We start from the raw sequence: 230,686 nt of genomic DNA on the forward strand, positions 1-230,686 counted from the left end.
CCAATGTGAGTTCGGCTGTAAAAACCGAAGTATATAGTTTTAGTTCTACTCCAGATTTAAGTATTTCGCCAGCAGGAGGAATCTTTGCCATAGGTAACACTGTAAATGTTATTTTGACTGCCAATGTCAATACATCTACTATTTATTATACGACAGATGGAACCGAGCCTACGACAGCTTCAAGTTCAGCAATTGGAACCAAATCTTTAGCAATAACTGCGAATACTACTTTGAAAGCTTTTGTTAAGAATGTTGCCAATATGAGTTCGGTTGTAAAAACCGAAGTATATAGTTTTAGTTCTACTCCAGATTTAAGTATTTCGCCAGCAGGAGGAACCTTTGCCATAGGGAATACTGTAAATGTTATTTTGACTGCCAATGTCAATACATCTACTATTTATTATACAACAGATGGAACCGAGCCTACGACAGCTTCAAGTTCAGCAATTGGAACAAAATCTTTGTCAATGACTGCGAATACTACTTTGAAAGCTTTTGTTAAGAATGTTGCCAATGTGAGTTCTGCTGTAAAAACCGAAGTGTATAGTTTTAGTTCTACCCCTGTGGTTAACATTTCGCCAGTTGGAGGGTCGTTTACAACAGGAGATACTGTAAATGTGGTGTTGACAGCGAGTGCAAATACTTCAACAATTTATTATACCATAGATGGAACCGAGCCAACAACAGCTTCGAATTCTTCGGTTGGAAGTAAATTGTTAGTTATTACAGCCAATACCACTTTGAAAGCCTTTGTTGTAAATACAGCCAATACAAGTTCAGTGATGAAAACCGAAGTGTATAGTTTTAGTGCTGCTCCAGATTTGACTATTGCTCCAGCAGGAGGATCGTTCACAACTGGAAATACTGTAAATGTTGTTTTGACTGCCAATGTAAATACATCAACGATTTATTATACAACAGATGGAACCGAGCCTACGACAGCTTCAAGTTCGGTAATTGGAACAAAATCGTTGTCAATAACAGCGAATACTACTTTGAAAGCTTTTGTTAAGAATCTGGGCAATGTGAGTTCGGCTGTAAAAACTGAAGTGTATAGTTTCACATCAGTGAATGTTCTTACTGTTTATTTTAAACCACCTACTTCTTGGACAGTAGTACCAAAAGTTCAATACTGGAATGCTATTCCTGAAGGAAGTATTGTTAATAGTGTATGGCCTGGATCAGCAATGGTTGCTGATTTAAATGGTTTTTATAAGTATACTATTGTTGGGCCAACTAGTGTTAATTTAATTTTTAGTAACGGCTCGACAGGAGCAAATAATCAAACTGCAGAATTACTAAATAAAACAGATGGTTATTCTTTTTCATGGGAAGAAACACTTGGAAATATTGAAAACGAACGAGTTGAAAATTTGGTTACTATTTATCCTAACCCGGCGAGTGATATTTTACATATCAGCTCTGATTCTCATTCGGTATTTTATCAAATTATAGAGATGCATGGCAGAGTGTTACGAGAAGGTATTCCTGTTAATAACACTATTGATGTGAGTAGTTTAAATGAAGGTATTTATGTAGTTAAAATTAAATTTGAAAATGAGAGACAGTATTATAAGAAGTTTATAAAAAAATAGAAAAGTAAATTTTTTACCCAAAAAGGCTCTTGATGTATCATCATTTAGAGCCTTTTTTTTTGTCAAATAAATTTTCAAATTAAGTGATTTTAACTTGCTGATATTCATTTGGTTATTTATCGGTTTAACTATTTATTAACAAGAACTGCTACTACAACGTTTGATTGTTGATTAGTGTAATAATTTTAGCGAATTAAAATTAAATATGTAAAAAATTATGCTTTTTATTGTTAATTTCATATAATATTAACCCAAATAAACTACAATAAACTTTATGAAATTAAAACATTATTTTTCGATGATTTTGTTTCTTCTCTTCCATTATTTTGTTTTTTCACAAGCAAAAGCAACCGGAAAAGAAGTTATGATCCAGGGTTTTCACTGGACAACAGATGTATCAGCAACTAAATGGTATGAAGTTATAAAAAGCAACTCAGCCACTTTGCAAACTGCTGGTTTTGATGCTATTTGGCTTCCGCCACCTAGTAAATCTACAGGAGGTATGGGGTACATTCCTACTGTATGGTATGATTTGAATAATGCTCAGGGAACACAGGCACAATTAGTGTCTTTGATTACGGATCTGCATTCAAAAAACATCAAAGTGATTGCAGATATTGTGATTAATCATAGAGGGGGAACTCTTGGATGGTATGATTTTTCTACACCATCTTGGAATACACCTACGGAAACTTGGTCTATCTGTAATACTTCCAATATTAGTGCTTCTGGACAAAAGGGAACGGGTGCGCCAGATTATGATCCTGTGGCGGCCGGTTTGAAATCTGCTGGAGAATCAGGTTCATTTTCAGCAGCAAGAGACTTAGACCATTCCAATCCATTAGTTAGAGATGGAATTAAAACTTGGATGAATTGGTTGAAAAACGACATTGGTTTTGATGGATGGCGTTATGATTTTGTACATGGATATGATGGCAAATACATCAAAGAATACAATGATGCCACGAATCCTTATTTTTCAGTAGGAGAATTATTGGAAGGAGATCGAAGCAGAATTGTAAAATGGTTGGATTATACCAAAGGTGGTACTGCTACAGCATCGTCAACTGCTTTTGATTTTGCAACCAAAAGTGCTTTGCAAAATGCATTTAAGGATAATAATTTGAGTTACCTAAAAGATAGTTCTGGAAAAGCTTCAGGATTAATAGGGGTGTGGCCATCTAATGCGGTAACAATGTTGGATAACCATGATACGGGACCAAAACCTTATGGGCAGGACTTATGGATTTTTCCTGGTGATCAAGTATTAAAAGGATATGCTTATTTACTGACACATCCTGGTACACCAATGGTTTGGTGGCCTCATTATTTCAATTGGGGTATCAAAAATGAAATTGATGCCATGATTAAAATAAGAAAAGATAACGGATTGAGCAGCACTTCAAACTTAAACATTGTTGCTGCGACAAACAATTTATATGCTGCTATTATTGATGATAAAGTGGCTATGAAATTGGGATCTGATAATTGGTCACCGTCTGGAACGGGTTGGATTTTGAAAATATCAGGTACAGGTTTTGCAATCTGGGACAAAGGAACTGTCGTTGATGTGCCGAGTTTGACGATTTCTCAGGCTGGAGGTACATTTTCAACTGGAACAACCGTAAGTACGGTATTAACGGCTAATAATACAGCTTCTACAATATATTATACTTTGGATGGTACAACACCTACAACTGCATCAGCTTCTGCTATTGGAACCAAAACGCTTTCTATTACTGCCAATACTACTTTGAAAGCATTTGTAAAAAATACTGCCAATGTAAGTTCTACTGTTTATACAGAGGCTTATATTTTTGCTGCGATTCCAACATTTACAGTTTATTTCAAAAAACCAACGACATGGGCTTCATCCGTAAAAGTGTATTATTGGGGAACAACGGGAACTGCTCCGGTGGTTGCTTGGCCAGGAGTTGCCATGACACAAGATTGTGGGGATTGGTATAAATATACTTTTCCTTCTACAGTAAGCGCTACTAATTTGTTGTTTGACGATGGAACATTAAAAACTGTCGACTTAACAGCAACTGCTGGAATTAAATATTATGATGGTGCATGGTTGAGCGGAGAACCCGTTAATAGATGTCCTGTTGTTGCGCCAGACTTAACTATTTCACCGATAGGAGGGACTTTTACTACTGGAACAACGGTAAGTGCTGTATTGACTGCCAATGTAAATACTTCAACTATTTATTACACATTGGATGGAACGATACCTACAACATCTTCAGCATCGGCTGTTGGGACAAAAACACTGTCAATTACGGCCAATACAACCGTAAAAGCATTGGTGATAAACACAGCAGGTACTTCATCTGCAGTAAAAACCGAAACTTATACTTTTAGTACACCAACAACATTTACGGTTTATTTCAAAAAACCAACAAATTGGAATTCTGCCGTTAAAATTTATTATTGGGGAACAACAGGGACAGCGCCGGTGGTTGCATGGCCTGGAGTTGCCATGACTCAGGATTGTGGTGATTGGTATACATTTACTTTCCCGTCCACAGTTAGTGCCTCTAACTTAATTTTTAACGATGGGACTTTAAAAACTGCAGACTTAACTGCAACTGCAGGAATTAAATATTATGATGCCGCTTGGTTAAGCGCTGAGCCTGCAAACAGATGCCCAGTTGTCACGCCAGATTTGACAATTTTGCCAGCTGGAGGGACATTTACTACAGGAACAACGGTAAGTCCAGTATTGACTGCCAATGTAGCTACATCGACAATTTACTATACATTGGACGGAACTGCTCCTACGACATCTTCGGCTTCTGCTGTTGGAACAAAAACACTTTCAATTACTGCAAATACTACAGTAAAAGCATTTGTAAAAAACACAGGTGGAACATTATCTGCTATAAAAACAGAGGTTTATACTTTTGTTTCCATTCCTACTTTAACGGTTTATTTTAAACCGCCTACTACATGGACAGTAGTGCCAAAAGTACACTATTGGAATGCAGTTCCAACCGGAAGTGTTGCCAATACAACTTGGCCAGGAGTAACTATGGTTGCAGATGTTAATGGTTTCTATAAATATACTATTACAGGACCAACATCCATTAATTTGATTTTCAATAATGGTTCTAGCGGGACAGCTAATCAAACGGCTGATTTATTGAATAAAACAAATGGATATTCCTATACTTGGGGAGCCAGTACTGCTAAATTGGGACTTAAAGAAGAGGTTACAGCTAAAATGACAACAGTTTCTTTATATCCAAACCCAGTGAGTAGTTTATTGCAAATCAGTTCTAGTTCTGCTGCTTTGGATTATCAAATTTTTGCTATGAATGGAAGTGTTGTTCAAGCAGGGAAAGCAATAAATAACAGTATTGATTTAGGTAATTTAAGCGATGGTCTTTATCTTGTTAAGATTCATTTTGAAAATGGATTAGAACATCAGCAAAAAATTATTAAGAGATAAACAGTATAGTTTAAAAATGAAAAAGGCTCAAACCGTATGAACGATTTGAGCCTTTTTTTTATAATTACTTAAGTAGGTATTTTTAAATTTTGACTTAATAGCAGTTGTTTTATAATTGTCCAATCGTGTTTATTAAACAAAAAAACCTCCCGAGGAACTTAAAACCAACATTTGTCAGTTTCTAAACTAGATATTCAACAAATAACTAAATTATATGATAACTAGTATTTAATTTACTTAATCGAAAAGTTAAAAGTTGTTTTTGCTTTATAATTTTCCTGCTCCGCATGTCTCTGACTTTGCGTTTTTTTTAAAGTTCTTGAAAATGCTAAATATGTAAAAAGTCTCCTGACTTTTTACGTAATTTCTTTAGAATTGTTTGCATATCAAGGGTTATAAAAAACTACAAAGTTAGAACCTTTTATTTTGTAGTTTTTTTATTTTTGTTTAAAGAGGGAGCACTTCGATTTATAAACAAACGTTTTGAATTTATAAGATGTTAACGAAAAAAGTCGGGAGACTTTTAGTAGATTTACGTATTACAATAACATCTTTAAAAAAGTTCGAAGTCTGGAGACTTCGCCGAGCGGGAGGGTTGTTGTGAAGATGTAGTTTTTTTTACAACCATATAAGCCATATAAGTTCATGTTAGTAAACTTATATGGCTTATTTATTTTACTTCACAACTTGCATTATGCAAAATAGGAAACTTGCAAGAATTAGCAATAAAACATAATTGATTTGCTTTTTGATGTAAATCCAAAGCTAGTTGAATTTGACTTGAATTGGAAATCTTTACTTCAGGATTTAATGTGACCGTAACAAAACGCCCGCTTCCGTCTGGAGAAACTTCAAGTGTTGCTTCAGCATTGTCTGAATACTCCAAAACTTCTATTCCGTTTTCAGAGCAGACATACAAATAGGACATCATGTGGCAGGAAACTAAACTACTTAAAAGTAAATCTTCCGGATTGTATAATTCTGGATCACCTTTGAAAGCTTTTGCAGCCGAAACATTTAAAACTGGTTTTCCTTCGATTATAATTTTATGGCTTTTGCTGTAAAATCTCTTCGTTGAATCTATTAGATTTTGATCTGAATTCCATTTTGCTTCTGCTTTAAAAAGATGTTTCATTTTGCTAAATTAAGATTTTATAGGTTGTAACAAATTAATCTCACAAAAATGCGAAGCTGTCATAAAAATAAAGCTTTAAGTCTACTTTTATTTACCCCATTTAGTCCAATCCGAATCTGGTCTTTTAAAAGGTTCTGATAAAAACTTATTCGCTAATGCATTAAATACTTCCGGACTTGAAGCCGGTGCAAAATGGGTTTCTCTAGGCATAATACATATTTGTGCTTTAGGTATATTTTCGAAAATTTCAACGGTATGCTCATTTCTGATTACGTCTCTATCACCAGCTATTACAAGCACTTTTGCTTTAATTTTTGATAAATCTTTAGTTGCAATATTAGGTTGATCTGCCAAAAGTCCAGAAATTTGTTTCATTAGATTCCAATTCTCGCTAGTATCTTTTTCTTTAATTTTTGAGATAATCATTTTTCTCATGTTCTGTAGATCTTTTACTGCCCACGAATAAATAGCTGTAGAATCAGGTCTTAAATTTGCCCCCATCGCGACAATTTTCTTTATTTTTGACTTACCCGAAATACCCATTTGTAAAGCAACAATTCCACCATCACTCCATCCAATAATACTTATCGAATCTAGTTTTAACCTATTAACTAATTCCTCTGTATCTTTTGTAATCTGAACGAAGGTCAAAGAATCTGTTTTCAACTCCGATTTGCCTTGCCCTCTATTATCGGCAACAATAACTCTATATTTGCTTTTAAAATAATCAATCTGATTTCCCATTGATTCAATACTTCCTCCATTTCCGTGAATCAATAACAAAGGTTCTCCTTTGCCATATTCTTCATAGTAGATTTTAGCTCCATTGATTTCAGCAAATTTTCCAACAGAGGTGTTTTTACCATAAGGCGTGTCAAATTTAAAATTCATCTCAACCTGAGCATTTGCGATTCCAAATATTGAAGATATTAATAACAGAAGTAATAGTTTGATTGAATTTTTCATTTGTAAATAGTTTTTATAATAGTTATCTCTCAAATATAAGAAATAATTGAATAAATTAACAAAAGCGTTGCAAATTGTAATGTGTTTTAATATTTACAAACAAAAAAACCTCGGAAGTATAACCTCCCGAGGAACTTAAAACCAACAATAGTCAGTTTCTAAACTAGATATTCAACAAATAACCAAATTATATGATAGCTAGTATTTTAAATTACTTAACTGAAAATTTGAAAGTTGTTTTTGTTTTATAATTTTCCCTTGGGTTTAAAACTGTCGTTGGGAAATCTTTTTGATTTGGTGAATCTGGATAATGTTGGGTTTCTAAACAAAAACCTGTTCTGTGGGCATATGTTCCGCCGTTTCTCATTGGTAAAGTTCCGTCAAGGAAGTTACCGGAGTAGAATTGAATTCCCGGTTGATCGGTATATACTTTCAATACTCTTCCGCTTGTTGCGTCATAAGCTGAGGCCGCAAAACGTTCTCCTTTTCCTTGGTTGTTTAGCACCCAACAGTGGTCGTAACCCAATCCTTTTTTCAACTGATCGTCATTGGCACCAATTTCTTTCCCAACCAATTTAGGTTTTCTGAAATCGAAAGGAGTATTGGTTACATCCGTCAATTGTCCTGTTGGAATAAGCGTTGCATCGACTGGCACCAATTTATCTGCATCGATTGTGATTTCGTGATTCAAAATTGGTTTAGAGAAATCAGATGACAGGTTGAAATACGAGTGCTGTGTTAAGTTCACAACCGTTTTCTTATCGGTTGTAGCTTCATACAATACGTCCAATGCATTGTCTTTGTTCAACGTGTAGGTTACAAAAACTGTTAAGTTTCCAGGATAGCCTTCTTCCATGTCTTTGGCTACATACTTCAATTTTAGAGAAGCTGAGTCACCGCCTTTGGCTTCCTCTGCTGTCCAAACCACTCTGTGGAAACCTTCCGGTCCTCCGTGCAAAGCATTTGGTTCGTTGTTGATGGCCAATGAATATTGTTTTCCATCCAAAGTAAATTTTCCTTTCGCAATACGGTTTCCATATCTTCCGATAAGGGCTCCAAAATACGGATTGGCTTTCATGTATTGTTCCAATGAGTTAAAACCAATAACCACCTCTTCGGATTTCCCCGCTTTGTTAGGCACTTTTAACGAAGTGATAATACCACCGTAAGTGATGATGTTTACTTCCATGCCTTTGTGGTTTTTCAGCGTGTATTGGTCTATTTGCACCCCTTTGTCTGTTTTACCATAAACCGTTTTGGCTATAGATACTAAATCAGTAGCCTTAGCTTCGAGAGCAGTTTCTGCTGCATCTTCTTTTTTTTCTCCTTTGCACTGCACATTCATACTCGCTAAACTTAAAATGGAAATTCCATAAATACAACGTTTTACTAGATTCATAAATTATTTAGTTTTTTAGTTAATTAAAAGCGTAAAGTTTAAAGCCCTAAAGGCGAAAGTTAAAAAATTAACTGGAGGTTTCGACTTTAGGGCTTTATAGTTTTATGTTAAATTATAAACGGTGCTGGAAGATATGGAAATAAGCTTCATTAGCATTGATAGTATCTTTGAAATTACGGATAGTGGTATTTGCATCAATTACCAATAATTCGATACCGGCAATATCGGCAAAATCTTCCATAAATTCAGTAGTTACCGCTTGGCTGTAAACCGTATGGTGCGCACCACCAGCAAGAATCCAAGCAGTTGCAGCGATATCAAGGTTTGGTTTGCAATCCCACAATACGCGTGCCACTGGAAGTTTTGGTAAATCGGCCATTGGTTTTACAGCTGTTACTTCGTTTACGATTAATCTGAAACGGGTTCCCATATCCACAAGTGACACATTGATAGCATCTCCAGCAGGTGAATTAAACACCAAACGAGCTGGATCTTCTTTTCCTCCAATTCCTAATGGATGTACTTCGCAATTTGGTTTTCCATCAGCGATAGATGGACAAATTTCCAACATGTGTGATCCTAAAACATAAGATTTTTGAGGTGTAAAGTGATAGGTGTAATCTTCCATAAATGAAGTTCCTCCTTCAAGTCCCACATTCATTACTTTCAAAGCTCTAACCATTGCAGCCGTTTTCCAGTCTCCTTCACCACCAAAACCGTAACCATCGGCCATTAAACGTTGCGTTGCAATTCCAGGGAGTTGTTTCCAAACACCCAAGTTTTCAAAAGTATCGGTAAAAGCTCCGAAACCGCCCTCTTCCAAGAAAGCTCTCAATCCCAATTCGATTTTTGCTGCATCTGCCAATGATTGTCTTTGTGCACCGCCTTCTTTCAATGATGGAGTCAAATTATAAGAAGCTTCATAAAGTGCCAATAAATCATTCAATTGTTTATCTGTTATTTTCTCGATATGTTTGGTCACATCCGAGGAATCGAAACCATTAACTGAAACTCCAAAACGAATTTGGGCTTCTACTTTATCACCTTCGGTAACGGCAACTTCACGCATATTGTCACCAATACGGGCTACTTTCAGGTTTTGAAGTTCGTTCCAACCTAATGCCACTCTTGTCCAGTTTCCTATTTTGGTTTGAACGCGTTCGTCTTCCCAGTGTCCTACAATCACTTTGCGTTTTTTACGCATTCTGGACATGATAAAACCAAATTCTCTGTCTCCGTGAGCCGATTGGTTCAAGTTCATAAAGTCCATGTCAATACTAGCCCAAGGGATTTCAGCGTTGAATTGTGTATGTAAGTGACATAATGGTTTATTCAAAATGCTTAAGCCACCAATCCACATTTTGGCTGGTGAAAAAGTGTGCATCCAAGCCACGATACCAATACAGTTTTTATTGGAATTTGCCTCCAAACATACATTCGTGATTTGTGCAGGTGATTTTACTACATCTTTGTATACCAATTTTACTGGTAATTTTGAGGATGCGTCCAATCCTTTTGCAATTATTTGAGAATGTTCGGCTACTTTTCTTAATGTTTCTTCACCGTATAATTCTTGGCTCCCTACTACAAACCAAATTTCTTTTTGAGATATATCTATCATTATAATATTTTGTTTAAAATTGTTTAAAGTTTAAAATTGTTTAAAGTTTCGTTTTAGTTTAAACAACTTTAAACTAAAGAAACCTTAAACTAAAATTACTGTCCGTAATAGGAATCTTTTCCGTGTTTGCGTTCGTAATGCTTTTTGATTAGAGAATCTTTCAATCGAGGAGCATTAGGATTTATTTGCAAAGTCAGATAGGCCATTTCAGCTACGACTTCCAATACTTTACTGTTGTAAACTGCTTTGGCAGCGTTTTTTCCCCAAGCAAATGGTCCGTGATTTCCTATCAGAATCATTTCTACTTCTTCGTACGAAAGGTTTTTTTCTTTGAAACAATCCAAAATCTGGATTCCGGTATTGTGTTCGTAGTTTCCTTCGATAAGTGAATCGGCCATTGGCGCTGCACAAGGAATATCGGCGGTCAAGTGATCGGCATGAGTGGTTCCAAAAATTGGAATATCGCGTTGCGATTGTGCCCAAGCTACCGAATAGGTCGCATGCGTATGTGCCACACCACCAATGTTTGGCCAGTTCTTGTATAAATAAGCATGTGTTTTGGTATCCGAAGAGGGACGCATACTGCCTTCAATGATGTTGTTGTCAAAATCGACAATAACAATGTCTTCCGGTTTTAGGTCTTCATAAGGAACTCCGCTTGGTTTAATGGCGAAAACACCATTTTTGCGATCGACAGCGCTAACGTTTCCAAAAGTGTAAACTACCAAATTCAATGCGTTCAACTGCATATTCGCTTCGTAGCATTCTTGCTTTAAGTCTTTATATATAGAGCTCATGTTGTTGTTTTTTAATGGATGGATCTGCATAAGCACTTAATTGGTCGTATGCCAAAAGCAACTTGTTATAAGCAGCTACTTTGTCGAGTTGTGGAGCATATTCGCTTTCAAAAGGGCTTCCCATTTTTTGAGCCGCTTCAATTACGTTTGGATAAATTCCGGCAGCAACGGCAGCATAAATAGCAGCTCCCAATGCAGGTGCTTGATCTGATAAAGCTACTTTGATAGGTTTGTTCAATACATTGGCTAATGTTTGCATGATGAATGGCGATTTACGAGCCACACCACCAATACCAATTACGGTGTCAATTCGAACGCCTTCTTCTTCAAAACGATCTACAATTTTTTTAGAACCAAAACAAATGGCATTTACCAATGATTTGAATACATGCGGTGCTTTTGTTCCTAAAGATAAATTTGCAATGGCGCTTTTAAGTTCTTGATTCGCATCTGGAGTTCTTCTTCCATTAATCCAGTCCAATGCTACTGGAACACTTTCGGATAATGGTATTTTCTCTGCTTCGGCAGTTAATTGTATGATTAAATTGTCGCTGATTTCAGCTTTCAATTGTTCTTTTTGTTCGTCGGTCAAAAGGGTAGAGGCAGTCAATAAATTTTCTGTTGGCCATAATAATAATTCTTTGTACCAAGCCAATAAATCCCCAAAAGCAGATTGTCCCGCTTCAAGACCTATGAATCCTGGAATTACCGATCCGTCAACTTGTCCACAAATTCCACGAACGGTTTTTGTTCCGATAGACTCTTTAGTATCAACAATAATATCACAAGTAGAGGTTCCCATTACACGTACCAAAGTGTGTTCGTCTATTTTGGCTCCTACTGCTCCTGAATGTGCATCGAATGTACCTACTGCGATTACAGTATCTGTTGAAAGTCCCAATTTGGTAGCCCATTCTTGGTTTAAATGACCCGCTACCAAATCTGAAGTATAAGTTTCATCGTATAATCTTCCGCGAAGCGATGCCAAATACGGATCCAATTTTTCTAAAAATGCTGTAGGAGGTAAACCGTTCCAGTCTTCGTGCCACATCGCTTTGTGGCCTGCGGCGCAACGGCTTCTTTTGAACGATTTTAAGTCTTTATTGTCAATCAATAAGTAGGTCATTAAATCACAATGTTCCATCCAAGTATAGGCCGCTTTTTTTACCGCTTCATCTTGTCTGGCAACATGAAGAATTTTTGCCCAAAACCACTCAGATGAATAGATTCCACCTTCGTATTTAGTGAAATTTTCTCCGCCCCAGTTGGACGCTAATTCATTGATTTCGTTCGCTTCATTTATTGCCGTGTGATCTTTCCATAAAACCATCATGGCATTGGGATTATGTTCAAAACCTTTGGTCAGTGCCAATGGAGTTCCATCTTCGGCAACTGGCACTGGAGAAGATCCTGTAGTGTCAATGCAAATGCTTCGAATTAAGGAGGAATCTACTTTGCTATTTTCAACTACATATTTTATGGTAGTTTCCAACCCTTCGATATGATCCAAAGGATGTTGACGAAACTGATTTATTGAGGCATTACAATATTCTTTATTTTTCCATCGCTTGTAATCACAAACGCTTGATGCTAATTCCTGTCCATTTTCAGTGTCTATCAATACTGCACGAACAGAATCTGAGCCGTAATCTAATCCTATTACATAATTTTTCATCACAAATACTTTTTTAATACGTACAAATATATATAATTATTTAATAAGTGTATAAAAAACACTTAATTTATTTTGCATTGACATTTTTATTGAAACGGCAGTATTACTGGTGTTTACGAAGGAAATAAAAAACAAGTGTTTAAAATACATTTGTGCTGTTCTGTTTATTTCATTTTCAACTTCAAAACAGTAACAGAATAGGCCGGAAGGCTTAATTGTGCTTTCTCACTTTTAAGGATATACTCGCTTTCTGTTGGACTTATTTTTTTAGGAGAAGCAAATGAATTTTCGTCTTCAAGTTTTGGACTTGTAAGAGTAATAACAGTTCCTTTTGATTGTAATTTGCTTCCTTTTAAATCAACAGTAACCTCTTGTGCTTTTGCAGAAGTATTAACTACTTTTACAATTACTTCTTTGGTATTGACATCTTTCACCGCCGATGCAAACAAATCGTTTTGACCAATAAGCGCTTTTCCATCTTTGGTTATGGATAGTAAATCAGTTCCTTTATTGTTTGCGAATAATTTTTGCACATAATAATTTGGTGTACCAAAGGACTCTAAATTATTAAACCAAATCATATCTGGTGTCCATTGCCAACCTTCTTCGTGAGCAAATAAAGGAGCATACGAAGTAAGATGAACTACTTCAGCGTTACGTTCCATTCCAGTCATAAAAGCGGCTTCAGAAAAAGCACATTCCCAACTGTTTTTGTTGTCAGGACTTGCAATGGCTACCGTTTGTGCTGCATATTCTCCAGCGAAAATTTTTGGCCCTTTTCGGTCGTAATTGTCGTAACGAGTTGCGTTTTCTCTAAACCATTTTGGATCTTTATAATAATGCTCATCTATGATTTCGGCATTCAATTTTTTAAGTTCCGATTGGGCATACTCGAAATAATCTCCTTCTGGAAATGGCCCACTTCCTGAAACAATCGTAATTTCTGGATGTTTTGATTTGATTGCTTTTTCGAATACTTTGTAACGCTCGATATAATCTGTTCCCCATTGTTCGTTCCCGACTCCAATGAATTTCAAATTAAACGGTTTTGGGTGTCCCATATCCGAACGAACTTTTCCCCACGGAGTATCTATGCTGCCGTTGGCAAATTCAATTAAGTCAATTGCATCTTGAACATAAGGGTCCAATTGATCCATAGGAACCAACTCGCCTGTATTAAACTGACAAGCCATTCCACAACTCAAAATTGGTAATGGACTAGCTCCGATATCTTCTGATAATTGAAAATATTCAAAAAATCCTAAACCAAAAGACTGAAAATAATCTGGTGTTGGTTTGTGCGCAAACTCTGTATTCCAGCGGTTGACTAAGCTTTCTCTATTATCAACTTCTCCAACTGTTTTCTTCCATTGGTAACGCTGTGCAAGAGTTCTTCCCTCAACAATACATCCACCTGGAAAACGTAAAAAGCCAGGTTTCATATCATATAGTAATTGTACTAAATCTTTACGAAGACCATTTTTTCTATTGTTCCAAGTATCTTGCGGGAATAATGAAATCATATCTAAATCGATAGTTCCTGTCCCTTCAAAAGTAAAACGCAATTTTGCTTTCGCTTCAGTAGCTGTTGGAATAAGCTGTGCGGTATATTCTTTCCATTCCGAAGTTGTAGGAACAACACTCGTTTCGCCTAAAATTTTATCATCTTTTCCAATGAATTGAATAATGATCTTCGAAATGTTTCCAGCTTCTTTGGATGCTTTTAGAGTCAAATTGTATTTTGCTCCGCTTTTAATTCCCATTCCTCTGAAACCTTCATTGATGATTTCATAGCCTTTAGCATCTTTTACCGTAATTCGGCAATAATTATGATTGGTTCCTTTTTTCGAAAATTGAACAGGAACTGCGATTCCAGATTCGGTATTGTAATTATGTTTGTCACTTTTTGGCTGTTTCCAACCCATCAAAGGATCGTCAAATTCGAATGAACGGTTTTTTACCATTTCGGCATACAAACCACCATCGGCAGCAAAATTGATGTCTTCAAAAAAGATACCATACATTGTTGGCTGAATTTTGGTAATGGTTTTAGTGGTATTGACTTCAAGAGTTGTTTGCGCTTGGGAATATATTCCATTTAGCAAAAGGCCGCAAAGGGTTATTTTGGTGATTAAATTCGGTTTCATGTTCCTTTTATTTTTTTATTTAGTTCAAAAACTAGACTCTCAGTAATTTAGAATCTTAGCATCTTAATTTATTTTTTTAAATCAATCCAAACTTTCATTTTTCCAATGCCTCTATTAGACCAGGAATAATAAGGGATGGCTTTGAATTGTTTCGTTTGGATGGAATTTACTCCCTCCAAAAGGTTGTTTTCTTTTGTTACTTTGAAAGTGTCATTGGCATCGACAGTGATTTTATCAAAATCGGTTGGATTGTCAATCTCCTCAATAGCATACACAATGGGGCCGTATTCTAAAGCTACTTTTCCGATGTTGCCTTCTACTTTGGTATTGGTCACGACTTCTTTAACTTCCATTGGAAAATCGAGTGTTACAGTTTCTCCTTTTTTCCATTTTTTTGTAATAGTAATGTATCCTTTGTCTTCTTTATAATCGAAAGGCTTTCCATCTATCGTTAGGGTAACTTTTGCGGAAGCGGTATTTTTGTAGCTGTATAAATCTCCAGGCAAAACTTGATTTCTTGCCCAACCAGGAATTCTTAATTTGATAGTAAATTCACTTTCTTTTTTGGGAGAAACGGTTACTGCCACTTTACCGTCCCATGGGTAATTCGTTTGTTGTGAGATTTGTAATTCTGTTTTGTCTAAAGAAATTTTTGCCGTATTCGAAGCATATAAATTAACATAAAGCGTGTTTTTGCTTGTGGAATAAATCAATCCCGGAATCGAAGGAATAAAACGAATCAAATTGGTCGGGCAGCAAGAACAGTCAAACCAAGCTTGACGTGTGCAAGAGCCTCTGTTGTTTTTGTAAACTCCATCTGATTCAAGTGCATTTGGATAGAAAAATTGTTTTCCGTCCAATGAAATACCAGAGATTAAACCGTTGTATAAAGAGCGTTCAATCACATCAAAATAATCAGAACTTCCAGTCATATTGTGCAGTCTGTGGTTCCAATACACATCGCCAATGGCTGCGCAAGTTTCGTTGTAAGCAGTTAGATTTGGTAATTCATAGTTTGCTCCAAAGGCTTCTCCGTCATGTATGGCACCAATACCGCCAGTGATGTACATTTTTTTGTTTACCATATTGGTCCACAAAGCATTCACTGCATTTAGATAGTCTTTGTCGTTGTATATTGCGGCAATATCGGTCATTCCTGCATACATGTAAACGGCTCTCACGGCATGTCCCACTGCTTCTTTTTGTTGAATAACGGGAATGTCATCCTGTGCATAAGCACCGTAAAGTTTATGGTTTTTTGGATTCCCTCTGTTGTCCAAAAAGTATTTGGCTAATTTCAAATACGCTTTATTATTGGTTATTCTATATAGATTTACTAAACCCGTTTCTACAATTTGGTGACCCGGAACGCCATGAACTTGGTCTGGATTGTCTCCAAAAGTACGCACTAACATATCGGCAGTTTTGATGGCAATGTCCAAGAAGTTTCTTTTTCCAGTTGCTTCATAATGTACTACTGCGGCTTCTATCATATGCCCTGGGTTGTACAGTTCATGACTGATTTGTAAAGATTCCCAACGTTTTCCTTCTATAACAGGAACCCACGGTGCAGGCGGTTTGGCAGGATTGATGGTTCTCCAAGTCGTTAAATATCCATCTTTTTCTTGGCCAATTTTGATAATGCCAATAAGGGAGTCCAATAATTTTTCCAATTTAGGGTTGGGTTCGCTTATTAGGGTATTCGAAGCTCCTTCAATTATTTTATACACATCGGTGTCGTCAAAAGGCATTTGTCCTTTTACTTCCCCTTTCATTTTTCCGCCCGCAATCAAGAAATTGTCAAGACGTCCTTCTTCCTCACATTTATGAATGGCATATTCTATGGTTTTTTCCTGTACTCTTTTGATGATGGGTAACCAAAAAGCATCGGTTATTTTAACATTCTGGATGTTGACTGGTGTAATAGGATATCCTGTGTTTTTGGTTGCAGTATTCTGAGCATTCGTAGCGCTTGAAAGCGAGAATGAAGCAATCAGAAGTAATGCATTGGTTTTTAAATTAAAAATTTTCATATATGTAAAATTTAATTGTCATTGGTCATATATGGTATCGCCTTTTTATTTATAGGTGTTTGCTTTCGCAAAATGCTTGTTAATGGCGATTTCATAAACGGTTTTTATTAGCAATGTGCAAGATAAATAAAATAAGTGTATAAAATACATTTTTAAAATAATTTAAATTTTTTTACAGCGTTGGCCATAAATCAGCATCCCATTTCAATTCTTCTATCTGTAAAATAGGCCTTCCTTTTTGTTTAACATCATATGCGTGAAAAATAATATAATCTTTACCGTCAAAGGTATAAGCGCTGTTGTGTCCAGCTCCATACCAGTTTTGGCCGCCTTGAATCAACAAAGTTCCACCACCTTCGGTTAATAATTTCCCTTCTTTGTCCACGTAAGGGCCTGTAATGTTTTTTGATCTTCCAACAACAACTTTGTAGGTGCTTTTTGGGCCTCGACAGCATAAATCCCAAGATAGGAATTCATAATAATAACCATTTTTTTTGAAGATGAAAGGAGCTTCTAGAGCGCCATCACCTGGATCAGTATCAGCTAATTCGAATGTTCTTTTGCGTTTTGCAATAGTATGCCATTCCTGCGGTTGTGCGATTGACTTTAAATCGGAATTTAATTTGACCATTTTCAACCCTTCCCAAAAAGAACCAAAAGCCAACCAAGGCGTATTGTTTTCGTCAAAAGTCAAATTAGGATCGATAGCATTCCAAAGATCTCGATTGGGAATGGATTGAATAACAATTCCCTGATCTACCCATTTGTAGGCGGGGTCTTTTGGATCCAAAGTGGTGTTGGTCGTCACTCCAATCGCCGAAGTATTTTTTGCGAAAGCAGAAACCGAATAATATAAATAATAGATGTTGTTGTGAAAAGAAATGTCCGGTGCCCAAATGTGATTGTCAAAATTAGGAACCACGGCATCTGCCCAAACAGGTTTTTCCTTGAATATTTGGCGTTCCGGATTCCAGCTTTTTAAATCTTTGGAACTAAAAGCACTGATGCCTTTTCCGGTGCAGTATAAATAATAAGTATCTTTTTGCTTGATCATCACTGGGTCATGGACAGTAATATCCTGGGCAAATGATGAGGTCACAATTAAAACAAGTAAGAGGGAATATAGTTTATGTAGTTTCATGATTGTGTTTTTTTAACCATATAAGGCATTTAAGAAAGTATAAGTTTTAATGATTTTGAGTCTGTAAATTAACCACAGATGTCACAGATGTCATGGATTTTCACAGAACTTTATTTTTTATTTAGGTATTATAAATCCGTGTAAATCTGTAAAATCCGTGTGCCATTACGCAATCTAGATTCAATTTTAGTCTGGATACTGCGACTGCATTCTGCAATCTTAATTCTGCAATCTGCAATCTACTTCGTTATCCCTTCAGTAGTCATAATCACTCTTTTCATAGTCCCGTCTTTATTGTAAAACAAACGGTCAACGCAAACAGATCTTCTAAAGCTACCACCATTGGGTTCGATGCTTCCATTGTGGTAAATGAAGTACGATTTTCCTTTGAAATCGATTATCGCTTGGTGATTGGTATTTGAATTTCCTGCTATTTCATTCAAAATGCCTTTGTATTCCCAAGGCCCGTTGATGGATTTACTCATGGCGTAGGCAATTTTTTCAGGAAACTGATAGGCATACGATAAGTAATACCAGTTGTTGTGCTTGTGAATCCATGGAGCTTCGGTATAATTAGGTAAAGGAATGGTTTGGATTGGGCCATCAAGTTCTGTCATGTTTGCTTTTAGTTTGGCATAATGGCAAACTGTGTTTCCCCAAAAAAGATAGGCCTGTCCATCATCATCTATCATCACTGTTGGATCGATATCATCCCAGGTGATGCTTGTCTGGGTTGTCATATCATTGGTGATAAGTGCTTTTCCAAGTGTATCTTTGAAAGGCCCAGTCGGACTGTCTGAAACCGCAACTCCAATGGCCTTTCCATTAATAGTTCCGTGCTCAACAGTGACATACCAGTAAAATTTACCGTTGCGTTCAATAACTTGAGCTGCCCAAGCATCGGATTTTGCCCAAGCGAAATCAGTTACTTTTAATGGAACGGGATGTTCCTGCCAATGCACCATGTCTGAGGTGGAATACACCAACCATTCATTCATTTTATAAAAATTAAAATCATTGGGTGCTTCATCATGACCTGCATAGAGATACACCTTGTCTTTGTAAACCAAAGCCGCTGGATCTCCAGTGTATTTGTCTTTGATGATTGGATTATTGGTAACTGATGTTGTAGCTTTTTTTGGTCCATTGGCGGAAGCCGAAGTATTATCTTGCGCCATTGTTTTGAATGATGTTATCAGAACAAAAGAAAGAATAGGGATAAAAATATTTTTCATTATAGTTTGATTTTGTGAAGACGTAATTTGTTGAAATTCAAAACCCTTTTTTAAAGATTAAAAAAGGGTTTTGATTGTCTTAAGATTAATTTATTTTTTTGCCCCATACTGGTACGCCAGTTTCAGTAAGTCCAGAATAAGTTAGAGTCACTTTGCGAGTGGCGCTTTCCCAATCCCAGGCATCATTTACTTTGCATTTTACACCATTTACGGTCAATGTTTTGTTGGTGCTGTCATATGCCCAGGTTCCTGAAACACCACCGCTTACTTTTTTGTCGGCGGTCAAGTAAATGGTAGCTGATTTTTGAATGGCTGCATATTGATAATTCATGGTGATTTGTTCCCATGTTCCAATAAAAGAAGCTTCAGTAATGGTAGTAGCAGGTACACCAGCATAACGCTCTGGAGCAACTACCGGCCATCCATCTTCAGTCCATTGGATTTCGCGAACATGTCCCATCATTATAGCATTGGAAACATTGATTCCCGGCACATCTTTTGGTAAACGAGCTTGTGAGGAATAAAACCACTGTTTAGTTTCCGGATTTTGGAAAATAGCACAATGCGAAATTCCAACCCAACCAGTATGATTATTAAAACCATAAGGATGTGTCAGCATTGGCCAACAATCGGCACCGCTTGTTACATTGGCACCATCAATTCCGAGGAAAGGTCCCATAATGTTTTTGGAACGACAAACTCTGGTGTTGTATGGTACATCCAAACCATCATAGGCTAAAAATAAATAATAATAATCTGTATCGGGGTTGTAGATAATTTCCGGACCTTCTGATGCTTGCCAACGACTTGTCGCGCTACGTGTAGCAATGCGAGTCCCATAGTCGCTCAAGGTTTTCAGTTGATCTGGTTTTCCGGTAGTTGGATTCAGTTTTAAAGCTGCAATACCAGAATGCCAAGAACCGTAAATCAGGTATTGCTCTCCTTCTTTTGTTTCAATAAAACTAGGGTCAATTGCATTGAATTTAAAATAAGCATCATCCCAGTTTCTGGTTCCTGTAAATGAATATGGTTTTACACCATCGGGTTCTGAACACACCACCATTCCTTTGTCTTCCCAAACATTGGATGCCAAATCACTTGTCTCGGCCAAACCAATAAAGGCTCTTTCGCCCCAGGTGTTATCAAAAGTAGTTCCAATTATAGGGTTGTCGACCACAATGCTATAATACATTCTGTAAATATTTCCCACTTTTCGAACACAGGGTGCCCAATAGCCATAATTAGGATTTGTAATGGCTGGCAATGCAGGATTCATTCGGGCTCTTTTGTTATTCAAAGAGTCTTTAACCCAAGCCGGAGCCGTGGTCATGGAAGATCCCATGAATTCCCAATTAATAAGATCTTTGGAACGTCTGTAGAAAAAATGCCCGTGTCCATCTGTTGCATTTCCGTAGGAAGCGTCTGTTTGGTACATATAATAATATTCACCGCATTTGGCTACTGACGGATCATGTACGTTGGCTAAATTCCATTGTGAATTACTACCCCAAGAGGAAATCGAGGAATAATTGTCTGCGTAGGTAGGCCCATCGAAAGTAGGGGTAGGAGTTGGTGTCGGTGTTGGAGTAGGAGTAGGAGTTGGCTCCTGTGTAGGATCATCCCCTTTGGAGCAACTACCCAACGAGACTGCTATACTTAGAACAAGCACTAAATAGCACGCTACTCTTACAATGGAATTTGATTTTTTCATGGTGAATCGTTTATTTGCCTTCTAACATTATAACTGAAAAAGGAGGGATGTTAACTGTAAGTTTTCCTTTTTTAACATCAAAGCCTTTGAAAGTAACAGGTTGAATTTTTGTTGGGTTATCAAATGAATTGAAATCCTGTAGCTTTGATGAACCGATAATCATACCAGTTACAGATTTGATACCAAGTTCATTAAGATCAATCTCTACAGTGTTTTCTTTTTTAGAGTCCACATTTACTAATGAAATATGTGTCAATCCTTTTTTGTCTTTCGAAGCTGAAGCCATTAAAGCAGGAAGTGATTCGCCATTAAAAGTGTATAATGGTGATTTTATGGAAATAGGTAATTGTTGTGCATCTTGGTGCACGCTGTACAATTGCATTACATAATACGTTGGCGTTAGAATCATTTTGGCTTTGTCGGTAAGGATAACAGCCTGTAAAACATTAACACATTGCGCTAAGTTGGCCATACGAACTCTGTCTGCATGATTATTGAAAATGTTAAGAGTTGATCCAGCCAAAACTGCATCTCTCATTGTGTTTTGTTGGTAAAGGAATCCAGGATTTGTCCCTTTTTCCACTTCATACCAAGCTCCCCATTCGTCTACAATCATTGCCACTTTTTTTTCTGGATCATATTTGTCCATAATGGCGGAGTGTTTGGTAACCAATTCCTCCATTTTCAAAGCTGATTTCATCGTTTGGAAATATTCAAATTCGGTGTAATCCACACCATCTCCTTTTTTTGCCCAATCGATTACAGCATAATGGTGTACTCCAACTCCTCCTAGCATATTTAGTGGAATGTCTTTCATTAAAGTTTCGGTCCAATTATAATCGGCACTATTAGATCCCGAAGCAATACGAGTTAAACCGCCTGTGTTTTCCCAATCAGACATGAACGTGGCAAATTTTCTATATTCGCCCACATAATAATCAGCTGTCATATTTCCTCCACAACCCCACGCTTCATTTCCAATTCCCCAGAATTTAACTTTCCAAGGTTCTGTTCTTCCGTTTTTTTTACGCAAATCACTCATCGGGCTTTTACCGCCAAAGTTGGCGTATTGTACCCAGTCTGCCAGTTCTTGTACGGTTCCGCTACCTACGTTCCCTGAAAGATATGGTTCAGCGCCAAGCGTTTCACATAAATTCAAGAAATCATGGGTTCCAAAACTATTGTCTTCGGTAGTTCCTCCCCACCATCTGTTTACGATTGTTGGTCTGTTTTCTCTTGGACCAATACCGTCTTTCCAGTGGTATGTATCTGCAAAACAACCACCAGGCCAACGAAGATTAGGGATTTTTAACTTTTTTAAAGCGTCAATAATGTCGTTACGAACGCCGGCTGTATTTGGTATTTTAGAAGTATCACCAACAAAAAAGCCTCCATAAATACACCTTCCCAAATGCTCTGCAAAATGGCCGTAGATGTTTTTGTTAATAGTTGGAGCATTTGCAGTATTTTTAATGGTAAGTACAGTGGTTTCTTTTTGAGCAAAACTGGTTTGGCTACAAAAAGCAATAATAAACATGGATAATATGACTTTTTTCATAATGGCTTTATTTTATAATATCACGTGGCAAACTACGGAAAGTTCACCACATGATATTAAAAATTCTAACTAAACTAACTCAAATAAATATTAATAACTTGGATTTTGAACCATTCCAGGGTTGTTGTCCATGTCTAATTGCGGAATTGGGAAATACTCTCTTCCTGGTGCATACGAAGCATACTCTACATCTCTTGTTTTTAACCAAGCTAGTTTTGCAGCATCTTGTAACCATCCCCAACGACGAATATCATCGAAACGGTGACCTTCAAGAGGGAATTCCAAGAATCTTTCGTGACCTATTTGGTCTCTCATGGCAGCTTGACTAAGCCCTGGTTTTGCAGTGCTTAAGTTTGGCAAACCTACACGGTCTCTCACCATTTGAATATAAGTATACGCTCCTGGTGTATCACCAGTTTCATTCAAACATTCAGCATACATTAACAATACATCAGCATAACGTAACAAACGCTCGTTGATTCCAGAACGCCAGTCGAATTCGTTTGCATAGGCACCATCTGAGTTTTCATATTTTCTGCAAAATAAATCATTTAAATCTCCCGGATTAGCAGCATAAAATGTAGCAAAATCTTGTCCGTAAAGTTTTGTTCCAGGTTTGTTATAAAACATAGTAGCATCCAAACGAGGGTCTACAGCACCAGAAGTTGTTAATTCATCATGATATTCATTAAATAAAGTCCAAGTTGGTTGTACGTCTGTCCATCCAAAAGCTCTCGGTCCGTATGTAATTGCTCTTGCCGAAGTTTTACCCCAGTTTGATGCTGGTATTCCACCCCATCCTAATGCAACTCCACCTGCTTCTCTACTGAATTGAACCTCGAATAAAGATTCTGAATTGTTTTCGTTGGCATCTGTAAAGTTATCACGATAATTTGAAACTAGAGAGTAAACGCCTGAATCAATTACCTGTTTGAAAGTTGCTTTTGCATTTGTAAAATCTTTGGTAAATAAATAGGCTTTTCCTAAGTATCCTAATGCAGCTCCTTTGGTTGCACGTCCTTTTTGTCCTGCATCTATACCTGGAACATTTGCATAAGTAGTAGGTAGTAGATCAGCAGCAGCTTTAAAATCAGCAATTACTTGAGCCCATCCTTCTTCTTGCGTTTTTTGTGGATAGTAAACTGCTATTTCTGTAGGAACAGGTACGTTTTTAAACATGTTTACCATATGAAACAAATACAGTCCTCTTAAGAAATAAGCCTGACCAAGTATTCTGTTTTTGAGTTCAGCATCAGTAAAATTGATTTTTGGTGCATTAGTCAAAACTTGATTGGCTCTGAAGATACCTTGATAACATGTTTCATAGCACCAACCATAAATGGCGGCATCAGTTACATTTGAGTTAAAACGACCTACATTATACATAGCTCCCCAAGGACTGTTACTTCGAGTATCATCTCCTTTTAAGTCTAATAGTAATGGAGTACTTCTCATGTACGTTCCATCAGTCAATAAGCTTGAATAAGTGGCATTGATTCCTTCGAGGGCATCTTGATCTGTTGACCAAAATTTATCTACAGAATCATTATTTGGATCCAATTGATTTAAAGCGTCATCACTAACGCAACTTGTAGTTATTAATGCAAGCGTAAAGAAACCAGCTGCATAATTAAATATTTTATATTTCATTTTGATTCGTTTTTAATTGGTTAGCTAATTTTAAAATTTCACGTCAAGTCCCAACGAAATAGTTCTAGGATTTGGGAAAGAACCCGCATCATATCCTCTTGAGAACAATCCATCATTACTATTAAAATCCGGGTCGTATCCTTTGTATTTTGTTATAGTCCAAAGGTTTTGGCCATTAATATATACTTTAGCTTTTTCGATAAAAAAGGATGTAGGTACAGGGATTTGATATCCAATTTCCATTGTTTGTAATCTTACATAATCTCCTTTTTCGATGAAACGATTAGAGTCTCTGCTGTTACCGTTTGGATCTCCAATGATAGGACGAGGAACATCAGTATTTGTATTTGTTGGAGTCCAATAATTAAGTTCATCTGTACTGTGATTGCCATATTGTCCAACCATTAAATCACGGTACATAGCATTGAATACTTTATTACCACCAGCACCTTGCCATACCATTGTGAAATCAAAGTTTTTGTAAGAAGCACCAAAATTAGCACCAAAACTGTATGTAGGAATTGCTGATCCTTGGAAAGTTCTGTCTTGGTCGGTAATTTTACCGTCACCGTTTATGTCTTTGAAACGAAGGTCTCCAATGCCTGCATTTGTTTGTGTCGGAGCAGCAGCGATTTCAGCAGCATTTTGGAAAATTCCGTCTGTTTGGTATGCATAAATCTCACCAGCAGCTCTGCCTACTTCTGTTTTAGAAGCGGCACCATAGATTGGATTTCCATTAACTCCAATTTTGGTTACTTCATTTTTTAAAGTCCCAACGTTGGCACTAATATTATATTTAAATTCATTATGAGAATTGTTATATGCTACTGAAAATTCATAACCACTGTTGTTCATAGCAGCACCATTTGTTAAAATTTGGGCTGGAAATGCACCAGTAGAATAAGGTAATGGAACATTAACTAAAAGATCATCCGATTTTTTATTAAAATATTCTGCTGTAAATTGTAAATCATTGTTAAAGAAACCAAGTTCAAGTGCAATGTCGCTAGTTTCAGATGTTTCCCAACGTAAATTTGGGTCTAATGCGCTTACTACTGTTGTACCATTGGCCAAAGTGTTATTAAAATCATAACCGGCAAAACGATTTACTGTTGTAGCAAATGAATAAGCAGGGATTGGATTATTTCCTAAACGTCCCCAGCTTCCTCTTAACTTAATATTACTTACATATTCTGGCAAGTCAAGGAATTTTTCGTTGCTAATTTTCCAAGCTCCCGAAAATGAGTAGGAATTAACTTTGTTGTAGTTTTCCCCGAAAAGAGATGATTTATCTTGTCTGAAGTTTGCTTGAAATAAATAACGATCGTCAAAAGAATAATTAATTCTACTGATATAAGATATACCTGTAATGGTGTTTTCAAATTCTCCACCGCTGATATCGTCAGCATATTGAAGTTTACTAATTTCTCCTGGAGTATAGCCTACACCTTTTGACCAATGGTTGTAAAAGTCTTTTCTCTCTTGAATCCATCCACCCAAAACGTCAAATTTATGTTTACCTAACGTTTTTTCATATGTCAATATGTTATTTAGGAATGTGTTTGTTTGGTTCGCATTTGCTATATCTAGTGAAGCTTCATCATTAGTTGTAATGTAATACCATCCTAAATCACTTGGAGGTATAAACAATCTGTTTTGAGTATCTGTTCTGTCGTAGCTAGCATCAATTTTATATTTTAATCCTTTAACGATTTCAAGCTGTCCCCAGATGTCTCCAATGAAACGGTTTCTTCTGTCTTTGTTTTCAAGTAAGTTGTTGAAACCGATAACGTTCATCGATATAGCTCTTTGCGTTAAATTGTCTGTTCCGCCATATCCGCCTAATCTATTCTCATCGTATACAGGCATTGTAGGAATTGCAGTCAATAAACTGGAAATAGCCGATTCTCCAACATAACTGTTAAATTTTTCTTTGCCAGACTGTGTATAAGCTATTTTAGAGCCATACGTGAATTTTCCTTTTTTTCCTGATAAATTCAGATTCATAGTGTATCTTTCATAATCTTGTGGAGATTTCACATAACTACTATTTTTAAAGTAATCTAAATTCATGTTATAGGCTAAACCATCAGATCCACCGCTAAGTGTTACTGCTTGATTTTGTATAATACCAGTGTCAAAAGCTTCATTTTGCCAATTGGTATTCACGTTATTAATATAAAGAGCATTAGTTGGATCATTTCCAGGAGCAACTGTTAATCCAGCATTTTTCTCAGCTGCACTAGTTATGGTTTGGTAACCTACTCTGTCTGTTACTGACCATTTTTTTGGTACGGTTTGGAACCCTGTGATAGATTTAAAACCAACGCTCATTTTTCCTTGTTTTCCCTTTTTGGTTGTAATGATAACTACTCCATTGGCACCACGTACTCCATAAATGGCTGCAGAAGCTCCATCTTTCAATACCTGCATTGATTCAACATCACCTGGCGCAAAATCATATGGATTATCTACAATCATTCCATCTATAATAAATAGAGGGTTAGTATTGGCAAAAGAAGATATACCTCTAATTTTGATATTAACAAAACCTCCTGGTTCGCCAGATGATTGTACGGTTACACCTGCTACTTGTCCTTGCAACATTTTTGCAGGATCGTAAGTAACAATGGTTTTTGCTTCTTTTAAGCTAACGACGCTTACTGCTCCAGATAAATCGGCCTTTTTCTGTGTTCCATATCCAATAACTACTATCTCGTTCAATTTGTTAGTGTCGTCTTTTAAGACATAATTTATTTGTGAACGGTTGTCAATAGCTAATTCTTTAGTTTCATACCCTATGTATGAAAAAATTAAAACATCGGTTGGTTTTGCATTGATAGAATAATCGCCATCAAATCCTGTAGAAGTAGCTATAGAAGTTCCTTTAACTAAAATATTTACTCCAGAAAGAGGCATTTTGTCTTTCTCGGAAGAGATTTTCCCTGTCACAGTATTGGCTTGTTGAGCTGATACAGTATAAACACTAAGGAGCATCATGAATAATGTTATTAGCCATTCTTTTTTCGGCAATAAAAAATTGCAATAAAAAAATAATCTGTGGTTTGTTGTCATATTGATTGCATTTTGGTTAATTATAAGTGTAGTTTTTACATTTGTAAATTTAAATAAAAAAAAAGCATAAAAACAAATTAATCTGATAAAAAAAGTCGCTAAAAAAAACGGATATCCTAAAATATGCTGATAAACGTAAGCATTTGTGTATTTTATATTTACGAAAAACGTTTTCGTTGATTATAATTAACTAAAAATCAAGTAGTTAATGATATTTTTTATTTATGAATAAATTTTAAATCTTTTTTATGAATATTCAGTTTTTGATCAAAAAAAGAAAGATTTAGAATACAAAAAAACCATATTAAAGTCGATTTTTTTTGTTTTTTGTCCCTTTTTCTGATTGTTTTTTGGTCTCTAAAAAGCAAAAAAAACGTCTTTAAATGTAATTTTAACACTTAATTATAGTATTTATATTGAAAAGTAAGTCGAAATATTGTCTTTAGATACGTGTTTTTAGCTTTTAATAAGGATAAAAGGGAACAGTTAGAATTACTCAAAAGAATGCATAATTTAGTAAATCAGGTACTTAAATTTATTTTTGTGTTTTAATTTCATTAGTGTAAAAACAACATTAATAAAATTTGGTAGTTTTAAGGAAGTTCTTATATTTACGTCAAAATATATAGAAAATGCTAAATAGTTATAGTACAGCCGACAAAGTTCTTCTAGCGGTAGATTGTATCATTTTCGGCTTTGATGAGGATGGTTTGAAAATTCTTTTGATTAAAAGGGATTTTGAACCAGAAAAAGGAAAATGGTCTTTAATGGGTGGATTTCTTAAAAAAGAGGAGGTATTGGATGATGCTGCCATTAGGGTGTTGAATACCTATACCGGTTTGCAGGATATCTATATGGAGCAACTCTATACCTATAGCGAAATTGACCGTGACCCGGTAGAAAGAACCGTATCAGTAGCTTATTATGCACTGATTAATATTGAAAATCATAATGCCGAATTGATTCAGAACTACCATGCAAAATGGTTTAGCGTTTCTGAAGTGCCAAAGTTGATTTTTGACCACGACAATATGTTGTCTCATGCAATAAGAAGATTGCGTTACAGAACATCAATGCGACCTGTTGGATTTGAGCTTCTACCCGAAAAATTTAAAATGAGTCAGTTACTTAAACTGTATGAATCCATTTTGGACAAACAAATCGACAAAAGAAATTTTATCAGTAAAATCAATTCGTTGGATATTTTGATAAAATTAGATGAGAAAGACATGACTTCTTCCAGAAAAGGGTCCTATCTCTATACGTTTGACAAAGAAAAATATGACGCTAAACTCTTGAATCATTTTGCTTTAAATTTTTAAACAGCTAAGCATATTTGATTTTAAGGCTAATAAAAAAGGAAGCTTCTATTGCAGAAGCTTCCTTTTTTTATTGGACTAAAATGAACTGTCTAAATTTAAACTCTAGCTATTTCCTTTTTGGTAATCAGCCAGGAAAGTTGCCAATCCACTATCGGTAAGTGGGTGTTTCAACAAACCTTCAATAGCGCTTAATGGACCCGTAATAACATCAGCACCAATTTTGGCACAATTTATAATATGCATGACGTGACGAACTGAAGCTGCCAGAATCTGGGTTTCGTAGCCATAATTGTCATAAATCAATTTGATGTCTTCAATAAGTGATAATCCATCGGTTGAAATGTCATCCAATCTTCCGATGAAAGGGGATACATATGTTGCTCCAGCTTTGGCGGCAAGTAATGCCTGACCAGCTGAAAATACTAAAGTACAGTTGGTTCTGATTCCTTTGTTCGAAAAATATTTAATGGCTTTTATACCATCCTTAATCATCGGAATTTTTACCACGATTTGAGGATGCAATGCTGCTAATTTTTCTCCTTCGACAATCATTCCTGCAAAATCAGTAGAAATAACTTCGGCACTTACGTCGCCATCCACCAATTCACATATTTTTACATAATGTGCAATGATATTATCGGCTCCCGTGATTCCTTCTTTCGCCATTAGTGAAGGGTTTGTTGTTACTCCGTTCAAGATTCCTAAATCATTGGCTTCTTTGATGTCTTTTAAATTTGCTGTATCGATAAAAAATTTCATGTGTATGTTTTTTTGAGAATCTTAGTTTCTAAGGGGCTAAGATTCTGAGTTTTTTTTAAATATTTTTTTGAGACGCTGTATTACTATGATTTAAAGTTTTTTCTTAACTTCTTAGTTACTTAGCGTCTTAGTCTCTATTTTACTATCCTCAATATATTTTAGTATTTCCGCGCAAACGTGTTGGCTTGTAAATCCAAACTTTTCGTCCAAAACACTTGCTGGTGCCGAATAGCCAAAATGATCAAGTCCTATTATTTTTCCACTATCACCAATCAGTCCTTCAAGGTTTACGGGAAGTCCGGCGGTAAGTCCAAAAACTAGTTTTTCTTTTGGAATAATGCTTTCTTGATATGTTTTGGACTGCGATTTAAACAAACCTTCGGAAATAATGGAAGCGATGTTTATTTTTAGATTATGGTCTTTTTCCAAAATCACTGCAGCATCAATAAGTGTCGAAACTTCCGATCCGTTTGCGATTAAAGTGATGTCTGGGTTTTGTGTTTTTTTTACCAAATAGCCACCTTTTTTAGCCTCCGTTGCTTCTTCATATCTTGAAGTATAACTAGCTGGAATATCTTTTATATTTTGTCTCGAAAGAATTAAAGCGGTTGGCGTTTTGGTGTTTTTTAAAGCCATATCCCAAGCCACGGAAGTTTCTATGGCATCGGCAGGGCGCAATGCCAAAAGGCTTTGATGTCCAGAATGGTTTTTAACTTTTTCCAATAAACGCATTTGTGCTTCCTGCTCGATTGGCTGGTGCGTTGGTCCGTCTTCTCCCACTCGGAACGAGTCGTGCGTTAGAACATATTTTACCGGAAGTTCTTGAATCGCGGCCAATCGAATTGCAGGTTTCATGTAATCCGAGAATACAAAGAAAGTCGCAACTACCGGAATTACTCCACCATGCAAAGCAATACCGTTGGCGATGGAAGTCATGGTCAATTCGGCAACTCCAGCCTGTAAAAAGGCACCGTTGAAATTATTTTTTTGCAACACAGATGATTTTTTCAAGAAGCCATCAGTTTTGTCACTGTTGGATAAATCTGCCGAGGAAACAATGATGTTCTCTACGTTTTCAGCCAAATAGGCGAGTACTGCGGAGGAAGCATCTCTAGTTGCGGCATTAGGTTTTTGTGCTACACTGCTTAAATCCAATTCGGGTAATTCGCCAGATAAAAACAATTGCATTTTTTTTGCCAACACAGGATTTTCATTTTCCCATTTCGCAATTTGCTGTTTTCTCGAAGAAGCTTTTTCTGTTTTTTTTGCTAAAACACTGGTGTAATGTTTAGCTACTTCTTCATAAATTGCAAAAGGATCTTCTGGATTGGCGTTGAGGTTCAGCAATGTTTTTATGTAATCGGCTTTGGTGTCACCAATTGGTTTTCCGTGCAATTCACACTCACCTTCATACATGGAACCATCGGCAGTAACGCAGCCTTTCCCCATAATCGTTTTTCCAATGATTAAGGTCGGTCTTTCGGTTTCTTGGTTCGCTGAATCCAATGCTTTGCGGATTTCCGAATGGTCATGTCCATTTATCGTGATTACGTTCCATCCCCAAGATTTGTATTTCATAGCGGTATCTTCAGAAGTCACTTCATCGGTCATCGAAGAAAGCTGTACATCATTCGAATCATAGAACATTATAAAGTTGTTCAATCCCAAGTGGCCGGCGATTCTTCCAGCTCCCTGTGAAATCTCTTCCTGAACCCCGCCATCAGTGATGAAACCATATATTTTGTGGTCGAAAAGGCCTTTGAATCTAGCTCCAAGAAACTTGGCTGCGATGGCTGCACCAACACCCATTGCATGTCCTTGTCCCAGTGGTCCCGAAGTGTTTTCGATTCCTCTTAGAACATCAACTTCAGGGTGGCCAGGCGTTACAGAGCCCCATTGTCTAAATTGCTGTAGATCTTCTTTTTTATAGTTTCCTAATAAATAATATTGTGCGTACATCAAAGCCGACAAGTGCCCCGCATCCATAAAAAATCGGTCTCTAAAAGGCCAATCCATTTGGGTTGGATCAAAATTTAAATATTCAGTGTATAAAATATGCATAAAATCGGCTCCTCCCATGGCACCTCCGGGGTGTCCTGAATTTGCTTTTTCTACCATAGAAATAGCCAGTGCTCTTATGTTGTCGGCGGCTAGTTGGTCCATTTTGTGGTTCATAATTTTTTTATTTGGTTGTAATAGTGTTATTGATATTGCTGCTTTTTCAGATTTTTGTAAATCATTTTAAAAGGAATATTTTCTTTTTTCTAATTCTAACTTAGAAACGTTTTTTTTGATTTAAATACAGATTGATTTTAATCAGGTTGAAATCTTAAATCGAATAATTAAGGTTTAATATTTTGTTCTGATGTCGATTTGTCTCTTTAAATAACAGGCTATTTTTGAGACTTTAACGAAGAATAAAATAATAAGTGTAAAAAATACATTTGCAAATATAACTAAATTTGTTTTACAATAACAAAAAAGAAAATAGCATTTTTTAACTCTTGCCTTTAAATTATTTTTTCAATGAAAAAACAGTTGCTTTTAATCATTTTTGGTGGTATAAATCATTTTTTAACCATAAATGATAGTCACATTCATTTTTTTTAAAACATGAAATTACGAATTTGACCCTTTTTTTTCGAATTTACCCCTTTTGAGGTTTTCAAATTAAGCCTTATTTTATGTCTATAAAATACAATACTACAGCGGTTTGTTGTTATCGGCTTTGTAAATGTCTTTGGTTAGTTGGACAATTTTAAAATTATATGAATCTCTGAAATGTCATTTGATAGGGAAATGTGAAAATTTGTTTTTACATATTTATACCCGAAGCATATCTTTTGGGTATAAATAAAGTAAATTGAAAGTGAAAAATTATTTAAAAAGCTTAAATTTCATATGATTTGAGTTTAAGTTTTGGTTCAGAATAAGAAGGTTATGGCTAGCCTTCTTATTTTAAAATTGTAAAGGTATTTGGGTAGTTTTTTACAATGAGTTTCTAATAATCAAGGCACTTTTGTTCTCGATTTGTTCTTTTTTTCCGGTAAGAACCATCTGGGCCAGTAGTTTTCCCATGGTAGTAAAATCGGTTGAAATAGTAGTAATTCCATTAGAAACGACTTTTTTTAATGGGGTTTCATTATAGGAAATGATTCCAAAATCAGTTCCTAATTTTAAGTTTTGTTCTCGGGCTTTCTCTATTACGCTAACCAAATCTCTATCATTTGGGATGATGTAAACGCCACCAATGGTTATTTCATTGTCCGTGAATTCGTTGATGATTTCGTAGTCGATAGTGTATTCTAAACAAAAGTTTTCAAACCCAATTTTCATTCCCAAAGGCTCTCTAAAGCCGGGGAAAATCATAATAAATTTTTTATACTTGTTTAATCTTGTTCTTCCTTTATAGAGCCCCTCAAAGATGTCTTTTTTGTGATTTTGATAAATTGCGGGGAATGATTTTAGTTCGTCATTCGTTTGATCGAGGATAATAACATCATTTACTGGTAGGGTTTTTATAGTTGTAGCTACATCGATTAAGTTGGTCGGCATAATGATGTATTTGGTATAATTTCCATTACTGTCATTTATCAATTTTTGAAAAACTTGTACATTAAAATGGTGGAAGAAAATATCAACCTGTACATTTTTTCCAATATTTTTTAAAAATGAATTATAGATGTCTTCTTTGAAAATATTAAGCTCATCAAATAGCAAAAATATTTTCTGTTTTATAGTGATTTCAACACTTTTCACATAATATCCTTTGCCTGGGATGGCATAAATAATTCCTCTTTTTTTGAGATCATCATATCCTAATAGGACCGTATCGCGCGATAATGAAAAGGCTAAACAAACTTTATTCACCGATGGAAGGCGATCACCTTTTGTAAGTTTTTCTTCCTCTATTGCTTTTTCAATCGATTGAATTATCTGTTTGTATTTTGGAATTCCAAGGTTGTTTTGGATCGAAATAATTTTCATGGCTGAGGTTGGTTTTTATGCAAATATATAAAAAACTGGTAGGTACTGGTATGTACAATTGTTTTATCCATGTAAGTTTGCATTAAACATTAATTAATTAATTAAGATAAAAAAAGTAATATAATAATTTTAATTGATAATTTTTATAAATAATTGGATTTTGGTTGCCAAAATCGAAATATTTAATATGTTTTTAATTTTTCAAAACTAAACTCAATTTAATAACCAAACTATTTTAAAACTATGAATTTATGAAAAAGAAAAAGAATGTTAATAGAATGAAAAATTTAAGATCTTTCATTACGTCTAAACTCGGACTGTCGATTTTCATTTTGATGTCGTGTATTGGAATGCAAGCTCAGAATACTATTACAGGAACAGTTAAAGACAGTAAAAGCGATCAAAAAATTGTGGGTGTTACGGTTTCTGTCAAAGGAACCACGAATGGAACTGTTACAGATTTTGATGGAACTTATAAATTAAATGTAACGGATCCAAAAGGTATATTGGTTTTTACATACGTTGGATATTCTACCATTGAAGAAGCTATAAACGGTAGAGATGTTATTGATGTTTCATTGAAAGAAGAAAGCAATGCTTTGAACGAAGTAGTTGTTATAGGTTATGGTAGCGTAAAAAAAACCAGTGCTACTGGCGCAATAGCTAGTTTGAAAGCTAAACAACTGGATGCTCAAAGTAATACCAACTTAGGTAGTGCAATTCAAGGTAAGGTTGCAGGTGTTTCTGTAGAATCTGCAGGAGGTGGTCCAGGTTCTGGAACTAGAATTCAGATTAGAGGAGCAGGTTCATTAAATAATAACACTCCTTTGATTTTGGTAGATGATATTCAAGTTGCATCTATGAATAGCTTGAGTCCAAATGATATTGAATCAATTGAAGTTTTGAAAGATGCCGCCGCTGCTGCAATTTATGGTTCTAGAGCTGCAAATGGTGTAGTTATTATTACAACTAAGAATGGAAAAAAAGGGGATATAAAAGTTACTTTAGATGTATTTGGTGGGGTTGCCAGTGTGACAAAACAATTAGATTTATTGAATCAAGAACAATGGGCAAAAGTAAGTAATGCGGCATATGCTGCAGCTGGAAAAGCACCATTGGATATTGCTCTTAATCCTGAAGTGGGTGGAGCTGGAGTTAACTACCAAGATGAAATTTTTAGAACTGCACCTACTCAAAATTACTCGTTAGGTTTTCTGGGGGGATCGGATAATTTAAAATACAGTATGTCTTTAAATTATTATAATCAAGAGGGTGTAATTAAAGAAACAAATTACGACCGTTTCAACATGAGAGTGAAATCAGATTATAAAAAAGGGATATTTAAAATCGGCGAAACAATTTTGTTAACCAAAGAAAAAAGAAAAGAATTGCCAGGTGTACCAGGACAAGGAAGGAATGTTCTAGGATCTGCCATTACAATGATTCCTGGTTTTGCCATTTATGATGAAAATGCTATAGGTGGATACGGTGGAGCCTCTGGTTCTGTGACTGATATTTTTAATCCAGTAGCGGCATTAAATCTTTTTGATGTAACAAGTGATACTTACCAAGCTTTATTAAATACATATGTTGAAGCTAGTTTTTTCAAAGATTTTAAATATAAATTAAATGTTGGGGCAACTGTATCTGAATACAAAAGAGATAATTATACTCCACGTTATGAGGTGGGTGGATTCTTTAAAAATTTAGATAATGATTTGTCTCATACAGATGAATTTAATCTATACACTCAGGTAGAAAATACATTGAATTATACAAAATCTTTTGGTAAGAGCTATGTGAATGCTTTGGCTGGTTATACAATTTATAATAATGGTTTCAAATCAGTTGTAAGTTCTGTTAGTGGAATTCCTGATAATATTTATGTGCTTGCTGGAGCTGTACAGCCAGCAGTAACGGGTTATAATTTGGAGAACAATTTGGTTTCATATTTAGGGCGTGTGATATATTCTTATGATAGTAAATACACTTTGTCTGCTACTATTAGACGTGATGGATCGTCTAGATTTAGTCCGGACAATAAATGGGGTAATTTCCCTTCTGTTTCTGCTGCATGGGGTATAGGTAAAGAGACATTTTTTACTAATTTAAAGACTCCAATTACAGATTTGAAATTACGTGCTAGCTATGGGGTATTAGGAAATCAAGAAATTGGAGATTACCAATATTTAGGATTAATTACTTCTGGGATAAGTTATGGAGTAGGAGAGCCAAATACTTTGTGGAGTGGAAATATTCAAACAGATTCTCCAGGAGTTGGTTTAAAATGGGAGTCTACAGAAACTGCCGATTTTGGTTTAGATCTTGATTTATGGAATGGAAAACTGCAATATACTTTTGACTATTTTAATAAACAAACTTCTGATTTACTTTTAAGAGTGCCAATTCCATTGTCTGTTGGATCAAATAACAATCCTTATACAAATGCAGGAAATGTAACTAATAAAGGATATGAAATGAGTTTAACTTATAATGAAAAAATTGGAGATTTTAATTTCAATGTAACTGGTAATTTTTCAAGTATCAAAAACAATGTTGACGAACTTAGCACAGGAAGCCAAGTATTAGAAGGATCTGGTGGTTCATTTCACGGTGCCCCAGTAACATACAGCAAAGTTGGTTACCCAATTTATTCATTTTTTCTAGTTGATACAGATGGATTGTTTAGATCTCAAGCTGAAATTGATGCACACAGTAAAAACGGAACACTGATTCAACCAAATGCACAAGTAGGAGATATTAGATATATAGATTATAATGGAGATGGAGAAATTAATGGAGAAGATAGACAATATAAAGGAAGTGCTTTCCCTAAGTTTGAATACGGATTGAGATTACAAGGTGATTGGAAAGGAATCGATTGTACGATAGCTTTACAAGGAGTAGAAGGAAATAAGATTTATAATGGAAACAATACAGATCTTCAAACGGTAAGATCTAACATTAACTATTCTGCTGCAACATTAGATTCATATACTTTTAATCCAAATTCAAATTTCCCAAGATTAGATATTGATGACAAAAATAATAACGGAGCGGATTATTCTGATCGTTTTCTTGAAGATGGTTCCTATCTTAGAATCAAAACTGTTCAAGTTGGGTATACAATACCAAACAGCATAACCAAACAGGTGTCTGTTGATAAATGTAGAATTTATTTTGCAGGAGATAACCTTTATACTTTTACTAAATATTCTGGTTATAATCCAGATGTATCTGCAGATGCATTGGGAGGAAGAGGCATTGATTATAAATCATATCCATTGAGCAAGACTATACTTTTTGGTTTGCAACTTAACTTTTAAATCGACAAAAATGAAAAAGAAATCAATTATACTATATTTAATGACAGGACTTGTGTTTTTAAGTTCATGTGATGATAATCTTGAATTAGAAAATCCAAATCAAAAAACAACATCTTCTTTTTGGAAAACTTCTGATGATCTTGAATCTGGAGTAGCAACCATTTACAATACTCTTGTAGATAATAATAATGCAGGGTATTGGGAAATACAGGCAATGCAGCTTAAAGAAAACAGAACAGAAAATTTTGTTGCAAGAAATGATGTACCAGACCGTTATGCTGTTTCTTATTATAAGAATGATGCCGGTACGGGCGTGCCAAGAGACATATTTAAAGCATTATATATTGGGGTTTTCCGCGCCAATCAAGTGATTACTTATGCTCCAAAAATTCAAAACATTGACGAAACAAAAAGAGAGCAATTATTAGCTGAAGCTACCTTCTTAAGAGGATTGAATTATTTTAATTTGGTTAACGAGTTTGGGGCTGTTCCTATTACTACAGCATTAGTAGAATCTCAATCAGATTATTTTAAATCAAAATCTACTGAAGCAGAAGTTTGGAGCCAAGTTATATCTGACTTTCAATTTGCGGCCAATAGTGCTTTGCCAGAGAACTATCCTACTGCTCTTAAAGGAAGAGTGACAAAAAATGCAGCAATCGCTTTTTTAGGGAAGACATATTTGTATATGAAAGATTATGCAAAAGCCGAAGAGCAATTTAATAAGTTAGTTAATAATGAAGCTACAAATGGATATGGTCTTGTTGATAATTATGCTGAATTATTTGATGGTAAACATGAAAATAGTAAAGAATCTGTTTTTGAAATTCAGTTTAGCAAAGTTGGTGGTTCAACTATTTGGGGAGGAAGTCCAGCTGAAAGAACAAGAGCAACAACGATGGCTCAGGAATGTGCACCTGGTGAAGTAGGGGGATGGAATGAGTTATTGCCTACAACAGTATTGTTAAATGCGATGACAAATGAGAAAACTGTTGATGGTTCATTTGATCCTAGAGCTTTGGCTACATTGGCTTGGAATTATCCTGGTTGTATTTACTATAATTCAGATTTTGTATCAAAGTTTGGAGCAAATGCTATATGGATTAGAAAAAATCAAAATTGGTGGAATAATGACGAAGGGGATTGGAAATCTGAATTGAATGAATTCGCAATGCGTTATGCTGATGTTCTTTTAATGCTTGCTGAAGCAAGAACTATGCAAGGAAATGTAGCTGGTGCTGCACCATTGGTAAAAAGAATTAGAGATAGAGCGAAATTGACGGATATTTCAATGGTAGGATGGTCCAAAGATCAAATGATGACTGAGATTATGCATCAAAGAAATGTTGAATTTGCTCGTGAAGGACTACACTTTTTCGATTTAAGAAGATGGGGAACCCTTGAGTCAGTAATCAAATCTAGTCAAGTAGGTGGATACCAACTTTTCACTACTAAATTCTCATATTATCCAATTCCACAAAGTGAATTGAATAATAATCCGAATATGACCCAAAACTCACCTTGGTAAGTTGTTTTATTTGTTTAAATAGTTAGTTTTTCATAAGTGTTTGACAAATGATTGATTTAATGTAAATCAATCATTTGTCTTCTCTTATGATTATTTATTGATAGTTAATTGCTTTGGGATATAAATCAATTGAAATAAGGAGTTAGTTTTAACCATAAAGCATAATTATTAGCGAAATATTTTTTGCAAAAACACACAATTATAGTGGTTTTATAACTAGTTTGCCAATAATAAATTTTGTTATACATAATACATTTTACATGAAAAAAAATAAAATTTTAGCCTATATTTTTGCGTTCTCATCATTGGTTGTCAATGCACAAGAAAAGACTGCAAATAATGATTGGGAAAATCCAGCAGTATTTCAGATTAATAGAGAACCAGCAAGAGCCGCTTTTTTGCCTTATGCTGATGAGTCATCTGCTATTGCGGATGATTATACACGTTCTCCTTGGTTTTTGACATTAGACGGAAAGTGGAAATTTAATTGGTCACCAACACCAGCTGAACGTCCAATGGATTTCTTCAAAACAGATTTTAATACAACCAATTGGAAAGAAATTGCTGTGCCATCAAACTGGGAATTAGATGGGTATGGGATTCCTATTTATACTAATATTACTTATCCATTTGTCAAAAATCCACCGTTTATTGATCATGCGGATAATCCAGTGGGGTCTTACCGACGTGCTTTCGAGTTGCCAGAAAACTGGAACGGACGTCGTGTTTACCTTCATTTTGAAGCAGGAACTTCGGCGATGTATATTTGGGTAAATGGAGAAAAAGTAGGGTATAGTGAAAATACAAAGAGTCCAACAGAATTTGATATAACTAAATATGTAAAAGAAGGTAAAAATCAAGTTGCAGTTGAGGTGTATCGTTGGAGTGATGGTTCTTATCTAGAAGATCAAGATTTTTGGCGGTTGTCAGGAATTGACCGTGATGTTTATCTTTATAGTACGGCCAATACCCGTATTGCAGATTTTTTTGCACGTCCGGATCTTGACGATTCCTATAAAAACGGAAGCCTGTCTGTTGATGTTAAACTCAAAAACATGAATGCGGTTGCAAAAAACAATCAAACTGTTGAAGCTAAATTAGTAGATGCAAATGGAAATGAAATTTTCAAAAAAGCAATAAAAATTAATTTAGGAGCTAATTCAGCGGAATCAACCACATTCACACAAAATGTTTCATCTCCTAAATTATGGAGCAATGAAACGCCAAATCTTTATACTTTATTACTTACGCTAAAGGATGAGAACGGAAAATTTATTGAAACGGTTTCTACGCAAATCGGCTTCCGAAAAGTAGAATTGAAAAATGGTCAATTATTGGTTAATGGTGTCAGAATTATGGTTCATGGTGTCAATATTCATGAGCACAATCCTAAAACTGGACATTATCAGGATAAAGAAACCATGATGAAAGACATTAAGTTAATGAAACAGCTTAATATTAATTCGGTGCGGTGCAGTCATTATCCAAATAATTTAATGTGGGTTAAACTATGTAATAAATATGGATTATTCTTAGTAGATGAAGCTAATATTGAAAGTCATGGAATGGGAGCCGAACTACAAGGTTCCTTTGACAAAACAAAACACCCCGCGTATCTGCCTGAGTGGAAAGCAGCCCATATGGATCGTATTTATAGCTTAGTGGAGCGCGACAAAAATCAACCATCTGTTATTCTTTGGTCTTTGGGGAATGAATGTGGAAACGGACCTGTTTTTCAAGAGGCTTATAATTGGATTAAAAAAAGAGACAATACAAGATTGGTGCAATTTGAGCAAGCAGGAGAAAAAGATAATACAGATGTAGTTTGCCCAATGTATCCAAGTATGGACTACATGAAAGAGTATGCTAAACGTAAAGATGTAAAACGCCCTTTCATCATGTGTGAATACTCACATGCCATGGGTAACAGTAGTGGTAATTTTCAGGAATACTGGGATATTATCCATAGTAGTACCAATATGCAAGGAGGGTTTATCTGGGATTGGGTAGATCAAGGGTTTGAAATGACTGATGAAGTGGGACGGAAATATTGGGCTTATGGTGGTGATATGGGAAGTCAAAATTATACGAACGACGAAAATTTTTGTCATAATGGATTAGTTTGGCCAGATCGTACGCCTCATCCGGGTGCTTTTGAAGTAAAAAAGGTGTATCAGGATATATTATTTTCAGGGGTTGATTTGAATAATGGACTTATTCAGGTAGAAAATGGATTTGCTTATACAAATCTTGATAAATACCTTTTTAAGTATGAGATTTTAGAAAATGGATTGGTTATTAAGAAAGGCACTGTTGATATAAATCTTGCTCCGCAATCCAAGAAGCAAATTCAAATTGAATTGCCAAAATTACAATCAAAAGATGGGGTTGAATACCTTTTGAATATTTATGCCTATACTGTTGAGGGAACCGAGGTTTTGCCACAAAATTTTGAAGTGGCTAGAGAACAGTTTTCAATTAGCGAGAGTAAGTATTTTGTTAAAGCAGTAGATAAAGGGTCAAAACCTGCTGTTAAAGAAACTAAAGATGGTATTACACTTAGTGCGTCTGGTGTTGAGGTGACAATAAACAAAAACACAGGTCTGATTCAAGATTACAAATCAAACGGAGAACGTTTTTTCAATCAGTTACCGGTTCCTAATTTTTGGCGTGCTCCAACAGATAATGATTTTGGGAATTATATGCAAGTAACCAGTAATGTGTGGAGATCAGTGGGGAGATTTAGCAGTTTGAATGCTATTGAGGTTAAAGAAGAATCTGGTAAAACAACTGTTGTGGCGACTCTTTTATTAAAAGATGTAGCGTCTACATGTACTATTACGTACTCGATGAATTCGGATGGAAGTCTGACTGTTGAAAATTCTTTCAAAGCAGGAAATAATCCATTGGCAGAAATGCCTCGTTTTGGGATATTATTCTCTCTCAAAAAAGAGTTGGATAATTTTAGTTACTATGGAAGAGGACCTTGGGAAAATTATCAAGACAGAAATACCTCTTCTTTGAAGGGAATTTATCAGAGTAAAGTTGCAGACCAATATGTTCCTTACACGCGCCCTCAAGAAAATGGATATAAAACAGATGTTCGTTGGTTGACACTTACTAATAATTCAGGAAATGGAATTGAAATCGAAGGTCTACAGCCGTTAGGAGTAAGTGCTCTGCATAATTACCCTGAAGATTTTGATCCAGGTTTGACAAAAAAATACCGTCACATTAATGATATTACACCACGTCACGAAGTTGTAGTGTGTGTCGATTTAGCGCAAAGAGGTGTGGGCGGAGATAATAGTTGGGGAGCTTTGCCACACGAACAATATCAATTGAAAAATAAAGAATACAGTTACGGTTTTGTTATTAAACCGAAAAAGAAATAAAAAAATAAAATTTCACTCCTATTTTAGAAATTATAAATAGGAGTGAAATATAATTGGGCTGATACAAAGGATATTGTTAAAATTAATTATTTATGAAAGAAAAACTAAAAATCTGTTTCAATAAAAAGCGCATGTTTACATTGGTTTTTATGTTTGGTGTCATCAGTTTGTGGGCGCAAAAAGTTACAATACCTATCGAAACCAATAGCAATATGATCTTGTTGCAAACAGATAGTAACAATAGATTAATGACAGTTTATTTTGGGAAACCTCTGGTAAATACTAGTGAATATCTAGCAGTTTCCGGAGCTTATAATTTCAAAGATGAAAATGCAGGAATTTATAATGGAGCCTATACTCCGGCAGGAACTTGGAATCTTTCAGAGCCAGCTATTCAAGTAAAACATGCAGATGGGAATCCATCTTTGGAACTTAAATATGTAAGTCATAAAACAGAAAAGGTTGATGCTAATTCATCTATTACAAGTATTGTTTTAAAAGATCCTGTTTATCCATTTGAGGTAACTTTGTTTTATAAAATTTGGGCAAAAGAGAATGTAATCGAGCAATGGACGGAAATAAAGCACAATGAAAAGAAAGCTGTTCTGTTGCAGAAATTTGCTTCAGCCAATTTATATTTCACCAATAAAGATTTTTATTTGACCAGTTTTCAAGGTCAGTATTTAAAAGAAATGCAGCCTATTGAGTCAAAACTTCTACAGGGAATCAGAACAGTAGATTCTAAACTAGGAACAAGGGCAATGTTGCTTCAAAATCCTAATTTTATTTTATCTTTTGGTAAACCTGCTTCAGATACTGATGGCACAGTTATGCTAGGGCAATTGGCTTGGAGCAGTAATTTCAAGTTAGATTTTGAGGTCGACTCATACAAAAATCTTCGTCTTATAGCTGGGATTAATCCATATGCTTCTGAATATCTTTTACCTGCGAACCAAGTTTTTAAAACACCGTCTCTTATATATGCTTTATCTAATAATGGTACTGGTGAGGCCAGCAGAAATCTTCATGATTGGGCAAGAAAATATAGAGTGTTAGATGGGGAAGGACAACGTCTTACATTGTTAAATAATTGGGAAGCGACTTATTTTGATTTTGACGAAAATAAAATTGCTGATTTGTTCAAAGATACTAAAGAGATTGGGGTTGATATGTTCTTATTAGATGATGGATGGTTTGGAAATAAATATCCTAGAAATGATGATAAAGCGGGTCTTGGTGACTGGAAAGAGAATGCGAAGAAATTGCCTCATGGATTAGGCTATTTAGTAAAAGAAGCTAAAAAAGAGGGCATTAAATTTGGAATTTGGATTGAACCTGAAATGGTAAATCCTAAAAGTGAGTTATACGAAAAGCACTTAGACTGGGTAATTCGCCAACCGGAAAGACCAGAAGTGTATTATAGAAACCAATTAGTGCTTGATTTGTCAAATCCCGAGGTACAGGATTTTGTGTTTGGAATTGTTGATGATCTTTTTATAAAAAATCCTGAATTGGCATTTATAAAATGGGATTGTAATGCCGTAATTTACAATGCATATTCAGCCTACCTTAATAAAAAAGGTATTCCACAATCTAATCTATACGTTGATTATATAAGAGGTTTGTATAAAGTACTAGAGAGAATCCGTGCTAAATATCCTAAAGTTCCTATGATGTTATGCTCCGGTGGAGGAGGGCGTGGTGATTATGAAATGTTAAAATACTTTACGGAATTCTGGCCAAGTGATGATACCGAGCCTATTGAAAGAATATTTATGCAATGGGATTATTCTTATTTCTTTCCTTCTATTACAACGGATAATCATGTGACCGACTGGGGAAAACAGCCTTTAAAATTCAGAGTTGATGTTGCAAGCATGGGTAAGCTGGGATTTGATATTGTAGTGAGTCATTTAAATGATAAGGATAAATTGTTTTGTAAAGAGGCAATAAAAAATTATAATTCATTCAAAGATGTTGTTTGGCATGGTGATTTGTATCGTTTAGTGAATCCTCATGAAAATGATATTTCGGCATTAATGTATGTTGATAAAGACAAAGGCAAAGCAGTTGTTTTTAATTATTTGGTTAATAATCGATTTATGTTAACAGCAACGCCACTTCCGGTAGTTTTGAAAGGACTGGATCCAAATAAAAAATATGCAATAAAAGAATTGAATGTATATCCAGGAACTAGTTCGACGATGCCTTCTGAAAATGTTTTTACAGGTGATTTTCTTATGAAGGTCGGTATTAATCCGAGCGTAAATTTGTTGAGGACTAGTGTAGTACTTGAAATAACAGAAGTGAAATAATGCTGTGGAAAAAATAGACGAGACACACATTTAAAAAAAACCTCGAATGGCAAACATTCGAGGTTTTTTTTTAAAGACTCAAAAACTGGTAGGTACTGGTATGTATGGTTTGAATTTTATTCTACATTTGGATTTCAAATTTCATAATAAAACAATGGAAATAAAACGCAATTCACAAATTAAAAGCACTTCCGTAAAAGATTTGTTCGGTTTAATGCCAGACGGAGAGGAAATATACTCTTACGAATTATCCAACAAAAATGGAATGAAGTTAAAGGTAATCACTTATGGAGCAACGATAACTGAATTGAAAATGCCTTTGAAAAATGGTGAAATTGTTGATGTTGTTTTGGGTTTTGATACTTTAGAGTCTTATATACAGTCATTTAATCTGGTGAGTCCTCCTTATATGGGAGCCACAGTAGGGAGATATGCAGGAAGAATTTATAACAGTTCTTTTAATTTGAATGGGCAAAAGGTTGTTCTGAATAAAAATAACAATGATAACTCCTTACATGGTGGCTTCATTGGATTTAGTCAAAAAAATTGGACAGTCAAAAAAGTACATTCAGGCAGAAAATCAGCAATAACCCTGACGTATTCCAGCCCAGCTGGGGAAGAGAATTATCCAGGAAAATTGACTGTTGAACTTACTTATACACTATCAGAAAAAAACGAACTGATTATTCAATATAACGCAAAAACTACAGCGGATACCGTGGTGAATTTGACCCATCATAGTTATTTTAATCTGGACGGTCATATATCCAATGTTTCAGACCAAGAATTAATAGTAAATACCCATCGAATGCTGGAAACTACAGTTGAAAATATTCCAACTGGTAGGTTTTTGGAAATAGAAAATACCGACTTTGATTTTTTTACACCAAAAAAATGTCCTTCGAAAATAGATAACACTTTTGTTTTGGACAGAAAGGACGAATTTGCTGCTTCGCTTTTTAATAAAAAAAATAATTTAAAAATGACAGTGTATACCGACCAGCCTGGAGTTCATATCTATGTCGGCGGGAATTGTTTTAATACGATAAAGGGAAAAGAAAATGCCGATTATCATCCGTTAAGTGGAATTTGTTTTGAAACCCAAAATTATCCGGACGCGCCAAATAATCCGAATTTTCCAAGTGCGGTTCTTAAAAAAGGTGCTGAATACACTCATAATACAATATATAAGTTTCAATCATTTTAAAATACTTCGCCCCATCATGAAGAAAATCCTAACCATACTGTCACTTGTCGCTCTGTTGGCTATTCAATTTGCCTGTTCAGGTAGTGATTCACCAGGTCCGGTTGTAGACCCACAAGTTGTGACCGATGAGTTTATTCGCGCTGCGGATATTTCATTTCTTCCTGAGATAGAAAGTGCCAGTATTGTTTTTAGTAATAATGGCAAAGCCGAAGACATGCTTACCACTTTGAAAAATGCAGGTTGCAATACAATCCGAATTCGTTTATGGAAAAATCCAGCCGGCGGACATTCTGGATTAACAGAAGTAAAGGCGCTTGCCGCTCGTGTTAAACAAGCAGGTTTGAAGGTATGGCTTACCGTTCATTATTCTGATACTTGGGCAGATCCAGCGGCTCAAACTACTCCAGCCGAATGGAAAAATTTATCGTTTACCGATTTGAAAACGGCTGTCGCCACTTACACATCTACAATTATAACAGAAATTAATCCTGATATTATCCAAATTGGGAATGAAATAAACAGCGGTTTGCTTTGGCCTCAAGGACATTTAATTAATCAAGAAGCACAATGTATTGATTTATTAAAAACGGCTAGTGCTACCATTAGAAGCAAAGCGCCAAAAACAAAAATTATGGTTCATTATGCAGGAGTAAAAGCTTCGGATACGGATTGGTTTTTTACCAAAGTAAAAAGTGTAGATTACGATTATATAGGTCTTTCCTATTATCCAGTTTGGCATGGTAAAGATTTGGCAGTTGTAAAAAGTACCATCGATGCTTTGGGTACTAAGTTCAGTAAAAAAGTAGTTATTGCCGAAACGGCTTATCCTTTTACATTAGGGTATGATGATTGGGCAAATAATATCGTTGGCTTGGATTCTCAATTGGTTTCAGGTTATCCGGCAACTCCGGAAGGACAAAAAAGTTTTATGTTAGCCATTAAAAATCTTGTAAAAACGTCTCAAAGTGGAATTGGATTTTCGTATTGGGGAGGTGAATGGATTTCGTTCAAAGGGGATCAAGCGAAGGATGGTTCTACGTTTGAAAACCAAGCGCTTTATGATTTTGATAATAAAGCATTGCCAGTTTTGCAAGTTTTTAATTTAAATTAGAAGAAGATGAAAAAAGTATATAGTTCATTGGTAATTCTTTTAGTATTGGTTTTCACATATTGCACTACTAATAAAACAATACAGCAATCCAAAGAAGATACTTTCGCCAAAGGTGCCGATGTGGGTTGGTTGCCACAAATGGAAGCAACAGGATACAAATTCTATGATACCGATGGATCCCAAAAAGATTGTTTGCAACTGTTGAAAGACCGAGGAATGAATACCATTAGACTGCGAGTTTGGGTAAATCCTTCGGATGACAAAGCAAGCGGACATTGCAGTAAGGAAGAAACGGTAGCTATGGCAATTCGTGCACAAAAAATGGGAATGCGAATCATGATTGACTTTCATTATAGTGATTCTTGGGCCGATCCCGGCAAACAAAATAAGCCTTTGGAATGGAGAAATCATACTTTCTCAGAATTGCTGAATGATGTTTATTTTCACACAACCGATGTTTTGAAAGCGCTCAAAGATGTTGGAATTACACCGGAATGGGTGCAAGTGGGTAACGAAATTCCAGGAGGTATGTTATGGCCGGAAGGAAGTACAGACAACTTTGGTCAGTTGGCACAATTGCTCAATAAAGGATATGATGCGACCAAGGCTGTAGATAAAAATATCAAAGTTATTGTTCACTTAGACGAAGGGAATAACAGTAAAAAATTTAGATGGTTCTTTGATAATGCAAAAATTCATAATGTTAAGTATGATGTGATAGGATTGTCCTATTATCCTTTTTGGATCAAAACGGATTACAAAGAAAACATTGCAGATTTGGCTAATAATCTAAATGACATGGCGGCTAGATATGATAAAGAAGTTATGGTTGTTGAGGTTGGTGGCATTGATACGCAGGAACAAAATACATATGACATGTTAGTAGCTGTTATAAAAGCGGTAAAAGCAGTGCCAAATAATAAAGGATTAGGTGTAATTTACTGGGAACCTCAAGGAGCAAAATCATGGAGTCACTATGAATTGAGTGCCTGGAGATCAGATGGAAAACCCTCTATGGCATTGGATGCGTTTAAAGAATAATAAACCATATAAGATATATAAGTTCATATAAGTTGAAGCGCAATAAAACATTTGCAAACAAAATGAATAATTCAAATAAGTGACCTTATATGAGCTTAAATGCCTTATATGGTTCAAAAAAAACTAAAACTCTAATTTGTTTTAAAAATGAAGAAACTGATAAGTATTCTCGTTATATTTTTAGTATTTACACAAATGGCTTTGTCTCAAACACGAGAAGTTAAAGTGTTAGATACCAATTGGAAATTCCAAAAAGGTGATTTTGAAGAGGCGTATAAAGTAAATTTTAATGATTCAAAATGGGAATCTGTAACTGTTCCACATGATTGGGCAATTTACGGGCCTTTTGATAAAAATGTAGACATTCAGAAGGTCGCCATTGTTCAAAATGGAGAAAAAGTTGCTACCGAAAAAACGGGACGAACAGGTGCTTTACCGCATATTGGAACAGCTTGGTATCGCAATAAATTTACATTGCCTAAAGATTCAAAAGGGAAAAAAATAATTCTGCTTTTTGAAGGTGCGATGAGCGAACCTCAAGTGTATTTAAACGGAAAAAAAGTTGGAGAATGGGCGTATGGCTATAGTTATTTTTACTTTGATGTTTCCCAATTTATACAAGAAGGAGAGAACATATTGTCTGTAAAACTAACCAATAAAGAATTTGCTTCCCGTTGGTATCCTGGTGCTGGTTTATATCGAAAAGTAAGTGTTATTGTGAAAAATAACGAAAGCATTGAGCAATGGGGTCAGTTTGTAACCACTCCTTTTATAAGTGAAGAAATTGCTAAAGTTAATATTAAGACAAAAGCTTCTGGTGAAAACAGTCGTTTAGTCACTACTATTTTTGATGCTGAAGGAAAGAAACTAAATTCAGAGGAATCAACTTTGCAATTCGGAAAAGAGTTCGATCAAAATATAAAAGTAGAAAAGCCAAAATTATGGAGTCCTGAAACTCCTTATTTGTATAAAGCGGTTTCTCAATTGTATGTTGGAAAAGAACTGAAAGATGAGATTTCAACACGTTTTGGAATTCGGGAAATAAAATACGAGGCCAATAAAGGTTTTAGCCTTAATGGAAAGATAACTAAATTTAAAGGAGTTTGTCTTCACCACGATCTTGGTCCTCTTGGAGCAGCAGTAAATAAAGCCGCGTTGCGCAGGCAAATGATGATATTAAAAGATCTCGGCTGTAATGCGATACGCAGTTCGCACAATATGCCTTCTTTCGAGCAGCTTGAATTGGCGGATGAAATGGGATTTTTGTTTTTAGCAGAGAGTTTTGATGAATGGGCAAAGCCAAAAGTAGAAAATGGCTATCACCGTTTTTTTGATGAATATGCCGAAAAAGATATCGTGAATTTAGTTCACGCAACAAGAAATCATCCTTCTATCGTGATGTGGAGCGCTGGAAATGAAGTCCCTGATCAATGGGGAGAAGCTGGTGTTAAACGCGCAAAATGGTTGCAGGAAATTTTTCATAGAGAAGACCCGACACGTCCGGTAACTGTTGGTATGGATCAAGTAAAAGCGACCATGGAATCTGGTTTTGGAGCGCTACTGGATATTCCGGGGCTGAATTACCGTGTGCATTTATATGATGAGGCGTTTAATAAATTTCCGCAAGGGTTTATTTTAGGATCAGAAACAGCTTCAACTGTCAGCTCTAGAGGGATTTATAAATTCCCTGTAGTTCAGGAGAAAATGAAACAATATCCTGATTTTCAATCTTCCTCTTATGATTTGGAAGCCTGTAGCTGGTCAAATGTACCTGATGAAGATTTTGTGCTTCAAGATGATAAACCTTGGGTAATTGGCGAATTTGTCTGGACTGGTTTTGATTATTTAGGAGAACCTACGCCTTATGATGAAAGCTGGCCGTCCCGAAGTTCTTATTTCGGAATTAACGATTTAGCAGGTTTGCCAAAAGACCGTTATTATTTATACCGAAGCCGTTGGAATACGGAGAAACCAACCCTTCATATCTTACCGCATTGGAACTGGGAAGGACGTGAAGGAGAAACAACTCCGGTTTTTGTATATACGAGTTACAACAGTGCTGAGCTTTTTATAAATGGCAAAAGCATGGGAGTGCAGAAAAAAAACAAAAATACACCTCAGAACCGCTATCGTCTGATGTGGATGGATGTGAAATATGAGCCGGGAACGGTAAAAGTGGTGGCTTTTGATGACAATGGTAAAGCTGTTGCTGAAGAAGAAATACATACTGCCGGTAAGCCTTATCAAATTGTTTTAAAAGCAGACAGGAAAACAATCACTGCCGATGGCCAAGATATATCTTTCGTAACAGTATCTGTAGTTGACAAAAATGGAATTCCATGTCCTACAGCAACTAACCAATTAAAATTTAAGGTTACAGGAGCGGGTACTTACAGAGCTGCCTGCAATGGCGATGCCACTTCACTCGAAATGTTTCATAAAGATACCATGAAACTTTTTAGCGGAAAACTGGTTGTGCTTGTAAAATCGACAACTACTACTGGTGATGTAAAACTTGAAGTAAATGGCGCGGGGCTTAAGAGTGGTAAATTGACGTTGGTCTCTGCGAAATAAACGGAAGACTTTAATAATTTCAAAATAATAATTTCAAAATAATGAACGATTTATTAATTAACAAAACGAACGCTTTTTTTAAGGAGAAATTTGGCGATGCTCCCGAAAAAGTAGTCCTTTCTCCAGGAAGAATTAACATCATTGGCGAACATATCGATTATAATGACGGGTACGTTTTGCCTGCCGCGATTGACAAGATTATTTGTTTCGCTTTTGCAAAAAACAACTCGAAGCAATCCAAAATTGTAGCTATAGATTTAAATGAAGAATTTGAAGTCGATTTGACTAAAACCATTTCATTGAGTAAGGTGGTTTGGAGCAATTATATTTTGGGCGTAATCAAGCAATTACAAGATAATGGCTTTTCGTTTGATGGTTTCAACTGTGTTTTTAGCAGTAATATTCCGGTTGGTTCTGGATTGTCTTCATCGGCAGCGTTAGAGTGTGGGACGATTTTCGGAATCAAGGAACTTTTCAATCTGTCAATTCCTAAAGTGGATATCGCCCTAATGGGGCAAAAAGCCGAACACTGGGTTGGAATCAATTGCGGAATAATGGACCAGTTTTCGAGTGTGATGGGTTTAGAAAATAAAGTCATAAAAATTGATTGCAAAACGTTGGAATACGAATACCACAATGCCGATTTCAATGATTATTCCCTTATTTTATTCGACAGTAATGTAAAGCATTCTCTATTTTCTTCGGCTTACAATACCAGAAGAGAAGAGTGCGAAGAAGGTCTTTCGATTATAAAAAGTAACTTTCCTGGAATTACCAGTTTCAGGGATTGTACCGAAATCCATGTGTTACAATTAAAAGATAAAATGACTCCTAATGTATTTGTCAGATGTCATTATGTGGTTAAAGAAATTCATCGTGTAGCCCTTGCATGCGAAGCTTTGGATAAAGGAGACATCGAAGCCTTAGGGAAATTGCTTTTTGAAACTCACGAAGGTTTGTCCAAAGAGTATTTGGTAAGTTGTGATGAGTTGGATTTTATAGTAGATACTCTAAAAAAGGAGGAAGCAGTAATTGGATCTCGATTAATGGGTGGCGGTTTTGGTGGTTGCACCATCAACTTGATTAAAAAAGGAGAAGAAGAAGCTATTAAATCAAAACTTACTAAGTTGTATAAAGAGGCTTTTGATATAGAATTGAAAATTTATGATGTAAAAATCGGAAACGGTACATCATTATATAATAGAAATTAAGATGAGAAATTTTGATATAAACGAAGATCCGCACAGACGTTTCAATCCATTAATTAACGAATGGGTTTTGGTGTCTCCGCACAGGGCGAAAAGACCTTGGCAAGGACAAAACGAAAAAATCCATACGGATGAACTTCCGGAATACGATGCAACTTGTTATTTGTGTCCAGGAAATGTGCGTGCCAATGGTGAAAACAATCCTAAGTATGAATCGAGTTTTGTTTTTGAGAATGACTTTGCAGCCGTAAAACAAGAACCAATTTTGTTTGAAGAGGAGTTAAAACCAACTTTCTTCAAAGCAGTTCCAGAACGTGGTATTGCCAAAGTGGTTTGTTTCTCGCCAAGACACGATTTGACTTTGCCAGAAATGGATCTTCCCGGTATTGAGACTATTATTAGAACTTGGCAGAAAGAATACACCGAATTAGGAAGTGTAGATTACATCAACCACGTTCAGATTTTCGAAAATAAGGGGAGTGTTATGGGTTGCAGCAATCCGCATCCACATGGGCAAATATGGGCGCAATCTTCTTTGCCTACCCAAGTGGAGAAAACACAAAACAGCTTGAAAGCCTATTTCGATAAAAATCAAAGCAATCTTTTGCTGGATTATTTGAAAGAAGAATTAAAGTTAAACGAACGTATCGTAATTGAGAATGAACATTTTGTGGCTCTAGTTCCTTTTTGGGCAATTTGGCCATTTGAAACAATGATTATCAGTAAAAGACATATCACAAAAATAACGGAGTTCACTTCAGAAGAAGTTTCAGCCTATGCTTCAATTTTAAAGGCATTAACGATAAAATACGATAATCTTTTTGAAACCTCATTTCCATATTCTTCGGGTATTCATCAAGCGCCAACAGATGGTGAAGAGTATCCGGAATGGCAATTTCACATGCATTTTTATCCGCCGTTGTTACGTTCGGCTTCCGTAAAGAAATTTATGGTAGGTTACGAAATGATGGGAGAAGCACAAAGAGACATTACTCCAGAAAAAAGTGCTGCAGTATTGAAAGCACTTCCGGGGGTACATTATAAAAACAAATAAGATGAGTAAGATAGTAGTAACAGGCGGTTTGGGTTTCATAGGATCGCATACCGTTGTCGAATTGCAAAATCAAGGTTTCGAAGTGGTAGTAATAGATAATCTTTCTAATTCTTCTATTGGAGTTTTGGATGGAATTGAACGTATTACAGGTAAAAAACCGATTTTTTCAGCAATCGATTTAAGAGAAAAATTGGCTGTCCAAAGTTTCTTTATGGAACATAATGATGTTGCGGGAGTAATCCATTTTGCAGCTTCAAAAGCAGTTGGCGAAAGCGTGAAAAACCCTTTGTTGTATTATGAAAACAATTTGGGTGCCTTAGTTTATATTTTGCAGGAATTAGAGAAAAAGAAAGAAGCTCATTTTATCTTCAGTTCGTCTTGTACGGTTTACGGTCAAGCCGAAGTGATGCCTATTGCCGAAACAACTCCGATCCAACCGGCTTTGTCTCCTTACGGGAATACAAAACAGATAGGCGAGGAAATTATTTCTGATGTTGTGAAAGTGAGCGCTATTAATGCTATTTTACTGCGTTATTTCAATCCAATCGGCGCACATCCGTCTGGTGAAATAGGAGAATTACCTATTGGTGTGCCTCAAAATTTAGTTCCATTCATTACTCAAGCCGGAATGGGTTTACGTGCTGAATTATCGGTTTACGGAAATGATTACCCAACGGTTGATGGGACTTGTGTTCGCGATTATATTCACGTAGTCGATTTGGCGAAAGCCCACGTAATTGCTTTGCAAAGATTATTGGATAAAAAGAATGCTGAACCATTGGAAATTTTCAATTTGGGGACGGGAACGGGAAGTTCTGTATTGGAAGTGATTGCTGCCTTTGAAAAAGTAAGTGGTCAAAAATTGCCATACAAAATTGTGGAAAGAAGAGAAGGTGATGTGACTTCGGCTTATGCCAATACCGATAAAGCAAATACTGTTTTGGGTTGGAAAACCGTTTCGACACTGGAAGAAGCCATGGACAGTGCTTGGAAATGGGAACAAAAGATTCGAACCAGTCCTGAATTTGCATCATAATAATTAGATTTAAACAGGTTAATCGTACTGTTTTGGGTTGTTTTGTGCTAAATTAAAAATAAATGTAAAAAATACATTTATAAGTATTAAAAATAAATATTTTTATTTTACATTTGGCTTCAATAATTCATAAAAAAATAATGGAATTAAAATACATATGATATTTTACAGCTGATTACATTGCCAAATCACAATGTTTTTTCTAAAAGGAAGTGTTTTAATACCAAGAAGCAGTAGATTTCAGTTTACAAAATATAAGAACAAAAGAATAACCACATTTTATTAATATTAATTTCTATAAAACTATTTACTCATGAGCCAGAACCTCGCTTTTGCGGATTACGCAGTATTTATTATTTATTTTGTCGTGGTATCCACTTACGGATACATGATTTATCGCAAGCGTGAAAAAAACGAACACGATGCCAAAGCTTACTTCCTTGCAGAAGGAACATTAACTTGGTGGGCTATCGGAGCTTCATTAATCGCTTCAAACATTTCGGCTGAACAATTTATTGGGATGAGTGGTGAAGGATTCTTTTTGGGAGTTGCGGTTGCCGCATATGAGTGGATTGCTGCTATCGCTTTGATAATCATCGCAATTTGGTTTATTCCTGTTTATTTGAAAAACAAGATTTATACCATGCCCCAATTTTTGAAAACAAGATATAACGAATCTACAGCTTTGATTATGGCTGTTTTTTGGTTGTTTTTATATGTTTTTGTGAATTTAACTTCTATTTTGTACTTAGGGGCTGTTGCCATCAACGGACTTGCAGGGGGTGAATATCTGCATGTAATTATGATTGGTTTGGCTGTTTTTGCTTTGCTTATCTCTTTGGGAGGTATGAAAGTAGTAGCTTATACTGACGTAATTCAAGTAGCCGTTTTAATCATTGGAGGATTGGTTACTTCTTACATTGCTTTGACTACTGTTGGGCACTATTTTGGTTTTGGCCAAGATGCAATCGCTGGTTTCAAAGTATTGATGGAAAAAGCTCCGGAACATTTCAAAATGATTATTCCAAGACCGACAGCTACATCTTCTCAACTGGAAATCAATAAGTATCTTACTTTTCCGGGAATGATGTCTTATTTGGCGGGTATTTGGATTATCAATCTTAACTATTGGGGCTGTAATCAATACATCACTCAAAGAGCATTGGGAGCTGATTTGCAAACGGCTCGTACTGGTATTTTGTTTGCGGGTATGTTGAAATTGTTAATGCCGCTTATCGTAATGTTGCCAGGTATCGCTGCTTTTGTTTTATACGAAAACGGACATTTACCACAATTAGTTGGTGGAAAAGATGGGGCTTATTCTGCAATGTTGACTTTCCTTCCAACAGGCTTAAAAGGATTATCTGTGGCGGCTTTGACGGCAGCTATAGTAGCCTCTTTGGCCGGTAAAGTAAACAGTATCTCTACTATTTATACCTTGGACGTACACAAAAAATACATTCAAAAAAGTGCTACAGATAGAGCTCAGGTAAATATTGGTAAATACGCTGTTTTTGCAGCGATGGTTCTTGCTGTTATGTTTACTTGGAATGACTTGTTAGGAATTGGTGGTGTTGGTGGTTTCACTTACATCCAAAAATATACTGGATTTATTAGCCCAGGAGTATTTGCAATGTTTATTCTAGGTATGTTCTGGAAAAGAACAACTGGTACAGCTGCAATTGTAGGTGTAATTTCAGGGTTCTTATTATCGGTATTTTTTAATGAATTTGCACCTGCAATACTTGGAAATGAAACTTTGTTGTATACCGCTTGGCCTAATGGAAAAGGTGGTTTCGAAATTCCATTCCATATCTGTATGGGATTGTCATTCTTGTTTACGATGCTTTTAATGATTGGAATCAGTTTTGCTGGACCAAAAGTGAATCCAAAAGCATTCGAATTGGATACTGAAATGTTTAAAGTTAAACCGCAAACAACAGTGTTAATTGTAATTACATTATTGATTATTTGTGCTTTGTACGTGAAGTTCTGGTAATAAAGTTTGTTAGTTAGTTAAAAAGTGTGAAGCTAAATTCGTTTGGTTTCACACTTTTTTTATGCGGCTAATTTGTCTAAATTTCTAATGCCGTTTTGAAATTCTCTATTTGTCTTCGATGTCTTAAAATATGTACGATTGCATGTTCAAATAATTGTTCAACATCATAGATTTGTCCCCAAGATGTCTTTATTTTCTCAGATTCGTTAAAGCTTTCTAGGTCATCATCATAAATAATGTCAAACGTTTCATATGTATACAATAGAACATTATTTAGATCTTCTTTATATTCTTCTACAGATTTACGAATTTCTTTTTTTGGACGTTCAATAGTTGCATCTCTTAAATTCCGAATATAAACAGAATATGCGTATCCAGAATTCACTACATGAGTAAGTATACTTTGAATTGATTTACAATCTTCGTCATTAGTTCCTGGGGTAATTGCCATAACTAACTTGTCGTCAGGGATATTCTGAATTACATTTTGCAATTCTATGATTACTTTCTTGTATTCGGAAAGTAGCGCATTTACAGCATTTTTGCTTTTATTTATAATCATTTTAATTTCTTGGTTTTTCTGCTGAATAAATAGTTGCAATTAACTAAAGCATCGATGAGGTAAAATTAGGGAATACTGCCGTATGCTTTTGGTTAACGAAAGTTAAATTTTGGAATTAAGTATTGTCAATTTAAAAATTATGATTAACTTGTGGTCAAATTAACTATAAGGCAATAATTTGAAGATATATTTTGTTATAAAAAGGAGTTTTGATTAGTTATTGGTACTCCAGACCCGATAGTTTGATTATCTATCGGGTCTTTTTTTTGTTATATGAGATAAACAAGATTATAGTATGGATTTGGATAGTGAAGATTCAGTAAAAACTAAATAGCTCCTAAGTAAATGAATTTTACACGAGATTAAAATTCGAAATTAAATCCTTTTTCGGTAAGTTTCTCGTAAATTTCAGCATCAAATTTGTACAATTTTGCAGCTCTATGCGAAACATCTTGTTGTTTTTCATCCAATGGAACCAATAATTTCATGTGTAGAATTTTTCTACGAAAATTAGATTTATCCAATTCAATCCCTAATATTTCTTCGTAAAGATGCATTAATTGTAATAATGTAAATTTCTCGGGTAATAGATTAAATCCTATAGGAGCTTGGCGTACACGATTGCGTAATTGCATCAGACTAAAATCTAAAATTTCGTTGTGGTCAAAAATCAAATTTGGTATATCATTGATTTTGTACCATTTCGCTTCCCTCAGGGTAACACTGGCTTTTATATTATAGTCTTCTCGGTTTACCAATGTATAATAGGCAATGGTTACAACTCTTCTTTTGCTTACACGATTTGGATTGGTAAATGCTTTTAATTGCTCTAAATAGATATTATCAAGACTAGTTAGTTCGTATAATATACGTTGAGCAGCGTCATCAATGCTTTCTTTTTTTCGTAACCAACCTCCAAGAAGTCCCCATTTTCCTGTGCTTTCTCCCTCAGCATGTTGTACTAAGAGTACTTCAAGACTTTCTTTATTAAATCCAAATATAACGCAATCAATAGTGATTTCCTCAATAGTTGGTTCTTTAAGGTATGTGGTCATATTGCTATTAGTTTCAGGAATATTTTAGAAAGGTTAATGCTCCTTTTTGATTTGGTATTTTTAAAACTCAAAATTAAATCCTTTTTCGGTAAGTTTCTCGTAAATTTCAGGGTCAAATTTATATAATTGAGCGGCTCTATGCGAAACATCCTGCTGTTTCTCATCCAATGGAACCAGTAATTTCATGTGAAGAATTTTTCTGCGGAAATTGGATTTGTCCATTTCGATTCCTAAAATTTCTTCATATAAATGCATAAGCTGCAATAGAGTAAATTTTTCGGGTAACAAATTGAAGCCAATTGGAGCTTGACGAACTCTGTTGCGAAGGTTTTTTATACTGTAGGCTAGTATTTCATTATGGTCATAAATTAAATCTGGAATTTCATTAATCTTATACCACTTGGCATCCGAAGCTGTAAAACCTGCTTTAATGTTATAATCTTCTCTTTTTACCAAAGCATAATAGCCAATAGTAATTACCCTTCTCAAAGGGAAACGGTCGGGTTCCCCAAAAGCTTTTAACTGTTCAAGGTAAATATTGTCCATACCGGTAAGTTCGGCTAGTAAACGGTGGGCAGCATCATCTGTACTTTCTTTCTTTTTGATCCAACCACCGGGTAACCCCCATTTTCCTTTACTGATACCTTCGGCATGTTGTACCAAAAGTACTTCCAGAATACCGTTGTCAAAACCAAATATAACACAGTCAATAGTAATGGCATTCATGGCAGATTGTTCCACAATTTGTATTAGATCCCTATCGATAATTTTTCCGCTCATAGCCTTACAAAGTTTAGCACTAAATTAATATTTTTTTAAAGAGTTCAGTTGTGTACAAAGAAATATATTTTGTAAAACAATTGTGATTAAACCTCTTTTTGGATTCAAAATTCCAAATATTTTTTATTTCTGAATCAACTAGTATTTAACTAATTGATTTTGTGTGTTTTGTGTTAATTAAAAGTTATAAAAACCTCTTTTCTGTATAAGATATCAATAAAAATAAAAACCTTTTTTTATCAATTACAAATATTTAATCTCAATTTTTTGTTAATATGAAAAATTCGTTATATACTTGTAGTCAAATTAACCATAACGTTATGGTTTTTTTGACCAAAAGTACAAAAAGCAATAGCAATTCAATCATATAATAATTAAGAATATGTATTTTTTAGGAATCGATTTAGGAAGTTCGTCCATAAAATTGTCAGTATTTAATGCTGATAAAGGAATTACCGTTGCGACAGTAACGGTTCCTGAATTTGAGATGGATATTGTAGCTGCCAAATTTGGCTGGGCAGAACAAGATCCTAATAAATGGTGGGAATACGTAAAATATGGTATTCAATCTCTTGGTTCAAAGCAACATATCGATTTAAAAAAGATAGCTGGAATTGGGATCGCCTATCAAATGCATGGTTTGGTATTGACCGATGAAAATATGAATCCGGTTCGTTCTTCTATCATTTGGTGTGATAGTAGAGCAGCAATCATTGGAAATGAAGTTTATGACAGAATTGGACATGAATCCTGTCAACAACAAATACTTGGAAGTCCGGGAAATTTTACGGCTTCTAAATTAAAATGGGTTCAAATCAATGAACCAGAGATTTTTCAAAAAGCGGTTTACATGATGCTTCCCGGCGATTTCATAGCTGCAAGACTATCCGGAAAAGCACAAATAAGCACTTCGGGCTTATCGGAAGCCGCTTTATGGAACTTCTCAAAAGGAACTTTGGCAAATGAAGTGTTGCACACTATGGGGCTTCCCGTAGATATGATTCCTGAAATCGTACCCAACTTTGGATATCAAGCAACGGTACATCCTGATGTTGCATCAGAATTGGGATTGAGTTCAGATGTTAAAATCACCTACAGAGGTGGTGACCAGCCTAATAATGCCATGTCATTGAATGTGTTAAAACCTGGTGAAATTGCGACTACTGCTGGTACTTCGGCAGTGATTTATGCCGTAAGTAATCAAGATGTTTATGACAAGGAAAATCGTATCAATACCTTTTTGCATGTCAATAATGCCGAAGCTCAAAAAAACAACGGTGTGATGTTGTGCATCAATGGTTCCGGAATTTTGTACCAATGGTTGCGTAAAATTATGTCGACTGACAGAACTGGTTTAATCGCCTATGAAGCGCTGAATGTCGAAGCAGCCAAAGTTGCTGCCGGAAGCAATGGTTTGCGTTTTTATCCTTTTGGAAATGGTGTAGAACGCATCTTTAATAATAAAAATGCGAATTCCGGAATTCAAAATCTAAATTTTAATATTCATCAATCAGGCCATTTGATTCGTTCGGCTTGTGAAGGAATTGTTTTTGCCATGAATTATGGTTTTGATGTAATGAAATCGGTTGGGGCTTCTGGAGAAGTAGTCCGTGCCGGAAATGCCAATCTTTTTCTAAGCCCTGTTTTCAGAGAAATCTTCACCAATACTACACAAACCACATTAGAATTATATAATACCTCCGGATCCGAAGGCGCTGCACGTGGAGCTGCGTATGGTTTTGGTTATTATGCTTCTTTGGATCAGGCTTTTGATGGTTTAAAATGCATAGAGAGAATAGAACCAAATCCAATATTGACGTCACAGTATCAGGAAATATATCAAGAATGGAAAAATCATATTAAACTAGAATCATAATATAATGAGCACAACAAAACAATCTTATTTTGAAAATATCGATACCATAAAATTTGAAGGTAGAGAAAGTACTAATCCTTTAGCTTTCAAATGGTATGATGAAAATCGCGTAGTGGCAGGTAAAACGTTAAAAGAGCATTTGCGTTTTTCTATGGCTTACTGGCACACCTTATGCAACAAAGGGGGAGATCCTTTTGGAGCTGGAACTGAAACATTTGCTTGGGATAAAAGCGAAGATGTTATTCAACGCGCCAAAGATAAAATGGATGCTGCTTTTGAATTCATGAGCAAATTAGGCATACCGTATTACTGTTTTCATGACATCGATATGGTAGACGATGCGCCTACTTTAGAAGAATTTGAGCAACGTGTTAAAGCTTTAGTAGCTTATGCGAAAATCAAACAGGAAGAAACAGGAATTAAGTTGTTATGGGGAACTTCAAACTTGTTTAGCAATCCTCGCTATATGAATGGAGCTTCTACTAATCCGAATTTTGATGTAGTTGCATATGCTGCAGCCCAGGCCAAAATTGCTATTGATGCGACGATTGCTTTGGGAGGTGAGAATTATGTATTCTGGGGTGGTAGAGAAGGATATATGAGCCTTTTGAACACGGATATGAAAAGAGAATTAGAGCACATGGGGAGATTCTTAACTATCTGTAGAGATTATGCTCGCAAACAAGGTTTCAAAGGAACTTTCCTTATTGAGCCAAAACCAATGGAACCGATGAAACATCAATATGATTTTGATGCGGCCACAACTTTAGGATTTCTTCACAAACACGGCCTTCAAGACGATTTCAAACTGAATTTGGAAGTCAATCACGCGACTCTTGCAGGACACTCTTTCGAACATGAATTACAAGTAGCGGTAGATGCTGGAATGTTGGGAAGTATCGATGCAAATCGTGGAGATTATCAAAACGGATGGGATACGGATCAATTTCCTATAGATGTTTTTGAAATTACCCAATCTATGTTGGTGATTTTAGAAGGCGGAGGAATTCAAGGCGGAGGAATCAACTTTGATGCAAAAGTGAGAAGAAATTCAATCGATATAGAAGATAAATTCATAGCCCACATCGCAGGAATGGATGTTTTTGCGAGAGGACTTATCTGTGCAGACCATATTCTGAAAAATACCAACTATAAAGAATTACGCCAAAAGCGTTACGGATCATTTGACGGCGATAACGGAGCAAAGTTCGAAAGAGGCGAACTCTCTCTTGAAGACCTTAGTGCCATTGCCCGTGCAAAAGGAGAACCTCAATCAATAAGTGGAAAACAAGAACTATTTGAACAAATTATTGCCAATGCTTTTTAGAACCAATACAAACATTACTAACTTAAATTAACCAATTCTTAAATTATTATGAAAAGAAAAGATTGTACATCGACAATGCTTCCCTTTTATATGTCACTCCTGTTCAGTGTGTTTATGCTGCAGTCAGGTTTCGCACAACAGAAATCTCTTTCTGTATCAGGGAAGGTAACCTCTACAAGTGATGGCGTGGGTATTCCCGGTGCAAATATTACTGTAGAAGGAGGAGGAGCAGGTACATCGACAGATTTCGACGGTAGTTATAAAATTACAGTAAAATCAGATGACGTATTAAAATTCACTGTTTTGGGGTACAGAACCCAAAAAATTTCTGTAAATAATCAATCAACTATTAATGTTGGTTTGCAAAGCGAAACTTCAGATCTTAAAGAGGTAGTCGTTATCGGTTACGGTACACAGAAAAAGAAAGTTTCTACTGCAGCTACTTCAGTAGTTTCAGCAAAAGATATTCAAGCTGTCGCCGTTGGTGATGTAGTAAATGCCTTGCAAGGACAGAGTTCGGGTGTTAATGTTACTTCTACTTCCGGGCAACCTGGGGCAGGTATGGTAATCAACATTCGTGGGGTAGGAACCGCAGGAAACAATTCGCCTCTATATGTTGTAGACGGTGTGGTTGTAGATAATGGTATTGGATATTTGGATCCATCTTCTATCGAAAGAGTTGATATCTTAAAAGACGCAGCAGCAGCTTCTATTTATGGAGCTAGAGCAGCCAATGGTGTTGTATTGGTAACAACCAGAAAAGGAAAAGATGGTAAAATGAATGTAGCGTTAAGTTCATACACTGGATTCCAACATGTAGCCAAAAAACTAGACTTGTTGAATACTCAAGAGTACACTACTATCATGAATGAGGCAAGAGTAAACTCAGGACTTTCTCCTTTATATACTCCAGCACAAATCGCTTCTTTCCCAAATCATGATTGGCAAGACGATATGTTTAATGAAGGGGCTATGAAACAAAATCACTCCTTATTAATTACAGGTGGTGACAAAAAATCGACTATTGCAACTGGATTGTCTTATTATGGACAAGACGGACTTATCGGGAGTCAAAATAACCAATCTAAATATGGTCGTACCACTTTTACTGTAAATTCAACTTCTGACGTTATAGAAAATCATTTGAAAATAGGGGAGAATTTCTCTTATGCAAACATCAAAAGTAGCGGTGTTTCTGATCAAGGAATTTATAGCAACAGTATTCGAGGATTTTTGAATGCCGCACCTATAGATGCCGCTTATGACTCAAATGGGGATTTTGCACATTCTATTATTGCATCAGATATCAGTAATCCACTAGGGTCATTATATTATAACAATTTCAATGAAAATAAAATTGACCGTTTTGTAGGTAACATTTTTGCGGAAGCAAAATTTTTGAAAAACTTTACATATAGAACTAGTTTTGGTGTAGATATTACTGATAGTGCTTATCGTTCATTTACTCCGGTATATTCACTTTCTTCAAATAATAATGCCACTGTTTCCAGTGTTACCCAGAATTCTAATAAAGGATTGGGTTGGCTGTTCGAAAACACGTTACAATACAAAGCTTCTTTAAATGATATCCACCATTTTGATGTATTAGTTGGAACATCAGCTAAAGAAAATACTTCAGAGTATATGAGCGCTACGGGGAAGGATTTGAATTTTGATGATTTCAAACATGCATATCTGAGCAACGCTACAGACCAAACTTCAAATACAGTTTCTGGAGGACGTTATGATTACAATATGCAATCTTATTTTGGACGTATATTATATGATTATGACAACAAATATTTGTTCTCGGCTACTATACGTCGAGACGGTTCATCTAATTTTGGACCAAATAACAAATACGCTATATTCCCAGCATTTTCTGCTGGTTGGAATGTTGATAAAGAAAGTTTCTTCCCAGAAAACAATGTGGTAACCAATCTTAAAATTAGAGGAAGCTGGGGACAAAACGGGAATGACCAATTCGCTAAGCAATTTGCTTATATGTCAACAATAAGTTCGTATGACAAAAACTACCATTTTGGTACAACGGATGAAACATTGCAAGTGGGATCTAGCCCAGATGCGATTTCTAATCCTGATTTGAAATGGGAAACTTCAGAGCAATTGGATTTAGGATTTGATCTTACTTTGTTTTCTTCATTGACTTTTACTTTTGACTATTATGACAAAACAACCAAAGATTGGTTAGTTCAAGCTTCGGTTCCAGATATAGCAGGAGCTACAGCGCCTTTTATTAATGGTGGTGATATTAATAACAAAGGACTGGAATTTGGTTTGGGTTATAGAACAAACTTCGGAAAGGATTGGACTTTCTCAGCAAATGCAAATGCTTCTTTCAACCAAAATGAAGTACTTAGAATTGCTAATGCTGAAGGAATTATTCACGGGGATTCAAATTTGTTGTTCCAGGGAATGGATGAAATCAACAGAGTTGAAGTTGGAAAACCAATTGGCTATTTCTATGGGTTAAAAACAGACGGAATTTTTCAAAATGCATCTGAACTTACTTCTGTTCAGCCGAATGCGCAGCCTGGAGATGTTCGTTTTGTTGACTTAAACGGTGATGGAAAAATTGACGCCAATGACAAAACTGAAATTGGAGATCCTAATCCTGATTTTACATACGGTTTCAATATGGATGTATCTTATAAAGCGTTTGATTTCTCTGTTTACACTTATGGTGTGGCAGGAAGCCAAAATGTTTTCGGAGTTCATGATTATACTCGTGCCTATAATAATTATACAACTAGCATCTTAGGCAGATGGACAACTGAAGGAACTTCAAACAGTATTCCAAGAGCTACTTACGGTACAGATCCTAATGGGAATTATACGAAATTCTCTGATTTGTATGTTCAAAATGCTGATTTCTTCAGAATTAAATCGGCTACTTTGGGTTGTGATTTGACAAAATTAACAGACAACCTTAATTTCTTCAGCAAGTTTAGACTTTATGTAGCGGCAAATAACCTATTTACGTTTACTAAATACCAAGGAATGGATCCAGAAATTGGATTTGGAAACACTAACCAATCATGGGCCAAAGGTATTGACGTAGGATTCTATCCACAGCCAAGAACATACATGTTGGGTCTTAATGTTAACTTTTAAAAAATGAAACCGATGAAAAAATATATAAAAGTAGTTGCCCTTTCGAGCCTATTCGTCTTAGGGGCATGTTCCAATGATTTTTTGGAAAACGAACCTTATACCGAAAAAGTAACCGAGAATTTCTATAAAACACCAAATGACGCCTATGAAGGACTTGTCGCCATTTATGACATTTTGCAGCGCGAAGCTTATGGTGGACCTTTATTAATAAGCGAACAAGCTTCGGACGATTGTTTCGGAGGATATGGAATTGCTGATGCTCAAGGGGATGTAGAATGGGATCGTTTTTTATACGTTTCCGATAAAGACATGAATAAAGATGCTTGGAAAATACCTTATCAAGGAATTTACAGAGCCAATATTCTTTTGGAAAATTTAGACAAAATAGATTGGGGAACTGATACAGCACTTAAAACAAAATACGAAGCAGAAGCCCGTTTCTTGAGAGCTCACTTTCATTTTCAATTGGCCAAAATGTTTGGTGACATTGTACCGTTGGACAAAACAATAACTTCTGCAGAGTTTTATTCCCCAAGAGCGACTCCAGAAGTAACGTATGCATTAATTGCTAACGATTTAAAATTTGCTGCTGATAATTTAGGTAGCGATAATTATTCACAACCTGGAAATGCTAATTATGGACGTATTACTAAATGGGCCGCTGAAGCTTACCTTGCTAGAACATTTTTGTTCTACACTGATTATTATAAAAAAGCGGATTTAGCAGGTGTAGTTTCCAAAGCGCAAGCAGTAACTTATATAAATGATGCCGTTAATAATAGCGGACACGCTTTAGTTGCTGATTTCTCCCACTTATGGCTTGCGGCTTCTCTTGAAAATTTTGCAGGGGAAGGAAATACCGAAACTGTATGGGCTGTTCGTTTTAACGGATCAGGAAAAGGAGATTGGAATCTTCATGAAGGAAACCGTTTTCAAGTTGATATTGCCCCTCGTGGAGGTACAATAGGGCGTTATGGTACAGGATGGGGTGGAGCTACGGTTAACCCAAAATTGTATAATGCTTATGGAGCAGGAGATACTCGTAGAGACGCTACTATCATTAATTTTGAAGGTGAAGGTTTAGATTTTGATCCACAAGCAAGAGAACAACGTCAATATACAGGTTATGCTTGGAAAAAGTATTGCCCAATTACTGACGCTGCAGGAAAAGCTATTGTGGAAATCAATGGAGGTAATTTCCAAATTGACAACTACCAAGATTTAGCTATAATTCGTTTTGCGGATGTATTATTGATGGCTTCAGAACTTAACTTGGATACTAATGCTGGATTTGCTCAAACCTGCCTTGACCGAGTGCGTGACCGTGCTTATAAAGATGCAATTCACCATGTCACTGTTTCCAAAACTGCAATTATGGAGGAACGTCGTTTAGAGTTGGCTCTTGAAGGGCAACGTTATTTTGATTTGATCAGACAAGGTACATCAGTGGCCAAAGCTGCTATTGACAATGTTGATGCTGACCCTCAGTTTAATATTACTTTTAGAACTGAAACATTGGGTTGGTTCCCATTGCCTCAATCTCAAGTCGTACTTTCAAACGGAGCGATGTCACAAAACCCTGGTTGGTAATTTTAACTAATAAAAAAAGAAACTATGAAACGTAAATTATATATACTTGTAGCTGCTATAGCCCTAGGGTCACTGTTTTCCTGTGAGCCTGTAGAGGATAGAGATAGTCTTCCGGCAATAACTTATACCGAAGCCACACTTAATCATACTGAAGTCGTAACAGGTAATACTTTGACTATGACAAATAATGATAAAGATGTTACTCCTTATTGGTCTGTTGCTGATGCTACTGGAACAGAGTTAGGGCATTTTAATACTAATTCCTCTTCTGTGATAATTCCTTTTAAAGGGACTTATACCGTAACTTATACTGCTTATACAAGAGGTGGAGCTTTATATACTCAACCAAAAACGATAACGATTGTCAAAACCGACTTGTCCTCTATTACAACTGATCCAAAATGGGCAATGTTAACCAATGGAGCTGCAGGAAAAACTTGGGTACTAAACATGGCTAATCCTGTTGGATGGGCAGGATTAGAGTATCCGGGTACATCTGGCGATAACTGGAATTGGTTTCCTGATTATGCAAGTAACAGTTGGGTAATGGAAAACAAGGATTGGGGCGAAATGCACTTTAATCTTAATGAGGGGTATAATGTTTCCGTAAAACAAACTGCACTTGTTGGTACTGCTCAGACAAATAAGTCAGGAACTTTTGTGTTTGACATTCCAAATAATAAATTAATTTTTAACGGAGGTGTAGAGATGCTTTATGGTGGAAACTATTACCCAGATGTGAGTAATTGGACTTCTGTACACGTTATAAAACTTACGGAGACTGAACTGGAACTTGGAGTGGTTCGTGACCAAAGTAGAACTGGAGAAGGGAAATGTCAAATCGTTTTTCGTTATAAACCAAAACCTGCTGTAAACTAAATTATTGGTTGGATTAAAGAATTAGGTTATTAAGTTTTTTGGACTTTGAAACGGGTATACAATATCAAGAGTTAGGATTCATACTACTACTCTTGATAGTATTTCCAAAACAATGGGAGCCTGTTTTAAAGAAAAGAAAACCTACAACTGAAAAGTAATAATATAATGTATCGATAATTAGTGTCATTTAAACACTTATCGATACATTTATATTACTTTAAAAACGATTATAATTTTAATAAAAATGAAAAAACTAAGCAATTTTATACAGGGGTTGGCACTGTTAGGAGTTATAATTTTAGTAATGTCCTATACAGGAAAAGAAAAGGGAACTGTTCCTAATTCTAGAAAAGTGGCATTCAATTCAGGTTGGAATTTTCATTTGAACGACAGTATAAAAGATAAAGATACAATCAACAGTTCTACCACTTGGAGAACATTAAACTTGCCACACGATTGGAGTATCGAAGGAAAGTTTGATGAAAAAAGCCCTGCTGGTTATGGCGGAGGTGCTCTTAACGGAGGCTTGGGATGGTACAAAAAAACATTTAAGATTGCTCTTGAGAATAAAGAAAAAATCACGTCAATAGTTTTTGACGGAGTTTATAGAAACAGCCAAGTCTGGATCAACGGACATTATCTTGGTAAACGCCCAAATGGGTATATCGGTTTTCAATATGACCTTTCTCCTTATTTGAATTACGGAGATAAAAACAATGAAATCATTGTCAAAGTTGACAATTCAAAACAACCTAACTCTCGTTGGTATTCCGGTTCAGGGATATTCAGAAACGTATGGTTGGAAACAACAGATAAATTATATGTTGAGCAATGGGGAACTTATATTACTACCCCAAAAGTAACTTCGAAAAGTGCTTCGGTACATTTAGAAACTACAATTAAAAATCAATACGCAGCTTCAAAAAGCGCAACCATTCTAACTACAATTTTCAAAAACGACACTAAAGTAACTTCGGTTACCCAAAATATAAGTATTGCTGCAAATGCAAATCAAGTTTTAAGTCAAGACATCCTTGTTAACAATCCTGTTTTATGGTCTGATGAAAAACCGGAACTATACACTTCGGTTACGACAATTAGCATTGATAACAAGATAATAGATCAATACAAAACCAACTTCGGAATCCGAAGTTTCAAATTTGACCTTAATAAAGGATTTATTTTAAACGGGAAACAGGTTAAAATCAAAGGTGTTTGTATGCACCACGATTTAGGTCCATTGGGATCGGCCATTAATACTAGAGCCATCGAACGCCAGTTGGAAATTTTGAAAGGAATGAGAGTAAATGGTATAAGAACTTCTCATAATCCACCAGCACCAGAGCTTTTGGATCTTTGTGACAAAATGGGCTTCATCGTTATGGACGAAGCATTTGATATGTGGAAAAAAGCCAAAACCAAATACGACTACAGCCTTGACTGGGATAAATGGCATACCAAAGATTTGCAGGATCAAATCCTGAGAGACCGCAACCATCCCAGCATTTTTATGTGGAGTATCGGAAACGAAATTCCAGAACAATGGAGTGATGAAGGTGTAGTAATTGCCAAAGAATTGTCCGGAATCGTAAAAAAACTAGATACCACACGTTTGGTTACTGCTGCAATGAATCCTGCAGTTAATATGAATATTGACGACGTAACGCTACAATTTGAAAAGTCTAAAACCTATTTCAATAAATTAGCAACTTCGGGAGCTTTGGATATTATAGGCTACAATTATGCGCATCAAACTTTTGAACACCATCAAAAAAACTTTCCTAATATTCCGTTTATTGCAACCGAAACGACTTCAGCTTTAGAAACACGTGGATATTATGATAATGTTTCGGATGTCGTTAAGAAATGGCCGGTAAGATGGGATCTTAAATTTACGGATGGAAATCCAGGCAATACAGTATCGGCTTACGATCAGGTTCAGGCGCCTTGGGGTTCTACTCACGAAGCAACATGGAAAGTGATGAAGAAACACGATTTCCTTGCAGGAATGTACATCTGGACCGGTTTCGATTATATCGGTGAACCAACACCTTATGAATGGCCGTCAATCAGTTCGTATTTCGGAATTGTGGATTTGGCAGGTTTCCCAAAAGATATTTATTATATGTACCAAAGCGAATGGACAAACAAAACCGTTCTTCACCTTTTCCCACATTGGAACTGGACAGCTGGTAAAAACGTTGATGTTTGGGCATACTACAATAATGCTGATGAGGTAGAGCTTTTTCTTAACGGAAAATCAGTTGGAGTTCGCAGCAAAAAAGGAGACGATTTACATGTGATGTGGAGAATTCCTTTTCAAGCAGGAACATTAAAAGCAATTTCTCGAAAAAATGGTAAAACAGTTTTAGAAACGGTAATCAAAACAGCCGGAGTACCAGCAGCTTTAAAATTGACTGCAGACAGACCAACTATCAAAGCCGATGGAAACGATTTGTCTTTCGTCACGGTAGATATTACCGATGCAAATGGTGTGCTTTCGCCAAATGCGAATAACGAGATTCTATTTTCTTTGAAAGGAAACGGGAAAATTGTTGGGGTTTGCAGCGGAGATCCAGTGAGTCATGAATCGTACAAAGGAACAAAACATACTGCCTTAAATGGAAAATGTTTAGTGGTGATTCAGTCTGGCAATAAAGCCGAAAAGCTTGAATTAACCGCTAACGCCAATGGTTTGAAAGCAACAACAATTACAATTTCTGCAGAATAAAACACAATTAAATAATATTAAAAAGAACACAATGAAAAAAATAAAGATAGCTTCCCTGTCTCTATTCATGGGTTTTGGTTTACTGGTTTCGCCAAAAGCGTCAGCACAAATTCAAAATGCAGATGTGCTTAACGCACCAATGGATATCAGCAAAGATTTTCAGAATTATCTAAACACGTTTTATTTTGCTGATGAGTTAACCAGTTTTGACCCTGCAACAGGAAAAGGAACTATAAAATATTTGCGTTACAATTATCAAACGCGTCAGGCTTTCAACAATATGATGATGAAGCCAGGTGTTGTTCCTGCCAATGAATTTCCAACGACGGAGTATGCAGTTTCTCCTGAATTGCCTTTTCAAATTCAGTTTGTATCGGATCGATCCATTCGTATCAAAACGACTTCTGGACCACAATTTCATCCTGAAAAAGAATCGTTGATGCTGGTTGATGGAGTAGCTCCGAATCACCCGGAATTATGGAAATCTTCTAAAATTGAAGGCGGTTATAAATACACAAGCAAACATGGTTCTGTTGAAATTTTATCAAAACCTTGGCACGTAAAAATTTATGACGAAAAAGGAAAGCTGCTAACAAGCACTCTTCATGATTCTGATTTTAAAAATACGTATACACCAACGCTTCCGTTTTCATTCGTACGCAGAAACAGTGATTATTCCAGAAGTATGGGAGCGGCTTTCAGCTTAGAACCAGACGAAAAAATATTTGGTTGTGGAGAATCATTTACACAGTTCAACAAACGCGGACAAAAAGTGGTTTTATGGACTGATGATGCCAATGGTATTCAAAACGAAACGATGTACAAACCAGTTCCGTTTTATATGAGTAGCCGTGGTTATGGTGTTTTTATGCATCATTCAACTCCTATTACAGTTGACTTTGGAAGATATTTTAACAGCGCCAATGAAATGTACATTGGTGATGATGAAGCCGATTTGTTTTTCTTCATCGGAGAACCAAAAGAGATATTGGATGAATATACTAATTTGACAGGGAAAGCTGCAATGCCACCGCTTTGGTCATTTGGTTTTTGGATGAGTCGTATCACTTATTTCTCTGAAAAAGAAGGACGTCAAGTTGCGAAAGATTTACGTGCCTATAAAATTCCGACTGATGTAATTCACTTTGACACGGGTTGGTTTGATGTTGATTGGAGAAACAATTACGAATTTTCTAAAGATCGTTTCCCGGATGCAGTAAAAATGATGTCGGATATGAAAGATGACGGTTTCCATGTATGTTTATGGCAATTACCGTATTTCTCTCCAAAAAATACGTTGTTCAATGAAATTATGGACAAAGATCTTGCCGTAAGAGACCGCAAAGGAAACTTGCCTTATGAAGATGCGGTTTTGGACTTTTCGAATCCAGCGACTGTGACTTGGTACCAAGCAAAATTGAAACATTTGTTTGATCAAGGAGTTAGTGTATTCAAAGTTGATTTTGGAGAAGCTGCACCGCCAGAAGGAATTTACCATTCAGGACGTACTGGTTTCTACGAACACAATTTATACCCATTGCGTTACAACAAAGCAGTAGCCGAAATTACTCAAAAAGAAAAAGGCTATACTTTAATTTGGGCCAGAAGTACTTGGGCAGGAAGCCAACGTTACCCATTACACTGGGGAGGTGATGCCGAAACAAGTAATGGTGCTATGTCAGCCGAATTAAGAGGAGGTCTTTCATTAGGATTAAGTGGTTTCAGTTTCTGGAGTCATGACGTGGGTGGATTTGCAACAAAATCACCTGAGAGTTTATACAGAAGATGGGCTCCATTCGGAATGTTTACCTCACACGTAAGAAGTCATGGTGAACCTCCAAGAGAACCTTGGTTGTACAGCAAAGACTTCTTGGAAGGATTTAGAAACGCCGATAATATGCGTTACGAATTAATGCCTTATATCTATGCGCAAGCCAAGGAAAGTTCTCAAAAAGGATTGCCGATGATGCGTGCTTTATTCCTTGAATATCCAAACGATCCAGGTGCTTGGTTGGTAGACAATGAATACTTATTTGGATCCAGTATGTTAGTGGCTCCTTTATTTGAAGAAGTAACTGAAAGAGACGTCTATCTTCCAGAAGGAACTTGGATTGATTATCAAACCAAGCAAGTATATCAAGGTGGATGGCACAAAATTAAAGCAGGTGATATTCCAATCGTAGTTTTGGTTAGAGACGGTTCTGCGATTCCTCATATTGGATTGGCGCAATCGACAAAAGATATGGACTGGAGCAAATTGACCTTAAAAGTATATGCTACAGATGCTACTAATACAGCTACTGCTAAAGTATTCTTGCCAGGAACCGATGCAGTACAAACAATTACGGTTTCCAAAAAAGGAAGCAATTTTGAAGCAATATCAAATCCATTAACTGGAAAAACCACTTTCAAAACCGAGTGGATAAAATAAATAAGTTGAGTTAGTTTTAAATCGGGGAATGGAGGATTGCTTTATTTCCCGATTTATAAAATAAGATTAAGAAACAATATTATGATCAAGAAATTAATACTTCCCGTTCTATTACTGTCTATAAGTATAGGTAATGCTCAAGGCAAAAAGACAAAATCTTATGAATTGGCTTCTCCTGCAGGGAAAAACAAAATTCAATTTCAGTTGGTGGGTAGCGCGCCAAAATATGCGGTTACTCACGGAAAAACTCAAGTGATTACGCCGTCTGATATGGGTTTCATGCTAAAAAACAATGAAGATTTTAGCAATAATTTTGAAGTACTCAAAGTAGAGAATTCCACTTTTGATGAAACTTGGGAACAGGTTTGGGGGGAAAAGAAAAACATCAGAAACCACTACAACCAAATGGTGGTGCAATTGCAACAAAAAGACAAAAACAAACGCAAACTCGAAATTCAGTTTCGTGCTTACGATGACGGAATTGCGTTTAGATATGTGTATCCAAAACAAGAAACGAAAGACAGTATTTTTATCATGGATGAAAAAACGACTTTCAACCTGAAAGAGGACGGAAAAGCATGGTGGATTCCGGCCAATAGAGAAAATCGCGATGAATATCTTTTTAAAGATGCGCCGGTAAGTACTCTTGATACCGTTTTAACCCCATTAACTATCGAAAGTAAAAGCGGGTTGGCATTAAGTTTTCATGAAGCAAACCTAAAAGATTTTGCCAGTATGACTTTGGTAAATACTACTGGTACACAACTTAAATCTGATTTGGTGCCTTGGGCTGATGGAGTAAAAGTTCGTGTAAAAGATACGTTTGCTTCTTCTTGGAGAACGTTACAGATTGCCGAAAAACCAACTGACTTGATTACGTCTTATTTGATTTTAAATCTGAACGAACCCAATAAATTAGGTAAAATAAGTTACTTTAAACCATACAAATATTTCGGAATTTGGTGGGGAATGCACATCGGGAAATACACATTTTGGGAAAGCGACAAGCAAGGAGCAACAACCAAACATGCTGAAGAATACATTGATTTTACCGCCAAAGAAGGTTTTCACCATTTGCTAATTGAAGGCTGGAACAAAGGCTGGACACCGGCTTGGTATGAAAACAAAATGCACATGTTCAGTTTTACAAAAAGTGCCGATAACTTCGATTTGGAAAAAGTAGTTGAGTACGGAAAGAAAAATGATGTGGCGCTTATCGGATACCACGAAACTGGTTCAAATTTGATTAATTATCTAAAAGAAATCGACGACGCTTTTGCTTTATACAAAAAACTCGGAATGCATTCGGTTAAGATTGGTCACGTTGGTTCAAAATTGAACATGAAAGAATGGCACTTTGGACAATTTGGAGTGAATTATTTCAGATATGTTCTAGAAAAAGCGGCTCAATATGATTTGGCCGTTTTATACCATGAGTCCATAAAAGATACAGGAGAACGCCGTACGTATCCAAACATGGTTTCTAGAGAAGCGGCTAGAGGACAAGAATACAACGCCTGGAGCGAAGGAAATCCACCAAATCATTTGACCATCATTCCGTTTACCAGATTGCTTTCTGGACCAATGGATTTCACACCGGGGATTTTTGACGTTGAGGTAAAACAAGGTTACCCAGGGAAAAGAGTTCATGGAACAACGGCACAACAATTGGCATTATATGTAACGATTTATGCTCCAATCCAAATGATGGCCGATCTTCCAGAAAACTATGAAGGAAAACCAGCTTTGCAATTCTTGAAAGACGTTCCAACAGATTGGGAAACCACAAAAGTTGTGAATGGAGAAATCGGACAATACATCACCACTGCCCGTAAAGATAGAAATAGTGAAGATTGGTATTTGGGAAGTATCACCAATGAAAAAGCTAGAGATTTAGTTATTCCATTGACATTTTTAGATTCCAAAGCCACTTACGAAGCACAGATTTATGCGGATGCTGAAGGTACAGATGAAACACACAATCCATCAGCAGTTGCTATTTCCAAAAAAACAGTAAAAGCATCAGATGTATTGAAATTGCATTTGGGCGGAGCAGGAGGAACAGCCATCCGATTCAAAAAATTATAAAAATAGTTTGGGCGTGCCCCAAGGGTCGGGCTATCCGTTGCAATCTTTTTTTATCCCGCAAAAAGGCGGGATAAAAAAAGGATTTCCACTACTATCCCTCACGCAAATTCAGCATTAATCAAGAAATTTTGTGCTTTTCATTAGCTATCCTAACAGGTTTTTTTAACCTGCTAGGTATTATTAGATATTTTATGGAAATGGTTTTAAATCAATTATTTAAATGAAAAAAAATATCCTATATATCATTCTTCTACTGTCGATTGTACCAGTTTTGGCACAAAAAAAGCAACAGTACCCTTTTCAGAATCCAAATTTGGGTGTTGAAAAGCGCATTGACAATTTGTTGTCATTAATGACTTTGGAAGAAAAAGTAGCGGTATTAAGCACTGATCCTTCTGTTCCAAGATTGGGAGTTGTGGGTACAGGCCATGTCGAAGGATTACACGGATTGGCATTGGGTGGTCCAGGCAAATGGGGAGGAAAGGGAAAAGAACCAATTACAACAACTACATTTCCACAGGCCTATGGTTTAGGCGAAACTTGGGATGTAGATTTGATTCAGAAAGTGGCTCAGGTGGAAGGTTATGAAGCGCGTTTTGCTTTTCAGAAATACCATCGAGGAGGTTTGGTGATTCGAGCTCCAAATGCCGATATCGCCAGAGATCCACGTTGGGGACGCACCGAAGAAAGTTACGGAGAAGATGCTTTTTTTAACGGAACGATGACCGTCGCTTTTGTAAAAGGGCTTCAGGGGAATCATCCAAAATATTGGCAATCGGCTTCATTGATGAAGCATTTTTTGGCGAACAGCAACGAAGACGGCAGAACTTATACTTCATCCGATTTTGACGAACGGCTTTGGAGAGAATATTATTCAGTTCCTTTCAGGATGGGAATCATTGAAGGAGGTTCGAGAGCCTATATGGCGTCTTACAATAAAGTAAACGGAATTCCGGCTATGGTGCATCCGATGCTGAAAGAGATTACTCAAAAAGAATGGGGACAAAACGGAATTATCTGTACCGATGGTGGCGCTTTTAAGTTATTGCTTTCGGATCATAAATATTATGCCGATTCGTATTTGGGGGCCGCCGCAGCCGTAAAAGCAGGAATCAATCAGTTTTTGGATGATTATAAAGAAGGAGTTGATGGTGCCATTGCGAAAGGTTATCTCAAAGAAAAAGACGTAGACGAAGTTATCAGAGGTGATTTTCGTGTAATGATAAAACTGGGAATGTTGGACGCTATGGATGCCAATCCGTATGCTAAAATTGGAACAGGAAAAGACACAATTGATCCTTGGAAATCCGATGCCCATAAAAAATTGGCATTGGAAGCAACATTGAAATCAATTGTTTTATTAAAGAATGATCCAGCGAAACAGCTCTTGCCTTTGCAAAAAGAAAAAATCAAAACGATTGCCGTAATCGGTATTCGTACCGATGAGGTGCTTTTGGACTGGTACAGCGGAACGCCTCCTTATGTGGTAACGCCTTTACAGGGAATTAAAAACAAATTGGGAGATAAGGTGGAAATTTTATACGCCAAGAACAATGCTGATGGCAAAGCGGCGGCTATTGCAAAAAAAGCCGATGTAGTCATTGTAATAGTTGGGAATCATCCAGTTTGCAATGCAGGGTGGAACGATTGTCCGGTTCCGAGCGAAGGCAAAGAATCCGTAGATCGTCAGTCTTTGACATTGGAACAGGAGGATTTAATTAAGATTGCATATCAAGCCAATCCCAATACGGTTGTAGCCTTAATAAGCAGTTTTCCGTATGCGATCAATTGGACACAGGAACATATTCCGTCTATTGTGCACATGACACAAAACAGCCAGGAGTTGGGAACAGCTTTGGCCGATGTATTGTTTGGGGATTACAATCCAGCGGGAAGACTGACACAAACCTGGGTAAAGGATATTACAGATTTACCTGATTTATTAGACTATAATATCCGCAACGGAAGAACCTATATGTATTTTCAAGGGAAACCATTGTATGCTTTCGGTCACGGATTGAGTTACACCATTTTTGCCTACAATTCGATAACCACAAACAAGGAAACTTTAGAAAAAGATGGAGCCCTAACAGTTTCGTTTTCAGTTACCAATACCGGAAAACGAGACGGGGAGGAAGTCGTTCAATTGTATGTTAAATCAATCGACTCGGCAATTCAGCAACCGATAAAAGCATTGAAAGCTTTTCAAAGAATATTTTTAAAAGTAGGTGAAACCAAAACGGTTGCGTTGACTTTAAAAGCTAATGATTTAGAATATTGGAATACATCCAAAAAACAATTTGAACTGGAAAAAGGACAAATTGAAATTGAAGTAGGAAGCGCTTCTGATAAAATCCTTTTAACCAAAAAAATAACCGTAAAATAAAGATGAAAAAATATTTAGCAATACTTATTATTTTATGTTTAGGCAATGTTACATTGTTTGGACAAGACTCAAATGCTAAAAGCAGAATTATAAAAGTCGATTATAATAAATCAGCTGGAAAATTGAATACAATGTTCAAAGAATGTATTGGAGCAGGAAGAGCCAATGAAGGACTACGTGCCGATTGGCAACAACAATTGGCTTTGACCAAAAAAGAATGTGATTTCAAATACATTAGGATGCACGGTTTATTGACCGACGATATGGCTGTTTATACAGAGGATAATAAAGGAAATCCAATTTACAATTACCAATATATTGATGTGCTGTACGATTTTTTACTAAGCATCAATGTGAAACCATTTGTCGAATTAGGGTTTATGCCATCAAGATTAGCCAGTGGAAATGAAACTATTTTTTGGTGGAAAGGAAATGTAACTCCGCCTAAAGACTATAAAAAATGGGAAGATTTAATTCGAAATCTGACTCAGCATTTTACCGAACGTTATGGTGAAGAAGAAGTAAAAACTTGGTATTTCGAAGTTTGGAACGAACCGAATTTGTCACCTGGCTTTTGGACAGGAACCCAAGAGGAATATTTCAAATTGTATGATTACACGGCCAGAGCAGTAAAAAGCGTAAATCCTGCTTACAAAGTGGGAGGCCCTGCAACAGCCGGAGCGGCTTGGGTACCTGAAACAATTGAATTTTGTAGTAAAAACAAAGTGCCTTTAGATTTTATCTCTACACACGCTTACGGCGTTGGTCAAGGTTTTTTAGATGAATTTGGAGGTTCTGGCACTGTCTTGAATAAAGAAGAATCGAGTGTGAGCGGTGAAGTAATTAATTCACGTAAGCAAATTTCAAGTTCTGCAAAACCAAACCTGGAATTGCATTATACTGAATGGAGTTCATCGTACACTCCGGCTGATCCAATCCACGACAGTTATCATTCGGCCGCTTATATTCTTCAAAAACTGAAACAAGTGGGTAATGCCGCAAACTCTATGTCGTATTGGGTTTTTACCGATATTTTTGAAGAACCGGGCCCAAGATTTACCCCTTTTCACGGTGGTTTCGGATTGTTGAATACACAAGGAATTAAGAAACCAGCCTATTTTTCATATTCTTTTTTAAACAAATTGGGAGAAACTGAACTACAAAATACGGATACTTCTTCTTGGGCGACTAAAAATGAAAAAGGGAATGTGCAGGTTTTGTTTTGGGATTTTACCTATACTTTGCCGGATGCTACAAATAATCAACAATATTATATAAAAGATTTACCATCAAAACCAAAAGGGTCTGTGAAAATTGAAGTTGCAGGACTCCAAAAAGGCAACTATACATTAGAAATATACAAAGTAGGTTACAAAGTGAATGACGTTTTTACCGATTATTTAGGAATGAATAAACCGAATCAACTGACCAAACAACAAGTAAATAAGCTTAAAGAAAAAAATAATGGAGATCCGATTTCAACCGAAATAGTAAAAATTGATGCGAATGGAATATATAAAAAGGATTTCAAGATTAATGAAAATGATGTGCTGTTGCTGAATTTGGTAAAGCAATAGTTTCTTAATAATAATGATTCAAAAACAATAATAAATATAATTAGCATGAAAAATAACATTTTACATCTATCGGTAGCGATGACTTTTGTGATTTTTGCTTCTTGCAAAAATGAGGTACGGGATTCGGGTTCAACGCAAACAAAAGTCTATGAAGGAAAAGAAATAACCAATGAATATGACTCAGAAATTGACAAATTGGTTGCTCAAATGACGCTTGAAGAAAAAATAGGAATGCTGCATGGTAATAGTATGTTTACAAGTGGAGGCGTAAAACGTTTGGGTATTCCTGAATTAAAGATGGCCGATGGACCGTTAGGGGTTCGCGAAGAAATTTCCAGAGACAATTGGGCACCAGCTGGTCTGACTAACGATTTTGCAACGTATTATCCAGCCGCTGGAGCTTTGGCAGCCACTTGGAATGCTGATTTAGCCTATACTTTCGGGAATAGTGTAGGACAGGAATTACGAGCTAGGGATAAGGATATGTTGCTTTCCCCTGCAATTAATATTGTACGAACTCCGCTAGGTGGTAGAACCTATGAATATTTGACAGAAGATCCGTTTTTGAATAAAAAAATGGCAGTGCCTATGGTTGTTGGTTTACAAGACAATGATGTAATGGCTTGTGTCAAACATTTTGCGGCCAACAATCAAGAAACAAACCGCGATTATGTTGATGTTCAAATGGACGAACGTACGCTTCGCGAAATTTATTTGCCAGCATTCGAAGCCGCTATAAAGGAAGGGAAAGCATATAGTATAATGGGAGCTTATAACAAGTTTAGGGGTGAATATTTATGTGAAAACGATTATATGTTGAACAAAGTTTTGCGTGATGAATGGGGATTTAAGGGTGTCGTTGTTTCTGATTGGGCTGCCGTACATTCCACTGTAAAATCTTTGAAAAGCGGATTGGATATCGAAATGGGAACTCCAAAACCATTTAATGAGTTTTTCCTAGCGGATAAACTAATTGCAGATGCGAAAGCAGGTAAAGTTTCAGAAGCCGAAATTGATATTCATGTAAAAAGAATACTGAAAGTTTTGTTCCAAGTAAAAGCTTTGGGTGGCAAAGATCGTGCGAAGGGTAGCATTTCAACCGAAGCACATTACCAAGATGCATACAAAATAGCATCAGAAGCTATTGTTTTGTTGAAAAACGAAAATAATGCACTGCCCCTAAAATTGGATGGCGTGAAATCCATCGCTATAATTGGAAATAATGCGACCAAGAAAAATGCTTTGGGCGGATTTGGCGCAGGCGTAAAAACTAAAAGAGAGATTACACCTTTGGAAGGTTTGAAAAACAGATTGCCGGCTTCGATCAAAATCAATTATGCCGAAGGCTATTTAGAGCGTTATGATGAAAGAAATAAAGGAAATTTAGGAAATATTACTTCAAATGGCCCTGTTACTATTGACCAATTAGAGCCGGCGAAATTACAAGAAGCTATTGAAGCTGCTAGAAAATCGGATGTTGCGATAATCTTTGCGGGATCCAATCGTGATTATGAAACTGAAGCTTCTGATCGTAGAAGTTTAAACTTGCCATTTGGACAAGAAGAATTGATTCAAAAAGTATTGGCTGTAAACCCAAGAACCATTGTTGTCATGATTGCTGGAGCGCCTTTTGATATTGAAGCAATAAAAAATAAAACAAATGCTTTGATTTGGAGTTGGTTCAACGGTTCTGAAGGTGGAAATGCTTTGGCAGATGTACTGTTAGGAAAAATAAATCCATCAGGTAAATTACCTTGGACAATGCCTAAAAATATTATGGATTCACCAGCACATGCCACTAAGAGTTTTCCTGGTGATAAAATTGTGAATTATGCCGAAGGAATTTTGGTAGGGTATCGTTGGTTCGATACAAAAAAAATAGAACCTCTTTATCCTTTTGGATACGGATTGTCCTATACCACTTTTGCTTTCGATAATGCTAAAACGGATAAAAAAGAATATACAGCCGATGAAACAATTACAGTTTCAGTAACGGTTAAAAATACCGGAAAAGTTGACGGTAAAGAAGTGGTTCAATTATATGCTTCTAAATCAGATTCAAAAATTACCCGTGCAGCCCAAGAATTGAAAGGTTTCCAAAAAGTATTGGTTAAAACTGGAAATTCTGAAACGGTATCAGTTAAAGTTCCTGTCAAAGAGTTGGCATATTACAATGAGGAAACCAAAAAATGGACAGTAGAGCCAGGGAATTATACTTTGAAATTAGGAAGTTCTTCTCGTGATATTAAGAAAGAAGTAACCGTAACCATTAAGTAACATTAGCATTCCTTCTAATTTGAATCTAGAATCTGCTATAGATTTTCAATGCAGATTCTGGATTAAATAACTAACTAACCATAAAACCAATAATTGCGAAAATGAAAAAAACAGTAATCAATCGACTATTTAGCATCCTTTTATATGTTGCTTTTTTTGGTCTTTGGTCTTGTAATTCCGATTCAGGAACAGACACAAAACCAGAAACAATATCGCTTTCAGCAGATACCAACAAAATTGATTTTCAAACTAAAGGGAATGCTGCTGCTATAAAAGTTACCACTAATGCAACTGCTTGGACAGTCACTACTTCGGATACCAGTTGGATACAGTTGAGTCAACTCTCAGGTGGTACTGGAACCACGACATTTAATATAACAGCATCGGAGAATATTGGTACAGTAACTAGAACAGCAGTGATCACTATTAGTTCTAATCAAACGGCTTCTGTCCAAATTGCTGTTTCTCAGGTTGGGGTTGCTCCAGTTACTACTTTATATCCAAATTATAATACCAATCCGATAGCTGCAGATGCTACTGGTATGGCAAGTAATGCTGTGGAGCTTGCTGCCAAAATAAAGCTAGGCTGGAACATCGGTAATACACTCGAAGCTACAGGAGGAGAAACCAATTGGGGAAATCCAAAAGTTAGCAAAGAATTAATTGATTTGGTTAAAGCAAATGGTTTTAATGCGATTCGAATTCCTTGTTCTTGGGATCAAAATCTAGTGAGTTCAACTACGGGACAAATCAGTACAGAATGGATGAACAGGGTAAAAGAAGTAGTGCAATATTGTGTTGATAATGATATGTACGTCATCGTTAATATTCACTGGGATGGCGGATGGCTTGAAAACAATTGTACTGAAGAAAAGAAAGAAGCTAATAATGCCAAACAAAAAGCATTTTGGGAACAAATAGCAACCAATTTTCGCGATTTTGACGAACATTTACTTTTTGCCAGTGCCAATGAACCTAACGTTGACAATGCTGCTCAAATGGCAGTTTTGACATCCTATCACCAAACGTTTATTGATGCAGTGCGTTCTACAGGAGGGAAAAATGCATTTCGTACTTTGATTGTTCAAGGGCCATCAACAGATATCGAAAAAACCAATAAGTTGATGACTGCTTTGCCAACAGATAAGGTGGCCAATCGCATGATGGCCGAAATTCATTTTTATCCTTATCAATTTAGTTTGATGACCAAAGATGAATCTTGGGGCAAAATGTTTTATTATTGGGGAGCAGGAAATCATTCAACCACAGATACGGATCATAATCCAACTTGGGGTGAAGAGGCTGATTTAGACAAATTTTTCTTGTCTATGAAAACACAATTTGTAGATAAAGGTATTCCGGTTGTACTTGGAGAATTTGGAGCTATTAGGCGTGATTTAACGGGTGATGCATTGGCTTTACACCTCAAATCAAGAGCCGATTATTTAAAGAATGTTGTAAAAAAAGCAAGAGCTAATGGTCTGCTCCCTTTTTATTGGGATGCTGGATTCATGGGTGTAAACACTATGACTTTATTCAATCGTACCAACAATACGATATACGATGCTCAGGCGTTAACAGCTTTGCAAGACGGATTAAAATAAGTAGAAACGACATATAATTTGACGAAATGATTTTTTATAAATAACTATTAAATTTATAGGAAATCATTTTTTCGATTATCAATTTTTTTTAAGATGAAAAAGCTATTAGTTACTTTATTTTTATTGTTTGCGTTTTTTTCTAATGCCAATGTTCGAATGCCTTTAGTGTTTTCAGACGGAATGGTTTTGCAACGTAATAAACAAATTCCGATTTGGGGTTGGGCGGATGCCAACGAAAAAGTCGAAATTCATTTCAACAAGCAAACCAAAACCATTACTGCCGATCAAAATGGAAAATGGATGGTAAAATTAGATTCAGAAAAAGCTGGAGGGCCTTTTGAATTATCTATTACAGGAAAAAACAAAATTTTAATAAAAGATATTTTGGTTGGCGAAGTTTGGATCTGCAGCGGACAATCCAATATGGAATTTCAAATGTATAAAACGATGAATTCCAAAGCTGAAATAGAAGACTCCAATTATCCGATGATTCGTCATTTTGGTGTTGCCCAGGATTTGAGTGGTTCGCCAAAAGAAGATTTAAAAGCTGGAAAATGGGCCGTTTGCAGTAAAGAGGCTATCAGTGATTTTACGGCTGTGGGTTTCTTTTTTGCTAAAAAATTATATGCAGAATTAAAAATCCCAATCGGAATTATCAATACGTCTTGGGGTGGTACTTGTGTGGAGACTTGGACCAGTCGTGAAGCATTTGAAAGAAACGATGACTTTAAAGCTATGATCTCCGAAGTGCCTCAGGTGGATATGGACGCCGTTTTTGAAACATACAAAAAGTCGGTTTTAGATAATATCAGAAAAGTTCAAGGATTTGATGTGACGATGGTCAATGAAAATCAATTAAAAGACCTGAATTTTCAGGATGCAGATTGGCCGGAAATCAAAGTGCCTTCGCTTTGGGAAAACCAACAAATAGGGAATATTGATGGGGTGGTTTGGATGCGAAAAACGATTGTTTTATCAGCGGATCAAGCCAAGAAAGAAGCTGTTTTGCATTTGTCCAAAGTGGATGATGAAGATGTAACCTATGTCAACGGCGTTCAGGTTGGAACCAATAACATTTGGGAAGCCAAAAGAATCTATAAAATCCCTGCAGGAGTTTTGAAAGAAGGCGCGAACGTAATTGCGGTTCGAATTTCAGATTACTCAGGTGGTGGCGGAATTTACGGCGATCCTGCCGATTTGATGATTAATTTCAAAGATTCAAATATACCGCTGGAAGGACTTTGGAAGTTCAATGTGGTACAAGTAAAAGTCGCCATTTCACCCAATAGTTATCCTTCGTTGTTGTACAATGCAATGATCCATCCATTGATTCCGTATGCTTTTCAAGGGGTTTTATGGTATCAGGGTGAAGCCAATGTGTGGCGAGCAAAACAATACAAAAAAGCTTTCCCGTTGATGATAAATGATTGGAGAACCAAATGGAATCAGGGGGATTTTCCTTTTTACTTTGTTCAATTATCAACCTTTAATGAGTTTAATGGAAACAGTAAAGTAGGTAGTCGCTGGGCTGAACTTCGCGAAGCACAAACCGAAACGCTGAAATTGCCAAACACTGGAATGGCAGTAACGACTGACATTGGTAATGCAAAAGACATTCATCCCACAAACAAACAGGATATAGGAAAACGTTTAGCCTCTATTGCCTTGAATGATGTTTATGGTAAAAAACAGGTTTGTAATGGACCAATGTATAAATCGATGGAAATCAAAGGGAATCAAATTATTCTCACTTTTGATAGCATCGGAAGTGGATTATCAACAACTGATAAAAATGTAAACCTAAAAGGTTTTGAAATCGCAGGTGTCGACAAAGTTTTTTATGCCGCGAAGGCTATTATCAAAAATAATAAAGTAATAGTTTCATGCGAAAAAGTATCAAATCCAGTTGCGGTTCATTACGGTTGGGCAGATGACGATACAGAAATCAATCTTTTCAATAAAGAAAAATTACCTGCATCTCCTTTCAGAACCGATGATTGGGAAATGATTACGGCAAATGAAATCTATAAAGTTAGTAAGTAATTATTGGGCGTGACCGCATTTACAAAAGGCGCTATTTATCATGCCGCTTATTGCGCGCCTTTCGTAGATTCGGTCGGGCTATCCGCACTATTTCGGTAGTTTGCTTTAAACGAAGTTTACTGAACACCTATGAAAATAAATGTTTTAGTGAAGTAATGCCTCACGCATGTGAAGTGCAAATAAGATCTTTCATATAAATAAGTAAAATTCATGAAATTAACCTTCTTAAAAAAACTACTTTTTGTTTTCATCTGCTCCTTTTTTGGCGGTCAAGTTGTTGCACAATCGAACCATGTTTTGTGGTACAACCAGCCAGCCGATTATTTTGAGGAAAGTCTAGTTTTAGGAAATGGAAAAATGGGAGCAACTGTCTTTGGCGGTGTCAATTCAGATAAAATTGAGTTGAATGACATTACGCTTTGGTCGGGAGAACCGGTAAATGCTACTATGAATCCAGAGGCTTACAAGAACTTACCTGCCATTCGCGAAGCATTGCAAAATGAAAACTACAAACTAGCTAATGAGTTGAATAAAAAAATTCAGGGCAAAAATTCCGAATCTTATGCGCCATTGGGTACGATGGAAATTAATAGTACTGACAAAGGAAAAACTTCAAATTATTATAGAGAGTTAGATGTTTCAAATGCTATATCCAAAGTTAGTTATGAAATTGACGGAGTGAAATTTACCCGTGAATATTTTGTTTCGGCACCAGATCAAATCATGGTCATCAAATTGACGAGTAGTAAGAAAGGCGCTTTAAGTTATGATGTCAATTCCAGTAGTTTATTGCGATTCAAAACAGAGGTAAAAGATAATTTGCTTTTAATGAATGGGGTTGCACCAATTCATGAAAACCCAGGTTATCAAGTTGTTCCTTCTTTTCTTTTGGAAAAAGACAGGGGAACACGATTCACCACTTTGATGAAAATCAAGAATACAGATGGTACAATTGTAAGTACAAACAATACCTTAGGATTAAAAAACGGGACAGAAGCCATAATTTACGTTTCAATAGCAACCAGTTTTAATGGTTTTGACAAAAATCCTGCAACCCAAGGACTAAACGATAAAGCAATTGCTTTAGAAAATTTAAACAAAGCATTCGCAAAATCATTCGATAAACTAAAACAATCCCATATTGCTGATTATCAAAAATTCTACAATCGGGTGAGTTTGGATTTAGGCAAAACGAGTGCTCCCAATTTACCAACTGATGAACGTTTGTTGCGCTATTCTGAGGGAAAAGAAGATAAAAATCTAGAGATTCTATATTTTAATTATGGACGCTATTTATTAATTAGCTCGTCAAGAACACTTGGAGTTCCTGCCAATTTGCAAGGACTCTGGAACCCATATTTAAACCCGCCTTGGAGTTGCAATTACACGATGAATATTAATTTGGAAGAGAATTATTGGCTTGCCGAAAACACCAATCTCTCCGAAATGCATCTTTCATTGTTGAGTTTTATAAAAAATCTTTCTGTAACCGGAAAAACAACAGCTCAGACTTTTTATGGAGTAAATGATGGCTGGGCTTCGGCGCACAATTCGGATATCTGGGCGATGACCAATCCAGTTGGACAATTTGGCAAGGAAGATCCAAGTTGGGCGTGTTGGCCGATATCGGGTGCTTGGTTAAGTACCCATATTTGGGAACATTATGTGTTTACGCAAGACAAAAATTATCTGAAAAAAGAAGGGTATCCTATTATGAAAGGAGCAGCTCAGTTCTTTTTGGGTTGGATGGTTACGGATAAAAACGGTAATTTAATTACGTCTCCATCAACATCACCAGAAAATAAATACATCGCTCCCGATGGTTTTATTGGTGCAACGATGTATGGCGGAACTGCTGATTTAGCTATGATTCGGGAATGTTTTGACAAAACGATTAGAGCTTCAAAAGTGTTAAATGTGGATGCCGAATTTAGAGCCAAACTAGAAACGGCACTTTCAAAATTCTGTCCGTATCAAGTTGGTAAAAAAGGAAACCTGCAAGAATGGTATTTTGATTGGAATGATGAAGACCCAAGACATCGTCATCAGTCTCAATTGTTTGGCCTTTTTCCGGGGAATCACATCACGCCTCTTAAAACACCAGAATTAGCTAATGCTGCTAAGAAAACACTGGAAATAAAAGGGGATGAAACCACAGGCTGGTCAAAAGGATGGCGTATTAATCTTTGGGCTAGACTTTGGGATGGTAATCGTGCTTATAAAATGTTTCGTGAACTGCTTCGTTATGTTGATCCAGATGGAAAGAAAACAGAGAAACCAAGAAGAGGAGGGGGAACTTATCCTAATTTATTCGATGCACACCCGCCGTTTCAAATAGACGGGAATTTTGGCGGAGCTGCTGCTGTTGCCGAGATGCTGGTTCAGTCTGATGAAAATGAAATTCGATTATTGCCCGCCTTGCCCGAAGCTTGGGAAAGTGGTTCTGTAAAAGGAATATGTGCCAGAGGGGGTTTTGAAATTTCGATGGAATGGAATGATAAAATACTAAAAAAAGTTTCAGTATTTTCTAATAAAGGTGGAAAAACAACGCTCATTAGCGGTGATAAAAAACAAGACATTACTTTAAAAAAAGGTCAGAAAACAGAAATTGTTTGGTAAAAAAATAGCGGTGCTTATTATAGAACCGCTATTTTTATTTAGGATCAGTTCCCTATGATTTGATCCATAACCCAGCTGGTATGGCTTGCTGTAAAGCCGCTGGATGGATGTTCAGAATTTCCTAAAAGATGTTCCCGAATTTGCTCTACATGATACAACTGAATGTTTTCGGGATGATCTATTTGGTGACTTGATTCGCCTTCTTCTGTTTTAAGAATTATGGGGGTATTTTCAAAAACTGAAAATTTGATTTTGCCTTTGCTTCCGTAAATTTCAACTACATCTTCCCGTTCAAAAGTGCCAAAATTCCAACTGCCACTACCAGTAATTCCAGATTCGTGGAGCCAATTGGCGACAGCTGCATCTTTGGAAGTGTATAACCCCTGTTGATTGAGGCTAATTCCGGAAACTTCTTTTATGGTTCCCAAATAATGTATGAACAGATCTAATCCGTGACTGGCCAAATCGTCAAAATAACCACCAGTTGCAATCGTTTTATCTGTTCTCCAGTTGTATTCTCTGGAATGGTCTTGGTCGCTTGTAGGTTTGCTCAAATGCCAGCTAATATGTCTGACTTCGCCAATGGTTTTTGAATCGATCCATTTCTTGATTTGCTCGAATCGTGGTAGTGTTCGTCTGTAATAGGCGACAAATAAAGGGATTTTTTTCGCTTCGAAAGCTTCAGTGATACTCAAACAATCTTGAAAATTGGGGGCCAAAGGTTTTTCTATGCAGCATGGTTTTCCTGCCTCAGCTACTTTTATTCCATAATATTTATGGGTATCTGGTGGTGTGGCAATATATACAGCATCAACTTCAGGGTCATTTATTAACGCATCTGCATTCGTGTAATATTTATTGATTCCGTGTCTTTTGGCATAATCCGCTGCTTTTTCAGCATCTCTACGCATTACTGCTTCAATAGTAAAACCGGCTGTTTTTTGATAGGCTGGACCACTTTTTAATTCAGTGACATTGCCGCAACCAATGATACCCCAACGGATTGTTTTTGTAATTTCACTCATGTTTTTTGTATTATTCACAACCATCAATACCACAACTGTTCTGGTCAGTGGTATTTTGGAGTTTTAATTTGGTTTTAAAATTTCCTTCTTCCCAAGTTTTTTCCAATGTTTTCAAAAATACATCAGTTGCTTGTGCTCCAGATACGGCATATTTATTATCAAATACAAAGAATGGAACACCAGTAACACCAATCGATTGGGCCTCTTGTTGGTCTTGTCTCACTTCATTGCCGTAAACGTCTGAATGTAATACGTTTTTAATCGCTTCTTTTTCTAATCCTACTTCGAGACCCAAAGATTCTAAAGTGTTCGTATCATTTACATCTTTACCATCAGTCAGATAGGCTTTGAATAAAAGTTCTTCTAATTCGTTTGACAAATTATGTTTTTTGGCCAAATGCAATAAGCGATGGGCATGCAATGAATTGGCAAGAATAGCTTTTTCAAAATGAAAATCCAAGCCAGACTTTTTCGCGTTTTCAGTCATATTGTCTATCATTGTTTGCGCCCAAGCGGTATCTTTTCTATATTTTTCTGCCAAATGATCAATGATACTTTCATTTGGTGTTGCTACAAAACTCGGATCCAATTGAAAACTTTTCCATTCAATAGCTACTGAATCTTTATTTTCAAAGAGCGAAAGAGCTTCTTCAATTCTTCTTTTTCCGATATAACAAAATGGGCACATTACATCTGACCAGATTTGAATTTTTAATTGATTTTCCATATTTAATTTTTTCTGCTTAGGCAAAGATTTTAAAATACAAAATTATGAAATTGGATATTGAAGCTTTTGCATTTAGCATTTTATTGTGAATTGACTAAGTGTGATACTAATCTGTTTTGCTTTTTTTAGCTGGAAATTGATAGTTGTATTGTTTCAAATTCAATTTTTTTTCATTTTTCATTTTGGGAGCTGTAGTAATAGCTAATGGTTCTGCTTCATTAGAGATTGCTCTGTTGGATAGATAGTTGATTAGATATTTTTTAAGTAATTGTATTTTGTCAACTTCAATGGAATAAATGGTTTTCTTTCCTACGTTTTTTACGTTTAATAATTCGGCTTTTTTTAATTCCAGCAAATGTTTTGATATTGTTGATTGTGCTAATGGAATTAATGATACAATTTCGCCACAAGTTCTATTGTTTTTTTTCCATAAAAGGGTCATAATTTGCATGCGGGTTGGATGCCCAAGTGCTTTGCAGATTTCAGCTATGGTATTTGTTTCTTTATCGAAATCGAAGTGTTTAGTAGTTCCCATATTTAGCCGTTTAATTCATATCGTAATGTAGCGATTATATTTAATATACAAGGTGTTGTGTAAGTGTTTTGTTGGATATTTTAAATACAATTTTTTTGTTAAAATTCAGGTATAATTACGTATAAGAGAAAATTTTTTAATTGATAGCTTTGAAAATGTCAAAAAAAACATAATATTTTAAAATGGTTCAATTGATTTTTTTTAAATCTTTTTATCTTTTTTTGATTCAAGTAATGTCCCAACATTTACCTTTTTTATTAATTTAAACTGCCATTTATGAAAAGTATTTTTAAAAGTCTTTTTAGTTTGCTGTTGTTTATTCCATTGACTCACGCTCAAAAAAATCAAATTAAAAGTGCGCAAAAGGAATTAAAAGCTGGAAATTTAGAACAAGTGATTGCAATTTTGTCTCCAGTCGAATATTTGATTAGTAACGCTTCGGACGAAGATAGAATTCATTTCTACTATATAAAAGGAACTGCTTTAGTAGATTTGGCCAACCAAAACATTAATACTTCCAAAAATCTTTCGCAAGCTGTTCTAGCATTTAATGATTTGATTGAAGTCGAGAAAGAATCAAACCAATATAAATATACTTCTGAGGCAATTGAATCACTTCATAAAATTAAAGAAGGACTTGTAAATAGTGCCAATGAGGATTTAGCAGTCGAAAATTTTACCGATTCTTCCGATAAATTTTATCAGGCATATTTAATAGATAAAAAAGATACGCTGCAGCTTTATAACGCAGCGGTCAGCTATAGAAGTGCTAACGAAAATGACTTGGCACTTAAATGTTACGAAGAATTAAAGAATATTAATTATTCAGGAAATATTGCTGTCTATATAGCTTACAGTAAAAGTAAATTGAAGGATGAGTATTTTGGGACTATAAAAGAAAGAAATGTTCAGATTCAAAACGGAACCCATTTCAGGCCAAGACAAGAATTTCAATCTAAAAAGGCCGAAATATATAAAAGTATTGCTATGATTTATGTACAAAGTGGCTACAAAGAAAAAGCTATGAAAGCAATCTCACAGGCTAGAAATCTAGACAGTCAAGATTTGTCATTAGCATTGGTTGAAGCCAACTTGTATTTGGAAACCAAAGATTATGATTATTTTGACAATTTAGTATCAGTTATTATAGAAGCAAATCCTAATAATGCAGAATTAGTGGCCAATTTTGGTTTGAATTGCCAAAATGAACAATATTATGAAGGTGCTGAATACTATTATAAAAAAGCCATTGAAATGAATCCTAAATATGCTGAAGCATATGTGAACCTTTCAGCATTATTGGTCGAGAAAAGTATTAAAATTGGAAATCAAATGAATGAATATTTAGGATCTTCCAATTCTGATAAAAAAGCTTTTAGTGAATTGAAAACAGAGAAAGAACAAATTATAAAAGATGTGTTTAAAAATCTGCAAAAAGTTGTTAGTATTGATCCTTTCAATAGTAGTGTAAAACAATTAACGAACAGTATGAATACGGCAAATATTAATAATTCATCTAGAGGTGCTTTAGCATCTGGTGAATAAATGATTTATAATATTGAAAAAAGGATATAATAGTCAACTATGTTGTATCAAAATAATAGCTGGAAACAGCTAGCAATACTATAATGTTAAGTTTTGAGTTGAATTAGATTAGGGTAAAAAACCATCAATTATTGCAATTGGTGGTTTTTTTATGGTAAATAAAAAAGTCACTAATATAATTTTATTAGTGACTTTAAATAGGATACTTTAATGGCTTAAGCTAATAGATCTAAAACTAGTGAAGGAAACAATCCTATAATGATATTTAGAAGAATAGCAACAACGGCAACTGCATAAATCAAGAATGGTTTTCCGGTACGAGTTTCGTTTGGTTCTTTGGTATACATTGCCAAAATCAATTTGAAATAGTAACCAACACTTATAATCGAGTTGATAACCGCAAATATAACCACGACTAAATAACCCGCTTGAATAGTTTGGCTAAACAAAACCAACTTGGCAAAGAAACCTGCAAATATTGGAATACCTGCCATAGAAAGCAATGAACCGGTTAAAATAGCAGCCAACAAAGGATTTGTTTTTCCCAAGCCGTGAAAGTTTACAACATCTTCGTTTTCTCTGTTTTTACACACGTATAAGATAACGCTGAAAGCAGCGATACCAGATAATGCATAGGCAGAAGTATAATACAATAAACTTCCTGCTGAAGTAGATAAACTTAGTAATGTCATCAACATAAATCCTGCATGCGAAATACCCGAAAAAGCAAGCATACGTTTCACATTGACTTGTCTTAAAGCCATGATATTACCAAAAGTCATCGAAGCGATTGATACGATTACTACAACAATTTGGAATGAGTAATTAATATCGGCATGCATGCTTGACAATAATTTATAAAGTGTTGCAATAGCAACAACTTTTGCCAAAGTACTCATTAAAGCAGTTGTCAAAGTTGGAGAACCTTCATAAACATCAGGAGCCCAAAAGTGAAAAGGAACTGCTGCGATTTTAAATAACATTCCTATAGTCACCAAAACAATTCCAATTGGAAACCAAATAGGAAGCTCAGCTGATTGGGACATATCGCTAATTTCAACGATGTCGAATGAGCCCATAGCTCCATAAATCATACAAATACCAAATAAAATAATTCCAGAAGCAAAAGATCCCATCAAGAAGTATTTCATACCAGCTTCATTACTTTTTACGTTTACTCTATTGCTTGCTGCAAGAACATACAGCGAGATGGATAATATTTCAATTCCTAAAAAGAACATAGCCAAATTTCCAAAAGAAACCATGGCAACAGCCCCAGATAATAAGAATATTTTAATGGCGATATAATCTGAAAGTTTACTTTGGTGATTATCATAGAAATTATGACCCAAAGCCACCAAAAATATAGTCAGTACGATAAACAAACTTGAAAAAGAAACTGAAAATTTACTTACTACAATCATATTGTTGTAGTAATTCGCAGGAGAATTAAATTCAGAAACGGTAAGTCCTAGAATGGCCAATAATCCAATAATTGATATTGGAATAATCGCTTTTCTAAAATCGAAGATTTCAAATATAAGGCATAAAACACCTAATCCTATTATAGCTATTAATGTTGTCATTTATATTATGCTTTTTTACTTAATTGTATTTATTAATAGTGTTTAAAATAGCCTCTAGACTTGGTGTTATCAAATCGTTGATTGGTTTTGGATATAATCCAAAGAAAAATAAAACTGCAATAATAATTATCATTGTCAAACCTTCAGAGAAAGTGACATAGGCAAAAACTTTAGTGTTAGTTTCTCCAAGCATTACATGTTGGAACATTTTCAACATATAATAAGCTCCCAAAATAATTGTTGTTCCCCCTAAAAGAGCAAACCAAATATTGATCTGAGAAAGACTGTATAATACTGTAAATTCTCCAATGAAGTTAAAAGTTGTTGGCAAAGCCACAGAAGCCAATACCAAAATTAAAAACATGGAAGTGAATTTTGGAGATTGAGAACGAATCCCACCCATCTCTGAGATTATTCTTGTTTCGTATCTTCTATAAATGATTTCGGCGGCAAAAAACAAACCAACTACCACAAAACCGTGAGCAATCATTTGTAAAACGGCTCCTCTAAAACCATCAAGGTTTAAAGCATAAGTTCCGGCAGCAATTAATCCAACGTGAGCAAGGGAAGAATAAGCCAATAGTTTTTTCAAATCTTTTTGTCTCAATGCAACTATTGAACCGTAAATAACACCGGCAATACCTACACCAATGAATATATACATGTATTCTTTGGCTGCTAACGGGGTCAAAGGTAATTGCCAACGGATAAGACTATACAATCCCATTTTTAACATAATACCCGATAAAAGCATAGTTCCAAGAGTTGGCGCTTTTTGGTAAACATTGGCCTGCCAGGTGTGGAAAGGAATTAAAGGAATCTTAATCGCATACGCCAAGAAGAATGCCGTAAAAATCCATTTTTGTTCATTTACTGTTAAGTCTAATTTATATAAATCCTCAATCAGGAAGCTTCCCGCTTTTTGATACATATAAACAAAAGCAACCAGCATGAATAATGAGCCAGCAAGAGTATAGATAAAGAATTTAACTACTGCTTTTTTACGTTCTTCAGCGTCTCCGTTACCCCAAATTAAAGCAATAAAGTAAATTGGGATTAATGATAATTCCCAAAAGATGTAATATAAAAGTCCATCGCTAGCCAAGAAAGTTCCTGTCATTGCAAACGACATAAACAGTATAAGGGAATAAATAGCTTTTGAATTTTTGAAATCATTGCCAAAAGAAGACAAGATTATAATTGAGGTCAAGACAGTGGTCAATAAAACCATGGCCAAAGACAAACCATCTGCTTTTAATGCAAATGAAACTTTAGGTGATGTAATCCATTGGCTGATATAGCTAATGTTTTCACCCAAATTAAAATGATTCAACAAAACAATAGAGCAACCCGCTGCAGCTAATCCAAAAAACAATGCCACTTTTGAAGCCAGTTTATCGCCAGCTAAATAAGTTACAAGTGCGCCAAATAAAAGGATGATTAATATTAGAGATACATTCATAGTATATAATTATTGAGCTAGAAATAAAAATGAAACAATGGCACACATGCCTAAAACAAAAGCAAATAAGTATAAACCAACACTTCCATTCTGTAATTTTTTACCTTGAAAACTAAGTTCATTGGTTACTTTTCCTAATCCAAAAACTAGAGAAGAAATGCCTGTTTCAACGTAGTCTCTAAAGAATTTTGATAAACTGTTTACTGGAGCTACAAACAATGAATCATATATTTCATCGACATAGTATTTATTGTAAAGTACTTTTGAGAATCCTGTTATTTCAGCATCCTCATTTGGAACTGTATTTTGTTTAATGTATTTGGCGTAAGCTATTCCAATTCCAACCAATCCACCAACAACAGCAATTGCCATTAAGATGTATTCAGTCGTTCCCAATCCATGCTCTTCTGATGCTGCTTTCGTAAAAAGTGGGGCTAAATATTCATTCAACCAACTATTACCCGGTAAACTAATCGCACCTCCAATAGTGGCCAAAATAGCCAAAACGATCAAAGGAAAAGTAATTAAAGCCGGACTTTCGTGTAAATGGTGTTTTTGTTCTTCAGTTCCTCTAAAATCATTGAAGAAAGTCAAGAACATCAATCGGAACATATAGAAAGCTGTCATTATAGAAGCAATAGAGCCAACAACCCAAAGAGGAATGTTGTGATGAAATGCCGTCATCAAGATTTCATCTTTAGAAAAGAAACCTGAGAACAAAGGAACTCCAGAAATGGCTAAAGATGAAATAAGCATCGTCCAAAAAGTAATTGGCATCGCTTTTTTCAATCCACCCATTTTGCGCATATCCTGTTCCCCATGTAAACCGTGAATTACTGATCCTGAGCCAAGGAATAGACAAGCTTTGAAGAAAGCGTGAGTGATTACGTGAAATATAGCCACTTCATATGCACCAAAACCTAAAGCCAAAAACATTAACCCTAATTGAGAAACAGTAGAGTAGGCAAGTACTTTTTTAATATCATTTTGAACTAGACCAATAGTTGCGGCAACAAATGAGGTTACGCCCCCAATTACTGCAATAATAGTCTGTATTTCTGGTGTTAAGTCGAATAAGAAATGCATTCTGGATACCATAAAAATACCCGCAGTAACCATTGTAGCGGCATGTATCAATGCCGAAACAGGCGTAGGTCCAGCCATTGCATCAGGCAGCCAAGTGTACAAAGGAATTTGTGCGGATTTACCGCAAGCTCCAATAAACAAAGCTAAAGCGGCAATGCTTAACCAAAGTGTATCAACATTATGAGCTCCGGCGATAGCGGTTTGCAATGATGCAAAATCCAATGTAGAAAATAAACCTCCTAAAATAAATATCCCAATTAACAATCCTAAATCCCCTATACGGTTCATGATAAAAGCTTTTTTGGCAGCATCATTGTAATCTTGGTTTTTATACCAAAATCCAATTAACAAGTATGAACAAAGTCCAACACCTTCCCAACCAATGAACATTACCAATAAGTTGCTTCCAACTACTAGGGTAATCATGAAGAAGATAAAAAGATTCAAATATGCAAAGAAAGAATGTATTTTTTCGTCATCATGCATATAGCTGATGGAGTATAAATGAATCAACGAACCAATTCCAGTTACAAACAATAACCATAAAACAGATAATTGATCCAGTAAAAAACCAAAACTAACATTGAAATTACTAATTTGAATCCAATCAAATAATTGAATTGTTATAGCTTGTTTGGTTTGATTGATTTGTAGAAAAAAGGAAACTGTTACAATAAAAGAAATCACTACCGAAAGTGTTCCGACGATTCCAGAAACAGATTTTCCTAAACTTTTCCCGAAGAAAACATTAATTAAAAATCCTAAAAAAGGAGTTAATAGTAAGACTAAAGCTAAATTGGTATCCATTGCCATTTATCCTTTTAAGTTTTTTAAATTATCGATGCTAATTGATCCAATATTTCTAAATATCGAAACTAATATGGCCAGTCCTACCGCAACTTCTGCCGCTGCTACTGCCATGGAGAAAAATACGAATACTTGTCCTTGTGCGTCTTGGTGGTAAGTTGAGAAAGCCACAAACAATAAGTTGACAGCATTCAACATAATTTCAATAGACATAAACACAATGATTGCATTTCGTCTGTATAAAACCCCAAAAATTCCAATACAAAAAAGTGTTACACACAGGAAGATATAGTTCTCTATACCAATTTGAGTTAAAATATTGTTCATTATTTTTCTAATTTTTCTTTTTTAGACAATAACACAGTTCCAATCATCGCTACCAATAACAGAATAGAAGCAAATTCAAAAGGCACCATATATTCGTTCAATAATGCTTTTCCGAGTACTTTTATTGATTGGTAATCCTCGCCTGTATAATCATATTCTACAATTGGTTTAGAATTGATAAAGATTTTGATCAAAACCAAACAAACCAAACAAAAGGAAACAATAGCACCCAATCGCGTAAATCTAGGCTTATGAACTTCATCAGCTTCATTAAGATTCATCAACATTATGGTAAACAGTAATAAAATCATAATTGCTCCAGAATAGACAATAATGTGTACAATGGCCAAAAACTGAGCGTTCAATAATAAATAATGTCCAGCTATAGAGAAAAAACAAATTACTAAGTAAATAGCACTATGTATTGGATTTCTGCTAAAAATAGTTAAAAATGCTGTTAGCAATGTGATTGCAGACAATACGCAAAATAGAATAAGTACTGTTGACATTAGTTAGCGTTTTTAAGTTGAGTATTTTTCATCGCCATTTCTAGTGGCATAACCAGTTTGTCTTTTCCAAAAATGAAATCTTCTCTATCGTAACTAGAAGGAACTAATTCTTTGGAGATAGTCAAGTAAATAGCATCTTTTGGACAGGCTTCTTCACAAAGTCCGCAAAAAATACATCTCAACATATTAATTTCATAGATCTCAGCATATTTTTCCTCTCTGTACAAATGCATTTCGTCTGCTTTGCGCTCACCCGCTTTCATTGTAATGGCCTCAGCAGGGCAAGACAAAGCACATAAACCACAAGCAGTACAGTTTTCTCTACCTTGTTCATCGCGTTTCAACATGTGCTGTCCACGGTACACAGGACTCATTTCACGAACTTGTTCAGGATATTGAATCGTTGCTTTTTTTCTGAATAAATGCTTCAGCGTAATGATCAAACCTTTTACAATCGCAATCAGATACATGCGTTCCAAAAAAGTCATCTCTTTATTGGAGACCATTTTTTTTCTTCCCGATAAGGATATAGTTTCTATTGACATTTTATATTTTTTATTTGTAGCTAATCCTGCTATCCGCTGTATCTTTTATTTTTTAAAGAAAAAAATAAAAGGATGCCGCTTCTATCAGGGCTAGTACCATTAACTAAGGGATTTGGTTTTATTAAAATCCGAAATAAACAGCGATTTCACTTCTCAAAAGCACAACTCCAGTTATCATAATATTGATAATAGCAAGCGGAATCAAAATTCTCCATCCCAAATGCATCAATTGATCATATCTAAATCTTGGTATTGTCCAACGAACCCACATAATAAAGAAAATGAACCCACATAGTTTAGTAAACAATACAGCCATTCCTATTACGTTGGCAACATTAACACCCCAGTGCTCGACTGCCCATCCCATTCCAGGATAATTGTATCCTCCAAAGAATAATACAGCCAAAATGGTTGAGGATATAAACATATTTGCATATTCAGCAAATAAATAAAAACCCATTTTCATGGAAGAATATTCGGTGTGATATCCACCAATTAATTCCGATTCACATTCTGCTAAATCGAAAGGCGTTCTGTTTAATTCAGCAAAAGAACAAATCAAGAAAATCAAAAAGGTTAGCGGCTGATATAGCACATTCCAGTGCCATTCCGATTGTTGCAGTGAAATTTCTTTTAAGCTTAAGGTTCCAGTCATCATAATCAATGCGATTATGGACAATCCCATCGCAACTTCATAAGAAACCATTTGCGAAGCAGCTCTAATAGAACTCATCAATGAGAATTTGTTGTTAGAAGCCCAACCCCCAATCATAATCCCATAAACTCCTAGAGAAACTACTCCAAAAATATACAAAATGGCAATGTTGATATCGGTAGCTTGCAATAATATATCTCTTCCAAACAAGTGTAATTTATCGCCCCAAGGAATAACGGCGCTGGTCATTAAAGCCGTACTCATCGCTATGGCAGGTCCTACTACGAATAAAAATTTATTGGGAGTGTTCGGAAAAAATTCTTCTTTCGAAAATAATTTTAAACCATCAGCAAGTGGTTGGAATAACCCTAATGGTCCTGCTCTGTTCGGTCCAATTCTGTCCTGAAGCCAAGCGGCTACTTTACGTTCTGCCCATGTAGAGTACATGGCCATCAACATAGTAAGGGCAAAAACCACTACTATAACAACACTTTTTTCTATAATAAATGTACTTTCCATTTCTTAAGATTTTTTAGTGTTAGTGTCCAATGGATTGGCAGCCATACTTATTTTTTTTCTGTCTTGGTCTCTACCCAAAAGGATGTTTTTCTCTGTAGCAATTTCTACTTTTTCCAATTTTTGAGTGTAATTATTTTGATTGATAACCGAATCTTTTTCAAATTTACGTGGTCCTTCAATTACCCAGTCAGCAACTTCTTTTTTATCAAAACGACAAGTATTGCAGATGAATTCTTCTACTTCGTGAAATTCATCTTTACGACCTGTAACACGCTGAATTTCGTTTCCGAACATCCAAACGGTTGTTTTTCCGCAACATCCTGGAGTTGTACATTCTCTATGCGCATTATAAGGCTTATTAAACCAAACTCTAGATTTGAATCTAAACGTTTTGTCAGTCAAAGCACCTACAGGGCATACATCAATCATGTTTCCAGAAAATTCATTGTCTATTGCTTTTGATATGTAAGTAGAGATGTTAGCATGATCACCACGATCTAATACTCCATGAACACGATCATCAGTCAATTGATCGGCAACTTGTACACATCTTTGACATAGAATGCAACGATTCATATGCAATTGAATGTGTGGACCAATGTCTTCCGGTTCAAAGGTTCTTTTTTCTTCAATAAAACGAGATTCAGATTTTCCGTGCTCAAAACTTAAGTTTTGCAAATCACATTCTCCAGCTTGGTCACAAATTGGACAATCAAGTGGGTGATTGATTAACAAAAATTCCGTTACTGCTTTTCTCGCCTCTTCTACTCTTGGAGATGCTTTACTGGCAATTTCCATTCCGTCCTGACAGCCTGTTACACAAGATGCCATTAATTTTGGCATTGGTCTTGGATCAGCATCACTTCCTTTGGTAACATCCACTAAACAACAACGGCATTTTCCACCGCTTCCTTTTAATTTAGAATAATAGCACATTGCTGGCGGAACAACTTCTCCACCTATCATGCGCGCAGCTTGCAAGATCGTTGTTCCTGCTTCTACTTCAATTTCTTGACCGTCTATGGTTACTTTCATTTATTTAGGTCTTAATGTCTAAAATTTAATGTTTAATGTCAAGTAGTAATTGACTTTCTAACTTTCGAACTTTTGACTTTTTAACTTTTCACTATATTATTACTTTAGAAACTAGGTGCTTTACTTTTTCAAAAGGTTCAGCAACAAAATGGTCTCTGTTTTTTATTTTTTCCGGGAAACGAATGTGGTATTCAAACTCATCCCTAAAGTGACGAATCGCTGCGGCTACTGGCCAAGCTGCTGCATCACCAAGGGGACAGATAGTGTTTCCTTCAATTTTGCTTTGAATACTCAATAACAAGTCGATATCTTCTTCGCGTCCGTGTCCGTTTTCAATTCTGTGTAATACTTTTTCCATCCAGCCTGTACCTTCTCTACAAGGAGTACATTGGCCACAGCTTTCATGGTGATAAAAACGAGAGAAATTCCAAGTATTACGAACAATGCAAGAAGTGTCATTATAAACGATAAATCCTCCTGAACCCAACATAGACCCAGTGGCAAAACCACCATCGCTTAAGGATTCGTAGGACATCAAACGATCTTCGCCTGCCGCAGTTTTGTAAATTAAATGTGCGGGTAAAACAGGAACGGAACTTCCTCCGGGAACAAAGGCTTTTAAAGGACGATCAGAACTCATTCCGCCAAGATATTCGTCAGAGTTCATGAATTCATAAACGCTTAGTCCCAATTCAATTTCATAAACGCCAGGGTTTTTGATATGCCCTGAAGCAGAGATTAATTTGGTTCCGGTAGATCTTCCGATACCAATTTTGGCATAATCCGCACCAGAATTGTTTACAATCCATGGTACAGAGGCAATAGTTTCTACGTTATTTACGACGGTTGGATTTGTCCAAAGCCCAGAAACGGCGGGGAATGGCGGTTTAATACGAGGATTACCTCTTTTTCCTTCCAATGATTCAATCAAAGCAGTTTCTTCACCACAGATGTAAGCTCCGGCACCACAATGAACATGTAATTCTAAATCATATCCAGAACCTAGTATGTTTTTTCCTAAAAACCCTGCTGCTTTTGCTTCGGCAATGGCTCTTTCCAATATTTTGAAAACCCACATGTATTCTCCACGAATGTAGATGTACGAGAGGTTGGCGCCCAATGCATAGCTGGAAGTAATCATTCCCTCAATCAATAAGTGAGGAATATATTCCATTAAATAACGGTCTTTGAAAGTTCCAGGTTCAGACTCATCGGCATTACAAACCAAATGTCTTGGTTTTCCTGATTTTTTATCAATAAAACTCCACTTCATTCCGGCAGGGAAACCAGCACCACCACGACCACGTAATCCAGAAGTTTTTACTTCTTCTACAACTTCGTCTGGAGTTAAGGTTTTTAAAGCTTTTTCTACCGAAGCATAACCACCATTTTGGCGATACACTTCATAGGTTTTAATCCCGGGAATATTGATTTTATCTAATAATATTTTTTGTGACATCTTATTTATCGTGTAATATTATTTTATTGTCTTTACAATCGGCAATTAACTGGTCGATTTTTTCTTTGTTCAAATGTTCTTTGTAAAAATCTCCCAACTGCATCATCGGAGCATAACCACAAGCACCTAAACATTCAACTCCTCTTACTTCAAAAAGACCGTCTGCTGTAGGTTCGCCAACTGGAACTCCTAATTTCTCACAGGTGTAATCCATCAAATCCTCAACTCCATTCAAACAACAAGGTGAAGTCTGGCAAAATTCAAACATGTATTTACCAATTGGCCTTTGGTTGTACATGGTATAAAAAGTTACTACTTCATACACTTCAATTGGCTTGATGTGTAAAATTTCGGCAACTTTATCTTGTAGCTCAGTGCTTAACCAATTGTTATGGGCATCTTGAACTTCATGTAAAACGGGAAGTAAAGCTGATTTTCTTTTATCTTCTGGATAATGACTAATTAATTCATTGATGCGGGACATCAATGCTTCAGTCATGTTTATTTCTTGTTTGTAATGTGTGTGTACCATAATTTATGCGTCTAATTCTCCAGCAATAACATTTAAACTTGATAAAATAACAATGGCATCAGATAACATTGAACCTTTGATCATGTCTGGATAAGCTTGATAATAAATAAAACAAGGTCTTCTGAAATGCAATCTATAAGGAGTTCTACTTCCATCTGTCACTAGATAAAATCCTAATTCTCCGTTTCCACCTTCTACAGGATGGTAAATTTCAGCAACCGGAACAGGAACTTCGCCCATTACAATTTTGAAATGGTATATTAAAGATTCCATATTGTGATAAACATCTTCTTTAGGAGGAAGGTAGTATTCTGGAACTTCGGCGTGGTATTCATTTCCTACCGGCATTTTGTCCAATGCTTGACGGATAATGCTTAAACTTTCCCAAACTTCTGCATTTCTCACACAAAAACGGTCGTAAGTATCACCCGATTTTCCAACTGGAACGATGAAGTCAAAGTCTTCATATGAACTGTACGGTTGTGCTACACGAACATCATAATCAACACCCGCTGCTCGTAGATTTGGGCCTGTAAATCCATAAGCCATGGCTTTTTCGGCAGATATTGCTCCTACATTTACCGTTCTATCAATAAATATTCTATTTCTTTCGAATAGGTTTTCAAATTCTTTCCAGGCAATAGGGAATTCTTTTAAAAAGACATCTAGTTTTCTGAAAGCTTCTGGAGACCAGTCTCTTTCAAAACCTCCAATTCTTCCCATATTGGTAGTAAGACGTGCTCCGCAAATTTCTTCATAGATTTCGTATACTTTTTCTCTAAATTGAAATACATATAGAAAACCAGTATAAGCTCCAGTATCCACTCCAAGAATTGAATTACAAATCAAGTGATCCGTAATACGTGCCAATTCCATTACAATAACTCTTAAATAATCAACTCTTTTGGGAACTTTGATGTCTAAAAGTTTTTCAAGTGTCATCCACCATCCCATATTGTTGATAGGAGAGGAGCAATAGTTCATTCTATCCGTAAGTGGAGTGATTTGATAAAAAGGACGATTTTCGGCAATTTTTTCGAAAGCTCTGTGAATATAACCAATTGTTGGTTCTGCTTCCAGAATTTTTTCACCATCCATCAAAAGGATATTTTGAAAAATACCGTGCGTAGCAGGATGTGTAGGACCTAAATTCAGAATTGAAAGCTCGCTTCCATCTTCATTGTGTCTCTCTTTGATTATTTTAGCATAGCGATGCTCTGGTGGTAATAATAGTTCTGACATTTATCTAATGTGAAAAATTATATTTATTTTTTAGCTATTGGTTGATTGTTGTTCTTCCAAAATACCTATCGTCTTTATCTGTTCTTCCGCTGTCTTCCATCGGAAACTCTTTACGCATAGGGAAAGAAATCATTTCGTCCATATTCAAAATGCGTTTCAACTGCGGATGTCCGATGAAATTGATTCCAAAAAAATCATAGGTTTCTCTTTCCATCCAATTTGCACATAAAAAAATATTTGAAATAGTTTTGATTTCCGGTTTTGACCCGTTAATGAAAGATTTGATTCGGATGCGTTTGTTTTCGTACCAATTGTGCAAATGATATACCACGGCAAATTGTTTGTTTTCTTCATTATCTGGGTAATGTACGCCACATAAATCAGTCAAAAAATGAAAACGCAAAGCAGGGTCATTTTTTAAAAAAAGGACAACAGCTGTAATGATGTCTGAATCTGCTTCTAATGAAAAAATGTCTCTATCTTGGTTGAATGCTAAAACCTTTGAACCAAAAGTTTCTATTAACTTCTCTTGAATTTCTGTTGTCTCTAAAGCCATTTTTCTTATTGAATGTTATAAGATGCCAATAATTCTTGGTACTCAGGTGAACTTCTTCTTCTTACAGATTCGCTACGTACTAGTTCTTGTAGTTTCATAACACCATCTACGATTTGTTCCGGACGTGGTGGGCAACCAGGAACGTAAACGTCAACTGGTATTACTTTGTCAATTCCTTGTAAAACGGAGTAAGTGTCGAAAACTCCTCCAGAAGAGGCACAAGCACCAACAGCAATTACCCATCTAGGTTCTGCCATTTGTTCGTAAACTTGACGTAAAATTGGAGCCATTTTTTTTGAGATTGTTCCCATAACCAATAGCATGTCTGCTTGACGTGGTGAAAAACTCACTCTTTCAGACCCAAAGCGGGCCAAATCATAATGCGAAGCCATTGTTGCCATAAATTCGATTCCGCAACAAGAGGTTGCAAAAGGTAAAGGCCAAAGCGAATTGGCACGCGCTAATCCAACAACATCATTAAGTTTTGTAGCAAAGAATCCTTCACCTACAACACCTTCCGGAGGGGCTACCATATTTATTTTTGAATCGCTCATTTTGTTTTTTTATTTTGAATGTTGAATTTTAAATTTTGAATGTTTTAATTAATTTATAATTCAACATTTATAATTTAAAATTATTTTATTCCCACTCTAAAGCTTTCTTTTTGATGATATAGAAAAAACCAACCAAAAGAAGCATCATAAAGATAATCATTTTTATCATTCCTTCAATGCCTAACTCTTTGAAATTCACTGCCCAAGGGTATAAAAATATTACTTCGACATCAAAAAGAACAAACAAAATGGCAACTAAGAAATATTTTACTGAAAACGGAATTCTTGCATTTCCAACTGATTCGATACCGCATTCGAAGTTTTTGTCTTTATTTTCCGATGATCTTTTTGGTCCAAGTTTGCCTGATATTATGATCATACTTACAACAAATCCTACAGCTAAAACAAGCTGCATAAAGACAGGAATATAGTTTATTTGTTCGGATTGCATAATTATTTATATTTTGCTTTGAAATGAGGCACAAAGATAGCTTTAGTGTTATTAAAACACAAGTTTTGCATCTAATTAAGTTAGAGTTCGCAGTAGATTAAATTCTAATTTTTATTGATTATAAATAAGGATTATTTTGACTGTATTTTTGGCGTATAGCCAAAAAAAAACGTTTCGAAATTAATCGAAACGTTTTTAGACGCTTTTGCAAAAAAGGGTTTACCTTTTTTTACTTAAAGAACTGCAACTTTAGCAGCAACTTTACCTTTTCTTCCTTCTTCTTCTTCATAGCTTACTCTGTCACCTTCGCGCAATTCTTCCGCGTTGATTCCTGATGCATGAACAAAAATGTCTTTTCCTGTTTCTTCGTCTGTAATGAATCCGTAACCTTTAGATTCATTGAAAAATTTAACTGTACCTGTACGCATTGTAATAGTAATAATAATTTATAATAGGCAAATGTAATCTTTAATATAATACGAAAATCATTCTCACAATATTTTTTTTCTAAAATTATTGATATTCAACGTTTTCAACTAATTTGTTAAATTTAATTTAATATGTAATTCCTTTAATTGTGATTCGTCAATAACAGACGGAGCGTCAATCATTACGTCTCTACCTGAGTTGTTTTTTGGGAAAGCAATAAAATCACGAATAGTTTCCTGTCCGCCTAAAATAGCGACTAAACGATCCAATCCAAAAGCCAAACCACCGTGTGGAGGTGCTCCAAATTGGAAGGCATCCATCAAGAAACCAAATTGAGCTTTCGCTTCTTCTTCTGTAAAGCCTAAATATTTAAACATTAATTGTTGTGTCGCCTTATCGTGAATACGAATAGAACCTCCACCAATTTCATTTCCGTTCAAAACCATATCATAGGCATTGGCACGGACTTTTCCGGGATTGGTTTCCAATAAGTGCATGTCTTCTGGTTTTGGAGAAGTAAATGGATGGTGCATTGCATGGTAGCGACCGCTTTCTTCATCAAATTCCAATAATGGGAAATCGACAACCCAAAGTGGTGCGAATTCGGCTGGATTTCTTAATCCCAAACGAGTGGCCAATTCCATACGCAAGGCACTTAGTTGTGCTCTTGTTTTATCGGCTGGTCCAGAAAGTACAAAAATCATATCACCAGGTTTTGCTCCTGTAGTTTTTGCCCAATTGGTCAAATCTTCCTGATCGTAGAATTTATCTACAGATGATTTGAAAGTTCCATCTTCATTGCATTTTGCATATACCATTCCGCTGGCGCCTACTTGTGGACGTTTTACCCAGTCAATCAAGGCATCAATTTCTTTGCGGGTGTAATTTCCTGCTCCTGGAACTGCAATTCCTACAACCAATTCGGCTGCGTTGAAAACTGGGAAATCTTTGTGTTTTGCATATTCGTTCAATTCACCAAATTCCATTCCGAAACGGATGTCCGGTTTGTCATTTCCGTATGTTTTCATGGCATGTTCGTAGGTCATTCTTGGAAATTTCTCTACTTCGATGCCTTTTATTTCTTTTAGCAAATGACGTGTCAAGCCTTCAAATACATTCAAAATATCTTCTTGCTCCACAAATGCCATTTCGCAGTCTATTTGTGTAAATTCAGGTTGTCTGTCTGCGCGCAAATCCTCGTCACGGAAACATTTCACGATTTGAAAATACTTGTCCATTCCGCCCACCATCAATAATTGCTTGAAAGTTTGTGGGGATTGTGGCAACGCATAGAATTGTCCTTCATTCATACGGGATGGAACGACAAAATCTCTTGCCCCTTCTGGAGTTGATTTGATTAAGTAAGGAGTTTCCACTTCACAGAAATCCAAGTCCGAAAGATATTTACGCACTTCCATTGCCACTTTGTGACGGAAAAGTAAACTGTTTTTTACCGGATTTCTTCGAATGTCCAAGTAGCGGTATTTCATTCGGATGTCTTCACCACCATCAGTTTCATCTTCGATAGTAAACGGAGGAGTCAATGCTGCGTTTAATATGTTTAGCTCAGTTACTAAAATTTCGATTTCACCGGTAGGAATGTTTTTGTTTTTGGCTTCACGCTCAATAACAGTTCCTTTTACCTGAATCACATATTCGCGGCCTAATGTTTTGGCAGCTTCAAAAACTTCTTTTATAGAACGGCTTTCGTCAAAAATCAATTGTGTAATTCCATAACGGTCGCGTAAATCTATCCAATTCATAAATCCTTTATCTCTAGATTTTTGAACCCAACCGGCAAGTGTAACTTCTGTATTGATATGTGAGGCGTTCAATTCGCCACAATTATGACTTCTGTACATGATATAAATTTTAGTTTTTGCTCTTTTTAGCGCGAGTGCAAATTTAGGATTAACTTATGAATTTTAGATTGCGAAAGTCGATTTTTTGCATTTTATCTTTTTTGGGGATAATTATAAAAATGAAAAAGGCCAATTTTTAGCCCCGATAGAAGCGAAAATCCTTGTGAGCCGGAGTTCGGCTCACAAGATTGAAGTGAATAGCGGGACTGATGCCGACTGAAAAAACCAAATCTTTCTGCTTCAAATTAATATTTGAACTCTGTTGGTTTTAGATTCGGTGTTCTTATTATTTTATAAAAATTGGTTTTTTGCTTAAAACAATTGCTTTTTGGAAAGAAATTTCCTTGTTTTTGATTTCCAATGTTAAGCTTTCGTCTGTGTTACGAAATTGTTACCAAAATGTTTTTTTAATGTAAATTTTGTTTCTAATTTTGATACATAAGATGTAAACAATTAAAAACTAACGATATGAAAAAGCTTGTAATTTTAGTAGCGGTATTATTCTCAGGGGTTATCTTTGCACAAGATGCGAAACCCGTTTTGGAGCCATTTGGCAAAAAAATCAAAGCAACCTATTTTTATGAAAATGGGCAAGTGCAACAAGAAGGCTATTTTGAAAATGGTAAATTGGAAGGAATCTGGGTTGCTTATAATGAATCCGGTGATAAAATTTCCTCAGGAGAATATGTTGCTGGCGTAAAAACAGGCAAATGGTTTTTCTGGTCTCAAATTGATGGAAAAAGTAGTCTTAGCGAAGTAGATTTCTCCAATAACAAAGTTGAAAAAGTTAAAAACTGGAGACAAGATGCTTTTGCAACTTCAAACGAGTAGCAATACATAGTTAATTTAAGAAAAGGAGAAAGTCACTATTGAATTTCTCCTTTTTTTATTGTTTTTCAGTGTTATAACTTTGTTAAGTTCAAATTTATTTAATTGAATTTATTGTACCTTTATTAAAGAAATTCAACGTATGGTTTAGAGTGAAGTAGAGAATCATTTTTTTTAAATATCTATTTGTCAGTGCTCTAAATTATAAAGTTTGCGTTTGCCAAGAAATCGGCTTTTATAGGTTACTGTATTAGCCGATTTTGACTGTTCCAGTGCTTTTAAGTTTTATCGAATTTAAAAAGCAATTGTATATAGCGCCCCCTTTCTGCATAAATCTCTTTCATTGCCTTTCAATTTGCCAAAGCGGAAGTAAAAGAGATTTTCTGTAATTATTTTACTCTAATTTTTTAATCTGATTAGTATGCCAAAGTATGTTATTGAAAGAGAAATTCCTAATGCAGGGAATTTAACGCCAGAACAATTAAAGGACATTTCGAATACGTCTTGCGATGTCTTGAGAAAAATGGGGCCAGAAATACAGTGGAAGCACAGTTATGTGACTGATGACAAAATTTATTGTGTTTATATTGCCCCAAATGCAGAAATGATTAAGGAACACGCCGAGAAAGGTGGGTTTCCAGCCAATAAAATAAGTCTTGTTTCGGAAATTATCGACCCGGTTACTGCGGAGTAGCAAGTTATGGCTTATTTTGGAAAAGGAGAGAATCATTTGATTTTCTCCTTTTTTATGTTTTTAATAAACGACTTAATTCGTAACCAATTGATTGTAGTCAAAAACTCCATCCCATATCTCGTCAATTCTTATCAGAGCCTTATCCAAAGGAATAACGGACCATCTGCCATTGATTTCCAATCCAAGTCCTGTGTTTTTTAATTTTTGCAAAGCATCTTTTACGTCAAAATCGAGATTGGTATTTTGCTTTGTTTTGAACCAAGATTCAATTTGATGATCCAGTTCTTCCTCCGTCAGAGGAGTTTCGCTTCTATTCAAAAAGGAGTAGGCCAAGATGGTTTCCTTAAGCACTTCTTCTTCCGAAGAGTTTAGCAAAGAATAAAACGCACCACTGTTATTACCCAGATTTTTAAAATAAAGACTGTCCGAAAGCATTTTCGAATACTTTATTTTCTTGTTCACAAAGTTGTTGTATTGTCGGAACAAGTACGCACCCAATATGCCAAGGGCAATCAAGCCTTGGTTTAAGGATGTTTTACTGTTCAACAAATCGATGGTTTCGCCAGATTGGTAGGCCGCCTGCATTTTAATCAGTGCCGGGATTACTTTGGCACTCAATAGCGAAATACCCCCCACAAGTCCTGGAACCCATAATAATAGTTTGTCGGTTGTGGACATCATCGGGACGGCGTTCGGGAAAATCGTTTCTAAGTCGTTTTTGGGAACGCGTTTGAAGATTTTCAGCACGACCGAGCCAGGGTCAATTGGCATTTTGTCCAAACGTTTTTTCTTTTTCTTATAATAATCCCCATCGTGATATTTGAGGTAAATCATCACACGATCATAGTATTCGATTTCGATTTCTTTCTTCCAAAAAAAGAATTTGGAGACTTTTTCTTTTGCTGTATGGTGACCACGAACAAATAGTCCATATTCTTTATAGGCATGCAAGTCAATGGCAAGTTTTAAGCCTATTAAATCCGAATCTTGGAAAGCATAATCCAAAGTTTCCTGATCCACCCTTTTATAATTACCCCGATCGAGTACCTTAAACAATGTTTCTTTGAAAAAGGCAAAGTCACTTTTACCCCTAAATGCTTCTCGTTCTTTTGGATGCATATCTGGATCGAAAAAGGCGTAATTCTGTTTCAAATTACGGATTAGGTTAAATGCCTCGTAATGGTAATAATGTTCAATGATATCGAAAAGTTTTTTGAAATCCTCAACCTGTTTTTCGTCTCCTGCATATTCCGCCAGCTGTTCTTCGAGTAAGAATTCCTTATCAAATGGGATATAATGTTCTCTTTTCATATTGAATTCGGGGCCTTTAACTTTATTGGATTGTTCCTTTTATAAGTTCGGCAAAGGTAAAACACAAAACCTGAAAATTACAAATAATTATAAGGAGCGAAACGTTAGGCTTTATCGGGACATATGAATTCCTGCTGTTCCTGTAAAAAAAACCAAAAAACCACCTAAAACAATTTTCAGGTGGTTTTTTATAAAGCTTAAAAATCTATATTTCGGTAGCTTAGGATTTTCTTCTATCCCTTAACCAATATTTCATTCTTTTCACCAAATAGAACATTACAGGAACCATTACCAAAGTTAATACCGTTGCGTAAGTCAATCCAAAAATGATTGTCCATGCCAATGGTCCCCAGAAAACGACGTTGTCTCCTCCCATGAAAATGTGCGGATTTAAGTCGGTTATTAATGAGAAGAAGTCAAAATTCAGTCCAATGGCTAGTGGAATCAATCCCAATACAGCGGTCAGAGCGGTTAGCAATACCGGACGCAACCTTGATTTACCGGATTCGATGATTACTTCCTTAATTTCTTCTATGGTCAGGTCGTCGTGGCTTTCGAGATGGTTGTCGGCTACTTTTTTGTCCAATAATAAAACAAAGAAATCCATTAATACGATTCCGTTCTTCACCACAATACCCGCCAGTGAAATGATTCCCATCATAGTCATCAGGATAACGAAATCCATATTGGCAATCACATAACCGTAAAACACTCCGCTGAAACTGAGTAGTACCGTAAATAGGATAACCATTGTTTTGGAAACCGAATTAAACTGCAACACGATGATAATGGTGATTCCGGACAAAGCCAAAAACAGTGCATAGAAGAGGAAACTTTGGTTTTTGCCTTGTTCTTCTTGTACTCCCGAGAAGGAATAGGTAACCGTTTTTGGTAATTGATAGCCTTTTAAATCGGCTGCAATTTGTTTGGTAATTTCATCGGCATTGTAACCAGTCAAAACATTGGAATAAACCGTCATAATACGTTTTTGGTTTTTCCTTTTGATTTGGTTATAAGTGGTCGTTTTCTCTGTTTCGGAAACGGCAGAAATAGGCACTTGCATCATTTGCCCATTGTTCTGGTTACGGAATGTCAAGGACTGATTGAACAATATGTTTTCGTTTTTGCGTTGGTCATCCTGCATACGCATGGTGATGTTGTAATCGTCATCACCTTCTTTGTAGGTCGAGATTTCCTGCCCATATACGGAACGACGTAAATTGAATCCCAATTGTCCAGTTGAAACACCCAAGCTTCCTGCACTTACACGATCCACTTTTACCTCAAGTTCCGGACTTTCTTTGTTGACATCAATGCTCAAACGTTCTATTCCAGGAATGTTTTTGGAATTGATAAAGGCAATCATTTTGTCAGCTTCTTTCAGCATTTCGTCATAATCAATCCCTGTCAGCTCAATACTGATTGGATAACCGGCCGGTGGCCCATTGGCATCTTTTTCGACCGTTACGGTAGCTCCGGCAATTCCTTTTACTTTACCTCTGATTTCTTCCAGAATATCGGCGGTATTGATTCCCCTTCTGAATTTAAACTCGGAGAAATTCACCGTCACTTTTCCTTTGAAAGGAGTTTCGGAAGCCGATCCTGCATCTACGTTTGGATTACCGGCACCAACACCTACTTGAGACACGATAGATTCGGCTAAGAAGTTTTTATGAGTTTTTGGATCTATGTATTTGTTTAAAATAGAAATAACCTGTTTCTCCACAAATAGAGTGGCCTTATTGGTTTTAGTAATATCGGTTCCTTGCGGGTATTCGATGTAGGCGATTACCTGATTCGGGATGTTATCCGGGAAGAACAATACTTTTCTAGGAAATATTCCCAAAAGGATGAAAGAGAAAAATAGCATTCCTATAATTCCGATTAGGGCATACCAAGCTCTTCTTCTGGTTAGAATCTTTGCCAAAAATGTTTTGTATTTATCTTCCATTCTAGGGAAAAAACTGTGTTGGAAATCTTGCGTCCATTGGTACAATCTTAATTTGTACAACCACATAAATACAAAAGAGAGTATTGCCAAATGCCCAATGGCTCTTGCTAATTTAGAATCATAAATATTCCCCAGAAGAACAAAAATAACCGCTATAATCGTAAAAATGATAGAGTATATTTTTGCTGATTTTTTGGTCACATTTTTGTCTTCAATTTCCATCGACCCACCCGTCATAGCTGCATTGACAACCATTGCAACAAATAGCGAAGCCGATAGTGTAACAGTTAATGTCATTGGGAAATACTTCATAAATTTACCCATTGTTCCAGGCCACAGTGCGAAAGGTAAAAATGCCATTAACGTAGTTGCCGTTGAAGCGATAACGGGCCAGGCGATTTCACCAATACCTATTTTTGAAGCCTGAATACGAGGCATTCCTTTTTTCATATTGGCAAATACGTTGTCCACCACCACAATACCATCGTCCACCAACATTCCCAGTCCCATAACCAATCCGAAAAGTACCATAGTATTCAAGGTCAGCCCAAATGCCGATAGTATACTAAACGCCATTAACATGGATAATGGAATGGCAGCTCCCACAAACAAAGAGTTTCGGAGCCCCATAGTAAACATCAACACAATCATTACCAACACAATTCCGAAGATGATGTGGTTTGACAATTCGTCCACTTGGTGTTCAACACGTGAAGATTGGTCGTTTGTTAATTCAATTTTTAAATTGGACGGCAAATACGATGCTTGAGCTTCCTTAATTTTTTCCTTAACCTGTTCAATAGCCGAAATCATATTTTGATTCGAACGTTTCTTTACGTTCAACATCACGACTTCATTTCCTTTCTCACGGGCATAGGTCGTTTTCTCTTTTTCTTTAAACTTTACAACAGCAATGTCTTTCAGGTAAACAGTTCCCCCATTGTGTTTTACAATGATGTTTTCCAGTTCTTTCGGGTCTTTGATTTCACCCACAATTCGGATATTGTTTCGGGAGCCTTGTGAAATTAGATTCCCTCCAGAAAGCGTCATATTTTCATATTTGACAGCATTTTGAATGTCATCGAAAGAGACTTGGGCAGCCGTCATTTTGAAAATATCAACGGCAATCTCCACTTCTTTATCATCCACACCCAGAATGTCTACTTTTTTTACTTCAGGAATTTCCTCAATATCGTCTTGAAGCAACTCTCCGTATTTTTTAAGTTGTTGGGTCGTGTAGTTTCCTTGCAGATTGATGTTCAGAATTGGCACTTCTTCCGAAATGTTCAATTCAAATACACTTGGTTCCACTTTACTACCATTGTCAAGGTTTGGCCAATCGGTATCTGCTTTTACGATATCTACTTTGTCCTTAATTTTGGTTTTGGCATCCAAGATGGTAACTTTATCTTCAAACTCGACGATAATCATTCCATAATCTTGGAAAGAGCTAGACGTAATTTTATCTACTCCACTAATGTTCTTGATTTCCTTTTCAAGAGGTTTGATGATTAACTTCTCTACATCCTCGGCTGAGTTCCCCGGGAAAACAGATGAAATGTAAACTTTGTTTTCTATGATTTCCGGAAAATCCTCGCGAGGCATCGTAACATAGGCAATGACTCCTGTAATTACAATCAATAAAGTCAAGATGTATACCGTAACACGATTTTCGACAGCCCAACTGGATATTCCGAATTCTTTACTTTGATGTGACATATATTTTAAAGTTTAGGAGGGTTATTGAGGGTTATTAGTTTATAAAAAGTTTAGGAGGTTTAGAAAAAGTTTAGGGGGTTTAGTGTTGTTTAGATGGTTTTGAGGTCTCTTTACTAACCCTTCTAAACTCATCATCTTTCTAAACTCATTACCCTTCCTAAACTTTTTCTAACCCTTTCAATTGTGATTTATGAAGTGAATCTAACATAAATGTTATTTCCTCAATTTCGTTTCTTATGCTTAAGTAATTTTTTTCTGAAACATATTCTAAGTCCAATGAAATTATTAATTGGTTTATTAATTCTAGTGCCGATGAATAGGCAATTTCAGTAAATCTTGCTTTGTCTTTTGCCATATGTCTTCCTGAACCCTCAGCCACATTAGAGGCTATTGAAATACTACATCTACGCATTTGACTTATCATTCCGAAGATTTCATCTTTAGGAAAATCTTTTGTGACTTTATTTATGATTACGGCTAGATTTCGTGATTTTTGCCAAACAATTAATTTTTCAAAAGAATATGTTTTCATTGAGAAAAGGTTATGAGGGTTAGAATAGGTTAGAAGGTTTAGAAAAAGATTAGAGAGTTTATAAGGTTTAGTGAATTTATAGGTTCCGTTTCTAAACCTTTCTAAGCCTCATCCCCCTCCCTAAACTTTTTTTAAAAATTCAATTTCATCCCGTCCGAAATGGTGTTCATACCCTCGGTAACAATTATGGCATCAGAATCTAATCCGCTTAATATCTCGGTTACATTGTCTGAGGACTGTCCTGTTGTAACCATCACTTTTTTTGCAATACCCGTTTTTCCGGTAGAGTTGGCCACAGTATATACAAAACTGTTTTTCTTGGAATCCTGTTGAATCACATTAGTTGGAACAACTATTGCATTTTTGCTCACATAATCAATCACTTTCAGTTTGGCTACCTGGTTAGGGCGTAATAAATTTTCAGGATTGGGAACGCTGACTTCTATTCCAAAACTTCTATTGTTTGGATTGATAAAATTACCTATTTGACGAACTTTTCCTTTGTAGGTTTTGCCCAATGATGATAAGTATACATCTACTTCAGTACCAACTTTTAGTTTTCCGATATAGCTTTCCGGAATCGAAGTAGAAACATACATGTTACCTAAATTCACAATTCGCATTAATCCTTGAGCACTGGCGGCTACTACTTCTCCTTTTTCCACAAAAACTTCGTCAATAGTTCCTGAAAACGGTGCTCTGATTACTGTTTTTGCGATCTGTGCTTTAATTTGAGCCACTCCTTTTTGCGCCGAAATCATTTGTGCTTGTGCCTGAAGGTATTGAATTTCAGAACCAATTTTTTGACTCCATAGATTTTTTTGACGTTCAAAAGTAGTTTTGGCAAGCGCATATTGGTTTTCGGCGCTGGCTAATTGTTGACTCATTCCGCCATCATCGGTACGGCCCAAAACTTGTCCTTTGCTTACTTTTTGTCCTGCTTTTACATTCAATTCCACTAAGTTTCCTGGAAATTCAGGCTGAATTAATACATTTTCATTGGTGTTAATACTTCCCTGGATCTCAAGATAGTGGTTGAATGTGGTGTCTTTCAATTTCACGGCGGAAACCAATGCCACTACTTCTTTGTTTACGTCCAAGGTAGCCAATGCTTCATCGATTTGTTCAAGCTGCAATTGTAGTTCGGCTTTTTTTGCAGTGATTGCTTTTACGTCTTTGGATGCAATAATGTCGTCGACTGATTGTTTTTTTTCAGATGAATTACAGGCAATCAATACAATTGAAAGTGTGGTTAGGATTAGTATCTTTTTCATATATGTAGAATTTATTTGTTAGAGGTCATATAAGTTATCGCCTTTTGTTTATTGGTGTTTGTTTGCAACAAACTGTTTGTTAGTGGCGATTTCATAAGTTTATATTCAATGGGAGTTCATTATTTAGTGGTGATTTTTTCTAAACTGGCTTTTTTGTTGATGATGTTAACCATGGTTTGCAGGTATTTTTGTTGAGCACTGTACAATTGACGTTGTGCATCGTTAAAATCAAAACTGGTCGAAAGCCCTTCAGTGAATTTGATTTGTTGTTTTTTCTCAATTCTTTCTGCCAGATTCAAATTGCTTTTTGCTGTTTCATAATCGGCGATGCTGTATTCGTATTCGCTTTTTGCGGTAGCATATTGCAATTTCAATTTTTGTTCTGTTTCGCTTAAAACTGTTTTTGCTTGGTCCAAAGCAATTTTTGCTTGTTGTGTTCTGGAACTTCTGGCTAAACTGCTGAAAATGGGAACATTTAAACTTACTCCAATATTCGAATAATTAAACCAGTTTTGATTTTGTGTAAAAAATTGGAATTCATCTTTAAAAGCGGTGTATCCAAAATTAAATTTTGCATCCAATGAAGGCAGGGCTTTGCTTCTTTGAAGTTTATATTCTAATGATCTTTGCTCTTCAAAATTGGTGGCTATTCTATAATCGATGTTGCTGTTTACATCAAACTCTGTATTTGAAAAAGAAATATCCATATTTTGAATGGTAAGAACATCCAATTTGTCGGTCAATGTGATTTGGTCATTAATATCGATACCCAAATTAATTTTCAACATTTTATAGGAGATATCCAGTAAACGTTTATTGTAGTTTAAGGTACTTTCCAATGATGACAATGTGATTTGCAGTTGCTCAACGCTTTCTTCTTCGATTAAACCATTTTTGTAAATTTCTTTGGTATCGTTTAGTGTTTTTTGTAAGGAAGCAATGTTTTTTTCTAGGATTGCAATATTTTCTTTGGCCAATAAGACATTGCCGTACGAGTTAATTACCATCTCTTTGATGTCAATATCGGATCTTCTTTTTGCGTTTTCATAATAGGCCAAATAGGTTTTGGAAGCCTGAAGTGCCACTATATAAGAACCGTCAAAAATAAGCTGGCTCAATGTGGAACGGGCGACCATATTGTATTTGGTTCCAAAAGCTACTTCGGCATAAGTTCCGGGTTCTCCACCAAAGAATTCTGCCGGAACAACCGATTTTTGCAGTACAAAGTTATCTGTAAAATCTACTCCTGCATTAAGTTGTGGCAACCCTATCGCGGTTGTTTCCCATTTTTTTTCTTTGGCCGCTTCTATATCACGGCCTGAATTGATAGCCGAGTAATTATTTTCAAGAGCATGATCTATGGCTTGCTGTAATGAAAAGGAGTAACTCTTAGTCGAATCCTGAGCATTGACGCTCAAAGCCAAAAGGGTAAGGGTTAGAATGAATATATTCTTCATTATATATTGGTTTTAAGTAATTGTTTTTCAAGTTCAGCTATTCCTTTCGCTGTTGCCATTGCTCTGGTGTGGTATTCCAATGCCTGTAATTCCAGTTTTGTGGATTCTTTTTCGGAGCTGGTATTGCCCTTGATGCTAAAAATTAGCGAATAGTAGAATTTTACATAGACATCTACATCCAGGTCATTTCTATATAATTCCTGCTGAATCCCTTTTTCGATATTTTGTTTGAAACACATAGTGCATTCGTCCAATTCTCGATCCATTACTTTTCGGTAAATCTCCGGATAGTGCTTTTTTAATTGATATAAAGGTGAGGTATCTGCTACCTGAAACATTTCTTTGAACATTTTCCGAATTTCGAAATTCTCCTCAATCGCATTATGGTCTTTGGCAACAATAGTATTTATAACTTCATGAACAGTTTTGTGTACCAATTCCGTGCTTTCTTCAATCAGTATTTCCTTGTTGCAAAAATATTTATAAATCGTTTTTTTGGAAATGCACATTTCACAGGCAATATCATCCATAGTGACGCTTTTAAAACCAAGTTTTAAAAATAAATCACTTGCTTTGGATACGATTTTATCTTTCATTATATGTTGTAGGTTATTGTTGGTTAGTTGGTTCCGGTCAATTTATTAAAGAAATGTTTTTTTGTAATAATTTTGTAATGCAAATATAACAAGGAAACGTTAAAAACAAAATAAGTTTCCACTGCTTTGTTTTGATTTGTCTAAAAATTAAGCAATTAGCTTTTTGTTACTACAATATATCGGTCTATTTGTAACTATAATTTCCTAAATTTGAAAGGCAATATAATTACCCCTTTTTTCAGACCAAGTTGCCCAACTTAGGGTGAATAGGAGCGATTTTATCAGACTTATAAACGAGCTGGTGTTCCTTGTAAGACGTTCGCAAATAAGTAACAACTAATGTCAATTAGAGATACGATATGAGAAAAATAATTGCAGCTATCAATATGACACTTGACGGGTTTTGTGATCATATGGCAGGACTGCCCGATGAAGAAATACATGACCATTATACGGAACTATTAAAAGAAGGAGATGCAATTCTATACGGCAGAATAACCTATCAACTTATGCAATATTGGCAAACTTTGATTAAAAATCCTTCAGGGGAAAAATCAATGGACGACTTTGCTATGGCTATTGACAAAATTCCAAAAATAGTCTTTTCACATACGCTGAAGAATACTGATTGGGACAGCGCTAAATTGTCAAATCAAACAATTGAAGAAGAAGTTTTGGAACTCAAACAACAATCGGGTGGAGCCATTTTAGTGGGCAGCCGGAGTTTAATTATACAGCTAATGAAACATAATTTGATCGATGAATATCAATTTTGTGTTTATCCTGTGATAGCGGGAGCAGGTTTGCCGTTATTTGAAAATATAAACGAAAGGGCTATTCTTAAACTCATAAAGACTAAAACTTTTGGCGGTGGTGCAGTAATCCTTTACTACGAACTTAAAAAAGAATAAAAAAACGAATCGCTACTGTTTAAATTTGGTTAGGACAGCAATAAATGTGCAGCTTTCATGATTGTCACATTCGCATATATTGACATTGTATTTACTTTTTTAAAACTCAAATTATAGGAATCATGAGAAAAATAATTGTTTTGTCCTTTATTTCATTAGATGGAGTAATGCAAGCACCCGGTGGTCCCGAGGAAGATCCATCAGAAGGTTTCAAATATGGCGGATGGAGCGCACCGTTCGACGATGAAGTTGGTGGCAGAGTAGTGCAAAAAGAACTGGAACAACCTTCGGATTATCTTTTGGGCAGGAAGACATTTGAGATTTGGGAATCCTTCTGGCCGGAACATGCCGATATTTGGCCTGGTATTAATGATGGTAAAAAATACGTTATGTCTAATACCATAAATAAATCAGGCTGGAAAAATACTGCATTTATCGAAAGTTTGGAAGATATAAAAAAGCTCAAAAATTCGGATGGTTTTGATATTCAAGTCTGGGGCAGCAGTAAACTAGTTAAGCTGTTACTTAAGAATGATTTAGTGGACGAACTTAGTCTCAAAATTCACCCGTTGATTCTTGGTAAAGGGAAAAAATTGTTTGATGAGGGATCGATTCCTGCAACTTATACTTTAACGGAGAGTTTGGTCACACCATCCGGAGTGATTATTGCCAAATATAAACGTGCGGGAGAAGTCGAGACCGGTACGATGGGTGCTTAAGAAGAAATATGATTTAAAAGAGCTGTTTATAACAACCCAAAAAATAAAAATTAATAAGATGGCAACAACAGAATTATTTATAAAAATGACATTCGACAGATGGAATGGATCCATTACAAATTTGAATGCAATTCTCAATAGCTTAACTGACGAAACTTTGCAAAAGGAAATTGCACCGGGCAAAAACAGAGGGATTTATTTACTGGGACATTTAATAGCAGTGCACGACGAAATGCTGAAACTATTGGATTTGGGCGAAAAACTTTATCCCGAATTGTATGAGCCGTTTATTAAATCGCCTGACAAAACAGTAACGCAAATTCCAACGGCAGCAGAATTGAGAAGTTTTTGGACCAAACAATGTGAAGTGTTAAAACAAAAATTTGACAGTTTGAAACCCGAAGATTGGTTTGAAAAACACACCGCAGTATCTGCCGAAGATTTTGCTAATGAACCCCATCGCAATAAGTTAAACATCATCATCACAAGAACCTCCCATTTGCAATACCATTCCGGTCAGTTAGTATTACTTAAATAAATTTTTAAAATAAATAAAAATGGAGACAACAAATTTTACAACAACGATAGTTGTGGATAATTCTGCAAGTGAAGTATTCAATGCCATTAACAATGTTAGGGCTTGGTGGCAAGGGGAAATAGAAGGCAATACCAATAAATTGAATGACGAATTTATCTATCGGATGGGAGAAATTCATTATTCAAAACAGAAAATAACAGAGTTTATTCCAAATGAAAAAATAGTTTGGCTTGTAACCGACAGCAAATTAAATCCATTAAAATTTAAAGACGAAAGCGAATGGACAGGTACGAAAATCATATTTGAAATAACTGAAAAAAATAATAAAACACAAGTCCGTTTTACTCACGTTGGTCTGGTTCCTGCATTTGAATGTTACGGAGACTGTTCGTGGGCTTGGGGACAACTTATTGAAGAAAGTTTGTTTAGCCTAATTACGACTGGGAAAGGGGTGAATGTTTTTGGATGAGTCATGAGACTTTGAAGAGCTGGCAACTAGTATTACTTAAATAAATTTTAAAAAATAGAAATTATGGCACTTATCAATCCTCACATTAACTTCAACGGAAATGCCGAAGAAGCATTCAATTTTTACAAATCAGTATTTGGTGGCGAGTTCGAAAGAATTGTTCGTTTCAAAGACATATCAAACGCTGAATATCCGGTACCCGAAAAGGAAGCCAATAAAATAATGCACATTGCCTTATCTATTGGCCCAAATTTTTTGATGGGCAATGACGTTCCCGAAATTATGGGTAAAGTAAATGAAAATGAAAACAGATCTAAAATATGTATTATGCCAGCAAGTCGTGATGAAGCCGACAAGCTGTTTAACGGACTTTCGGCAGGTGGAAATGTTGAATACCCTATAGGCGACAGCCCTTGGGGTTCTTATTTTGGGATGTTTCGAGACAAATACGGCATTGAATGGATGATCGATTGTGTCGCAAAAGTATAATCAACGACAACGAACAAACGAAGCAAACTCCGCATTGCATTGGACTTAGTTTGTGGAAATACGAGCGGAGATTGTCAATTTAGAAGTACTAAAAAATGATACATATGAAGAAATATTTATTACTACTAATGCTATTTGCATTTTCATACAGTTATTCGCAAGATTGGAAACTAGTTTTTGAGCTGAAAAATGGGACATATTATTATAAAGCAAATACTAAAAATACAGCTTGGGTAAAATTGGTTTCTGATAAAACAGAGTACTTTCCAGATAAAATGTCGAAAAAAACAATAATTGTTGATGGATACAAATTAATGCTTTGGAAATTTGATTGTAGTTCTAGACAAACCGGTATAATTCAAGTAATTACTTATTCACAAGACGGTGAAATATTAGAAACCTATCGTGAAAATGAAATTCTGGTAGAAATGAATTATGTTACTCCTGATACTGTCGGTGAAGGTTTATTAGAAATTTTTTGTAGTCTAAACTAAAACACTTTTACTAACATCCTATCGTGCGGAGAAAGGCAAGATAGTGCGCTGCCTTTGTGAATGTATTTCCTTTAGTCCTAGATCTAACTCTTTACATCTGTAATAAAAAAAACGCACTGTTAGTACAGTGCGTTTCCTTTTCTCAAAATGCCAATTTAAACTGTAGGCTCAGTTGCAGTCTCTGTAATTTCGCCACTCACCGTATTGTAAATAACATAATCATTGTATTTGGCAACATCGCTGGTTTCCCAAATACTAAGACCAGTTGTGGTATATTGAATCAAAGTTTTGTAGATCGTATTACCCGCTTCTACGCGGTCTTCTTGTATAATATCACGCTCTCCAATTTTTATCTTCAGGTCAATAATCAAGAATTCAAACTCATTGCAAAGCGTAGTGATTGCGGTAAGCATGGCTGCTGTTAGTCCGTTTGGGGTAAGGTCTGTCAAAAATTCGGTACCCACGCGAACGACTCTTTTTCCGGTAATAAGCAAATCCGAATCCGATTGTTGCGAAAGTGCATCCGTTCCAAACTTTTTATATTTAGCGCTACTGGTACCATATTTTAGCTCGGCACGCGCCATGACAGCTCGTATCGCCACTCGCAATTGGTCGGCTTTTGCATCTTTGGCTGCGGTAACTCCTGTTTGATTGCTTACCGCTTCGACATCGGTGATGGTGTTTGCAAAAGCATTAATCGCTGTTTCCAGACTGGTTACTTGAGGAGCTGTAACACCAAAAGGGGTAAAAGCAGCGGCATCCCTGCGCATAAAAGCAATTTTTTCTTTCCCTTTGGTCACTAATGTCGCATCCGAAAAGTTGTATAATCTAATTACTGGTGGTTTTTTCATAATTATTATTTTAAATTTATTAGTTAATACTTACAAATATATCAAAATAACAATATGGACTACATTTACATATAAAAAAAACACTACTTTATTATAGGTCTAAGTGCTCAGTTGTAGTTATCAAGCTTTCCGATGACTGTAAAAACCCATCCGAAGCAGCTAATTACCTGTCCGAAGATTGCAAATTGCATTCAGAAGCATACAACAGGCGTTCCGAAGCATGCGTCAGGCGTTCCGAAGACCGTATCAGGCATTCCGAAGCTCGTATCAGGGCATTGTTTTTTCTTCGGATGCCCTATTTTGCTGGGCGGAGCATAAAAAAGTTGAAAAGAACAAAATTTACACTTTGTAGGTTTGTAACTATTATTTTCTATATTTGAAAAAAAGGTACAACTAGATATTTTTCAGACCTATAAACCAGTTGTGCACAATAACTACAAACCTTTTGCAAAAATGAGACTAAAAAACATATTCACCAGGCTCAAAGATGGCAAACCATCTTTTGACCAAGAAAAATTGGAGAAGGAAAACCCTGTGTTATGGAAAAAACTAAAACAACAGTTTGATACAGGAAGACAAATTGTAGCTATTCAACTTCATAATGGTTTAAAGCAATCAAATGAAAAAGCATTAAGATATTATCTTATGGAATACGCAAATAGATTCATTAAAATGGGTCCAAACTCATTTCCTACATCCTTTAATGCGCTTGAACCTTTTTTTATATACAATCATCATAATTCTATAATAGAATTAGTTAATGAAGAAGAATCATATGGAGTATCACTAATCGACTTTCTAGATTTTGTAACAGAAGCTAACTTCAATTTAGAGGAAATCGATTTTTATGAAAACATACCAGAAAAGGTTATATATCATTTTACTTTCACAACAGGATTTGACGAAATTAATTTTTCTAATAATCTGAGTACAAAATTCCATGTAGGAAGTTTATCATTAGTGAGACAAGGAAATGAAGTGTCAGTATTGTTACAAGCTGGAGAATCTTATGACAAACAAAAAGCAACAGAATATTTTAGTACTCAAACTAGAAAGGTTGTTGAAGATTCAATAAGTCCATATAAAAAATCTCTGGGTCTAACTATCGACGATAACGATGAAATTCCTAAGGTAGTTTTTTTTGACGATAGAGAGGATTTATGGGCGCATTCAGTTTCGCTCTTATTTGACCTAGAGAAAAAATCAATCGATATAAGAAACGTTGCAAGAGATGAAAACATTAGTTTTAGCGTGTATACAGACGATTACAATGCGGTATTCTTAAGAGACGAAACGTCTGAAGAAGAAAAAAAAGAATTTATTGAAAATATCGAAAAAAAATTAAGCAAGTACAACGCTGTTTTCGACTTTGCGAAGTATTGTATGGCTCTACCTTATTATGTTTTCGAGAATGATGAAAGAATAGTTGATACCACATACGAAACCGATTTAAAATCAATACTCGATGGACTTCTCTCAAAAAGAAAGTACAATTCCGTTCCAAGTAATTATAAACTATATGCAAAACCATTTTATTATTTAGAGTCCGACAATCAATTAATCCTAAAAAAAACTGAATTGGATGATGAAAGTTTTAATATAGAAAAATCGGGCTACTGGAAAAGAATAGGAATTGATGAAGAAGGATTTGATAAAAAGGGACGTAAGATTGTCGGGAAGACATGGGTCGAAAGAAATGACACATACTATTCAGTACCTAAAGGAATTACTAAAATTGAAGAAGTAGAAATATATGATAATGAAAATTCCGGATATGTTTATATAATGAGACAACCAACTCATGAACAAAATATTTTCAAAATTGGATTAACTAAAAGGAACACGGAGACTCGAAGTAAAGAGCTTTCAAATACAAGCTCTGTTGATAAATTTTTTGTTATAAACAGTTACTATACAAAAGACTGTGTAGAAGCAGAAAAACAAATTCATAACAAACTTGAATTTTACAGACTAAGTGATAGAAGAGAATTTTTCAGATGTGATTTAAGAAAAATAATTGACACTTGTGACAAAGTTATAAAGGAAATTAATGCTTAGCTACTGCACATCTCGCTAGCGCGAGCGTCCCGCTAGTGAATACTAAAGATTATCAATAATAGCAACCACAATTCACTTATTTGAAATTTAATACAAATACCCAATGAAAAAGGGCTTTCAAACACGTTGAAAGCCCTTTTTTGAATTAGTAAGCAACCTATTTTAAACTGTATGCTTCGGATTGAAACCATCCTCGCTTAATTCTTTGTGGTCATAATCAGCAACCATTTCGGCTTCATAATCGATTTTTTCTCCTTTAGATAATTTGGCTTTGATTTTCTCCATGATTTCATAAATCACAGGAACAATAATCAAGGTCAGGAATAATGATGAAATCAATCCACCAATAATTACCCAAGCCAAACCGTTTTTCCATTCGGCACCAGCTCCAGAAGCCAATGCAATAGGGAACATACCAAAAACCATCGCAATTGTTGTCATCAAAATTGGACGCAAACGAGCGTGATTGGCTTGAATTAATGCCGTTCTGATGCTTTCGCCGGCAGCTCTTCGTTGATTGGTGTAATCCACAAGCATAATCGCATTTTTACACACCAGACCAATCAACATAATGATACCCAAAATGGTAAATATATTCAACGTATTATTCGTTAACGCCAAAGCCAGCATCGCTCCAATAAACGAAAGCGGAATAGCAAACAATACCACAAACGGGTGCATAAAACTATCATACAAACCAACCATTACAAGGTAAACCAAGACAATAGCGGCCAATAAAGCGATTCCCAAAGTACCAAAACCTTCGCTTTGATTTTCTTGGTCTCCACCCCAAATGTAATTTACACCAACCGGTTTTTTAAGTTTGTCCAGTTTGGCTTGCCATTGTGTTACAATAGTTCCTGTTGGAACCCCAACGTTTTGACCTTGTACCGTTACCGAAGCCGATTTGTCACGACGCTCCAATTGGCTAGGTCCTGAACCTTCTGTAATAGCAGCAAATTGAGATAATTTTATTTGTTGACCAGCATTGTTGATGAAAATTAGATTACTAACGTCAGTAATATTTTTTCTGTCAAAAGCATTGTACTTAATGTTGATGTCATACTCGTATTCACCGGCTCTAAACTTCCCATCTGTGTTACCGCTATAAGCAGTTTGCATCGTCATACCTACAGTTTGAAGTGTTAGTCCTAATGCGGCCATTTTATCACGATCCACTTGTACATTGATTTCAGGATTTCCATCTTCAACGGTCAATTTAATTTCGGTTGTTCCCGGAATGGTACGCAATTCAGCTTCGGCTAATTTAGCGAAAGCCATAGCAGCTTCTGTAGAAGGTCCTGTTACAATCAATCCAAGTTTTGCATTTTCGGCAGTACCTAAGATACCAACCGGAACTGTTTTTACTTTGGCTCCAACCAATACTTTCTCCAGTTTACGTTTGATTTTTGCAGCATATACTGAAGCATCATCTGTACGTTCTGATTGGTCAATCATTTTCACGTCAATCTCCGCTTTGTAAGCAGTAGCTTGCGCACCGCCCATACCTTCACTGGTTTGACCTACAGTCGTAATCTGGCTATGAACATACTCTTGGTTTTTCAAAAATGCTTCCGCTTTTTGAGTCATAAAGTTTGATTGTTCCAATGAAGCGTCTTTTGGCATTTCGATTTGAACCAAAAACTCACCACTATCTGAAGAGGCAAAGAATTCTCCACCAATAAAACCACCACCCATTAATCCGATAGTTGATCCGAAGAACAAGACAAGTACAACAGCAATTGTTTTGAAATAATGATCCAAACACCAGTTTAATAATGAGGTAACCCAGTTTGTAAAACGAGTTAAATAGCTTTCGAACCCAAGAATCGTTTTCCCGAACAGGTTTTTCCCTTCAATATGTTCCAATTTTCCAAAACGGGAAGACAACCACGGAATAATAGTGAACGAAGCCAACAATGAAAACAATGTTGAAATAATTACGGTAACACAAAACTGTGTAATGATATTCGATACCAATCCAGAACTCATTGCAATTGGTAAAAACACCACCACAATTACCAACGTAATCGAAGTTACAGTTCCTCCAATTTCGGCTGTTCCGTCATAGGCGGCACGAACACGGCTTTTACCCATTTCCATGTGCCTGTAGATATTTTCAAGAACCACAATCGCATCATCGACCAGAATACCAACCACAAGTGAAAGCCCTAATAAACTCATCAAGTTCAACGTATATCCCATTAGGTAAATTCCGATGAAGGTTGCAATTAACGAAACAGGAATCGAAACCATTACAATCAATGAGTTTCTAATACTATGCAAGAAGAACAACATTACGAAAGCAACCAATACTACCGCGATCATTAAATCGTGAATTACAGAATCTGCTGCTTCCAGCGTATAAACCGTACTGTCCTTGGCTATTTCCAGTTTTAATTGATTGGTTTTATAATCGCTTTCTAATTTACTAATGCTTTTGTGCAATAACTCACTTACCGCTACGGCATTAGCATCGGATTGTTTAATTACCTGTAAAATAATAGCGCTTTTTTGATCGACACGAGAAATTTTCTCGGCAATTTTTTGGGCATCTTGTACATCGGCAATGTCTCTCAAACGAATTTCAATTCCGCCTTTCGAAGAAACAACCAAGTTTCTTAGTTCTTCAACATTCTTGTATTTTCCGGCAAGACGAATTAATATTTTTTGATTACGGGTTTGAATGTTTCCTGTTGGGAAATCCAAGTTCGAAGTCAGAATAACTTGTTGTACCTGCGGAACCGAAAGTCCGTAACCTTGCATTTTTACGGCATCAAGATTTACCTGAATCTCTCTTTCCTGACCACCAATGATGTTAACCTGCGCCACACCGGTAACACGAGATAAAACGGGAGCGATTTTTTTATCGATCAAATCATAAAAAGCAGCTTCGTCCATTTTTCCGTTGGCACCAATAGTCATAATCGGTAAATCGCTCAACGAGAATTTAGATAAGGACGGTGTTTTGGCATCATCGGGTAAATCACTTATCAAAGCATTGATTTTTCGCTGTGCGTCATTCATCGAAATGTCCACTTTTGCTTGTGTTGTTAATGTAACCGTAACTACAGACAAACTTTCGTATGATTTGGAATCAATCTTTTTGATGTTTTCCAAAGAGGCGATTCCATCCTCAATTTTTTTGGTAACCGTATTCTCGACCTCACTTGGAGAAGCTCCAGGATAAACAGTCGAAATGGTAATTACGTTTTGTTCGAATTTAGGAATCAATTCATAGCCCAATTGGCTATAACTGAACAGTCCACCTAGAGTAAGAATCGTAAACAATACAATTATTATCGACGGACGTTTTATGGATATTTCTGCTAATTTCATATTTTTCTTTTAAATAGTGATAAGGATAGTAAAGAGTAATTAGTGACTAGTGATTAGCCTTGAGTACAGTTCATAGCTAATCACTAATTACAATTCACTAATTACTTTTTACTTAATAATTTCTACTGTATTACCGTCTTGCAAGTTAATTTGCCCTGTAATAATTACAGTTTCACCATCAGATAATCCGTCAACTATTTCTACTTGTTCTCCTATAATTCTTCCAGAGACTACTTTTTTCAATTTAGCGATACCATTTTCTACAACAAAAACTTCATTACTGCTTACACTTCCTACGAAAGCATTTCTAGGAACTACTTTTAATTGTAGTTTTTGTTTAGAACCAAAATTGGCAGTTCCGTACATTCCTGCCTTTAAGCTTTTGTCAGCGTTGTTTTCGATTTCAAGTTCCACTGGGAAATTCAGACTTTCATCAGCTTTGGCAGCAATAAAAGTAATTTTCCCTGCAAATGATTTATCAGGAAATACACTTGAAGTAATATTAATAGTGTTTCCTAATTTCAAACTCGCTACTTGACTTTCGTTTACCGTAACTTTTAATTTCAATTTAGAAACATTCACGATGTCAAACATTGCTGTAGCTGGCATTCCTGCTAAAATAGAACCTGGCTCAATGTATTTTTTATTAATAAAACCTTTAATCGGCGCTTTAACTTTAGTATCTCCAACGTTTATGTTTGCTTGCTTCAAGTTGTTTCCGGCATTGGTCAAAGCCAATTTTGCCTGATCCAGTTGTTGTTTGGTAACACCACCTGATTTATAGGCATTTTCATAACGGTCATAATCCGATTTTGCATTGTCATAAGTTGCTTTTGCCGTTTGGGCATTTACGTTTATAACATCGCTTCTCACGATTACCAATGTTTGTCCAACATTTACATAATCACCTTCTTTTACTAAAACACTGATTACTTTACCTGATTTTTCAGCAGAAAAAGTCAATTCTTGAATTGGTTCAAAATTTCCGTTGGCTAAGAAATCCAATGAAACATCTTCGGTTTTTACCTGAGCTGTTTTTACGGATACAGCTGCATTTTTTTCGGCAACAATATCAGTTTTAGCTTTGTTCTCCGCTTTATTCTTATTTAAAGTAAAAGCGATAAGCGCTAATGCTCCTAAAATTACAACTATGGTTATTATATTCTTTTTCATCTTGTTTTAGTTTAATAGGGTTTTAAGTTCTCCTTTTGATTTGATTAATGATATTTCTGCTATTTTGTAGGCTAATACAGCTCTTGTGTAATTGTTTTGTGCTTCAAGTGATGCGTTTTCGGCATCCAATAAATCTGTTAATGAAGCTAGACCTTGTAGATAATTGTTTTTGGTGTTTTTCAAAATATCTCCGGCCAAACGCATATTTTCTTTTTGATTTCCGATGGTTATAATGTTGTTCTCGATTTGAGTTTTAGCATTTCTGTAATCTAAATCAAGGGAAAGCTGTGTGTCTTTAATATCTTCTTGTAACGTTCTGATGTCAACATCAGCTTGTCTTACTCTGGCGCGAGTTCCAAAACCGGTAAAAATAGGCACTCTCAAATTCAATCCAATTGCAGAGTAATCTGACCAATAAACTCCATCGGCAGGTTTTGCAAAAAGAGGTACTTCTGGCCCTTGACCGATGTAATTATATCCTGCTACCAAAGAAAGTGTTGGGTAATATTCGGCTTTAATGGCAGTTTTTTGAAATTGCAATAATTCTTCTTGCTTTTTCAAAAGCAAATATTCAGTTCTGTTCTCAGTATTTGGTGCTTCAGATAGTGCAGCTGGTGTTGCTTCAAATTCTGTTTTTGGAATCACGATTTCAGTTTCAATAGGCATTCCCATAAAAAACTTCAATGCATTTTCCTGTAATTGAATTTGGTTTATGATTTGTTGACGATCCGTATCAATGTTTGACATTTTTACGATGATTCGGTCCAAGTCAATTTTTTTAGCCAAACCATTATCAAATTGCCCTTTTACAATGTCGCGAACCTTTGAGGTATTCACATAATTGCTGTCCAATAAAGCCAATCTTTCGCGTTGTACATAAACAGAGTAGTAATTGTTGGCTACTTTTTCAATTACCTGTTCTTCCGTTAATTGATTGTTTATTTGATAAAATTCACGAGTGGTTTGCGCCGCTCTCAATCCTGTAAAAACAGATTGGTCAAAAATCGTTTGGCTCAATGAAACTCCTGCACCGGATGTCCATTTTTGACCAAAAGAAGCCTGAATGGTAGTTCCTGGTGCGCCAAAAGCAGATCCGTCGATTACATTGGTTTGTAAAATAGGATTATAGGTTAAGCTTCCGTTTGCATGTATTTGTGGTAAAGCTCTTGAACGAACTTCTTCGATTTGGTATTCACTGTTTTCAACACTTAATCTTGCTTTTTTAGCATCGGCTTTGTTCTCAAGCGCATAGGTAATTGCCGCTTTTAACGTAAGCGGATTTGTTGCTGTTGTGCTTACCACTTGGGATTGTGCAGTGAGAGCAAAGGTTAAGAATGTTAATAAAAGTATTCTCTTCATGATAAAGTTGGATTTTGTAATTGTTTTTCTAGTTCTATTATTCCACTAGGTGTTGCCATTGCTCTAGTGTGATATTCTAATGCTTCTAATTCTAATTTCTGTGATTCTTTTTCGGAACTCGTCATTCCGTGAATGCTGAAAATAAGGTTGTAATAAAATTTAACATAGATGTCGATATCCAAATTTTCTCGGTACAAACCCTGTTGAATTCCTTTTTCAATGTTTTGTTTAAAGACCGTATTGCAATCATTTATTTCCCTGGACATTACTTTGTCATAGATTTCAGGATAATGTTTTTTCAATTGATGCGCAGGCGAAGCTTCTCCAGATTTAAACATTTCCTTGAACATCTTTTTGATTTCAAAATTTTCTTTGATTGCATTATAATTTTTTGCTGCGATTGTATCAATGCTTTCATGAATTGTTTTATGAACCATCTCTGTGCTTTCCTCGATTAGAATTTCTTTGTTACAAAAAAATTTGTAAATCGTTTTTTTTGAAATACACATTTCACAGGCAATGTCATCCATGGTTACACTCTTAAAACCAAGTTTTAAGAAGAGTTCCGTTGCTTTTGAAATAATTTTATCTTTCATTTTATGGGTAACTTATTGTAATTAAAATTGTTATTGAATAATACAGTAAAAGTTAGTTGTCAAATGAGTTTTGGGTTGTTATTATGCTTTATAAGAACTGGTTATTCTTAATGTGAAAATTCTAAGTTGGCAATGAGTTTAATGTCTCTGCCTATCGGGTGACCTCCATTTGGTGAAAGAATATTGTAATTCAGTCCAAATTCTTTGCGGTTGATGTTTCCCGTGATTTCAAAAGAGGCTTTTTGAACACCATTGTAATTATTGAACCCGATAAATTCGGTGTCCAATTCAACCACTTTTGTAATGTTCTTGATGGTTAAAAAGCCTTTCAGGAAATTGATGTTTTTATTAATCTTCTGAAAAGAAGTTGATTTGAATTGTATCAAAGGAGTTTCATCTTCCTCAAAAAGATCGGTGAATTTTGGATCTTTATTTTTTTGAATCGAATTGGATTCTTTGTCATTTACATTTAATGAAAATTCAATAGAAGCATCTTCCACTTCATCGTTTTGTATTGCTACGTGACCTTTGAAATTGTTTTTGTTTCCAGGCATGTAGCCTATTAGAGAATGTCTAGATTTTATTAATACGTCTGATCCGTTTGAATCAATTGCCCATTCATTTTCCATGATCCTTATTTTAAGTAATGTTATTTCCTGATGTTTTGTTTTATAAAATTTTGATAGTGCAAACACAACGGAAACTTTAAACACTAATATAGTTTCTTTTGTTTTTGATGACGCAAATGTAAGCAGGAAACTTTAAATACCAATAAAGTTTCCAATGTTTTTTTAAAATAAATGTATAGGCAAAAACTATGTACTTATTTTACTCAGATTTGCAAAGCAATAATTCATATTTGAATTGTATCTTTGGGCCTCGCAAATCAGATTTTCATTTATGCACGATATCAGTCAGTACCAAGATTTTTTTGTTAGTTATTTAAAAAACCAAAGTGTAAATAAAGAGCCCAAAAATCTTTATGAGCCCATAGATTATATTTTGAGTTTAGGTGGAAAAAGAATGCGTCCCGTTTTGACTTTAATGTCGGCTGAGGTGTTTAATGTAGATTATAAAAAGGCACTTCCGGCAGCGATGGCGGTTGAGGTTTTTCATAATTTTTCGTTGGTTCATGATGATATTATGGATGATGCTCCACTACGAAGAGGTTCGCAAACCGTTCATGAAAAATGGAATATCAACACGGGAATACTTTCGGGTGATGCCATGTTGATTTTGGCTTATCAATATTTTGAACAATATGAGCCAATTGTTTTTAGGGATTTGGCGAAGTTATTTAGCAAAACAGCGCTCGAAGTTTGTGAAGGCCAACAATGGGATGTAGATTTTGAAATCCGCAAAGACGTAACCATTCCGGAATATCTTAAAATGATTGAGTACAAAACGGCTGTTTTGGTAGCGGCTGCGATGAAAATGGGTGCTATTATTGCCAATACGTCCGAAGAAAATGCCAATTTGATTTATGATTTCGGACTTAATTTAGGATTGGCTTTTCAATTGCAGGACGATTTTTTAGATGCTTTCGGTGACCCGGAAACTTTTGGAAAACAGGTAGGAGGGGATATTATCGAAAATAAAAAAACCTATTTATATCTGAAAGCATTGGAATTTTCGACTCCTGAAAAAGCTTCAGAGTTAGGGAAATTGTTCAGTTTGCAATTAGAAAACAATACAGAGAAAATAGGAACTGTAAAAACTATTTTTAATGAATCAGGCGCTTCAAAAGCTACGCAGGAAGCGATTAAAGAATATACCTTTAAGGCTTTTGAAACCTTAGAAAAAATGGATATAGAATTCTCTAAAAAAGAAATGCTAAGAACTTTTGGTGAAAACCTGATGGGAAGGAAGGTATAACAATATCAATAACAAAATTCAATTTCAATTTCGAAAGTTGAATTATTAAGGTTGTAATTGTTTTTTGTTTCCAATGTAGTAGTTGTGTTTATTTGAAAAATGATGCGTTTTGTCAATATTGAGTTTTGAAATTGATATTGCCATTGATATTGTCATTGAATTTTTTAATTGAAAGTATGTTTATAGCGCCAATAAATACCGATTTACTGCTCCAGGAAGCTGAGAAAGAAACACTTTATGTCAACTTGATTGTTCAATTGAATAAGGATTTTAATTTGGCAAACGAAGCGGTAGATTTTCCTATAAGTCTGAATCCAGACGAATTAAAAGTGCAATTGCACGAAAAAATCTATCGACTCATCCAGTATAAATTTGCCGAGTATCTCAATTTGCTTTATATCATTGATGTTTCCGAAGAGGAAATCAAAAAACTCGATGGTTCCGATTTAGTTATTCTTGCGCAACAAGTTGCTTTTTTAATCTTAAAAAGAGAATGGCAAAAGGTGTGGTTCAGGAATAAGTATAAGTAAATAAGGTTCTATGTTGCTAAGATTTTAAGTGTTCAATGTTTTTTCTTAAAGTATTCAAAATTTATTCAGAAAAAAGCATAATATTTGTGAGATAGTTCCTGAAATTCATGAAAAAAATTATCTTCCTGCTGTCGATTATTATTTCGACTTCTTGTTCATCCGATCAATCAGTAACACCGGTAGCGCCTGAGCCGCCAGTCGTAATTGCACCTTTGACCGCAACATTCGCACAAGTAGATGTGGTGGTTTATGGAGGTAATACAGGTTCAGTTACCATAACTCCATCAGGAGGAACTCCTCCATACACTATCTCACCATCACAAACTGGTTTAATTGCTGGGAATTATACATTTAATATTACTGACAGCAAAGGGTTAACTGCTGTTATTACCACAAAAATAACACAGCCTATAGCTACGATTCCTCAGTCTGGGTTACTTAAGCCAGCTGTAAAGAATATTAATAAAAAATTGAATACTGGAAAAATGAAGGAAGCCGTCAAACGTTTAGTTCAATCTATTCAGTATGATAAAAACAAATTTAAAATTGATGAATCTTCGGACTATTCCTTAACGGATAATTTATATTCAGCAAATGAAGATCTTCTTAATGTTGGTACTCCAAAAGGAGATGTTCGCAGTTATACTTATAATGATTTGGGTCAACTGACGCAAATCAGCATTCAAAAGGGGCCGGGTTCTATAGGTTCTTCGGGAATTGAATTTTCATATGAATATGACAGTAACGGTAATGTAATAAATAATGACACACCGTATACTTATGAAAATGGGCTTATAACTAATGTTTTACTTGACGGATATTGGACCACATATACTTACGATTCAAACGGGAGAGTCATTCATCGTAAAGGAAAAATGAATTCATCAACTTTTGAATATACAGATCAAGAGGTAAAGGAAACAAGGTATGAAGTCCTTTCGTCTCTAGAAGAGGTTGCAAATGGGAGAGTCGTAATAACTAAATACGATAATGCAAAAGCTGGAATTTACAATAACGAGCCCTATTACAAAATCGCAACCACTTTTTCATCGTTGCTTGGACAAACATTACCTAATCCGTATTTACATGTAATTGAGCAAAAAATAGTTGATAACGGAGTAGCTCAGAAATCGCAGTCGTATAAATATTTTTACGATACTGATGGATATTTGATAAAAGTAGATGATGCTGTTTATGTTACTATTTATATCTATCAATAAGGTTTTTTTGATAAATAGAATATGAAACGTAATTTAAATAATATCAGTCATTTACAAATCAAAAATAAGCTCTCACAAAAGGCATAAGAGCATCGCCGTATACATTATCATTTTCGTCAAACAATACATTATAGGCAAGTCCTACGGTTACATTTCCAGTTCGGTAACCCGCTCCAAGAAACAAAGCGGTATTCCAGAAATTATCGGTATAACCACTTTGTCCATAATAGGCTTCGTAATGATTATTGACATAAGATTGATTTAGATTTATGGAAAGCTGAATTTGAGGAATCGGATTTATATAGGTCAAGAAGCTTGCGCCGTAAATTCCGGAATCGTAATAATTTTTAGATGAAACATAACTAGCTTGAAGTCCTAAACCAAGAGCTAAATATGGATTTACATTATAAATGGCACTCGGAGCGACAGAAATATCAGTGTATCCACTGCCAAAACTCAGTCCTAATCCACCTCCAAATTGTACATTACTCCAAAACGGACTTCTCGATTGAGGAGTTTGCTGGTATTGAGCTATTACGTTTTCGTAACAGAATAAGATAAAAAAGATGAAAAGGTACTTTGTTAGGGAGGAAAAGGTTGATTTTTTCATGCTAGAGGCTTTTTTTAACAAATTTTTACGTAAAAGTACGTAAAAAAATAGATTTAAATAATTTGCTTTATTGTATTTTTGCCGGACTATTTAACAAAAGTATATTCAATAACAATATTATGGATAGGTTTTCATTTTTAAACGCAGCTCATACAGAATTTTTCGCGCAATTATACGATCAATATTTAGAAAATCCAGATAGCGTAGAACCTAGTTGGAGAAGTTTTTTTCAAGGTTTCGACTTTGGAATGACTACTTATAATGATGAAAATCCAGTTCAGCAAATTGTTGAAGTGTCCACTGGTAATGTCGATTGTAGTTTAGTTTCAGACAAATTGCAAAAGGAATTCAACGTATTGAAATTAATTGATGGTTACCGTTCCCGAGGGCATTTGTTTACCAAAACAAATCCGGTTCGCGATCGTAGAAAAACGACTCCGACTTTGGATATCGAAAACTTTGGATTAACAACTGCCGATTTATCAACGGTTTTTGATGCAGCACAAGTTATTGGTATTCCGCCTAGTTCCTTACAAGATATTATAACACGTCTTAAAGCAATTTACTGCCAACATATTGGTGTTGAATATATGTATATCAGGAATCCTGGTGTTGTGAAATGGGTTCAGGATAAATTGGGTGTAAACAATAATCAGCCAAACTTCTCTTCGGAAGAGAAAAAAAATATACTGAACAAATTGAATCAAGCTGTTTCTTTTGAGAACTTTTTGCATACTAAATATGTAGGGCAAAAACGTTTTTCATTAGAAGGAGGAGAAACAATTATTCCAGCTTTGGATGCTTTAATTGAAAAAGCAGCAGAACAAGGAGTAGAGCAATTTGTGATGGGAATGGCTCACCGTGGTCGTTTGAACGTTTTGGCAAATATTTTTGGCAAATCGACTCAAGACATTTTTGGTGAATTTGACGGTAAAGATTACGATCAGGAATATTTTGATGGTGACGTGAAATATCACTTAGGTCTTACTGCCGACAAAAAAACAAGAACTGGAAAAAGTATCAATATCAATTTGGCACCAAATCCTTCTCACTTAGAGACTGTTGGGGCAGTTATTGAAGGAATCACAAGAGCAAAACAAGAGAAATATTACCCGGATGATTTCTCAAAAGTATTGCCAATTGCCGTTCACGGAGATGCAGCAATTGCTGGGCAAGGTATTTTGTACGAAATCATTCAAATGGCGTTGCTTGACGGTTACAAAACTGGAGGTACTATTCATATCGTAATTAATAATCAAGTTGGTTTTACAACTAATTATTTAGATGCTCGTTCATCGACTTATTGTACAGATGTTGCCAAAGTAACACTTTCGCCAGTATTACACGTAAATGCAGATGATGCCGAGGCTGTTGTACACGCTATGTCTTTTGCATTGGATTATAGAATGCAATTTGGACGTGATGTGTTTATCGATTTGTTAGGGTATAGAAAATATGGTCATAATGAAGGTGATGAGCCTCGTTTTACACAACCTGTCTTATATAAAATCATTGCGAAGCATCAAAATCCAAGAGACATTTATGCCGAAAAATTATTGGCAGAACGTGTTATTGATGCCACTTATGTAAATGGTTTAGAAAAAGAATACAAAGCTACTTTGGAAGAAAATTTGGAAGCATCTCGTAAAAAAGATTTGACTATCATTACTCCATTTATGCAAAACGAATGGCAAGGTTACAAACAAGTAACGTCTGTTCAAATGTTGGAAAAAGTGGATACTTCTTATCCAAAAGAAAAATTGACAGAAATTGCCAATTCGATTTCAAACTTGCCAACAGATAAAAAGTTTATTAGTAAAATTCAAAAACTAATCAACGACAGAAAAACAATGTTCTTCGAAACTGATAAATTGGATTGGGGAATGGCGGAGCATTTAGCTTACGGATCTTTATTGCAAGAAGGTTTTGATGTTCGTATTTCTGGACAAGACGTAGAAAGAGGAACTTTCTCCCACCGTCATGCCGTAGTTAAAGTAGAAGATTCAGAAGAAGAAGTAATTTTAATAAATAGTTTAAAAGATAAAAAAGGAAACTTTAATATCTTCAACTCACACTTATCAGAATATGGTGTTTTAGGTTTTGATTATGGATACGCTTTGGCAAGTCCAAAAGCTTTAACCATTTGGGAAGCACAATTTGGGGATTTCTCCAATGGAGCCCAAATTATGATTGACCAATATATTTCTTGTGGTGAAGACAAATGGAATAATCAAAATGGTATTGTTTTATTGTTGCCGCACGGATACGAAGGACAAGGAGCAGAACACTCTTCAGCTAGAATGGAACGTTACTTACAACTTTGTGCAAGACAAAATATGTATGTGGCAGATTGTACTACACCAGCCAACTTCTTCCACTTGTTACGTCGTCAATTGAAAACGGAATTCCGTAAGCCATTGATTGTGTTTACTCCAAAAAGTTTACTGCGTGACCCAAGATGTGTTTCTTCTGTTGAGGAATTGGTAAATGGAAGTTTCCAAGAAACTATCGATGATACTACAGTAAACAAGAAAGATGTAAAAACATTGGTTTTCTGTACAGGTAAATTCTACTATGATATTACTGCCGAAAGAGAAAATAACGGTCGTAATGATGTGGCGGTAGTAAGAATTGAGCAGTTGTTCCCGTTGCCAGTAGAGCAATTAAAAGCAATCATTGCTCAATATCCAAATGCTGATGATTATGTTTGGGCACAAGAAGAGCCTAAAAATATGGGAGCATTTAGTTATATGTTAATGAATTTCGACCTTGTAAAATGGAGATTGGCTTCATTACGTCAGTATGCTGCGCCTGCTGCAGGTAGTTACACACGTGCAAAACGTCGTCACGCCGATGCAATCAGAATGGTTTTCGACAAGAATTTGTTTAGATAAAATAATAAGGAGCTATTTCCTGCTATTCGTTGCAATCTTTTTATTTTTAAAGGAAAAATAAAAAGGATTTCCACTTCTATCAGGGCTAGAAAGAACAATAACAATAAACAGAAGTTGTTTTTTAGAACAATTTTAAAATTTAAAATTCATAATTTAAAATAATAAAACATGATTTTAGAAATGAAAGTCCCATCACCAGGGGAATCAATCAAAGAAGTTGAAATTGCAACTTGGTTAGTAAAGGATGGAGATTATGTAGAAAAAGACCAAGCTATTGCTGAGGTTGATTCAGACAAAGCAACTCTTGAATTACCGGCAGAAGTAAGTGGAATTATCACGCTAAAAGCGGAAGAAGGAGATACTGTTGCTGTTGGAGCAGTAGTTTGCCTTATTGATACTGATGGAGCAAAACCAGCTGGTGCTGCACCAGTTGCTGAAGTTGCCAAAGCGGTAGAGGCGCCAAAGGCAGAAGTAAAAGCAGAAGCGCCAAAAGCGGCTCCTGTTGTAGCTTCTTATGCTGCAGGAACGCCATCACCAGCAGCCAAAAAAATATTGGAAGAGAAAAATATAGCTCCAGCTACTGTTACGGGTACTGGAAAAGCTGGAAGAATAACAAAGGATGATGCAGTAAATGCTGTGCCTTCTATGGGAACTCCAACTGGTGGATCTCGTGGTACCGAAAGAACGAAATTGTCTATGTTGCGTCGTAAAGTGGCCGAAAGATTGGTTGCTGCCAAAAATGAAACAGCTATGTTGACTACTTTCAATGAAGTAAACATGACGCCAATTAACTTGATTCGTAACGAATACAAAGATGCGTTCAAGGCAAAACATGGTGGACTTGGTTTAGGATATATGTCATTCTTTACTAAAGCGGTTACAAGAGCCTTAGAATTGTATCCAGACGTAAACTCTATGATGGATGGTGACCATAAAATCGCTTTTGATTTTGCGGATATATCTATCGCAGTTTCTGGGCCAAAAGGATTGATGGTTCCTGTAGTTCGTAACGCTGAAAACTTGACTTTCCGTGGAGTTGAAGCTGAAATTAAAAGATTGGCTTTAAGAGCTCGTGATGGACAAATCACAGTTGATGATATGACTGGAGGAACATTCACGATTACTAATGGGGGTGTTTTTGGAAGTATGTTGAGTACTCCAATCATCAACCCTCCTCAATCTGGAATCCTTGGAATGCACAACATTATTGAGCGTCCTATCGCAGTAAATGGTAAAGTGGAAATTCACCCAATGATGTACGTGGCTCTTTCTTATGACCACAGAATTATTGATGGTCGTGAGTCTGTTGGTTTCTTGGTTGCTGTAAAAGAAGCTTTAGAAAACCCATTAGAATTATTGATGGGTGGTAACGCTAAAAAAGCATTGGAATTGTAATTAAAAATTCTTTCTTAAAATAAAAAAAAACCGTCTCGTTCCAAAAAACGAGATGGTTTTTTTGTTTATTTGCCCCACTAACCAAATACTATTTATGGCTTCAAACAAAAAACAGGCTGCTATCGGCTTTATCTTCATCACAATGTTAATTGATATTACGGGTTGGGGAATTATCATTCCGGTTATTCCAAAATTGATTAAGGAATTGATACATGGTGATGTTAGTGAAGCGGCAAAATACGGTGGTTGGCTAACATTTTCGTATGCGATAACCCAATTTATGTTTGCGCCTTTAATTGGTAATTTGAGTGATAAATTTGGGCGAAGACCCATAATCCTAATTTCGCTTTTTGCTTTTTCGCTGGATTATATTTTGCTGGCATTTGCCCCAACTATTACATGGTTATTCATAGGAAGAATAATTGCTGGATTAACAGGTGCAAGTATTTCAACTGCTTCGGCGTATATAGCCGATGTGAGTACGCCTGAAAATAGAGCCAAGAACTTTGGTATGATCGGTGTGGCTTTTGGGCTCGGATTTATAATTGGGCCTGTTATCGGAGGTGTTTTGGGGCATTATGGATCTAGGATTCCATTTTATGCTGCAGCAGTTTTGTGCTTGCTGAATTTCTTGTACGGTTATTTTATTTTACCCGAATCACTATCAAAAGAAAACAGAAGGCCAGTGAATTTGAAAAGGGCCAATCCAATTGGAGCCTTTTTGAATTTAAAAAAATACCCTTCGCTATATGGGTTATTGTTTGCTCTGTTTTTGATCTATGTTGCATCACATGCTGTAGAAAGCAATTGGAGTTATTTTACGATGTACAAATTTAGTTGGGATGAAAAAATGGTTGGAATTTCATTAGGTGTTGTTGGTGTTTTAGTAAGTCTCGTTCAAGGAGGATTGATACGATGGACTAGCCGAAAATTAGGAAATGAAAAAAGTATTTATGTTGGAATGACATTATATACTATTGGAATGTTTTTGTTTGCTTTTGCTTCCGAAAGCTGGATGATGTTTCTCTTTTTGATTCCGTATTGTCTAGCCGGAATTGCTGGACCTGCTTTGCGAGCTATAGTTTCAAATCATGTTTTACCAACAGAACAAGGCGAAATCCAAGGAACAATAGCTAGTTTAATGAGTGCTGCAACCATTATTGGGCCACCAGTAATGTCGAGTCTTTTTTATTATTTTACGCATAAAGGTGCGCCGCTCCAATTTGCAGGAATGCCATTTATTCTTGGCGGTTTATTAATGATGGTTAGCGGTATTATTTCTTATTTTTCGTTGAAAAAGTATGCTACTTCAAATACAAACAATGATTAAAATAATCAATAATCCATTGTTTTTTATTGTTATTTGAATTCCAATAGGTGTATTTGTGAGTTTGGTGCAGATATCTCTATCGTTGTTTCGGCACTTGACATATTCATAAAAAAAATCCGTTTAGTTTTCTAAACGGATTTTTTTGTTAAAGTAAATGAGGTTATTCTTTTATAAGTTTCACAGTTTTTTCTGCTCCTTCGGCTTTTACTTTTAGAAAATAAATACCATTTGAGAAATTGGATAAGTCAATTTCGGAACGAAGACCGTTTATTTTTTTGGTCAGAAGCGTTTCTCCTTTAATGGAGATAAAGGTAACTTCATCAATAATCGAAGTATTTGAAATTGTTAAAACGTTTTTCACAGGATTTGGATAGTATTCAAAATTTTTGATGGCCAAATCATTCGTTCCTAATGTGCTAGATTTTACGGTCACAGCCAATCTTTCCGTACTTTCAATTCCGTTTATTGTTTGGGAAGCATAGTATGTAGTTCCGTCCACAATAACTGTTGTTAATGGTAAAGGAGCTTCACTTGTTTTACTTGTTTTTCCAGCCAAAGGATTCTGATTGATGTACCATTTAATATTTTGACCATCAATAATAAGATCTGCCAAAGTTTGTCCAGGCTTAAATACCAAAGTCAATTTGATTTGCCCATTTATTAAAGGAGCTGGAGGATCAACTAGAGCATTCAGCGAGATGTAACATCCATTCTCATCTGAAGTATTAACGATGTATGATCCCGGAGTTAATCCTGAGAAAACATTGTTCGTTGAAAATTTATCTAAATTAGGAGATATTGCATATCTGTAATTACCTGTTCCTCCCGTTGCATTGATAGTAATAGTTTGACTTTTTACCGTCGTCACAGTCATTAATGCAGAAACTGGTTCTGAAATAACAACTTGAGTCGTTGTAAAGCATCCATTAGAGTCCTTCATACTAATATTATGTGCACCTGCGCGTAAATTAGTAAAAGTCATACTGATGTTGCCATTTATATAGGGACCGTTGTCTAGAGAATAAGTATATGGAGCGAGCCCGCCAGTTACATTAGCTGCTATGGAACCGCTAGCCTCACCTTTGCAATTTATATTAGTAGCAGTTACATTAATTACAGGGATACTTCCTTGGGTAATCATTGCTGTAATAGAAAATGTCGAATTTTGATAATCTCGGACTTTTACAGTATAAGTTCCAGCTTTGAAACTTGAGTATACATTTGAATTTGTATAAGTTGCACCGTTGTCAAATGAATAGTAGTAGGGTTGAAATCCTCCCGTAGCATTAATGGTTATGGTTCCGGGAGCATTACATTTTATAGAATCAACTTGAACAGTAGCCGAAAGTGCTGGTGCTTGCACAACATCAACGCTCCAGTGTATATATCCACAACCATTAGCATCCGTTACTTGTGCAGAGTAACGTCCAATTGGTAATCTGGTAAAAATTCCATCTTTTTGTGGACCGGCAACTACGATTCCGTTATTGTTTTGTAAATAATAGTTATAAGGTGCAGTTCCTCCATTTGCATTCACAATTATTCCTTGATCATTAATTAATATTGCAGTAGCTGATAGATTTTCTGCTGGTTCTGTTAAGGCAATTGTTGTGGTGGAAATACAGCCGTTGGCATCTTTAACTGAAATATTATAAGTGCCAACACGTAAATTAGTAAAGACATTAGTTGTATTAAAAATAATTCCATCTAACGAATAAGTATATGGCGCTTGTCCTCCTGTTGCAGTAGCTGTTATTGAACCTGTATTGTCACCTTTACAAAGTACATTTGAATTAACTGTTGCTGAAATGGCTGGAGCATTCACAGGAGTTATTACTGCAACCATTGAAGTAGTTGTATTGTTCTCTGCGTCACGAACGTTTATGTTATAAGTTCCGGGAGCCAAACCAGTAAAAATATTTGAAGTAGTATAATTAATTCCATTGTCCAGCGAATATTCATAAGAGCCTGAGCCTCCTGTAGCAACAACAGTAATTATTCCGGTAGGATTATTACAGGTTATAGGTGAGGCTGAAAAACTTGCAGACAGTCCGTTAGAATTAGAAATGTTAATTCCAGTTTTTAATAATGAGCATATTGTACTATCTATAACTTGGACACTATATACTCCTGTTGGTAAGTTAGCAAAGATATTAGATGTCTGAGGGCTTGTTATTGTTACTCCTGTGTCGTTATCTTGTAGTGTATAAGAATAAGGAGGTACTCCGCCTGTTGTATTTACGGAAATAGTTTTGTCATTTACCACAACCGTTGAGCTAAGGATAGTAGGTTCCGGTATCGTTATGCTTACAAATGAAGTGCAGCTATTGTTATCGATTACTTGTATAGTGTGCTCTCCTGCAGACAAGTTGTTAAAAGTATACTCAGCATTAGAATCATAGAAATCAACATTGTTTAATTTATAAACATAAGGTGCTTGACCTTGGATAACTGTTGTTGTTATAGAACCATTGCTTGCGCCATTACAGCTTACCGCAGCGACTAATGTTGCAGTAATAAATACTGGTTTTACATCAGCTATGGTAACAGGGACGGTAGTTGTTGTGTTTTCAGTATCCCGAACAGTTATGGAATAATTTCCAGGAACTAAATTAAACTCATTTGAAGAAACATAAGTAGCTCCATTGTCTAATGAGTATTGATAAGGAACTACACCTCCTGATGCACTAACGGTTATTGTTCCAGTAGGATTAACACACGTTGTAGGTGTTACAGCAATTGTTGCTAAAAGTTGATTATGTTTATTAATTACAATATTTGTCTGTAAGTAGAAACATCCTTTTGCATCTGTAACTCGGACACCATATAATCCGGCTTTTAAACCCATAAAAACGTTGGAAGTTTGAGAAGGAATAATTGGTAATCCGAAATTATCTGTTACTGCATAAGTATAAGGGGCAACTCCTCCCGTAGTATTAATGGTTATAGTTCCATCATTATCATCACTTGTTGTTGAGTTTGTAGTAACTGCTGTCATTGATAAAATGGAAGGTTCTACAATGGCTGCAACCATAGTATATATACATCCAAGAGCATCTTTTACATTTACATTATAATATCCAGCAGCTAAATAATTAAAAATATTACTTGTAACATAGCCATTGCCTATTGAATACGTATAAGGTGCTGTTCCTCCACTAGCATTAATTGTAATTGCACCATCGTTGCTTCCTTTGCAATTTACGTTTGTAACTGTTGCAGTCGCCACCAATGTTTGAACAGGATCTATAGTTGTAGGTAAAGGAGGTGAAACACAATTCTTACTGTCTTTTATAAACGTGACATAGGTACTTGGCTGCAAATTCGAGAAGGTATTCATATTGCTAAAAGTTACTCCATTATCAATAGAATAATAATATGGAGCTTGCCCTGAGGTTGCTTGAACAGTTATTGATGCATTGCTGCAACTTGTTGGATTGTTGTGAAGTACAACCCCATTTACAGGAACAGGTGGTGCTATTGTTATTGTACTTGTATTGAAGGTTGAATTTAAAGCATCTTTTACATTTATTAAATAAGTTCCGGCAGTTAGATTATTAAAAATATTAATAGCTTGAAAAGCTCCCCCATTTATAGAATATGTGTAAGGAGATTGTCCGCCAAAAGCATTAACCGTCAATGAAGCATTTCCATTACTGCTGCAATCTATTTCTTTGGTAATGGCAACTGCTGCATTTAAAGCAGGTAAGATAGTTGCTGAAACCATTGCTACACAACCTCGAGAATCTCTTGCGTTAAAAATATTGTTTCCGGGTGCTAAATTTGTAAAAACATTACTAGCTTGATAATTAGTGCCGTTTGATGAATATTGATAAGGTGCAGTTCCTCCAATAGCTGTAATAGTTGCATTTTGACCAACTACCATTGCAGTTGTATTTAATAAAGTTGGCTCTGTAATAGTGTAGGTAAATGTAGTTGGACAGCTAGCGGCTACATCTAATACCTGTATGGTGTATACCCCAGCCAATAAATTGTTGAAAATGTTACTACTTGTAAAAGTACCTCCATTATTTATAGAATAGTAATATTGTCCACCTCCTCCAGAAGCAGTAATGGTTAGCGACGAAGTGCCTCCTTTGCATGCTATTGTGGTATTCGTAGCTGTTATATTTAAAGCCGGAATAACTTTTACGTTAAAAGAATTGGTTGTAATAGTTCCGTTATTATCAATTCTGGCATAGATTGTTGTAGAACTTGCTGCAGTATTATAATTTGAAGGATTTGCAATTGCATTTATATTATTGGTTGCATCTGCAAGGCTTAAATGGTAGCTTACTGTAGTTTGAGCAGGATCTAGATTGCCAATTAAATCTATTTTTTGCTTACTTAAATCAAAATTGTTGTCTCCGGAGCAATGTACAATATTATTAACTTGAGCATAAAAAACAGTAGTAAATAAGAAAAGAAAACAGAGTAAAATTTTTTTCATAGTAATAGATTTGTTAAAATAAGCTCAACAAATATAACTAAAAAACTTAATTTCACTTCAAATACAAACAATGATTAAAATAATCGATTATTCCTTTGCCTTTCATTAAAACATCGGCGCCAATTATGCCATGAACAGGTTTTACTTTATAATGATTTAGAGCTTCATTGACATGAGATAAATCGAAAATTACGAGATTCAATTTATTGGTTGCCCATTTCCCTAATTGGAGTTGGTTCTTGGAGGACATTTGTGTGAGCATACCTGTTGCTCCTGCACCCGAAGCTTTGGTTTTAGAATTTTTAGCTTCCAATGCAAAATGTTCAATACTTTCAAATCCCACACAGCTGTTAGAAGCGCCTGTATCCAGTATGAAATTCCCTTTTACACCATTGATTTTGGCTTTGATCAAAAGGTGTTGTGTTTTGGTAATTTTAAACTTGATTTTTTTATAATCTACTTTCTTAAGTTTAGCGTGTAAATTTTTCATGTTAGAAATGTCTTTTTTTTGCAAGGTAAAAATAGTGTTCCTAATGATTCTTTTTCTTTTTGGACTTGATTTTTTCTTTTTTTATACGCTTAGTAATCAATTTGAATAATATAAAACCGCCAAAAAATATCATAATAATTACGAAACCCAGCAGTAAATAGTTGTTTTTTTCTTTGTTTTCGAGACTGCCATAATATACAAAAGGAGCCCAATAATAAGGTGATTTTTTTGCGTTTGGAATGTTCTTGTTTTTTATAAAATCAAGTTTGGCCTTTGCATTGGCTTCAAAATAGGAGTCGTTTTTCTTGACGTATTTATAGAAATCACCCATAAATATAGATGTAGTATAATCATTTACTTTCCATAAAGAGAATAACAAATTTTGAGCTCCTGCAAACTGAAAACCTCTAGCGATACTCATTGCTCCTTCGGATTTGTAGAGTTTGCCAATTCCCGTTTCGCAAGCACTTAAGACAACCAAATTCGGATTTATGTCAAGGTGATATAGCTCGGAGTAGAGTACTTCGCGATCGTAAAATTTAATGCTGGCAGGTGTTTCTATGTCTCCGGCAGTGGCATGGGTGGACAAATGCAGAATGGAATAAGCTGGAGCATTATTTTTGAAGTTTTGAAACGAGGCAGAATCATTTTCAAAAAAGCGTCCTTTGAAACTGGTTTTAATGGATTGTAGTTCGGTTTTGGAATAGGTCAAGGTGTAATTGGTTTTTTCGAAAATGGGAAAGATGCCCAAAACCGTTTTTTCTTTTGGAGAAAAAGGTTTAGCATTGAGATAAAAACTGGCTGAATTGTTGTAAGCAATATTGAAATCATGCAACAAATAATGCATTTTTTCAAAATTGGTGGTGTTGGATTCTTTGGTGATTAAGGCTTCAAACGGTAGAAAATCAAGGACGCCATCTGGAACAATAACAAGATTTTTATAGGATGCATTTTTGGGAAATTGTAATTTGTCATAGGCTATTTTTCCAAAATGATTGTAACCATTTATGTCATCGGTAATCGCATTAGAATCATTAAAATAAGCAATAAATTGCCAAAAGTAAACAGAATAATGAGCATCATTGCTAAAAGAATTTATTGCTATTTTCTCCTTTTGTTTGCCACCCAAAACAAAATAATACATTTTCTCATAACCCGAAAAATAATAAATCATCGATGCATCGTCTGATTCGAGTTTGGAATACAATACATTTAAATTTATCGACTCTTCTTTAAAGCTGCTGTTGTCAGCCTGAAGTTCTTTTAACAAAAGCATGGTTTCATTTTGCTTTTTGATGGCTTTGTTTATTTTGTAAATATTTGCTAACTCACCTTTTTGCTGTTCTTGTAGAATTTCATTATTCCAAAATTGTAATTCCTGAATCTTTTGTTTTTCTTTTTTTGAAGCATTTCTATTCCTGGAAAGTTCGCTTTTTAAAACACCCGATTTAGTGCGTTCAGCGAGTTGAAAAGCTTGTTCAATATAACTGATTTTGTTTTCTTTTTTATATAAATGATTATAAATCGCAATGCATTTTTCGGTTCGATTGATTATCCGGACTTGATTGATGATTTTAGAATTTTCATAAAGCAACAAACTGCCCATTAATTCTTCGATAGGAAAACAAAGGTTATAGATCTGTAATGCTTTCTTAGGCTGGTTTTGTTGGTTATAAATGTCGGCTTGTAGATCTAAAGCATCGAGTAAAACGTTTTCGGCATACAAAGAGCTTTGCAGCGGTACAGTTCTTTTTTGACCGCCATATAATGGAATTAAGGATTGATAAACCAGCTGAATGGATTGAAGAGCTTTAGGTATTTTCCTTTGTTCGAAAAACAATAATGCTTCTTCATAATATAACTTTGCGATGGATCGAACTCCATGATTTTTGGAAGAAAAGAAAAGAGTTTTTGCTTTTTCGAAATAGACATTTGCTTTTTCAAAATCGTTTCTTTGTCCATAAAGAGAAGCCAAATTTCGATAGCAATTCGATAAGGACTCAGATTGATTTTTTTCATTTTTTAAAAGTTGAATTGCTTTTTCGTAGCTGTCTTCTGCCTTGAAATAGTTTTTTGAATCAAAAGCTGTTTCTTTGGCATTTATTAAATAGTTATTTCCCAGATTATTCAATAAGTTCCCTTTTTGAAGTGAAGAAAGGTTGGTTGTTTTTAAAGCGTTTTCTAATAAATCAATAGCTAAGGTATTCCTACCTGAACTCTGATAAACATTTGAAAGATTGAGAAGGGCTGCTGTTTTTTTGCTTTCATTTTTCTCAATATTGGCAATAAAATAATAGTGTTTAATGGTGTTTTCGGCATTATCATAATCCCCCATTATTGTGTATAAATTACCTAATGGTTTGAGACAATATTCGATTATGTCATAATCTGCGAGTTGGTAAGTTTGATATGTTTTCCATGCTTTTTCATAACTGATTATGGCTTGGTTTGTTTTGCCAAATTCATTTTCGAAATAGGCTTTGTTGCAGTTTAAAATCACGATGGATAGCAATCCTTCTTTTGATTTTTTGTCTTGGTTTTTCCAAAAATTGGTTTCAATGGTATTGAGGTTATTTATTCCTTCCAATGATGGATTGGCGACAAAATAATCAATAGCATCGTAGGTTATCTCTTCTTGCGTATGTTTTTTTTGTCCGAATACATTCAGAGAAACTAAGAGGCACAAGAAGATTATTTTTTTTGGCATAACTTTTATCTTATTGGTGTTTTCTAGGGATTAAATCCTAGAACTTCCATATACCATACAACTGAATATAATTAAAGTTATTGTCAAAGTTGAGTACATAACGCGCTCCCAAGCTAGGACCAATTCTTGCAAAACCAGCTGTAAAGTCGAATAATAATCCCGATTTTAATTCGGCAAACGAATTTGAGGATGTAGTGGTTGAGTATTCTGTTCGTATGAGGAATTTGTCTGAAGTTCCTTCGTACACATCGGTTTTGATGTTTTGTGTTTGCTGCTCGGATACATTCATATTGATTTGAAATCCTGCCCCGACACCAAAATAAGTTGAAAGATTATATCGGAACAATAATGGAATTTCCCAGTTGATATTTTTGTTTTCAATGGATGTGGTTATTTTTTTTAAATTCACTGTGCCTGTACTTTGGTCAACTTTTTCTGAGAAAGTTGTTTCTCCATCATAGGAAGTAAAACTATTTAAAAATTCGGCTTGCCCATAATAGCGATACGATTTAAAAGGAGAAACAGTGGCGCCAACAAAATAACTTTTTGAATTGTCTAAATTGGAGTAAAAGTTATAACCCGCTTTGGCTCCAATAGATATACCGGGAGTGAATCGGGTAGTGGCATAATTGGTGATAATAGGTTCATTTTTGTCGAAAATTATGGCCGTTCTGCTTTTGGTTTTCACTTTGTGAAAGTCTTCATTGAATTTCATAGAGTATTTTACAAATCCTTTGGTACTGTCTATTTCTTTTACGTTTTTTTGATTACTTCCGGGCAAATAAATGTTTCTGAAAATAAAGAAAATCTGGGTCTCTCTTTCGATAACATCCAAGCAACTGGTTGTAGCCACTTCGCCTTTGGGACAAATGGGACATTCGGGATACATGCCTTCAATTTTCAAAGAGCTTTTGTCAAACATGTCTGGGATGTCAGTTTCGAGTTGAATTTTTCTCGCTGGACCTTCGCCGTTGTTTTGAAAACTGGTTTTGAATTTAACTCTTTTGTATCGTACTAATCTATAATTCATAAAACTTCCGTTCGACCCCATTTTGTTAGGATCGTGGGAAGTAACGATTTCCATTTCCAGATTTTTTATTTTATGGTTTTTAAAACTTCGATTGGGCACATAGATAGATCGCATGGTTATAGTGGCACTCGTGTCTTTGATCATTTCGGGAGTAGTTTTGAAAGTGTAAAAAACATTTCGGGTTTCGCCGGGATTGTGATCATCGATTTCTAAAATGGAAACATCTTTATAATTGTTTGTAGCCGCTAATAAAGTGGAATCTAAATCGGTTTCATTGGTTGTTTCTCTATATTTTTTGGCGAAAGCCAAAGTGTTATTCGAAGCCAAATAACGGTTTGAATTATCGATATCATCTGCTGAAACAACATTGTTTTCTTTTACGGTTCTTTCATTAGCATAAGATCTTACTTCCTGTAAATCGAAATTGTTTTTTTTGAATTGCTTTTCATTGAAAAAAAGATAGAGTTTTCCGTTAGTTACATAATTCTCCAAATTTTCATAACTCACCACTACTTGTATTTCCTGTTCCGGGATGGGATCGCAGTTTTTGAAAATTGATAATCCATTTTGATCGGCAATAGAAGCGATGTCTTTATAGTTGGAATCCTCAATATCGTTGATTACTACTTTTTTGGGACGGGTAGCTGGTGGTTTTCCATTATCGTAATTGTTGGTTACGGTAAGGCGAGTTGTATAAGTTCCTTTGTTTTTATATACATGTTTAGGTTCGGCTTCTTTGCTATAATGGCCATCGCCCAATTCCCACAAATAGGAGTAACTTGGTTTTGGAGCTCCCGCAATAGGAATTAATGGAGGTGTTTCGGGTTTGAAATTCACTAGATTTCCTTTTTGATCGTATCCAATATTGGCTCTTCGGGTAATGGTATCTTTTACTTTGACTTGTGAATAAAAAGGGAATGTGATAATAAGAAAAAAGACTATCAGCGATTTGTTCATATCTGGTTATTTTGGTCGGTCATTATAGCTTTGTGAACGTTCGAAAACGCAACTTCAATTCAAATTATTTTTAAATGTAAAAAAAAGCGGTGATCAAATCACCACTTTTTCTTGTTTATTTGAATTGTAACTTATTGAATAGCATTGATTGCAGCTATTAATTGCTCTTCGGTTCCTACAGTTGTTTCGGCCAATGTGAAAGTGTACACATCATTTGCGGCTACAGTAACAGCTTTGATTGCCCATCTCCATTGTCCATTGTCTTCGGTGGCAAAGATTACATGACAAGCCAGTCCAATTGGAATTTGACCGTAGTGCTCGCTGAATAATCCTGCGGCAGTATAAGTGTCTAGTTTGGCTAGAGCATTTTGACCTTCTCCATCATAGGATAGATAAATAGCACTGTTGGTGTTGTCGTAACCTTCTGGAGCATCGGCAAGAATGGTGGTTTTTGGCCTTGGGTCACTGTAGAATTTATCTACGTTGGTCCATCCAAAGTTTCCAAAAGAAACATAATAATTGTTTCCTTCTCCTTGTACTCCGCCTTTTCCACCGTTGGTGCCAGCCGCATCAGCCGCATTTCTCCAAACTAAGTTTTCTGGATCTTCTAAATTGCCTGTCCAAAGTAGCATTCCAGTTTCAAGACCACCGGTTAAGCTTGCTGGGACAAGAAGGGTCATTGTGGCTAATGATTCAAGGGCTACTCCGTCTTGAGTTGCTTTGATGTAAAATTCTCCGCCAGAAATCAGTAAGTTTTTCTTTCCGTCTGTGGTTAAACCCATGGTTGGTTTGTTGGCCACCAGCATGTGTCCTTTGTCAAATAATTCAACATATTCGATGTTGATAGCGCCGGTCACTGCAACTCCATTTTTTCTAAGGTAGTCTCTGTTGATTATTAATTTCACCCCTTTCGCTGAAGTTAGCGTTACTGATCCTGAGGCCTCGGTGATGGTGAAGGTTTGTTTTAGTTTTGTTAATGCTTCGGTTCTTACTTCTTTGAATTCGGTAGCAGTTGCTGGAATGTTTGGAATTTCATTGTTATCGGTAATGTTGTCGTTTGTACAGCTTACCATTGCAATTGTTCCTAAAAATAAAAGAGCGATTGATTTTAAATTTCTGTTCATGATTTCTAAGTTTTTTTAAATCTGTCTTGGAAATATCCAGGAGGTTGTTTCAGATTCTGGTTGTTAATTATTGTTTCTTTTTGTCTATATCAATTAAGGTTTGATATTGTTACCCTTGTTTTTGAAATTTCTTTTTTAATTCTAATTTCATTCTTATATCAACTTTAGTTTTGATTTGTTACCCTTGTTTTTTTTATCGAGTAATTAATGTCCAAATCGTATTGATAAAATTGAGCCCTATTTTTTTTAAATTTTCCATAATCTAAAAGTTTTTTAAATTTTCTAATTATTGATTTATATAGTTATATCAACTTGGTCTTGTAATTGTTACCCCTTGCTTTGATTTTAGTTCTAAATATCTGGTTTTACGAATCTGCGTAAGGGATATTAGTAAGCTACCGAAGTAGCGCGGATAGCCCGACCGCATTATGAGAAGAGGCCGAATGAGCGCAAAGAGAGTTGGCCTCTTTTCATAATGGGGTTATGCCCACAAGATTGCCTATATTCATAAAAGACGTTATGCAATGGTTTTCGCTCTTTTTTTAGTATTTTCGATGAAAAGTTTTTTTATGGTTCCAACTACTGTTCATTCCGATCAAATGTATATTGAAGGATTGGCGAATAATGATTCGGCGATTATTCATGCGATTTATAAGAAGTTTGTACCGAAAGTTGTCTCCTATATAAAGAACAATTCTGGTGATGAAGATAGGGCGCAGGATGTGATTCAGGAGGTGCTGATTTTGCTTTTTAACCAAGCCAAAGTCCAGCAATTGAGATTGACCTGTCCTTTCGATGCGTACTTTTTTTTGTTGTGCAAACGAAAATGGCTCAATGAGTTGAAAAAACATTCGAATAAAGGGGTAACAATTAAAGACGATTTGACATCTATACATGAATCTGCTGATGAAATGGTTTTGCAGACCGAATATTTTGACGAGAAGCAACAACTGTATGATGTGATGTTTCAAAAACTAGGCGAGAAGTGTCAGGAATTGCTCAAACTGAGTTTTACACTTCCTTCGATGGAGGAAGTGGCCGAAAAGCTAGCGGTAACATATGGGTATGTTCGCAAGAAAAAATCACTTTGCATTGGTCAATTGACACAATGGATTCAAGAAACTAATCGCTTTAAATCTATAAAAAATACCTAGCCATGAACGAAGAACACTTTTTGGAATTTGATGAATATCTTCAAGGCGAAATGACCGTTGAAGATCAACTGGCTTTTGAACAACAATTAAAAGATCAGCCTGATTTGGCTATGGCTTTTGAAACCTATAAAGAGATGCATCTTCATTTGGAAAATAAGTTTGGTCAAACCGATGAATTAAACGCTTTCAAGAAGAATTTGAAAGGGATTTCTAAGGAACATTTTAAAAAGTCCAAGCCTAAGGTGATAGCTCTCAGACCATGGTATTATGTGGTTGCGGCATCGGTTGCAGTTTTGTTCGGTTTGTTCTTTTTGAATCAGAATTCAAATCCAACGTTTGAAGATTATAATCAACCGGAAACCGCTTTTTTTACCGAGCGGGGAGAAGCGAATAGTAATTTAAAATTGGCTCAGGATGCTTTTAATGCGAAAAGATATAAAGAGGCGATTTCGTTTTTTGAAACTATTTTAAAAGTGGACAAAAGTGCCGAAATTCAGTATTTTTATGGAGTGGCATTACTGGAGGAAAATAAATTGCCAGAAGCCGAAACTGTTTTTGCTGCCTTGAAAACGGGTAATTCCATTTATAAAAACAAAGCGATTTGGAGTTTGGCTTTGACTAAATTAAAACAAAAAGATTACAAAGCATGCAAAGAGCTCTTGCTGATGATTCCTGAGGATTATGAAGGAAATGATCAGGTTGATGCTTTGCTGAATGATTTGGATTAATATTTCGTAACGGTTCTTTCGCGAAAACTCGCAGAGGATTACACGAAGATTCATAAAGTTTATTTTTAAAGATTCGCTGAGATATTAAATTCTTTGCGAATCTTTTTTTTCTTTGGGAATCTTTGGGAAATGATTTTTGCGTAACTCCTTTTTTGGTAAAGCCCGTTTTTTCGAGTAATTTTGCGGCATTAAATCTTGCACTTGGAAACAAAAACAATACTTACCGATACCCACACCCATTTATATTCAGAAGAATTTGATTTGGATAGAAGCGAAATGATACAACGCGCCATCGATAATGGTGTAACCCGTTTTTTTATCCCTGCCATAGATTCTACATGTACCCAAAGCATGTATGATTTGGAACGAGATTATCCCGATAATGTGTTTCTTATGATGGGTTTGCATCCTACTTATGTTAAGGATAATTATCTGGAGGAATTGCAGCATGTTGAAGACGAATTGGCTAAAAGAAAGTTCGTTGCTATTGGCGAAATAGGGATTGATTTGTATTGGGACAAAACCCATTTGGCAGAACAGCAAATTGTTTTTAGAAAACAAATTCAGTTGGCAAAACAATACAAACTTCCCATCGTTATTCATTGTCGCGAAGCATTCGATGAGATATTTGAAATTCTGGACGAAGAAAAATCTCCTGAATTATTTGGAATCTTTCACTGTTTTTCGGGAACGTATGAACAGGCTTTGAGAGCGATATCCTTTAATATGAAACTGGGAATAGGAGGTGTAGTTACTTTTAAAAATGGAAAAATAGATCAATTCTTAAACAAAATCGATTTAAAACATATCGTTTTGGAAACAGATTCCCCATATTTGGCTCCAATTCCGTATCGAGGCAAACGCAACGAAAGCAGCTATTTAATAAATGTTGCCGATAAATTGTCCCAAATTTATGGTCTTTCAGTCAATGAGATAGCAGCTATAACAACCGATAATTCTGCAAAAATATTCGGTATTTAATATCGATTTTCTGTAACTTTAATATTTTTTTTGTTCTTTTGTCCAACTAAATTGAAAACCAAAATGAATAAATTTGATGCGATTCGGTCTTTTTATGATTCCGAAATAAACGAAGGAATAATAAAAGTTATTGATCACCCAATGATGAAAGCTTTGATGAACTTTTGTTTTCCTGGAACAGAAGATGAAATTTGGAAAGAACAGCTTCGTAAAACGCACTCTATTCGTGATTTTCAATGCAACTTTATTTATCATGGAGTGCAGCAAGTATTGGAAAAAAGCTCGGAAGGATTAACTACTTCCGGTTTTGAAAAGTTGGAAAAAAATACTGCCTATCTTTTTATTTCCAATCATAGGGATATTGTTTTGGATACGACTTTATTGAACTCTTCTTTGTTTGAGCATGGTTTGGACATGACTTCTTCTGCCATTGGTGATAATTTAGTAAAAAAATCGTTTTTAAAAACACTGGCAAAACTCAATAGAAATTTTTTAGTGCAACGCGGATTATCACCTAGAGAATTATTGGTGAGTTCCAAATTACTATCTGAATATATGGCGCAACTATTGTTGCATGAAAATCGTTCGGTTTGGATTGCACAACGTGAAGGAAGAACCAAAGACGGAAATGACGAAACCAATCCCGGTGTTTTGAAAATGATCGCCATGGGATCTGATGAGCCTAATATAATGGACTATTTTAAGAAAATTAAAATTGTTCCAGTTTCCATTTCATACGAATATGATCCTACAGATGCTTTGAAAATGCCGCAATTATTGGCAGAGGCAAATAATGAGATTTATAAAAAAGAAAAAAATGAAGATTTCAAGACTTTGTTGAGTGGTATCATCGGACAAAAGAAAAGAATCCACATACACATAGGAGATGTTCTTGATACTGAAATCGATGAAATTATCAAAAATTTTGATACCACCAACAAGCAAGTGCAGACATTGGCACAAGTGATTGACGATTCAATTTTGAGTAATTATAAATTGTGGACCACAAATTTTATTGCTTACGATATTTTGAACTGCTCGAATCGTTTTTCTCACTTGTATACCGAAAATGAAAAATTACTTTTTGAAAGACGTTTAGAGATGCGAATTGATCACGAACATCCTGTTGCCAAACAAGGCTTTTTGGATATGTATGCAAATCCGGTTGTCAACAAATTGAAATATGTTAATGAACTCTAAACCTAAAATCCTATTGATTTATACCGGTGGTACCATTGGTATGAGAAAGGATTTTGAGACAGGAGCTCTTAAGGCTTTCAATTTTAGCAAACTCCTTCATAGTATTCCCGAGTTAAAATTATTGGATTGCGAGATTGATACTTTTTCTTTCGAAAATCCAATAGATTCTTCGAATATGAATCCGGAGCATTGGGCTGAAATGGTGTGTACCATCGAGAATAATTACGAAAATTTTGATGGTTTTGTGGTGCTTCATGGATCAGATACAATGTCGTATTCGGCTTCAGCATTAAGTTTTATGCTTGAAAATCTTTCGAAGCCTGTAATATTTACTGGATCCCAATTACCTATAGGGGATTTAAGAACGGATGCTAAAGAAAATTTAATTACTGCGATTCAAATTGCTTCTTTACAAGAAAAGGGTAAGCCACTAATCAAAGAGGTTTGTCTTTATTTTGAATACAAATTATACCGTGGCAATAGAACTACCAAGATAAATGCAGAACATTTTCGCGCATTTGTTTCCCCTAATTACCCTTTTTTGGTGGAGTCTGGGGTGCATTTGAAAATAAATTCGGAATTGTTTTTGCAGACAAATGAAAGAAATTCTTTGAGAGTTCATAAGCATTTGGACAATAATGTGGCCATCATCAAAATGTTTCCGGGAATAAGTGAAACCGTACTGTCTGCCATTTTTAATATTGAGAGTTTGAAAGGAATTGTTCTCGAAACCTACGGAGCAGGAAATGCACCGACAGAAGAGTGGTTTTTGACGCTTTTGCAGAAAGCAATATCCAAGGGACTACGTATAATCAATGTGACACAATGTTCTATAGGAAGCGTGAGTATGGGACAGTATGAAACGAGTACCATTATGAAAAAGCTAGGGATTATTTCTGGAAAAGATATTACTACCGAAGCTGCCATTACCAAATTAATGTATTTATTGGGGCAAAATATTACTCAAGATGACTTCAAAAATGTATTCGAAACTTCTTTAAGAGGAGAAATGCAATAATATTGTTTTTTTACTTTCAAAATTCATTTTTTTTAATGTTCTTTGCACACCAAAATAATAGAGAGGTGTCCGAGTGGTTGAAGGAGCTAGCCTGGAAAGCTAGTATATGGGTAACTGTATCGAGGGTTCGAATCCCTTCCTCTCTGCAGAAAGAAAGCGTTGTGTCAAATTGATACAATGCTTTTTTTAGTTTAGGATATTTTCCTTTAGATGTCTTTTAATATAGGATAAACTCTTTTGTATTTTTCAAATGCTTTTTCATAAACCAATCTGTGATTTGGATTGGGATAAAAAGTTGCGTTTGTTTTATTTTCGAATGAATTCATATTTTCGATAGCTTTAAATCCAATTAAAACAGCTCCCCAGGCGGCTCCTTCAATGGTTTCGGAAACAACTACCTTCATTTGAAAAATGTCGGCTACTATTTGCAGCCATAATTCACTTTTGCCAAAACCACCACTAACCATTACGGTAGTTTCTTTTCTTTTTTCGGAATCGGGAAGTAAAATTTCGACAACACTAAACAGTCCAAAAAGAATACCTTCGAGAGTTGCTCTGATAAAATGCGCTTTATGATGGGTGATTTTAATTCCCAATAGAGTTCCTTGTACATCAGCATCCCAAATGGGAGCTCGTTCTCCAAGTAAATAAGGTACAAAAAGCAAACCATCAGAACCGGCGGGTATTTCTTTTGCTTGTTCTAAAAGGGTTTCGTAGGATTCATTTGTTTCTAAAAGCGACTCTTTTAGCCATTGCAATATGATGGCGCCATTATTTACAGCACCCAATTTTAAGTATTGATTGTCTATTAAATGATAACATTGTGTACGCATTTTAGGATCAATATGAGGTTGTTCAATGGGAATTCGAACAGCTCCGCTAGTACCTATGGATAAGGCAATTCGATTTTTTTCCATTGAGCCAGTTCCTAGATTTGCCAATGGGCCATCTCCACCGCCTAGAATGTATAAAAAACCATCTTTAGTTCCTTTGGATTTGTGTGTTGCTGGTGCAATTTTCGAAAGTTGATTTTCCTTTATATTTAAATAGTTAAGAATAGTTTCATCCCAATGCAAGGTATGGATGTTCATTAGTCCAGTACCAGATGCCATTGAGGAGTCGGTAACATATTCTTCCGTTAGCTGATTCCAAATATATTCCTTGATGCTAATAAATTTAAAAGCATTGTTGAATAAATCGGGCTCATTTTCTTTGAACCAAGCCAATTTTGTCATTGGTGAAAAAGGATGAATTGGAATACCTGTTTTTTGATAAAAAACAGTTCCAAGTTCAGACTTTTTTAATGCCTCGGCAATTGAAATGGCTCTGTTGTCTGCCCAAAGTAAAGCATCACTTATTGGGAACCCCTCTTCGTTTATGATTAGAATACTTTGCATTGCCGCGCTAAAACTTATGAATTCAGGTTCTACGTTTTTTGTAATTTCTTTAATGCAAGCTAAAACCGAATCTAAAATTTCATTTGGTTTTTGAGTACTCCAATTTTCTTCAGGATGATACATTTGATATTCTTTGGTGATTTGATGTAATACGTTTCCGTTTGCGTCAAAACAAATTGCTTTTGTTGCTGTTGTGCCAATATCTATTCCTATGTATGTTTTTTTCATCTTTTAAGTAGTCACAAATTGATTTAGAATTAAAACGCCGATTAATCCCATAATTCCTATAATCGTTTCCATCACAGTCCATGTTTTAAAAGTGTCTTTTAGGCTAATGCCAAAGTATTCTTTGAACATCCAAAAACCTGTATCATTGACATGGGAACACATCAGACTTCCGGCTCCAATGGAAAGAACCATCAATTCTGGACTGATGCCTGAACTCGCTACCAAAGGTTGGACGATTCCTGCAGCGGTTAGTCCTGCAACTGTTGCCGAGCCTATTGCTACACGAATAATTGTGGCAATTAGCCATCCTAATACTAAAGGAGAAAGTGTCGATTTTTCGAAGAATACGGCCAAATCAGTTCCAATACCGCTGTCAATCAGTACTTGTTTGAAAGCGCCACCTGATGCAATAATTAAAATAATCATGGTTGCCGATGCTAGTGCGGTACTTGATTTATCCATGATGGCGTTCATTTTTTGACCTCTATTTATTCCTAAAAATACAAAAACAAACAGAACTGTAATTAGCAGAGCTATAGTCGGGTTTCCAATATATCCAAGAATAATTCGGATCGAATTGGTTTCGGCTAATGTCAATTCACTTATGGTAGCCATAGCCATTAATAGAACTGGAATTAATGCAGAAATAATGCTTATAGTAAAAGAAGGTAACTCGGATTCTTGGAATGTTTTACTTTCAAATAATCCTTTTGGTGGATTGGCGTTAATTTTTTTGATGAATTCAGGAAATATAATTCCGGCTATGAGTAAAGCTGGGAGCGCTACAATTAAACCATAAAGTAAGGTTTTACCAATATTGGCTTTAAAAATTACGGCAATGGCTGTTGGTCCAGGGTGCGGAGGTAAAAATCCATGAGTGATAGAAAGTGCCGAGGCCATAGCAATACCCAAATAGATGAGTGGTTGTTTCGCATTTGTGCTGACAGCAAAAACCATAGGAATCAAAATGATAAAGCCAGCATTGTAAAACATGGAAATACCAACTGCAAAACCTGTTAAGACCATTGCCCATTTAATGTGTTTTGCGCCAAATAGTTTTGTCATTACGGAACTTATCTGTTGTGCTGCTCCACTATTTGATAACAGATTACCCAAAATTACTCCAAATGCTAGAATTAAAATTAAAGAGCCAAGTGTACTGCCGATCCCTTGTTGCAATGAGTTTATGATTTCGGGGAAAGGCATTCCTTTTGTAATTCCAACAAAAAGAGCGGAAATGATTAATGCAATAAAGGCATTGAGCTTGATTACAGAAATCAGAACCAGAAGCAATACGATGCTTATAATTAAAATTAATATTGACATGTATTTCTTTTTAGATTAAATTCAAATGGAATGATTCGACTCAATTTATTCGTTTTTCTCAACGGCGTGGCCTCCGAATTCGTTACGAAGCGCAGCCACTACTTTTCCGGAAAAAGTATCCTGCATTTGGGAACGATATCGCATCATTATAGAAAGAGCAATTACGGGAGTGGGAACACCCAAGTCTAAGGCCGTTTCTAAGGTCCATTTCCCTTCGCCCGAAGAATGCATAATGCCTTTTATACTGTCCAGTTTTGGGTCTTTGGAAAACGCATTTTCTGTAAGTTCCATAAGCCAACTGCGAACGACTGAACCGTGATTGAAAAGTTTGGCCGTTTTCTCAAAATTAATATCATATTCAGAATGTTCAAATACTTCAAAACCTTCGGCTATGGATTGCATCATGCCATATTCGATTCCGTTATGAACCATTTTTGTAAAATGTCCGCTGCCCGCCTTTCCGGTATAGAGCCAGCCATTTGGAACTGAAATTGCTTCAAAAACATTGGAAACGTAGTCAAAAACTGCTGCATCTCCACCAATCATGGTACAAGCTCCATTTAAAGCTCCCGAAGTACCACCTGAAGTGCCACAATCCAGAAAGTCAAAACCAAGGTCTTTTAGTTGTGTGTGTCTTCTTTTGGAATCTTTAAAATTAGAGTTTCCTCCATCAATGATGATGTCATTTTTATTTAAAAAAGGAAGTAGAGAAGTGATTACTTCATCGACAATTTCTCCCGCGGGAACCATCAGCCAGATTACTTTCCGATTTTGTAACTGTTGGCATAATTCTTCGACAGTAGTTGCTGTTTTTATTCCTTCTTTTGAAATATTCTTGACGAAATCCGTATTCACATCATGGGCAATAACTTCATATTGATTTCGATTTAGATTTAAAGCCAAATTAAATCCCATTTTTCCAAGTCCTATAATTCCTATTTGCATTTTTTATCTGTTTTTTAAAGTGCTGTGTATGTTTGTTTTGGATCGGTTATGCGTGCAAATAGTAAAAATATGTGTTTTAATTAATAAGTAATACTTTTTTCTGGTATTTTGAATGATTTTTATTCGATTATCTCCGTCGAAGTTTAATTTATATTTAAAAGTGCTATCAAACTTCCAAAATCTTATATTTGTAAAAGCAATTGGTTTTAGTAAACTCGGAATGCTGTAACTCTTTATCTAATTCTCAAAATAATGGTGCGATTATTTCTTGGCTGTTTTCTTTTTTTATCATTTTTCAGAGGGTATTCTCAAGAGAATACGTTTTCAATTGATACTTTGCACGTCAAGATTGATAGTCTTTATAGAGAGGATCAGTTTTATGCAGGCCTTAACTACAATTCGATTTTAAAGAAGCCTTCAGAGGTGTCCCAAGAAAAAATATCTTTTGGCTTTTCAGCAGGATTTCTAAGGGATATGCCAATAAACAAAAGCAGGACTTTTGCAATAGCGCCTGGAATAGGTTTCTCGTTTAATAACTATCTTCAAAATATGGCTATTACGGGAACTAGCCAAAATCCTGTTTATAATATAATTCCATCTACTGTAAACTATGATAAAAACAGGTTCGAACAACTGCGTGTGGAAATCCCAATTGAGTTTAGGTGGCGTAACTCAACTCCTGTGGAGTTTCAGTTTTTTAGAATTTATGGAGGTGTTAAAATCAGTTATTTGCTCGCAGATAAATCAGTTTATGATGATGGCACTAATAAAATTGTCATAAAAAACAGCAAAGATTTTGAAGACTTTCTTTATGGGGTGTATCTTTCAGTGGGGTACAGTGCTTTTAACCTGCAAGTGTATTACAACATAAACTCATTTTTTAAATCGTCTGCCAAAATCGATTCTGTGCCCATCACCATGAATGCACTGAGTATTGGTCTCGTCTTTTATATTTTATAGCCATAAAAAAAGAAACAGAAACTGAGGGATACAGCCCAGGAGTAATCCTATAATCAATTCTTTTGGTGTATGCGCCTGCATTACCAAACGTGAAGAAGCCACAAAACCATTCATCAATAGCAGAAAAGGAACTAAGTATATATTTCCCATTTGTAAATGAATATTCAATCCAAATACAAAAACCGTTAAAGCTGAAATAGCGAGCATGTGCAAACTTGCTTTGGTTTTGTTATACAATAAGCCAAGTGCAAATAAAGTGCTAAATAAAGCGCCTAAGAAGAAAAAATGCAATTCAGGGTAATATTCTAATGAGATGATTTTCCTTAGCAATAAAATGATTATAAAGCTTTGAAAGATTAACGGTATTTTGCGTTGCTCCATATCGGCAATCATTATGGAATCTACTTTGTTTGTAAATCGCAATAAATAATACAGCGCCATCGGAGTTACGATGGTTATGATTGAAATTTGCAAAAAAAACGCGCTAATCTGTTCTATTTTGTAATCTGCAATATGGAATAAAAAAAAGAAAAAGCAAGCTTGTATCGGTGTAAAAAGCGGATGGAATATATAAGAGAATATGGGAAGTATCTTTTTCAATTTCAAAAAGAGTTTTGAGGGATGTTATGGGTAAAAAAATGGCTTACAGTTTTTTTCTCATACGGGCAACGGGAATTTCCAGCTGTTCGCGGTATTTTGCAATCGTTCTTCGGGCGATCGGATATCCTTTTTCTTTCAGAATTTCGGCCAAGAGATCATCAGGAAGCGGATTTTTTTTATCTTCTTCTTCAATAGTATTTTGCAGAATTCTTTTAATTTCAATTGTGGATACTTCTTCCCCTTGATCATTTTTCATCGCTTCCGAAAAGAATTCTTTTATCAGTTTTGTGCCGTAAGGAGTCTCTACATATTTACTGTTGGCTACTCTGGAAACTGTCGATATATCAAGCCCGACCATATCAGCAATATCTTTTAAAATCATCGGTTTCAATCGAGTTTCATCACCATCAAGAAGATAATCTTTTTGATAGTGCATAATGGCATTCATCGTTACGTACAAAGTGTCTTGGCGCTGTTTGATGGCGTCTATAAACCATTTGGCCGAATCCAGTTTTTGCTTGATAAACTGCACCGCATCTTTTTGCGAATGCGATTTGTCTTTAGATTCTTTATAGGTCTGCATCATTTCCTGATAATCTTTGGAAACATGCAGGGAAGGTGCATTTCTGCCATTCAAGGTGAGTTCTAATTCTCCATCAACGATACGAATGGTGAAATCAGGAACTACATTTTCGGTAATTTTATTGTTTCCGGAAAAAGAACCTCCAGGTTTTGGATTGAGTCTTTCAATTTCATGGATAGCATTTCTAAGCTGTTCATTAGAAATATTGAATTTCTGAATCAGTTTGTCATAATGCTTTCTCACGAAAGAATCAAATTGCTGTTCAATAATAGCCGTGGCTAAATCAACGGATTCCGTTGGGGTTTTATGTTTTAATTGCAGTAACAGACATTCCTGTAAATCACGTGCTCCAACGCCTGTTGGTTCAAGTTCGTGAATGATATGCAATATAGCTTCAACTTGTTTTTCGGTAGTGTAAATTCCTTGGGTAAAAGCCATGTCGTCGACTAAGTCAGATACGCTTCTTCGTATATACCCCATATCGTCAATACTTCCCACCAAAAATTCTGCAATATCACGTTCTTCATCATTGAGAATGAAGGTGTTTAATTGATTGATGAGGTCCTGATGAAAACTTATCGTTGCGGCAAATGGCGTTTCTTTGGTTTCGTCGTCATCACTGTAATTATTGGCCTGAGTTTTGTAATCAGGAGTGTCGTCGCTGTTTAGGTATTCGTCTATGTTAATGTCTTCGGCTTCAACTCTGTCTGCTTCCGAATCATCATAGTCGTCATATTGTTCTGTGTCGAATTCGTCTTTTTCATAATTATCCTCCTCTTTTCCTGATTCAAGAGCGGGATTCTCATTCATTTCTTCCAACAATCGTTGTTCAAATGCTTGCGTAGGCAACTGAATTAACTTCATCAACTGGATTTGTTGTGGAGATAATTTCTGTGATATTTTTAAATTTAAAAATTGCTTTAGCATATTTGATAGTTTAGAGAGTTTATGAGTTTAGAAAGGTTAGCCAAAATGAGTGAACTAAACTTTCTAAACTTTTAAACTACATAACCGTTTTTTTAAAATTCAGCATTCTGTGGTGTTCTTGGAAAAGGAATCACGTCACGTATGTTCGTCATTCCTGTTACAAAAAGCACCAATCTTTCGAATCCAAGTCCGAAACCAGAGTGAACCGCAGAACCAAATCTTCTGGTATCTAAGTACCACCATAATTCTTCTTCGTCGATTCCTAAGGCTTTCATTTTTTCAACCAAAACATCAAAACGCTCCTCTCTTTGAGAACCTCCCACGATTTCCCCAATTCCAGGAAAAAGAATGTCCATCGCACGAACCGTTTTTCCATCTTCGTTCAAACGCATATAAAACGCCTTGATGTTCGCTGGATAATCAAACAGGATTACCGGACATTTAAAGTGTTTCTCCACCAAATAACGTTCGTGTTCCGATTGTAAATCAGCTCCCCACTCGTTGATGATGTATTGAAATTTTTTCTTTTTGTTTGGAGTAGAATCTCTTAGGATATCAACTGCTTCAGTGTATGAAACACGTTTGAAATCGTTATTCATAACAAAACCTAATTTTTCCAACAAAGGCATTTCACTTCTGTCAGCCTGTGGTTTTGATTTTTCTTCTTCGATCAAACGGCCTTCCAAGAATTTCAAATCATCACCGCAGTGATCAACTGCATATTTCACTACATATTTAATGAAATCTTCGGCCAAGTCCATATTGTCATTCAAGTCATTGAAAGCCACTTCTGGCTCAATCATCCAAAATTCAGCCAAATGGCGAGAAGTATTAGAATTCTCTGCTCTAAAAGTTGGTCCAAAAGTATAAATCTGACCCAAAGCCATTGCGAAAGTTTCGCCTTCCAATTGTCCCGAAACCGTCAAGTTCGTGTGTTTTCCGAAGAAATCTTTTTTATAGTCAATGTTGCCTTCTTCTGTTTTTGGTAAATTGTCCAATGGCAATGAAGTCACTTGGAACATTTCGCCAGCACCTTCAGCATCAGCTCCAGTGACGATTGGCGTGTTTACATATACAAAGCCTTTTTGTTGAAAATAGCTATGAACTGCAAAAGACAAAACCGAACGAACACGCATAATTGCTCCAAAAGCATTCGTACGTACACGCAAATGCGCATTTTCACGCAAGAATTCCAATGAATGTTTTTTTGGTTGCATTGGGAATTTCTCGGCATCCGAGTCGCCAAGAATTTCAAGCTTGTTTACCTGAATCTCATATTTTTGTCCGGCACCTTTGCTTTCTACCAAACTTCCTGTTACCGATACTGCAGCTCCGGTTGTAATTCTCTTCAAAGTTTCGTCTGGAGTATTCTCAAAATCGACAACACACTGTATGTTATTGATGGTTGAACCATCATTTAAAGCAATAAACTGATTGTTTCTAAAAGTTCTAACCCAACCTTTTGCATTAATTTCCTGTAACGTCGTTGTACTGTTTAGTAAGTCTTTAACTTTTGTGTGTCTCATTTTCATTTTAGATTTTAAATTTAGATCAAAACAAAAATCAATGTTATAATCTAAATGCAAATATAAAGGATTTGTTTGAAATTGTCATTGTGAGATATAGTGTAATAAGGAGCAATTTAGTTTTTGCTGAATCTTCGATGTCCTGCTATCCTTATATCTTTTGTTTTTTAGAGCGAAAGTAAAAATATGACATTTCAAGCTCAATTGTTAGTTTATATAAAAGGAAAAATTAAAAATAGTAGTAAGGGCTTGCTTTTCGATTTTAGTTATTAATATGGATTGAAGCAAAAAGTAAATATTATTTTTTTTGTTTTTTAACTCTAGCGAATTGGGTTATTGAAATGATATATAGTTATCTGACATTTTTTCAACTCAATTCTGAAAAAATGACATATTTTTCAAATGGCATATTTTTTGTTTTTCGGTATATAACTTGCGCAAGTTTAGACTAAATTTTTGTTTAACAATTTTAAAAGTAAAACAGTTATGAATCTTATTAAAAGAAATGTAGGTCAAGCTCCAGCTTTACATCGTTTGTTTTTTGATGATATTTTTGGCCGTGATTTTTTCAATTGGGAAAATAACAATTTTTCAACAACTAGTACAACACTGCCCTCTGTAAACATCAAAGAGACTGCAGACAACTATGAGGTGGAAGTCGCCGCTCCAGGTATGGATAAAAAGGACTTCAAGATTACACTTGATGGAAACCAATTAACGATTTCTTCGGTGAAAGAAAATGAAAAAACGACTGGGAGCGAAAATTACAGTCGTAGAGAATTTAGTTACCAATCATTTCAGAGAAGTTTTGAATTGCCTAAAAACGTAGTGGACGAGGATAAAATAATTGCTCGTTATGAAAATGGACTTTTATTATTGTCCATTCCTAAACGTGAAGAGGCAAAACCAAGACCTCCACGAATGATTGAAATCTCCTAAATTCTCCTAAATTAACTATTTGGAAAGCTGCTGTTTTAGGCAGCTTTCTTCATTATAAAACACACACAGATGTTGTCACAATTATTCTCCGGGATAGCTGTGCTGTCCTTTATGGTTTTATTATTGATATTGCTTTTGCGACGATTAAAGCAGCCTTATTTTATTGCTTATATAATTACCGGTTTGCTGTTGGGGCCTCAAGTATTTAACGTCATTTATGAACCTGAAGTAATTTCAGAATTGGGGCAAATTGGGATTGTACTTCTAATGTTCTCCATCGGCAATGAGATAGACCTTCATTATCTATCGCATAATTTTTACAAGCCTCTTTTAATTGCAGTGGTGCAGATTGTACTTAGTTTTATTTGCATGTATATTGTTGGTTCATATTTGGAGTGGAAAATGACAACTATAATTTTGATCGCTTTTATAATAAGTTTGAGTAGTTCTGCGATTGTGTTCCAATATTTGGCAAAGACAGGTGAGATTAAAAGTCAGCTCGGAATTATTACCTGTGGTGTTTTACTAATGCAAGACATACTTGTGGTTCCCATGATATTGACTCTGAATTTTATGTCAGGAAATAATATTTCAGCTGCAGAACTGATAAAAGTCTGCGTAGGAGGAGTATTGATTATTCTGTTTATGAAAGCGGCAATCAGTAAAAAGCTTTTCTCAATCCCCATGCGAAGAGAAATTATTGCTGATCATGAATTGCAGGTTTTCATTGGTTTCAGCATCTGTTTTGGTATGGCGTGGATTAGTGAATGGTTTGGACTGTCTCCTGCCTTTGGAGCTTTTATTGCCGGCGTTTTAATTGGACACGACAAGGCGACACATTGGCTAGGTAAATCCCTGATTCCTTTCAGAGTGTTTTTTATGGCTTTCTTCTTTCTTGCAGTAGGTGTTCAGCTTGATATCAAGTTTTTTATTGAAAATATTGGAACTATAATATGGATTTCAGTTGCTGTGCTTTTTATAAATAGCCTGATCAATGCCATACTTTTTAAACTTACAAAAAACTCATGGCGCGATAGTTTGTATGGAGGGGCACTTTTATCACAAATTGGAGAATTTAGTTTTGTTTTGATGACCTTGGCATCTTCTTTGCAACTTGTGGGGGTTTATACTTATCAAATAACCTTGGCTGTTACAACTCTTACAATGTTTCTTAACACATTTTGGCTTATGATAATCCAAGAATTAATTTATAAACTGCCGGATTACAAAGAAAAATCTTTTTAGTATTGAATTAAAACTAAAAGATTAAAAGGGATTTTGGAAGGCATATTCATAATAAAACAACTGGCTGTTTTTATTATGAATATGCTTTTTGAAATAAAAATATTCTTGATTAATGTGTATGCTCTAAATCTTCTTTCTTCGTTCTTTTCTTTTCAAATGTCAATACCAAAGCCGGCAAAACCAATAAATTGGCAAACATGGCAAACATCAAGGTGCAGGAAATCAATCCTCCAAGGGCTATCGTGCCACTAAAACTGGACAATGTGAATGTGGCAAATCCCACAATCAACACAATTGAAGTATAGAAAGTACTGATGCCGGTTTCTCTTAAGGCACTAAATACTGATTTTTTTATTTTACCATTATAGAGATTCAAATCATGACGGTATTTGGCCATAAACTGAATCGCATTATCCACCGAAATACCAAAAGCAATACTAAATACCAATATGGTTGAAGGTTTCAACGGGATTCCAAAATAACCCATCAACCCCGATGTGATGCAAAGTGGCAAAACATTTGTAATCACTGATGCCATAACCATTTTGGCAGAACGGAATAAATAAGCCATCAATCCTGCAATTAGGAAAATAGCAAAAATCAGTGATTCAATAAGGTTGTCAATTAGGTAAGAAGTTCCTTTTTGGAAAACCAAAGCTTTTCCGGTAAGGGTAACTTCATAACGGTCTTTTGGGAATACTTTGTCTATTTTGGCTTTTAGTTTCTTTTCTACTCTGGCCATTTCCTGAGTTCCAATGTCTTTCATGAAAGTGGTGATTCGGGCATATCGTCCAGTCGAATCCACATAGCTTTTCATCAGGTTGGTCTTGGTGTCTTTGGTGGCATTTTTGGCATACGACAATATAAAAGCCTGCTCTTGTGAAGTGGGTAATTCATAATATTCTGGCTTGCCGTTGTAATATGCCTGCTTCGAATATTTGACCAAATTAACGACAGAAACCGGTTTTGATAATTCTGGAATCTCCGCAATTGTTTTTTGCAATTCATCCATCTTTTTCATTGTCGATAACTTCATTACTCCTTTTTTGTGTTTGGTGTCCACCATGATTTCTAACGGCATTACACCATTGAACTCTTTTTCAAAAAAGATAATGTCTTTGAAAAATGAAGCCGTTTTTGGCATTTCGCCTATCAAACTTCCCGAGACTTTCATTTGGGAAACCCCGATTACACTAAAAACCAATAATAATCCGTAAATAATATAGATCATTTTACGGTTGTTTTTTACGACACTTTCAACCCAGTTTAATAGGGCAGATATATAAGTTTTGCTCAGGTGTTTTAAATGTTTTTCTTTGGGAACATCCATAAAGCTGTACACAATTGGAACAATTACCAAGGTAAGTAAGTACACTGTGATTACATTTATAGAGGTTACTAAACCAAATTCGAACAACAAATCATTTCCGGTAATCATAAAAGTGGCAAATCCGGCTGCTGTCGTCAAGTTGGTCATTAAGGTAGAAACCCCGATCGTCGAAATTACACGTTGTAAAGCTTTGGCCTGATTTTGATGGGTTTTTATTTCCTGCTGGTATTTGTTGATGAGGAAAATACAGTTTGTGATTCCAATTACAATAATCAACGGTGGAATAATAGCCGTAAGAATTGTGATTTTGTAATGAAACAAACCTAGCGTTCCAAAAGACCACATTACACCAATAATCAAAATACAGATGGAGATAAAAGTGGCTCTATATGAACGGAAGAATAAAAAGAAAATTAAAGACGTTATGAATAATGCGGCGCCAATGAATAGACCGATTTCGCCTTTCATGTTTTCGGCATTGATGGTTCTGATGTAAGGCATTCCGGAAACACGAAGGTCGATTCCGGTTGTTTTTTCAAACTTGTCAATTTTTGGAACTAAGTTTTCCAAAATGAATGTCTTTCGAGAAGCCGTATTTACAATATTTTTCTTGATATAAACCGCAGAGCGAATACTTCCTGACTCTTTGTTGAACAATAAACCTTCATAAAAAGGAAGATTATGAAACAATTCGAATTTTATTTTTTGAATGTATTCTGGATTCGCAGTTTGAGTTTGGTCAATAAACGGAACTAGTTTAAATTTTTGGGCAAGCGTGTCTTTTTCAAGAGTTTTTAGGTCATTTAAGGAAATAACCAAATCTATTTCTTTAGAATTTTTCAGACCGGTCATCAATTCGTTCCAGGCGGCAAATGCTTTGGGCGTGAAAAAAGCATCGTCTTTAAAACCAATGACGATAAGGTTTCCTTCTTCTCCAAATTTATCGAGAAAGTCTTGATACTGTTTATTTACGATATGTTTTTTAGGAAGTAAATTAGCTTCAGTATAAGTCATGGCCAAATTTTTCCACTGAAAAGAAAGGAAAATGGTTATGCCAAGTATTACGCCTAGTATGGTTATTCTGTTTTTAAGTACAATGCGGGCTATGTTCTGCCATAACCTATCAGTGAATTTCTTTTTCATATACGTTTTAAAATGCATGCAAATGTAAACAAAACAGTTAGAAATCACATGAAAGTCCTCCGATTTTCTGGCTATTGTATGGGTGTTTTTTTGACTTTATTTTTGTTTACAATAAGATAATTTGTGCATTATAAATTATATATTTGAAATTCTCATCTTAGCGCTTTTGTTAATGGGATAAAGAAGTCAAAAAAGGGTATGAAAAAGTACAAGAATACATTATTTTATTTAGGAGTTACAGGCGGTTTTACCGCGCTAATGTATTGGATTATTAGAGAAGGCAAGCATCTTGAGGGAACTAAAACGATCATTCATCCAACGGCGAGCGTAAGTTCTTGGGATGATTTCCTTACGTCAATGATTCATAATGTACAGGACCCTTTGGCCATTTTATTGGCACAAATTATAATGATTATTCTTGTGGCTCGCCTTTTTGGCTGGTTTTTTAAAAAAATTGGGCAGCCTTCGGTAATAGGTGAAATTATTGCTGGAATTGCGCTTGGGCCATCTTTATTGGGTTTATATTTTCCTGATTTTTTTCATGCACTTTTCCCCGCCAACTCCCTAGAAAACTTAAAATTTTTGAGTCAAATAGGGTTGATTCTTTTCATGTTCGTAATTGGGATGGAGCTCGATATCAAAGTTTTAAAAAATAGGGCCAAAGAAGCAATTGTTATTAGCCATGCGAGTATTGTAATTCCATTTGCATTAGGAATCGGATTGGCCTATTTTGTTTACAACCGTTTTGCTCCAGAGGGAGTTAAGTTTCTTTCCTTCAGTTTGTTTATGGGAATTGCGATGAGTATTACTGCCTTTCCTGTTTTGGCACGAATTGTTCAGGAAAGAGGGATGCATAAAACCAAATTGGGAGCTATTGCAATTACTTGTGCCGCCGCTGATGATATAACGGCTTGGTGTCTATTGGCAGTAGTAATTGCTATTGTGAAAGCAGGAACTTTTGAAAGTTCAATGTACATAATTTCGTTGGCTGCTATTTATGTAGTTGTGATGATCTATCTGGTAAAACCTTTCTTGAAACGAATTGGGGATTTGTATGGATCTAAAGATAGTTTGAGTAAACCGGTTGTAGCCATTTTCTTTTTGATATTAATTATTTCGTCTTATGCTACAGAATTAGTTGGGATTCACGCCTTGTTCGGTGCTTTTATGATGGGCGCCATTATGCCCGATGTACCTAAGTTTAGAACTGTTTTTATTGCAAAGGTCGAAGATGTATCGGTAATATTGTTATTGCCTTTGTTTTTTGTGTTTACAGGTTTGCGTACTGAAATAGGTTTGTTAAACGAGCCTTATTTGTGGAAAGTAACTGGTTTTATCATTCTTGTTGCGGTTGTGGGTAAATTTTTCGGAAGTGCTTTGGCAGCCAAATTCGTTGGACAAAGTTGGAGAAATAGCCTCGTGATAGGTGCCTTGATGAATACCAGAGGGTTGATGGAATTAATTGTATTGAATATCGGACTAGCTCTTGGAGTTCTTACGACCGAAGTCTTTACGATGATGGTAATTATGGCCTTGGTGACAACTTTTATGACAGGACCTGCATTAGATTTAATCAATTACATTTTTAAAACCAGCGATATAGTTGACCATGATGAAGAAGTAAATCACAGCAAATACAGAATTTTAATTTCTTTTGGGAATAATGAAAAAGGAAAATCTTTGTTGCGTTTGGCCAACAGCTTGGTGAAAAAACAAAAAGAAACCTGTTCGATAACAGCATTGCATTTGTCCTTGAGTGATGAAATGCATACATTCAACATGGAAGATAAAGAGAAAAGCAGCTTTAATCCGATAATGAAAGAAGCGCTTATTCTGAAACAAGAAATCACTACTATTTTCAAAGCGACAATTGATATTGAGACAGAAATAATAGATATAGCCAATCAAGGGGATTATGATTTATTATTGGTCGGACTTGGAAAATCCATATTTGAAGGCACGCTACTGGGAAAAGTAATTGGTTTTACATCCCGAATTATTAATCCCGAAAGATTGTTGGATAAATTTACGGGTAAAGAAGGATTATTCGTCAATTCACCATTTGATGAAAGAACAAGACAAATTGTTCTGAAAGTCAAAATGCCACTGGGTGTTTTAATTGACAAGGATTTAAAAGAAGTGAATCAGGTTTTTGTCCCTATATATGGACCCGAAGATTCTTTTTTGATTGACTATGCGCAAAAAATAATTTTCAATAATAATGCTACTATTGCCTTTTTGGATATCAATGGGCATATGCAGTCCAATTTTGTAATTGCAAGTGCTCTAGGTTCCTTAAAACAAAAATTTCCAAATAATGTAATTTTGGATAATGAATCCATTCTGACTGATGACTTTTTAATCAAACAAGATTTAATGATTGTGAGTTTGGAGAGTTGGAAAGATTTGTTGGATTCTCGCCCGGTTTGGTTAAGCGGGATGCCTTCGGTGTTGATTATTAAACCATAATTAAATTATGAATTGGATTTTACTTGTTATTGCAGGCCTTTTTGAAGTTGGTTTTGCAACCTGTTTGGGTAAAGCCAAAGAAACTTCGGGGATAACTTCGACATTGTGGATGGTTGGTTTCTTTATTGCGCTTTCTATCAGTATGACACTGCTGTATAAAGCTTCCCAAACCTTGCCAATTGGTACAGCTTATGCTGTTTGGACCGGAATTGGCGCCGTTGGGACTGTTCTGGTTGGTATTTTTGTATTTAAAGAACCCGCCACCTTCTGGAGACTTTTCTTCTTATTTACTTTGATATCGTCTATAATTGGATTGAAATTCGTGTCGGCACATTAAAAACATAGCCCCTTTTTAATTATTACAAATCAAATATAAAAATGGATAACGCGCAAGGAAACGGTAGCATTGTATATGTATTACTGTTAATTATTCTGGTATTTATTGTGCTGCTTTGTTATCTTGTTTACCGATTGGTTCAATCTGGCAAAGCCAAAAAGAGTGTTGAAGAGAAATTTGATTTGCTTGAAATGAAAGTAAACAACCTGCAGTTGGAAACATTGGAATCCAAACTCAATCCGCATCTTTTCAAGAACATTCTCAATTCGATTCAGTCACATGCATACCAAACTTATTTTGCTTTGGATAAATTGGCGAATGTTCTGGATTATATTTTATACGAAAGCCAAAAAAAGTTTGTTTCCCCAAAAGAAGAAATTCAGTTTGCATTAAATCTGATTGAAATCAACAAAATTAAAGTGAGTCCGCTTTTTGAATTGAAAGTGAAAACCATGATTAATGAAGGAGAAAAACTGTATGAACAGAATCTTTTGGCTCCTTTGATTTCGATTGATTTAATTGAGAATGCCTTTAAACACGCCGATTTACAAAATGCCGATGCCTTTATCTCAATACTATTTGAATTTAAGGACAATTGTTTCTATTTGACGGTTTCCAATAAAATTTCAGAGAAAAAAGCACTAAAAAAAGAAAGAAGCGGAATCGGTGCGACAACATTGGAACAACGATTGAAAATTATATACAAAAATCAGTTCAAATTGGATAAATTTGTCGAAAATGACATCTATATTGCGCATTTAAAAATCAATCTGCTTGAATACAAAAATCAAATGTTTACTGCTTGACGACGAATTGCCGGGTTTGACGTACCTGAAAATGCTTTGCGAGCAAATTCCAGAATTGGAAATCATAAAAGCATTTAATGACCCGCAAAAATTATTGGAGGAAGTTCCCAAACTTGATTTTGATTTATGTATCTCGGATATCGAAATGCCTGGAATTGATGGGTTGACTTTAGCCCATTTGCTGGAAAACAAACTTGTTATTTTTACGACCGCCTACAAAAATTACGCTGCCGAAGCTTTTAATATAGATGCAGTCGATTATGTTACTAAACCCGTTACCAAAGAGCGTCTTGAAAAAGCTGTTTTTAAAGCTTTGGAACGATTCCAAAAGTTTGATAGTTCAAAGAAATACATTCATTTGAACACCGATAAAGGAAAGGGACTGTTGTATTTTGACCAGATTCAATATGTTAAAACTGCAGCTGTCGATAGTAGAGACAAAGAAGTATATTTGGCAGATGGTACTGTTTTAATTCTTAAAAATATCAATTTTGGATCATTATTAAAGCAGCTTCCCAAGGCTGATTTTTGCAGAGTCAATAAAAAAGAAATTATTGCAATAAAGGCTGTTCAGTATTTCAATCATAATGAAATTACACTTTCCTTTCATGGAAAAAATGGGAAACCTATCGTATCAGTTTTGAGTGATACCTATCGTCATGATTTTTTGACGAAAGTGAAAATCTAGCTTATTATCGCTAAATTTTTAACCATATAAGTCATTTAAGTTTAAAAAGTAGATTGTCAAATTAGTTATTAAAAAAAGAATATATGTTAAAAGCGATCTTTGTAAAGTTTAGCTCCTCATACTTAAATGGGCTTAGATTTTACTTGATTGTAGTCAAATTAAAAACTTTTATGACTTATATGGTTAAAAATTAAATGCCGTTTATCATAGAATTTAGCTCTTATTACAAAGTTTTACAGTCTTGTTACATTCGTCTAAAATTTGATTGTAATTCATTTTTTAGCTCCAAAATCAGTTCTCATATTTGCATGAAGATTTAAATTAATTTAAAAAGAGTGTCGTATGAAGAATATTAAAAATTCTTTTTTTTATTTGGCGATTATTGGTGTTTTTTCGGGATTAATCTACTGGATTATTTTGAAAGGGAAGATGCTGGAATCTGGACAAAATATTATTCCTCACCATATAGGAAAAGGACATTGGAATGATTTCACAACTTCGATGGTTCAAAATTTGCAACATCCGTTAGCTATTCTTTTGGCACAAATTATAACGATCATTTTGGTCGCTCGTTTTTTTGGTTGGGTTTGCAGAAAAATTGGACAACCAACAGTAATTGGTGAAATGATTGCCGGTATTGTTTTAGGACCATCTTTAATCGGGATGTATTTTCCTGAATTTTCGGCAATGCTGTTTCCAAAGGATTCGTTGGGTAATCTTCAGTTTTTGAGCCAAATCGGATTAATCCTTTTTATGTTTGTCATAGGGATGGAACTCGATTTGAAAGCGCTAAAAAATAAAGCGCATGATGCCGTAGTTATTAGCCACGCCAGTATAATAATCCCTTTTGCATTAGGTTTGGGCTTGGCTTATTTTATTTATCATTCTTTTGCTCCGCAGGGGGTTGAGTTTATTTCTTTTGGATTGTTTTTGGGAATTGCAATGAGTATTACTGCATTTCCTGTTTTAGCAGGAATCGTCCGAGAACGTGGGATTCACAAAACAAAATTGGGAGCAATTGTTATTACCTGTGCCGCTGCCGATGATATTACTGCATGGTGCATTTTGGCGGCAGTGATTGCTATTGTAAAGGCAGGTTCGTTTACCAGCTCTTTATACGTTATCTTGATGGCGGTATTTTATGTACTGCTGATGTTGAAAGTGGTTCGCCCTTTTCTAAAAAAAGTTGGTGATTTGAGTTCAACAAGGGAAAGTCTGAGTAAGCCAGTAGTCGCTATTTTCTTTTTGACATTATTGCTTTCTTCTTATGTTTCTGAATTGATAGGGATTCATGCTTTGTTTGGTGCCTTCTTGGCAGGGGCAATCATGCCGGAAAACAATAAATTTCGTTCTATTTTTATCGAAAAAATAGAAGATGTTTCTGTGGTGGTACTACTTCCTTTGTTTTTTGTTTTTACAGGTTTAAGAACTCAAATCGGATTGATTGATGATCCGTATTTATGGAAAATTACTGGAATCATTATTTTGGTTGCCGTTGCAGGTAAATTTTTGGGGAGCGCACTTGCAGCAAAGTTTGTTGGACATAGTTGGAAGGATAGTTTGTCTATTGGGACATTAATGAATACCCGAGGCCTGATGGAATTGGTCGTGCTGAATATTGGGTATGATTTAGGGGTTTTATCAACCCAAATTTTTACAATGATGGTGATTATGGCTTTGGTGACAACGTTTATGACAGGACCAGCCTTGGATTTAATAAACTATATTTTTAGAGTCAAGCCAACTCTTATCCCTGAGGAAATTAGCAACAAAGGCAAATACAAAATTCTTATTTCTTTTGCGTCACCCGATAAAGGGAGAACGTTGCTGAAAGTAGCCAACAGTCTGGTTAAGAAACAAGGAGGGAACAGCATTGTTACCGCTATGCATTTGTCATTAAGTTCGGAGTTGCATTCTTTTGATGTTAAAGACTATGAGAAGGAAACCTTTTTACCAGTGGTTTCAGAGTCAGAAAATCTTAATCAAAAAATAGTAACTCTTTTTAAAGTGTCCAATGATATAGATTCTGAAATAACAGAGACGGCTAATCATGGTGAATATGATTTGTTATTGGTTGGCTTGGGACAATCAATTTTTGAAGGAACATTACTTGGAAAAGTACTTGGTTTTACAACGCGAATTATCAACCCCGACCGTTTGATTGATAAAATTACGGGGAAAGAAGGTTTGTTCGAAAATTCTCCTTTTGATGAAAGAACCAGACAAATTATTGCTAATAGCAAAATGCCTGTTGGAATTCTTGTTGATAAAGAGTTGGAAGAAATTAATCGTGTGTTTATGCCAATTTTCACTAAAGAAGATGGATTCTTGATGGAGTTCGCACAAAAACTGATACACAATAATGGTTCTCAAATTACGGTTCTGGATGCTGGCGGACAAATCAGGAACAGTAGGGAAATTCAAGAATCAGTTCGCTCAATTGAACAAATAGCACCCAATCACATTATGATGATGCAGGAAAGGATAATTAAAAAAGAATTTTTGGAGCAACAGGATTTAATGATTATTAGCCTAGAAAGTTGGAAAAAGCTAATAGATTCTCATAGCACCTGGCTTAATAATACGCCTTCGGTTTTAATTATTAAACCTTAAAATTAGCCGCAAAGCTCAATGAGTTTTGCGGCTAGCAGTATAATAAATCAATTGGACATTTTTAGGAAATATTTTCACCGATAAGGCCCGGGAAAGCCTTTTCGAAAATTTCAAGCAAAGCTTCCTTGTTCATAGGTTTTTGGTTAAAGGCGGAGATTTCCTTTATTGACTCTGCTTTGGCTCTATCGGCAGGATTGAAAGAACTGCTGAGCATTACAACAATGATATTCTCTTTGTTTTCCAGATTCAAGTTTTTATATTCCTCTATAAATTCCCATCCATCCATGACTGGCATATTGATGTCCAATAAAATCAGTTGAGGACTTGGATATTCATTATCATCTGTGGATTCAAATTTTCCTTGTTTACAAAGGTATTCAATAGCTTCTTTGCCATTTAAAGCTACCTGAATATATTCTGTTAAATTGGTTTTTAGTATGATTTTTTTGTTGATAAAATTAGTGGCAAAATCATCGTCAACCAGTAATACGCAATTTAGTTTCTTGTTCATTTCTTGCATTGTATGAGTTTTAATATTTTTGTATTGTTAATTTAGTTCTGCAGGGAAAGTCCATTTGAAAGTACTTCCCTCGTTGTATTTTGATTCGACCCAAATCTTTCCATTATGGTGTTCAACTATTTTTTTACAATGCGATAATCCAATTCCGGTTCCTTGGTATTCATTGTGATTGTGAAGTCGTTTAAAAATTACGAATATTTTATCTTGGTCCTGTTCTTTAATTCCGATTCCATTGTCTTGAATTGAAAAAAGCCAGTTGTTTTCCTCTTTTACTGCAGCTATTTTTATTTTCGACTGTCGGTCCTTTTTTCGATATTTGTAGGCATTACTGATCATATTTTGGAATAGCTGCCGTATTTCGGTGGTATAACCTGAGATAACAGGCAGGTTTTCATATTCAATAAAGGCATTGTTTTCTTTTAGACTAACATCCATATCTGCAAGAACATTGGCAACAATTTCATTACAGTTAATGCTGTTGGTTCTTTTTTCCTTTCCAATTCTGGAGTAGTCCAACAACCCTTTTACCGATAATTGCATGCGTGATGTAGAGCTCTCAATGAATTGTAGATATTGTTTTTGATCTTCATCCAAATCTTCACCCAGCTCTTCTTTAAGCAGATGTATAAATTGAATTACCGTGATTAACGGTTCCTGTAAATCATGTGATGCGATATAGGCAAACTGTTCTAATTCTGTATTTTGAAATTCTAGTTGTCGGTTTTTTGTCAGCAGCTCCTTTTGAAAGGCTACACGGTCGTTAACATTCCTCATAGATTTTTCTATGTAGATTGGCTCTCCATTTTCATTATTTATTAAACGAGCATTTAAAGAGAAAAACGCAATATTTTTATTTCCATCTCTAAATCGGATATCACAATCCCGAACTTGACCTTCTTCTTTTAGTTTTTTCAATAAGGATTCTCTGTCTTGTTGGTCGTAATAAAAATCAAAGATTGAATTACCTAATAGAAAGGAGCAAGGTTTATGGAAATTTTTTTCGAATGAAGGACTGACATCAAGAACCGTCCCATCCATTGTTGTTTTCAAATAGACGTCTTCAAAATTTTCAAAAATAGATCGGAATTTTGCTTCGCTTATCTTTAGTTTTTCCTCGATTAATCTTCGTTCGGTAATATTTCTTAAAGAGCCGATTGCAAATTCTGGCTCTCCATTTGAATCATAAATGACTTTGGCATTAATTGATACATAAAAAATCTGACCATTTATACTAATCTCATTGTTATGGTCAATAACTTTTTGTTCCGTTATTATTTTTTGAAACATCAATTTCATTTGATTCCTGTCTGAATAAATGATTGACATATTTTGACCAACGAGTTCTTCCCTTGTTATTCCATTAAAAGTGCTACAAGAGGGACTAACATCCAATATTTCACCTGTTTTTATTGATGTCTTGAAAATGACGTCCTGAGCATTTTCAAATAAAACACGGTAGGTTTCTTCGCTTTTCAGTAGTCTTTCTTGAGCCAATTTTCTTTCCATAGATCTGGAAAGGATATCTGACAATGCTCCCAATAATTTGACTTCTTCTTCTAAAAAAATGGTTTCTTTTTTCAAATCTTTTGCATTGTAATAACCGATTTCTATAAAGCCGTATTCTTTTGCATTTATGCAAATCTTTTGCTTTAGCGTCCAATCGTTTTGTTGGTAATTGGGAGAAAAGAATTCTTCCTCGCACATTTGGATTCGGCAATTGGCAATTTCGGGAAACTGTAGTGCATTTGGAATAATTTGAACACAGGCTTCCAGTTTTTTGGATTTTGAAAGCGCTTTGTTGCTTATGATTTCCGAAATATCATAAAGACAACGAAGCTCTTTAATACGTTTATTAAGTGAAATGTTGTTTTTTTCTAATTGTATTTCTTTTAATTTTAATTCGGAAACATTGGTGACAATTGTGGTTACCCCAATGATTTTGCCTTCCTCATTTTTGCTGGGTGATTTAGCAACATTCCAATAGGCCTCTGTGGCGTCTTTTTCTTGTGCAGAATAGGTGCTTCCCTTTAAAACACTAGTAAATATAGAAATGATTTTTTCTTTTCGACTTCCTTGTGGAATTAAATTAATATGATTGTCCCCGATTTTTATTTTGACTCCATATTCATTTTTCATATACCTTGAATGAGCCGAATTGAAACTGAGATAGTTTAAATCGGTATCCATTGAAGAAATGCTCACCCTGGTTGGGTTTTCAATGGTTGCTTTGAGGATGTTTTTTTCTAGTCCTAAAGAGTGTTCACTGGTGTTTAATTTTCTTTCTTCATTTTTTTTGCCTTCTAATACTGCCTTTAAGAATAAGACTGAGACCATGGTTGCAAATAGAAACAATTGCAACATCAAAAAGTTATTATTCCATCCGTTGAAAATAAATCCGCCCATGTGATGACCTGTACAATGTATTGCTATGATTGTAATTACTAAAGACAAAAAGCTAATAATTTTCATCCCGAATCGGCAGGCAGCCCATATCAATAAAAAGAAGAGAACGGATTCATTGTTAGCATATGATTCAAAAATATATAATGATAGGAATAGGGCAGATAAGATCAGGAAAAAGACTTCGGATTTTTTTCCATTGGTCCATCCAATGAATTCTTTTGTAGAAAATAACCAAGAAAGTACAAATGGAGTGAATAGAATGGCACCCAGTGCATTGCCCCTTAATGTATTGCTCCAAATTAAAATGCAATTATCCAATGAGAAATAGGAAGTCAAAGCAAGCGGAAAAAAAACAATGGTTACACTTATAAAAGTTCCCAGTAAACTGGCTAAAGCGAAAAATATGACATTTTGTTCACTGTTGAAAGGATATTTACTTTTGCACCACAATTTGGTCAAATAAGAGACAAGAAAAGCATTTAGACTTGCAATGATTGGTCTTGCAATGCATAAGGCTGATGGCATAATAAGTTCTTCAAATGTTGTAGCATTTTGAAAATCATTTTTGAATAGACTTATGGAAAATATAAAACTGCCTAATGCGACTCCAAAAATTGCTTTTCGCCCAAAGAGTAGGGTTGCGGCTATTGTAAAACCAATCGCTGGAAAAAATGGAAGTATATGAATTTCGGTAATAAATATAAATTGGGATAATTTGGCAATTAGAAAATATAAAATAGCAGTAGTGGTAACAATTTTGATTGTCGAATTTAGAAATGTAGGAATGTAGTATTCTCCGCTATTTATATTTTCGTCCATTTTTAAGTTTTTTTATTCTCTATTTTTTATTTAAAATAATGGTTTTTAATAAAGAGTAGGAAAAAGAATGTTTTTGAACTATATAAATGTATTTTATCGATATAATTTACTTTTTATCGAAACAAATTTAATGCCAAATTTTTAATAATTTATCATTTTATTCTTTTTGGACTTAAAAACAAGTGTTTTTTGATAATAAAGAAGTCTTTTTCCCATGTATTGATCTCTTGCTAAAAATTCCGTAATGGTTTTTTGGAAGTTTATTATTTTGAATGGATCGGTTGAAATAAATGAGAATGACCGGTTGTTCCAAAAAAATATTTTGGATATTAGCCTTCAATTTTGCTGAGGGTAAATTTAAGGAGAGGATTTTGGGTTAAATTCCCAAATCAAGAATAAAAGTCAGTTTGACAGCAATATTGTCTTTGAAATTGCTTAAATGATTTGGCCCATAACGGTAATAGCCACCAAGCCCGAATCCGTTAAAGATTTTATTGAGTTCAATCCCGGATTCAAAGAATCCTTTGTTCAAGGTTTTAAAGTCAAGTCCAATATGATTTTCTGGATTTTTCATATTTCCCCAAGCCATTCGAGTTACAAAATCAAGCGAAGGCTTTAGTTTGTTAAAAATATAGATTCTGTTAAAACCATGTTTGAATTGAAAAGACATGTATTCGCTAGAAAAAAACTCATTGAAATACATGGTTTCGAAACTGTTTCTACCTGCAAACGTAATTCTCTTAAAAATTGTTTCTTTATTTAAATTATTAGGTGAGTTGCTGTACAATTGAGGGAGCGGTAAATCGCCAAAGGCGCGTCCAGCTTCAAACAACAAAAAAGTTCGTTGACCATCTAAATATTTGATTTGATAATCGGCCTTGAAGTCAATTTTGGTATAAGTAAAATCATTGTTCAAAACATCGGGAAGTGATTGAGTGAGCTGAAAAGTAAACTTTGGAAATTTTTTTTCTGCTTCAACTCTTCCTGATGGGGTTTGCATATAATTACTGTAAGGACTCCATTTCAAAGAAATTGTTGCCGTACTCATCGTGTAAGTGGTGTAGGATTTGCCATTCAGGTTATAAGCGTACTCAAATTGTGGAGTTACAAAAGTATTGGCAAGTGCGAAAACACTTTCTACTTTTGGAATGATTTTGGATTCTATTGCAATTCGCCAATGCTCATACCTGTAAAAAGTGTTGAAATTGATAGCACGCGGATCATAGATTTTGAATGCTTTTTTTTCGACAACATAGTCGGTGCTTGCGATGTCTCTAAGGTCATCTGTATAGCTTATTCCAACCCAAGTATTGGAGAATTTATCTACCCTTGCGCCAATTCCTAAATTGTATTTGAAATTATAATCTCTTAAACCGTAAGCCGTGTAACCTTCGAGTCGGTATTTTTTGGAAAAAAAATCATTGGTTACACCTCCAATTCCCAATCGTAACCCTTCATAATTATTGTAGCTTACAATTTTACGCAAATTAAAATCCCATATTTTAAGAGGTAAGTAGCCTGTTAAGATTTTACGGCCAAAATTCAACCTGCTTTCAATTCTTTTTTTTATCGAAATGCTGTCTAATGACAAATAGGTTTTTTCACTTCGGCTGTCCAAGCTGTCTTTTCGGTATTCGACCCAAAAACTTTCGGGTTTGTTAATCGCATCATCTTTAATTTCGACTTGAACTATTGGTTTTTTGATTGCTACAGGAGTTGAGTATTGAATGTCAAAATTTGTTGTTTGGGAAAGCAGATAGATATAATCAGATTCGACTCTTTTTCTGGGAGTTAAATCTTCTTTTATGTCACCGTCAAATTGAATGGTTCCTCCCAGTATTTTTATATCATCATCATTGGTTCCTTTTACAATTTTAAACTTTGTTGCGGTAGGAAACCACAAATATTTTTCTGGAATGAATTGAAATTCATGAATTCCACTAATGTCAAGTATCCCCTTGATGCGCATAATTGCTTTTGCAACAGCGAAATTAACTTCATCGATGTATAAAATTCCTTCCAGACCAGCAGCTCTTTTCTCCTTTTTGTTTTTAAAGTAAACCATATAAGTGTTTCGACCATTTATGGCTACAGTATCCAGTAGTTTGTAGTTGTAATCATTTAAGGCATCATTTGCAATGGGACTTTTATATTTGGTTTCAAAAAGCTCATATTTTGGATCATATATGGAGTAGGATTGAAGATTAAAAGTTAGGATTTCGTAAACAGGTTGTTTGAATCCTGCCATTCTCGTTCCTAAAATAGTTTCTTTTAATCTTTTGCCGTCGTATTGATATTTTGATACTTTCTCAGTTTGAAACAAATGCTGTTTCTTGATGAGTTGTTTGAATTTGTAATCGGTTGAATCCAGTTTTTTTAAATAAGTTTCATACGAATTTGTTACAAATACGGAGTCTATCGTTCCATTAATGGAGTCTGGATTGGCAGTAACTATGAGTTTATTGTAGGATTTGAATTCAAAACTTTTGAGTTTTTTCTGCGGATTGTTTTCTGCTTTCTTCTGAATGACCTTTTCTATAATAGCCAATGCTGGATTGGCATTGGAAACCAGAACTTCGTTGAGCTGATTTGCTTTTTCAACAAGGGTTATTTTATAAAATAGCTTATTATCTTCTGTACTAATCGTATTTTTTAAATAACCTATGTAAGAAACGGTTATGGATGTTATTTTGTTTTTGGATGAAATACTGAATTTTCCGTCCACATCCGAAATGGTATTGGAGCCGTCATTTGTAATGATAGAGGCAAATGGAAGTGTTTTTTGGGTTGAAGCGTCTTTGACAATTCCGTTTACTTGAAATTGCGCTTGAAGCGAAAGCGTAAAAAAGAAGAACAGTAAAAAAAAGTACTTCATAAAACAATTTGTTGCAAAATGTGTTCAATTACATTTTGTTAGGGCAAAAATAGCTATAAAAAAATCTGTCTTGTTCTAAAAAACGAGACAGATTTAATAATTATAGAATCCAAAGATTAAACTTTCATGATTTCGGCTTCTTTTACTGCCAGAAGTTCATCAATTTTTTTGATAAATGAATTAGTTAAGTTTTGAACTTCTTCTTCTGCGCTTTTGCAAATGTCTTCCGAAGTTCCTTCTTTTTCTAATTTTTTGATATCCGAATTAGCGTCTTTTCGAGCGTTTCTAACACCAATTTTGGCATCTTCAGCTTCAGATTTGGCTTGTTTAGCCAAATCACGTCTTCGGTCTTCTGTAAGAGGTGGGACACTAATGATAATCATGTCTCCATTATTCATTGGGTTGAACCCAAGATTGGCAACCATAATTGCTTTTTCTATAGGATGCAACATGTTTTTTTCAAAAGGTTGAAGCGTGATGGTTCTAGCATCAGGCACACTGATTTTTGATACTTGAGATAGTGGAGATGCAGATCCATAATAATCAACAAAAACACTTCCCAACATTGCTGGAGATGCTTTTCCTGCACGAATATTTAAAAATGCTTTTTCTAAATGCTCGATAGAACCCGTCATAGATTCTTCTGTACTATCTAATATAAATTCAATTTCTTCTGTCATTGTTTTTAAGATTTCAGAGTTTAGGATTCAGGGTTCAGATTGTCGTGCTGCATCTGAAAACTGTTTACTGTTTTTTATATGTTTACTACGGTTCCTATGTTTTTTCCTTCACAAATTTTCAATAGATTTCCTATTTTGTTCATGTCGAATACTACTATTGGTAAATTGTTTTCTTGGCTTAAAGTAAAAGCAGTAGTATCCATTACATTTAATCCTTTTTTCAATACATCTTCAAAAGAGATGAAATCAAATTTTATTGCGGTTGCATTTTTCTCTGGATCACAGTCATAAACACCATCTACACGAGTCCCTTTTAAGATCACATCGGCATTGATTTCGATACCACGTAAAACAGCAGCCGTATCGGTTGTGAAATATGGGTTTCCGGTTCCTGCTCCAAAAATAACAATTCTTCCTTTTTCCAAGTGACGATCGGCTCTTCTTTTGATATAAGGTTCCGCTATTGATTCCATTTTTAAGGCAGTTTGCAAACGGGTTTTCATGCCTTTGTCTTCTAGAGCTCCTTGCAATGCCATTCCGTTGATAACGGTTGCCAACATTCCCATGTAATCTCCTTGTACTCTGTCCATCCCTGAACTGGCTCCTGCAACACCTCTAAAAATGTTTCCTCCACCAATTACTATAGCTATTTCTACTCCTTTTTCGTGAATTTGCTTTATTTCGTCGGCATATTCGGCCAATCGCTTTGGATCAATTCCGTATTGTAAATCGCCCATTAAAGCTTCACCACTTAATTTTAGAAGGATTCTTTTGTATTTCATCAGTCAGTTTTTGTTTTTTTTAAGTCTCCCTTCGTTATCGAAAGTAAATTGCATCACTGATTGGGTTCAATGCTGTCAAATTTGTGCAAATATAGACATATTCTGTTTTTTTTGAAAATAGTGTTCCTTAAATATTTAAATTAAGTTTATTAGTGATTGTTTCGTGCTTTTATTTGAATGCTAAAACACTGATAGCCTATGTTTTTTTAATATTTATAACCTTTTTTGGATGCCGGAATGACAATTTTTCTTGTTTTTAAAATTAACCTTTTAAATCTTGATGACTTAGTATCCAAGTAACTTAGTGTTTAGGGAAGAATGAAGTTTTTTGTATGTTTTTTTTGCCGATTCGTATCCAATGTCAAAGATAGCCTCCATTTTGACTTTGCTTGTTTCGAAAGTGCTATAGAGTGATAAAGCTTCGGGCTCGATCAGCCAGTCACAATGCTCAAATTTGTGTATGCTGGAATTGGCAGAGAATAAATCAAAAGCTCTAGCGGTTACCGATTTGATAGAGGTCAAATCTTTGGCTTCTATTTTTTGGATTGGACTAACATAAACACCAATTAAAATGTCGCATTCCTCTTTTAAGATATCTGTTGGAAAATGATTGAGAATGCCCCCATCACTGTATAATTTACCGTTAAATTCATAAGGAGACATTACCCCTGGAAATGATGATGAGGCTAAGATTGCATCTATTGTTTTGGTTTCGGGGCCAAATATTTTTGATCTTCCTTTAATCATGTCAGTTGCAGTAATGTAAACAGGAATTTTAAGTTCGGACAGAGTGGTGTCTTTAAATATTTCATAGAAATATTCTTTGAATGACTCCGAATCAATTAATCCTGCTTTTGAGAAGGTAAAATGCTTCCAATGAAAAAAATAAATGGATTTAAAGAATTCCAAAATAGCCTCGGGTGATTTACCGCTTCCATATAAAGCAGCAACAATTGAACCAGCACTTGAACCGGCAATTTGCGTAGGAACAATATTTTTTTCTTCCAAAAATTTTAAAACGCCAGCATGCGCGATGCCTTTTGATCCACCTCCGGATAGTATTAAACCGATTGATTTTGATTTGCTGTCCATTTTATAAAAATATGCATTTTGTTTGTTACAAAGTGATTTTTATCACGTTTTTAAACAACGGGTATTGTTAATTTTGCTTCAAATAAATTTGTATAATGAAATGAGCATGTCGTCATTGGGAGTATACACCAATGAAGATGTGCCGTTTTATGAAACAATGGAAAAGATTTAGTTATGAAAAGTTCAGTAGCGAAGGCTTTGTTTAATAGTTATACTTATCTAGAATATAAAAAAATCATATCCGATTTGCTCTCCGAAGGAAAATCAACCGGAATCGAACAATCAGAAGATTTATTGCAATATAGTGTCTTAAACGAAATCCGTTTGAAACGTTTGGACAAAACAATAAGTGTTCCGGATGATGTCAGTTCCAAATTAAAAGCACTTGAAAAAGAATATATTTGGTTGGTCATTGCCGAAGGCTGGTGTGGGGATGCTGCACAGATTTTACCAATATTGAATAAAATGGCGTTAGAATCAGGTAAGATATATTTGAAAATTGTTTTCCGTGATTTGAACGATGAATTAATGAATCAATTTTTAACGAATGGAGCCAAAGCCATTCCAAAACTCCTCATAATTGATAAAGAATTGGGTAAGGTTTGCAACCATTGGGGCCCAAGGCCAAAAGGCGCTTTCGATTTAATTAAAAACTACAAAGAAAAATTTGGCATTGTAGATGAAGAAGCCAAAAGACTATTGCAATTGTGGTATTTACACGATAAAGGATTGTCTGTGCAAAATGAGGTCGTAGAAATAATGTGTTCTTTAAAAGAATTAGCTTGTTTATAAATAGTTAATAACTATAAGATTCTTGTTTCTCTTTTTATTTCAAAAAAAAGTAAATTAGTAACTGCTACCAGATCTATTGTTTTGATTTACTTTTTTTATTGGTGTGTTTAAATATTGTTTAACAATTTAAAAAAACATCATTATGAGAAATTTATTTGAAAAGATTTATGATTATGTATCGCATTTGCTATTTGGAAATGAAAGTGCTACTCATTATTAACCAATAGCGTAACAAGTTTAAAAAAAGAGAGAATGAGTTGACATTACTTTGATTTTCGAAAAAAACACATCGCAAAATTATTTGTCATGTGTTTTTTTTTGTTTAGAATCCAAGTGTCAGAGTTTGTTCAAATAAAGTTACATCAATAGCATCTTCCACATTGTACTCGCCAATTTTCGTGCGTCGTAAAACCGTTAAGTGTGATCCTGAATTCATTGCTTTTCCAAAATCATAAGCCAAGGAACGAATGTAAGTTCCTTTGCTGCAAACAACTCTAAAATCGACCTCGGGGAGTGCAATCCTAGTGATTTCAAATTCATGAATAGTAGTTTTTCTGGCAGCAATTTCTACCGTTTCTCCAGCTCGGGCGTGCTCGTATAGACGTACACCGTCTTTTTTTATAGCTGAAAAAATTGGTGGCTTTTGATCTATTTCGCCCAAAAACTGTTTTACGGTTTCGTGAATAAGAGTTTCGTCTATATGATCTGTCGGGAAAGTTTGGTCAATTTCGGTTTCCAAATCATAGGATGGAGTCGTGGCTCCAATGTAGAACGTTCCGGTGTATTCTTTGGGTTGCCCCTGTAATTCGGCAATTTTTTTGGTGAATTTACCAGTACAAACCAATAATAATCCAGAAGCCAATGGATCCAAAGTTCCTGCATGTCCAATCTTGAATTTTTTCGGTAATCCTGCTTTATTAATTAAGGCATATTTGAGTTTGTTTACCGCCTGAAAGGAAGTAAAATGCAAAGGCTTGTCAATTAAGAGAACTTGGCCGTTTAAAAAATCTTCAGTTGTCAATGGATTTTTATTTTATATATGAAAAGTAAACAAAAAGGAAAACCCCCATAATTATACGATACCATCCCCAAGGTTTGAATCCGTATTGTTTGATGATGCCTATGAAAAATTTTATGGCCAAAATGGCAACAATAAATGCAATGACATTCCCCATCAGGAATAATTTTATGTTTTCTGGAGATTGCATTAGTAGTTCGTATCCTTTTAATTGTGAAGTTTCATACGTTTTTAATAATAACGAATAAACTGTTACCGCCAACATTGTTGGCACTGCAAGAAAAAACGAAAATTCTGCTGCAGCTTGGCGCGTCAATCCTTGTTGCATTCCTCCAATAATAGAAGCAGCAGACCGACTTGTTCCGGGCATCATGGCTAAACATTGCCAAAAACCTATTGCAACCGCTTTTTTAATAGTAATGTCTTCTTCTGCTACTATTGTCGGGCTATGAAATCTACCGTCAACAAAAAGCAAAATTATTCCGCCAAGGATAAGTACAATAGCAATAGGAATGGGGTCTCCAAGGATGGCTTCAATTTTGTCATCAAATAATTTCCCTAGTACTAATGCTGGAATAACAGCACAAGTCAGTTTAATGTAGAAATTAAATTTAGAGAAATCAAAAAATTTTTTCCAGTATAATACAACTACTGCCAATATCGCTCCAAATTGTATGGAAACTTGAAAAAGCTTTACGAAATCATCGTTTTGAATGCCAAAGTAAGAACTCGTAAAAATCATATGAGCCGTTGAAGATACAGGAAGATATTCCGTAATTCCTTCGACAATGGCAATAAGTATAGCTTGTAATGTATTCATTTTTGTGAAAGTTTTCAGTTTTCAGTTTTCAGTTTCCAGACTGTTGCTAACTGAATACTGACGACTGTTTACTATTTTTTAGGATTTTTAAGAATGGCATAAATGGTAATTCCAAAGCCAACTAAAACAGTTGTTGGAGCCAAACGAATTCTTCGGAAATCAAATACGGATTCATTGAAAACATTAGGATCATCGCTTCCTCCGCCAGACATTAGTATAAAACCCAGTGCAATTACTCCAATCCCAATCAATAGAATTTTGTAGTTTATCTTTTCAAAAAGGAATTCGTGTTTGTGTTCTTCGTTTTTCATTATTTGTTTTTTTTAATGCTCCGCGAGTTAATTTTTTAGGCTAGATTCTGCAATCTAAAATTAATAAAGATCATCTGTTCTTAAATTCAAGAAACGTTGCGTTGCAAAATAAGTACTTAACCAAGTGATTAAAACGCCAAGTCCAAATACGGCAATTAATACAAGTCCTATTAATAACTTGTCATCTAGGATTCCAAGGTCTGGAAAACTGTTTTCCAAGTAAATCAAGACGCCAATTAAAGCTAGAATTGCCAGCCCAGCGCCAATCATTCCCAGTTTTATGCTGCGCATTACAAATGGTTTTCTGATAAAGGCTTTGGTAGCGCCCACCATCTGCATGGTTTTGATGATGAAACGGTTGGAATATATGGAAAGTCGCAATGAACTATTGATTAAAAGTACCGCTATAAAAGTTAAGAAAGCACTAACGATTAAAATCCACATGCTGACTTTTTTAATATTGTCGTTTACTAGGTTGACCAATTGTTTGTCATACACAATATCCGAAACCATTGGGTTCTTGCGTAAGTGGGATTCGATTTTTGCAATGCTATCCTTAACAACGTAATCTGCTTTTAAATGAATGTCGTATGAGTTTTGCAATGGATTTTCACCCAAGAAAGTCACGAAATCTTCGCCAATAATGTCAGTATGTTCTTTTGCTGCCTGTTCTTTGGAAACATACACAAAAGTTTTAGAAAACTTGGAGCCCTTCAGCTCTTGGCCAAAAGCCTTAAGAATAGAATCATTGGCTTCATTTTTGAAAAAAACAGTCATTGCTATTTTTTCTCTGAAGTCATCGGCCAGTTTTTTGGAATTGATAATAAAAAATCCCAGTATACCTAATAGGAACAACACTAAGAATACACTTAGCACTACTGAAAAATAAGAGGAAATTAACCTGCGCTTTTGAAACTTTTCAAAGGATGAACTCATAGTATGTCTAAATTATGGGGTAAAAATAATAAACATATTCTTTAATTTGAAGTTAATAACTCCCAAAGTTTTAACTTTCGTGCAAATAATACCGTTTGTTATTTCAAATTGGTTCAATATAGATTGTGCAAAATGAAATATACAACAACATTTTATGATAGCACCTGAATAATAGGATTAAATGCTTTGGAGGCAACCAATACTTTTTGTCCTATTTTAAAATCCTTTATTTCATTCTCGGTAGCTACAACCTTTATAATGTTATTTCCTGAAAATACCTGAATGATATAAATGATGTCGCTTTTGGTAATGCTTATTATTTCTCCCGTCAGTTTGAATTTGCTGCTTATTTTTTCTTCCGAAAAGACTTCGCTGGGCGTTCCTTCTTTAAGGATTTTTCCTTTGTCGAGAATGATTACTTTGTCCGAAAGCTTGAATATTTCTGGGATGCTGTGGGTTATCATTACTGTTGTCAATTGATATTTTTGATGGATTTTCAAGATATAATCCTGAAGTTTAAAACGCATTTCATCGTCAAGCGCCGAGAGTGGTTCATCGAGCAAAAGGATTTTTGGTTTGCGGACAATCGCCCTTGCGAGAGCCACACGCTGTTTTTGCCCTCCCGATAAATTTTGAGGTTTGCTGTTTTGTAAAGACTGCAATTCCATGAGTTCGATTAATTCGGAAACGATTTGGGTATTGTCGTTTTTTTGCAGGGCAAATTCTAGATTTTCTTTTACGGTCAGATTAGGAAACAATGCATAGTCCTGAAAAACAAAACCGATGGAACGATTTTGAACGGATAAATGAATTTTGTTTTGAGAATTGTCCCAAACTTCATTTGCCACTTCTATATGAGTTTTTTCAGCTTGGGTAAGTCCCGCTAAAATTCTAAGTAGTGTTGTTTTTCCGGTACCCGAATTTCCATAAATAGCCAGAAACTGACCTTTCTCGATAGTGAAAGAAACATCCAACGGTAATTTGCCGTCTGCCGTCTGTAGCATTTTATGGGTTTTAAACTGTATCATTAATAAAGAGCTGTTTTTCTTTTGTTATTGATTAAATGGACGGCTAGCAAAATGGAAAAAGAAAATACAAACAATATCCCCGCATAAACATTGGCATTATCGTAATTCATCGATTCGACTTCTTCGTAAATGGCAATTGAAACAACCTTGGTTTCTTTAGGAATACTTCCCCCCACCATTAAAACCACTCCAAATTCTCCCACTGTATGCGCGAAGGTCATTATGATTCCAGTGAGTAAGGAAGGACGGATATTAGGAAGGATAATTTTCAGGATGGTCGAGAATCTCGATTTGCCCAATGTGAAAGAAGCTTCCTGTAAAGTGGTAGGCAGATTTTTTAAGCCCGAAAGAATAGGATTCACCATAAAAGGCAAACTGTATAAAACGGATGCCAGAATTAATCCCTGAAAAGTAAAAACCAAGCGTAAATCAAAATAATCGGATAGAAATTTGCCAAAAGCATTTTCCGGACTGAAAGCAATTAGGAGATAAAATCCCAAAACTGAGGGTGGCAGCACCAGAGGCAAACTGATGATGGCCTCGATTACTGCTTTGAATCGGAAACGACTATACGCGAGCCAATAGCAAAGCGGAATTGCCATAAGCAGGAGAATAAGCGTTGTAATAAACGCCAATTTAGCCGTGAGCCATAATGGGTCTAGATCAATCATTGGGAGATAAGCTTACTTCGTTTGTTTTTATTAATGCCATTACCGCGTCTTTTTTTTCTAACTGCAATTGCTCACAGGCATTGGTCGTTATGATGGATTCTATAACTGTTTCACCAAAGTTCAGGCTGATTTGACTGAGCAGAACGCCTTTTTTTATGGATTCAATGGTGCATTGCAGTCGGTTTTGAATACTGATATTGGGGCTGAAATCTTTGGAAATAATTACCTCGGTTTCCTTAAAAATAATTTTTACGGAATGGCCTGTTTCGAGATAGGATGCCGTTTCCGGTGTGTCAAGAACAATTGAGGTGAAAATAGTATCGTTGGATTTTACTTTCACCAATGAAATTCCCTCGTATGACTGAATTGATGTTATATTTCCGTTTAGTGTATTCATTATTTTTTAGTTGAATAACCATAATGTTTTAAAATAGCTCCCGCTTTTTTTGAAGAGATGAAATTGTAAAATTTGACGGCGTTTGGATTTCCCTGCCCGTGGTTCAAAATTACGCATCCTTGTTCCAAAGGAGTGTGGCTTTTTTCGGGGATGATGTAATATTTGCCTCTTTCTTTCTGCATGTTTGGGGTGAGAACGAGTGACAACGCCACGATTCCGATATCGGCTGCTCCAGTTGTGGCAAATTGGGCGGCCTGCGTAATGTTTTCGCCAAAAACCAATTTGTTTTTTACTTTTTCATACACTTTGTAGTATTTCAAACTTTCTACGGCCTTTTCTCCATAGGGAGCCGTTGCTGGATTTGCGATGGCTATTTTGGCAATATTTGCGTTCAGGAGCGTATTCATTTTTTTGATGTTGGGATCCGTTTTTTTGCTCCAAAGCGCCAGTTTTCCGGTGGCATACATTTTAACTTCCGATGCTGTTAGCTTTTTTTTCTTGAGTTCGTTGGGATAATCCATGTCGGCGGAAAAGAATAAATCGAAGGGAGCGCCATTAGAAATTTGCTCAAATAATTTTCCCGAAGCGCCGTAGGTTACTTGTGCGTCAATATTTGGGTATTGGATTTTAAAAACGGTTGTTATGGAGTCTAAGGCCACTTTTAGATTGGCCGCGGCGACTATGGTGATTTTTTGCTGGGCTTTTGCAACGCTAAAAAATAATAATAGAACTAGGGTCGTTGCGCTGAAGAGTAATTTTCGAATGTTCATCATTTACTGATTTCTATTTTGGCTTCCTATTAGGTTTTAGATACACAAATGTAAGTATTCTTATTTTAGGGCAAACGAACAAGGCATTCGCATTTAAAAAAAGTGAAACACGAATTACGCAAATTTGCACGAATTACGATCTGTTTTAATTACACTAACTCTTAAAACAGACAGAATTTGTTCAATTCAATTTTAAAAATTGTTAAAATTTGTGATAATCTGTGTAATTTGTGGTAGAAAATTTTAAAAGCGAATACCCTGGGGAGCTACTTGCGGAGATGCTTCCTCTGTCAGCATGACAAGTTTGTGGGTAATTGGGATTTTAAAAAAGCGTAATTGGAGGAGTGTTGTCATTCAAAATTTATGATTTTAGCACTCAATACTGATTATATTATGCTTTATCACTAGCTAAGTTTGCCATAAAGGATAATTTAGTTAGTGATAAAGGCTAAGTAAATTAGTAATAAAGGATAATAATATTAGTGTTTAATGCAAGTAAAGTTATGCTTAAAGGCAAACTTAGTTATGGATAAAAGCCAACTAAGTTAGCGATAAGTGTTAGTATAGTTATGCTTAAAGGCTAACTTATTTAGGTATAATGGCTAATTTTTCATAAAGGCAATCTGTTTTTTGATTTATTTTTAGCGGGAGGTTGATTTTTGCAGTTTTTCTTTTTTAGGATCATGGCAAAAATGCAAAATCTCTCCCTTTAGCCCCGATAGAAGTGAAAATCCCCCGCTTTTGGGCGGGGATTGCAACGAATAGCGGGACTCATGCCTCCTGAAAATGCCAAATCTTTCTGCTCCAAAATCAATTAATTTGGCTCCTTTTTTTAAATAAAATTAGCTTTGGTAACAAGCTACAATAAACGTAAATTTGCCAACTGAAAATTAGGAGAAAATCTTAGAAACTTAGCGACTTAGTAGCTTAGAAACTGCATAAAAAATGAAATACAATCCGAACGAAATAGAAGCCAAATGGCAAAAATACTGGGCAGAGCATAAGACTTTTGCGGCCAAAAACGATTCAGACAAGCCAAAACATTATGTGTTGGATATGTTTCCTTATCCGTCTGGAGCTGGATTGCACGTGGGGCATCCGCTGGGGTACATCGCTTCGGATGTGTATTCGAGATACAAAAGACACCAAGGTTTTAACGTGCTGCACCCAATGGGGTATGATAGTTTTGGATTGCCGGCGGAACAATATGCTATACAAACAGGTCAGCGTCCTGAGGACACGACTTCGGTAAACATTGATGGTGGCGTTGACAAGGAAGGAAAAGTGATTGCCGGATACAGAAAGCAGTTGGATAAAATAGGATTTTCATTTGATTGGGATCGTGAAGTGCGTACTTCGAATCCCGATTATTACAAGCATACACAATGGATTTTTATCCAATTGTTTAATTCTTGGTACAATAAAAGCACAGACAAGGCGGAGGATATTTCGACTTTGGTTGCTGTTTTTTCTGCAGAAGGAAATGCGAATGTAAATGCAGTTTGCGATGATACTATTGAATTATTTTCGGCAGATGAATGGAACGCTTTCGCAAAAGAACAGCAGGAGAAAATCTTGCTGCAATATAGATTGACCTATTTGGCAGAAACCGAAGTGAACTGGTGTCCGGGATTGGGAACAGTTTTGGCAAATGACGAAATCGTAAACGGTGTTTCGGAACGTGGCGGCTATCCTGTGATCCGTAAAAAAATGACGCAATGGAGCATGCGAATTTCGGCTTATGCGGAGCGTTTGCTGCAAGGTTTGAATGATATTGACTGGAGTGAAAGTATTAAGGAAAGCCAGAGGAATTGGATTGGAAAATCGGTAGGGGCGATGGTAGATTTCAGATTGCAGAATTCAGAAAGCAGTATTTCAGTATTTACGACAAGACCTGATACGATTTTTGGAGTCACGTTTATGACTTTGGCACCAGAGCACGAATTGGTAGCACAAATCACAACTGCTGAACAAAAAGCGGAAGTGGAAGCCTATATAGAAAAAACAGCCAAGCGTTCCGAAAGAGAGCGTATGGCGGATGTGAAAACTATTTCGGGAGTTTTCACTGGAGCTTTTGCTGAGCATCCGTTTACGAAAGAACCAATTCCGGTTTGGATTGGGGATTATGTTTTGGCAGGATACGGAACAGGTGCTGTGATGGCGGTTCCTTGTGGTGATGAGAGAGATTATGCTTTCGCCAATTTCTTCAAAGGGCAAAATGGAATGCAGGAAATCAAAAACATTTTTGCAAATGTTGATATTTCCAAAGAAGCTTTTGGTTCTAAAGACAATGTGGAAATAGCCAATTCGGATTTCCTAAACGGATTGAACTATAAAGAAGCGACTAAGAAAATAATTTCAGCACTTGAAGATATAGGTCAAGGAAAAGGGAAAATCAATTACCGTTTGCGTGATGCGGTTTTCTCCCGCCAAAGATATTGGGGAGAGCCTTTCCCGGTGTATTATGTGAATGGCTTACCGCAAATGATTGATGCGAAACATTTGCCAATCGTATTGCCGGAAGTGGAGAAATACTTGCCAACCGAAGACGGATTGCCTCCATTAGGAAATGCAACGGTTTGGGCTTGGGATAGTTTGCAGAATGCAGTTGTCAGTACGCAGTTAATAGATAACGTAAATATATTTCCTCTTGAATTGAACACCATGCCGGGTTGGGCGGGAAGTTCTTGGTATTGGATGCGTTATATGGATGCGCAAAATGAAGGAGAATTTGCCAGCAAAGAAGCTTTGGCGTATTGGGAAAGCGTGGATTTGTACATTGGCGGAAGCGAACACGCGACAGGTCATTTGTTGTATTCCCGTTTTTGGAACAAATTCTTAAAAGACAAAGGATTTGCTCCGACTGAAGAACCGTTCAAGAAACTGATTAATCAGGGGATGATTTTGGGGATGAGTGCGTTTGTTTATAGAGTTTTGCCATTTATTCATGTTAAAGGTTTAGATGCTAGATTTCCCTTGTCTCCTGAAAAAAGTTCTGTCTTTTTTATTACTTCAAAATATAATGATTTTGAAAAATATAAAGATGTAATTAGTAAATCTGTTGCCGAGAAAAGTATTAATGGGATTAAGAAATATTTACTTAACGAAGAAGCTTTACAAGGCAGGGATGAAGAAATTGAGAAAATAAAGATTGAGGATATCTCTGTGTTTCAAATAAGTACAAATGCAATTCACGTAGATGTTTCAATGGTAAATTCTTCTGATGAATTGGATCTTGAAAAATTCAAAGCTTGGAGAGAAGATTATGTTGATGCCGAATTCATTTGTGATGAAAACGGAAAATACATTGTCGGTCGCGAAGTCGAAAAAATGTCGAAATCGAAATACAATGTAGTGACTCCAGATGATATTTGTAATGAGTATGGTGCCGATACCTTGCGTTTGTATGAAATGTTCTTAGGGCCATTGGAGCAGGCGAAACCTTGGAATACGGCGGGAATTTCGGGAGTTTTTGGTTTCTTGAAAAAACTGTGTCGTTTGTATTTTGACGAAAACGGTTTGATTGTAACCAATGACGAACCTACGAAAGACAACTTAAAATCATTGCACAAAACCATAAAGAAAGTGGCGGAAGATATCGAGAGTTTTTCTTTTAATACTTCGGTTTCGCAGTTTATGATTTGCGTGAATGAATTGTCAGCGCAAAATTGTCATTCTCGTGCAATTTTAGAGCCATTGGCAATTGTGATTTCGCCATATGCACCACATATTGCTGAAGAATTGTGGTCGTTGCTTGGAAATACTGGTTCTATTGCAACCGTGCCGTTCCCAGTTTTTGAAGCAGTTCATTTGGTGGAAAGCGATAAAGAATATCCGGTTTCTTTCAACGGGAAAATGCGTTTTACGATCAATTTGCCTTTGGATTTAACCAAAGAACAAATCGAGGAAATCGTAATGAAAGACGAAAGAACCATCAAACAGCTGGACGGTAAAACACCAAATAAGGTGATTATCGTTCCGGGGAAGATTATCAATTTGGTGGGATAGAAGTATAAATTTTCAATATTAAAAATTCCAAATTCCAATTTTACGATTGGGGTTTGGATTTTTTTTGTGTAACATTTTGCGTGTTTTTATACCAATATAAAAAACACAAAAATGAAAAAACACGAAATTCACATTTTGAAAAAGAAGGCCGGTTTTTCCGGTATGAAAGAAGAATTGTCAAAAGAAGTTGAAGTTTTCTTGAATACTAAATCTTCTGAAGGGTACGAGGTTATAAATGTTTCTTTTACGTATTATGAAGGTGCAGAATTGATAGCCTTTATTACGATTTGCAAATAGTTTTGTAAATGCCAAAATGACACAATAATAATCGTGGTTCGGAATTTGATGTTTAATTTACAGATTTTAAACAGAAAATAAAAAAAACAAAATATGGGAATGAGTTATTTGATTCTTGCCGGTGGTATTATGCTGGCAAGTTGGTTAGTGAGTTCTACACTAAAGAGTAAATTTGAATTTTATTCGAAATTGCATTTGCAAAACGGAATGTCTGGACGTGAAATCGCCGAGAAAATGCTTGCAGATCATGGAATTTATGATGTAAAAGTGATTTCGGTTGAGGGACAATTGACCGATCATTACAATCCAACAGATAAAACGGTTAATTTAAGCGAAGCGGTTTATAACCAACGCAATGCCGCCGCCGCCGCCGTTGCAGCGCACGAATGCGGGCATGCGGTACAACATGCCACGGCTTACAGTATGCTGACTTTGCGTTCTCAACTGGTGCCAGTTGTAAATGTGGCTTCGACTTATATGCAATGGATTTTATTGGCCGGAATCTTGATGTTGCGTACATTTCCCCAACTGCTGTTGGTTGGAATTGTAATATTTGCAGCAACGACTTTGTTTTCGATTGTTACTTTACCGGTAGAATACGATGCGAGTAACAGGGCTTTGGCTTGGTTGGAAAACAAAAATATGTTGACCCAAGAAGAACAAGCTGGAGCAAAAGATTCCTTAAAATGGGCCGCCAGAACGTATGTGGTTGCTGCATTAGGGTCTATTGCTACTTTGTTGTATTATATTTCGATTTTTAATAATAGAAGGTAAGAAAGTAAAAATTAAAAAAAATCCAAATTCCAATTTTACGATTGGCATTTGGATTTTTTTATTGTTATTGAAATTGCAAATGTAATTGCCATTTCATTGGTGTCTATTTTCCTTTATTCGCTTCAGCTATATATTTTTCTAAAGCCATTGTCATCGATGGAGTTCCAGGTGTTGGAGCCATAATGTCAATTCGCAATCCGTGATCCAAAGCTTCTTTTTGAGTAGTACTGCCAAAAACGGCTATTCGAGTATTGTTTTGTTCAAAATCGGGAAAGTTTTTATATAATGATTTAATACCGGTTGGGCTGAAGAAAGCCAAGACGTCGTAATAAACATCGGCCAGATCTGATAAGTCACTCATAACCGTTTTGTAAAAAGTGGCTGGAGTCCAGTCAACTTTCAAAGCGTTTAGCGTTACAGGAATGTCTGCGTTTAATTGGTCAGATGCCGGTAATAAGAATTTCTCGTCTTTATATTTTTTGATTAAAGGCGACAAATCAGCAAAATCTTTAGGGCCTACATAAATTTTACGTTTTCTGTATACTACGTATTTTTGCAGGTAAAATGCAATTGCTTCAGATTGACAAAAGTACTTTAATCCTTCAGGAACTTTGTAGCGCATTTCATCTGCCACTCTAAAAAAATGATCCACGCCATTTTTGCTTGTTAATATAATAGCAGTGTAGTTATTAAGATCGATTTTTTGAAGTCTAATCTCTTTTGCGCTTACTCCTTCTACATGAATAAAAGGTCTGAAATCAATTTTCACTTTATGCTTTTGTTGCAGCTCAAAGTATGGAGAATTTTCCACTTTAGGTTCTGGTTGTGATACCAAAATTGTTTTCACTTTCATATTTAAATAATTTCTAAACGCTACCTTTTGTAAACCAATAATACATAAAATAATAGGGTGCTATTTCAAGAGTGCAAAGATATAAAATAAAATAAAACAACTTGCTGAAAATTTCCTTTCTGTAATTTTTTATGGAGTACACATACAGTAAAACGTTCAAAACTATGATACTATATAAAACCAGTTGCGGTATATTTTTTAAGATAGATTCATAATAGAATAAAATGATGTCAATTGGCAGTAGTAATAAACCTATATATGTTCTGTAGGTAACTTTCTGTAAATTAAACTGTTCGACAAGTTCTTCTATTTTGAATGTCGTTGCAATGATTTTTTCGATTAAAAATTTTGATAAAATGAAGTAAATGACAAAAGTAAATATCTGAATAAATAAGACCCAATCCGTTTTGGAACCAAAACCAAAATTGTTTAGTAAAATTTGAATAAAAAACGAGAATGAAATAATTTGGACAATGAATAAGGATATGGAGAACATTCCCATCAAATGACTACTGTCTCTGTAAATTCGAACGTATTTGTCTGAAAATATCAATTTAGTGAAATCTTCAAAGCGGTTTTCATAGACGGATTTGGTTAAAGCAATGATGCCAAAAGCCATGATAAAAACGAGTGTTACCCAGTCGTTAGTATCGGTTATTCTAGGATGAAGTACGTGTTCAGTCATAATTAGAGCAAAATTAGTGATTTTTATAACATTATTTATTATAATTTTATAATAATCAAATGGCATAAAAAGGTTACTTTTGCACGGAAATTACGCGAAACATGAACAATTGCATTGTTATAATTCCCACCTATAACGAAATTGAAAACATAGAAAGCATTATTAGAGCAGTGCTCTCTCAACACAAACCTTTCCATGTCTTAATTATTGATGATAACTCTCCAGACCATACTGCGGATAAAGTGGTTATGCTTCAGTCAGAGTACGGCGGTAGGTTGTTTTTGGAAAAAAGAGCTAAGAAATCGGGGCTGGGTACAGCTTATGTGCATGGTTTTAAATGGGCATTGCAAAATAATTATGATTTCATTTTTGAAATGGACGCTGATTTTTCTCATAATCCTTATGATTTGGAGAAATTATATGATGCTTGTCATTTTGGTGATGCTGATTTATCCATAGGATCTCGTTACGTTACAGGGGTAAATGTTGTCAATTGGCCTTTAAGTCGCGTTTTAATGTCTTATTTTGCATCGGTTTATGTTCGTATGATTACCGGAATGAAAATACATGATGCTACTGCTGGATTTGTTTGTTACAAAAGAGCGGTACTCGAAGCTATAAATTTGGATAAAATTAGATTTGTTGGGTATGCTTTTCAGATTGAAATGAAATACCGAACGTATTGTAAAAAATTTGCCATTTCAGAAGTGCCTATTATTTTTACCGATAGAACCAAAGGGCAGTCTAAAATGAGCAATTCTATAATCATTGAAGCCGTATTTGGCGTCATTATGTTGCGTTTAAAAAAGTTAGTTAACAGTTTGTAAAAGAAAGATACTATGAATAGATATTTGATTAAAAATGCTAAAATAGTAAATGAAGGAGTCATTTTTGAAGGAGATGTGCTTGTAGAGAATGACCTTATCGTTGAGGTTTCTGAGAACATTAGCCTGAAATCTTCAGATTGTATGATTATTGATGCAGAAGGGAATTATCTTTTACCTGGAGTTATCGATGATCAAGTGCATTTTAGAGAACCGGGACTTACCCATAAAGGAGATATTGAGTCGGAATCTAGAGCTGCGGTTGCAGGAGGAATTACGTCTTACATAGAACAGCCCAATACTGTTCCTAATGCCGTTACCCAAGAAATTCTTGAAGAAAAATATAAAATTGCAGCCGAAAAGTCTTTTGCCAATTATTCTTTTATGATGGGCGCTACCAATGACAATCTGGAGGAAGTCTTGAAAACAAATCCTAAGAATGTTGCTGGAATCAAAATATTTTTAGGTTCTTCAACAGGGAATATGTTGGTGGACAATGAAGCGGTTTTGGAGAAAATATTTGCTTGTACTTCAATGTTGATTGCTGTTCATTGTGAAGATGAAATGACAATTAAAAACAATTTAGAAAAATATAAGGAAGAATATGGTGAAGATGTGCCGGTAACTGCGCATCATCTTATCCGCAGCGAAGAGGCTTGTTATATTTCTTCTTCGAAAGCCGTTGCTTTGGCTAAAAAAACGGGGGCAAGATTGCATGTTTTTCACCTTTCGACCGCCAAGGAAATGGAATTGTTTACTAATAAAATTCCGCTAGAGGAAAAAAAGATTACTGCCGAAGTTTGTGTGCATCATTTGTGGTTTACCAATGACGATTATGAAACTAAGGGCAATCTGATTAAATGGAATCCTGCAGTAAAAACGGCTAACGATAGAAAAGTTCTGTGGGAGGCGCTAAATGATGGACGTATTGATGTTATTGCCACCGATCACGCGCCACATACATTGGACGAAAAAAAGCAAAAATACCTCCAAGCTCCTTCTGGTGGACCATTGGTACAACATGCTCTTGTAGCAATGTTTGAAGCGCATCACCAAGGGAAAATAAGCGTTGAGAAAATTGTGGAAAAAATGTGTCACAATCCAGCCAAGATTTTTAAAATTGAAAAAAGAGGTTTTATCAAAGAGGGTTATTTTGCTGATTTGGTTATTATCAATGCAGGATTGCCTTGGAGTGTTAAGAAAGAAAATATACTTTCGAAATGTGGGTGGTCCCCTTTTGAAGGTTTTACTTTTAAATCTAGAATTACCCATACTTTTGTGAATGGTAAATTGGTTTATTCTGGTTTTAAAGTAAAAGACATTCGTGCCGGCCAAAGAATGTTGTTTGATAGATAAAAAATCATTAGATGAAAAAAATAATATCTCTTTTTGCATTAGTTGCCTTGTTTTTGAGCTGCAATAAGGATTTGGTTGAAAAGCCAGATAATCTTATTGACAAAAAAGTGATGGGAGATATTTATTATGATATGTCAATTTTGGAAGCCTTAAAGTACCAAAATCCCAACTCTTTATACACGAACGGAATTAATCCAAAGACTTATATTTTTAAAAAATATAAAATTGATAGCCTTCAATTTGCAAAAAGCAATGCCTATTATGCTGCTGATTATAGAGAATACAAAAAAATGTATGATGCTCTTAACGACCGTTTAAAAAAGGAAAAAGATGCCGTAGATTTGATAATCAAAAAAGAAGCAAAAAAAGCTGCCGCATTAAAAAAAGCAAAAGCCAAGAAAGTGCAGGATTCTATAAAAAAGGCTAAGAAAGTCAAGGATTTGAAAATTAAAAAAGAGAAAGATTCAATTGCTCAAAAGAAGCAAGAAATAAAAGCTAAAAAATAGAAGCAGTTACAGATTTGTAATCTCCTTTATATAATTATGAACGTCTTCGAATTTAATATTCAAGGCGTTTTTTATTTTTTCATTGGAATATAAATCAGTTGTGTAAGAAGATCTTGCAGAGGCTTTGCTTAGTTGCCTCTTTTGACCAAAAATATTGGATGAAACCCAATCCAGGTTTGATAAAGCATTCATTATAAATGGAGTTGCATGATATTTAGGTCTTTTGACTTTTAAAGCATCGGCAATAGAAAAAAGCAGATCCTTAAAAACAATATTCTCACTTATTAATGTAAATCGTTCGCCATGGATGGAGCTTTTCATTAGTTGATACATTACGTCTACCACATCCGAAACTGCCACAAAACCGGTTAATCCGTTGGTGTAAAAAGACAGACCATTTTTTACTCTTGTAAAAAGTTCACCGCTTCCTTGGTCCCAAAATCCTGGACCAATGATAACGCCTGGATTTACAATCACGACTTCAAGTCCCTCTTGCAGTGCGCGCCATATTTCCATTTCGGCACCATATTTTGAAATAGCATAATCGCTATGCGGTTTTTCGGGATTCCATTCGGTTTCTTCGGTAATAATGGATTCGTGCTCCGGCAGGTCGCCGAGAGCCGCTATGGAGCTCACATGACAAAGTTTTTTGACATTATTGGCCAAACAAAAATTGACAATGTTTGCTGTGCCTTCGATATTGGTTTTTCGAACGAGTGCTTCTTCTTTTGGGTCAAAAGAAATCATCGCTGCACAATGATATACTTGGTTTATTTCCTGAAAGGCATTTTCTAAAGTGGGAATATCCAGAACATCGCCTTGAACCCATTGGATAGAATCATAAAGGCCATTTTTTTGGTACAATGAAAAAAGAGCTTTGGTTTTTTTGGTGCTATCTAGATTTCTATAGATGGCACGTACATTTTCTCCCTTTTCCAATAGGTGAATTAAAAGATGTGCGCCCACTAAACCTGTTCCTCCCGTAACTAATACCATATTTACAAATATATTATTTAATGTTGATTCGTTAAATCGTTTGCGTGTTTATTTGGTGATTTTTTTTCGATTAACCGATTAAACAAATAAGCAAATCAACATTAAATTTTATCTTTGCTCTAAATTGATTATTTTATAGATGAAAAATATTATTTCCGAATTAGAATGGCGTGGTTTAGTACACGATATCATGCCAGGGACTGAAGAACAACTTTTAAAAGAAATGACAACCACTTATATTGGATTTGATCCCACATCAGATTCATTGCATATTGGTAGTTTAGTGCCTATTATTTTATTGGTTCACCTTAAAAATTTTGGACACAAACCTATTGCTTTGGTGGGTGGAGCAACCGGAATGATTGGAGATCCCTCAGGGAAATCGGATGAGCGAAATTTATTAGATGAAGCTACTTTAGCCAAAAATGTTGAAGGTATAAAAGGTGTTTTGTCACGATTCTTGGATTTTAATGATACTGCTGTAAATGCACCTGTTTTGGTGAATAATTACGATTGGATGAAAGGCTTGTCATTCATCAATTTTGCTCGTGATGTCGGTAAACGTATTACGGTAAATTATATGATGGCCAAAGATTCTGTGAAGAAAAGATTGTCTGGTGAAGGCGAGGGAATGTCATTTACGGAGTTTACTTATCAGTTGATACAAGGATACGATTTTTATCATTTGCATAAAGAATACAATTGTTTATTGCAAATGGGTGGCTCGGATCAATGGGGGAATATCACCACTGGAACCGAATTAGTTCGAAGAATGAACGTTGGAGAAGAAGCAAAAGCTTTTGCGATGACCTGTCCATTAATCACTAAAGCAGATGGTTCTAAATTTGGAAAATCTGAAGGCGGAAACGTTTGGTTGACAGCTGATAAAACTTCAGTGTATAAATTTTACCAGTTTTGGTTGAATACTACCGATGTTGACGCTGAGAAGTATATCAAAATTTTTACTTTCTTGGACAAAGAAACTATCGATGCTTTGATCGAAGAGCATAAATTAGCGCCGCATTTAAGAGTTTTGCAGAGAAAATTGGCTGAAGAGTTAACTGTTTTTGTACATTCTGCCGAAGAATTAGAAAAAGCGATTAAAGCTTCGAATATTCTTTTTGGAAACGCCACCGCCGATGATTTGAAACAACTGGATGAAGCTACTTTTCTAGAAGTTTTCGATGGAGTTCCACAGGCAAAGATTTCAAGGAGTGATGTCGAAGCAGGATTAGATATCGTTACTGTCCTGAATGAAAAAACAGGTTTTTTTAAATCAAATGGTGAGGCAAGAAGAGCTTTGACTGCGAATTCAATTTCAGTGAATAAAGAAAAAGTGAACGAAACATTTGTGCTTTCGACAAAAGATTTGATTAACAATCAGTTTGTGCTGTTGCAAAGCGGTAAGAAAAATTATTTTGTGATTAGAGTGGTTTAAGGTTTAATTGTTTGATATGGTTTAAAAGTGGATTTAAATCTCAGTTTGAACAACTTTAAACTATAATTAAATATTTAAACAACGTAATAAACCTTAGACGACCATCAAATTACAACCTCGAATATCAGAATTATCAAAACGTCCCAATACTTCGAAAGTGGTATTGGGATATTTTTTGCCCAAATCTTGTGTAGCAATAAAGGAACAGGAGTTGATGTTGGCTAGGTCAATAACGTTTATTCCGCCCGTTTTTCCGTCGTTTACATATGTTAAGGCATCTTCGGTATCGCGAATGTGTATTTGCATCCATGAAGGGCATTCAAATAAGCCGTTTCCTAACGAATAAGCCTGAGAAAGTAATTCGGTCATGCCATACTCGGAATGTATAGCAGTAACGCCAAATCCGTTGCAAAGTTGTTCATGCAATTCTTCTCGAATCATTTCTTTGCGCTTTCCTTTCATGCCGCCAGTTTCCATGATAATCGTGTGCTGCAGTTGGAATGTTCTTTTTTCGATTAAATCCAATAAAGCATAGGTCACTCCAATGAGAATTACATTTTGTCCCGCTTGATCTAAATCAATTAGTTTTTGAATTAATTCGTCATGATTGTTGAGGTAAAATCCACTGTCGCTGTTGTTGGTTAATTGAATTAAATCTTCAACCATGTAAATTAGCGAGGATCCTTCTCTCTCAAGGTAGGATGGAAGTAAGGCCAAGACAACATAATCTTCTATATTTCCGTAAAATTGAGAAAACCCTTTGCGATAGCTTTCCTCATAAATGGAAACATCGGTAACTAGATGTCTGCTTGTGATGGTGCCTGTTGTTCCGCTACTTGTAAAAGTTGCTTCAATTGGATTGTTGTTTGAAACAACATCGTGGCTTTTGAAAAATTGTATGGGCAAAAAAGGAATTTGATGCAACGATTTTACTTTTTGCGGATTTGTTTTTAGCAAATCACAAAATTCTTGGTACACCAAATTGTTTTCATATTGAAATCGGAATACTTTTAAAGCTGTTTTTTCAAATTGCTTCTGACTCGAAATGGTAAATATGTCGCTGGCTGTAATCAAGTTCTTTTTTTTGAGGACAAAGGTATTATTATTTTGGAACCTTTTTTGGTTTTTGATGTTTATGACTTTGAAAAGTTTCAAAAAAAAAGTTCCAATTTTAATTGGAACTTTTATGAATATTTTAAGAAGAATTATTGTATTATTAACTTTCTGCTACTCGTTGCACTTTCTTCAGTGATTTTAATGATGTAAACCCCTGGAGAAAGATTGGAAACGTTTAGTTCTTTGTTGCTAATAATGGTTTGCAATACTTTTTTTCCTAATACGTCAAAAATGATAATTTCTTTTTCTAAGTCGTTTTTTGAAGTAATATAGACTTTTCCATTAGTCACAGGATTTGGATACAAATTTAACCCTTCAATTGAAGTGCTTTCTTGTATTTTTGGCGACTGCTTACTTTCTTGTGCTTTTGCACCAGAAGTAAAAAAGATTGCCAGTAAAAGAGTAATATAAAAGTAGTTTTTTGTCATTAGCATTTTAAGTTCACAGTAAATATAATAAAAAAATGATTTAAAAAAAAATACCTCCCATAAATTGAGAGGTATTTTAACTAATTCACAATGTTTTAATTATTATTTTATTAAGCTAACTCCGTCAACAGTAGACCATGCACCAGGAGTCAATGTAGCTCCTGTAGCTGCATCGTTCGTTGTCCAGTTTGTTGCAGGAACAAAACTAGCTGCAGACAATGTAAAAGTAGCTGCTCCTGAAATGAAGGTAAGAGGAGAGTTGGTTATTTTTACGTTGTTTAATTTAATTTTTCCTGCAGCAACTTGATGGTCGTAAGTGGCTTTATCTAGTACTTGAATGACACCACCATTAAATGCAGTAGGAGTAGTTTGGCTACCATAACCATCAATTACGATGTTACTGTAATCTCCGTTTCCTTCTTTTTTAAATTGAATAGCATCTAATTGAATTTCACTCTGTGCTTCTGTAGTTGTACCAGCAGCTCTTTTTAGAGTGATGTTAGTAACTTTAGGCCAGAAATTATTATCAACGCTTTTAGATTCTACTTCAAGTCCGTAGTTTGCAACACCTACTTGGTAGGCATACCAGTTTGTATTTTCTTGACCTCTCCATCCATCTTGCCAATCAAAGGAATCGTCAGAATTACCGTAAGAGATTGAGCTTGTTAAGCTTACTGTTCCTCCGTAAAATTCAAAGCCATCATCGTTACCTTTATAGGCAACTAAATGATCTAAAGTTGTTCCTGAACCGACAGAGTAGAATGAGAATCCATTGTTTTCTTTACTATTAGTTGTAATAACTTGTCCTGCATATTCAACTCTTACATATTTCAATGAACCTCCATTATGTGCTGCATTTGAACCTCCGTATTTCAATCCTAAACCATCTTCTGAGGTTGCTGTTTGTGGAGCAGGAGCAGATGCTGAATTTACAATTGGAGCATCACCATACATAATAATACCAGCCCAAGAACCCGATATTTTTGATTTTTCGGTAAAAACTATTGGAGCATCAGCAGTACCATTGGCAATTAATTTTCCGCCAAGTAGTATAATAAGACCATTTTGTCCAGTAGTCTTGTCGCAAGTAATTGTAGAACCAGGTGCGAAAGTAACAGTTACTCCACTGTTAATTTTAACCATTCCTTTTAAAGTATAATTACCATAAGCATATACTTTATCTGCTGTAAAATCTCCAGTTATTTCACCTGTTGCAGCAGGAATTGCAGTTACAGTCACTGTTTTTGTTACTGGCGCTGCTGCTCCTGTAACGGTATAAGTTATTAAAGATGTACCAACTGTTACCCCGGTAATTACTCCAGTTTTAGCGTCAACTGTTGCTACCGTTGGAGTAGCACTTGTAAAAGTACCTCCTGTAGTTGTACTTGTGAATGTTGTAGTTGTTCCAACAACAATGCTTTCAGTACCAGTTAATGGAGCTACTGTAATTGGATCCTCATCATTATTACTGCATGATGCGATTAATAAGCCTAAAGACATTGCTAAAGCTAAAAATTTTGTTTTCATAGTTTGTGTGTTATTTTTCATAATTTGATAAGTCAAAAGTACTTTGGGAGTTTGGAATAGATGTTACTTAATAATTACAAAAAAGTTATCAAAATCAGTATATAATGTTAAGTTAATATTAAGAATATTTAAAAAAAAATAAAGACCCGATATACAGAACTTTATTTTTGTGAATGCGTAAATAATCTATAGTTTTTTATTTAAATACAATCTTTCCAGTTTTAATCTCTTTGTTTTCAGATATAATTTTATAGTAATATATCCCTTTTGGATAATTTGATGGGATATTCCATTTCACAATTTGACTTGGAGTAGCAGTACCTTTAAAAACGGATTGTGCGTGTCGCAATCCTTCAGAATAAATAAGTATTTCCATTTCTTTATCGATAGAAGAATTCGTTGTGAAATTTACAGAGTCTGATGTAGGGTTTGGATAAACAGCAGATATTAATTTGTCTTCATTGTTTAAAGCTTTAATACTTAATCCGGAATTATGTGGCAGGAGAATACCATTACTAGCTGAACCTTCACTTCCTGAATATACCACCCTTTTTAATATAAAATCATTAGGTGAATTGAAATATATATCAAAGGTAGCTGGAGTTAGTATTAGATTTTGTGATGTATCAGGTAAGGTGCTGGTGTCTCCATCCTGATCCAGTATATACCATGAATATTGATAAGATTTTGGTCCTAAACCTCCTGTAGGCACACTGCCATTAACGGTTAATCCATTCAATGTAATGGTGTTATTTTGTATAAGAGAATTATGTGGCAGCAAAAGACCATTACTAGCAGAAACTTGACTTCCAGAATATACCACCCTTTTTAATATAAAATTATTAGGTGAACTGAAATATCTATTAAAGGTAGCCGGAGTTAGGATTAAATTTTGTGATGTATCAGGTAAGGTGCTGGCGTCTCCATCTTGATCAAGTATATACCATGAATATTGATAAGAACCTGTAGCTCCAGTAGGTACGCTACCATAAGCTGTTAATCCATCTAAGGTGATTGTATTATTTGAAATTGGCGTAGGAGCTTGAAGTACCGTTATCGTAATTTCGTTACTGCGGCTTGTAAGAGACCCTATATTTTGTCTAAAATATTTTGTTGTTACAAATGGAGTTCCTGGGTAATAATAAAAACTTGTTGCTCCAGGGATAAGTGTAAAAACACCGTTTACTGTTTTGTACCACTGATATGTATAGTTGCCTGCTCCCGTGCCACTTATTACGGAGGCTGTATCGCCTTCATTTATTGTTGTGCTGATAGTTCCCCCTGGTCCTCCTATAAATATCATTTCAGGGGGTATTGTACCAGGAGGAGAGGGAATAACTTTTATGGGGATAATATTTCCTGTAATTACGCCACCACTACTTGAAGTGACATTAAACTGACCATATAATCTTCCACCAGTAGCACTAAAATTTGTAGCATTTAACGAAATAGTAAATTCTTTACTATACCAAGAGCTTAAGTTATTATTAGTGAAATCAACATTTAAATATTGTAGAGAACTACTTGCTGAAGATGATTTCTTACTCATGACATATAAATTACCGCTCACTGATAGTGATTGAGGGTTATCTATTTTTAAATCAAAAGTTACAGATTTAGATCCACCTTCATATATTTCAATAGCCGCCCCATTAGGTATAAGAGCACCATTTGTATATCTTAAATTAGAAATTGTTACTGTTTGTCCATAGGTTGAAATTACAGATAATACTGCAAAAAAAAGGAAGTTTAATAATAATTTCATGTTTTTCATAAATATTTATTTTTAGTTTAGATAAAAGTAATAAGATAATTAATACAGTATATTATCAGAATATTACATTAAATTAATTATAATGTTAAGAAAATTTTGAATGATACCAAATCGGATGTAAATAAAAAAGCTCCAGATATCTGGAGCTTTTTATTTCAAATTGGTTTATTTTGTTAAAAAGTATAGGATATGTTCATAGAAAAACCCACCCCTTTTTTATATTCTTTAATTGTTAAATCACTTTCAGTGATCGGGATTCTGCTTTCCTTACCCAATTCTATTTTGTAGCGAGGGTTTAATAGGTTATCTACAGAAAATTTAACGTCAAATTTATCTGAAATTTTATTTTGCCAAATAAAATCAAGTTTACCAAAAGGCATTTCATAATAATTATCCAATCCGTTTGTTCCCACGGCATAAATTCGTTTGCTATAGATATTGTATACCATAGTCATTGAACTTTTCCACATTTTGCTAAATTCAGAGTCATATTTAATATCAGCGTTTAATATCCAAGGCGATGCTCCTTGCAGTTTTCTTGATGGATTGTCATCTTTTGCAATAGTTTCGGGACTGTTAACTCCATTTTTAGAAGTTTCAATAGTTACTTTTGTATCCATTAATGATGCATTAGCGCCTAAAGAAAAATTAGATAATGATTCTGAAATTCTTTCAAATTGGAATAAGAATTCTAATTCTGCACCATAAAGTAAAGCTTCTTTAGAATTGCCATATGTTATAATTTGCCCACCGCTTCCTGCTGAATTTGTAAATAATCGTTCAATAGGATTTTCTATTATTTTAGTAAAAATTGTTGCGGAAAATAACTCCTTATTTGTTGGAAACAATTCATATTTTAAATCAAAGTTGTAATTGTCACTATTGATTAACAAAGGATTACCTTGTTCAATAGTACCGTCTGGATTTACAAACTCCAAAGGATAAGACTCCATGATTACAGGTCTTGTAATTGTTTTTGAGGCTACAAATCGTAAGTTTGAATTTTGATTTAAAATATATCTTGTATTCAAAGAAGGTAAAATATCGGTTTTATCATCTTTTTTTGTTATAAAAGGATCTGTAAAACTTCCTGATGTTTTATATTTTGTTTCTCTATTAGTCTGTTCTATTCTTGCACCTGCATTTAATTCTATTTTTTCGCCAAATTTGAAGGCTAGATCTAAATATCCAGCATTAATGAACTCTTCTAACATTGCTTTGTATGTTGAGTTTGTTCCTTCGGTATAGGTGAAATTATTATTTAAAATCTCACTTTTGAAATATTCATCAGGAGAGTTTGTTGGGAAAGTAGCTGAATTTGAGTTTAATCTTTGGGATACTAAAAATCTGAATTCAGATCCCATTTTATTCAAATATCCGCTATATCCTGCAGTAAGCTTGTTTGATTTGCTTAAGTCTTCATTGCCAAATTTCCAATTGTATTCAAGTAAACCAGAGATGTGCTCCTCGCCATTAAAATCGAGATATTGTCTAGTTATACTGTTGCCAGAATAAGATATTGAAGTAGTATTATCATCAATCTTAATACCCTTGAAAGATTTTCTGTCAGGAAGTTCATACTGTGTTGTAGAGTATGAAACACCAGATTTTATATTGTGTCTTTCATCTTCGGTTAGTTTGTAATTGCCGAATAACTGTGTGTTTAAAAAAGTAGATTCCTGTAATTGGTTCATTCTTATAAAACCATTAGTTTGGGTTGAATTAGAATTTGTGTAACCTAGCTGATCTTGTATTAAATTTTCATTCGATTTTAGATAGGTGGTATTTGAGGTCAGGGAAAGTCTTTTTGTTTTATAAGTTAAAGCTGCCAATACAGAAGAATTTGTTATAAATTTGTACTGTGTTGTAATTAAATCATTGTCATAGTTTCCTTGTGCTGTGTTGAAAATTCTATCAGCGCCACTTCTAACTTGAAATTTATTATCATAGTTAAGCGAAATCAAATATTGAAATGTGTTTTGTTTTTGGCCAACAATAAATTTTTCTGAATGAAGAACCCCAAAATTTGTATTTAATGGAGATACATCACTTTTTACGTCAAAACCTGATCCAAATCCGTTTGCTGCCTGATCTGCAGTTAATGTTTGATTAGTAGGAGTTTTGGTTAATGCAGATGGTAAATCTCTTTCGTTGCCAGAGAATCCAAAAAAATCAGCAGTAGAATTTGCGTCTTCAGAAATAAGGAATTTTTTTAGGTTATTGTTTATAGTGTAACCAACTCCAAAATTAACTTTAGTTATACTTTTTCCAGAGGCTGCTGTTACTATGTTAAAAGTTGCCCCAGCAAAATCCCCATATAAATTTGTGTTGAAAGTTTTGTAGGTTTCTAAAACACTTACAATGTCGGTTGGAAAAATATCTAAAGGAATAATTTTTTTAAATGGATTATTTGAAGGTACAGCTAAGTCGTTAAGGAGTAGATTGTTATAACGATCTTCTAGTCCTCTTACAAATAAGCCACGTGATTCTACTTTTGTGATCCCGGTTATTTTGGTTAGACCTTCCTCGACATCGCTAACTCCTTTTCTGGACATTTCTTGGGCACCGATACTTTGTTTGATTACAACTGCATTTTTTTGTTCCAATAATAATGCTGTTTCTTTTTCACGTCCGCCACTTGATTTGACAACTACGTCTTTTAGTTTGTAACTTCCTGAACCCAAAGAACTATTTACAGTTACAGTTTCGTTTGCAACTACAGTTACAGGAACTTCTGCCGTTTCATAACCTACAAAACTAAATTGTACAGTATAATTTCCGGGAGCTATAGTAATTGTGTATTTTCCTTCTACGTCAGTGTTAGTGCCAATTTTTGTTCCTTTTATCAGCACATTGGCAAATGGCAAGGATTGATTATCGGAATCTTTGTCTAATAAAACACCAGTTATTGTTCCTTTGTTTTGTGAGAAACCAATAACACAAATAAATAGTGTAAAGAATAGAAATTTTAATTTCATTTTAAGTAGTATTTAATTTTCTGCAAAGAAATGGTGGGATTCTAGTCTTTGTGTTAACATCAAGTTATGAATGGATATCATAATTATTATGAAATCGTTAACATATTAAATTAAGGTTAAGTCCGCTTTTTTAGTATTGATACTTACCGTTTATTATTACTTTTACATTGCAATAAAAAGTCATTGTGTTTAATTAAGAGATAAATACAATAGAAAACTCAATTTTTGCTATTAATATGAAGAAAAGAAACACCAAAATTCTTCTGGTTGATGATGAACCAGATATTTTAGAAATTGTAGGCTACAACCTAGCACAAGAAGGATATCAGATTGTTACAGCTGTCAATGGTAAAGATGCTATTGAAAAAGCTAAAAAAGAAATGCCAAGCCTTATCATAATGGATGTTATGATGCCCGAAATGGACGGGATGGAAGCTTGTGAACATATTAGAAGAATACCTGAGTTGAATAATGTTATCATTACATTTTTGACTGCAAGAAGTGAAGATTATTCTCAGGTGGCAGGATTTGATGCCGGCGCCGATGATTATATTACCAAACCGATAAAACCAAAATTATTGGTCAGCAAGGTGAAAGCATTGTTGCGAAGATTAAAAGAACAAGATCAAAACAGTGAAACTCTTAATGTGGGAGGAATCGAGATCAACCGTGAGGAATATAAAATTGTAAAGGATAATCTAGAAATTGCTTTGCCAAGAAAAGAATTTGAATTATTTTATCTCCTAGCTTCAAAACCCGGAAAAGTTTTCAAACGAGAAGAAATACTGGATAAAGTTTGGGGAAATGATGTAGTGGTTGGTGGTAGAACAATCGATGTTCACATTAGAAAACTTCGTGAAAAAATTGGGGATGATCTTTTTAAGACCATAAAAGGAGTAGGGTATAAATTTGAAGTTTAAATAAATGGTACTTTTGATAGATTTTAAAAGTCTTTTCAAATAACTATAATGCGTGTGCTATATTAATAATGAAAATCAATTTCAAAAAAAGTTACAAGTTTGCTATAAAATCAGCTTTGTATATCAGTTTATTTGTGTCAGGATTTTGCATGATTCTATCTGTGATACTGTTCAAATCTTCTTTTGCGAGCATGTTAGTTTTTGGTTTTATTAGTCTGTTCTTTGTTTATGTGTTTTCGTTTTTTGTTTTGCAATACAGAGTGGAACGATTTATTTACCGAAGAGTAAAGAAAATTTACGATGATGTGGCGCTATTGGAGTCGAGTACATTTATCAATAAGCCCATCACCACTGATATGGAGACATTAACACGGGAAGTAAAGAAGTTTGCTACCGATAAAAAGCTAGAAATTGAAATGCTTCAAATACGTGAAGAGTATAGAAGAGAGTTTTTAGGAAATGTTTCCCATGAGCTTAAAACGCCATTATTTACGGTTCAAGGTTATTTGTCAACTCTTATTGATGGTGCGATGGACGATAAATCCATTAGAAAGAAATACTTGAAACGAGCTGAAAAAGGAGTAGAGCGTTTGATATATATTGTGGAAGATTTGGATATGATTACCAAATTGGAATCTGGGGATTTGAATCTTGATTTTACAAAGTTTGATATCGTAAAACTGATTCAGAATGTTTTTGATTTGTTAGAAATGAAAGCCGATAAAAAGAATATCACTTTGGCATTCGAAAATGATAATATTCAACCCATTTTTGTAAATGGCGACAAAGACAAAATTCAGCAAGTAATCGAGAATTTACTTGTAAACTCGATAAAATATGGAAAAGAAGGCGGTTTGACAGAGATTTCGATCGTGAATTTGACCAACAAAAAAGTATTGGTTCGGGTTACCGATAATGGGGAAGGGATAGAGCCCCACAATATACCAAGGCTTTTTGAGCGATTTTATAGAGTGGACAAAAGCGGTTCTCGTACTGAAGGAGGTTCAGGTTTAGGACTTTCGATAGTGAAACATATTATTGAAGCTCATAAAGAAAAGATATATGTCGAAAGCGAGTTCGGAATAGGTTCCGAATTCTCTTTTACACTCGAAAAGACATACATCACTGATCAATTTGGCCTAAAAAAGAAATTAAATTAAAAATTTGTTAACTTAAAAAAAATGTTTGTAAGTAACTGATTTTTAGGTTATATATAATTTTAAATAAGAAAATTACACGTATTATTGATTAAGAAAAACCCCATTAACATTAAATTATCATCTAAATAACATTGTGTTAACTTTAACTTAACATTGCAGTATCACCTTTGCGGCAAATTAACATTCATATTAAAAGAAAATGAAAAAAGTTATAGTTGCAATAATGATATCAATTTGTGGTATAGTTAATGCTCAGGAAGTTGAAAATGACTCAATTAAACCAATTAGTCTTGACTCATTACAACAAGCCATAAATGAACATCAATTAAAGTTTGATGCTCTTAATGAACAGCTATCTCCTTTACAGGAAGAAGTTGATAGAATGTCTAAGTTGAAAATATCGGGTTATATGCAAGTTCAGTATGAGATGTATAATTATCAAGATGTACCAACTGCTACAGGAATGTTTCAATTGAAACCTGGAACATCCGAAACGAACGTGCCTTTAACTACCAATCCTGTTGATGTATCAAATTCATTTGTGATAAGAAGAGCAAGGGTTAAATTTACGTATAAGCCTATTGAAGGAGTAGCATTCGTTTTACAGCCTAATTTTTCCTTTAGTGCGGTAACTTTGAAAGACGCTTATGTTCAGTTGAATGACCCTTGGCTAAACACTTTTCAACTGTGGGTTGGGCAATTCAACAGACCTGATTACGAGGTTGAATTTTCTTCGAGAGACAGAATAATATTAGAAAGAAGTAGAATGACAACTATTTTATATCCTCAAGAAAGAGATTTGGGAGCAAAGTTTGTTGTTGATTTTACTACTAGATATGAAATCCCTTTAAAAATTGACTTCGCAGCATTTAACGGAAATTTTGGTGAAGGACCTATTGCCAATCAAGTTTCGGATGTGGATAGTCACAAAGATATTGCGGTAAGAGCAACTTATTCTTTGAAATTTCCAAATGCAGGTTTAGGAATTGATTTTGGAGGAAATGGTTATTTTGGAAAAAACACCGTTTTTGCGGCAGGTACTTATAGTGATATTAATAATAATCCATTTACGGCTGCAGTTGGTGATATATTAGACAAACATTGGTTTGGAGCTGAAGTTCAAATGTTTTATGATGTTCTAGGTGGTTTTGCCTTGAAGTCTCAATTCAATAAAGGAGTTATTTCTGGTACGGCAGGAAGTGCCATAGTAAACAACAATCCTTCATTCAACTTTAGTGGAGAAAGAGAATTCTTTGGTTATTATGTAGAATTGGAGAAAAACTTTGGAACAAAATTTCAAGCAGCAGTTCGCTATGACTCATGGGATCCAAATTCAAGATTATCTGGTGATTCAGTTACTGTAGCTCCAGATTTGAGAGTACATACTTGGTCATTTGCTTTTGATTATTTCTTTACTAATTATACAAAAATTGCTTTAGGATATTCAATGCCAATAAATGAAACGAGTTCAACAGTTGGTGGAATTTATAATGATGATGTTAAAAACAATACAACAACCTTGAGATTTCAAGTTAATTTCTAAAAATTTTAAAAAAAATATTAATTTATATCAAAATGAAAACAACAAAATTAAAAGTAGCATTATTCATGTTAGTAGTTATGGGAATTGGTTTTTCTTTTACTACAGTTAACAAAGTAACGGTAAAAGGATCCGATACAATGGTTATTTTGTCTCAAAAATGGGCTGAAGTATATATGAAGAAAAACCCAGGAACTTCTATTCAAGTTACAGGTGGTGGATCTGGAGTAGGTCTTGCAGCATTAATTAACGGTTCTACTGATATTGCCAATGCAAGTCGTCCAATTAAACCTTCTGAAGTTGAAAAATTGAAAGCAAGATACGGTTCTGTAGGAGTTGAGATTCCTTGTGCCAAAGATGGTTTGTCTGTTTATTTGAATAAGGCAAATCCAGTTACTACACTTACTTTGAAACAAATTGGGCAAATTTTTGCCGGAAAAATCACGAATTGGAAAGAAGTTGGTGGACCAGATGCTCCAATCAAATTATATGGAAGAGAAAGCAGTTCAGGAACTTTTGGTTTCTTTAAAGACAATGTTGTAAGAACTGATTTTTCACCATCTTGTCAAACATTGCCTGGAACGGCTGCAATTGTAAATGCAGTTAAAAAAGACAAATATTCAATTGGTTATGGTGGAGCAGCTTATGCTGAAGGAGTAAAGGATTGCGCCGTGAAAAAAGACGACAAAAGCCCTGGGATTTTGCCAACTGCAGCTACAATTAAGAATCATACTTACCCAATTTCAAGATACTTATACATGTATTTGAAATCAAGACCAACGGGTGAGATTAAAGCTTTTATTGATTGGATTTTAAGTGCCGAAGGCCAAGCAATTATTGCTGAAGTAGGTTATTATCCTTTAAAGTAATTTGAAGTAAAACATCCCTCATTTTAAATTAAAGTGAGGGATATTTATGTTTATTCTATACGGAATGAGCATTATTGTAAGTAGGTAGTTAGCACCAATGATGATATGCGACTCGAGCGATAGCGAACAGGCGAAGCAATTACATATGACCGATAAAAATCAATTAATATCTACAGATGAATTCCTAAATAAATAAAATGGATTCCCAATTACCAATCAAACAAAGTTTCACTAAAGAAAGCTTAAAAAAGAAGTTCAGACTTTCTGAATTTCTAGCTGAAAAAATTATATCGTCAATTGCTTTTCTATCAATAGCAATTATTTTTCTGATTTTCATTTTTGTTTTCAAAGAGTCATTACCATTATTTAGTTTAGGTAGTGATGCCAAAGCAAAAACTGAAGCTCAAGCGACAACTGCAAATAAGCCGGAATCATACGGTGCATCTTCAGAAGAGTTGAAGCCTGAAGTATATGGAGCAGAAACCACCGAAGATTTAAAACCTGAGTCTTACGGGGCGGAAACAACACAGGAATTAAAACCAGAAACCTATGGATCTGAGACTGCAGCAAACGATGATTTAAAACCGGAAAGCTACGGAGACACTCCAAAAGAGGATTTAAGTGTTGCGCCTGCAGATGAAATGATGAATGAAGCATCTCAAAACCAAGAGGGATCGGATAAAACGTGGAGTACTTTTTTTAGTACTGAGTGGGTACCCGTTTCCGATAATCCTAGATTTGGATTGATGGGATTGTTAATAGGAACGTTGAAAGTGACTATTATTGCCATGCTCATTGCGGGTCCATTGGCAGTATTGGCCGCTTTATTTACCTCTTGTTTTGCTTCCAAAAGAGTCAAAGAAATCATAAAACCTATTATCGAAATGCTTGCAGCTTTTCCATCGGTGGTCATTGGTTTTTTTGCATTGATGGTATTGGCTAGTTTTTTCCAAGATGTGTTTGGATATGATTCCAGGTTGAATGCTTTCATTGGTGGAGTGGCGATGGCTCTTGCTGCTATTCCAATTATCTACACGATTTCGGAAGATGCGTTGGCATCGGTTCCAAAAACCTATACGGAAGCGAGTCTGGCATTGGGAGCCAGTAAGTGGCAAACAGCTTTTTTTGTGGTTTTGCCGGCGGCAACGCCAGGTATTTTTGCCGCATTATTACTGGGAGTTGGTAGGGTCTTTGGAGAAACAATGATAGCTTTGATGGCAACCGGAAATGCAGCTTTACTTTCTGCTAACCCATTTGAAAGTGTGCGTACGTTTGCTGCGACAATTGGTTCTGAAATGGCAGAAACGGTATTTGGAGAAACGCATTACAGTGTTTTGTTCTTTATAGGGTCATTACTTTTTATTTTTTCTTTCGCTTTGAATGCAGTAGCTGAGTTTTATGTAAAGGGTAAATTATTAAAAAAATTCCAAGGAAAATAGTTATGGATAAAGTTATGAATGAATCAGAAAGCCACTTTTTTTCCAGTAAAAAAAGTAATTCTGAAGTAAAAGGTAAAATTTTCATTGGTATTACTCAATTAGCCGTAATCCTTATTATTGCTATTCTTTTTATTATTTTGGGAATCATTATTTACCAAGGAAGAACTAAGTTCTCTTGGGAATTTATATCTACTTTCCCAACAAACGGAATGACTGAGGGAGGGATTTTTCCTGCCTTGATTGGTACTTTTATTCTAGTTGTCGTCATGTCGATTGCAGCGGTTCCTTTTGGCACCATAACAGCACTTTACTTAACCGAATATGCCAGTGAAAATTCAAAATTTGCTGCAGCGGTGCGATTTTCGGTTCGTACTTTGGCGGTAGTGCCATCGATTATATTTGGTCTTTTTGGTCTTGGCTTTTTTATTCAATTTTTAGGAGCTGGTGCAGATACCGTTTTTAATGACGGACAATTACGCTGGGGACAACCCAATATTCTTTGGGCGAGTTTAACGATGTCTTTATTGACTTTGCCAGTTATCATTGTTTCTGTTGAAGAATCTTTGAAAACAATCCCTCGTGAATTAAGAGAAGCTAGTTTGGCTCTTGGTGCAACCAAATGGCAAACCATTAAAAAAGTAGTGCTTCCAGGTTCTGTTTCTGGAATTATGACCGGAACTATACTTGCTGTGAGTAGAGGTGCTGGTGAGGTAGCCCCGATATTGTTCACAGGTGCAGCCTATTATTTAGCTACATTGCCAGGTTCTTTGAGTGACCAATTTATGAATTTGGGTTACCATGTTTATATTATGTCAACTCAATCTTCCGATGTAGAGAAGACAATGCCAATACAGTTTGCCACAACTTTAGTGTTGCTAATTTTGACACTATCACTAAACGTTGTTGCCGTAATTATCAGATCAAGAATTAGAAGAAGAGCAAAGTAATGATTTATGATTGCAGATTAACGATTTTTGAATGTAGATTTTCTGTGATAATTATGAAATTATCCCTTTTATAAAACAATAAAAAATAATGAAAGACATAAAAATAAAAGTTAATGATTTATCATTATACTATGGTGAAAAAAAGGCGCTGAATGAAATCACGATGGATATTCCCGCCAATAAAGTGACAGCCTTAATTGGGCCTTCGGGTTGTGGAAAATCTACTTTTTTGAGATGCATCAACAGAATGAATGATTTGATTTCAAATGTTTCCATTACTGGGCAAATGCTAGTGGAAGGGGTTGATATCTATGATAAAAATGTGGATGTAGTTAATATCCGAAAGAAGATTGGGATGGTTTTCCAAAAGTCGAATCCTTTTCCTAAATCTATTTATGAAAATATTGCTTACGGACCTCGTATTAACGGGATAAACAATAAAGCAGAATTGGATGAAATTGTTGAAAAATCACTGCGTCAAGCCGCTATTTGGGATGAGTTGAAAGATCGTCTGGAAGATTCAGCATTAGGCCTTTCCGGTGGGCAACAGCAACGTTTATGTATCGGAAGAACATTGGCGGTAAGCCCAGATATTATTTTAATGGATGAGCCTGCAAGTGCCTTGGATCCTATCTCCACTTCAAAAATTGAAGAGTTGATACACGAGTTAAAAGAACAATACACGATCATTATCGTGACCCACAATATGCAACAAGCAGCCAGAACAAGCGATCACACGGCTTTCTTTTACATGGGTAATTTAATAGAAATGGGAAAAACAAATTCTATTTTTACCAAACCAATGCAAAAACAAACTGAAGATTATATTACAGGAAGATTTGGTTAATGGTTTTAAGTATATTAGTTTTGGTATGATAGTTGATTCTGAACTATTGAACTTTTAGACTATTAAATTTATAAACTTCTACAATTTTAAACAAAATACAATGGCAACACATTTCGAAATGGAACTAGATAATTTAAAAAGTATTATTAAAAAAATCGGAAAATTGGCTGAAGGCCAAGTGAGCGAAGCAGTGAAAATACTTTTGCAGGAACCAGAAGCCGCCGAAGGAAAAATCATAAAAAAAACCGAGAATAAAATTGATAAATTAGATGTCAAAATAGACGAAATCTGTCAAAGTATTTTTGCTTTGAAACAGCCTGTTGCTTCTGATTTGCGTTTTATTATGTCGGCAATGCAAATCAGTAATGAGATTGAACGAATAGGAGATTTATCTATTAGTATTGTTAAAAAAGCAAAAAATATAAAGGAAAAACATGATTTGATCGTGAAGTTCAATATTGCCGATATTTCCAGACAAGTGGAATTGATTACAGCTAAAACGAACATATGTTTTGCTGAGCAAGATGGAAAAGCTACCGGGGAAATATTTGTTTTAAACAAAGATATCAGAAACAGCTGTGAGGATGCCATTCACGATATTATCAATGAAATGAAGGTGAATTCCAAAGCTGTGGTTTCAGGAACCAATTTGGTGATTGTTTTGAAACATTTGGAACGTATTTCCGAGCATTGTACCAACATCGCGGAATACGTTTATTTTACGGTTAATGCCAAAATTATTAAACACGATAAATTTGATGATTTAAGATCTGAAGATTAGTTTTTCTTCCGGAATTTGGAACACATAAATTGTAATAAGTCGGAACATTCGTTTGTTCCGGCTTTTTTTTTGCTTTTTATAGTCATGCTAAGCGTGTAAATATAGTTTTCTTTGCGTCTCTGTTTTTTTTAGTCAAATTCGACTCGCAAAGCCCAGATGCGCAAAGAACAAAAGGATAAAATTTGTAAAAGTTATCTAAGAAGCTAAATTCGATTATGACTTTATTCCTTTATTTAATGATAACAAAAAAGTAAAATACGCCCCTTTGGTCCCGATGTATTTGCCAGTTCATTTTGCTCGAGTTAAGTGTGAATTCTTATAAAAGTTGTTTTGGTTTTATAAGATTGCAATGGAAAATGTGAAGCATATTGCAAAAATGGGCAAACGTTTCTGGTGCCAAAAAGAAATAATTGAATTCTTTAAAACACCTTGAATAATTCTTCCCAGTTAACAGTAGTGTCCAATAGTGGAAGTCCTTTGAATTTTTCTATTTGCGAAAGATTTTCAATCTTAAAGGCATCTTGGGTTGCATAGGGAACTAAGCCTTCATTTTGCAATTTTTCGGCCAAGTAAATTTGTTCATATTGACCAGGAGTGGGTATAAAAAAGGCTTTTTTGTGGAGTTTTACCAAGTCCATTATCGTCGTGTAACCAGAACGGCAAAGCACTTTTTCACTTTCGTTAAAGGTTTGTTCCAATTGACGGGTTTTCATGAAATTATAATAAGTCACATTCCCAATTTGCTCTTTTTTTTGTTCGGCTTCGATAATGCCTTTTACGAAAACTACTTTTCCTTGAAATCGCTTTATCTCTTCGGTAAGATGGGCTTCCAGTAGTCCTCGCTGCGGTTCTGGCCCGGACAGGATAATCATTAAGTCGTATTGAATAGGCAAGGCCATTTTGTGCATACGGCTCAATGGACCCAGATAACGTAAGTTTAGAGAGTTGTTTTCCAGATGACCTAGTTTTCCGGTCAAGTTTAATTGGCTATTTACATCTGGGACCCAACAGGCATTGTATTTTTGGATAATGTATTGGTGTAATTTACTGGTAAGCCAGGTGGTATTTCCAGTCATTACATTCAATTGATGAGTGATAAATACCGATGGAATTTTGTTACTAAAAACCCCTAATCGATTATCGGATATAATGCCGTCTATTTCATATTTCTGAATCCATTTTTTTACGATTCTTTTTTCTTCCCTTATTGCCTCAATCATTTTTGGGAGGCTTTTCATCAGTTTCCATTTGAAATTCTTGCCGTTTTTGGCATATTCAATTTGGTAGGAGGGCAATTCGAGGGTTTTTAAATAAGGAAATTCTTTTCGAAGTAACTCAAGCGCAACCCCATCAGAAGCAACTATTGGGGTAAAATTATTTTCCTGCAATGCTTTGATAATAGGAATGCAACGGGTAGCATGACCGAGTCCCCAATTCAATGGAGCGATCAAAATAGTTTTATTTTCGGAGTCTAAATTCATGTGCCAGTCTTACAGTTTAGTTGTAAGGCGAAAGATACTGGATGCTTTGTTTTTTAATGTTTGCAATGTATTACTAAAAGATTAATTAAATAAGCTGATATTTTTTATGCTAAAATACTATGGAAAATCCATAATAAACAAAAAGGCTATCCAATTTTGGGTAGCCTTCAAAGTATTCGAAAAAACAAGTTTATTGTTTGATATACGTTTTGTTACCATTTGAATTGATGTAGTATTTACCTCCTTGTGGGCCAGTATATACTTTTTTGCCATTATAGTATTCTCCGGATGCTTTATCAGCTGTTTTTGCTGCTGTTTTGGATTTGTCTGTCGTTTTAGCAACTTCTTTTTTGACATCTTTAGTTGTTTTGTCGGCAGTTGCTTTAGAATCTTTGGTTACTTTATCCGTTGTTTTTTTGACATCTTTAGTTGTTTTCTCAGCAGTTGCTTTAGAATCTTTGGTTACTTTATCCGTTGTTTTTTTAACATCTTTAGTTGTTTTGTCAGCAGTTGCTTTAGAATCTTTGATTACTTTATCTGTTGTTTTTTTGACATCTTTAGTTGTTTTGTCAGCAGTTGCTTTAGAATTTTTAGCTACTTTGTCTGAAGTTTTTTTAGTGTCTTTTGTAGCTTTTTCTATGGCTGTTTTTTCTTGAGTTTTAGTGGTTTGTCCGTAAAAAGTATTGGATACAATAAATAGGAAGCTTAATAACAATAATTTTTTCATATCAATTTAGTTTTTAGATTAAACCTAAATTTACTACTTTATTTTTTAATATTGGATTTAAAACTATTAAAAATAAGCTCTTAGCTCCACGCTTCCAGTATGAATAGCATCGCTGGTTTCGCTTTTTCGGCCTTGGTACACAAAATTTAAATCCAAAAACTTGGTTAAATTCATTTGAAATAGGGTTCTCCAGGTTACATTTTGACCTCTTTGCAATCCTTCCAGCATTTGGTATCCCGCTGAAGAAAATTCATTGCCAACAAAGTCATTTTCATACAAAGAGATTTCGCCGTTTACGTTAAACTTGGAATTGCCAACGTAACTAAAAGAAGTGCCAAATCGATTTTGGGTCAAAGTATCCAAACTGCCAATCTGATTTTCCTTGTTGATGTATTCGTAGAAAAGATCTAAGCTAACATTCTTGGAGAAGAGGTAACTGATTTTTGGAGTCCATAAATATCCTTCAATAGTATAGTTTTTTTCTGCAAATGTTTGTGATTCTGTAGCGGTTTTGATGCTTTTAGCCAGTACATCAAACAGCCAGCTTTTTTGTAATAAGTGTTGGTATTGCAATTGATGAAAGCTGTTTTTGTTTTGAATGGTACCAATAGACAACAAGTTTTGAGTTTCGTTTTTTGTGAAAGTGTAGGTAACCGAATTGTCTCTTTTTCCTCTATTGTACGACAGACTATTCGTAAAGGTTTTGATAAGTCCCAAAATGTCTTCCGATGAAGATTCAAATGGATTCAGGGCCAAATGTTCTCCGCTGTTTTTAATCTTTCGATCCATAATAAAGGAAGTCTGCATATAAAAATAGGACAGCTTTTTCTTGAACGAACTACTATTTTGCCAAACAATAGGATTGATTATAAAAGACTGGGAGAATCTGTTTTGATTGGTTTTTATGTAAATCTGATTTGGCAAAAAGATTCGGGTATAGGTCGCCAAATCTGAAAAAGGCGCGATTTCAAATTCTTCCAAATCTTTTATTCCGTTGCCATTGTAATCATTCCAAGTATATTTTCCCTGTCCGGCAGGAACTTCCACGTAAGTGTAATCCTGAAAAGGCATCGCTCCGGAATTGGTTTGGTAGAGTGTATTGCTTTGAATCAATTTGTTGAAAAATTGGTCGTTGTATAGCATTTTTGCATTGAGAGAGGTTGTTGTTTTTAAAGTTGGATCGGTATAATTTAATTGTCTGTAATTGACGAATAAGGATATATCGCGACTCTCAGTTTGAAATAATTTGGTTTGCAGATTATAACTGTTTGAGTTGTTTACTCTTTGAAGCAAGCCGTTTTGAATACTGTCGTTTACTCTTTTTAAATAACCCAATTGGACATAAACTTTAGTACTGTCGCCATGTCCGGCATATATTCCGTATTCCGAAAAGCGTTGGCTTAGTAAAGAGAATTGTTGAGTTGCTTTGTTTTTTTCCTGATTGTCTTCAAAGCGTAAAGTACTGCCAATCCAGTTTTTTTTGGAATTGTAGCGTACATGCGAAAAGTTTCTCAAGAATTTTGTGGTGTTTTCCGAATCATCACTTTTCAAATAACTTCCATCGGTTTTAATGTTCCAATGGTTAAATTCAAATCCTGCGTTGAGGTTGTTCTTTATACCGGAATACGTATTGGAAAGATTGAGTTTCTGGAATGCATAGGTGATTGTGGCGATATTATTGGAGTCTTTATTTGGAATTAAATTAAAATTCAAACCCGTTCCCAATAAGCTTTGGTCTCCCGTTGCTGTTGTGTTTACATTCCAATCTCGGTAGAATTCGATGCTGTTGATACGTTCTACGGGCTTGAACTCTGCTTCTACATCTTGAAAATTGAAGAAAGCATCAATATTCCATTTTTTGGAATACAGCCTCTGTTTGGCGTTAATTTCGCCCGACAGCCCTTGATTGTTGGTGTCGTCTATCGAAGAGAATAAATTTTTATCGTTGTTACTGACGGCCAACTCAAAATCTACAGCAGTTTTTTCTGAAGGATTGTATTTTCCAAAGAAAGTGGCTACTTGGGCTTTTATTGGGGCAGCCAATTGTATGATCGGTTCGTAGTTTCCCTGTGGAATTCCATTTATTGGTGCAACATATTCAAATATTTTGTCAACACTGGTAGGATTTGTCAGTATGTAATTTCCTTTGGCTTGACCGACCAAAGTGAACTGAACATTGAACAATTCGTCATCGGGATTTGTGGAATATTCATAAATAGTTACAGGACCAAGGATGTTTTTTTTATATTGTATTTTCTTTTCGTCATATACGTCAAGAATAGCCGATGGAGCAACCATTAAATTGAGATTGTCTCCGGCTTCCGCCAAAATCTGAGCCTGCTCGGAAGAAAGGTTTTGTTGAACGGGCTGGTTTTTCAAATCATTTTCAGAATAAACCGCTACGCCAAAGTTCCATTTTTTGTCAGTATAACTGGCGCCGTCATAAGTGATGAATCTGGTGTAATTGTTCTCGGAATATTGGTATTCGACCACAATTCGCATTTCGGAAGTAATTGGGAATTGAGAGTTAAACACAATTTCCCCCGAATTATAATCGATGACATAGTCAAATTTTTCGCCTCTTTTTAGCAAAACACCATTGACATAAACCCGCTCCGAACCAATGATGACCAAAACATACAATTCTCCGTTTTGTCCAACTAATTTATACGGCCCCTGATTTCCTTCCTGCCCTTTGAAATTACTGCTGGCATAATTCCCCGTAACCAATCCGCCCGATGCAAAAACATTGGTCTTGCTGTCTTCATTTCCAAAATTGACTGTTGCAGATAGTCCTTGAATTTTTTTGTTGAAAGTAAGGAATCGGGTAGTGTTGTTGCCGATAAAAACATCGCCTGCACGAACATTCCAACTGTCGGTAAAAAGCTCCATGAAAATGTTGTCGTATTGGTTCAACCGTTGCGAATAACTGCCTTCCTGAACGGGAATGTTCGTGTCTTGAATCGAAGCTCTAATACTGACTTTTTCGGATATTTTACCTGTGATTTGAAAGTCTAGATTTGAATTGACCACCGCATTTTGATTGTTGCCAACAGTAACACCACGCGAAAGACTTCCTGTTGCTAAAAGACCATCAAAGGGAATGTTTTTTGGAGCCGAAATACTCTCCATCCTGTACAAATTCTGATTGGTGGCATCGTTGTCAATGATTTTGCTACTGTCGTAAATGGTATATTCCTTGGTTAAAATATCAGGTAGTTTTAGATAATGAACCGTTAGAGAATCAGTAGGAGAGAAGTTTTGTTTTTTGAATAAAACATAACCTTTAGGAAAGTCGATTTGGTACAAAGTACTGTCAACCACTTGATTTTTGGCATCCATTACTTTAAAAAAACTGGAATTGATACTAACATTTTCCAAATGAATGGTGTCGGTCGTAAAAGCTATTTTTTTGGTGGTGTAAGTCGAATCTATTTCTTGCGCCTGAAGCCCAGAAAAATAAAAAATGATAACCCAAAATAATACTTTTTTCAGCATAAATAGTATAACTTCAAAGTGCCAAAAATAGTGTTTATTATTTAAAAATGTGTTAATTAGTCGATGCCGCAATTTGCCATGCAGAAAATGATTTGGAGGATTAAATTTTAAAAAATAAGTAACATTAAGAAACAAAAGAAGGAAGCTGAATTTACAGCTTCCTTCTTTAAAAAAAATGATTTTTTGGTAATATGTTAATTTTCTTTTGTCACAATCTGCATGGTTTCTCTACTAACTTGTTTCAACAAGACTGTTTTGTTTTCTTCCACGGTTTGCGCAGCATTTTCATTGAAATGTCTGATGGTATATAACGTAACATTTTCGGTAAAATCTACTTTGAATTTTTTGGAAAGTATCGCATTCAATTCATTGAAATTTCCAAATTTATCTTCCACACAAACTGAAAAACTAATCGCCGAATTCTGTATTAAGTTTACTTTTAGTTTGAATTGGTGAAACAAACCAAAGATTTCGCTGATGTTTTCTTCCATGATGAAAGAGAAATCTATTGAAGACAATGAAATTAACAATTGGTTTCTTTTTACAATAAAACAAGGCAAATAAGGCTCTAAATCTGGGCCTTTAGCAACGCGGGTTCCTGGCAACAAAGGATTGATAAAAGATTTTACATACAATGGAATTTCTTTTTTCTGTAAGGGTTGTAATGTTTTTGGATGAATAACCGATGCGCCATAAAATGCCAATTCAATGGCTTCGCGATATGAAATTTGATTCAGCAAACTTGCATTTTCAAAATATCTTGGATCGGCATTCATAACCCCAGGAACGTCTTTCCAGATCGTTACGCTTTCGGCATTCAAGCAATAAGCAAAGATTGCGGCGGTATAATCTGAACCTTCACGACCTAAAGTGGTAGTGAAATTATTTTCGTCAGAACCTAGGAATCCTTGGGTAATGTTCAAAATTTTGCGTTTAATGTTATTGGAAATATTTTTTTGCGTCAATTCCCAATCTACTTCCGCATCTCTGTAAGTTGAATCTGTTTTTACAAAGTTTCTTACGTCCAGCCATTGTGTCTGAATACCTTTGAAAGTCATGAAATGACTCAAAATTGTAGTCGAAATCAATTCTCCGTAGCTTACGATTTGGTCATAAACGAAATTGTAATTTGGAGATTTATTATGGGCCAGAAAATATTCTAAATCATTAAACTGAGCATTAACTGCAGCGAAAACTTCATTGGTCCCATCCTCAAACAAATCCAATAAGATTTGATTATGGTATTTTTTTACTTCTTGAACCGATGAATTTAATTCTGAAGATTTGTCAAAATAATTTTTGATAACCTCTTCAAGAGCATTAGTCGTTTTTCCCATTGCCGAAACAATTACTAATACATCCTCGTAACCCACTTGTTGCAAAACGTCATAAACGTTTTTGATACCGGCAGCATCTTTCACAGAAGCACCACCAAATTTAAATACTCTCATTTTATTCAGATTTTCGATTTCAGATTTTATCAAAATGAAATCATATTTTGTCTTTTTAATTTTTTAATTTGTTGTCCACGAAATAGTTAATTCCAGCTTCGTCCATTTGGGCAACGCGCCATTCATCCAATACTTTGGCTCCCGATTTTTCATAAAAATCAATTGCCGGTGTATTCCAGTCCAAAACATTCCAATCGATTCTTCGAACCTTATCTTTTTTGGCCTGTTTGATGATTTCAGAATACAAAGCATAGCCCAACCCGGTTCCGCGCATGCTATCTTTGACTACCAAATCTTCCAAATGGATTGTTTTCCCTTTCCAAGTAGAATATCTATAATAGTATAAAGCAATGCCAACAATTTCATTCTCAACCTCGGCTACAAAAACTTGAAACAATGGATTTGCGCCAAAACCATCACGAATCAAATCTTCTTCGGTAATCAAAACGGCATCCGGCTCTTTTTCGAATACTGCCAGCTCCTGAATTAAGGCTAAAACGCCATGCATGTCTTCTTTTTCTCCTTTGCGTATTTTCATGATTTCGTATTATTATTCTTGAATTCTATTAAAAAACAGTCAAATAGCGACTAGTTTTTGTGGAATATGTAGCAAATATACAATACTGATAAACTATCTAAGTATTATTCTTTTCAATTTCACAAAAAAAACGATATTTGTGACTTCAAACTAACTACATCGATTTCGTAATGGAAGAAAGAAACAAAACACTAGGGGAATTTATTATTGAGAACCAAAAAGCCTTTCAGTATTCATCGGGTGAATTATCCAGGATTATCAACTCAATTCGCTTGGCTGCAAAAGTGGTCAATTACAAAGTAAACAAAGCGGGATTGGTAGATATTGTGGGTGCAGCGGGTGAACAAAATATTCAAGGTGAAGATCAGCAAAAATTGGATGTATATGCCAATGAGATTTTTATCCAAACTTTAATTAACCGCGAAATTGTTTGTGGAATTGCTTCGGAAGAAAATGACGATTTTATCACCGTCGAAGGAAGCGACAGCAGTCATAATAATAAATATGTGCTTTTGATGGATCCGTTAGATGGTTCGTCCAATATTGATGTAAACGTTTCGGTAGGAACTATTTTTTCTGTTTATAGAAGAGTAACACCTATAGGAACTCCGGTTACATTAGAAGATTTTTTACAACCGGGAACGCAACAAGTGGCTGCAGGTTATGTGATTTACGGGACATCGACTATGCTGGTGTACACAACGGGTCATGGTGTAAACGGATTTACATTGAATCCTGCTATTGGGACATTTTATCTTTCACATCCTAATATGAAATTCTCCGAAGACGGAAATATCTATTCCATTAATGAAGGGAATTATGTTCATTTCCCACAAGGCGTGAAAGATTATATTAAATATTGTCAGTTGGAAGAAGAAGATCGTCCTTATACTTCCCGATACATAGGAAGTTTAGTCGCCGATATTCATAGAAATATGATAAAAGGCGGGATTTATATTTATCCAACAAGTTCCAAAGCGCCAAAAGGGAAGTTGCGTTTGTTGTACGAATGTAATCCTATGGCATTTATTGTGGAACAGGCAGGAGGAAAAGCCTCGGATGGTTTTGATAGAATAATGGAAATCCAGCCGACAGAATTACACGAAAGAGTACCTTTCTTTTGCGGTAGCATAAAAATGGTTGAAAAAGCGGAAGAGTTTATGCATAAAGCAAAGCTGAGTAAATATTAAACCAAGAAACAAACCGAAAAATTAAACCAAAAAAACAGCTCCTAAATTGGAGCTGTTTTTTATTTATACATATTCTTCATTTCATATATAAAAGTATCTAGATCTACATGTTTGTCAACTAATTTGAGTGCTTTGTCCACAATATAATTAACATTGGCAGGAGTAAATCCTAGAGCTAATGCAAATTTAACCATTAAGTGTTCTTGCTGATCGCCCAGTTGATGGTCTCTACGTACTATTCGGGCTAGTTTGTGGAGACTTTCCAGTCTTTCAATGTATAGGTATGGCGCGTTGATTGGATATTTGTTCGGATCTTTTAAAATCTCTTTGTATTCTTCTTCGGAAATTTCAAGATCCACAGCAAGTTTGTCGAGAAATTTTTGTTCTTGTTCCGTAATATTTCCACCGGCATAGGCTACCCGCACAATGGCTGAAAAATGGCCTTTGTTTGCTTGGTTGAATTCGCTACTAAATAAATCTGAGAATGGCATAATTGTGGTGTTTAAGGTTTGACATAAAGATAATTAATTTTTCACTAATGATTTTTGTTTTTAATGACTTTTTTGTACGATTGACCTCTATTTTTTATTTTTTTTGAAGAATGATTTTTTAATCAAATATTCCATTTTCAAAATTAATCGTAAGTTTACAACCCCATATCAATTTAATTATTTTATGATGTCAGAATTTTTGATTTACTTTCAAATAGGATTGAAACACGTACTGGATATTCATTCCTATGATCATGTTTTATTTTTAATTGCTTTGTCTGTTCCTTTCTCTTTCAATGATTGGAAAAGGATTTTGCTTTTAGTGACAGTGTTTACTTTAGGCCACACAACTGCATTGTTTCTTTCGGTTTTTGGAATTATTTCAGTTAAGGTAAATGTGGTAGAATTACTTATTCCGATTACAATATTAATAACAGCTCTCTATAATTTGTTTACAGCCGGTAAAACCAGTAAAAATGGAAGCGTCAATATAGTTTTTATAATAACACTATTCTTTGGAATCATTCATGGTTTAGGTTTTTCTAATTATTTTAAAACCATATTAGGAGGAAGTCCAAGTTCGAAGTTATTGCCCATGGCCGAATTTGCACTGGGAATCGAAGCCGCTCAAATTGTGGTAGTGATTGTTGTGTTGATTTTGTCGTATATTGTACAGACAGTATTTCGTTTTTCAAAACGCGATTGGACCTTAGTGATGTCGGCATTTATAATTGGGGTCGTGTTGCCTATGATTCTGGAAAGTGAAATCTGGAAAAGATAATTCAAAGTATGAATAAAGTAAAATTAAATAAATACGACAAAGCTTATCTTAGGATTGCTACAGAATGGGGTTTGTTGTCCTATTGCCAAAGAAAAAAAGTAGGAGCTATCATTGTAAAAGACCGTATGATTATTTCAGACGGATATAATGGGACACCTTCAGGATTTGAAAATTGCTGTGAAGACGAAGAGGGTTTAACACGTTGGGATGTTCTCCATGCTGAGGCAAATGCAATATTGAAAGTAGCCAGATCAACTCAATCCTGCGAAGGGGCGACTTTGTATATCACGCTTTCGCCTTGTAAGGAATGCAGTAAATTGATTCATCAGTCGGGGATAAAAAGAGTGGTGTATCACAATGGATATCGTGATGATTCGGGAATACAATTTTTAATGAAGGCTGGCATAGAAGTAGAACATATTCCTGTTTTGGAAGATTAAGAGAAGAAGATTAAACGATAATGAAATCGCCATTAAAAACAAATTTGTTGTAAACAAATACCAATAAATAAAAAGTGATAACATATATGATTTATAATAAATAACTTTTGCATATATGAAATTCGACAACAAATATTTACCCATACTTATTGGGGGCATTTTTGCTCTTGGAATTTTTATTGGTAGTTTGTCCGGTACTCCTTCCTCCAAATCTTTTATGGCCAAAAAGAATACCAAAGAAAAACTCAATAAACTGATTGATTTCATTGATAACGAATATGTAGATGATGTAAATACGGATTCTATCGTGAGTCTTACGGTAAACAGCATATTGGCAAAATTAGATCCTCATTCAGTTTACATTCCGCCAAGAGATCAAGCCGAAATAGCTGAGACAATGAAAGGTGATTTTGTTGGGATTGGAATTAACTTTTATATGCACAATGATTCTGTTGCAGTCATAAATCCAGTTAAAAATGGCCCTTCGGCAAAAGCAGGAATCAAGGCTGGGGACCGAATTTTGTATGCGGATAAAACTAAGCTGTTTGGTCGGAAATTGCCTAATGACAGTTTGTTTGCCACGTTAAAAGGTCAGGCGGGTTCGCAAATTGAATTGACGGTTTATAGAAAATCCGAACACAAGAAAATAAAGGTTACCATAAAGCGCGATGTAATTCCTTTAAAGAGCGTTGATGTTGCATTACTTTTGGATAAAACAACAGGTTATATCAAGATTAACCGTTTTGCGGAAACTACTTTCGATGAGTTTAAAAAAGGTTTGACTTCTTTGAAAAAACAAGGAATTAAAACACTGGTGATCGATGTTCGGGATAATGGGGGCGGCTATATGGAAGAAGCCATTGCTATTGCCGATGAGTTTTTGAAAGATAAAGAATTAATTGTTTTTACCAAAAGCAAGAAAGAACCAACTGAGAAAACCTATGCTACAGCAGAAGGTAGCTTTGAAACTGGAAATGTATTTGTTTTGATTAATGAGAACAGTGCTTCGGCTAGTGAAATTTTGGCTGGAGCGATCCAGGATAATGATCGCGGAACGATTGTGGGGAGACGTTCATTTGGGAAAGGATTGGTACAGCGTGAAATGGATTTTAATGACGGTTCAGCTGTTCGATTGACTATTGCCAGATATTATACCCCGACAGGAAGGTCTATTCAAAAGCCTTATTCTAAAGGGAATGAGGAATATTTCAAAGAATCGGATAATCGGTTTTTACACGGTGAATTGTATAAAAAAGACAGTATAAAAGTGGTTGATTCTTTAAAATTTAAAACCAAAAAAGGGAAAATTGTTTATGGTGGCGGTGGAATTGTGCCTGATGTTTTTGTGCCTTTGGAAGCGGAACACGGAGCAGAAAATATTTCGTATTTGTTGCAGTCAGGTATTGTGGGACATTTTGTTTTTGAAGAGCTAGACAAAGATAGAAATGCATTTACCAAATTGACTTTCGATCAATTTAAAATACAAATAAGCGCTACCGATTCTTATTTTACTGCTTTCCAAAAATACCTTTCC

General features: G+C 35.4%; 170 protein-coding genes and 1 tRNA gene (1 of these 171 cut by a window edge). 79 read left to right on the forward strand and 92 right to left on the reverse strand.

Going from position 1 to position 230,686, the window contains the following annotated elements:
- Together DOS84_RS07420 and DOS84_RS07425 are read left to right on the forward strand one after the other, a co-directional pair.
- On the forward strand, positions 1–1,595 hold a 1,595-nt coding region (locus DOS84_RS07420), incomplete at its 5' end, for a chitobiase/beta-hexosaminidase C-terminal domain-containing protein (RefSeq protein ID WP_124020622.1).
- A gap of 274 nt (positions 1,596–1,869) precedes the next feature.
- On the forward strand, positions 1,870–5,052 hold the full coding sequence (locus tag DOS84_RS07425; RefSeq protein ID WP_111409503.1) for a starch-binding protein: 3,183 nt from the start codon (positions 1,870–1,872) through the stop codon (positions 5,050–5,052).
- Between the two features lie 670 nt (positions 5,053–5,722).
- Here the strand turns inward: DOS84_RS07425 and DOS84_RS07430 are convergent.
- The 14 genes from DOS84_RS07430 to DOS84_RS07495 form a co-directional block, all read right to left on the reverse strand.
- Positions 5,723–6,187 (reverse strand): OsmC family protein, encoded by a 465-nt coding sequence (locus tag DOS84_RS07430; protein WP_111409504.1) that lies wholly within the window; start codon positions 6,185–6,187, stop codon positions 5,723–5,725.
- 87 nt (positions 6,188–6,274) lie between these two features.
- Positions 6,275–7,153, reverse strand: coding sequence for an alpha/beta fold hydrolase (locus DOS84_RS07435; RefSeq protein ID WP_111409505.1), 879 nt, complete (start codon positions 7,151–7,153; stop codon positions 6,275–6,277).
- A 211-nt stretch (positions 7,154–7,364) separates the two neighbouring features.
- A complete protein-coding gene (locus tag DOS84_RS07440) occupies positions 7,365–8,552 on the reverse strand; it encodes an aldose epimerase family protein (protein WP_111409506.1) in 1,188 nt (395 codons plus the stop codon).
- Between the two features lie 112 nt (positions 8,553–8,664).
- Positions 8,665–10,173 carry an L-arabinose isomerase gene (gene araA / locus DOS84_RS07445; protein WP_111409507.1) on the reverse strand — a complete coding sequence of 503 codons (1,509 nt, stop codon included), beginning with the start codon at positions 10,171–10,173 and terminating at the stop codon, positions 8,665–8,667.
- Positions 10,174–10,268: 95 nt separating this feature from the next.
- Positions 10,269–10,970, reverse strand: a complete 702-nt coding sequence (locus DOS84_RS07450) for an L-ribulose-5-phosphate 4-epimerase (protein WP_111409736.1) — start codon at positions 10,968–10,970, stop codon at positions 10,269–10,271.
- Positions 10,954–12,645, reverse strand: a complete 1,692-nt coding sequence (locus tag DOS84_RS07455; protein ID WP_111409508.1) for a ribulokinase — start codon at positions 12,643–12,645, stop codon at positions 10,954–10,956. The genes DOS84_RS07450 and DOS84_RS07455 overlap by 17 nt, the downstream gene beginning before the upstream one ends.
- Before the next feature lie 164 nt (positions 12,646–12,809).
- Positions 12,810–14,792: an alpha-L-arabinofuranosidase C-terminal domain-containing protein gene (locus tag DOS84_RS07460; protein WP_111409509.1), complete on the reverse strand. Its 1,983-nt coding sequence runs from the start codon at positions 14,790–14,792 to the stop codon at positions 12,810–12,812.
- A gap of 68 nt (positions 14,793–14,860) precedes the next feature.
- Positions 14,861–16,825 (reverse strand): glycoside hydrolase family 127 protein, encoded by a 1,965-nt coding sequence (locus tag DOS84_RS07465; RefSeq protein ID WP_111409510.1) that lies wholly within the window; start codon positions 16,823–16,825, stop codon positions 14,861–14,863.
- A gap of 172 nt (positions 16,826–16,997) precedes the next feature.
- Entirely contained in the window at positions 16,998–17,966 is a 969-nt protein-coding gene (locus DOS84_RS07470) for an arabinan endo-1,5-alpha-L-arabinosidase (protein ID WP_111409511.1), read from the reverse strand.
- A 239-nt stretch (positions 17,967–18,205) separates the two neighbouring features.
- Complete coding sequence (locus tag DOS84_RS07475) at positions 18,206–19,201, reverse strand: glycoside hydrolase family 43 protein (RefSeq protein WP_111409512.1); 996 nt, start codon at positions 19,199–19,201, stop codon at positions 18,206–18,208.
- An 85-nt stretch (positions 19,202–19,286) separates the two neighbouring features.
- Complete coding sequence (locus DOS84_RS07480; protein WP_111409513.1) at positions 19,287–20,912, reverse strand: arabinan endo-1,5-alpha-L-arabinosidase; 1,626 nt, start codon at positions 20,910–20,912, stop codon at positions 19,287–19,289.
- Between the two features lie 10 nt (positions 20,913–20,922).
- Entirely contained in the window at positions 20,923–22,470 is a 1,548-nt protein-coding gene (locus tag DOS84_RS07485; protein ID WP_111409514.1) for an alpha-N-arabinofuranosidase, read from the reverse strand.
- A gap of 90 nt (positions 22,471–22,560) precedes the next feature.
- Positions 22,561–24,120, reverse strand: coding sequence for a RagB/SusD family nutrient uptake outer membrane protein (locus DOS84_RS07490; protein WP_111409515.1), 1,560 nt, complete (start codon positions 24,118–24,120; stop codon positions 22,561–22,563).
- Positions 24,121–24,150: 30 nt separating this feature from the next.
- The gene (locus DOS84_RS07495; protein WP_165830411.1) at positions 24,151–27,120 is read right to left on the reverse strand and encodes a SusC/RagA family TonB-linked outer membrane protein; all 2,970 of its coding nucleotides are present in this window, start codon (positions 27,118–27,120) and stop codon (positions 24,151–24,153) included.
- A 707-nt stretch (positions 27,121–27,827) separates the two neighbouring features.
- On the opposite strand from DOS84_RS07495, the gene DOS84_RS07500 reads away from it, so the two are divergent.
- Positions 27,828–28,517 carry an NUDIX hydrolase gene (locus DOS84_RS07500; protein WP_111409517.1) on the forward strand — a complete coding sequence of 230 codons (690 nt, stop codon included), beginning with the start codon at positions 27,828–27,830 and terminating at the stop codon, positions 28,515–28,517.
- Between the two features lie 102 nt (positions 28,518–28,619).
- Here DOS84_RS07500 and fsa read toward each other — a convergent pair whose 3' ends face one another.
- From fsa to DOS84_RS07515, 3 genes are all read right to left on the reverse strand, one after another.
- On the reverse strand, positions 28,620–29,276 hold the full coding sequence (fsa, locus tag DOS84_RS07505) for a fructose-6-phosphate aldolase (protein ID WP_111409518.1): 657 nt from the start codon (positions 29,274–29,276) through the stop codon (positions 28,620–28,622).
- A 111-nt stretch (positions 29,277–29,387) separates the two neighbouring features.
- A complete protein-coding gene (locus tag DOS84_RS07510; RefSeq protein ID WP_111409519.1) occupies positions 29,388–31,451 on the reverse strand; it encodes a transketolase family protein in 2,064 nt (687 codons plus the stop codon).
- An 813-nt stretch (positions 31,452–32,264) separates the two neighbouring features.
- Entirely contained in the window at positions 32,265–33,263 is a 999-nt protein-coding gene (locus DOS84_RS07515) for a GntR family transcriptional regulator (protein ID WP_111409520.1), read from the reverse strand.
- 251 nt (positions 33,264–33,514) lie between these two features.
- Between DOS84_RS07515 and DOS84_RS07520 the strand changes: the two genes are divergently transcribed.
- The 12 genes from DOS84_RS07520 to DOS84_RS07575 all read left to right on the forward strand — a co-directional run bounded on the left by DOS84_RS07520 (position 33,515) and on the right by DOS84_RS07575 (position 55,057).
- Positions 33,515–36,589: a SusC/RagA family TonB-linked outer membrane protein gene (locus DOS84_RS07520; protein WP_243636335.1), complete on the forward strand. Its 3,075-nt coding sequence runs from the start codon at positions 33,515–33,517 to the stop codon at positions 36,587–36,589.
- 10 nt (positions 36,590–36,599) lie between these two features.
- A complete protein-coding gene (locus tag DOS84_RS07525; protein ID WP_111409521.1) occupies positions 36,600–38,117 on the forward strand; it encodes a RagB/SusD family nutrient uptake outer membrane protein in 1,518 nt (505 codons plus the stop codon).
- 260 nt (positions 38,118–38,377) lie between these two features.
- The gene (gene lacZ / locus DOS84_RS07530) at positions 38,378–41,512 is read left to right on the forward strand and encodes a beta-galactosidase, LacZ type (protein ID WP_111409522.1); all 3,135 of its coding nucleotides are present in this window, start codon (positions 38,378–38,380) and stop codon (positions 41,510–41,512) included.
- A 92-nt stretch (positions 41,513–41,604) separates the two neighbouring features.
- Positions 41,605–43,827, forward strand: a complete 2,223-nt coding sequence (locus DOS84_RS07535) for an alpha-galactosidase (protein WP_111409523.1) — start codon at positions 41,605–41,607, stop codon at positions 43,825–43,827.
- 46 nt (positions 43,828–43,873) lie between these two features.
- Entirely contained in the window at positions 43,874–45,034 is a 1,161-nt protein-coding gene (locus DOS84_RS07540) for an aldose epimerase family protein (protein WP_341537927.1), read from the forward strand.
- 16 nt (positions 45,035–45,050) lie between these two features.
- Positions 45,051–46,145 carry a glycoside hydrolase family 53 protein gene (locus DOS84_RS07545; protein ID WP_111409524.1) on the forward strand — a complete coding sequence of 365 codons (1,095 nt, stop codon included), beginning with the start codon at positions 45,051–45,053 and terminating at the stop codon, positions 46,143–46,145.
- Between the two features lie 6 nt (positions 46,146–46,151).
- On the forward strand, positions 46,152–47,186 hold the full coding sequence (locus DOS84_RS07550) for a glycoside hydrolase family 53 protein (protein ID WP_111409525.1): 1,035 nt from the start codon (positions 46,152–46,154) through the stop codon (positions 47,184–47,186).
- 147 nt (positions 47,187–47,333) lie between these two features.
- Entirely contained in the window at positions 47,334–49,760 is a 2,427-nt protein-coding gene (locus tag DOS84_RS07555) for a DUF4982 domain-containing protein (RefSeq protein ID WP_111409526.1), read from the forward strand.
- Positions 49,761–49,801: 41 nt separating this feature from the next.
- A complete protein-coding gene (gene galK, locus DOS84_RS07560) occupies positions 49,802–50,971 on the forward strand; it encodes a galactokinase (RefSeq protein WP_111409527.1) in 1,170 nt (389 codons plus the stop codon).
- Between the two features lies 1 nt (position 50,972).
- Positions 50,973–52,022 (forward strand): UDP-glucose--hexose-1-phosphate uridylyltransferase, encoded by a 1,050-nt coding sequence (locus DOS84_RS07565; RefSeq protein ID WP_111409528.1) that lies wholly within the window; start codon positions 50,973–50,975, stop codon positions 52,020–52,022.
- A 1-nt stretch (position 52,023) separates the two neighbouring features.
- Positions 52,024–53,058, forward strand: a complete 1,035-nt coding sequence (gene galE / locus DOS84_RS07570) for a UDP-glucose 4-epimerase GalE (RefSeq protein WP_111409529.1) — start codon at positions 52,024–52,026, stop codon at positions 53,056–53,058.
- Positions 53,059–53,371: 313 nt separating this feature from the next.
- Positions 53,372–55,057: a sodium/sugar symporter gene (locus DOS84_RS07575; protein ID WP_111409530.1), complete on the forward strand. Its 1,686-nt coding sequence runs from the start codon at positions 53,372–53,374 to the stop codon at positions 55,055–55,057.
- A gap of 76 nt (positions 55,058–55,133) precedes the next feature.
- On the opposite strand, the gene DOS84_RS07580 is transcribed toward DOS84_RS07575, so the two are convergent.
- The 3 genes from DOS84_RS07580 to DOS84_RS07590 form a co-directional block, all read right to left on the reverse strand.
- On the reverse strand, positions 55,134–55,619 hold the full coding sequence (locus DOS84_RS07580; protein WP_111409739.1) for a DinB family protein: 486 nt from the start codon (positions 55,617–55,619) through the stop codon (positions 55,134–55,136).
- 362 nt (positions 55,620–55,981) lie between these two features.
- On the reverse strand, positions 55,982–56,674 hold the full coding sequence (locus DOS84_RS07585; RefSeq protein WP_111409531.1) for an NUDIX hydrolase: 693 nt from the start codon (positions 56,672–56,674) through the stop codon (positions 55,982–55,984).
- A gap of 60 nt (positions 56,675–56,734) precedes the next feature.
- The gene (locus tag DOS84_RS07590; RefSeq protein ID WP_111409532.1) at positions 56,735–57,454 is read right to left on the reverse strand and encodes an NUDIX hydrolase; all 720 of its coding nucleotides are present in this window, start codon (positions 57,452–57,454) and stop codon (positions 56,735–56,737) included.
- Positions 57,455–57,836: 382 nt separating this feature from the next.
- Between DOS84_RS07590 and DOS84_RS07595 the strand changes: the two genes are divergently transcribed.
- The 14 genes from DOS84_RS07595 (at position 57,837) to DOS84_RS07660 (ending at position 86,017) form a co-directional block, all read left to right on the forward strand.
- Entirely contained in the window at positions 57,837–59,330 is a 1,494-nt protein-coding gene (locus DOS84_RS07595; RefSeq protein ID WP_111409533.1) for a xylulokinase, read from the forward strand.
- A 4-nt stretch (positions 59,331–59,334) separates the two neighbouring features.
- Positions 59,335–60,657 carry a xylose isomerase gene (gene xylA, locus DOS84_RS07600; protein ID WP_111409534.1) on the forward strand — a complete coding sequence of 441 codons (1,323 nt, stop codon included), beginning with the start codon at positions 59,335–59,337 and terminating at the stop codon, positions 60,655–60,657.
- A gap of 48 nt (positions 60,658–60,705) precedes the next feature.
- Entirely contained in the window at positions 60,706–63,792 is a 3,087-nt protein-coding gene (locus DOS84_RS07605; RefSeq protein ID WP_111409535.1) for a SusC/RagA family TonB-linked outer membrane protein, read from the forward strand.
- Positions 63,793–63,804: 12 nt separating this feature from the next.
- Positions 63,805–65,382 carry a RagB/SusD family nutrient uptake outer membrane protein gene (locus DOS84_RS07610; protein ID WP_111409740.1) on the forward strand — a complete coding sequence of 526 codons (1,578 nt, stop codon included), beginning with the start codon at positions 63,805–63,807 and terminating at the stop codon, positions 65,380–65,382.
- 24 nt (positions 65,383–65,406) lie between these two features.
- Positions 65,407–66,261, forward strand: coding sequence for a hypothetical protein (locus DOS84_RS07615; protein ID WP_111409536.1), 855 nt, complete (start codon positions 65,407–65,409; stop codon positions 66,259–66,261).
- 244 nt (positions 66,262–66,505) lie between these two features.
- Positions 66,506–68,992, forward strand: a complete 2,487-nt coding sequence (locus tag DOS84_RS07620; protein ID WP_111409537.1) for a glycoside hydrolase family 2 TIM barrel-domain containing protein — start codon at positions 66,506–66,508, stop codon at positions 68,990–68,992.
- A 31-nt stretch (positions 68,993–69,023) separates the two neighbouring features.
- Positions 69,024–71,423, forward strand: coding sequence for a glycoside hydrolase family 31 protein (locus DOS84_RS07625; protein WP_111409538.1), 2,400 nt, complete (start codon positions 69,024–69,026; stop codon positions 71,421–71,423).
- Between the two features lie 81 nt (positions 71,424–71,504).
- Entirely contained in the window at positions 71,505–73,511 is a 2,007-nt protein-coding gene (locus DOS84_RS07630) for a glycoside hydrolase family 97 protein (protein ID WP_111409539.1), read from the forward strand.
- 220 nt (positions 73,512–73,731) lie between these two features.
- The gene (locus tag DOS84_RS07635) at positions 73,732–75,897 is read left to right on the forward strand and encodes a glycoside hydrolase family 3 C-terminal domain-containing protein (protein WP_111409540.1); all 2,166 of its coding nucleotides are present in this window, start codon (positions 73,732–73,734) and stop codon (positions 75,895–75,897) included.
- Between the two features lie 2 nt (positions 75,898–75,899).
- A complete protein-coding gene (locus tag DOS84_RS07640) occupies positions 75,900–77,474 on the forward strand; it encodes a GH39 family glycosyl hydrolase (RefSeq protein ID WP_111409541.1) in 1,575 nt (524 codons plus the stop codon).
- A 45-nt stretch (positions 77,475–77,519) separates the two neighbouring features.
- On the forward strand, positions 77,520–79,751 hold the full coding sequence (locus tag DOS84_RS07645; protein WP_111409542.1) for a glycoside hydrolase family 3 C-terminal domain-containing protein: 2,232 nt from the start codon (positions 77,520–77,522) through the stop codon (positions 79,749–79,751).
- Positions 79,752–79,852: 101 nt separating this feature from the next.
- A complete protein-coding gene (locus tag DOS84_RS07650) occupies positions 79,853–81,355 on the forward strand; it encodes a cellulase family glycosylhydrolase (protein WP_207802029.1) in 1,503 nt (500 codons plus the stop codon).
- A 93-nt stretch (positions 81,356–81,448) separates the two neighbouring features.
- Positions 81,449–83,398 carry a sialate O-acetylesterase gene (locus DOS84_RS07655; RefSeq protein WP_111409543.1) on the forward strand — a complete coding sequence of 650 codons (1,950 nt, stop codon included), beginning with the start codon at positions 81,449–81,451 and terminating at the stop codon, positions 83,396–83,398.
- A 210-nt stretch (positions 83,399–83,608) separates the two neighbouring features.
- Positions 83,609–86,017 carry a glycoside hydrolase family 95 protein gene (locus DOS84_RS07660; RefSeq protein WP_111409544.1) on the forward strand — a complete coding sequence of 803 codons (2,409 nt, stop codon included), beginning with the start codon at positions 83,609–83,611 and terminating at the stop codon, positions 86,015–86,017.
- Between the two features lie 44 nt (positions 86,018–86,061).
- Here the strand turns inward: DOS84_RS07660 and DOS84_RS07665 are convergent, their stop codons facing one another.
- The 3 genes from DOS84_RS07665 to DOS84_RS07675 form a co-directional block, all read right to left on the reverse strand.
- Entirely contained in the window at positions 86,062–87,042 is a 981-nt protein-coding gene (locus DOS84_RS07665) for a Gfo/Idh/MocA family protein (protein ID WP_111409742.1), read from the reverse strand.
- A gap of 10 nt (positions 87,043–87,052) precedes the next feature.
- Complete coding sequence (locus DOS84_RS07670; protein ID WP_111409545.1) at positions 87,053–87,769, reverse strand: DsbA family oxidoreductase; 717 nt, start codon at positions 87,767–87,769, stop codon at positions 87,053–87,055.
- A gap of 106 nt (positions 87,770–87,875) precedes the next feature.
- Positions 87,876–88,304, reverse strand: a complete 429-nt coding sequence (locus DOS84_RS07675; RefSeq protein ID WP_111409546.1) for an ArsR/SmtB family transcription factor — start codon at positions 88,302–88,304, stop codon at positions 87,876–87,878.
- A gap of 276 nt (positions 88,305–88,580) precedes the next feature.
- On the opposite strand from DOS84_RS07675, the gene DOS84_RS07680 reads away from it, so the two are divergent.
- On the forward strand, positions 88,581–89,849 hold the full coding sequence (locus DOS84_RS07680; RefSeq protein ID WP_111409547.1) for a tetratricopeptide repeat protein: 1,269 nt from the start codon (positions 88,581–88,583) through the stop codon (positions 89,847–89,849).
- Positions 89,850–90,064: 215 nt separating this feature from the next.
- Here the strand turns inward: DOS84_RS07680 and DOS84_RS07685 are convergent, their stop codons facing one another.
- The 16 genes from DOS84_RS07685 to aspS all read right to left on the reverse strand — a co-directional run bounded on the left by DOS84_RS07685 (position 90,065) and on the right by aspS (position 105,465).
- Entirely contained in the window at positions 90,065–91,435 is a 1,371-nt protein-coding gene (locus DOS84_RS07685) for an NADH-quinone oxidoreductase subunit N (protein ID WP_111409548.1), read from the reverse strand.
- A gap of 19 nt (positions 91,436–91,454) precedes the next feature.
- A complete protein-coding gene (locus DOS84_RS07690; protein WP_111409549.1) occupies positions 91,455–92,897 on the reverse strand; it encodes a complex I subunit 4 family protein in 1,443 nt (480 codons plus the stop codon).
- A gap of 9 nt (positions 92,898–92,906) precedes the next feature.
- Positions 92,907–94,790 carry an NADH-quinone oxidoreductase subunit L gene (gene nuoL, locus DOS84_RS07695; RefSeq protein ID WP_111409743.1) on the reverse strand — a complete coding sequence of 628 codons (1,884 nt, stop codon included), beginning with the start codon at positions 94,788–94,790 and terminating at the stop codon, positions 92,907–92,909.
- Between the two features lie 6 nt (positions 94,791–94,796).
- Positions 94,797–95,117 carry an NADH-quinone oxidoreductase subunit NuoK gene (gene nuoK / locus DOS84_RS07700; RefSeq protein ID WP_077377981.1) on the reverse strand — a complete coding sequence of 107 codons (321 nt, stop codon included), beginning with the start codon at positions 95,115–95,117 and terminating at the stop codon, positions 94,797–94,799.
- Positions 95,117–95,626 (reverse strand): NADH-quinone oxidoreductase subunit J family protein, encoded by a 510-nt coding sequence (locus DOS84_RS07705; protein ID WP_111409550.1) that lies wholly within the window; start codon positions 95,624–95,626, stop codon positions 95,117–95,119. Before DOS84_RS07705 ends, nuoK begins: the two co-directional genes overlap by 1 nt.
- A complete protein-coding gene (locus DOS84_RS07710; RefSeq protein ID WP_111409551.1) occupies positions 95,626–96,171 on the reverse strand; it encodes a NuoI/complex I 23 kDa subunit family protein in 546 nt (181 codons plus the stop codon). Before DOS84_RS07710 ends, DOS84_RS07705 begins: the two co-directional genes overlap by 1 nt.
- A 121-nt stretch (positions 96,172–96,292) precedes the next feature.
- Positions 96,293–97,345 carry an NADH-quinone oxidoreductase subunit NuoH gene (nuoH, locus tag DOS84_RS07715; protein ID WP_111409552.1) on the reverse strand — a complete coding sequence of 351 codons (1,053 nt, stop codon included), beginning with the start codon at positions 97,343–97,345 and terminating at the stop codon, positions 96,293–96,295.
- A gap of 3 nt (positions 97,346–97,348) precedes the next feature.
- Positions 97,349–98,380: an NADH-quinone oxidoreductase subunit G gene (locus tag DOS84_RS07720; RefSeq protein ID WP_111409553.1), complete on the reverse strand. Its 1,032-nt coding sequence runs from the start codon at positions 98,378–98,380 to the stop codon at positions 97,349–97,351.
- A 91-nt stretch (positions 98,381–98,471) separates the two neighbouring features.
- Positions 98,472–99,839 carry an NADH-quinone oxidoreductase subunit NuoF gene (nuoF, locus tag DOS84_RS07725; RefSeq protein WP_111409554.1) on the reverse strand — a complete coding sequence of 456 codons (1,368 nt, stop codon included), beginning with the start codon at positions 99,837–99,839 and terminating at the stop codon, positions 98,472–98,474.
- A 1-nt stretch (position 99,840) separates the two neighbouring features.
- On the reverse strand, positions 99,841–100,371 hold the full coding sequence (locus DOS84_RS07730; protein ID WP_111409555.1) for an NADH-quinone oxidoreductase subunit NuoE family protein: 531 nt from the start codon (positions 100,369–100,371) through the stop codon (positions 99,841–99,843).
- Positions 100,372–100,374: 3 nt separating this feature from the next.
- Positions 100,375–101,613 carry an NADH-quinone oxidoreductase subunit D gene (locus DOS84_RS07735; RefSeq protein ID WP_111409556.1) on the reverse strand — a complete coding sequence of 413 codons (1,239 nt, stop codon included), beginning with the start codon at positions 101,611–101,613 and terminating at the stop codon, positions 100,375–100,377.
- A gap of 34 nt (positions 101,614–101,647) precedes the next feature.
- Complete coding sequence (locus DOS84_RS07740; protein ID WP_111409557.1) at positions 101,648–102,169, reverse strand: NADH-quinone oxidoreductase subunit C; 522 nt, start codon at positions 102,167–102,169, stop codon at positions 101,648–101,650.
- Positions 102,170–102,174: 5 nt separating this feature from the next.
- Positions 102,175–102,723: an NADH-quinone oxidoreductase subunit B gene (locus DOS84_RS07745; protein WP_111409558.1), complete on the reverse strand. Its 549-nt coding sequence runs from the start codon at positions 102,721–102,723 to the stop codon at positions 102,175–102,177.
- 85 nt (positions 102,724–102,808) lie between these two features.
- Positions 102,809–103,174 carry an NADH-quinone oxidoreductase subunit A gene (locus tag DOS84_RS07750; protein ID WP_111409559.1) on the reverse strand — a complete coding sequence of 122 codons (366 nt, stop codon included), beginning with the start codon at positions 103,172–103,174 and terminating at the stop codon, positions 102,809–102,811.
- 233 nt (positions 103,175–103,407) lie between these two features.
- Positions 103,408–103,602: a cold-shock protein gene (locus tag DOS84_RS07755; RefSeq protein ID WP_077378011.1), complete on the reverse strand. Its 195-nt coding sequence runs from the start codon at positions 103,600–103,602 to the stop codon at positions 103,408–103,410.
- A 108-nt stretch (positions 103,603–103,710) separates the two neighbouring features.
- A complete protein-coding gene (gene aspS, locus DOS84_RS07760; RefSeq protein WP_111409560.1) occupies positions 103,711–105,465 on the reverse strand; it encodes an aspartate--tRNA ligase in 1,755 nt (584 codons plus the stop codon).
- A 468-nt stretch (positions 105,466–105,933) separates the two neighbouring features.
- Here aspS and DOS84_RS07765 point away from each other — a divergent pair, with 468 nt between their 5' ends.
- Both DOS84_RS07765 and DOS84_RS07770 read left to right on the forward strand, forming a co-directional pair.
- Positions 105,934–106,296, forward strand: coding sequence for a toxin-antitoxin system YwqK family antitoxin (locus DOS84_RS07765; RefSeq protein WP_111409561.1), 363 nt, complete (start codon positions 105,934–105,936; stop codon positions 106,294–106,296).
- Between the two features lie 418 nt (positions 106,297–106,714).
- Complete coding sequence (locus DOS84_RS07770) at positions 106,715–106,987, forward strand: DUF4242 domain-containing protein (RefSeq protein WP_111409562.1); 273 nt, start codon at positions 106,715–106,717, stop codon at positions 106,985–106,987.
- Positions 106,988–107,059: 72 nt separating this feature from the next.
- Here DOS84_RS07770 and DOS84_RS07775 read toward each other — a convergent pair whose 3' ends face one another.
- From DOS84_RS07775 to DOS84_RS07800, 6 genes are all read right to left on the reverse strand, one after another.
- Positions 107,060–108,298, reverse strand: a complete 1,239-nt coding sequence (locus tag DOS84_RS07775; RefSeq protein WP_111409563.1) for a TMEM143 family protein — start codon at positions 108,296–108,298, stop codon at positions 107,060–107,062.
- 220 nt (positions 108,299–108,518) lie between these two features.
- Positions 108,519–111,968 carry an efflux RND transporter permease subunit gene (locus DOS84_RS07780; RefSeq protein WP_111409564.1) on the reverse strand — a complete coding sequence of 1,150 codons (3,450 nt, stop codon included), beginning with the start codon at positions 111,966–111,968 and terminating at the stop codon, positions 108,519–108,521.
- Positions 111,969–112,125: 157 nt separating this feature from the next.
- Entirely contained in the window at positions 112,126–112,500 is a 375-nt protein-coding gene (locus tag DOS84_RS07785) for a four helix bundle protein (RefSeq protein WP_111409565.1), read from the reverse strand.
- Between the two features lie 131 nt (positions 112,501–112,631).
- Positions 112,632–113,774, reverse strand: coding sequence for an efflux RND transporter periplasmic adaptor subunit (locus DOS84_RS07790; RefSeq protein ID WP_111409566.1), 1,143 nt, complete (start codon positions 113,772–113,774; stop codon positions 112,632–112,634).
- Positions 113,775–113,893: 119 nt separating this feature from the next.
- Positions 113,894–115,231, reverse strand: coding sequence for a TolC family protein (locus tag DOS84_RS07795; RefSeq protein WP_111409567.1), 1,338 nt, complete (start codon positions 115,229–115,231; stop codon positions 113,894–113,896).
- A complete protein-coding gene (locus DOS84_RS07800; RefSeq protein WP_111409568.1) occupies positions 115,231–115,827 on the reverse strand; it encodes a TetR/AcrR family transcriptional regulator in 597 nt (198 codons plus the stop codon). The genes DOS84_RS07795 and DOS84_RS07800 overlap by 1 nt, the downstream gene beginning before the upstream one ends.
- Before the next feature lie 359 nt (positions 115,828–116,186).
- Between DOS84_RS07800 and DOS84_RS07805 the strand changes: the two genes are divergently transcribed.
- The 6 genes from DOS84_RS07805 to DOS84_RS07830 all read left to right on the forward strand — a co-directional run bounded on the left by DOS84_RS07805 (position 116,187) and on the right by DOS84_RS07830 (position 119,447).
- Positions 116,187–116,738, forward strand: coding sequence for a dihydrofolate reductase family protein (locus DOS84_RS07805; RefSeq protein ID WP_111409569.1), 552 nt, complete (start codon positions 116,187–116,189; stop codon positions 116,736–116,738).
- Between the two features lie 122 nt (positions 116,739–116,860).
- Positions 116,861–117,457, forward strand: coding sequence for a dihydrofolate reductase family protein (locus tag DOS84_RS07810; RefSeq protein WP_111409570.1), 597 nt, complete (start codon positions 116,861–116,863; stop codon positions 117,455–117,457).
- A 58-nt stretch (positions 117,458–117,515) separates the two neighbouring features.
- A complete protein-coding gene (locus DOS84_RS07815) occupies positions 117,516–117,995 on the forward strand; it encodes a DinB family protein (RefSeq protein ID WP_111409571.1) in 480 nt (159 codons plus the stop codon).
- 19 nt (positions 117,996–118,014) lie between these two features.
- Positions 118,015–118,464 (forward strand): SRPBCC family protein, encoded by a 450-nt coding sequence (locus DOS84_RS07820; protein WP_111409572.1) that lies wholly within the window; start codon positions 118,015–118,017, stop codon positions 118,462–118,464.
- A 63-nt stretch (positions 118,465–118,527) separates the two neighbouring features.
- Positions 118,528–118,953 carry a VOC family protein gene (locus DOS84_RS07825; RefSeq protein WP_111409573.1) on the forward strand — a complete coding sequence of 142 codons (426 nt, stop codon included), beginning with the start codon at positions 118,528–118,530 and terminating at the stop codon, positions 118,951–118,953.
- A gap of 104 nt (positions 118,954–119,057) precedes the next feature.
- Positions 119,058–119,447, forward strand: a complete 390-nt coding sequence (locus DOS84_RS07830; protein ID WP_124020623.1) for a surface-adhesin E family protein — start codon at positions 119,058–119,060, stop codon at positions 119,445–119,447.
- 155 nt (positions 119,448–119,602) lie between these two features.
- Here the strand turns inward: DOS84_RS07830 and DOS84_RS07835 are convergent, their stop codons facing one another.
- On the reverse strand, positions 119,603–120,298 hold the full coding sequence (locus DOS84_RS07835) for a hypothetical protein (protein WP_111409575.1): 696 nt from the start codon (positions 120,296–120,298) through the stop codon (positions 119,603–119,605).
- A gap of 453 nt (positions 120,299–120,751) precedes the next feature.
- Between DOS84_RS07835 and DOS84_RS07840 the strand changes: the two genes are divergently transcribed.
- Entirely contained in the window at positions 120,752–122,356 is a 1,605-nt protein-coding gene (locus DOS84_RS07840) for a GIY-YIG nuclease family protein (protein ID WP_111409576.1), read from the forward strand.
- Between the two features lie 162 nt (positions 122,357–122,518).
- On the opposite strand, the gene DOS84_RS07845 is transcribed toward DOS84_RS07840, so the two are convergent.
- The 5 genes from DOS84_RS07845 to DOS84_RS07865 all read right to left on the reverse strand — a co-directional run bounded on the left by DOS84_RS07845 (position 122,519) and on the right by DOS84_RS07865 (position 129,452).
- The gene (locus DOS84_RS07845) at positions 122,519–125,695 is read right to left on the reverse strand and encodes an efflux RND transporter permease subunit (protein WP_111409577.1); all 3,177 of its coding nucleotides are present in this window, start codon (positions 125,693–125,695) and stop codon (positions 122,519–122,521) included.
- 108 nt (positions 125,696–125,803) lie between these two features.
- A complete protein-coding gene (locus DOS84_RS07850) occupies positions 125,804–126,868 on the reverse strand; it encodes an efflux RND transporter periplasmic adaptor subunit (RefSeq protein ID WP_111409578.1) in 1,065 nt (354 codons plus the stop codon).
- 6 nt (positions 126,869–126,874) lie between these two features.
- Complete coding sequence (locus DOS84_RS07855) at positions 126,875–128,227, reverse strand: TolC family protein (RefSeq protein WP_111409579.1); 1,353 nt, start codon at positions 128,225–128,227, stop codon at positions 126,875–126,877.
- Positions 128,224–128,823, reverse strand: a complete 600-nt coding sequence (locus DOS84_RS07860; protein ID WP_111409580.1) for a TetR/AcrR family transcriptional regulator — start codon at positions 128,821–128,823, stop codon at positions 128,224–128,226. Before DOS84_RS07860 ends, DOS84_RS07855 begins: the two co-directional genes overlap by 4 nt.
- Positions 128,824–128,930: 107 nt before the next feature.
- Complete coding sequence (locus DOS84_RS07865) at positions 128,931–129,452, reverse strand: YceI family protein (RefSeq protein ID WP_111409744.1); 522 nt, start codon at positions 129,450–129,452, stop codon at positions 128,931–128,933.
- Positions 129,453–129,723: 271 nt separating this feature from the next.
- Here DOS84_RS07865 and DOS84_RS07870 point away from each other — a divergent pair, with 271 nt between their 5' ends.
- The 3 genes from DOS84_RS07870 to DOS84_RS07880 all read left to right on the forward strand — a co-directional run bounded on the left by DOS84_RS07870 (position 129,724) and on the right by DOS84_RS07880 (position 132,448).
- A complete protein-coding gene (locus DOS84_RS07870) occupies positions 129,724–130,698 on the forward strand; it encodes a polyprenyl synthetase family protein (protein ID WP_111409581.1) in 975 nt (324 codons plus the stop codon).
- A 176-nt stretch (positions 130,699–130,874) separates the two neighbouring features.
- The gene (locus DOS84_RS07875) at positions 130,875–131,228 is read left to right on the forward strand and encodes a hypothetical protein (protein WP_111409745.1); all 354 of its coding nucleotides are present in this window, start codon (positions 130,875–130,877) and stop codon (positions 131,226–131,228) included.
- A gap of 107 nt (positions 131,229–131,335) precedes the next feature.
- Positions 131,336–132,448, forward strand: a complete 1,113-nt coding sequence (locus DOS84_RS07880) for a SprB repeat-containing protein (protein ID WP_111409582.1) — start codon at positions 131,336–131,338, stop codon at positions 132,446–132,448.
- Between the two features lie 58 nt (positions 132,449–132,506).
- Here the strand turns inward: DOS84_RS07880 and DOS84_RS07885 are convergent, their stop codons facing one another.
- The gene (locus tag DOS84_RS07885; protein WP_111409583.1) at positions 132,507–133,058 is read right to left on the reverse strand and encodes a hypothetical protein; all 552 of its coding nucleotides are present in this window, start codon (positions 133,056–133,058) and stop codon (positions 132,507–132,509) included.
- Between the two features lie 119 nt (positions 133,059–133,177).
- Between DOS84_RS07885 and DOS84_RS07890 the strand changes: the two genes are divergently transcribed.
- From DOS84_RS07890 to DOS84_RS07900, 3 genes are all read left to right on the forward strand, one after another.
- Positions 133,178–135,952, forward strand: a complete 2,775-nt coding sequence (locus tag DOS84_RS07890; RefSeq protein WP_111409584.1) for a 2-oxoglutarate dehydrogenase E1 component — start codon at positions 133,178–133,180, stop codon at positions 135,950–135,952.
- 168 nt (positions 135,953–136,120) lie between these two features.
- Positions 136,121–137,347 carry a 2-oxoglutarate dehydrogenase complex dihydrolipoyllysine-residue succinyltransferase gene (gene odhB / locus DOS84_RS07895; protein ID WP_111409585.1) on the forward strand — a complete coding sequence of 409 codons (1,227 nt, stop codon included), beginning with the start codon at positions 136,121–136,123 and terminating at the stop codon, positions 137,345–137,347.
- Positions 137,348–137,441: 94 nt separating this feature from the next.
- Complete coding sequence (locus tag DOS84_RS07900) at positions 137,442–138,677, forward strand: TCR/Tet family MFS transporter (RefSeq protein WP_111409586.1); 1,236 nt, start codon at positions 137,442–137,444, stop codon at positions 138,675–138,677.
- A 160-nt stretch (positions 138,678–138,837) separates the two neighbouring features.
- On the opposite strand, the gene DOS84_RS07905 is transcribed toward DOS84_RS07900, so the two are convergent.
- The 5 genes from DOS84_RS07905 to DOS84_RS07925 all read right to left on the reverse strand — a co-directional run bounded on the left by DOS84_RS07905 (position 138,838) and on the right by DOS84_RS07925 (position 149,435).
- Positions 138,838–143,127, reverse strand: coding sequence for a T9SS type A sorting domain-containing protein (locus DOS84_RS07905; RefSeq protein WP_111409587.1), 4,290 nt, complete (start codon positions 143,125–143,127; stop codon positions 138,838–138,840).
- A gap of 52 nt (positions 143,128–143,179) precedes the next feature.
- A complete protein-coding gene (locus DOS84_RS07910) occupies positions 143,180–143,617 on the reverse strand; it encodes a retropepsin-like aspartic protease (RefSeq protein WP_111409588.1) in 438 nt (145 codons plus the stop codon).
- A 40-nt stretch (positions 143,618–143,657) separates the two neighbouring features.
- Positions 143,658–146,324, reverse strand: a complete 2,667-nt coding sequence (locus tag DOS84_RS07915) for a CHAT domain-containing protein (protein WP_111409589.1) — start codon at positions 146,322–146,324, stop codon at positions 143,658–143,660.
- A 37-nt stretch (positions 146,325–146,361) separates the two neighbouring features.
- Positions 146,362–148,311 carry a PKD domain-containing protein gene (locus DOS84_RS19375; RefSeq protein ID WP_111409590.1) on the reverse strand — a complete coding sequence of 650 codons (1,950 nt, stop codon included), beginning with the start codon at positions 148,309–148,311 and terminating at the stop codon, positions 146,362–146,364.
- 131 nt (positions 148,312–148,442) lie between these two features.
- The gene (locus DOS84_RS07925; protein ID WP_111409591.1) at positions 148,443–149,435 is read right to left on the reverse strand and encodes a hypothetical protein; all 993 of its coding nucleotides are present in this window, start codon (positions 149,433–149,435) and stop codon (positions 148,443–148,445) included.
- Positions 149,436–150,004: 569 nt separating this feature from the next.
- Here DOS84_RS07925 and DOS84_RS07930 point away from each other — a divergent pair.
- The 6 genes from DOS84_RS07930 (at position 150,005) to DOS84_RS07955 (ending at position 154,662) form a co-directional block, all read left to right on the forward strand.
- A complete protein-coding gene (locus tag DOS84_RS07930) occupies positions 150,005–150,589 on the forward strand; it encodes an RNA polymerase sigma factor (RefSeq protein WP_111409746.1) in 585 nt (194 codons plus the stop codon).
- Positions 150,590–150,591: 2 nt separating this feature from the next.
- Positions 150,592–151,317, forward strand: coding sequence for a tetratricopeptide repeat protein (locus tag DOS84_RS07935; protein WP_111409592.1), 726 nt, complete (start codon positions 150,592–150,594; stop codon positions 151,315–151,317).
- A gap of 201 nt (positions 151,318–151,518) precedes the next feature.
- Complete coding sequence (locus tag DOS84_RS07940) at positions 151,519–152,298, forward strand: TatD family hydrolase (RefSeq protein ID WP_111409593.1); 780 nt, start codon at positions 151,519–151,521, stop codon at positions 152,296–152,298.
- Positions 152,299–152,361: 63 nt separating this feature from the next.
- Positions 152,362–153,498, forward strand: a complete 1,137-nt coding sequence (locus DOS84_RS07945) for a 1-acyl-sn-glycerol-3-phosphate acyltransferase (RefSeq protein ID WP_111409594.1) — start codon at positions 152,362–152,364, stop codon at positions 153,496–153,498.
- On the forward strand, positions 153,488–154,516 hold the full coding sequence (locus DOS84_RS07950) for an asparaginase (protein WP_111409747.1): 1,029 nt from the start codon (positions 153,488–153,490) through the stop codon (positions 154,514–154,516). The genes DOS84_RS07945 and DOS84_RS07950 overlap by 11 nt, the downstream gene beginning before the upstream one ends.
- Before the next feature lie 59 nt (positions 154,517–154,575).
- A tRNA-Ser gene (locus DOS84_RS07955) sits at positions 154,576–154,662 on the forward strand.
- Between the two features lie 60 nt (positions 154,663–154,722).
- Here DOS84_RS07955 and DOS84_RS07960 read toward each other — a convergent pair.
- The 3 genes from DOS84_RS07960 to gnd are packed head-to-tail and all read right to left on the reverse strand — an operon-like array spanning position 154,723 to position 158,412.
- Positions 154,723–156,141, reverse strand: a complete 1,419-nt coding sequence (locus DOS84_RS07960; protein ID WP_111409595.1) for a gluconokinase — start codon at positions 156,139–156,141, stop codon at positions 154,723–154,725.
- A 3-nt stretch (positions 156,142–156,144) separates the two neighbouring features.
- Complete coding sequence (locus DOS84_RS07965) at positions 156,145–157,467, reverse strand: gluconate:H+ symporter (protein WP_111409596.1); 1,323 nt, start codon at positions 157,465–157,467, stop codon at positions 156,145–156,147.
- A gap of 45 nt (positions 157,468–157,512) precedes the next feature.
- Positions 157,513–158,412: a phosphogluconate dehydrogenase (NAD(+)-dependent, decarboxylating) gene (gnd, locus tag DOS84_RS07970; protein WP_111409597.1), complete on the reverse strand. Its 900-nt coding sequence runs from the start codon at positions 158,410–158,412 to the stop codon at positions 157,513–157,515.
- Between the two features lie 252 nt (positions 158,413–158,664).
- Between gnd and DOS84_RS07975 the strand changes: the two genes are divergently transcribed.
- A complete protein-coding gene (locus DOS84_RS07975; protein WP_111409598.1) occupies positions 158,665–159,372 on the forward strand; it encodes a porin family protein in 708 nt (235 codons plus the stop codon).
- Here the strand turns inward: DOS84_RS07975 and DOS84_RS07980 are convergent.
- From DOS84_RS07980 to asnS, 3 genes are all read right to left on the reverse strand, one after another.
- On the reverse strand, positions 159,367–159,972 hold the full coding sequence (locus DOS84_RS07980; protein WP_165830412.1) for a hypothetical protein: 606 nt from the start codon (positions 159,970–159,972) through the stop codon (positions 159,367–159,369). The two genes, DOS84_RS07975 and DOS84_RS07980, sit on opposite strands and share 6 nt — an antisense overlap.
- A 43-nt stretch (positions 159,973–160,015) precedes the next feature.
- Positions 160,016–161,482, reverse strand: coding sequence for an RNA polymerase factor sigma-54 (rpoN, locus tag DOS84_RS07985; RefSeq protein WP_111409599.1), 1,467 nt, complete (start codon positions 161,480–161,482; stop codon positions 160,016–160,018).
- Between the two features lie 92 nt (positions 161,483–161,574).
- The gene (gene asnS / locus DOS84_RS07990) at positions 161,575–163,008 is read right to left on the reverse strand and encodes an asparagine--tRNA ligase (protein WP_111409749.1); all 1,434 of its coding nucleotides are present in this window, start codon (positions 163,006–163,008) and stop codon (positions 161,575–161,577) included.
- A gap of 486 nt (positions 163,009–163,494) precedes the next feature.
- Between asnS and DOS84_RS07995 the strand changes: the two genes are divergently transcribed.
- Both DOS84_RS07995 and DOS84_RS08000 read left to right on the forward strand, forming a co-directional pair.
- The gene (locus tag DOS84_RS07995; RefSeq protein WP_111409600.1) at positions 163,495–163,947 is read left to right on the forward strand and encodes an Hsp20/alpha crystallin family protein; all 453 of its coding nucleotides are present in this window, start codon (positions 163,495–163,497) and stop codon (positions 163,945–163,947) included.
- Positions 163,948–164,016: 69 nt separating this feature from the next.
- A complete protein-coding gene (locus DOS84_RS08000; protein WP_111409601.1) occupies positions 164,017–165,192 on the forward strand; it encodes a cation:proton antiporter in 1,176 nt (391 codons plus the stop codon).
- A 109-nt stretch (positions 165,193–165,301) separates the two neighbouring features.
- Here DOS84_RS08000 and DOS84_RS08005 read toward each other — a convergent pair whose 3' ends face one another.
- On the reverse strand, positions 165,302–167,665 hold the full coding sequence (locus DOS84_RS08005; RefSeq protein WP_111409602.1) for an efflux RND transporter permease subunit: 2,364 nt from the start codon (positions 167,663–167,665) through the stop codon (positions 165,302–165,304).
- Between the two features lie 198 nt (positions 167,666–167,863).
- Between DOS84_RS08005 and DOS84_RS08010 the strand changes: the two genes are divergently transcribed.
- The 5 genes from DOS84_RS08010 (at position 167,864) to DOS84_RS08030 (ending at position 174,578) form a co-directional block, all read left to right on the forward strand.
- The gene (locus DOS84_RS08010) at positions 167,864–170,134 is read left to right on the forward strand and encodes a cation:proton antiporter (protein WP_111409603.1); all 2,271 of its coding nucleotides are present in this window, start codon (positions 167,864–167,866) and stop codon (positions 170,132–170,134) included.
- Positions 170,135–170,141: 7 nt separating this feature from the next.
- A complete protein-coding gene (locus tag DOS84_RS08015) occupies positions 170,142–170,471 on the forward strand; it encodes a DMT family transporter (protein WP_111409604.1) in 330 nt (109 codons plus the stop codon).
- 41 nt (positions 170,472–170,512) lie between these two features.
- Entirely contained in the window at positions 170,513–171,277 is a 765-nt protein-coding gene (locus tag DOS84_RS08020) for a sensor histidine kinase (RefSeq protein WP_207802030.1), read from the forward strand.
- A complete protein-coding gene (locus DOS84_RS08025) occupies positions 171,246–171,965 on the forward strand; it encodes a LytR/AlgR family response regulator transcription factor (RefSeq protein WP_111409605.1) in 720 nt (239 codons plus the stop codon). The genes DOS84_RS08020 and DOS84_RS08025 overlap by 32 nt, the downstream gene beginning before the upstream one ends.
- A 342-nt stretch (positions 171,966–172,307) precedes the next feature.
- On the forward strand, positions 172,308–174,578 hold the full coding sequence (locus DOS84_RS08030) for a cation:proton antiporter (protein ID WP_111409606.1): 2,271 nt from the start codon (positions 172,308–172,310) through the stop codon (positions 174,576–174,578).
- 61 nt (positions 174,579–174,639) lie between these two features.
- On the opposite strand, the gene DOS84_RS08035 is transcribed toward DOS84_RS08030, so the two are convergent.
- The 6 genes from DOS84_RS08035 to DOS84_RS08060 all read right to left on the reverse strand — a co-directional run bounded on the left by DOS84_RS08035 (position 174,640) and on the right by DOS84_RS08060 (position 183,749).
- Positions 174,640–175,089, reverse strand: coding sequence for a response regulator (locus DOS84_RS08035; protein ID WP_111409751.1), 450 nt, complete (start codon positions 175,087–175,089; stop codon positions 174,640–174,642).
- Between the two features lie 36 nt (positions 175,090–175,125).
- Complete coding sequence (locus tag DOS84_RS08040; protein WP_111409607.1) at positions 175,126–178,320, reverse strand: PAS domain S-box protein; 3,195 nt, start codon at positions 178,318–178,320, stop codon at positions 175,126–175,128.
- Between the two features lie 376 nt (positions 178,321–178,696).
- Positions 178,697–181,195: a DUF5686 family protein gene (locus DOS84_RS08045; protein WP_111409608.1), complete on the reverse strand. Its 2,499-nt coding sequence runs from the start codon at positions 181,193–181,195 to the stop codon at positions 178,697–178,699.
- Positions 181,196–181,311: 116 nt separating this feature from the next.
- Complete coding sequence (frr, locus tag DOS84_RS08050; protein ID WP_111409609.1) at positions 181,312–181,875, reverse strand: ribosome recycling factor; 564 nt, start codon at positions 181,873–181,875, stop codon at positions 181,312–181,314.
- Positions 181,876–181,949: 74 nt separating this feature from the next.
- Positions 181,950–182,657, reverse strand: coding sequence for a UMP kinase (gene pyrH, locus DOS84_RS08055; protein ID WP_111409610.1), 708 nt, complete (start codon positions 182,655–182,657; stop codon positions 181,950–181,952).
- Positions 182,658–182,942: 285 nt separating this feature from the next.
- Positions 182,943–183,749 carry a patatin-like phospholipase family protein gene (locus DOS84_RS08060; protein ID WP_111409611.1) on the reverse strand — a complete coding sequence of 269 codons (807 nt, stop codon included), beginning with the start codon at positions 183,747–183,749 and terminating at the stop codon, positions 182,943–182,945.
- 174 nt (positions 183,750–183,923) lie between these two features.
- Here DOS84_RS08060 and DOS84_RS08065 point away from each other — a divergent pair, with 174 nt between their 5' ends.
- Complete coding sequence (locus DOS84_RS08065; protein ID WP_111409612.1) at positions 183,924–184,541, forward strand: thioredoxin family protein; 618 nt, start codon at positions 183,924–183,926, stop codon at positions 184,539–184,541.
- Between the two features lie 322 nt (positions 184,542–184,863).
- Here DOS84_RS08065 and truB read toward each other — a convergent pair whose 3' ends face one another.
- The 8 genes from truB to modA form a co-directional block, all read right to left on the reverse strand.
- Complete coding sequence (gene truB / locus DOS84_RS08070; protein ID WP_111409613.1) at positions 184,864–185,562, reverse strand: tRNA pseudouridine(55) synthase TruB; 699 nt, start codon at positions 185,560–185,562, stop codon at positions 184,864–184,866.
- Positions 185,563–185,569: 7 nt separating this feature from the next.
- A complete protein-coding gene (locus DOS84_RS08075) occupies positions 185,570–186,379 on the reverse strand; it encodes an undecaprenyl-diphosphate phosphatase (protein WP_111409614.1) in 810 nt (269 codons plus the stop codon).
- Between the two features lie 71 nt (positions 186,380–186,450).
- Positions 186,451–186,690, reverse strand: a complete 240-nt coding sequence (locus tag DOS84_RS08080) for a DUF3098 domain-containing protein (RefSeq protein ID WP_111409615.1) — start codon at positions 186,688–186,690, stop codon at positions 186,451–186,453.
- Positions 186,691–186,750: 60 nt separating this feature from the next.
- Entirely contained in the window at positions 186,751–187,626 is an 876-nt protein-coding gene (locus tag DOS84_RS08085; RefSeq protein WP_111409616.1) for a cell division protein FtsX, read from the reverse strand.
- Between the two features lie 152 nt (positions 187,627–187,778).
- Entirely contained in the window at positions 187,779–188,630 is an 852-nt protein-coding gene (locus tag DOS84_RS08090; RefSeq protein ID WP_243636336.1) for a sulfate/molybdate ABC transporter ATP-binding protein, read from the reverse strand.
- Positions 188,631–188,653: 23 nt separating this feature from the next.
- The gene (gene modB, locus DOS84_RS08095; protein ID WP_111409618.1) at positions 188,654–189,325 is read right to left on the reverse strand and encodes a molybdate ABC transporter permease subunit; all 672 of its coding nucleotides are present in this window, start codon (positions 189,323–189,325) and stop codon (positions 188,654–188,656) included.
- Positions 189,318–189,722 carry a TOBE domain-containing protein gene (locus tag DOS84_RS08100; protein ID WP_111409619.1) on the reverse strand — a complete coding sequence of 135 codons (405 nt, stop codon included), beginning with the start codon at positions 189,720–189,722 and terminating at the stop codon, positions 189,318–189,320. The genes modB and DOS84_RS08100 overlap by 8 nt, the downstream gene beginning before the upstream one ends.
- The gene (gene modA / locus DOS84_RS08105) at positions 189,722–190,495 is read right to left on the reverse strand and encodes a molybdate ABC transporter substrate-binding protein (protein WP_207802031.1); all 774 of its coding nucleotides are present in this window, start codon (positions 190,493–190,495) and stop codon (positions 189,722–189,724) included. Before modA ends, DOS84_RS08100 begins: the two co-directional genes overlap by 1 nt.
- Before the next feature lie 942 nt (positions 190,496–191,437).
- Between modA and DOS84_RS08110 the strand changes: the two genes are divergently transcribed.
- The 3 genes from DOS84_RS08110 to DOS84_RS08120 all read left to right on the forward strand — a co-directional run bounded on the left by DOS84_RS08110 (position 191,438) and on the right by DOS84_RS08120 (position 195,571).
- Entirely contained in the window at positions 191,438–194,500 is a 3,063-nt protein-coding gene (locus tag DOS84_RS08110; RefSeq protein WP_111409620.1) for a leucine--tRNA ligase, read from the forward strand.
- A gap of 111 nt (positions 194,501–194,611) precedes the next feature.
- Complete coding sequence (locus DOS84_RS08115) at positions 194,612–194,797, forward strand: hypothetical protein (RefSeq protein WP_111409621.1); 186 nt, start codon at positions 194,612–194,614, stop codon at positions 194,795–194,797.
- Between the two features lie 93 nt (positions 194,798–194,890).
- Positions 194,891–195,571, forward strand: a complete 681-nt coding sequence (locus DOS84_RS08120) for a zinc metallopeptidase (RefSeq protein WP_111409622.1) — start codon at positions 194,891–194,893, stop codon at positions 195,569–195,571.
- A 103-nt stretch (positions 195,572–195,674) separates the two neighbouring features.
- On the opposite strand, the gene DOS84_RS08125 is transcribed toward DOS84_RS08120, so the two are convergent.
- Together DOS84_RS08125 and DOS84_RS08130 are read right to left on the reverse strand one after the other, a co-directional pair.
- Complete coding sequence (locus DOS84_RS08125) at positions 195,675–196,424, reverse strand: uroporphyrinogen-III synthase (protein WP_077378154.1); 750 nt, start codon at positions 196,422–196,424, stop codon at positions 195,675–195,677.
- Between the two features lie 13 nt (positions 196,425–196,437).
- Positions 196,438–197,109 carry a DUF4271 domain-containing protein gene (locus DOS84_RS08130; RefSeq protein WP_111409753.1) on the reverse strand — a complete coding sequence of 224 codons (672 nt, stop codon included), beginning with the start codon at positions 197,107–197,109 and terminating at the stop codon, positions 196,438–196,440.
- 101 nt (positions 197,110–197,210) lie between these two features.
- Here DOS84_RS08130 and DOS84_RS08135 point away from each other — a divergent pair, with 101 nt between their 5' ends.
- Genes DOS84_RS08135 through DOS84_RS08145 form a run of 3 tightly spaced genes read left to right on the forward strand, consistent with a single transcriptional unit; the run spans position 197,211 to position 199,795 of the window.
- A complete protein-coding gene (locus DOS84_RS08135) occupies positions 197,211–197,936 on the forward strand; it encodes a polyprenol monophosphomannose synthase (RefSeq protein WP_111409623.1) in 726 nt (241 codons plus the stop codon).
- A gap of 12 nt (positions 197,937–197,948) precedes the next feature.
- Positions 197,949–199,289, forward strand: coding sequence for a dihydroorotase (locus DOS84_RS08140; protein WP_111409624.1), 1,341 nt, complete (start codon positions 197,949–197,951; stop codon positions 199,287–199,289).
- An 11-nt stretch (positions 199,290–199,300) separates the two neighbouring features.
- Entirely contained in the window at positions 199,301–199,795 is a 495-nt protein-coding gene (locus tag DOS84_RS08145; protein WP_111409625.1) for a DUF4296 domain-containing protein, read from the forward strand.
- 6 nt (positions 199,796–199,801) lie between these two features.
- Here the strand turns inward: DOS84_RS08145 and DOS84_RS08150 are convergent, their stop codons facing one another.
- Complete coding sequence (locus tag DOS84_RS08150; protein WP_111409626.1) at positions 199,802–200,791, reverse strand: NAD-dependent epimerase/dehydratase family protein; 990 nt, start codon at positions 200,789–200,791, stop codon at positions 199,802–199,804.
- Positions 200,792–200,930: 139 nt separating this feature from the next.
- Here DOS84_RS08150 and tyrS point away from each other — a divergent pair, with 139 nt between their 5' ends.
- The gene (gene tyrS / locus DOS84_RS08155) at positions 200,931–202,229 is read left to right on the forward strand and encodes a tyrosine--tRNA ligase (protein ID WP_111409627.1); all 1,299 of its coding nucleotides are present in this window, start codon (positions 200,931–200,933) and stop codon (positions 202,227–202,229) included.
- 93 nt (positions 202,230–202,322) lie between these two features.
- Here tyrS and DOS84_RS08160 read toward each other — a convergent pair whose 3' ends face one another.
- From DOS84_RS08160 to DOS84_RS08180, 5 genes are all read right to left on the reverse strand, one after another.
- Positions 202,323–203,303 (reverse strand): LuxE/PaaK family acyltransferase, encoded by a 981-nt coding sequence (locus DOS84_RS08160; protein WP_111409628.1) that lies wholly within the window; start codon positions 203,301–203,303, stop codon positions 202,323–202,325.
- Between the two features lie 131 nt (positions 203,304–203,434).
- Positions 203,435–203,773, reverse strand: coding sequence for a T9SS type A sorting domain-containing protein (locus DOS84_RS08165; protein ID WP_111409629.1), 339 nt, complete (start codon positions 203,771–203,773; stop codon positions 203,435–203,437).
- Between the two features lie 102 nt (positions 203,774–203,875).
- Positions 203,876–205,300, reverse strand: coding sequence for a hypothetical protein (locus DOS84_RS08170; protein WP_207802032.1), 1,425 nt, complete (start codon positions 205,298–205,300; stop codon positions 203,876–203,878).
- A gap of 196 nt (positions 205,301–205,496) precedes the next feature.
- On the reverse strand, positions 205,497–207,074 hold the full coding sequence (locus DOS84_RS08175) for a T9SS type A sorting domain-containing protein (protein ID WP_111409630.1): 1,578 nt from the start codon (positions 207,072–207,074) through the stop codon (positions 205,497–205,499).
- Positions 207,075–207,247: 173 nt separating this feature from the next.
- Positions 207,248–210,052 carry a TonB-dependent receptor gene (locus DOS84_RS08180; RefSeq protein ID WP_111409631.1) on the reverse strand — a complete coding sequence of 935 codons (2,805 nt, stop codon included), beginning with the start codon at positions 210,050–210,052 and terminating at the stop codon, positions 207,248–207,250.
- Between the two features lie 236 nt (positions 210,053–210,288).
- Between DOS84_RS08180 and DOS84_RS08185 the strand changes: the two genes are divergently transcribed.
- The 8 genes from DOS84_RS08185 to phoU all read left to right on the forward strand — a co-directional run bounded on the left by DOS84_RS08185 (position 210,289) and on the right by phoU (position 218,555).
- Positions 210,289–210,972 carry a response regulator transcription factor gene (locus DOS84_RS08185; protein WP_111409632.1) on the forward strand — a complete coding sequence of 228 codons (684 nt, stop codon included), beginning with the start codon at positions 210,289–210,291 and terminating at the stop codon, positions 210,970–210,972.
- Between the two features lie 68 nt (positions 210,973–211,040).
- Positions 211,041–212,132, forward strand: coding sequence for a sensor histidine kinase (locus DOS84_RS08190; RefSeq protein WP_111409633.1), 1,092 nt, complete (start codon positions 211,041–211,043; stop codon positions 212,130–212,132).
- A gap of 199 nt (positions 212,133–212,331) precedes the next feature.
- Complete coding sequence (locus tag DOS84_RS08195; RefSeq protein ID WP_111409634.1) at positions 212,332–213,675, forward strand: porin family protein; 1,344 nt, start codon at positions 212,332–212,334, stop codon at positions 213,673–213,675.
- Positions 213,676–213,707: 32 nt separating this feature from the next.
- On the forward strand, positions 213,708–214,541 hold the full coding sequence (locus tag DOS84_RS08200) for a phosphate ABC transporter substrate-binding protein (RefSeq protein ID WP_111409635.1): 834 nt from the start codon (positions 213,708–213,710) through the stop codon (positions 214,539–214,541).
- A 197-nt stretch (positions 214,542–214,738) separates the two neighbouring features.
- The gene (gene pstC, locus DOS84_RS08205) at positions 214,739–215,980 is read left to right on the forward strand and encodes a phosphate ABC transporter permease subunit PstC (RefSeq protein ID WP_111409636.1); all 1,242 of its coding nucleotides are present in this window, start codon (positions 214,739–214,741) and stop codon (positions 215,978–215,980) included.
- 2 nt (positions 215,981–215,982) lie between these two features.
- Positions 215,983–216,927 carry a phosphate ABC transporter permease PstA gene (pstA, locus tag DOS84_RS08210; protein WP_111409637.1) on the forward strand — a complete coding sequence of 315 codons (945 nt, stop codon included), beginning with the start codon at positions 215,983–215,985 and terminating at the stop codon, positions 216,925–216,927.
- An 88-nt stretch (positions 216,928–217,015) separates the two neighbouring features.
- The gene (gene pstB / locus DOS84_RS08215; protein ID WP_111409638.1) at positions 217,016–217,774 is read left to right on the forward strand and encodes a phosphate ABC transporter ATP-binding protein PstB; all 759 of its coding nucleotides are present in this window, start codon (positions 217,016–217,018) and stop codon (positions 217,772–217,774) included.
- 100 nt (positions 217,775–217,874) lie between these two features.
- Positions 217,875–218,555: a phosphate signaling complex protein PhoU gene (phoU, locus tag DOS84_RS08220; RefSeq protein WP_111409639.1), complete on the forward strand. Its 681-nt coding sequence runs from the start codon at positions 217,875–217,877 to the stop codon at positions 218,553–218,555.
- A gap of 419 nt (positions 218,556–218,974) precedes the next feature.
- Here the strand turns inward: phoU and DOS84_RS08225 are convergent, their stop codons facing one another.
- The 5 genes from DOS84_RS08225 to DOS84_RS08245 all read right to left on the reverse strand — a co-directional run bounded on the left by DOS84_RS08225 (position 218,975) and on the right by DOS84_RS08245 (position 226,250).
- Positions 218,975–220,036, reverse strand: a complete 1,062-nt coding sequence (locus tag DOS84_RS08225) for a glycosyltransferase family protein (RefSeq protein ID WP_111409640.1) — start codon at positions 220,034–220,036, stop codon at positions 218,975–218,977.
- A 190-nt stretch (positions 220,037–220,226) separates the two neighbouring features.
- Complete coding sequence (locus tag DOS84_RS08230) at positions 220,227–220,763, reverse strand: hypothetical protein (protein WP_111409641.1); 537 nt, start codon at positions 220,761–220,763, stop codon at positions 220,227–220,229.
- Positions 220,764–220,829: 66 nt separating this feature from the next.
- On the reverse strand, positions 220,830–224,261 hold the full coding sequence (locus DOS84_RS08235) for a hypothetical protein (RefSeq protein WP_111409642.1): 3,432 nt from the start codon (positions 224,259–224,261) through the stop codon (positions 220,830–220,832).
- Between the two features lie 194 nt (positions 224,262–224,455).
- Positions 224,456–225,712, reverse strand: a complete 1,257-nt coding sequence (locus DOS84_RS08240; RefSeq protein ID WP_111409643.1) for an aspartate kinase — start codon at positions 225,710–225,712, stop codon at positions 224,456–224,458.
- Positions 225,713–225,767: 55 nt separating this feature from the next.
- Positions 225,768–226,250 (reverse strand): GNAT family N-acetyltransferase, encoded by a 483-nt coding sequence (locus DOS84_RS08245; protein WP_111409644.1) that lies wholly within the window; start codon positions 226,248–226,250, stop codon positions 225,768–225,770.
- 170 nt (positions 226,251–226,420) lie between these two features.
- Here DOS84_RS08245 and fbp point away from each other — a divergent pair, with 170 nt between their 5' ends.
- Complete coding sequence (gene fbp, locus DOS84_RS08250; protein ID WP_111409645.1) at positions 226,421–227,440, forward strand: class 1 fructose-bisphosphatase; 1,020 nt, start codon at positions 226,421–226,423, stop codon at positions 227,438–227,440.
- A gap of 59 nt (positions 227,441–227,499) precedes the next feature.
- On the opposite strand, the gene DOS84_RS08255 is transcribed toward fbp, so the two are convergent.
- Positions 227,500–227,931 carry a tellurite resistance TerB family protein gene (locus DOS84_RS08255; RefSeq protein ID WP_111409646.1) on the reverse strand — a complete coding sequence of 144 codons (432 nt, stop codon included), beginning with the start codon at positions 227,929–227,931 and terminating at the stop codon, positions 227,500–227,502.
- 187 nt (positions 227,932–228,118) lie between these two features.
- Between DOS84_RS08255 and DOS84_RS08260 the strand changes: the two genes are divergently transcribed.
- From DOS84_RS08260 to DOS84_RS08270, 3 genes are all read left to right on the forward strand, one after another.
- Positions 228,119–228,712: a HupE/UreJ family protein gene (locus DOS84_RS08260; RefSeq protein ID WP_111409647.1), complete on the forward strand. Its 594-nt coding sequence runs from the start codon at positions 228,119–228,121 to the stop codon at positions 228,710–228,712.
- Between the two features lie 8 nt (positions 228,713–228,720).
- On the forward strand, positions 228,721–229,152 hold the full coding sequence (locus DOS84_RS08265) for a deoxycytidylate deaminase (RefSeq protein ID WP_111409648.1): 432 nt from the start codon (positions 228,721–228,723) through the stop codon (positions 229,150–229,152).
- 115 nt (positions 229,153–229,267) lie between these two features.
- A protein-coding gene (locus DOS84_RS08270; protein ID WP_111409649.1) for a S41 family peptidase crosses the window boundary here: on the forward strand, positions 229,268–230,686 show its 5' portion. 159 nt of this gene lie beyond the right edge of the window; 1,419 of the gene's 1,578 nt are visible here — the first part of the coding sequence; it begins with the start codon at positions 229,268–229,270; its stop codon lies off the right edge, out of view.

Origin of the sequence: Flavobacterium aquariorum, from assembly GCF_003254745.1 — a bacterium.
GTDB classification, from domain to species: domain Bacteria; phylum Bacteroidota; class Bacteroidia; order Flavobacteriales; family Flavobacteriaceae; genus Flavobacterium; species Flavobacterium aquariorum.

Excerpts from the sequence above, each read along its gene's own strand:
- DOS84_RS07425 (WP_111409503.1), top strand. The coding sequence starts at position 1,870 with ATGAAATTAAAACATTATTTTTCGATGATTTTGTTTCTTCTCTTCCAT.
- DOS84_RS07430 (WP_111409504.1), bottom strand. The coding sequence starts at position 6,187 with ATGAAACATCTTTTTAAAGCAGAAGCAAAATGGAATTCAGATCAAAAT.
- DOS84_RS07435 (WP_111409505.1), bottom strand. The coding sequence starts at position 7,153 with ATGAAAAATTCAATCAAACTATTACTTCTGTTATTAATATCTTCAATA.
- DOS84_RS07440 (WP_111409506.1), bottom strand. The coding sequence starts at position 8,552 with ATGAATCTAGTAAAACGTTGTATTTATGGAATTTCCATTTTAAGTTTA.
- araA (WP_111409507.1), bottom strand. The coding sequence starts at position 10,173 with ATGATAGATATATCTCAAAAAGAAATTTGGTTTGTAGTAGGGAGCCAA.
- DOS84_RS07450 (WP_111409736.1), bottom strand. The coding sequence starts at position 10,970 with ATGAGCTCTATATATAAAGACTTAAAGCAAGAATGCTACGAAGCGAAT.
- DOS84_RS07455 (WP_111409508.1), bottom strand. The coding sequence starts at position 12,645 with ATGAAAAATTATGTAATAGGATTAGATTACGGCTCAGATTCTGTTCGT.
- DOS84_RS07460 (WP_111409509.1), bottom strand. The coding sequence starts at position 14,792 with ATGAAACCGAATTTAATCACCAAAATAACCCTTTGCGGCCTTTTGCTA.
- DOS84_RS07465 (WP_111409510.1), bottom strand. The coding sequence starts at position 16,825 with ATGAAAATTTTTAATTTAAAAACCAATGCATTACTTCTGATTGCTTCA.
- DOS84_RS07470 (WP_111409511.1), bottom strand. The coding sequence starts at position 17,966 with ATGAAACTACATAAACTATATTCCCTCTTACTTGTTTTAATTGTGACC.
- DOS84_RS07475 (WP_111409512.1), bottom strand. The coding sequence starts at position 19,201 with ATGAAAAATATTTTTATCCCTATTCTTTCTTTTGTTCTGATAACATCA.
- DOS84_RS07480 (WP_111409513.1), bottom strand. The coding sequence starts at position 20,912 with ATGAAAAAATCAAATTCCATTGTAAGAGTAGCGTGCTATTTAGTGCTT.
- DOS84_RS07485 (WP_111409514.1), bottom strand. The coding sequence starts at position 22,470 with ATGAAAAAAGTCATATTATCCATGTTTATTATTGCTTTTTGTAGCCAA.
- DOS84_RS07490 (WP_111409515.1), bottom strand. The coding sequence starts at position 24,120 with ATGAAATATAAAATATTTAATTATGCAGCTGGTTTCTTTACGCTTGCA.
- DOS84_RS07495 (WP_165830411.1), bottom strand. The coding sequence starts at position 27,120 with ATGATGCTCCTTAGTGTTTATACTGTATCAGCTCAACAAGCCAATACT.
- DOS84_RS07500 (WP_111409517.1), top strand. The coding sequence starts at position 27,828 with ATGCTAAATAGTTATAGTACAGCCGACAAAGTTCTTCTAGCGGTAGAT.
- fsa (WP_111409518.1), bottom strand. The coding sequence starts at position 29,276 with ATGAAATTTTTTATCGATACAGCAAATTTAAAAGACATCAAAGAAGCC.
- DOS84_RS07510 (WP_111409519.1), bottom strand. The coding sequence starts at position 31,451 with ATGAACCACAAAATGGACCAACTAGCCGCCGACAACATAAGAGCACTG.
- DOS84_RS07515 (WP_111409520.1), bottom strand. The coding sequence starts at position 33,263 with ATGAAAATTATTTCGATCCAAAACAACCTTGGAATTCCAAAATACAAA.
- DOS84_RS07520 (WP_243636335.1), top strand. The coding sequence starts at position 33,515 with ATGAAAAAGAAAAAGAATGTTAATAGAATGAAAAATTTAAGATCTTTC.
- DOS84_RS07525 (WP_111409521.1), top strand. The coding sequence starts at position 36,600 with ATGAAAAAGAAATCAATTATACTATATTTAATGACAGGACTTGTGTTT.
- lacZ (WP_111409522.1), top strand. The coding sequence starts at position 38,378 with ATGAAAAAAAATAAAATTTTAGCCTATATTTTTGCGTTCTCATCATTG.
- DOS84_RS07535 (WP_111409523.1), top strand. The coding sequence starts at position 41,605 with ATGAAAGAAAAACTAAAAATCTGTTTCAATAAAAAGCGCATGTTTACA.
- DOS84_RS07540 (WP_341537927.1), top strand. The coding sequence starts at position 43,874 with ATGGCAAACATTCGAGGTTTTTTTTTAAAGACTCAAAAACTGGTAGGT.
- DOS84_RS07545 (WP_111409524.1), top strand. The coding sequence starts at position 45,051 with ATGAAGAAAATCCTAACCATACTGTCACTTGTCGCTCTGTTGGCTATT.
- DOS84_RS07550 (WP_111409525.1), top strand. The coding sequence starts at position 46,152 with ATGAAAAAAGTATATAGTTCATTGGTAATTCTTTTAGTATTGGTTTTC.
- DOS84_RS07555 (WP_111409526.1), top strand. The coding sequence starts at position 47,334 with ATGAAGAAACTGATAAGTATTCTCGTTATATTTTTAGTATTTACACAA.
- galK (WP_111409527.1), top strand. The coding sequence starts at position 49,802 with ATGAACGATTTATTAATTAACAAAACGAACGCTTTTTTTAAGGAGAAA.
- DOS84_RS07565 (WP_111409528.1), top strand. The coding sequence starts at position 50,973 with ATGAGAAATTTTGATATAAACGAAGATCCGCACAGACGTTTCAATCCA.
- galE (WP_111409529.1), top strand. The coding sequence starts at position 52,024 with ATGAGTAAGATAGTAGTAACAGGCGGTTTGGGTTTCATAGGATCGCAT.
- DOS84_RS07575 (WP_111409530.1), top strand. The coding sequence starts at position 53,372 with ATGAGCCAGAACCTCGCTTTTGCGGATTACGCAGTATTTATTATTTAT.
- DOS84_RS07580 (WP_111409739.1), bottom strand. The coding sequence starts at position 55,619 with ATGATTATAAATAAAAGCAAAAATGCTGTAAATGCGCTACTTTCCGAA.
- DOS84_RS07585 (WP_111409531.1), bottom strand. The coding sequence starts at position 56,674 with ATGACCACATACCTTAAAGAACCAACTATTGAGGAAATCACTATTGAT.
- DOS84_RS07590 (WP_111409532.1), bottom strand. The coding sequence starts at position 57,454 with ATGAGCGGAAAAATTATCGATAGGGATCTAATACAAATTGTGGAACAA.
- DOS84_RS07595 (WP_111409533.1), top strand. The coding sequence starts at position 57,837 with ATGTATTTTTTAGGAATCGATTTAGGAAGTTCGTCCATAAAATTGTCA.
- xylA (WP_111409534.1), top strand. The coding sequence starts at position 59,335 with ATGAGCACAACAAAACAATCTTATTTTGAAAATATCGATACCATAAAA.
- DOS84_RS07605 (WP_111409535.1), top strand. The coding sequence starts at position 60,706 with ATGAAAAGAAAAGATTGTACATCGACAATGCTTCCCTTTTATATGTCA.
- DOS84_RS07610 (WP_111409740.1), top strand. The coding sequence starts at position 63,805 with ATGAAAAAATATATAAAAGTAGTTGCCCTTTCGAGCCTATTCGTCTTA.
- DOS84_RS07615 (WP_111409536.1), top strand. The coding sequence starts at position 65,407 with ATGAAACGTAAATTATATATACTTGTAGCTGCTATAGCCCTAGGGTCA.
- DOS84_RS07620 (WP_111409537.1), top strand. The coding sequence starts at position 66,506 with ATGAAAAAACTAAGCAATTTTATACAGGGGTTGGCACTGTTAGGAGTT.
- DOS84_RS07625 (WP_111409538.1), top strand. The coding sequence starts at position 69,024 with ATGAAAAAAATAAAGATAGCTTCCCTGTCTCTATTCATGGGTTTTGGT.
- DOS84_RS07630 (WP_111409539.1), top strand. The coding sequence starts at position 71,505 with ATGATCAAGAAATTAATACTTCCCGTTCTATTACTGTCTATAAGTATA.
- DOS84_RS07635 (WP_111409540.1), top strand. The coding sequence starts at position 73,732 with ATGAAAAAAAATATCCTATATATCATTCTTCTACTGTCGATTGTACCA.
- DOS84_RS07640 (WP_111409541.1), top strand. The coding sequence starts at position 75,900 with ATGAAAAAATATTTAGCAATACTTATTATTTTATGTTTAGGCAATGTT.
- DOS84_RS07645 (WP_111409542.1), top strand. The coding sequence starts at position 77,520 with ATGAAAAATAACATTTTACATCTATCGGTAGCGATGACTTTTGTGATT.
- DOS84_RS07650 (WP_207802029.1), top strand. The coding sequence starts at position 79,853 with ATGAAAAAAACAGTAATCAATCGACTATTTAGCATCCTTTTATATGTT.
- DOS84_RS07655 (WP_111409543.1), top strand. The coding sequence starts at position 81,449 with ATGAAAAAGCTATTAGTTACTTTATTTTTATTGTTTGCGTTTTTTTCT.
- DOS84_RS07660 (WP_111409544.1), top strand. The coding sequence starts at position 83,609 with ATGAAATTAACCTTCTTAAAAAAACTACTTTTTGTTTTCATCTGCTCC.
- DOS84_RS07665 (WP_111409742.1), bottom strand. The coding sequence starts at position 87,042 with ATGAGTGAAATTACAAAAACAATCCGTTGGGGTATCATTGGTTGCGGC.
- DOS84_RS07670 (WP_111409545.1), bottom strand. The coding sequence starts at position 87,769 with ATGGAAAATCAATTAAAAATTCAAATCTGGTCAGATGTAATGTGCCCA.
- DOS84_RS07675 (WP_111409546.1), bottom strand. The coding sequence starts at position 88,304 with ATGGGAACTACTAAACACTTCGATTTCGATAAAGAAACAAATACCATA.
- DOS84_RS07680 (WP_111409547.1), top strand. The coding sequence starts at position 88,581 with ATGAAAAGTATTTTTAAAAGTCTTTTTAGTTTGCTGTTGTTTATTCCA.
- DOS84_RS07685 (WP_111409548.1), bottom strand. The coding sequence starts at position 91,435 with ATGACAACATTAATAGCTATAATAGGATTAGGTGTTTTATGCCTTATA.
- DOS84_RS07690 (WP_111409549.1), bottom strand. The coding sequence starts at position 92,897 with ATGAATGTATCTCTAATATTAATCATCCTTTTATTTGGCGCACTTGTA.
- nuoL (WP_111409743.1), bottom strand. The coding sequence starts at position 94,790 with ATGGATACCAATTTAGCTTTAGTCTTACTATTAACTCCTTTTTTAGGA.
- nuoK (WP_077377981.1), bottom strand. The coding sequence starts at position 95,117 with ATGAACAATATTTTAACTCAAATTGGTATAGAGAACTATATCTTCCTG.
- DOS84_RS07705 (WP_111409550.1), bottom strand. The coding sequence starts at position 95,626 with ATGTCAACAGTACTTATTCTATTTTGCGTATTGTCTGCAATCACATTG.
- DOS84_RS07710 (WP_111409551.1), bottom strand. The coding sequence starts at position 96,171 with ATGTCAATAGAAACTATATCCTTATCGGGAAGAAAAAAAATGGTCTCC.
- nuoH (WP_111409552.1), bottom strand. The coding sequence starts at position 97,345 with ATGGAAAGTACATTTATTATAGAAAAAAGTGTTGTTATAGTAGTGGTT.
- DOS84_RS07720 (WP_111409553.1), bottom strand. The coding sequence starts at position 98,380 with ATGAAAGTAACCATAGACGGTCAAGAAATTGAAGTAGAAGCAGGAACA.
- nuoF (WP_111409554.1), bottom strand. The coding sequence starts at position 99,839 with ATGTCACAAAAAATATTATTAGATAAAATCAATATTCCCGGGATTAAA.
- DOS84_RS07730 (WP_111409555.1), bottom strand. The coding sequence starts at position 100,371 with ATGGTACACACACATTACAAACAAGAAATAAACATGACTGAAGCATTG.
- DOS84_RS07735 (WP_111409556.1), bottom strand. The coding sequence starts at position 101,613 with ATGTCAGAACTATTATTACCACCAGAGCATCGCTATGCTAAAATAATC.
- DOS84_RS07740 (WP_111409557.1), bottom strand. The coding sequence starts at position 102,169 with ATGGCTTTAGAGACAACAGAAATTCAAGAGAAGTTAATAGAAACTTTT.
- DOS84_RS07745 (WP_111409558.1), bottom strand. The coding sequence starts at position 102,723 with ATGAGCGATTCAAAAATAAATATGGTAGCCCCTCCGGAAGGTGTTGTA.
- DOS84_RS07750 (WP_111409559.1), bottom strand. The coding sequence starts at position 103,174 with ATGCAATCCGAACAAATAAACTATATTCCTGTCTTTATGCAGCTTGTT.
- DOS84_RS07755 (WP_077378011.1), bottom strand. The coding sequence starts at position 103,602 with ATGCGTACAGGTACAGTTAAATTTTTCAATGAATCTAAAGGTTACGGA.
- aspS (WP_111409560.1), bottom strand. The coding sequence starts at position 105,465 with ATGTACAGAAGTCATAATTGTGGCGAATTGAACGCCTCACATATCAAT.
- DOS84_RS07765 (WP_111409561.1), top strand. The coding sequence starts at position 105,934 with ATGAAAAAGCTTGTAATTTTAGTAGCGGTATTATTCTCAGGGGTTATC.
- DOS84_RS07770 (WP_111409562.1), top strand. The coding sequence starts at position 106,715 with ATGCCAAAGTATGTTATTGAAAGAGAAATTCCTAATGCAGGGAATTTA.
- DOS84_RS07775 (WP_111409563.1), bottom strand. The coding sequence starts at position 108,298 with ATGAAAAGAGAACATTATATCCCATTTGATAAGGAATTCTTACTCGAA.
- DOS84_RS07780 (WP_111409564.1), bottom strand. The coding sequence starts at position 111,968 with ATGTCACATCAAAGTAAAGAATTCGGAATATCCAGTTGGGCTGTCGAA.
- DOS84_RS07785 (WP_111409565.1), bottom strand. The coding sequence starts at position 112,500 with ATGAAAACATATTCTTTTGAAAAATTAATTGTTTGGCAAAAATCACGA.
- DOS84_RS07790 (WP_111409566.1), bottom strand. The coding sequence starts at position 113,774 with ATGAAAAAGATACTAATCCTAACCACACTTTCAATTGTATTGATTGCC.
- DOS84_RS07795 (WP_111409567.1), bottom strand. The coding sequence starts at position 115,231 with ATGAAGAATATATTCATTCTAACCCTTACCCTTTTGGCTTTGAGCGTC.
- DOS84_RS07800 (WP_111409568.1), bottom strand. The coding sequence starts at position 115,827 with ATGAAAGATAAAATCGTATCCAAAGCAAGTGATTTATTTTTAAAACTT.
- DOS84_RS07805 (WP_111409569.1), top strand. The coding sequence starts at position 116,187 with ATGAGAAAAATAATTGCAGCTATCAATATGACACTTGACGGGTTTTGT.
- DOS84_RS07810 (WP_111409570.1), top strand. The coding sequence starts at position 116,861 with ATGAGAAAAATAATTGTTTTGTCCTTTATTTCATTAGATGGAGTAATG.
- DOS84_RS07815 (WP_111409571.1), top strand. The coding sequence starts at position 117,516 with ATGGCAACAACAGAATTATTTATAAAAATGACATTCGACAGATGGAAT.
- DOS84_RS07820 (WP_111409572.1), top strand. The coding sequence starts at position 118,015 with ATGGAGACAACAAATTTTACAACAACGATAGTTGTGGATAATTCTGCA.
- DOS84_RS07825 (WP_111409573.1), top strand. The coding sequence starts at position 118,528 with ATGGCACTTATCAATCCTCACATTAACTTCAACGGAAATGCCGAAGAA.
- DOS84_RS07830 (WP_124020623.1), top strand. The coding sequence starts at position 119,058 with ATGAAGAAATATTTATTACTACTAATGCTATTTGCATTTTCATACAGT.
- DOS84_RS07835 (WP_111409575.1), bottom strand. The coding sequence starts at position 120,298 with ATGAAAAAACCACCAGTAATTAGATTATACAACTTTTCGGATGCGACA.
- DOS84_RS07840 (WP_111409576.1), top strand. The coding sequence starts at position 120,752 with ATGAGACTAAAAAACATATTCACCAGGCTCAAAGATGGCAAACCATCT.
- DOS84_RS07845 (WP_111409577.1), bottom strand. The coding sequence starts at position 125,695 with ATGAAATTAGCAGAAATATCCATAAAACGTCCGTCGATAATAATTGTA.
- DOS84_RS07850 (WP_111409578.1), bottom strand. The coding sequence starts at position 126,868 with ATGAAAAAGAATATAATAACCATAGTTGTAATTTTAGGAGCATTAGCG.
- DOS84_RS07855 (WP_111409579.1), bottom strand. The coding sequence starts at position 128,227 with ATGAAGAGAATACTTTTATTAACATTCTTAACCTTTGCTCTCACTGCA.
- DOS84_RS07860 (WP_111409580.1), bottom strand. The coding sequence starts at position 128,823 with ATGAAAGATAAAATTATTTCAAAAGCAACGGAACTCTTCTTAAAACTT.
- DOS84_RS07865 (WP_111409744.1), bottom strand. The coding sequence starts at position 129,452 with ATGGAAAATGAATGGGCAATTGATTCAAACGGATCAGACGTATTAATA.
- DOS84_RS07870 (WP_111409581.1), top strand. The coding sequence starts at position 129,724 with ATGCACGATATCAGTCAGTACCAAGATTTTTTTGTTAGTTATTTAAAA.
- DOS84_RS07875 (WP_111409745.1), top strand. The coding sequence starts at position 130,875 with ATGTTTATAGCGCCAATAAATACCGATTTACTGCTCCAGGAAGCTGAG.
- DOS84_RS07880 (WP_111409582.1), top strand. The coding sequence starts at position 131,336 with ATGAAAAAAATTATCTTCCTGCTGTCGATTATTATTTCGACTTCTTGT.
- DOS84_RS07885 (WP_111409583.1), bottom strand. The coding sequence starts at position 133,058 with ATGAAAAAATCAACCTTTTCCTCCCTAACAAAGTACCTTTTCATCTTT.
- DOS84_RS07890 (WP_111409584.1), top strand. The coding sequence starts at position 133,178 with ATGGATAGGTTTTCATTTTTAAACGCAGCTCATACAGAATTTTTCGCG.
- odhB (WP_111409585.1), top strand. The coding sequence starts at position 136,121 with ATGATTTTAGAAATGAAAGTCCCATCACCAGGGGAATCAATCAAAGAA.
- DOS84_RS07900 (WP_111409586.1), top strand. The coding sequence starts at position 137,442 with ATGGCTTCAAACAAAAAACAGGCTGCTATCGGCTTTATCTTCATCACA.
- DOS84_RS07905 (WP_111409587.1), bottom strand. The coding sequence starts at position 143,127 with ATGAAAAAAATTTTACTCTGTTTTCTTTTCTTATTTACTACTGTTTTT.
- DOS84_RS07910 (WP_111409588.1), bottom strand. The coding sequence starts at position 143,617 with ATGAAAAATTTACACGCTAAACTTAAGAAAGTAGATTATAAAAAAATC.
- DOS84_RS07915 (WP_111409589.1), bottom strand. The coding sequence starts at position 146,324 with ATGCCAAAAAAAATAATCTTCTTGTGCCTCTTAGTTTCTCTGAATGTA.
- DOS84_RS19375 (WP_111409590.1), bottom strand. The coding sequence starts at position 148,311 with ATGAACAAATCGCTGATAGTCTTTTTTCTTATTATCACATTCCCTTTT.
- DOS84_RS07925 (WP_111409591.1), bottom strand. The coding sequence starts at position 149,435 with ATGAACAGAAATTTAAAATCAATCGCTCTTTTATTTTTAGGAACAATT.
- DOS84_RS07930 (WP_111409746.1), top strand. The coding sequence starts at position 150,005 with ATGGTTCCAACTACTGTTCATTCCGATCAAATGTATATTGAAGGATTG.
- DOS84_RS07935 (WP_111409592.1), top strand. The coding sequence starts at position 150,592 with ATGAACGAAGAACACTTTTTGGAATTTGATGAATATCTTCAAGGCGAA.
- DOS84_RS07945 (WP_111409594.1), top strand. The coding sequence starts at position 152,362 with ATGAATAAATTTGATGCGATTCGGTCTTTTTATGATTCCGAAATAAAC.
- DOS84_RS07950 (WP_111409747.1), top strand. The coding sequence starts at position 153,488 with ATGAACTCTAAACCTAAAATCCTATTGATTTATACCGGTGGTACCATT.
- DOS84_RS07960 (WP_111409595.1), bottom strand. The coding sequence starts at position 156,141 with ATGAAAAAAACATACATAGGAATAGATATTGGCACAACAGCAACAAAA.
- DOS84_RS07965 (WP_111409596.1), bottom strand. The coding sequence starts at position 157,467 with ATGTCAATATTAATTTTAATTATAAGCATCGTATTGCTTCTGGTTCTG.
- gnd (WP_111409597.1), bottom strand. The coding sequence starts at position 158,412 with ATGCAAATAGGAATTATAGGACTTGGAAAAATGGGATTTAATTTGGCT.
- DOS84_RS07975 (WP_111409598.1), top strand. The coding sequence starts at position 158,665 with ATGGTGCGATTATTTCTTGGCTGTTTTCTTTTTTTATCATTTTTCAGA.
- rpoN (WP_111409599.1), bottom strand. The coding sequence starts at position 161,482 with ATGCTAAAGCAATTTTTAAATTTAAAAATATCACAGAAATTATCTCCA.
- asnS (WP_111409749.1), bottom strand. The coding sequence starts at position 163,008 with ATGAGACACACAAAAGTTAAAGACTTACTAAACAGTACAACGACGTTA.
- DOS84_RS07995 (WP_111409600.1), top strand. The coding sequence starts at position 163,495 with ATGAATCTTATTAAAAGAAATGTAGGTCAAGCTCCAGCTTTACATCGT.
- DOS84_RS08000 (WP_111409601.1), top strand. The coding sequence starts at position 164,017 with ATGTTGTCACAATTATTCTCCGGGATAGCTGTGCTGTCCTTTATGGTT.
- DOS84_RS08005 (WP_111409602.1), bottom strand. The coding sequence starts at position 167,665 with ATGAAAAAGAAATTCACTGATAGGTTATGGCAGAACATAGCCCGCATT.
- DOS84_RS08010 (WP_111409603.1), top strand. The coding sequence starts at position 167,864 with ATGAAAAAGTACAAGAATACATTATTTTATTTAGGAGTTACAGGCGGT.
- DOS84_RS08015 (WP_111409604.1), top strand. The coding sequence starts at position 170,142 with ATGAATTGGATTTTACTTGTTATTGCAGGCCTTTTTGAAGTTGGTTTT.
- DOS84_RS08020 (WP_207802030.1), top strand. The coding sequence starts at position 170,513 with ATGGATAACGCGCAAGGAAACGGTAGCATTGTATATGTATTACTGTTA.
- DOS84_RS08030 (WP_111409606.1), top strand. The coding sequence starts at position 172,308 with ATGAAGAATATTAAAAATTCTTTTTTTTATTTGGCGATTATTGGTGTT.
- DOS84_RS08035 (WP_111409751.1), bottom strand. The coding sequence starts at position 175,089 with ATGAACAAGAAACTAAATTGCGTATTACTGGTTGACGATGATTTTGCC.
- DOS84_RS08040 (WP_111409607.1), bottom strand. The coding sequence starts at position 178,320 with ATGGACGAAAATATAAATAGCGGAGAATACTACATTCCTACATTTCTA.
- DOS84_RS08045 (WP_111409608.1), bottom strand. The coding sequence starts at position 181,195 with ATGAAGTACTTTTTTTTACTGTTCTTCTTTTTTACGCTTTCGCTTCAA.
- frr (WP_111409609.1), bottom strand. The coding sequence starts at position 181,875 with ATGACAGAAGAAATTGAATTTATATTAGATAGTACAGAAGAATCTATG.
- pyrH (WP_111409610.1), bottom strand. The coding sequence starts at position 182,657 with ATGAAATACAAAAGAATCCTTCTAAAATTAAGTGGTGAAGCTTTAATG.
- DOS84_RS08060 (WP_111409611.1), bottom strand. The coding sequence starts at position 183,749 with ATGGACAGCAAATCAAAATCAATCGGTTTAATACTATCCGGAGGTGGA.
- DOS84_RS08065 (WP_111409612.1), top strand. The coding sequence starts at position 183,924 with ATGAAAAGTTCAGTAGCGAAGGCTTTGTTTAATAGTTATACTTATCTA.
- DOS84_RS08075 (WP_111409614.1), bottom strand. The coding sequence starts at position 186,379 with ATGAATACATTACAAGCTATACTTATTGCCATTGTCGAAGGAATTACG.
- DOS84_RS08080 (WP_111409615.1), bottom strand. The coding sequence starts at position 186,690 with ATGAAAAACGAAGAACACAAACACGAATTCCTTTTTGAAAAGATAAAC.
- DOS84_RS08085 (WP_111409616.1), bottom strand. The coding sequence starts at position 187,626 with ATGAGTTCATCCTTTGAAAAGTTTCAAAAGCGCAGGTTAATTTCCTCT.
- DOS84_RS08090 (WP_243636336.1), bottom strand. The coding sequence starts at position 188,630 with ATGCTACAGACGGCAGACGGCAAATTACCGTTGGATGTTTCTTTCACT.
- modB (WP_111409618.1), bottom strand. The coding sequence starts at position 189,325 with ATGATTGATCTAGACCCATTATGGCTCACGGCTAAATTGGCGTTTATT.
- DOS84_RS08100 (WP_111409619.1), bottom strand. The coding sequence starts at position 189,722 with ATGAATACACTAAACGGAAATATAACATCAATTCAGTCATACGAGGGA.
- modA (WP_207802031.1), bottom strand. The coding sequence starts at position 190,495 with ATGATGAACATTCGAAAATTACTCTTCAGCGCAACGACCCTAGTTCTA.
- DOS84_RS08110 (WP_111409620.1), top strand. The coding sequence starts at position 191,438 with ATGAAATACAATCCGAACGAAATAGAAGCCAAATGGCAAAAATACTGG.
- DOS84_RS08115 (WP_111409621.1), top strand. The coding sequence starts at position 194,612 with ATGAAAAAACACGAAATTCACATTTTGAAAAAGAAGGCCGGTTTTTCC.
- DOS84_RS08120 (WP_111409622.1), top strand. The coding sequence starts at position 194,891 with ATGGGAATGAGTTATTTGATTCTTGCCGGTGGTATTATGCTGGCAAGT.
- DOS84_RS08125 (WP_077378154.1), bottom strand. The coding sequence starts at position 196,424 with ATGAAAGTGAAAACAATTTTGGTATCACAACCAGAACCTAAAGTGGAA.
- DOS84_RS08130 (WP_111409753.1), bottom strand. The coding sequence starts at position 197,109 with ATGACTGAACACGTACTTCATCCTAGAATAACCGATACTAACGACTGG.
- DOS84_RS08135 (WP_111409623.1), top strand. The coding sequence starts at position 197,211 with ATGAACAATTGCATTGTTATAATTCCCACCTATAACGAAATTGAAAAC.
- DOS84_RS08140 (WP_111409624.1), top strand. The coding sequence starts at position 197,949 with ATGAATAGATATTTGATTAAAAATGCTAAAATAGTAAATGAAGGAGTC.
- DOS84_RS08145 (WP_111409625.1), top strand. The coding sequence starts at position 199,301 with ATGAAAAAAATAATATCTCTTTTTGCATTAGTTGCCTTGTTTTTGAGC.
- DOS84_RS08150 (WP_111409626.1), bottom strand. The coding sequence starts at position 200,791 with ATGGTATTAGTTACGGGAGGAACAGGTTTAGTGGGCGCACATCTTTTA.
- tyrS (WP_111409627.1), top strand. The coding sequence starts at position 200,931 with ATGAAAAATATTATTTCCGAATTAGAATGGCGTGGTTTAGTACACGAT.
- DOS84_RS08165 (WP_111409629.1), bottom strand. The coding sequence starts at position 203,773 with ATGACAAAAAACTACTTTTATATTACTCTTTTACTGGCAATCTTTTTT.
- DOS84_RS08170 (WP_207802032.1), bottom strand. The coding sequence starts at position 205,300 with ATGAAAACAAAATTTTTAGCTTTAGCAATGTCTTTAGGCTTATTAATC.
- DOS84_RS08175 (WP_111409630.1), bottom strand. The coding sequence starts at position 207,074 with ATGAAAAACATGAAATTATTATTAAACTTCCTTTTTTTTGCAGTATTA.
- DOS84_RS08180 (WP_111409631.1), bottom strand. The coding sequence starts at position 210,052 with ATGAAATTAAAATTTCTATTCTTTACACTATTTATTTGTGTTATTGGT.
- DOS84_RS08185 (WP_111409632.1), top strand. The coding sequence starts at position 210,289 with ATGAAGAAAAGAAACACCAAAATTCTTCTGGTTGATGATGAACCAGAT.
- DOS84_RS08190 (WP_111409633.1), top strand. The coding sequence starts at position 211,041 with ATGAAAATCAATTTCAAAAAAAGTTACAAGTTTGCTATAAAATCAGCT.
- DOS84_RS08195 (WP_111409634.1), top strand. The coding sequence starts at position 212,332 with ATGAAAAAAGTTATAGTTGCAATAATGATATCAATTTGTGGTATAGTT.
- DOS84_RS08200 (WP_111409635.1), top strand. The coding sequence starts at position 213,708 with ATGAAAACAACAAAATTAAAAGTAGCATTATTCATGTTAGTAGTTATG.
- pstC (WP_111409636.1), top strand. The coding sequence starts at position 214,739 with ATGGATTCCCAATTACCAATCAAACAAAGTTTCACTAAAGAAAGCTTA.
- pstA (WP_111409637.1), top strand. The coding sequence starts at position 215,983 with ATGGATAAAGTTATGAATGAATCAGAAAGCCACTTTTTTTCCAGTAAA.
- pstB (WP_111409638.1), top strand. The coding sequence starts at position 217,016 with ATGAAAGACATAAAAATAAAAGTTAATGATTTATCATTATACTATGGT.
- phoU (WP_111409639.1), top strand. The coding sequence starts at position 217,875 with ATGGCAACACATTTCGAAATGGAACTAGATAATTTAAAAAGTATTATT.
- DOS84_RS08225 (WP_111409640.1), bottom strand. The coding sequence starts at position 220,036 with ATGAATTTAGACTCCGAAAATAAAACTATTTTGATCGCTCCATTGAAT.
- DOS84_RS08230 (WP_111409641.1), bottom strand. The coding sequence starts at position 220,763 with ATGAAAAAATTATTGTTATTAAGCTTCCTATTTATTGTATCCAATACT.
- DOS84_RS08235 (WP_111409642.1), bottom strand. The coding sequence starts at position 224,261 with ATGCTGAAAAAAGTATTATTTTGGGTTATCATTTTTTATTTTTCTGGG.
- DOS84_RS08240 (WP_111409643.1), bottom strand. The coding sequence starts at position 225,712 with ATGAGAGTATTTAAATTTGGTGGTGCTTCTGTGAAAGATGCTGCCGGT.
- DOS84_RS08245 (WP_111409644.1), bottom strand. The coding sequence starts at position 226,250 with ATGAAAATACGCAAAGGAGAAAAAGAAGACATGCATGGCGTTTTAGCC.
- fbp (WP_111409645.1), top strand. The coding sequence starts at position 226,421 with ATGGAAGAAAGAAACAAAACACTAGGGGAATTTATTATTGAGAACCAA.
- DOS84_RS08255 (WP_111409646.1), bottom strand. The coding sequence starts at position 227,931 with ATGCCATTCTCAGATTTATTTAGTAGCGAATTCAACCAAGCAAACAAA.
- DOS84_RS08260 (WP_111409647.1), top strand. The coding sequence starts at position 228,119 with ATGTCAGAATTTTTGATTTACTTTCAAATAGGATTGAAACACGTACTG.
- DOS84_RS08265 (WP_111409648.1), top strand. The coding sequence starts at position 228,721 with ATGAATAAAGTAAAATTAAATAAATACGACAAAGCTTATCTTAGGATT.